This window comes from Agromyces protaetiae (genome assembly GCF_030866785.1).
GTDB lineage: Bacteria > Actinomycetota > Actinomycetes > Actinomycetales > Microbacteriaceae > Agromyces > Agromyces silvae.
Map to the genome: position 1 here is coordinate 3,311,690 of NZ_CP133018.1, position 230,686 is coordinate 3,542,375.

196 protein-coding genes and 1 pseudogene (1 of these 197 only partly in view) are annotated in these 230,686 nt (G+C 71.6%); 85 read left to right on the plus strand and 112 right to left on the minus strand.

Annotation, left to right across the window (positions count from 1 at the left end):
• Positions 1–27: 27 nt before the first annotated feature.
• Positions 28–255, minus strand: coding sequence for a hypothetical protein (locus tag QU602_RS15210; RefSeq protein WP_308797298.1), 228 nt, complete (start codon positions 253–255; stop codon positions 28–30).
• 175 nt (positions 256–430) lie between these two features.
• On the opposite strand from QU602_RS15210, the gene QU602_RS15215 reads away from it, so the two are divergent.
• Complete coding sequence (locus tag QU602_RS15215; protein WP_308797299.1) at positions 431–1,192, plus strand: GntR family transcriptional regulator; 762 nt, start codon at positions 431–433, stop codon at positions 1,190–1,192.
• Positions 1,193–1,253: 61 nt separating this feature from the next.
• On the opposite strand, the gene QU602_RS15220 is transcribed toward QU602_RS15215, so the two are convergent.
• From QU602_RS15220 to QU602_RS15300, 17 genes are all read right to left on the minus strand, one after another.
• Entirely contained in the window at positions 1,254–1,391 is a 138-nt protein-coding gene (locus QU602_RS15220; protein ID WP_308797300.1) for a hypothetical protein, read from the minus strand.
• 13 nt (positions 1,392–1,404) lie between these two features.
• Positions 1,405–4,134 (minus strand): glycoside hydrolase family 38 N-terminal domain-containing protein, encoded by a 2,730-nt coding sequence (locus QU602_RS15225; protein WP_308797301.1) that lies wholly within the window; start codon positions 4,132–4,134, stop codon positions 1,405–1,407.
• A gap of 121 nt (positions 4,135–4,255) precedes the next feature.
• On the minus strand, positions 4,256–5,512 hold the full coding sequence (locus tag QU602_RS15230) for a CehA/McbA family metallohydrolase (RefSeq protein WP_308797302.1): 1,257 nt from the start codon (positions 5,510–5,512) through the stop codon (positions 4,256–4,258).
• A 4-nt stretch (positions 5,513–5,516) separates the two neighbouring features.
• Positions 5,517–6,590 carry an ABC transporter ATP-binding protein gene (locus tag QU602_RS15235; RefSeq protein WP_308797303.1) on the minus strand — a complete coding sequence of 358 codons (1,074 nt, stop codon included), beginning with the start codon at positions 6,588–6,590 and terminating at the stop codon, positions 5,517–5,519.
• On the minus strand, positions 6,590–7,444 hold the full coding sequence (locus QU602_RS15240; protein WP_308797304.1) for a carbohydrate ABC transporter permease: 855 nt from the start codon (positions 7,442–7,444) through the stop codon (positions 6,590–6,592). The genes QU602_RS15235 and QU602_RS15240 overlap by 1 nt, the downstream gene beginning before the upstream one ends.
• Positions 7,441–8,361 carry a carbohydrate ABC transporter permease gene (locus QU602_RS15245; RefSeq protein WP_308797305.1) on the minus strand — a complete coding sequence of 307 codons (921 nt, stop codon included), beginning with the start codon at positions 8,359–8,361 and terminating at the stop codon, positions 7,441–7,443. The genes QU602_RS15240 and QU602_RS15245 overlap by 4 nt, the downstream gene beginning before the upstream one ends.
• Before the next feature lie 17 nt (positions 8,362–8,378).
• Positions 8,379–9,785, minus strand: coding sequence for an extracellular solute-binding protein (locus tag QU602_RS15250; RefSeq protein WP_308797306.1), 1,407 nt, complete (start codon positions 9,783–9,785; stop codon positions 8,379–8,381).
• Between the two features lie 63 nt (positions 9,786–9,848).
• Positions 9,849–11,030: a Gfo/Idh/MocA family protein gene (locus QU602_RS15255; RefSeq protein ID WP_308797307.1), complete on the minus strand. Its 1,182-nt coding sequence runs from the start codon at positions 11,028–11,030 to the stop codon at positions 9,849–9,851.
• Positions 11,027–11,935 carry a TIM barrel protein gene (locus QU602_RS15260; RefSeq protein ID WP_308797308.1) on the minus strand — a complete coding sequence of 303 codons (909 nt, stop codon included), beginning with the start codon at positions 11,933–11,935 and terminating at the stop codon, positions 11,027–11,029. The genes QU602_RS15255 and QU602_RS15260 overlap by 4 nt, the downstream gene beginning before the upstream one ends.
• A gap of 70 nt (positions 11,936–12,005) precedes the next feature.
• Positions 12,006–12,713 carry an MgtC/SapB family protein gene (locus QU602_RS15265; RefSeq protein ID WP_308797309.1) on the minus strand — a complete coding sequence of 236 codons (708 nt, stop codon included), beginning with the start codon at positions 12,711–12,713 and terminating at the stop codon, positions 12,006–12,008.
• Positions 12,710–14,611 (minus strand): 3D-(3,5/4)-trihydroxycyclohexane-1,2-dione acylhydrolase (decyclizing), encoded by a 1,902-nt coding sequence (gene iolD, locus QU602_RS15270; RefSeq protein WP_308797310.1) that lies wholly within the window; start codon positions 14,609–14,611, stop codon positions 12,710–12,712. The genes QU602_RS15265 and iolD overlap by 4 nt, the downstream gene beginning before the upstream one ends.
• On the minus strand, positions 14,608–15,531 hold the full coding sequence (iolB, locus tag QU602_RS15275; protein WP_308797311.1) for a 5-deoxy-glucuronate isomerase: 924 nt from the start codon (positions 15,529–15,531) through the stop codon (positions 14,608–14,610). The genes iolD and iolB overlap by 4 nt, the downstream gene beginning before the upstream one ends.
• Entirely contained in the window at positions 15,531–16,460 is a 930-nt protein-coding gene (locus tag QU602_RS15280) for a Cgl0159 family (beta/alpha)8-fold protein (RefSeq protein ID WP_308797312.1), read from the minus strand. Before QU602_RS15280 ends, iolB begins: the two co-directional genes overlap by 1 nt.
• Positions 16,457–17,446 (minus strand): 5-dehydro-2-deoxygluconokinase, encoded by a 990-nt coding sequence (gene iolC, locus QU602_RS15285; RefSeq protein ID WP_308797313.1) that lies wholly within the window; start codon positions 17,444–17,446, stop codon positions 16,457–16,459. The genes QU602_RS15280 and iolC overlap by 4 nt, the downstream gene beginning before the upstream one ends.
• Positions 17,447–17,738: 292 nt before the next feature.
• Positions 17,739–18,740, minus strand: a complete 1,002-nt coding sequence (gene gap, locus QU602_RS15290; protein ID WP_308797314.1) for a type I glyceraldehyde-3-phosphate dehydrogenase — start codon at positions 18,738–18,740, stop codon at positions 17,739–17,741.
• Positions 18,741–18,869: 129 nt separating this feature from the next.
• Positions 18,870–19,382 (minus strand): metallophosphoesterase family protein, encoded by a 513-nt coding sequence (locus QU602_RS15295; RefSeq protein ID WP_308797315.1) that lies wholly within the window; start codon positions 19,380–19,382, stop codon positions 18,870–18,872.
• 177 nt (positions 19,383–19,559) lie between these two features.
• Positions 19,560–20,831 carry an MFS transporter gene (locus QU602_RS15300; RefSeq protein WP_308797316.1) on the minus strand — a complete coding sequence of 424 codons (1,272 nt, stop codon included), beginning with the start codon at positions 20,829–20,831 and terminating at the stop codon, positions 19,560–19,562.
• Positions 20,832–20,902: 71 nt separating this feature from the next.
• Between QU602_RS15300 and QU602_RS15305 the strand changes: the two genes are divergently transcribed.
• Complete coding sequence (locus QU602_RS15305) at positions 20,903–21,292, plus strand: MerR family transcriptional regulator (RefSeq protein WP_308797317.1); 390 nt, start codon at positions 20,903–20,905, stop codon at positions 21,290–21,292.
• A 61-nt stretch (positions 21,293–21,353) separates the two neighbouring features.
• Here QU602_RS15305 and QU602_RS15310 read toward each other — a convergent pair whose 3' ends face one another.
• A complete protein-coding gene (locus QU602_RS15310; protein WP_308797318.1) occupies positions 21,354–22,304 on the minus strand; it encodes a GlxA family transcriptional regulator in 951 nt (316 codons plus the stop codon).
• Between the two features lie 153 nt (positions 22,305–22,457).
• Between QU602_RS15310 and QU602_RS15315 the strand changes: the two genes are divergently transcribed.
• Positions 22,458–23,660, plus strand: a complete 1,203-nt coding sequence (locus QU602_RS15315; protein WP_373692838.1) for an AI-2E family transporter — start codon at positions 22,458–22,460, stop codon at positions 23,658–23,660.
• 90 nt (positions 23,661–23,750) lie between these two features.
• Here QU602_RS15315 and QU602_RS15320 read toward each other — a convergent pair whose 3' ends face one another.
• From QU602_RS15320 to QU602_RS15335, 4 genes are all read right to left on the minus strand, one after another.
• A complete protein-coding gene (locus QU602_RS15320) occupies positions 23,751–25,787 on the minus strand; it encodes a glycoside hydrolase family 127 protein (protein ID WP_308797319.1) in 2,037 nt (678 codons plus the stop codon).
• Between the two features lie 2 nt (positions 25,788–25,789).
• Entirely contained in the window at positions 25,790–26,749 is a 960-nt protein-coding gene (locus QU602_RS15325) for a carbohydrate ABC transporter permease (protein WP_308797320.1), read from the minus strand.
• The gene (locus tag QU602_RS15330) at positions 26,749–27,690 is read right to left on the minus strand and encodes a carbohydrate ABC transporter permease (RefSeq protein WP_308797321.1); all 942 of its coding nucleotides are present in this window, start codon (positions 27,688–27,690) and stop codon (positions 26,749–26,751) included. The genes QU602_RS15325 and QU602_RS15330 overlap by 1 nt, the downstream gene beginning before the upstream one ends.
• 77 nt (positions 27,691–27,767) lie before the next feature.
• Positions 27,768–29,060: an ABC transporter substrate-binding protein gene (locus tag QU602_RS15335; protein WP_308797322.1), complete on the minus strand. Its 1,293-nt coding sequence runs from the start codon at positions 29,058–29,060 to the stop codon at positions 27,768–27,770.
• Between the two features lie 181 nt (positions 29,061–29,241).
• Here QU602_RS15335 and QU602_RS15340 point away from each other — a divergent pair, with 181 nt between their 5' ends.
• The 3 genes from QU602_RS15340 to QU602_RS15350 all read left to right on the plus strand — a co-directional run bounded on the left by QU602_RS15340 (position 29,242) and on the right by QU602_RS15350 (position 32,869).
• Complete coding sequence (locus tag QU602_RS15340) at positions 29,242–30,270, plus strand: LacI family DNA-binding transcriptional regulator (RefSeq protein ID WP_308797323.1); 1,029 nt, start codon at positions 29,242–29,244, stop codon at positions 30,268–30,270.
• 142 nt (positions 30,271–30,412) lie between these two features.
• Positions 30,413–32,323, plus strand: a complete 1,911-nt coding sequence (locus QU602_RS15345; RefSeq protein ID WP_308797324.1) for a BCCT family transporter — start codon at positions 30,413–30,415, stop codon at positions 32,321–32,323.
• A 138-nt stretch (positions 32,324–32,461) separates the two neighbouring features.
• The gene (locus QU602_RS15350) at positions 32,462–32,869 is read left to right on the plus strand and encodes a hypothetical protein (RefSeq protein WP_308797325.1); all 408 of its coding nucleotides are present in this window, start codon (positions 32,462–32,464) and stop codon (positions 32,867–32,869) included.
• Positions 32,870–32,880: 11 nt separating this feature from the next.
• Here the strand turns inward: QU602_RS15350 and QU602_RS15355 are convergent, their stop codons facing one another.
• Both QU602_RS15355 and QU602_RS15360 read right to left on the minus strand, forming a co-directional pair.
• A complete protein-coding gene (locus QU602_RS15355; protein ID WP_308797326.1) occupies positions 32,881–34,542 on the minus strand; it encodes an ABC-F family ATP-binding cassette domain-containing protein in 1,662 nt (553 codons plus the stop codon).
• A gap of 286 nt (positions 34,543–34,828) precedes the next feature.
• The gene (locus QU602_RS15360) at positions 34,829–35,749 is read right to left on the minus strand and encodes a 5'-3' exonuclease (RefSeq protein ID WP_308797327.1); all 921 of its coding nucleotides are present in this window, start codon (positions 35,747–35,749) and stop codon (positions 34,829–34,831) included.
• A 61-nt stretch (positions 35,750–35,810) separates the two neighbouring features.
• On the opposite strand from QU602_RS15360, the gene QU602_RS15365 reads away from it, so the two are divergent.
• The gene (locus tag QU602_RS15365; protein ID WP_308797328.1) at positions 35,811–36,878 is read left to right on the plus strand and encodes an FUSC family protein; all 1,068 of its coding nucleotides are present in this window, start codon (positions 35,811–35,813) and stop codon (positions 36,876–36,878) included.
• Between the two features lie 75 nt (positions 36,879–36,953).
• Here QU602_RS15365 and QU602_RS15370 read toward each other — a convergent pair whose 3' ends face one another.
• The 7 genes from QU602_RS15370 to QU602_RS15400 all read right to left on the minus strand — a co-directional run bounded on the left by QU602_RS15370 (position 36,954) and on the right by QU602_RS15400 (position 46,560).
• The gene (locus tag QU602_RS15370; protein ID WP_308797329.1) at positions 36,954–39,848 is read right to left on the minus strand and encodes an OmpL47-type beta-barrel domain-containing protein; all 2,895 of its coding nucleotides are present in this window, start codon (positions 39,846–39,848) and stop codon (positions 36,954–36,956) included.
• On the minus strand, positions 39,845–40,384 hold the full coding sequence (locus QU602_RS15375) for a hypothetical protein (RefSeq protein WP_308797330.1): 540 nt from the start codon (positions 40,382–40,384) through the stop codon (positions 39,845–39,847). Before QU602_RS15375 ends, QU602_RS15370 begins: the two co-directional genes overlap by 4 nt.
• Positions 40,381–41,124 (minus strand): hypothetical protein, encoded by a 744-nt coding sequence (locus QU602_RS15380; RefSeq protein ID WP_308797331.1) that lies wholly within the window; start codon positions 41,122–41,124, stop codon positions 40,381–40,383. Before QU602_RS15380 ends, QU602_RS15375 begins: the two co-directional genes overlap by 4 nt.
• Before the next feature lie 325 nt (positions 41,125–41,449).
• Positions 41,450–42,124: a response regulator transcription factor gene (locus QU602_RS15385; protein WP_308797332.1), complete on the minus strand. Its 675-nt coding sequence runs from the start codon at positions 42,122–42,124 to the stop codon at positions 41,450–41,452.
• Between the two features lie 63 nt (positions 42,125–42,187).
• A complete protein-coding gene (locus QU602_RS15390) occupies positions 42,188–44,290 on the minus strand; it encodes a histidine kinase (protein WP_308797333.1) in 2,103 nt (700 codons plus the stop codon).
• Complete coding sequence (locus tag QU602_RS15395) at positions 44,287–46,224, minus strand: sensor histidine kinase (protein WP_308797334.1); 1,938 nt, start codon at positions 46,222–46,224, stop codon at positions 44,287–44,289. The genes QU602_RS15390 and QU602_RS15395 overlap by 4 nt, the downstream gene beginning before the upstream one ends.
• A 111-nt stretch (positions 46,225–46,335) precedes the next feature.
• Positions 46,336–46,560 carry a hypothetical protein gene (locus tag QU602_RS15400; protein WP_308797335.1) on the minus strand — a complete coding sequence of 75 codons (225 nt, stop codon included), beginning with the start codon at positions 46,558–46,560 and terminating at the stop codon, positions 46,336–46,338.
• 187 nt (positions 46,561–46,747) lie between these two features.
• Between QU602_RS15400 and QU602_RS15405 the strand changes: the two genes are divergently transcribed.
• From QU602_RS15405 to QU602_RS15415, 3 genes are all read left to right on the plus strand, one after another.
• Entirely contained in the window at positions 46,748–47,860 is a 1,113-nt protein-coding gene (locus tag QU602_RS15405) for a carboxylate-amine ligase (protein ID WP_308797336.1), read from the plus strand.
• Positions 47,857–48,696 carry a tryptophan-rich sensory protein gene (locus QU602_RS15410; RefSeq protein ID WP_308797337.1) on the plus strand — a complete coding sequence of 280 codons (840 nt, stop codon included), beginning with the start codon at positions 47,857–47,859 and terminating at the stop codon, positions 48,694–48,696. The genes QU602_RS15405 and QU602_RS15410 overlap by 4 nt, the downstream gene beginning before the upstream one ends.
• Before the next feature lie 118 nt (positions 48,697–48,814).
• The gene (locus tag QU602_RS15415; protein ID WP_308797338.1) at positions 48,815–49,525 is read left to right on the plus strand and encodes an alpha/beta hydrolase family protein; all 711 of its coding nucleotides are present in this window, start codon (positions 48,815–48,817) and stop codon (positions 49,523–49,525) included.
• Between the two features lie 55 nt (positions 49,526–49,580).
• Here the strand turns inward: QU602_RS15415 and QU602_RS15420 are convergent, their stop codons facing one another.
• Positions 49,581–50,525, minus strand: coding sequence for an NADP-dependent oxidoreductase (locus QU602_RS15420; RefSeq protein WP_308797339.1), 945 nt, complete (start codon positions 50,523–50,525; stop codon positions 49,581–49,583).
• Positions 50,526–50,660: 135 nt separating this feature from the next.
• Between QU602_RS15420 and QU602_RS15425 the strand changes: the two genes are divergently transcribed.
• Positions 50,661–52,418 (plus strand): molybdopterin-dependent oxidoreductase, encoded by a 1,758-nt coding sequence (locus QU602_RS15425; RefSeq protein WP_308797340.1) that lies wholly within the window; start codon positions 50,661–50,663, stop codon positions 52,416–52,418.
• A gap of 160 nt (positions 52,419–52,578) precedes the next feature.
• Here QU602_RS15425 and QU602_RS15430 read toward each other — a convergent pair whose 3' ends face one another.
• The 3 genes from QU602_RS15430 to QU602_RS15440 form a co-directional block, all read right to left on the minus strand.
• Complete coding sequence (locus QU602_RS15430) at positions 52,579–53,334, minus strand: SDR family NAD(P)-dependent oxidoreductase (protein ID WP_308797341.1); 756 nt, start codon at positions 53,332–53,334, stop codon at positions 52,579–52,581.
• 171 nt (positions 53,335–53,505) lie between these two features.
• A complete protein-coding gene (locus QU602_RS15435) occupies positions 53,506–55,308 on the minus strand; it encodes an amidase (RefSeq protein WP_373692840.1) in 1,803 nt (600 codons plus the stop codon).
• Positions 55,305–56,339, minus strand: coding sequence for an agmatine deiminase family protein (locus QU602_RS15440; RefSeq protein ID WP_308797343.1), 1,035 nt, complete (start codon positions 56,337–56,339; stop codon positions 55,305–55,307). Before QU602_RS15440 ends, QU602_RS15435 begins: the two co-directional genes overlap by 4 nt.
• Before the next feature lie 103 nt (positions 56,340–56,442).
• Here QU602_RS15440 and QU602_RS15445 point away from each other — a divergent pair, with 103 nt between their 5' ends.
• The gene (locus QU602_RS15445; protein ID WP_308797344.1) at positions 56,443–57,255 is read left to right on the plus strand and encodes a TetR family transcriptional regulator C-terminal domain-containing protein; all 813 of its coding nucleotides are present in this window, start codon (positions 56,443–56,445) and stop codon (positions 57,253–57,255) included.
• A gap of 122 nt (positions 57,256–57,377) precedes the next feature.
• Here the strand turns inward: QU602_RS15445 and QU602_RS15450 are convergent, their stop codons facing one another.
• Positions 57,378–57,815: an MmcQ/YjbR family DNA-binding protein gene (locus QU602_RS15450; protein WP_308797345.1), complete on the minus strand. Its 438-nt coding sequence runs from the start codon at positions 57,813–57,815 to the stop codon at positions 57,378–57,380.
• A 209-nt stretch (positions 57,816–58,024) separates the two neighbouring features.
• Between QU602_RS15450 and QU602_RS15455 the strand changes: the two genes are divergently transcribed.
• The 4 genes from QU602_RS15455 (at position 58,025) to QU602_RS15470 (ending at position 63,774) form a co-directional block, all read left to right on the plus strand.
• A complete protein-coding gene (locus tag QU602_RS15455) occupies positions 58,025–59,035 on the plus strand; it encodes a zinc-binding alcohol dehydrogenase family protein (RefSeq protein ID WP_308797346.1) in 1,011 nt (336 codons plus the stop codon).
• 122 nt (positions 59,036–59,157) lie between these two features.
• Positions 59,158–62,706 carry a TM0106 family RecB-like putative nuclease gene (locus QU602_RS15460; protein ID WP_308797347.1) on the plus strand — a complete coding sequence of 1,183 codons (3,549 nt, stop codon included), beginning with the start codon at positions 59,158–59,160 and terminating at the stop codon, positions 62,704–62,706.
• A gap of 36 nt (positions 62,707–62,742) precedes the next feature.
• Complete coding sequence (locus QU602_RS15465) at positions 62,743–63,276, plus strand: dihydrofolate reductase family protein (RefSeq protein ID WP_308797348.1); 534 nt, start codon at positions 62,743–62,745, stop codon at positions 63,274–63,276.
• Between the two features lie 264 nt (positions 63,277–63,540).
• Positions 63,541–63,774, plus strand: a complete 234-nt coding sequence (locus QU602_RS15470) for a glutaredoxin family protein (protein ID WP_308800197.1) — start codon at positions 63,541–63,543, stop codon at positions 63,772–63,774.
• 165 nt (positions 63,775–63,939) lie between these two features.
• Here QU602_RS15470 and QU602_RS15475 read toward each other — a convergent pair whose 3' ends face one another.
• The 8 genes from QU602_RS15475 to QU602_RS15510 form a co-directional block, all read right to left on the minus strand.
• Positions 63,940–65,967 carry an SDR family NAD(P)-dependent oxidoreductase gene (locus QU602_RS15475; RefSeq protein ID WP_308797349.1) on the minus strand — a complete coding sequence of 676 codons (2,028 nt, stop codon included), beginning with the start codon at positions 65,965–65,967 and terminating at the stop codon, positions 63,940–63,942.
• Positions 65,964–67,463 carry an FGGY-family carbohydrate kinase gene (locus QU602_RS15480; RefSeq protein ID WP_308797350.1) on the minus strand — a complete coding sequence of 500 codons (1,500 nt, stop codon included), beginning with the start codon at positions 67,461–67,463 and terminating at the stop codon, positions 65,964–65,966. Before QU602_RS15480 ends, QU602_RS15475 begins: the two co-directional genes overlap by 4 nt.
• A gap of 19 nt (positions 67,464–67,482) precedes the next feature.
• Complete coding sequence (locus QU602_RS15485) at positions 67,483–69,123, minus strand: glycerol-3-phosphate dehydrogenase/oxidase (RefSeq protein ID WP_308797351.1); 1,641 nt, start codon at positions 69,121–69,123, stop codon at positions 67,483–67,485.
• A 102-nt stretch (positions 69,124–69,225) separates the two neighbouring features.
• Positions 69,226–70,110, minus strand: coding sequence for a 3-hydroxy-5-phosphonooxypentane-2,4-dione thiolase (gene lsrF, locus QU602_RS15490; RefSeq protein ID WP_308797352.1), 885 nt, complete (start codon positions 70,108–70,110; stop codon positions 69,226–69,228).
• A complete protein-coding gene (locus QU602_RS15495; RefSeq protein ID WP_308797353.1) occupies positions 70,103–71,161 on the minus strand; it encodes an ABC transporter permease in 1,059 nt (352 codons plus the stop codon). The genes lsrF and QU602_RS15495 overlap by 8 nt, the downstream gene beginning before the upstream one ends.
• On the minus strand, positions 71,158–72,153 hold the full coding sequence (locus tag QU602_RS15500; protein WP_308797354.1) for an ABC transporter permease: 996 nt from the start codon (positions 72,151–72,153) through the stop codon (positions 71,158–71,160). The genes QU602_RS15495 and QU602_RS15500 overlap by 4 nt, the downstream gene beginning before the upstream one ends.
• Positions 72,150–73,682, minus strand: a complete 1,533-nt coding sequence (locus tag QU602_RS15505) for a sugar ABC transporter ATP-binding protein (RefSeq protein ID WP_308797355.1) — start codon at positions 73,680–73,682, stop codon at positions 72,150–72,152. Before QU602_RS15505 ends, QU602_RS15500 begins: the two co-directional genes overlap by 4 nt.
• A gap of 33 nt (positions 73,683–73,715) precedes the next feature.
• Entirely contained in the window at positions 73,716–74,792 is a 1,077-nt protein-coding gene (locus QU602_RS15510) for a substrate-binding domain-containing protein (protein WP_308797356.1), read from the minus strand.
• A 270-nt stretch (positions 74,793–75,062) separates the two neighbouring features.
• On the opposite strand from QU602_RS15510, the gene QU602_RS15515 reads away from it, so the two are divergent.
• Positions 75,063–75,818: a GntR family transcriptional regulator gene (locus QU602_RS15515; protein WP_308797357.1), complete on the plus strand. Its 756-nt coding sequence runs from the start codon at positions 75,063–75,065 to the stop codon at positions 75,816–75,818.
• A 126-nt stretch (positions 75,819–75,944) separates the two neighbouring features.
• Here QU602_RS15515 and QU602_RS15520 read toward each other — a convergent pair whose 3' ends face one another.
• Both QU602_RS15520 and QU602_RS15525 read right to left on the minus strand, forming a co-directional pair.
• Positions 75,945–77,147, minus strand: coding sequence for a hypothetical protein (locus QU602_RS15520; RefSeq protein ID WP_308797358.1), 1,203 nt, complete (start codon positions 77,145–77,147; stop codon positions 75,945–75,947).
• A gap of 123 nt (positions 77,148–77,270) precedes the next feature.
• Complete coding sequence (locus QU602_RS15525; protein ID WP_308797359.1) at positions 77,271–78,719, minus strand: FAD-binding oxidoreductase; 1,449 nt, start codon at positions 78,717–78,719, stop codon at positions 77,271–77,273.
• Positions 78,720–78,856: 137 nt separating this feature from the next.
• Here QU602_RS15525 and QU602_RS15530 point away from each other — a divergent pair, with 137 nt between their 5' ends.
• Positions 78,857–79,903 (plus strand): LLM class flavin-dependent oxidoreductase, encoded by a 1,047-nt coding sequence (locus tag QU602_RS15530; protein ID WP_308797360.1) that lies wholly within the window; start codon positions 78,857–78,859, stop codon positions 79,901–79,903.
• Here QU602_RS15530 and QU602_RS15535 read toward each other — a convergent pair.
• Both QU602_RS15535 and QU602_RS15540 read right to left on the minus strand, forming a co-directional pair.
• Positions 79,896–80,483 (minus strand): hypothetical protein, encoded by a 588-nt coding sequence (locus QU602_RS15535; protein WP_308797361.1) that lies wholly within the window; start codon positions 80,481–80,483, stop codon positions 79,896–79,898. The two genes, QU602_RS15530 and QU602_RS15535, sit on opposite strands and share 8 nt — an antisense overlap.
• A gap of 129 nt (positions 80,484–80,612) precedes the next feature.
• On the minus strand, positions 80,613–81,023 hold the full coding sequence (locus QU602_RS15540) for a transferase (RefSeq protein WP_308797362.1): 411 nt from the start codon (positions 81,021–81,023) through the stop codon (positions 80,613–80,615).
• 210 nt (positions 81,024–81,233) lie between these two features.
• Here QU602_RS15540 and QU602_RS15545 point away from each other — a divergent pair, with 210 nt between their 5' ends.
• Entirely contained in the window at positions 81,234–83,093 is a 1,860-nt protein-coding gene (locus QU602_RS15545) for an ABC transporter ATP-binding protein (RefSeq protein WP_308797363.1), read from the plus strand.
• Positions 83,090–84,031: an energy-coupling factor transporter transmembrane component T gene (locus tag QU602_RS15550; protein ID WP_308797364.1), complete on the plus strand. Its 942-nt coding sequence runs from the start codon at positions 83,090–83,092 to the stop codon at positions 84,029–84,031. The genes QU602_RS15545 and QU602_RS15550 overlap by 4 nt, the downstream gene beginning before the upstream one ends.
• Before the next feature lie 182 nt (positions 84,032–84,213).
• On the opposite strand, the gene QU602_RS15555 is transcribed toward QU602_RS15550, so the two are convergent.
• Positions 84,214–85,176 carry an FKBP-type peptidyl-prolyl cis-trans isomerase gene (locus QU602_RS15555; protein ID WP_308797365.1) on the minus strand — a complete coding sequence of 321 codons (963 nt, stop codon included), beginning with the start codon at positions 85,174–85,176 and terminating at the stop codon, positions 84,214–84,216.
• Between the two features lie 156 nt (positions 85,177–85,332).
• On the opposite strand from QU602_RS15555, the gene QU602_RS15560 reads away from it, so the two are divergent.
• Together QU602_RS15560 and QU602_RS15565 are read left to right on the plus strand one after the other, a co-directional pair.
• On the plus strand, positions 85,333–86,508 hold the full coding sequence (locus tag QU602_RS15560; protein WP_308797366.1) for a class I SAM-dependent methyltransferase: 1,176 nt from the start codon (positions 85,333–85,335) through the stop codon (positions 86,506–86,508).
• Between the two features lie 123 nt (positions 86,509–86,631).
• The gene (locus tag QU602_RS15565; RefSeq protein WP_308797367.1) at positions 86,632–86,877 is read left to right on the plus strand and encodes a hypothetical protein; all 246 of its coding nucleotides are present in this window, start codon (positions 86,632–86,634) and stop codon (positions 86,875–86,877) included.
• 37 nt (positions 86,878–86,914) lie between these two features.
• Here QU602_RS15565 and QU602_RS15570 read toward each other — a convergent pair whose 3' ends face one another.
• Together QU602_RS15570 and QU602_RS15575 are read right to left on the minus strand one after the other, a co-directional pair.
• Entirely contained in the window at positions 86,915–87,760 is an 846-nt protein-coding gene (locus QU602_RS15570) for a sulfurtransferase (protein ID WP_308797368.1), read from the minus strand.
• Between the two features lie 94 nt (positions 87,761–87,854).
• On the minus strand, positions 87,855–89,081 hold the full coding sequence (locus QU602_RS15575) for an ATP-binding protein (RefSeq protein ID WP_308797369.1): 1,227 nt from the start codon (positions 89,079–89,081) through the stop codon (positions 87,855–87,857).
• Positions 89,082–89,203: 122 nt separating this feature from the next.
• On the opposite strand from QU602_RS15575, the gene QU602_RS15580 reads away from it, so the two are divergent.
• The 6 genes from QU602_RS15580 to mnhG are packed head-to-tail and all read left to right on the plus strand — an operon-like array spanning position 89,204 to position 95,528.
• On the plus strand, positions 89,204–92,221 hold the full coding sequence (locus QU602_RS15580; protein WP_308797370.1) for a Na+/H+ antiporter subunit A: 3,018 nt from the start codon (positions 89,204–89,206) through the stop codon (positions 92,219–92,221).
• The gene (locus tag QU602_RS15585) at positions 92,218–92,670 is read left to right on the plus strand and encodes an NADH-quinone oxidoreductase subunit K (RefSeq protein WP_308797371.1); all 453 of its coding nucleotides are present in this window, start codon (positions 92,218–92,220) and stop codon (positions 92,668–92,670) included. The genes QU602_RS15580 and QU602_RS15585 overlap by 4 nt, the downstream gene beginning before the upstream one ends.
• Complete coding sequence (locus QU602_RS15590; RefSeq protein WP_308797372.1) at positions 92,667–94,262, plus strand: Na+/H+ antiporter subunit D; 1,596 nt, start codon at positions 92,667–92,669, stop codon at positions 94,260–94,262. The genes QU602_RS15585 and QU602_RS15590 overlap by 4 nt, the downstream gene beginning before the upstream one ends.
• Positions 94,262–94,849 carry a Na+/H+ antiporter subunit E gene (locus tag QU602_RS15595; RefSeq protein ID WP_308800198.1) on the plus strand — a complete coding sequence of 196 codons (588 nt, stop codon included), beginning with the start codon at positions 94,262–94,264 and terminating at the stop codon, positions 94,847–94,849. Before QU602_RS15590 ends, QU602_RS15595 begins: the two co-directional genes overlap by 1 nt.
• The gene (locus tag QU602_RS15600) at positions 94,846–95,118 is read left to right on the plus strand and encodes a monovalent cation/H+ antiporter complex subunit F (protein WP_308797373.1); all 273 of its coding nucleotides are present in this window, start codon (positions 94,846–94,848) and stop codon (positions 95,116–95,118) included. Before QU602_RS15595 ends, QU602_RS15600 begins: the two co-directional genes overlap by 4 nt.
• Complete coding sequence (gene mnhG, locus QU602_RS15605; RefSeq protein ID WP_308797374.1) at positions 95,115–95,528, plus strand: monovalent cation/H(+) antiporter subunit G; 414 nt, start codon at positions 95,115–95,117, stop codon at positions 95,526–95,528. Before QU602_RS15600 ends, mnhG begins: the two co-directional genes overlap by 4 nt.
• Before the next feature lie 115 nt (positions 95,529–95,643).
• Here the strand turns inward: mnhG and QU602_RS15610 are convergent, their stop codons facing one another.
• The 6 genes from QU602_RS15610 to paaA all read right to left on the minus strand — a co-directional run bounded on the left by QU602_RS15610 (position 95,644) and on the right by paaA (position 100,639).
• Entirely contained in the window at positions 95,644–96,426 is a 783-nt protein-coding gene (locus QU602_RS15610) for an enoyl-CoA hydratase/isomerase family protein (RefSeq protein ID WP_308797375.1), read from the minus strand.
• A 71-nt stretch (positions 96,427–96,497) separates the two neighbouring features.
• Positions 96,498–97,877, minus strand: coding sequence for a 1,2-phenylacetyl-CoA epoxidase subunit PaaE (paaE, locus tag QU602_RS15615; RefSeq protein ID WP_308797376.1), 1,380 nt, complete (start codon positions 97,875–97,877; stop codon positions 96,498–96,500).
• Positions 97,877–98,431: a 1,2-phenylacetyl-CoA epoxidase subunit PaaD gene (gene paaD, locus QU602_RS15620; protein ID WP_308797377.1), complete on the minus strand. Its 555-nt coding sequence runs from the start codon at positions 98,429–98,431 to the stop codon at positions 97,877–97,879. Before paaD ends, paaE begins: the two co-directional genes overlap by 1 nt.
• Entirely contained in the window at positions 98,425–99,258 is an 834-nt protein-coding gene (gene paaC, locus QU602_RS15625) for a 1,2-phenylacetyl-CoA epoxidase subunit PaaC (protein ID WP_308797378.1), read from the minus strand. The genes paaD and paaC overlap by 7 nt, the downstream gene beginning before the upstream one ends.
• The gene (gene paaB, locus QU602_RS15630) at positions 99,255–99,569 is read right to left on the minus strand and encodes a 1,2-phenylacetyl-CoA epoxidase subunit PaaB (protein WP_308797379.1); all 315 of its coding nucleotides are present in this window, start codon (positions 99,567–99,569) and stop codon (positions 99,255–99,257) included. Before paaB ends, paaC begins: the two co-directional genes overlap by 4 nt.
• Positions 99,569–100,639 carry a 1,2-phenylacetyl-CoA epoxidase subunit PaaA gene (paaA, locus tag QU602_RS15635; RefSeq protein ID WP_308797380.1) on the minus strand — a complete coding sequence of 357 codons (1,071 nt, stop codon included), beginning with the start codon at positions 100,637–100,639 and terminating at the stop codon, positions 99,569–99,571. The genes paaB and paaA overlap by 1 nt, the downstream gene beginning before the upstream one ends.
• Before the next feature lie 116 nt (positions 100,640–100,755).
• Here paaA and QU602_RS15640 point away from each other — a divergent pair, with 116 nt between their 5' ends.
• Both QU602_RS15640 and QU602_RS15645 read left to right on the plus strand, forming a co-directional pair.
• A complete protein-coding gene (locus QU602_RS15640; protein WP_308797381.1) occupies positions 100,756–101,382 on the plus strand; it encodes a TetR/AcrR family transcriptional regulator in 627 nt (208 codons plus the stop codon).
• Positions 101,383–101,503: 121 nt separating this feature from the next.
• Positions 101,504–101,647 (plus strand): hypothetical protein, encoded by a 144-nt coding sequence (locus QU602_RS15645; protein WP_308797382.1) that lies wholly within the window; start codon positions 101,504–101,506, stop codon positions 101,645–101,647.
• On the opposite strand, the gene QU602_RS15650 is transcribed toward QU602_RS15645, so the two are convergent.
• Positions 101,613–101,792, minus strand: a complete 180-nt coding sequence (locus QU602_RS15650; RefSeq protein WP_308797383.1) for a hypothetical protein — start codon at positions 101,790–101,792, stop codon at positions 101,613–101,615. The genes QU602_RS15645 and QU602_RS15650 overlap by 35 nt on opposite strands.
• 161 nt (positions 101,793–101,953) lie before the next feature.
• Here QU602_RS15650 and QU602_RS15655 point away from each other — a divergent pair, with 161 nt between their 5' ends.
• The gene (locus QU602_RS15655; protein ID WP_373692945.1) at positions 101,954–102,949 is read left to right on the plus strand and encodes an LLM class flavin-dependent oxidoreductase; all 996 of its coding nucleotides are present in this window, start codon (positions 101,954–101,956) and stop codon (positions 102,947–102,949) included.
• Between the two features lie 64 nt (positions 102,950–103,013).
• Here the strand turns inward: QU602_RS15655 and QU602_RS15660 are convergent, their stop codons facing one another.
• Positions 103,014–103,361 carry a hypothetical protein gene (locus QU602_RS15660; protein ID WP_308797385.1) on the minus strand — a complete coding sequence of 116 codons (348 nt, stop codon included), beginning with the start codon at positions 103,359–103,361 and terminating at the stop codon, positions 103,014–103,016.
• 199 nt (positions 103,362–103,560) lie between these two features.
• On the opposite strand from QU602_RS15660, the gene QU602_RS15665 reads away from it, so the two are divergent.
• From QU602_RS15665 to QU602_RS15675, 3 genes are all read left to right on the plus strand, one after another.
• The gene (locus QU602_RS15665) at positions 103,561–105,666 is read left to right on the plus strand and encodes a RecQ family ATP-dependent DNA helicase (protein ID WP_308797386.1); all 2,106 of its coding nucleotides are present in this window, start codon (positions 103,561–103,563) and stop codon (positions 105,664–105,666) included.
• A gap of 66 nt (positions 105,667–105,732) precedes the next feature.
• The gene (locus QU602_RS15670; protein WP_308797387.1) at positions 105,733–105,969 is read left to right on the plus strand and encodes a type II toxin-antitoxin system Phd/YefM family antitoxin; all 237 of its coding nucleotides are present in this window, start codon (positions 105,733–105,735) and stop codon (positions 105,967–105,969) included.
• Positions 105,966–106,382 carry a type II toxin-antitoxin system VapC family toxin gene (locus tag QU602_RS15675; RefSeq protein WP_308797388.1) on the plus strand — a complete coding sequence of 139 codons (417 nt, stop codon included), beginning with the start codon at positions 105,966–105,968 and terminating at the stop codon, positions 106,380–106,382. Before QU602_RS15670 ends, QU602_RS15675 begins: the two co-directional genes overlap by 4 nt.
• A gap of 99 nt (positions 106,383–106,481) precedes the next feature.
• On the opposite strand, the gene paaZ is transcribed toward QU602_RS15675, so the two are convergent.
• From paaZ to QU602_RS15700, 5 genes are all read right to left on the minus strand, one after another.
• Positions 106,482–108,596 carry a phenylacetic acid degradation bifunctional protein PaaZ gene (gene paaZ / locus QU602_RS15680; protein WP_308797389.1) on the minus strand — a complete coding sequence of 705 codons (2,115 nt, stop codon included), beginning with the start codon at positions 108,594–108,596 and terminating at the stop codon, positions 106,482–106,484.
• Between the two features lie 102 nt (positions 108,597–108,698).
• Complete coding sequence (locus QU602_RS15685) at positions 108,699–109,511, minus strand: 3-hydroxyacyl-CoA dehydrogenase family protein (RefSeq protein WP_373692946.1); 813 nt, start codon at positions 109,509–109,511, stop codon at positions 108,699–108,701.
• A gap of 218 nt (positions 109,512–109,729) precedes the next feature.
• Positions 109,730–110,494 (minus strand): enoyl-CoA hydratase/isomerase family protein, encoded by a 765-nt coding sequence (locus QU602_RS15690; protein ID WP_308797391.1) that lies wholly within the window; start codon positions 110,492–110,494, stop codon positions 109,730–109,732.
• Complete coding sequence (locus QU602_RS15695) at positions 110,491–111,693, minus strand: acetyl-CoA C-acyltransferase (protein ID WP_308797392.1); 1,203 nt, start codon at positions 111,691–111,693, stop codon at positions 110,491–110,493. Before QU602_RS15695 ends, QU602_RS15690 begins: the two co-directional genes overlap by 4 nt.
• Before the next feature lie 572 nt (positions 111,694–112,265).
• Positions 112,266–114,539 carry a DEAD/DEAH box helicase gene (locus QU602_RS15700; RefSeq protein WP_308797393.1) on the minus strand — a complete coding sequence of 758 codons (2,274 nt, stop codon included), beginning with the start codon at positions 114,537–114,539 and terminating at the stop codon, positions 112,266–112,268.
• A gap of 268 nt (positions 114,540–114,807) precedes the next feature.
• On the opposite strand from QU602_RS15700, the gene QU602_RS15705 reads away from it, so the two are divergent.
• The 3 genes from QU602_RS15705 (at position 114,808) to QU602_RS15715 (ending at position 117,444) form a co-directional block, all read left to right on the plus strand.
• Positions 114,808–115,302, plus strand: a complete 495-nt coding sequence (locus tag QU602_RS15705; RefSeq protein WP_308797394.1) for a GNAT family N-acetyltransferase — start codon at positions 114,808–114,810, stop codon at positions 115,300–115,302.
• Between the two features lie 61 nt (positions 115,303–115,363).
• Positions 115,364–116,386 carry an alpha/beta hydrolase gene (locus QU602_RS15710; RefSeq protein WP_308797395.1) on the plus strand — a complete coding sequence of 341 codons (1,023 nt, stop codon included), beginning with the start codon at positions 115,364–115,366 and terminating at the stop codon, positions 116,384–116,386.
• Between the two features lie 53 nt (positions 116,387–116,439).
• Positions 116,440–117,444, plus strand: coding sequence for a YihY/virulence factor BrkB family protein (locus QU602_RS15715; protein ID WP_308797396.1), 1,005 nt, complete (start codon positions 116,440–116,442; stop codon positions 117,442–117,444).
• 15 nt (positions 117,445–117,459) lie between these two features.
• Here QU602_RS15715 and QU602_RS15720 read toward each other — a convergent pair whose 3' ends face one another.
• The 3 genes from QU602_RS15720 to QU602_RS15730 all read right to left on the minus strand — a co-directional run bounded on the left by QU602_RS15720 (position 117,460) and on the right by QU602_RS15730 (position 119,166).
• The gene (locus QU602_RS15720) at positions 117,460–117,993 is read right to left on the minus strand and encodes a hypothetical protein (RefSeq protein ID WP_308797397.1); all 534 of its coding nucleotides are present in this window, start codon (positions 117,991–117,993) and stop codon (positions 117,460–117,462) included.
• A gap of 10 nt (positions 117,994–118,003) precedes the next feature.
• A complete protein-coding gene (locus QU602_RS15725; protein WP_308797398.1) occupies positions 118,004–118,417 on the minus strand; it encodes a DUF4383 domain-containing protein in 414 nt (137 codons plus the stop codon).
• A gap of 80 nt (positions 118,418–118,497) precedes the next feature.
• A complete protein-coding gene (locus tag QU602_RS15730; protein ID WP_308797399.1) occupies positions 118,498–119,166 on the minus strand; it encodes a fasciclin domain-containing protein in 669 nt (222 codons plus the stop codon).
• Between the two features lie 244 nt (positions 119,167–119,410).
• Between QU602_RS15730 and sigK the strand changes: the two genes are divergently transcribed.
• Genes sigK through QU602_RS15755 form a run of 5 tightly spaced genes read left to right on the plus strand, consistent with a single transcriptional unit; the run spans position 119,411 to position 123,348 of the window.
• A complete protein-coding gene (gene sigK, locus QU602_RS15735) occupies positions 119,411–119,992 on the plus strand; it encodes an ECF RNA polymerase sigma factor SigK (protein ID WP_308797400.1) in 582 nt (193 codons plus the stop codon).
• Complete coding sequence (locus QU602_RS15740; protein ID WP_308797401.1) at positions 119,989–120,843, plus strand: anti-sigma factor; 855 nt, start codon at positions 119,989–119,991, stop codon at positions 120,841–120,843. The genes sigK and QU602_RS15740 overlap by 4 nt, the downstream gene beginning before the upstream one ends.
• A gap of 53 nt (positions 120,844–120,896) precedes the next feature.
• On the plus strand, positions 120,897–121,487 hold the full coding sequence (locus QU602_RS15745; RefSeq protein ID WP_308797402.1) for an antibiotic biosynthesis monooxygenase: 591 nt from the start codon (positions 120,897–120,899) through the stop codon (positions 121,485–121,487).
• Positions 121,466–123,202, plus strand: a complete 1,737-nt coding sequence (locus QU602_RS15750; protein WP_308797403.1) for a glycosyltransferase family 4 protein — start codon at positions 121,466–121,468, stop codon at positions 123,200–123,202. Before QU602_RS15745 ends, QU602_RS15750 begins: the two co-directional genes overlap by 22 nt.
• Positions 123,202–123,348: a hypothetical protein gene (locus QU602_RS15755; protein WP_308797404.1), complete on the plus strand. Its 147-nt coding sequence runs from the start codon at positions 123,202–123,204 to the stop codon at positions 123,346–123,348. Before QU602_RS15750 ends, QU602_RS15755 begins: the two co-directional genes overlap by 1 nt.
• A 52-nt stretch (positions 123,349–123,400) precedes the next feature.
• Here the strand turns inward: QU602_RS15755 and QU602_RS15760 are convergent, their stop codons facing one another.
• The gene (locus QU602_RS15760) at positions 123,401–124,018 is read right to left on the minus strand and encodes a hypothetical protein (RefSeq protein WP_308797405.1); all 618 of its coding nucleotides are present in this window, start codon (positions 124,016–124,018) and stop codon (positions 123,401–123,403) included.
• Positions 124,019–124,250: 232 nt separating this feature from the next.
• On the opposite strand from QU602_RS15760, the gene QU602_RS15765 reads away from it, so the two are divergent.
• Both QU602_RS15765 and QU602_RS15770 read left to right on the plus strand, forming a co-directional pair.
• Positions 124,251–125,459: a sensor histidine kinase gene (locus QU602_RS15765; RefSeq protein ID WP_308797406.1), complete on the plus strand. Its 1,209-nt coding sequence runs from the start codon at positions 124,251–124,253 to the stop codon at positions 125,457–125,459.
• Positions 125,456–126,127 (plus strand): response regulator transcription factor, encoded by a 672-nt coding sequence (locus QU602_RS15770; RefSeq protein ID WP_308797407.1) that lies wholly within the window; start codon positions 125,456–125,458, stop codon positions 126,125–126,127. Before QU602_RS15765 ends, QU602_RS15770 begins: the two co-directional genes overlap by 4 nt.
• Positions 126,128–126,131: 4 nt before the next feature.
• Here the strand turns inward: QU602_RS15770 and QU602_RS15775 are convergent, their stop codons facing one another.
• Together QU602_RS15775 and QU602_RS15780 are read right to left on the minus strand one after the other, a co-directional pair.
• Entirely contained in the window at positions 126,132–126,809 is a 678-nt protein-coding gene (locus QU602_RS15775) for a DedA family protein (protein WP_308797408.1), read from the minus strand.
• A 228-nt stretch (positions 126,810–127,037) separates the two neighbouring features.
• Positions 127,038–127,820: an IclR family transcriptional regulator gene (locus QU602_RS15780; RefSeq protein ID WP_308797409.1), complete on the minus strand. Its 783-nt coding sequence runs from the start codon at positions 127,818–127,820 to the stop codon at positions 127,038–127,040.
• Between the two features lie 89 nt (positions 127,821–127,909).
• Here QU602_RS15780 and hutH point away from each other — a divergent pair, with 89 nt between their 5' ends.
• From hutH to QU602_RS15810, 6 genes are all read left to right on the plus strand, one after another.
• Entirely contained in the window at positions 127,910–129,460 is a 1,551-nt protein-coding gene (hutH, locus tag QU602_RS15785) for a histidine ammonia-lyase (RefSeq protein WP_308797410.1), read from the plus strand.
• 223 nt (positions 129,461–129,683) lie between these two features.
• Positions 129,684–131,081: a M23 family metallopeptidase gene (locus QU602_RS15790; RefSeq protein ID WP_308797411.1), complete on the plus strand. Its 1,398-nt coding sequence runs from the start codon at positions 129,684–129,686 to the stop codon at positions 131,079–131,081.
• Positions 131,082–131,168: 87 nt separating this feature from the next.
• The gene (hutU, locus tag QU602_RS15795; RefSeq protein ID WP_308797412.1) at positions 131,169–132,869 is read left to right on the plus strand and encodes a urocanate hydratase; all 1,701 of its coding nucleotides are present in this window, start codon (positions 131,169–131,171) and stop codon (positions 132,867–132,869) included.
• A 212-nt stretch (positions 132,870–133,081) separates the two neighbouring features.
• On the plus strand, positions 133,082–134,413 hold the full coding sequence (hutI, locus tag QU602_RS15800) for an imidazolonepropionase (protein WP_308800199.1): 1,332 nt from the start codon (positions 133,082–133,084) through the stop codon (positions 134,411–134,413).
• A 275-nt stretch (positions 134,414–134,688) separates the two neighbouring features.
• The gene (locus QU602_RS15805; RefSeq protein WP_308797413.1) at positions 134,689–135,252 is read left to right on the plus strand and encodes an RNA polymerase sigma factor; all 564 of its coding nucleotides are present in this window, start codon (positions 134,689–134,691) and stop codon (positions 135,250–135,252) included.
• Positions 135,242–136,501, plus strand: a complete 1,260-nt coding sequence (locus QU602_RS15810) for a hypothetical protein (protein ID WP_308797414.1) — start codon at positions 135,242–135,244, stop codon at positions 136,499–136,501. Before QU602_RS15805 ends, QU602_RS15810 begins: the two co-directional genes overlap by 11 nt.
• A 25-nt stretch (positions 136,502–136,526) precedes the next feature.
• Here the strand turns inward: QU602_RS15810 and QU602_RS15815 are convergent, their stop codons facing one another.
• The 6 genes from QU602_RS15815 to QU602_RS15840 all read right to left on the minus strand — a co-directional run bounded on the left by QU602_RS15815 (position 136,527) and on the right by QU602_RS15840 (position 141,333).
• On the minus strand, positions 136,527–136,823 hold the full coding sequence (locus QU602_RS15815; RefSeq protein ID WP_308797415.1) for a DUF503 domain-containing protein: 297 nt from the start codon (positions 136,821–136,823) through the stop codon (positions 136,527–136,529).
• 106 nt (positions 136,824–136,929) lie between these two features.
• On the minus strand, positions 136,930–137,415 hold the full coding sequence (locus QU602_RS15820; protein ID WP_308797416.1) for a SixA phosphatase family protein: 486 nt from the start codon (positions 137,413–137,415) through the stop codon (positions 136,930–136,932).
• Between the two features lie 38 nt (positions 137,416–137,453).
• Positions 137,454–137,999 (minus strand): hypothetical protein, encoded by a 546-nt coding sequence (locus QU602_RS15825; RefSeq protein WP_308797417.1) that lies wholly within the window; start codon positions 137,997–137,999, stop codon positions 137,454–137,456.
• A gap of 75 nt (positions 138,000–138,074) precedes the next feature.
• Entirely contained in the window at positions 138,075–139,004 is a 930-nt protein-coding gene (locus QU602_RS15830; RefSeq protein WP_308797418.1) for an arginase family protein, read from the minus strand.
• Between the two features lie 119 nt (positions 139,005–139,123).
• Positions 139,124–140,203 (minus strand): SGNH/GDSL hydrolase family protein, encoded by a 1,080-nt coding sequence (locus QU602_RS15835; RefSeq protein WP_308797419.1) that lies wholly within the window; start codon positions 140,201–140,203, stop codon positions 139,124–139,126.
• Positions 140,204–140,340: 137 nt separating this feature from the next.
• Positions 140,341–141,333: an NAD-dependent epimerase/dehydratase family protein gene (locus QU602_RS15840; protein WP_308797420.1), complete on the minus strand. Its 993-nt coding sequence runs from the start codon at positions 141,331–141,333 to the stop codon at positions 140,341–140,343.
• A gap of 362 nt (positions 141,334–141,695) precedes the next feature.
• Here QU602_RS15840 and QU602_RS15845 point away from each other — a divergent pair, with 362 nt between their 5' ends.
• Positions 141,696–144,242, plus strand: a complete 2,547-nt coding sequence (locus tag QU602_RS15845) for an HAD-IC family P-type ATPase (protein ID WP_308797421.1) — start codon at positions 141,696–141,698, stop codon at positions 144,240–144,242.
• Positions 144,243–144,277: 35 nt separating this feature from the next.
• On the opposite strand, the gene QU602_RS15850 is transcribed toward QU602_RS15845, so the two are convergent.
• From QU602_RS15850 to QU602_RS15860, 3 genes are all read right to left on the minus strand, one after another.
• Positions 144,278–144,880 carry a DUF6226 family protein gene (locus tag QU602_RS15850; protein WP_308797422.1) on the minus strand — a complete coding sequence of 201 codons (603 nt, stop codon included), beginning with the start codon at positions 144,878–144,880 and terminating at the stop codon, positions 144,278–144,280.
• Positions 144,881–145,213: 333 nt separating this feature from the next.
• A complete protein-coding gene (locus tag QU602_RS15855) occupies positions 145,214–145,969 on the minus strand; it encodes a GntR family transcriptional regulator (RefSeq protein WP_308797423.1) in 756 nt (251 codons plus the stop codon).
• A 155-nt stretch (positions 145,970–146,124) separates the two neighbouring features.
• On the minus strand, positions 146,125–149,274 hold the full coding sequence (locus QU602_RS15860; RefSeq protein ID WP_308797424.1) for an efflux RND transporter permease subunit: 3,150 nt from the start codon (positions 149,272–149,274) through the stop codon (positions 146,125–146,127).
• Between the two features lie 135 nt (positions 149,275–149,409).
• On the opposite strand from QU602_RS15860, the gene QU602_RS15865 reads away from it, so the two are divergent.
• Both QU602_RS15865 and QU602_RS15870 read left to right on the plus strand, forming a co-directional pair.
• Positions 149,410–150,633, plus strand: coding sequence for a hypothetical protein (locus QU602_RS15865; protein ID WP_308797425.1), 1,224 nt, complete (start codon positions 149,410–149,412; stop codon positions 150,631–150,633).
• Positions 150,634–150,731: 98 nt separating this feature from the next.
• Entirely contained in the window at positions 150,732–152,339 is a 1,608-nt protein-coding gene (locus QU602_RS15870) for a chaplin family protein (protein ID WP_308797426.1), read from the plus strand.
• A 401-nt stretch (positions 152,340–152,740) separates the two neighbouring features.
• On the opposite strand, the gene QU602_RS15875 is transcribed toward QU602_RS15870, so the two are convergent.
• Entirely contained in the window at positions 152,741–156,445 is a 3,705-nt protein-coding gene (locus tag QU602_RS15875; protein WP_308797427.1) for a choice-of-anchor I family protein, read from the minus strand.
• Positions 156,446–156,591: 146 nt separating this feature from the next.
• Entirely contained in the window at positions 156,592–158,043 is a 1,452-nt protein-coding gene (yczR, locus tag QU602_RS15880; protein ID WP_308797428.1) for a MocR-like transcription factor YczR, read from the minus strand.
• A 63-nt stretch (positions 158,044–158,106) separates the two neighbouring features.
• On the opposite strand from yczR, the gene yczE reads away from it, so the two are divergent.
• Complete coding sequence (yczE, locus tag QU602_RS15885; RefSeq protein ID WP_308797429.1) at positions 158,107–158,823, plus strand: membrane protein YczE; 717 nt, start codon at positions 158,107–158,109, stop codon at positions 158,821–158,823.
• A gap of 88 nt (positions 158,824–158,911) precedes the next feature.
• Here the strand turns inward: yczE and QU602_RS15890 are convergent, their stop codons facing one another.
• Positions 158,912–159,664, minus strand: coding sequence for a MerR family transcriptional regulator (locus QU602_RS15890; protein WP_308797430.1), 753 nt, complete (start codon positions 159,662–159,664; stop codon positions 158,912–158,914).
• Between the two features lie 207 nt (positions 159,665–159,871).
• On the opposite strand from QU602_RS15890, the gene QU602_RS15895 reads away from it, so the two are divergent.
• Together QU602_RS15895 and QU602_RS15900 are read left to right on the plus strand one after the other, a co-directional pair.
• Positions 159,872–160,744, plus strand: a complete 873-nt coding sequence (locus QU602_RS15895; protein WP_308797431.1) for a DUF4097 family beta strand repeat-containing protein — start codon at positions 159,872–159,874, stop codon at positions 160,742–160,744.
• A complete protein-coding gene (locus QU602_RS15900; protein ID WP_308797432.1) occupies positions 160,741–161,382 on the plus strand; it encodes a PadR family transcriptional regulator in 642 nt (213 codons plus the stop codon). The genes QU602_RS15895 and QU602_RS15900 overlap by 4 nt, the downstream gene beginning before the upstream one ends.
• A gap of 111 nt (positions 161,383–161,493) precedes the next feature.
• On the opposite strand, the gene QU602_RS15905 is transcribed toward QU602_RS15900, so the two are convergent.
• A complete protein-coding gene (locus QU602_RS15905; RefSeq protein ID WP_308797433.1) occupies positions 161,494–167,901 on the minus strand; it encodes a family 78 glycoside hydrolase catalytic domain in 6,408 nt (2,135 codons plus the stop codon).
• A 238-nt stretch (positions 167,902–168,139) separates the two neighbouring features.
• On the opposite strand from QU602_RS15905, the gene QU602_RS15910 reads away from it, so the two are divergent.
• On the plus strand, positions 168,140–168,646 hold the full coding sequence (locus QU602_RS15910) for a GNAT family N-acetyltransferase (protein ID WP_308797434.1): 507 nt from the start codon (positions 168,140–168,142) through the stop codon (positions 168,644–168,646).
• A gap of 108 nt (positions 168,647–168,754) precedes the next feature.
• Here QU602_RS15910 and QU602_RS15915 read toward each other — a convergent pair whose 3' ends face one another.
• The 5 genes from QU602_RS15915 to QU602_RS15935 all read right to left on the minus strand — a co-directional run bounded on the left by QU602_RS15915 (position 168,755) and on the right by QU602_RS15935 (position 172,326).
• Positions 168,755–169,189 (minus strand): hypothetical protein, encoded by a 435-nt coding sequence (locus tag QU602_RS15915; RefSeq protein WP_308797435.1) that lies wholly within the window; start codon positions 169,187–169,189, stop codon positions 168,755–168,757.
• A gap of 70 nt (positions 169,190–169,259) precedes the next feature.
• Complete coding sequence (locus tag QU602_RS15920) at positions 169,260–170,147, minus strand: hypothetical protein (RefSeq protein WP_308797436.1); 888 nt, start codon at positions 170,145–170,147, stop codon at positions 169,260–169,262.
• A 98-nt stretch (positions 170,148–170,245) separates the two neighbouring features.
• Complete coding sequence (locus QU602_RS15925; protein ID WP_308797437.1) at positions 170,246–171,136, minus strand: hypothetical protein; 891 nt, start codon at positions 171,134–171,136, stop codon at positions 170,246–170,248.
• A gap of 204 nt (positions 171,137–171,340) precedes the next feature.
• The gene (locus QU602_RS15930; RefSeq protein ID WP_308797438.1) at positions 171,341–171,718 is read right to left on the minus strand and encodes a hypothetical protein; all 378 of its coding nucleotides are present in this window, start codon (positions 171,716–171,718) and stop codon (positions 171,341–171,343) included.
• On the minus strand, positions 171,715–172,326 hold the full coding sequence (locus QU602_RS15935) for a copper resistance CopC family protein (RefSeq protein ID WP_308797439.1): 612 nt from the start codon (positions 172,324–172,326) through the stop codon (positions 171,715–171,717). Before QU602_RS15935 ends, QU602_RS15930 begins: the two co-directional genes overlap by 4 nt.
• Before the next feature lie 197 nt (positions 172,327–172,523).
• On the opposite strand from QU602_RS15935, the gene QU602_RS15940 reads away from it, so the two are divergent.
• Together QU602_RS15940 and QU602_RS15945 are read left to right on the plus strand one after the other, a co-directional pair.
• Positions 172,524–174,599 carry an APC family permease gene (locus tag QU602_RS15940; protein WP_308800200.1) on the plus strand — a complete coding sequence of 692 codons (2,076 nt, stop codon included), beginning with the start codon at positions 172,524–172,526 and terminating at the stop codon, positions 174,597–174,599.
• 98 nt (positions 174,600–174,697) lie between these two features.
• Positions 174,698–175,588 (plus strand): EamA family transporter, encoded by an 891-nt coding sequence (locus QU602_RS15945; RefSeq protein ID WP_308797440.1) that lies wholly within the window; start codon positions 174,698–174,700, stop codon positions 175,586–175,588.
• A gap of 36 nt (positions 175,589–175,624) precedes the next feature.
• On the opposite strand, the gene QU602_RS15950 is transcribed toward QU602_RS15945, so the two are convergent.
• Positions 175,625–176,800 carry an NAD(P)-binding domain-containing protein gene (locus QU602_RS15950; protein WP_373692842.1) on the minus strand — a complete coding sequence of 392 codons (1,176 nt, stop codon included), beginning with the start codon at positions 176,798–176,800 and terminating at the stop codon, positions 175,625–175,627.
• A 153-nt stretch (positions 176,801–176,953) separates the two neighbouring features.
• Here QU602_RS15950 and QU602_RS15955 point away from each other — a divergent pair, with 153 nt between their 5' ends.
• The gene (locus QU602_RS15955; RefSeq protein WP_308797442.1) at positions 176,954–177,157 is read left to right on the plus strand and encodes a DUF3073 domain-containing protein; all 204 of its coding nucleotides are present in this window, start codon (positions 176,954–176,956) and stop codon (positions 177,155–177,157) included.
• 166 nt (positions 177,158–177,323) lie between these two features.
• Here the strand turns inward: QU602_RS15955 and QU602_RS15960 are convergent, their stop codons facing one another.
• Positions 177,324–178,706, minus strand: coding sequence for a DUF6414 family protein (locus QU602_RS15960; RefSeq protein WP_308797443.1), 1,383 nt, complete (start codon positions 178,704–178,706; stop codon positions 177,324–177,326).
• Between the two features lie 7 nt (positions 178,707–178,713).
• The gene (locus QU602_RS15965; protein ID WP_308800201.1) at positions 178,714–179,946 is read right to left on the minus strand and encodes an ATP-binding protein; all 1,233 of its coding nucleotides are present in this window, start codon (positions 179,944–179,946) and stop codon (positions 178,714–178,716) included.
• A gap of 318 nt (positions 179,947–180,264) precedes the next feature.
• Here QU602_RS15965 and QU602_RS15970 point away from each other — a divergent pair, with 318 nt between their 5' ends.
• Positions 180,265–180,468, plus strand: a complete 204-nt coding sequence (locus QU602_RS15970; RefSeq protein ID WP_308797444.1) for an antitoxin MazE family protein — start codon at positions 180,265–180,267, stop codon at positions 180,466–180,468.
• Positions 180,465–180,788, plus strand: coding sequence for a type II toxin-antitoxin system PemK/MazF family toxin (locus tag QU602_RS15975; protein ID WP_308797445.1), 324 nt, complete (start codon positions 180,465–180,467; stop codon positions 180,786–180,788). The genes QU602_RS15970 and QU602_RS15975 overlap by 4 nt, the downstream gene beginning before the upstream one ends.
• Before the next feature lie 72 nt (positions 180,789–180,860).
• On the opposite strand, the gene QU602_RS15980 is transcribed toward QU602_RS15975, so the two are convergent.
• The 9 genes from QU602_RS15980 to QU602_RS16020 form a co-directional block, all read right to left on the minus strand.
• A complete protein-coding gene (locus tag QU602_RS15980) occupies positions 180,861–181,979 on the minus strand; it encodes a class II histone deacetylase (protein ID WP_308797446.1) in 1,119 nt (372 codons plus the stop codon).
• Positions 181,976–183,040 carry an ABC transporter permease gene (locus tag QU602_RS15985; protein WP_308797447.1) on the minus strand — a complete coding sequence of 355 codons (1,065 nt, stop codon included), beginning with the start codon at positions 183,038–183,040 and terminating at the stop codon, positions 181,976–181,978. The genes QU602_RS15980 and QU602_RS15985 overlap by 4 nt, the downstream gene beginning before the upstream one ends.
• Positions 183,037–184,530, minus strand: coding sequence for a sugar ABC transporter ATP-binding protein (locus tag QU602_RS15990; RefSeq protein WP_308797448.1), 1,494 nt, complete (start codon positions 184,528–184,530; stop codon positions 183,037–183,039). Before QU602_RS15990 ends, QU602_RS15985 begins: the two co-directional genes overlap by 4 nt.
• A 4-nt stretch (positions 184,531–184,534) precedes the next feature.
• Positions 184,535–185,521, minus strand: a complete 987-nt coding sequence (locus tag QU602_RS15995; protein ID WP_308797449.1) for a substrate-binding domain-containing protein — start codon at positions 185,519–185,521, stop codon at positions 184,535–184,537.
• A gap of 190 nt (positions 185,522–185,711) precedes the next feature.
• The gene (locus QU602_RS16000; protein WP_308797450.1) at positions 185,712–186,743 is read right to left on the minus strand and encodes a helix-turn-helix transcriptional regulator; all 1,032 of its coding nucleotides are present in this window, start codon (positions 186,741–186,743) and stop codon (positions 185,712–185,714) included.
• A 2-nt stretch (positions 186,744–186,745) separates the two neighbouring features.
• Positions 186,746–187,147 carry an META domain-containing protein gene (locus QU602_RS16005; RefSeq protein WP_308797451.1) on the minus strand — a complete coding sequence of 134 codons (402 nt, stop codon included), beginning with the start codon at positions 187,145–187,147 and terminating at the stop codon, positions 186,746–186,748.
• 40 nt (positions 187,148–187,187) lie between these two features.
• The gene (locus tag QU602_RS16010) at positions 187,188–187,958 is read right to left on the minus strand and encodes an LLM class flavin-dependent oxidoreductase (protein WP_308797452.1); all 771 of its coding nucleotides are present in this window, start codon (positions 187,956–187,958) and stop codon (positions 187,188–187,190) included.
• Between the two features lie 9 nt (positions 187,959–187,967).
• Positions 187,968–189,080 carry a phosphoribosylformylglycinamidine cyclo-ligase gene (purM, locus tag QU602_RS16015; protein ID WP_308797453.1) on the minus strand — a complete coding sequence of 371 codons (1,113 nt, stop codon included), beginning with the start codon at positions 189,078–189,080 and terminating at the stop codon, positions 187,968–187,970.
• 59 nt (positions 189,081–189,139) lie between these two features.
• Complete coding sequence (locus QU602_RS16020) at positions 189,140–189,586, minus strand: hypothetical protein (protein ID WP_308797454.1); 447 nt, start codon at positions 189,584–189,586, stop codon at positions 189,140–189,142.
• A 95-nt stretch (positions 189,587–189,681) separates the two neighbouring features.
• Between QU602_RS16020 and QU602_RS16025 the strand changes: the two genes are divergently transcribed.
• Positions 189,682–190,293 carry a zinc-binding alcohol dehydrogenase gene (locus QU602_RS16025; RefSeq protein WP_308797455.1) on the plus strand — a complete coding sequence of 204 codons (612 nt, stop codon included), beginning with the start codon at positions 189,682–189,684 and terminating at the stop codon, positions 190,291–190,293.
• Positions 190,294–190,311: 18 nt separating this feature from the next.
• Here the strand turns inward: QU602_RS16025 and helR are convergent, their stop codons facing one another.
• Positions 190,312–192,480 carry an RNA polymerase recycling motor ATPase HelR gene (gene helR / locus QU602_RS16030; protein ID WP_308797456.1) on the minus strand — a complete coding sequence of 723 codons (2,169 nt, stop codon included), beginning with the start codon at positions 192,478–192,480 and terminating at the stop codon, positions 190,312–190,314.
• A 152-nt stretch (positions 192,481–192,632) separates the two neighbouring features.
• Between helR and QU602_RS16035 the strand changes: the two genes are divergently transcribed.
• Entirely contained in the window at positions 192,633–193,067 is a 435-nt protein-coding gene (locus tag QU602_RS16035; RefSeq protein WP_308797457.1) for a hotdog fold thioesterase, read from the plus strand.
• Positions 193,068–193,106: 39 nt separating this feature from the next.
• On the opposite strand, the gene QU602_RS16040 is transcribed toward QU602_RS16035, so the two are convergent.
• Positions 193,107–193,904 carry a hypothetical protein gene (locus QU602_RS16040; protein ID WP_308797458.1) on the minus strand — a complete coding sequence of 266 codons (798 nt, stop codon included), beginning with the start codon at positions 193,902–193,904 and terminating at the stop codon, positions 193,107–193,109.
• Positions 193,905–194,064: 160 nt separating this feature from the next.
• Here QU602_RS16040 and purF point away from each other — a divergent pair, with 160 nt between their 5' ends.
• The 3 genes from purF (at position 194,065) to QU602_RS16055 (ending at position 198,926) form a co-directional block, all read left to right on the plus strand.
• Complete coding sequence (gene purF, locus QU602_RS16045; protein ID WP_308797459.1) at positions 194,065–195,522, plus strand: amidophosphoribosyltransferase; 1,458 nt, start codon at positions 194,065–194,067, stop codon at positions 195,520–195,522.
• A gap of 147 nt (positions 195,523–195,669) precedes the next feature.
• Positions 195,670–198,555, plus strand: a complete 2,886-nt coding sequence (locus QU602_RS16050; RefSeq protein ID WP_308797460.1) for an RHS repeat-associated core domain-containing protein — start codon at positions 195,670–195,672, stop codon at positions 198,553–198,555.
• 26 nt (positions 198,556–198,581) lie between these two features.
• On the plus strand, positions 198,582–198,926 hold the full coding sequence (locus QU602_RS16055) for an MFS transporter (protein ID WP_308797461.1): 345 nt from the start codon (positions 198,582–198,584) through the stop codon (positions 198,924–198,926).
• A gap of 288 nt (positions 198,927–199,214) precedes the next feature.
• Here QU602_RS16055 and QU602_RS16060 read toward each other — a convergent pair whose 3' ends face one another.
• Complete coding sequence (locus QU602_RS16060; protein ID WP_308797462.1) at positions 199,215–202,925, minus strand: HtaA domain-containing protein; 3,711 nt, start codon at positions 202,923–202,925, stop codon at positions 199,215–199,217.
• A 186-nt stretch (positions 202,926–203,111) separates the two neighbouring features.
• Between QU602_RS16060 and QU602_RS16065 the strand changes: the two genes are divergently transcribed.
• From QU602_RS16065 to QU602_RS16080, 4 genes are read left to right on the plus strand one after another with little or no spacing between them, the layout of a single operon-like run.
• Entirely contained in the window at positions 203,112–204,308 is a 1,197-nt protein-coding gene (locus tag QU602_RS16065) for a heme/hemin ABC transporter substrate-binding protein (protein WP_308797463.1), read from the plus strand.
• Positions 204,305–205,390, plus strand: coding sequence for a FecCD family ABC transporter permease (locus QU602_RS16070; RefSeq protein ID WP_308797464.1), 1,086 nt, complete (start codon positions 204,305–204,307; stop codon positions 205,388–205,390). The genes QU602_RS16065 and QU602_RS16070 overlap by 4 nt, the downstream gene beginning before the upstream one ends.
• Positions 205,387–206,199: a heme ABC transporter ATP-binding protein gene (locus QU602_RS16075; RefSeq protein WP_308797465.1), complete on the plus strand. Its 813-nt coding sequence runs from the start codon at positions 205,387–205,389 to the stop codon at positions 206,197–206,199. The genes QU602_RS16070 and QU602_RS16075 overlap by 4 nt, the downstream gene beginning before the upstream one ends.
• The gene (locus QU602_RS16080) at positions 206,196–207,254 is read left to right on the plus strand and encodes a hypothetical protein (protein ID WP_308797466.1); all 1,059 of its coding nucleotides are present in this window, start codon (positions 206,196–206,198) and stop codon (positions 207,252–207,254) included. Before QU602_RS16075 ends, QU602_RS16080 begins: the two co-directional genes overlap by 4 nt.
• 233 nt (positions 207,255–207,487) lie before the next feature.
• Here QU602_RS16080 and QU602_RS16085 read toward each other — a convergent pair whose 3' ends face one another.
• The gene (locus QU602_RS16085; RefSeq protein ID WP_308797467.1) at positions 207,488–207,883 is read right to left on the minus strand and encodes a sterol carrier family protein; all 396 of its coding nucleotides are present in this window, start codon (positions 207,881–207,883) and stop codon (positions 207,488–207,490) included.
• A gap of 66 nt (positions 207,884–207,949) precedes the next feature.
• Here QU602_RS16085 and QU602_RS16090 point away from each other — a divergent pair, with 66 nt between their 5' ends.
• The 4 genes from QU602_RS16090 to QU602_RS16105 all read left to right on the plus strand — a co-directional run bounded on the left by QU602_RS16090 (position 207,950) and on the right by QU602_RS16105 (position 212,562).
• Entirely contained in the window at positions 207,950–208,306 is a 357-nt protein-coding gene (locus QU602_RS16090; RefSeq protein WP_308797468.1) for an iron chaperone, read from the plus strand.
• A 910-nt stretch (positions 208,307–209,216) separates the two neighbouring features.
• Positions 209,217–210,542, plus strand: coding sequence for a phosphoribosylamine--glycine ligase (gene purD, locus QU602_RS16095; protein ID WP_308797469.1), 1,326 nt, complete (start codon positions 209,217–209,219; stop codon positions 210,540–210,542).
• Positions 210,543–210,590: 48 nt separating this feature from the next.
• Positions 210,591–211,532, plus strand: a complete 942-nt coding sequence (locus tag QU602_RS16100) for a phosphoribosylaminoimidazolesuccinocarboxamide synthase (protein ID WP_308797470.1) — start codon at positions 210,591–210,593, stop codon at positions 211,530–211,532.
• 172 nt (positions 211,533–211,704) lie between these two features.
• Positions 211,705–212,562 carry a VOC family protein gene (locus tag QU602_RS16105; protein ID WP_308800202.1) on the plus strand — a complete coding sequence of 286 codons (858 nt, stop codon included), beginning with the start codon at positions 211,705–211,707 and terminating at the stop codon, positions 212,560–212,562.
• 6 nt (positions 212,563–212,568) lie between these two features.
• Here QU602_RS16105 and QU602_RS16110 read toward each other — a convergent pair whose 3' ends face one another.
• Positions 212,569–213,198, minus strand: a complete 630-nt coding sequence (locus tag QU602_RS16110) for a TetR/AcrR family transcriptional regulator (protein ID WP_308797471.1) — start codon at positions 213,196–213,198, stop codon at positions 212,569–212,571.
• Positions 213,199–213,418: 220 nt separating this feature from the next.
• On the opposite strand from QU602_RS16110, the gene QU602_RS16115 reads away from it, so the two are divergent.
• From QU602_RS16115 to QU602_RS16135, 5 genes are all read left to right on the plus strand, one after another.
• Positions 213,419–214,018, plus strand: coding sequence for a TetR/AcrR family transcriptional regulator (locus tag QU602_RS16115; protein WP_308797472.1), 600 nt, complete (start codon positions 213,419–213,421; stop codon positions 214,016–214,018).
• An 80-nt stretch (positions 214,019–214,098) separates the two neighbouring features.
• On the plus strand, positions 214,099–214,890 hold the full coding sequence (locus QU602_RS16120; RefSeq protein WP_373692949.1) for a tryptophan 2,3-dioxygenase: 792 nt from the start codon (positions 214,099–214,101) through the stop codon (positions 214,888–214,890).
• A 3-nt stretch (positions 214,891–214,893) separates the two neighbouring features.
• The gene (locus QU602_RS16125; RefSeq protein WP_308797474.1) at positions 214,894–215,934 is read left to right on the plus strand and encodes an amidohydrolase family protein; all 1,041 of its coding nucleotides are present in this window, start codon (positions 214,894–214,896) and stop codon (positions 215,932–215,934) included.
• A complete protein-coding gene (locus QU602_RS16130; protein ID WP_308797475.1) occupies positions 215,931–217,190 on the plus strand; it encodes a kynureninase in 1,260 nt (419 codons plus the stop codon). The genes QU602_RS16125 and QU602_RS16130 overlap by 4 nt, the downstream gene beginning before the upstream one ends.
• A 118-nt stretch (positions 217,191–217,308) precedes the next feature.
• Positions 217,309–217,893, plus strand: a complete 585-nt coding sequence (locus QU602_RS16135) for a hypothetical protein (protein ID WP_308797476.1) — start codon at positions 217,309–217,311, stop codon at positions 217,891–217,893.
• Between the two features lie 121 nt (positions 217,894–218,014).
• Here QU602_RS16135 and QU602_RS19155 read toward each other — a convergent pair.
• Positions 218,015–218,966: pseudogene (locus tag QU602_RS19155) on the minus strand (MFS transporter); the annotation flags it as partial.
• A gap of 182 nt (positions 218,967–219,148) precedes the next feature.
• Between QU602_RS19155 and purS the strand changes: the two are divergent.
• Both purS and purQ read left to right on the plus strand, forming a co-directional pair.
• On the plus strand, positions 219,149–219,481 hold the full coding sequence (gene purS, locus QU602_RS16150; protein WP_308797478.1) for a phosphoribosylformylglycinamidine synthase subunit PurS: 333 nt from the start codon (positions 219,149–219,151) through the stop codon (positions 219,479–219,481).
• Between the two features lie 8 nt (positions 219,482–219,489).
• Positions 219,490–220,188 (plus strand): phosphoribosylformylglycinamidine synthase subunit PurQ, encoded by a 699-nt coding sequence (gene purQ, locus QU602_RS16155; RefSeq protein WP_308797479.1) that lies wholly within the window; start codon positions 219,490–219,492, stop codon positions 220,186–220,188.
• 46 nt (positions 220,189–220,234) lie between these two features.
• Here purQ and QU602_RS16160 read toward each other — a convergent pair whose 3' ends face one another.
• The 3 genes from QU602_RS16160 to QU602_RS16170 form a co-directional block, all read right to left on the minus strand.
• Positions 220,235–221,608: a mechanosensitive ion channel family protein gene (locus tag QU602_RS16160; protein ID WP_308797480.1), complete on the minus strand. Its 1,374-nt coding sequence runs from the start codon at positions 221,606–221,608 to the stop codon at positions 220,235–220,237.
• A gap of 398 nt (positions 221,609–222,006) precedes the next feature.
• On the minus strand, positions 222,007–223,530 hold the full coding sequence (locus QU602_RS16165; RefSeq protein ID WP_308797481.1) for a catalase: 1,524 nt from the start codon (positions 223,528–223,530) through the stop codon (positions 222,007–222,009).
• A gap of 93 nt (positions 223,531–223,623) precedes the next feature.
• A complete protein-coding gene (locus QU602_RS16170; RefSeq protein WP_308797482.1) occupies positions 223,624–224,091 on the minus strand; it encodes a Fur family transcriptional regulator in 468 nt (155 codons plus the stop codon).
• 194 nt (positions 224,092–224,285) lie between these two features.
• Here QU602_RS16170 and QU602_RS16175 point away from each other — a divergent pair, with 194 nt between their 5' ends.
• A complete protein-coding gene (locus QU602_RS16175; protein WP_308797483.1) occupies positions 224,286–226,001 on the plus strand; it encodes a COG1361 family protein in 1,716 nt (571 codons plus the stop codon).
• Positions 226,002–226,061: 60 nt separating this feature from the next.
• Here QU602_RS16175 and QU602_RS16180 read toward each other — a convergent pair whose 3' ends face one another.
• Positions 226,062–228,983 carry a hypothetical protein gene (locus QU602_RS16180; RefSeq protein WP_308797484.1) on the minus strand — a complete coding sequence of 974 codons (2,922 nt, stop codon included), beginning with the start codon at positions 228,981–228,983 and terminating at the stop codon, positions 226,062–226,064.
• A gap of 217 nt (positions 228,984–229,200) precedes the next feature.
• On the minus strand, positions 229,201–229,734 hold the full coding sequence (locus QU602_RS16185) for an adenine phosphoribosyltransferase (protein ID WP_308797485.1): 534 nt from the start codon (positions 229,732–229,734) through the stop codon (positions 229,201–229,203).
• Positions 229,735–229,836: 102 nt separating this feature from the next.
• Between QU602_RS16185 and QU602_RS16190 the strand changes: the two genes are divergently transcribed.
• Positions 229,837–230,298 (plus strand): DUF3817 domain-containing protein, encoded by a 462-nt coding sequence (locus QU602_RS16190; protein WP_308797486.1) that lies wholly within the window; start codon positions 229,837–229,839, stop codon positions 230,296–230,298.
• A 32-nt stretch (positions 230,299–230,330) separates the two neighbouring features.
• Positions 230,331–230,686 carry the 5' portion of a shikimate 5-dehydrogenase gene (locus tag QU602_RS16195; RefSeq protein ID WP_308797487.1) on the plus strand. It continues 463 nt past the right edge of the window, so 356 of the gene's 819 nt are visible here — the first part of the coding sequence; the start codon lies at positions 230,331–230,333; its stop codon lies beyond the right edge, outside the window.

Here is a 230,686-nt window from a genome sequence, read left to right on the forward strand (position 1 = left end):
CCACGACCAAACCCGTCACCCCCGGCGTCAGATCACGCCGATGAACGAGTCGCGCCGGAGCTGCGCGTGCGTCGCGTGGAACTTGCCGTCGGCCGTCCACCACGCCTCGCGGCCTTCGGCGTTCGGCTCGTTCTCGACCACCACCGGCCAGTGCTCCTTGATGTTCTTCACGTAGTACCGCAGCTCGCCGCCGACGGTGCGCTTCTCCAGCTTGTCCGAGCGCTCGAGGCGCTCCTGCGTCAGGTCCTCATCCACGAGCTCATGCTATGAGGCGCGAAGGCGGAATACCGGTCATCGGATCCCGGGTGTCGATCACGCGTCATGCGGACTCCGCAGCGATACGATGGTCGTCGAAGTTCTTAATGTCTGAACATGCATGGATCACCGCCCGCACCCGCTGCCGAACGAGCAGCGCTTCGAGGAGTCGCCGATGACCGAGCCCGAACACCAGCTGCCGGCTGAGATCTTCATGGACCTCGATCGGTCCGGGCCGGTCCCCCTGTACTTCCAGGTGTCGAGCCGGCTGGAGCAGGCCATCCGCGACGGCGCGGTCCCTCCCGGTGCCAGGATCGAGAACGAGGTGAGCCTCGGCAACCGGCTCGGGCTCTCCCGTCCGACGATCCGCCGCGCGATCCAGGAGCTCGTCGACAAGGGCTTGCTCGTCCGCCGTCGCGGCATCGGCACCCAGGTCGTCAACGGCCGGGTCTCGCGGAATGTCGCGCTGACCAGCCTGCACGAAGACCTCGAGCGGACCGGCCAGCACCCGAGCACCCAGTTGCTCACCGCCGAGGTCAGAGCGGCCGATGCCGAGGTCGCCGGCGAGCTCGGCATCGAGCTCGGTGCGCCGACCCTCCACCTGCTCCGCGTGCGTTCCGCCGACGGCGTCCCGCTCGCGGTCATGGACAACGTGCTGACGACCGACTTCGTCGATCTCGACACGGAGGCCCTCGACCGCCACGGCTTGTACCAGCTGCTGCGAGCGCGCGGCACCACCATGCGGGTCGCCAAGCAGCGCATCGGCGCGCGCGCCGCGACACCGGCCGAATGCCGGCTGCTCGACCTGTCCACGGCCGCCGCGGTGCTCACCATGGATCGAACCGCCTACGACAGCGCCGGCCGCGTCATCGAGTATGCGCGGCACTGCTACCGCCCCGATCTCTACTCCTTCGAGATCACCCTGATCGACCGCTGACCCGGTCGCGCCGCGGGCCGGCGCAGCGCGGGCCGGCGCAGCGCGCGCCGGCGCGAGCCGGTCACGACGCCGTGAGCCGCGAGCGCAGCGTGAGGATCTCGCCACCGCGCACCACCAAGCCCGAGGCATCCGTCACCTCGTCGCCACCATCGCCCAACAGGCCGGTCCGCGACCAGCCGGCCGACGAGCGCAGCGTCAACGGCGCGAGCCGGTCACGGCGCCGCGAGCCGCGAGCGCAGCGTGAGGATCTCGCCACCGCGCACCACCAAGCCCGAGGCATCCGCCACCTCGTCGGCGCCATCGCCCGCCAGGTCGGTCCGCGACCAGCCGGCCGACGAGCGCAGCGTGAGCGGCGCGTCCTCGGCGAGGTAGTTGACGAACCTGAGCTCGGCGTCGCCGTCGACGCGGCGCGCCGATTCGAGCACGACCGCGCCGCTCGCCTGCACGTCGACGACGGGCGCGGGCAGCGGACCGTCGGCCGCGCCGGTGCCGCGCACGACGAGCGGCTCGTGCCGGAAGGCCTCGGCCGCCGACACGAGCGCCTCGTCGGCGACCACACCGGCGTCACCGACGACGAGGCCGAACTCGGTCCGCACACGCTCGCCGAGGTACTGCGCGCCGGGAACCGGGAACTCGGAGCCGGCCGGCTCGTCGCGGAGCGGATGCACGTTGACGCTCATCATGCCGACCGCGCGCAGCAGGGTCAGCGCGAGCGCGTCCTCGGATGCGCCATCGCCCGCGCCGTCGCTCACCAGCTCGTACTCGGTGAGCTTGTCCACGAGCACGCCGGCCGCGCCCGCGGCGGCGAACCGGTAGGCGGGATAGGTCGCCAGCGGGAACTCGCCCCAGCCACCCTCGCCCTCGCGCCCGCGCTCGGTGATGCCGTACTGGCCCGCGCTCCGCGAACCGGGGAGATCACGTGCCCCGACGGGCACGAGGATCCGCAGCCGGTGGTCGGAGACGGGGTTGACGAGGTCGACGCCCACCCGCAGGAAGGACTCCCCCTCGCGCAGCTCCACGATCGTGTCGACGACCAGCTCGGCCGTCGCGCCCGATCGGCGGCGGTCGGCGTCGAGTCCGACCGGCACCGCGTAGGCGCGACGGATCAGGATGCGCCCGCGCAGCGGGCCGCGCTCGAGGAGCGTGATCTCCACGTGCGACGGCGTGTCGACGGCCGACGGCGTGTCGACGGCCGACGTCGGATCGACGGGCCCGTAGTTGTACGAATCGCCGCGATCGCCCTCGTCGACGAGTCGCAGGGCGCCGTCGAGCACGCCCCCGGTCGCCGATTCGAGGCGCACGGTGCCGTCGGGGTTCACGGTGACGGTCAGGGCGCCGTTCGTGAGCGAGCGTTCGGTCGCGCGCACCGGGGCCGACGGGGCGGGCGCCGTCGACTCGCTCACCGCGGCGAGCCCGAGCCCGGGCAGGTCGACCGCGAGCAGTGCCCGGTGGCGCGGCTCGGCGATCGTCTCGACGTGCCACTGCCCGGCGCCGGCCGGGTCGGCCGCGACGCGCGCTTCGAGCTCGGCGGTGAATCGCGCGAGGTCCCAGACGCCGACCGGGCTCTCCGCCACATCGAAACGCAGCGACCCTTCGCCCCAGGCGTAGCCGTTGATCAGCTGCCCGAACAGCTCACGGCCGTGGATGCGGCGGAGCAGCTTCGGCAGTTCGTCGGTGCGCATGCGCTCATCGCCGAGCACGGTCGGCAGTGGCGTGAGCAGCTGCGCGCCCGCCGAGAGCTCGGGGGCGCCGTGCACCGTCACCTCGACCTGCGCGCGCCGCGCGTGCGCCGACGGGTTGAAGACCAGGTGCGTCGCGGGCGACGCCGACGCCGAGAGGTCGCTCAGCACGCTGCCGATGACGCCGCGCGCGATGTGCCCGGCGGTCGAGATGCGGGTGCCGACCTGCTCGGCGGTCTCGTCGACCCCGCAGCCCGTGACCGAGTCGTGCGCCGTGCTCTCGACGAGGCGGTACCAGGCGGTGTCGAAGAACGCACGGTGATCCCGCGTGCCGTAGACGAGGTCGAGGCGCTCGGCCGCCGTGAGCATGCGCTCGGTGCGCGCCATGCCGGCCTTGAGATTGGTGCGGATCGAGAACACACCCGGCAGCAGGTTGCCGCGCGCGTGCGAGCGCAGTTCGCCGGTCACGTTCGGCAGCGCGCCGAGGGCCTCTGCATCCGTCGCGAAGCCCGCGAGATAGCCGTCGACGGTCTCGATCGAGATCGCCGGGTCGCCGCCCGCCGCGTCGTAGGCGCGCACGACGTCGACGAGGTCGGCGGGCGGGGCGCTGTGATCGGTGCCGAGCATGGCCAGCACGGGGTCGTCGCCGAACCACGACGCGGTGCGCTCGGCGTACTCGGGCGCGAGGGTGCCGAGCTGCCCGCGCAGCGCGAACAGGTCGAGCCCGTTGCCGTACCCGTCGAAGAGGTACTCGCAGCGCACCGCATCGCCGTTCGGCGCCTGCCAGGCGAACGCGTGGTTCCGCACCCGGTCGGGCACCCCGCGCCAGAGCACGCTGTGCCCGATGCCGAAGCCGCGGAGGATCTGCGGCGTCTGCGCCGCGTGCCCGAACATGTCGGGCAGGTACCCGACGGGCATGGCCCGCCCGAGCCGCCGGCTCGACGCCAGGCCCAGCTCGAGGTTGCGCACGATCGTCTCGCCGTCGCAGGCGAACTCGTCGAGCAGGATCAGGAACGGCCCGACGCTGAGCCGCCCCGCCTCGACGAGCGCCACCACCCGGGCGCGCCGGTCGGGCCGCATCTCCAGGTAGTCCTCGATCGCGGCGGCCTGCCCGTCGAGCGTGAACCGGTACGAGGGCTCGGACTCGAGCAGGTCGAGCAGTCCGTCGAGCATGTGCACGAGCCGGAGCCGGAACACATCGTGGGGTTCGTACCATTCGCGGTCCCAATGGGTGTGCGGGACGACGACGAGTTCGCGACTCACAGGATGGCTCCGTTCTGCGGGTGGTGCATGGTGCGATGGTGGGCGGATGTCTCGGTGGGCGGATGTCTCAGTGAGCGGATGTCTCAGTGGGCGGATGTCTCGTCGGCGGCCGGGTCGCCGCTCACGCGGCGAGGGCGACGACCGAACGATCGGCGAGGACGAGCGTGTACGGACCGTCGGCCGGGTCGGCGTTGAACGCCGCACGGTCGCCGTGCACGGTCCGTCGGCCGCCGAGCCCGTCCACGAGGATGAGCCCGTCGGCGTCGATCGCGACGAGCTCGCCGTCGATCCTGAGCAGCACCGGGGCGGTGAAGAGCTCGGGCACGCTGAGTCCGTCGCGCACGCTCACGCCGCCCATGATCGCGGTGCGGCCCGCGGCGACGCCGGCGAGGATCGCCTCGGGCGAGGCATCCTCGGCCGCGACCCACGTCGTCGGCGTGCCCGGCCCGACGCCCTGTGCCGCGTTGTGGAAGTCCGCACCGCCGAGCAGCACGACGTCCGGCGCCCAGCGCCGGTGCCAGGCGAGCGGCGCGGTCGAGATGAGCTCGAGATACCAGGTCGAGTGCCAGAGCTCGATCGCGTGCGGCAGCCGCTCGAGCGGGTGCAGCCACGAGCAGTCGCCCGAGATGGGGTGGTTCACGCTCAGCACGCCGCCGCGCCGGTCGGTCTCGTCGACCCACTCCTGTGCCGGCCTGCGGAAGTCGATCCAGCCGATGTCGCCGAAGGCGTTGGCGTGCCCGCGGTGGGTCGTGACCTCCTGGCCCGGCAGCAGCGTGATCCCCTGCCGGGCGCCCTCGGCGGGCAGGTGGGCGTGATGGCTCACGGTGTTGTGGTCGGTCACGGCCATGAAGTCGAGCCCCGCGGCGACCCCGCGCGCGGCCAGGCCCGAGATGCTCTCGGCGCCGTCGGAGTGCCGGGTGTGCCCGTGGAAGTCGCCCGCGTACCAGGTGAGCCCCGGGGCGGCCGGGAGTGCGCGCCGACTGCCGCGCGGCACCCCGTGCCGCGGTGCCGCGACCGGCCCGTGGTCGATCGCGGACTCCGCGGGCAGCCGCACCTCGACGTCGAGCCTGACCCCTTCGGCGGGCACGCGGTGCACGCCGAGCACGACCGACCATTCGCCGGGCTCCGGCTCGCCGGGCAGGTAGCCCGGCGTGGCGTCATCCGTCGCGATCACGAAGTCGGTGCGCGCCCCGCCCGACCAGCCGCGCCAGCCCGCCGCGCCCTCGCATCCGAGGTCGATGACGGCCACGTCGCGGTCGTATGAGATGCGCACCTCGAGCGACGAGGTGCCGGCCGGCACCTCGAACGGCACGGTGACGTAGCGCCCCTCGTTCTGGACGTCCGTGGTCAGCTGCAGGGTCCGGCGGATCACACTCATCCGCTCAGCCGATGCGCTGGGTGGTCTCGCGGTCGAAGAGCAGCGCCTTCGCCTGCTGCGGCAGCACCCAGCCGTGGTCGCCGACGGCCGGCTCGTGCTCCTCGGGCACCGCGACCTGGAACTTGTGCTCGCCCGCGTGGACGAGGATGAGCACGCTCGCGCCCAGGTTCTCGACGACGGTGACCTCGGCGGGGATCGCGCCCTCGACCGGCTCCGCACTCCAGCGCAGGTACTCGGGGCGGATGCCCCAGGTGACCTCGCGCCCCTCGGGCACGAGGCCCTCGGTGCCGGGCGGCAACGGCAGCGTGGTGTCGCCGATGGTGATGCCGCCCGCCGTCGTGACCGTGTCGAGCAGGTTCATCGGCACCGAGCCGATGAACCCCGCGACGAACGTGTTGTTCGGGCGCTGGAAGATCTCGCGCGGCGTGCCGATCTGCTGCAGCTTGCCCTGCTTCATGACCGCGATGCGGTCGGCGAGCGCGAGCGCCTCGGCCTGGTCGTGCGTGACGAACACCGTCGTCACCCCGAGGTCGCGCTGCAGCTCCTTGAGGAACGTGCGCGCCTCGAGTCGCAGCCTCGCGTCGAGGTTCGACAGCGGCTCGTCGAGCAGCAGCACCTCGGGGCGGGTCGCGACGGCGCGCGCGAGCGCGACGCGCTGCTGCTGGCCGCCCGAGAGCTGGGCCGGCCGCCGCTCGATGAGGCCCTGCAGCGAGAGCCCGTCGGCGACGGTCGACGCGGTCGCGCGCCGCTCGGTGCGGCCGACCTTCTTGATGCGCAACGGGTAGGCGATGTTGTCGCCGACGTCCATGTGCGGGAACAGCGCGTAGTCCTGGAAGACCATGGCGACGCCGCGCTCGCCGGGCTCGGCGTTCGTGACGTCGCGGCCGCCGATGTCGAGCGTGCCCTCGGTGATGGACTCGAGGCCGGCGATCGAGCGCAGGAGCGTCGTCTTGCCGCAGCCCGACGGGCCGAGCAGCGCGAAGAACTCGCCGTCGGCGATCTCGACGTCGACCTCGTCGACGCCGCGCACCCCGCCGGGGTACTCCTTGACGAGCGCGGTGGCAGTGATACCGGACATCAGGACTTGATCCCTCCGTGGAATCGGAAACCGTAGCGACGGTTCACGAAGAAGTAGATGAGGAGCACGGGAACGGAGAACAGCAGGGCGAACGTGGAGATGAGGCGCAGGTCCGCCTGCCCGCTCTCGGTGTAGAAGGTGTACATGAGCACGGCGGCCGGCTGCATGTCGGGGCTGCGGAGCAGGAGGAAGGGCACGAGGAAGTTGCCCCAGACCTGCACGATCGTCCAGATGGCGATGAACGCCAGTCCCGGGCGCGCGATCGGCACGACGATGTCGCGCAGGATCCGGAACGGTCCCGCGCCGTACAGCCGAGCGGACTCCTCGTAGGACTTCGGGATCGAATCCATGAAGTCCTTCAGGATGAAGATCACCGTGGGCAGGATGCCGCCCGCGAGCACGAGCACGACGCCCACGTGGGTGTTGATGAGCTTGAGCTGCGAGATGAGCTGGAAGGTCGGCACCATCGCGGCGGTTCCGGTCACGATCGAGGAGAGCAGCAGCAGCCCGTAGAGGATGCCGTCGCGCCCCGGGATCTTGATGCGGGACATGGCGTACGAGGCCAGGGCCCCCAGCACGAGCACCAGCACCATCGTGCCGACGCCGAGGATCAGGGAGTTGCCGATCGACCGGATCGCGTACGGGTTCTCGAAGAGCCGCGCGAAGTTGTCCAGCGTCCAGTCGGGCCAGCCGAGCGAGAGCGTCGGCGTCGCGTCGAAGGGCGCGAGCACGAGCCAGAGCATCGGGACCGCGAAGAACACCGAGACCAGCGTGATCATCACGACGAACAGCACGCGAGACACGTACTGGCGCACGGTGCGATTGCGCACGATGTCGTTCACCTGCGTACTCATGTGCGGACCCTCCTTCCACGGGAGACGCGCACGTACCCGAGCGCGATGACGAGGTTGATGAGCAGCATGATGAGCGAGATCGCGGCGCCGAGACCCAGCTGACCGCCGGGGATCGCCGTCTGGTAGATGTACACCGACAGGATCTCGGTCTGCCCGTTCGGGCCGCCGGCCGTGAGCAGGTACGGCGTGAACGTGTTGAACGTCCAGAGGGTGATGAGCAGCGTGTTCGTCAGCACATGACCCTTGATGTTCGGCAGGATCACGTCGCGCAGCTGCTGCCACGTGCTCGCGCCCACCATACGGGCGCTCTCGAGCTGCGACGGCGGCACCGCGCTCAGCGCCGAGGAGAACAGCTGCATCGAGAACGCCGTGCCGACCCAGAGGTTGAACACGATGATGGCTTCCATCGGGTGCTCGATGAGCCACGCCGCGCCCTCGGTGCCGAACACCGCGTTGAGCGTGCCCGAACGCCGGTCGAGCAGGGCCAGCCAGAGGAAGGAGGCGACCGAGGCCGGGATCACCCAGGCGGCGAGCACGAGCGTCTCGACGGTCGTCTTGATCCAGCCGGTGAGGTTCCGGATCGACCAGGCGAGCCCGAAGCCCAGCACGGTCTGCCCGATGATGCCCGAGAAGAAGACGAAGATCAGCGTGAGCCAGAGCGAGTTCCAGAAGCTGGGGTCGCTGAGCGCCTGGGCGTAGTTGTCGAGCCCGACGAACTCGGGGGACGCGGCCGCGAGCCCGGTCAGCCGGTAGTTCGTCATCCCGAGATAGACGGTCCAGATCGCCGGGAAGAGCAGGAACAGGCCGATGAGCAAGAGGCCGGGCGTGACGAACAGTCCCGCCCGCAGCCGGCCGAGGCCGGCCACGTCTTCGGCGCGGCGCCGGCGGGGCGCGCGGGTCGCGCTCCCCGCCGGCATCCTCGTATCGATCATCGTCAGTCAGCCACCGCGTCGGCGCCCACGACGCCCTCGAGCCCCGACACGTACGCGGCGAGCGCGTCGTCGACCGAGCCGCCGGTCGCGACCTCGAGCGTGGCCTCCTGCAGCAGCAGCGACACCTGCGGGTACGCGGCGAGCGGCGGGCGGTACGACGTGATCGGCAGCACCTCTGCGCTCACGAACGAGAGCATGGGGTCACTCGAGAGGATCTCCGCGTTGACGTCCTCACGCGGCGTGATCGAGATGGTGCCTGCGTTGCGAGCCTCGAACGCCTCCGCCGAGTTCATGAACGCGAGCAGTTCCCACGCGAGCTCGGGGTGATCCGAGTTCGGGTTCAGCACGCGGCCCGTGCCACCTGACATGGACACGAAGTCGCGGCCCTCGACGCCCTCGCCGGGCTCGATCGCGGGGATCTTCGCGTAGCCCACGACCTCGTCGCGGTTCGCCATGGGCGCGGTGCCGACGCCCTCGGCCGGGTTCACGACCGCGCGCCAGAAGTAGTCGCCCTCGAGCAGGATGCCGATCTTGCCCTCGGCGAACAGCTGGAACGAGGTGTCGCGGCCGGATGCCTCCTGCTGCAGCACCGGGTCTCCGAGCGCCTCGTCGACGTAGATCGTGCGGTAGAGGTCGAGCGCCTCGGTGAGCCCGTCGCCCGCGCCGATCCACTTGCCGTCCTCCCAGACCTGCTCGCCGGTGCCGACGAGTAGGGGCAGCAGGCCCTGCATGGTGGTGGCCTCACCCATCGCCGTGCCGGCGTTCAGCTGGATCGGCGTCACGCCCTCGACGTCCTTCAGCGCCCGGGCGGCGTCGAGGATCTCGTCCCAGCTGGTGGGCTGCCAGTCCTCGGGGAGCCCGGCCTGCGCGAAGAGGTCGCGGTTGAAGTACAGGACGCGCCCGTCGGCGCCCTGCGGCACGCCGTAGCGCTCGTCCTCGAACGAGAGCGCACCCTGCACGGCGTCGGGGATCTGCTCCCAGCCCTCCCAGTCGTCCACGGCGTCGCCGGCGATGTCGGCGAGCGGGGCGATGTACCCGGCCTCGGCGAACTCGCCGACCCAGATGCCGTCCATGCCGAAGATGTCGGCGCCCTCGCCGGACTGCAGGTCGAGCGCGATCTTGGTCTTGTAGTCCTCGTCATCGACGCCCTGCGGCTCGAACTCGACCGTGACCTCGCGGCCCTCGTCGGCCATGGCCTCCTCGAAGCCGGGGATCACGTAGTCCGCGATCCATTCGGCCTCGGCGGCGTTCTTGCCGCCGGCGATCGCGTTCGACGTGATCGTGAGCGTGACCGGGCCGTCTTCGCCCGACTCGTCGGACGAGCCGGTGCAGCCCGTGAAGACGAGCGCACCGGTCGCGGCGATCGCCACGGCCGTCAGCGTTCGTCGTGATGCAGTGGTGATCATCATCGACCTTCCTCAAGGTGTGTGGCCGGCGTCGCCGGCCACGTGGTGGGGGTTCAGGTGTGGAGTTCAGTTCTGGATGTACATCGCCGCACCCGCCTCGCTCCGCGAATCGAGTGGGACGTCTTCGGAACGGGCGAGCGCCCGGAGCATCCGCTGCCCGGTGCGCACGTCGGCCTCGGCCTCGTCGACCGAGGCACCGGCGGGCCGCTCGCCGCGCACCAGCGCGGCGAGCGCCTGAAGCTCGTTCTCGAACGCCTCCTCCTGCATCCACCGCGACTCGGAGACCGTCGCGCCGAGCCCGGGCTCGGCCGAGGTCACGCGCAGCACGGTCGGCAGGTTGAGCACGTACGGCACGCCGAACTCGAGCTCGATCGTGCCGTGCTCGTGGTGGAACGTGATCGTCTCGCGATACTGCGGGTAGCCGTCGATGTAGTGCCAGTCGATGCTCCACGGCGTCTCATCGCGCGCGAGCCGGCCCCGGAGATGCAGCGAACCGGGCATGCGGGCGCCCCAGTGCTCGGCGATGCGCACCTCGCCGAGGCCTCCGGTGAGCTGCCTGAGCACGCCGATGTCGTGCACGATCGAGCCGAGGATGACGTTGGTGTAGAGCGTGCGGAGCCGGGCCGGCAGCTCGGCGCCGACGGCGCCGTCGACGACGGCCGCGGTCGTCGCGGTCGCGGCGGCGAGCGCGTCGCCCGAGACATCCGCAGGTGGGGCCGGCAGGTGGGCGAACGCGAGCTGCGCGCCGTCGAGCGGATGCATCACCTCGACGCGGACGGCCCGCAGCTCGACGCCGTCGAGCAGTTCGCGGGCGCGCGCGACCGCGGGGTCGTACTCCTTCATGTAGCCGACGCGCACCCAGTCCGCGAGATCGATGCCGCGCGAGCCGGCCGCGTCGCGCAGAGCGTCGAGCTCGGCCAGCGAGTACGACAGCGGCTTCTCGGCGAGCACGCGGATGCCGGCCTGGACGAGTCGGAGCGTGTCGGCGCCGTGCGAGCCGGCCGTGGCGAGGATCGCGGCGTCCACGGCGAGCCGCCCGGCTTCGACGGCCTCTGCGAGCTCCGCCGCTGAGCGGAAGCATGCTGACCCGGGCACGCCGTGGCGAGCGGCGACGCCCGCGGCACGTTCGGCCGAGAGGTCGACGAGCGCGGCGAGCTCGAACTGCTCGGCGTTGCGCGCGATGAGCGGCAGGTGCGCCGTGCGGCTGATCGCGCCGAGGCCGATCACGGCCACGCGGATGCGACTCATGCGAACCACCGGCGCAGACGTTCGCGGTTTGCAGCCTGCTCGGCGCGGGCGCGCTCGACGTCGGCGGCCGACGCGAGCACGACGTCCTGTTCGACGACGAGCCATCCGGCGTAGTCGCTGGCGACGATCGCGTCGACGAGCTCGTCGACCGCGAGGTCGCCGTCGCCGAGCGGCACGAAGACCCGGCGCTCCCACACGGAACGCATGGGGTCGTCGGTGCCGAGCGCCGATCGGAGGATGGAGGTGTCGGCGTCTTTCAGGTGGAGGTGGTTCACGCGATCGCGCCAGCGCGCGTAGTCGGGCAGCGGGTCGCCACCGCCGATGAGCAGATGGCCGGAGTCGAACGTCAGCCCGATGTCGCTGCCGGCGAGCAGCGCGTCGATCTCGTCGGGCGTCTCGACATAGGTGCAGGCGTGGTGATGGAACGTGGGCTCGAGTCCACGCCGCCTGACCTGGTCCGCGACGGCGTTCACGCGGTCGAGGTAGCGCTGCCAGCGATCGCCGCGCAGCATGAGCTCGGGGGCCCCGCCCGGCCGGGCCTTGCGTTCGGCCGACCCGGAGCAAGCGATGGTGGGCAGCGGGGCACGCTCGGGATCGGCCTCGGCCGCGGTGACGAAGACGTCGAGGATGCCGTCGAGCCCGGCGCGGGCGCCGTCGAACGCCTCGTCCTCCGCCGCGAACGGCAGGTCGACCCAGCCGCCGGCGAGCCCGAGCCGGTGCCTGGTCAGGCGGTCGACGAGGTCGTCGCCCGTGCCGAGCAACCCGACCGGGCCGAGGTCGATGCCCTCGTATCCGGCTTCGGCGATCCAGGCGGCGAGCTCTTCGCCCGAGGGCAGCGGCACGACGTCGGGACGCGAAAGCTCGAACACGCCATAGCTGACGGGGGCGTTCGCAATGCGGATCAACCGTCTTCCTTTCCACGCTGAAGCTGACGGGACTGACCGGGGACTATGTTAGCACGTAATGACATTTGGTTCACTCGTCATCCGAACTTGGTTGGAGGGTGACGCCCTGCACATCGGGGAGGGCGCCGATCGCGTCGACCAGCACCGCCCGCTCGAGCTCGTTGGCACTGCCCTGGAACTCCAGCACGGCGCGCATCTCGGGCTCCCCCGCCACGCGCGAGGCACCGAGGAGCGACGCGGGCATGCCGAGCGCGGTCGCCGCCGACTGGACCGACTTGAGCGCGCCGTGCTCCGGCAGGTACCTGACCTGGATCCTGATGCGCTCCGGCCCCGGTCGAACCCGATCGCGGAGCCTCGAGAGCGGTCCGACGGTGATCAGGTGCAGCAGCGTGCCCGCGATCGCGAGGAACGGCATCCCCGCACCACAGGCCATGCCGATGGCCGCGACCATCCAGATCGTCGCCGCCGAGGTCAGCCCGTTCACCACGTTGTGGCGCACGAAGATCACCCCGGCGCCGAGGAAGCCGATCCCCGACACGATCTGAGCCGCGATCCGCGACGGGTCGACGACGACGTCGGGACCGAGCACGCTCTCGAACCCGTAGGCCGACACGAGCGTGAACATGGCCGAGCCGAGGCAGACCAGCACGTGCGTCCGCAGACCCGCGCTCTTCTGGCGACGCGATCGCTCCACGCCGATCGCGAGCGACAGCGCGAACGCCAGCGCGAGCAGGCCCAGCTCGGCGCCGAGGTCGGCGTCGAGCTGCCAGATGCTCACAGGTACGGGCGCTGCCTGGCCCGCCCTCGCGCATGCCGCTCGGCCGCCTCGGCCGCCGCGCCGTCGCCCGCCTCCGGTTCGGGCACGGGCACGTCCCACCAGCCCTCGCCGTCCGGCGCATCGGGCAGCGGATCGGTCTCGACGTGCACCAGCGTGGTCCGCGCGGCCGCGCGCGCGGCCGCGACCGCCGCGCGGAGCCGCTCGATCACGCCGGCACCGGGCTCGACCCTGATCACGTCGACACCGAGGCTCTCGGCATTGGCCGCCAGGTCGAGCGGGATGACGGACCCCTCGGCGCCCTCGACATCGAGCATGCGGGCGCGCGTGCCGAAGCGCTCACCCGCGACCGACTCGGAGAGCCGGCCGATGGACGCGTACCCCTGGTTCTGCACGAGCACCACGACGAGCTTGAGGCCCTCGGACACCGCGGTCACCAGCTCGGAATTCATCATCAGATACGAGCCGTCGCCGACCAGGACCACCACCTCACGGTCGTCGCCCTGCGCGACCAGCCCACGCTTCACCCCGAGGCCGCCCGCGATCTCGTAGCCCATGCACGAGTACGCGTACTCCACGTGGTACCCGAGCGGGTCGCGCACTCGCCAGAGCTTGTGCAGGTCGCCCGGCAGCGACCCGGCGGCCTGCACGATCACATCACGGTCGGCGAGCTCGGCCTGCACCGCACCGATCACCTCGGCCTGGGCGGGCAGCTCGCGCCCGGTCGGCGCGGTCGCGAGCCGGACGATGTCGCGCCAGCCGTCGCGCTCGGCCGCGACGCGCTCGGCGTACCCGGCCGGCACGCGCCAGCCGGCGAGCGCCTCGGCGAGCGCGGCGAGCGCCTCGCGGGCGTCGGCGACGAGGGCGACGGATGCCCCGAGCTTGTGCGCGTCGAAGGGAGCCACGTTCACGTTGACGAAGGCGACCGACGGGTCCTGGAACGCGGTGCGGCTCGCGGTGGTGAAGTCGCTGTACCTTGTGCCGATGCCGATGACGACGTCCGCGTCGGCGGCGAGCCGGTTGCCCGCGGCCGAGCCGGTGGCGCCGACGCCGCCGACCGACTGAGGGTGGTCATCGAGGATGGCGCCGCCGCCGGCCTGCGTGGTCGCGACCGGGACGCCGGTCGCCGCCGCGAACGCCGCGAGTGCCGCCTCGGCCCCCGCGTACACGACGCCGCCTCCGGCGACGACGACCGGCCGCCGCGCCGACCGGATGAGCTGCACGGCGCGCGCCAGCGCGCCCGGCTCGGGCACGGGGCGACGCAGGTGCCACTCGCGCTCCGCGAGGAAGGCGGCGGGGACGGCGAGCGTCTCGGTCTGCACGTCCTGGGGCAGCGCGATCGTGACGGCGCCGGTCTCGACGGGGTCGGTGAGCACTCGCATGGCCGCGAGCGCGATGGAGAAGAGCTGTTCGGGCCGGTCGACCCGGTCGAAGTACCGCGACAACGGGCGGAACGCGTCGTTGACGGTGAGGCCGGTGTCGTGCGGCAGCTCGAGCTGCTGCAGCACGGGGTCGGCCACCCGGGTGGCGAACGTGTCGCTCGGCAGCAGCAGCGCCGGCAGCCGGTTGGTGGTCGCGAGGGCGGCACCGGTGAGCATGTTCGTCGACCCCGGACCGACCGAGGCGGTGCTCGCGAGTGTCGCGCGGCGGCGGTTGACGCGCGCGAACCCGACGGCCTGGTGGACCATGGCCTGCTCGTTCCGCGCCGGGCGGTACGGCAGGCGAGACGGGTCGTCGCGCTGCATCTCGCCGAGCGCGCGACCCATGCCGGCGACATTGCCGTGCCCGAAGATGCCGAGCACGCCGGGCACCGTGCGGACACGCGTGTCCCCGTCGACCGTCCACTGCGCCGCGAGGAACTCCGTCAGAGCCCTGGCCACCGTCATCCGCCGGTCTGTCATCGTCGCTCCTTCTCTCCTGCTGCGGTCGAAGACGTTCCTGCGACTCCGCCGGGGCGCTCGGGCGTTCCGAACGGCAGGCGGGGGTCGACGGCCTGCTGCGACCATGACTCCCGAATCGCCGCCTCCGCCGGGTCGTCGCTCACCAGCCAGACCCGCTCACCCGGGCCGGCCATCACATTGAGGTAGTACAGATCCGTGCCGGGCGGCGCAGCCGCCGGGCCGTGGTAGCCGTACGGCACCAGCGCCACGTCGCCGTCGTGGACGCGCGCGGCCGTCTCGATCTCGCCCGCCTCCGACGAATGGGAGGTGAAGACCCCGTACCCCTGCGGGTCCGTACTGAACCAGTAGATCTCCTCGAGCTGCGACTCGACGCCGGGAAGGTCCTCGTCGTGCTTGTGCGCGGGGAACGACGACCAGTTGCCGGCCGGCGTCAGCACCTCGCAGACGATGAGGCGGGCCGCGTCGACGACACCCGGGGTCCCCACGTTCTGCACCTGCCGGCTCGCCCGGCCCGCACCCCGCAGCTCGACCGGCACGTCGGCGGCCGGCACGTACTGCACGGGGCGGCGGTCGCTCGTCAGGGCCTCGGCCACGGCGACGCGGCCGGCGCCGCGCACCGTCATCGCGCTGCCCGCGCCGAGGAAGAGCACGTCGGTCGGGCCGTCGAGCACGCCGCGCCGACCCTCGAGCACGGTCTCGCCTGCGACGTCCGCGTCGTTCCAGGTCACGACGAACGACCCGGCGAGCGGCACGACGAGCCGCTCGACCGATCCGGCCTCGAGCCGGAGCATCCGCTCGCCCTCGAGCCTGCCCACCCGCAGACCCGTGTGCTGCCAGCCGGGCGTGGACGCGTCGACGACGCAGTCCCAGCCGTCGCGAGCGAGCGCGCCGTCGCGGAACAGCCACTCGTTGACCCGCATCAGGCGCCCGCCCCGATCTTCGCGCCCGGGCCGATCGTCCTACCGTGCACGAGCGCGGCCGCCGCGTCGACCGCGGCGGCGACATCGCCGCCGTGCGGGTAGATCAGCGAGCGGCCGACCATGAGGCCGCGGACGCCGGGCAGCGCGAGCGCCCGTTCCCAGCGTTCGAGCTGCCCGTCGAGGCCCGTCTGCGACTCGCCGCCGAGGAGCAGGGTCGGCAGGGTCGTGGCGGCCATCACGCGCTCCATCTCGTCGACGACGGGCAGCTTGAGCCAGGTGTACGCCGAGGTCGAGCCGAGCCCCGCCGCGATCGCGATCGAGGTCATCACGGCCGCCGGGGTGAGGTCGTTCACGATGCGGCCGTCGCGCCACTCGCTCATGAACGGCTCGACCATGATCGGCAGACGCGATGCCGCGGCCGCGGTCACCGCGCGCGCATTGGCCTCGATCGTCGCCGCCGATCCCGCATCGGCGAGATTCACGCGGAGGAGCGTCTTCACCGCGTCGAGCCCATCGCGCAGGACGCCCTCGACGTCGTAGCTGGTGAACCGGTCGTCCATCTCGAACACGGCGCCGCGAAGCCCGCCGCGGTTCATCGAGCCGACGACCACCTTGTCGTCGAGCAGTCCCAACAGGGCCAGGTCCTCGATGATGTCCGGCGTGCCGAGCACGCCGTCGACGCCCGGCCTGGAGAGCGCGCATGCGAGCCGTTCGAGCAGGTCGTAGCGGTCGGCCATGGCGAGGGCCTCCGAGCCGATGCGCAACGCGCCGCGCGCCGGGTGGTCTGCCGCCACGATGAACAGCCGACGACCGTCCGTCATCGACCGACGCCGGCGCGCGGCGAGCGCATCGGCGATCGCGCCGGGCTCGTTGGCTCGGCGCTCGCGAAGCCGCTCGAAGTCGGCGAGCCCGATGTGCGCGCCGCTCACCGTGCGACCCGCTCGCCCGCGAGCACGGCGTCGACCTCGGCCGGGGTCGGCATCGCCTCGGCGCACTCCCGGCGGCCCGCGACGATCGCGCCCGCGGCGTTGGCGTACCGCAGGATCCGCTCGAGATCCCAGCCCGCGAGCAGCCCGTGACAGAGCGCCCCGCCGAACGCGTCGCCGGCGCCGAGTCCGTTGACGACCTCGACACGGTGCGAGGGCACGCGCACCTCGTCGGTCGCGGTGCGCGCGTAGACGCCGTCGGGGCCTGACTTCACGATCGCGAGGTCGACGCCGAGCCCGAGCAGCGCCGCGGCCGCGCCCTCGTCGTCGCGTTCACCGACGGCGACCTCGCACTCCTCACGGTTTCCCACGGCGATGGTCGAGCGGGCGATCGCGGAGCGCGCCGCCTCACCCGCGGTCTCGCGGTCGGGCCAGAAGGTGGCGCGATAGTCGAGGTCGATCACGGTGTGGGCGCGTCGCCCGCGTGCGTCGAGGGCCGTGAGCTGCGCCGAACGCGCGGGCTCCTTCGCGAGTCCGCCGAGGGTGGTCCAGAACAGGTCGGCCGCGCGGATGGCCCGCAGATCGAGCTCCTCCGGCTCGATCTGTTGATCGGGCGCGATCGGGTCGCGGTAGAACGTGATCGGGAAGTGGTCGGGCGGGAAGATCTCGCAGAAGGTGATCGGCGTGGGCGCCGTCGTGCTCGTGCCGACCTGGCCGGACGCGACGCCGAATCGTGCGAGCTCGGCGCGGAGGAACCGGCCGAATCCGTCGTCGCCGACGCCGGAGACGAGGCCGGCGCACCGGCCGAGCCGCGCCGCGGCGACCGCGACGTTGGCTGCGCTGCCGCCGAGATACTTCCCGAACGTCGTGACCTGTTCGAGCGGCACGCCGTCTTGCAGGGGGTACAGGTCGACGCCGAGGCGCCCCATGGTGATCACCTCGAGGTCCGCGGTGCTGCGCGGTCCCGCCTCGATGCGTGTGCTCGTCATACGTCGCTGTACCACTTCCTGTGCCAGGTGCGCCTTCGCCGGACCTGTCAATAGTACCTATTGTCATGACAAAGCCAAACCAGCCGTACTGGGGAAAGGTTCAGCGGCCCGGTTCGGCGGCCCGGTTCAGCGGCCCGGTTCGGCGGCCCGGTTCAGCGGGCCGGTCCAACGGGCCGGTTCGGTCCGATCCCGTGCGGCGGACCCCGGCCGCCCTCCGCGCGACCGCGGAAACGACGACTGCCGGCCCCCCTCGAATCGAGGAGGACCGGCAGTCCGGAGCGGCGTTCGCGCGTCAGTCGCGCGCGAGCAGCTGCAGCGTGTCGATCACGCGGTTCGAGAATCCCCACTCGTTGTCGTACCAGGCGACCACCTTCACGTGGCGGCCGTCGACGCGCGTGAGCTCGGCGTCGAAGATCGACGAGGCGGGGTTGCCCGTGATGTCGGTCGAGACCAGCGGGTCGTCCGAGTACTCGAGAATGCCCCGCAACCGGCCATCGGCCGCCTCGCGGTACGCCGCGAGCACCTCGTCGCGCGTGACGTCGCGCGAGACGGTCGTGTTGAGCTCGACGATCGAGCCGACGGGCACGGGCACGCGCAGCGAGTCGCCCGACAGCTTGCCCTCGAGCTTCGGCAGCACGAGGCCGATCGCCTTCGCGGCACCGGTCGACGTCGGCACGATGTTGACGCCGGCGGCGCGAGCGCGACGCGGGTCGCGGTGCGGTCCGTCCTGCAGGTTCTGCTCCTGCGTGTAGGCGTGCACGGTGGTCATGAAGCCGTGCTCGATGCCCGCGAGGTCGTCGAGGACCGAGGCGAGCGGGGCGAGCGCGTTCGTCGTGCAGGACGCGTTCGAGACGATCGTGTGCGTCGCGGCGTCGTAGGCGTCGGTGTTGACACCGTAGGCGAGGGTGACGTCGGCACCGTCGGCGGGCGCGCTCACGAGCACCTTGCGCGCACCGGCGTCGAGGTGGGCCTTCGCGGCCTCCTTGCTGGTGAACCGGCCGGTGGACTCGAGCACGAGGTCGACGTCGAGCTCCTTCCAGGGCAGGTTCGCGGGGTCGCGCTCGGCGAGCACCTTGATGCGCTTCCCGTCGACGACGAGCACGTCGCCGTCGACCTCGACGGGCCGGCCGAGGCGGCCGAGGGAGCTGTCGAACCGCAGCAGCTGGGCCAGCGCCTTCGGCTCGGTGAGATCGTTGATGGCGACGATCTCGAGGCCGTCGGGCTCGCGCTCGAGCAGCGCGCGGAGCACGTTGCGTCCGATGCGGCCGAATCCGTTGACGGCGATGCGGGTCATTGGGGCAGTCCTTTCAGCACGGATCCCGGCGGTCCGCCGGGACACGACCAGCCTCGTCACGGAGGACCCGGTCCGAAAGTGGCCGCCGAGACACCTTCCGCAAGGATTCAGCCAGGCTCGAGCTCTCGGCTACACGCGTGCGACCGGCACGATCGCCACATCGCGGAGCGCGCCGCCCTCGGCGACGGCGGTCATCATCGTGCAGGCCGGCTGGCGGCGCCGGTCGGTGGGCGAGCCCGGATTCAGCAGCCGGATGCCTCCCGGCGTCACCGTGTCCCACGGGATGTGACTGTGCCCGAACACCAGCACGTCGAGCCCCTCGGTCCCGTACGTGGCATCCATGCGCCGCTCGCGACCGCCCGCCGCGCCGGTCTCGTGCACGACGCCGAACCGCAATCCCTCGATCTCGGCCTTCGCGAACTCCGGCAGCCGCGAGCGCAGTCCCGGCCCGTCGTTGTTGCCGTACACCCCGATGAGCCGCGCCGCGCGGGCCTCGAGGGCGTCGAGCGTCGCGACATCCACCCAGTCGCCCGCGTGCACGACGAGATCCGCGACGTCGACCGCCCGCCACACGTCGTCGGGCAGTCGCTTCGCCCGCGCGGGCACGTGGGTGTCGGAGATGAGCAGCAGCCGCGTCGTCATGCCCCTATCCTTTCGCGGCGCCCTCCGTTCGCGGCGCTCTCCGTTCGCGGCGCTCTCCGTTCGCGGCGCGCGCCGAGGCCCTCCACGTCCTTGCTCAGGAAGATCAGGGCGACACGCCGACGGCAGGGTACCGACACGCCGGCACCGCGGTGCGGCTTCCTGAGCAAGCGGGCCAGCTCAGTCGAACGAGACGCCCGAGGATGCTCCGTGCCCGCGATGCTTCGCACCGCGGAGGATGACGAGTGCGAGTCCGACCGCGGCGACCGCGACCACGGCCGCGCCGAGTGGCGGCAGCACCTCGACGCCCGCCGCCGAGACGGCGAGCGCCGCGAGCGCGGCCCCGATCGCGATGCCCAGATTGAACACGACCGGGATCAGTGCGCCCGCGAGCGCTCGCCGCTCCGGCCCCGCGAGCCGGAGGATCATGGTCTGCGCGAGCGCGGGCAGCGCGCCGGACGCGACACCCCAGACGGTCACCACCGCGATCCCAACCAGCGGATGCGTCGCCACGATGCCGAGCGCGGCGACAGCGATCGCCGTGACCACGGCGCTCAGCACGAGCGCCCGGCCCGTGCGCTCGCCGAAACGCCCGGCGAGCACGATGCCGATCCACGACGCGACACCGAACACGAGCAGCATGCCGCCGACCCCGCCGGGAACGGCGCCGGCCGGCGCCTCCACGAGCCGGGTGATGAACGTGTAGGCGCCGTAATGCCCGACGAGCACCAATGCGACGAGCGCCACGATCCCGAACATCGCGGAGCGACCGCCGGCGCCGGAGGCGCCACGCGCTCCCGCCGCAGCGGCGCCCGGCGCCTCGGCCGCGGCATCCGCTCGGGTGGGCGGCCGACGCACGACCGCCCGGACCAGCCCGGCCGCGATGACCGCCGCGACCGCGAGCCCGCCGAAGGCGGCGCGCCAGCCCACTCCCTGCGCGACGAGGCTGCCGAGCGGCGTGCCGATCACGGTGCCGAGGGTGGCCCCGCCGAGCACGACCGCGACGGCGCGTGCGAGATCGCGGTCCGGCACGAGGTCGGCCGTGTAGGCGTTGGCCGTCGCCCAGAGCAGGCCGACCGCGAGCGCGCCCGCGAGTCTCCCGCCGACCGCGACGGCATATGTGGGCGCGAGCGCGGTCACGGCGACCGAGGCTGCGAGACCGACGAGACTCCAGACGATCACCGCACGCCGGTCGACGCCGCGGGTCAGCCGGACCAGCGGCAGGCTCGCCACCACGACGACGCCCGCCCACAGGGAGACCAGCAGCCCGGTCTGCGCCTCGGTCACGCCGAGGCCGGCGCTCATCTCGGGCAGCACGGCCGTCGGCAGCATCTCGGCGGTGACCATGACGAAGGATGCGGCGCCGAGGACGAGGAGCGAGGCCCAGGGCAGAGGATGACGTGCGGGCGAACCGTCCGCGAGATGTGGGTCGGAGTGGCTGGTGTCGGTCATGACTCGACGGTAAACTCTGACATCAGTGTCAATGTCAAGGTCGGAGTTCACCCCTCGCACAGGGAGCGCGCATGAAGATCGGTGAGGTCGCGAGCCGTGCCCACGTCTCACCCCGGCTCGTCAGGTACTACGAACAGCAAGGCCTCCTCACGCCCACGAGAGAGGCGAACGGCTACCGCGAGTACGACGAGGACGACGTGGCCAGGGTGGGCCGCATCGCCGGACTCGTCCAAGCCGGGCTCACCACCAAGCTCGTGAAGGCGCTGCTCGAGCTCGAGGACCTCGCGCTCGACGACCAGCCGAGTTGCCCGCGCACGGTCGCCGACCTCCTGGCGCGTGAGCTCACCGGCATCGAGGACCGCATCGCCTGCCTCACCCGGAGCCGCAACACCATCCACGACTACCTGCTCCGCACGGAGCACGCCGCGGTCCTCTCCGAGCGGCGCGCGGCCGTCGTCTGAACTCGGGCGCCGCGCCGGGCGCGTCGGTGCGCCGCGCAGTCAGTGCCCCGCGCAGGGCCCCTCAGTGCTCCGCGAACGTCTGGCGGTACTCGCTCGGCGACGTGCCGAGGATGCGGTGGAAGTGCAGACGCAGGTTGGCGCCGGTGCCGAGGCCGACGCGGTCGGCGACCTGCTCGATGCCGAGATCGGATCGTTCGAGCAGCTCCCGCGCCAGATCGACCCGCGCGCGCAGCACCCACTGCATGGGTGTGTACCCGGTGTCCTCGACGAAGCGGCGCGAGAACGTGCGCGTCGACACGTTCGCGTGGCGGGCGAGCGCGCCGACGGTGAGCGGCCGGTCGAGTCGCGTGAGCGCCCACTCGCGCGTGGCCGCGAACACCGGCCCGAGCGACTCCGGGAGCGATCGCGGCACGTACTGGGCTTGGCCGCCGCTGCGATAGGGCGCGGCGACCAGCCGGCGGGCGACGTGGTTCGACAGCGCGACGCCGTGATCGCGGCGCACGAGGTGCAGGCACAGGTCGATCCCCGACGCCGCGCCCGCCGACGTGAGCACCCGCCCCTCGTCGACGAACAGCACGTTCTCGTCGACGTCGATGTCCGGATGCCTCGCCTGGAGCTGCCGCGTGTAGTGCCAGTGCGTGGTGGCTCTGAGTCCGTGCAGCAGACCCGTCGCGGCGAGCGCGAACGCACCCGTCGAGATCGCCGCGAGCCGAGCGCCGCGCGCGTGCGCGGCGCGCAACGCGTCGACCACCTCGTGCGGCGGGTCCTCCCGGTCGGGGTGCCGGTACCCCGGCACGAAGATGGTCTCGGCCCACTCGAGCGCCTCGAGCCCGTCGCTCACGTGATAGGCGAGTCCGTCGCCGCCGGCCACCGGCCCGGGCTCGCGGCCGCACATCCGTACGACGTACGGCATGCTCTGCCGGGTGGTGAAGATCTGCGCCGGGATCCCGACGTCGAGCGGCTTCGCGCCCTCGAGCACGAGGACGGCGACGCGATGGTTGCGGCGGGGCACCTGGCCAGCATGGCATCGACCGCAAGGCTCCGGCCACCACCTGTGCGACGACCGTGAACGCCGGGGACACGCCCGTCAAGCCGTTGCCCGCACGGGCACGGCCGCCTTGACTGGAAACCTGAGGCAGCGCTCCGGCGCGAAAGGGTGGTGCGCGTGAGCGAACAGGAACGGATCGCAGCCGAGGCACGGTCGCGCTGGTCGGGACCCGGTGGCCCGATCTGGACCGACCGGCTCGGCCGGTGGAGCATCCGCGCCGTGCAGCTGATCGTGCTCACCGTCGCCGCGGCCGCGGCGATCTGGGCGCTGGTCCAGGTCAAGCTCCTCGTCATCCCGGTGCTCATCGCGATCATCCTCGCCGCGGCCGCCAGCCCGCTCATCCTGTGGCTCCGCCGGCGCGGCCTGAAGCCGATTCTCGCGGCGTGGATCACGCTGCTCGGCGGCATCATCGTGTTCGGCGGCATCGTGACGGCCATCGTGTTCGCGGTGCGCAGCCAGTGGGGCGCGCTCGCCGACTCGGCGATGGACGGCCTCGACGACCTGCAGAGCTGGCTCGCCGGCCTCGACCTCCCGATCGACACCGAGCAGCTCGACTCGATCCGGGAGACCCTCGTCGGCTTCGTCACGAGCGCCGAGTTCGGCGCCGGTGCGATCGCCGGAGTGTCGGCTGCAACGCAGTTCGTGACCGGCACGGTCCTCGTGCTCGTCGTGCTCTTCTTCTTCTTGAAAGACGGCGACCGCATCTGGGCGTTCTTCCTCCGCCCGTTCACGGGCGCGCGCCTCGAACGCGGACGGCGCATCGGCACCACGAGCGTCACGGTGCTGGGCGGCTACGTGCGCGGCACCGCGATCATCGCGCTCGTCGACTCGGTCGGGATCGGCGTCGCGCTCGCGATCCTGCAGGTGCCGCTCGCGCTCCCCCTGGCCGTCGTGGTCTTCATCGGCGCCTTCATCCCGATCGTGGGTGCGACCGTCGCCGGCATCCTCGCCGCGCTCGTCGCGCTCGTCGCGAACGGCCCGTTCGTCGCACTGATCGTGGTGGCCGTCGTGATCGGGGTGAACCAGCTCGAGGGCAACCTGCTGCAACCGGTCGTCATGGCGCAGTCGCTCAAGCTGCATCCGCTCGTGATCCTCATCGCCCTGACCGTCGGCACCATCCTGGGCGGCATCACCGGAGCGGTGCTCGCGGTGCCGATCGCCGCGGTGGGCTGGGCGATCATCAAGATCTGGGACGCCCCGGATCCGAGCCTCGACGAACGAAAGCCCTGGCGCTCGCGGCGCCGCAAGACATCGCCACCGGAGCCGAACCCGGATGACGCGGAGGGCACCCCTGCGGAGACGCCCGTGGGCGGTGCCTGACCTGCGAGCCCCTGTGCGCGGCAACAACCGCAACGCTTGCCGTGATGAACATCGGTGATGTGCGGCGCATTCGCACGCCTTCGACTATGGTCACGCTTCGGCCGTGAGGAGCGGGATCCAGACGCGCATGCGGGAGGGGCCGCGCTCGGCCCACTCGTGGTAGCGGACGAGGGGAATGTCGGCGCGGGCGCCCGTGCGGGCGTCGACGAGGGTGACGACGACAGCGCCATCGGCGTCGCGGGGCGGCACCGCCGGGCCGGCGCTGCCGGCGGCATCGCGGGGTGCGGTGGCCGGGTCGACGCGGAGGTCGGCGAAGTCGGATGTCTCGAGCGTGGTCCCGGCGAGGTCCACCGATTCGAGCGCGAACACCTCGGGGCCGCGTTCGACCGCGAGCGAGCCGCGGACCGCGTCGACGCGCGGGTCGGGCGCGGTGAAGCGCGGGGCGACCGGCAGTGCCAGCTCGACCTCGTCGCCCGCGGCGAACGCACGCTCGACACGGGCGTACCCGGGCTCGACGGCACGCTCGTCGGCGTCGCCGCCGTCGGCCGGCCGCACGGCGAGTGTCGCGCCCGCCGCCCACGCCGGCACGCGCAGCGCGAGCGTCCACGGCGACGACGCATCCGTGAGCACGCGCACGCGCACCGAGCCGCCTGCCGGGTAGTCCGTCGCGATCTCCAGCGCCACCTCCTGCCCGTCGTCGAGCCGGGTGCGCACGGTCGACGGCGCGTACTGGTGCAGCTGCACGCCCGAGGCATCCGCCGTCGCGAGATACGCGGCCAGGCTCGCGAAGGTGCGCGCCGTGTTCGGCGGGCAGCACGACACCTCGAACCAGGGCGCCCGCAGCGACGACTTCGCGCGCGGCGATACCGACTCGGGGTCGGCCTCGGTGCCGGGCACGCGCTGGTGCAGGGTGTTCGCGTAGTAGAACGCCGTGCCCGAGGCATCCGGCGACGTCTCGACCACGTTGAAGAGCGCGCGCTCGATCGCGTCCGCGTATCGCGGGTCGGCCTGGGCCGCGTCGGCCTGCGCGAGCAGCAGGCGCCACCCGAACATGACGGATGCCACGGCCGCACAGGTCTCGGAATAGGCCCGGTCGGCCGGCAGCTCCCAGTCCTCGCCGAAGGCCTCGTCCTGGTGGTGCGAGCCCTGCCCGCCCGTGACGTACGTGCGGCGCTGTTGCGTAGCCTCCCATTGGCCGTCGAGCGCCCGCAGCAGCTCGTCGTCGCCGGTCTCGACCGCGACATCCGTCGCACCCGACGAGAGGTAGTTCGCCCTGACCGCGTGCCCGCGCAGGCGGTCCGCTTCGCGGACCGGGACGTCGTCCTGGAAGTACGACCGGCCCCACTCGATGTCGGCCAGCGAGCCGCGTCCGTGCCGGTCGACGAAGATGCGCGCCTGCTCGAGGTACCGCGGCTCCCCCAGCGCCCGGCCGAGCTCGGCGAGCCCGACCTCGACCTCGGCGTGCCCGCAGACGCGTTCGTCGCCGCCCTCACCGAAGACCGCGCAGACGAGGTCCGCGGCGCGGCGAGCAATGCCGACGAGTCCGTCATCCGCGTCGGGCCGCGTGCGGTGGCGCGCGACCGCCGCCTGGAACAGGTGCCCGAGGCAGTACAGCTCGTGCCCCCACTCGAGGTCGGACCAGCGCGCGCCCTGACCGGGCCGGCCGAAGCGCGTGTTCAGGTAGCCGTCGGGCTCCTGGGCCGCCGCGACGCGGTCGACGATGCGGCGGAAGCGGGCCTCGAGCTCGGTGGCGCGAGCGCCCGAGGCATCCGTTCCACCACCGTCCTGGGCGCCCGATGCATCCAGCCGCCCGATCTCCCACGCCACCGCCTCGAGGTACTTGTAGACCTCGGAGTCCGAGAACTCCCGGCCGCGCCGCCCGTCGGGCAGCGTGCCCGCCGCGGCGAGATCGAAGTTGCCGAGCCAGCCTTCCCGTTCGAGCCAGCGTTCGATGTGATCGAGCGTGGCCGTGCCGTTGACCGCCTGCCGGCGGCCCCAGATGCCGCCTGTGATGGCGACCTCGTCGAGCCCGAGCGGGCGCAGGGCGCCCGTGGTCGGTGCGACGGGCGCGACCGGTGCGGCGCCCTCGCGGGCGGCGGCGGGCGTGGTGGAGACGGTGAGGGTCATGGTCATCCCTTGAAGGCGCCCGACATGAAGCCGCGCACGTAGTGACGTTGCAGAATGAGGAAGAGCAGGATGCACGGCAGCGCGAGCACGACCACGCCCGCCTCGGTCGCGCCGTAGTCGACGACGCCCTGCACCTGACCGCGCAGGTTCGAGATCGCGAGCGGCAGGGTCATCCGGTTGGTGTCGTTGATGAGGATCAGCGGCGCCATGAAGTCGTTCCACGCGGCGAGGAAGGCGAACAGCCCGACCGTGATGAGGCCCGGCTTCACCGCGGGCACGAGGACGCGCCAGAGCACCGTCCAGGCTGAGCAGCCGTCGACCATGGCCGCCTCGTCCATCTCGCGCGGGATCGATTCGAACGAGATCCGCATCATGAACATCGAGAACGGCAGCTGGAACATGGTGAGCACGAGCGCGACGCCGACGAGCGAGTTCGACAGGCCGACCGTGTTCAGCAGCACGTAGAGCGGGATCAGCAGCGTCGCGTACGGCACCATCAGGATCGCGAGCGTCGACAGGAACAGCAGATCCTTGCCGGGGAACCGGAACCGCGCGAACGCGTACCCGCCGAGCAGCGAGATGGTGAGCGTGAGCGCGACCGTGAGCAGCGACACGAACAGCGAGTTGAACAGGTAGACCCAGACGCCCGCCTGGTAGTTCGCGAGCGTGGCGTAGTTGCCGAAGCCCCACCCGTCGGTCTGGTTGGTGCCCGCGAGCGGGGACACCGACGAGATCGCGGTCCAGATCAGCGGATAGAGGAAGATCAGCGCGAGGCCCGCGGTCAGCACCCAGTACGGCGTGCGCAGCGCGATGCCGGCGAAGGTCGTCGGGCGGCCCCCGCCGCCGGCGCCGCGCCCGCGCGCGCCCCGGTAGTGCGGCGCGACGACCGCGACGGTCGAATCGGTGGGCGGGGCGCCGCGGCGGCTCGCGGTGCCGGCGATGGAGCTGGTGTCGGTGCTCATCAGTCTTCCGCCTTCTTGCCGAACGCGCGGATCTGCGCGATGTTGATGACGACCAGCGCGAGCAGCACGATGACCGACAGCGCACCCGCGACGCCGAGGTCGTTCTGGCCCTGGAACGCCACGTTGTAGATGAGCTGCACGATCGTGATGGTCGAGTTGTCGGGCCCGCCCTTGGTGAGGATGTAGAACTGCTCGAACGCGAGCAGCGACCCGGTCACGCACAGCACCGTCGTGAGCGCGAGCGTCGGTCGCAGCAGCGGGATCGTCACACTGCGGAACGTCTGCCAGCGGGATGCCCCGTCGATGCGCGCGGCCTCGTAGACGTCGTCGGGAATGCCCTGCAGGCCGACCAGCATGAGCAGCATGTAGAAGCCCGCGTACCGCCAGACGATGAGGAAGATCGTCGACCACAGTGCGCCGTCGGGCGTGCCGAGGAACGTGAAGCCCCACGACGACATGAGGTCGGCGAACGGTCCCGCGATCGGCGAGTAGAGCACGTAGAAGAGCAGCGATGCGCTCGCGAGCCCGAGCGCGCTCGGCACGAGGAAGGCCGTCCGCAGGAAGCCCTTCCAGCGCGTCGACTCCTGCACGAGCATCGCGAGCCCGAGGCTGAGCGCGAGCAGGATGAGCGTGGTCAGCACGGTGTACTTCAGCGTGAAGACGACCGAGTCCCAGAAGAAGCGGTTGTCCACCGCCGCCGCGTAGTTCTCGGGGAAGTTGAGGCCCTGGTTGCCCGAGAGCAGCGGCCAGTCGCTGGCCGACATCTGCAGCACGAGCAGCAGCGGGAGCACGAAGAGCAGCAGGACGAAGAGCGCGGTCGGCGTGGCGAAGAGCCAGCCGGTGAGTGCGTGCCGGCGGCCGCGGCGGCGCCGCGAACGTGGCGTGCGGGCGGCGCCCGCCGATGAGGCGGCGGATGCCTCGGGCTCGAGAGTGGCGGTCATGAGTGAAGCCTTTCGGTGACGAGCCCGGCCGGCGCGGTCTCGCGGTTCGCGATCGCGCGCCGACCGGGGAGTGCCCGTTACTGCGAGAGCACCGCCGTGATCTCGTCGTTGTCGGCGTCGACGGTGTCGCCGTCGCCCAGCACGGCATTGCGCACGAGCGTCAGCCAGGGGCTGTTCGTCGCGTTGAACGCCTGCTGGAAGTTGAGCGCGACCGGGGTGTCGCCCTCGCCCGCCACCTCGTTGATCGTGATCAGGCGCTCGTCCTGCTCCGAGTACTCGTTGACCGCGAGGTCGGCGCGCGACACGACGTCGTTGTTCTTGGCGAGCACCTGCACCTGCGCCTCCTCCGACATCATCCAGTTCAGGAAGTTCCACGCCTGCGCGGCCTTCTTCGAGTCCTTCGAGATGCCGATCCCGTCACCGCCGACGAACGTCGATGCGCCGCCGGTCGGCCCGGGGATGCCCGAGACGCCCACGTCGAACGGCGTCGAGGAGAGCAGCGTGGCCGGGTAGAACATGAGGCCGACCTTGCCCTCGGTGAAGCCGGCCGTCCAGGTCGGGCCCGCCTCGTCCTTCGACGACGGCAGCACGGCGCCCGAGTCCCACAGGTCCTTCCAGGTCGAGTAGACCTCTTTGGCGGTGTCGCTCGCGAGCAGCGACTCGGTGCCGTCCTCGGACAGCACCTCGTCACCCTCGGCCCAGACCGTCGGGAACCAGGTGAACACGAGGCATCCGCCGCAGTTCAGGCCCGTGGCCGTGCCGTAGGTGTCGGGCTTGTTCAGGGCTTGGATGGCTTTGGCCCACTCGGCGTACTCCTCGAGGTTCGCGGGACCGGTCTCGGCGTCGAGGCCGGCTTCGGTCGCAAGGTCCTTGTTCCAGAACAGCATCGAGAGGTCGAGCACGAAGGGCAGCACGTGCTCCTTGCCGTCGACCGTGCCCGCCGAGAGGTGGCCCTGGTTGATCTCGTCCTTGAAGTCGAGCCCGTCGATGCTCTCCGTGATGTCCTGGAAGAGGCCCTGCTCGACCCAGTTCGGCACGTAGACGATGTCGGCGGCGAACAGGTCGGGGAGCCCGCCCGAGCCCGCGGCGGCGCCGACCTTCGCCACGTAGTCGTCGTTCGGGACGACCGTGAGCTCGACCTGGTTCTCGTGCGAGGCGTTGTACGCATCGACGAGCAGGTTCGCCTGCTTCTCGAGCGGGGCGCGGGTCCAGAGCGTGAGCGTCGAGCCGTCGTCGACGCCCTCGGCGCCGGCGTCGGACAGGGTGCTGGCGGGTTCGGCTTCGCTCGAGCACGCGGCGAGTCCGACGGTGAGGGCGCCGGCGGCGAGCAGGGCCGCGGCCCGCGTCATCCGGCGATTCATGCGTGTCATCTGTGATCTCCTAGCTCGTCCTTGAGCGGGCTCTGGGGGAGCCCTGAATGCGAGTGCGGGTGCACGGCGATTCGGGTCATCACGAAATTACCGAAAGGCCTTTCGGCACGCTACAGTGCACGTCATGCCGACGTCAAGAGTGGCTTCCGGTAACGTTTCAGTTCGGAAGGACGGATCCCGGATGGCACGCAGCGAACTGCACGGCGGGCGGGCGACGACGCTCGGCGACGTCGCGCGCCTCGCGGGCGTCTCGATCGCGACGGCGTCGAAGGCGATCAACGGCCGCGATCAGGTCGCCCCAGCCACACGCCAGCGGGTGATGGCCGCCGCCGAGGAGCTCTCGTTCACGCCGAACCAGCTCGCCCGGAGCCTCATCGCCGGCCGCACCGGCACCGTCGGCCTCCTCACGAGCGACCTCGAGGGCCGCTTCGTGATCCCGATCCTCATGGGCGCCGAGGATGCCTTCGGCGCGGGTCAGGTGAACGTGTTCCTGTGCGACGCACGAGGCGACGCGATCCGTGAGCAGCACCACCTGAAGGCACTTCTGCACCGTCGGGTCGACGGCATCATCGTCGTGGGCCGGCAGACGGATCCACGCCCGAGCCTCGGTCAGGACCTTCCCGTGCCCGTCGTCTATGCCTACGCACCCTCCGATGACCCCGCAGATGTCTCGGTCACGCCCGACAACGTCAACGGCGGCCGCATCGCGGTCGAGCACCTGCTCGCGACGGGGCGCCGCCGCATCGCCCACATCAGCGGCGACCCGGCGTACGCGGCCGCGCAAGACCGTGCCGTCGGGGTGCACGAGGCCCTCGCCGAGGCCGGGCTCGAGCTCGTCGGCGACGTCATGTACTCGACCTGGAGCGAGCACTGGGGGCGCGCAGCGGCCGCGATGGTGCTCGCCCAGCATCCCGACGTCGACGGCATCGTGTGCGGGTCGGACCAGATCGCGCGTGGCGTGCTCGACACCCTCCGTGACCTCGGCAAGCGGGTGCCCGAGGAGGTGTCGGTCATCGGGTACGACAACTGGGAGGTGCTCGCACTCAACTCGCGCCCCGAGCTCACCAGCATCGACGCGAACCTGCAGCAGCTCGGCCGAACCGCGGCGCGGCACATCTTCGACGCGATCGACGGCGACGAGGCCGCGCCCGGCGTCCGGCACCTGCCCGTGCGGCTCGTGATCCGCGGGTCGACGATCGAGCGACGCTGACTCGCGGTCGCGGTCGCCGTCGGGGCATCGCTGCAGACCGGTGCGCGGTCTGCCGGCGCAGCCCCGCAGCATCGGCACACCGAATGACGAACCGCGCCGCAAGCCCCATTCGCGAATCGCGCCCCGGTCATAACTTGGGAGGATGAGCGAACCGCAGTCTCCGCCGACGCCCGGTCAGCAGATCCCGCGGCGGCTGCCGCCGGTGCAGCGCTGGGTGTTCTGGCCCGCCGCCGCGATCGTCATCGTGTTCGTGGCGTTCACCCTCGTCGCGCCGAGCGCGGCCGAGGCGTTCTTCGACGCGATCCAGGCCGGCATCGTCAACGCGTTCAACTGGTACTACGTGGCGATCGCGGCGTTCTTCGTCGCGTTCGCCCTCTTCGTCGGGTTCAGCCGGTTCGGCGACATCAAGCTCGGCAAGGACGACGACGAGCCCGAGTTCAGCCGCATGTCCTGGTTCTCGTTGCTGTTCGCGGCCGGCATGGGCATCGGGCTCGTGTTCTACGGCGTCAGTGAGCCGCTCAGTCACTTCGCCGATCCGCGGCCCGGCGTGAGTGGAACCCCCGAACAGCTCGCGCAGCTCGCCCTCAGTCAGACCTACCTGCACTGGGGCGTGCATGCCTGGTCGATGTACGTGGTGATCGGACTCGCGCTCGCCTATGCGATCCACCGGCGCCGGCGCCCCATCTCGATCCGGTGGGCGCTCGAGCCGCTGCTCGGCAAGCGGGTCGAGGGCGGGTGGGGTCACGCGATCGACATCGCCGCCCTCGTCGGCACCCTGTTCGGCGTCGCGACCTCGCTCGGCCTCGGCGTGCTGCAGATCAGTGCCGGGTTCGAGGCCGCCGGATTCGTCGAGCCGAACGAGCTCGTGCAGATCGCGATCATCCTGGTGATCTCGGTCGCGGTGCTCGGCTCCGTGCTCTCGGGGGTCACGAGGGGCATGAAATGGCTCTCGGTCGCGAACCTGATCCTCGCGGGCCTGCTCGTGGTCTACATCCTGGTCGTCGGGCAGACCGAGTTCCTGCTGCGCGACTTCGTGCAGTCCATCGGCAACTACATCCAAGGCTTCGTCGGCCTGTCGTTCAACGTCAGCGCCTTCCAGGGCGCGGCCGGCGAGGCCTGGCAGGCGAGCTGGACCTCGTTCTACTGGGGCTGGTGGATCTCGTGGGCGCCGTTCGTCGGCATCTTCATCGCCCGGGTCTCCAAAGGGCGCACCGTGCGCGAGTTCGTCGCCGGCGTCATCCTCGTGCCGACCCTCATCGGCATCCTCTGGTTCAGCGTGCTCGGCGGATCGGCGCTCGCGCTCGAGCTCGCCGAGCCCGGAACCCTCACCGGGCCGGACGGCAGCGTGAACGTCGAGGGTGCGCTGTTCGAGCTGCTGCGGCACTTCCCCGGGACGCCGGTCCTCACCATCGGCGTCATCATCCTGATCGCCGTGTTCTTCGTCACGTCGGCCGACTCGGGCGCCCTCGTCATGGGCATGATCGCAACGGGCGGGCGCCTCAACCCCGCCCGATGGGTGCGGGCGTTCTTCGTCGGCATCACCGCGCTGCTCGCGATCGCGCTGCTGCTCGTCGGCGGCCTGAACGCGCTGCAGACGGCGGCCATCATCATCGCGCTCCCCTTCAGTGTCGTCATGGTGCTCATCTGCTGGTCGACCTGGGTCGCGTTCGCGCGCGAGCGGCGCGCGTACGCCAGAGCAGAGCGTGCCAGGTTCCTCGATCACATCGGCGAGTACTACGGGCTCGAGGTCGAGGAGCCGTCCGAGCGCGGCGTCTTCGGTCGCGGGCCGCGATGGATGCGCGGACTGCAACGCCGCTTCGGCCCGCGCGGCGCCGCCGGAGGAGGCGGCGCGGGCGGCGCCGGCGGCGCATTGCCGACGATCGACCTACCGCGAGCGGCGAGCCCCGGAGCGCTCACGGCCGAGTCGACCGGCGACCCCGAGGTGTCGGGCGCCGACGTCGACGAACTGGTCGACCACGACGAGCTCTCCGACATCGACGATCCCGACATCCCCGAGCACGGCGAGGACGCACCGCGAACCGCCCCGCGCTGACCGCGCCGCTCCGCACGCGTCGCGCACGTCAGGCGCGCCGCCAGCACCGCGCTGCGGGTTCCCGCACGCCCGCCGTCGAGACCGTGACGGCTCGGCACCATTGCCCGTAGGCTCGAACAGACCGGTGAGGGGGTGACGATGAGCGGCGAACCTCCCAGCGGCGAGCCGCCCGTCTGGGGCGGCGGGGCGGTCGACGGCCCAGGCTGGTCGGCGCTCATGGCCTGGACCGGCCTCGTGCTCGGCACGGCGGCTCTGCTGTTCGCGTTCGCGGCCCCGCTCGGTTCCCAGCCGAGCGGCATCGTGTGGGTCGCGCTGTTCGGGGCGATCGCGGTCTGGTTCGGCTTCGCGGGGAACCGGCAGCTCCGGGACGCCGACGGCGGCCGCCGGGTCAGCTCCATCGCGGGGCTCATCGGTGCCGCACTCGGCGTGCTCACCATCGCCGTCATGGCCTACGCCTGGCTCGCCCTGATGCTCGGCGGCTGGCCCGTGCCACCCGCCTGGGAGCTCCCGGTCGAGACGCCGGTCATCCCCGGCAGCGAGGTCTGACCCGAGCGGGGTCAGCCGAGCGCCAGCGCCTCGTCGACGGCGGTCGCGGCCAGGTGGAGGTGGGGCCAGTCGGCGACGTCTCGGAGGAGCTGACGGTCGTGGGTCGAGAGGACCACCGCCGCGGGGGTCGCTCCGAGTGCGGCGGTGAGTTCATCGACGAGCGCGATCGAGAGGTGGTTGGTCGGCTCGTCCAGAAGCAGCACGTGCGGGCGGCTCGCGAGCACGAGCGCCAGATCGAGGCGGCGCTGTTGACCCATGGACAGCTCACCGACCCGCTTGCTCGCCTCGCGTGGTCGCAAGAGGCCGAGCTGCGAGAGCCCGATCGCATCCGACTGCGGCACGACACCCGCGGAGACGAGCTCGCCGACGTGGGTGGCGTAGAGCTCGCTCACCCGCCGATCGAGCGGGAGCGCGGTCTCCTGGCGGAGGAAGCCGAGGCGAGTGCCCTGCGACATCCGAATCGACCCGGTGTCCGGTTGCAGCTCGCCGCCGGCCACCCGCAACAGCGTCGATTTGCCTGCGCCGTTCGGCCCGGTCACGACGAGCCGGCCACGGTGCGACAGCGCGAACGAGATCGGCTGAGCCAACCGACCGCCGACGGTGATGTCATCGACGCTGAGGAGGATGGAGCCGGTCCGGGTGGGAAGGCTCGGGAACCGGAAGTGCTGCGGCGGCTCCGGCACGCTGACCGCGTGCGATTCGAGGGCTTCCTGCCGCCGATGCACGTTCTGCACGAGCGCTCCCGCCCGGGTGGCTCGCCCGTGCTTGTTGGTCCCCTTCTCCGGCCGCCATCCCGAGACGAGCCGGTTCTGCGCGGCGCTGAGGCTGTCTTGCAGGCGGGCGTGCTCGGCCTGCTGGCGGTCGTACTCCTGCTCCCAGCGCTCGCGTTCGGCGAGCCGACCCTCGCGGTAGCCGGCATAGCCGTTGCCGTAGACGCGCGGGCGATCATCCGGCGTCGGGTCGAGGTCGACGATGGTCTCGGCGACGTCGGCGAGCAGGGCTCGATCATGACTCACGACGACGACGCCGCCGTTGCGTGCTCGGAGCTGCATGCTCAAGAACTCGAGCCCGCTGCGGTCCAGGTGGTTGGTGGGCTCATCGAGCAGCAGGAAATCGTCATCGGCGCCCAGGAGGCAGGCGAGCCGCACACGGTACCGCTGACCCACGGAGAGATCAGCGAGCAGACGGGTCTGGTCGGTCACCGCATCGAGTGCTTCGAGCGCGATCTGCACGCGCCGCTCGGCGTCCCACGCATGCAGCGCTTCAGCATCCTCCAATGCGGCCGCGTAGCGCTCCTCGGCGTCGACCTCGCCGTCGGCGAGCGCGCGCGCGGCGGCGTCGAGCGCCGCAAGCGCCGCGAGCGGCTCGGCGATCGCCTCGGCGACCGCCTGCCCCACGGTCCGACCATCGGCGGCGGCCATCTCTTGTTCGGCGACCCCGATCGTGCCGATGCGTTGCACCGTGCCGCGGTCGGGCGTCAGCGTTCCCGCGAGCACCTGCAGGAGCGTCGACTTCCCGCGCCCGTTCTCGCCCACGATCGCGAGGCGTGACGAGGGGGTGATGACGAGGTCGACGTCGGTGAGCACGCGGACGGCTCCGCGGGTCAGGGAGACATTCGAGGCGACGAGCTGCGCGCGGTGGCGCGCCGGATGACGGGTGATCTGGGTGGGCATTCGATTCCTTCGAGAACGCGCACGACCGGCTGTGAAGCAGGCGATGCGCAGGTGACGGCGACCCCAGGGGGTCAGAGACGAGCGGCCGCCGCGGGCTCGGAGGAACTCGACGAGCGCGGTGGGCCTACTCAGCCGTCACAGGAAGTACAAATGCACCGTTGGAGGGTACCGGCAACTCGACGAGCTCGCAACCTCGGGGCGATCACCTCGTCAGCCGTGCTCGAGCACCCTCGTCCACGATCCCCCGCGGCCGGGGCCGCGGCCGCGGGCCTGAGCCGCCGAGCGTTCAGTCGAGCGCAGCGAGCACGCGGGACACCGAGCCGCCGAGGTTCCACTCGCTGGCGAGCGCCTCGAGAAGTTCGCGACGCTCGCCGTCGACGGCGTGCAGCGTCGCGTCGACCGCCGGCAGGTCGAGGTCGCGGACGACCTCGACGACGCGCGGCGCGACGTCGAGGTATCCGCTCGCCGCCGTGAGCTTGGCCCGCACGCCGGCCGACATGCCGGCCGCCCCGCTCGCCGCCGCCTCGCGGATGCCGTCGAGGTCGACGAACGCCTGCAGCAGACCGGCCGCGGTCTTCTCGCCGATGCCGGCGACCCCAGGCAGACCGTCGGAGGTGTCGCCGCGCATGGCCGCGAAGTCCGCGTACTGCGCCGGCAACACGCCGTACTTGCCGACGACCGTCGCATCGGTCACCAGCTCGAGCTTGCTCATGCCGCGCGCGGTGTAGATCACGCGGACACCGGTGGCGTCGTCGACGAGCTGGAACAGGTCGCGGTCGCCGGTCACCACGTCGACGGGCACGGATGCCTCGGTCGCGAGCGTGCCGATGACGTCGTCGGCCTCGTGCTCGGCGGCCCCGACGATCGGGATCTCGAGCACCCCGAGCACCTCGCGGATGAGCGGGATCTGGCGCACGAGCCCGGGTGGCGTCTCCTCGACGTCCGGACCGGCGTCGACCTCGCGCTGGACGCGATGCCCCTTGTAGCTCGGGATGAGCTCGACCCGCCAGGCCGGCCGCCAGTCGTCGTCCCAGCAGGCGACGACCTCGGTCGGCTCGAACTCGGTCACGAGCTTCGCGATCATGTCGAGGAGCCCGCGCACAGCGTTCACGGGCGTGCCGTCGGCCCGCGTGATCGAATCGGGCACGCCGTAGAACGCGCGGAAATACAGCGAGGCGGTGTCGAGGAGCATGAGTCGGTCGGCCACGTGCCGATCCTTCCATGCACGACCCCCGCGCGCACGCGCCCCGCGGGTCTACCGTTGGTCCATGGCGATCGCGACGACCTTCCGTGCCGCGAGGCGGATGCCGCTGCTGCAGGTCGTGAAGGCGGTGGTCGCCACGATCGGCGCGTGGCTCGTCGCGGGTTGGCTGATCCCGACCCCGCTGCCGGTGTTCGGTGCGATCGCCGCGCTCCTCGTCGTCCAGCCGAGCGTGAACCAGTCCTTCGGCAAGGCGATCGAGCGCAGCGTCGGTGTGGTCCTCGGCGTGCTCGTGGCGACGGGGCTCGTCCTGCTGCTCGGCTCGAAGAGCTGGGTGGTGCTCATCGCGATCGCCGCAGCGCTCCTCATCGCCTGGGCGCTGCGCATGACGCCGGGTACGGCGAACCAGGTCGCGATCAGCGCGATGCTCGTGCTCGCCCTCGGCGGCACGACGCCCGACTACGCCCTCGACCGGGTCATCGAGACGCTGATCGGTGCGGCCATCGGCATCGTCGTGAACGCGCTGGTCGTGCCGCCCGTCGCGGTGGCGCCCGCCCGACGCGATCTCGCCCTGCTCGGCGGCGAGCTCGCGGCCTCCCTCGATCGGCTCGCGACGGCGCTCACGACCTCGCAGTCGGCGGCGTCGCTGCAGCAGCTGCTGCTCGAGGCGCGGCTCATGCGGCCCATGCGCGACGCGGCGGATGCCTCGATCGCGACCGGGGAGGAATCGCTCACGCTCAACCCGCGGCGGTCGAGGCATCGCGACGAGCTCCGCGAGATGCGTGTCCTGCTCGATCGGCTCACGCCCATCGTCACGCAGGTGATCGGGATGACCCGCGCGGTCTTCGACCACTACGATCCGTCGCTCATGGATGAGCCGACGGTGCCCGCGATCGCGGAGCAGCTGCGCCGCGCCGGCCACGACGTGCGGCTCGCGGTCCACCTCGCCGACGTCGACCCGCACCCGCCGACCTCGGCCGTGCCCGCGCTGACGTCGCCGCTCGTCATCGCGCCGCCGAAGTCGGAACACTGGATCGTCATCGGCTCGCTCATGGAGGACCTGCGCCGCATCCGTCACGAGCTGGTCGACGACGCTGAGCCGCCGGGCCGGCCACGACCCACCGGCGCGGGCTGACCGCGCGTCGTCGAGACGCGGATGGCCGGGAGACGGTCCCTACTCCGTCTCCCGGCCACCGCGCCCACCCCTGGGTCAGCTCGACGTTCGGCGCTGCCGTGCGAACAGCAGGAGAGATGCCGCCGCCAGCAGGGAGACGATGAGCGCCCCGAGGATGGGCAGCACGGGCACGCCCGTCAGGGCGAGGGCCGCGCCGTCCCGCTCGGCCTGCTCACCCGAGGCCGGCCGCGGGTCGGGTGCGGAACCGCCGCCGGCGGGTCCGCCCGTGCCGGGCCGCGGGCCCGGGTCGCCGGGACCGGGGTCTGGCTCGGCGTTCGGGTCGACGACCTCGTAGGTCAGCACCTCGGTCGCCGTGTTGCCCGCGTGGTCCGTCGCCGTCGTCGTCACCTCGAACGTGCCGGCCACGTCGGTCGGCAGCAGTTCGCGCGAGCCGTAGTCGGAGCGGCACTCGAGCGCACCCGACAGCTCGTCGTCGCACGAGTACGCCCACATGATGCGCTCACCGAGCTCGTAGGTCGCCGCGGGCCCGGCCAGGGCCGCGTCGCGGGTCTCCCCGCCGGGCACGAGGTCCTCCGGCGTCTGCCCGCCGTGCGTGATGACGGGCGCCGTGCGGTCGATCCGCAGATCGATGCGGACGGGCTCGCTCGCGCCTCCCTCGGCATCCTCCGCCCAGTAGTACACGATGGTGTCGCCCTCGGCGCTCACCGTCACCTCGCCGGAGCCGGCCGCCGACCCCGTGCCGGACTGGGCGCCCTCGAGCTCCCAGTGCACGGTGTCGGCACCGCTGCCCTCGATGCCACGGATCGCGATCGTGACCGGGTCCTTGAACCACTCGTGCTCGTTGGGCTCGGCGGAGAGCTCGGCGATCGCCCCGAGCTGCGGGCCCGGATCGTCGCCGAGCACGGTGTACTCGGCGCGCGCGACGGTCTCGTTGCCGGCACGGTCGACGGCGTTCACCGACAGCTCGTAGGTGCCGGGCGTGTCGGTCGGCAATCCGGCGCCGTACGGCGTCGAGCCCAGGCAGGTGAGGATCCCCGAGTGGTCGTCGCCGCAGGTGTACAGGGCCCGGAGTTGCGCCCCGACCGGCACCTCGACGCCGTCCACGGACGGATCGATGCGCACCGACGGCAGCACCCGGTCGAGCTGGATCAGCCGGGTCCGGACCGCCGTGATGTTGCCGGCGTTGTCGGCGGCACGGTACTGGATCTCGGTCGCACCGTCGGTGGTGACCGGAACGTCGACCTCGTTGCCCGCGACCCGGGTCCACTCGGTGCCGCCGGTCCGGTACTCGACCCAGGCGACGCCCGAGCCGGGGTCGCTCGCCGTGATGGTCGCGGTCACGTCGCGGCGGAACCAGCCACGCGCGTTCGACGCCGCGGGCTCGGTGGTCACCACGATGGTGGGCGGGGTCTCGTCGCCACCGGCGACGACCTCGAGCGTGCCCGGCGTCCGCGTCTCGAGGCCCGCGTTGTTCACGGCCCAGAGCTCGTAGTGGATCGTCCCTTCGGCATCGGTCGGCAGGGTCCCGCCCTGCGGAATCACAGGACCGTCGGTGACGTCGATCACGCAGACGTCGATGCCCGAGTGCGGATCCTCGCAGTCGAACTCCGCCGTCGCGGCCTCGCCCAGCCCGACGGTGCCGGCCTCGAGCACGCCCGACGTCGAGACCTGCGGCGCGCTCCGGTCGAGCCGCACGGTCGTCGTGATCGGCTCCGACACATTGTGCAGCCGATCCCACGCCCAGGCCTTGACCTCGTTCACACCGTCCTGGGTCACCGGGATCCTCACGAAGTCCGCACCGTCCGCCGAGCGCGGCCCGTCGCCGATCTGGTGCCAGAGCGCGAGGATCCCCGAGGGGTCTTCCGCCGTGACCTCGACCGAGACCGGCCGGGTGAACCAACCACCGGGGCCCGGGTTCGCCGGATCCGTCACGGCAGTCACGACCGGCGGCTCGCCGTCGGTGCCGACCACGCGCGCCCAGTTGACGTCCGAGTGCTCGACGCCGTCGACCGTAGCGCGAACGACGACCGTGTAGTACCCCGGCCGCAGCATCCCGGACGCCCAGCGATGGCGGCCGTCGGTGCCGACGGTCGCGGTGAACGGCTGATACAGGCCGTTGTCGCCGGTGAGCACCCCGGTCACCTCGGTGTCGCGGATCGGCCCCGCCTCATTCCGCAGATTCGCCTCGACCGCGACCTGCTGACCCCCGGTCGAGGTCGAGACCGACATGGTGACGTCGCCGATGCGGTGGAATGCGAGCTCATAGCTCGCGTTCACGGCGCGGTCGGTGCCATTGCGGATGTCGAGCACCCAGCGGCCGGTTCGATCAGCCACGTTCGGCGTCAGCGCGTACAACTGCTTGTGCTCGACGGTGGCACCCGTCCAATCGCCATAGGTCGTGCCGCTCGGACGCACGAACCGGATGTCCACACCGACGGGCGCCACGACGATGGCACGCACGCCCGCCGCGTCGACCACGTCGAGCGTGATCGAGCGCGTCTGCCCGGGCGCGATGCCCTCGGCGACGAGGTCGGCGGCATCGCGGTCGCGCGTCGCGGCGGCGGGTACGGCATCGGCAGGAGCGGATGCCTCGGCGGGAGCGGATGCCTCGGCGGGATCCTCGGCCTCAGCGGTCGGGACGACCGGCGCCTCGGACGCCGGGTCGGCGGGAACCGGGCCGTGGGCGCTCGCCTCGGGGGTGGGCTCGGCGACGGCTGGCGCCTCGGTGTGAGCCGGCGTCCCGATCGAGGCATCCGTCTCGACCGGCGCCTCCGTCTCGACCGGCGCATCCGTCTCCACCGGAGCCTCGGTCGCGACCGGTGCCTCGATCGCGACCGAGGGGTCTGCCGGCGCCTCCGGCTCGCCGCTGAAGGCAGCGGCCGAGACGCCGAGGCCGAGCGGCGCGGCGACGAGCGCGCTCACCGCGACGGCGAGGGCACGCGGGCCCCAACTGCTGATCCGGCGGCTCATTCGAGTCCCTCCTGCAGCGCGAACGCGATGACGAATCCGCCGTCGCTCTCCCTGATCTGGAACGCGACGTCGGCGCCCTGGCCGTCGAGCGACTCGTAGCCCGTGCCGTTCTCCTCGCCGCTCACGCGGAACCGCTCGTACGATGCCGGCAACGCCGACTCGTAGTGGGCGATGACCTCGTCGATGCCGGCGGTGGCCGCGTAGGACGCGGTCTCGACCGAGCCGCCACCGCCCGTGACGCACAGCGTGGAGCCGGCGGGCGGCTCCGGCCAGTCCGCGGGGATCGCCTCGACATCGGCGATGTCGGCCGGGACGACCGCGCCCAGGTAGGCGGCAGCACACTCTTCGGGGACACCGAGCGCCTCGCGGTCTTCGATCGCCTCGTCCAGCGCGCCGTCCTCGACGTACGACTCGGCCTCCTCGATGCCGGCCGGATCGACGTCGCCGGCGCCGCCGGTGCAGCCGGCGAGGGCGAACGCCGCGGCGAGAGCCGCGATCAGGCCGAGCCGGGTGCGGGACGCGCGTGCGCGCGTCATCGGAGCACCTCCGGGTCCGTGATGCGGCTGCGGCCGATCGCCAGCCACACGCCGAGCACGACGAGCCACATCTGCATGAGCGTGCCCGGGATGCCCGGGACGCCCATCGCGAACATCACGCCGGTCACGAAGAGGCCGGCGAGCGCACTGACCGTGCCGAGGATGCGCGACACGATGCGCTCGACGAACGCCATCCATGCGACCGCGAACGACGAGACCAGCACGCCGAACCACGGCAGGTACGCGCCGAAGTCGGTGAGCATGTAGTACACGAACAGCCCGTCCTCGCCGTACAGACCGGACTCCGGGCCGAGGTAGTTCGCGAGCGCGCCCTTCCAGCCGTAGCCGAGCACGGCCGCGCCGGCCGTCACGAGCAGACCGCCCGAGAAGACACGCGCGCCGGCCGAGCTGAAGTGGCGCTCGACGCGGCTGCGCCAGAGGCCCTGGAAGATCAGCAGTGCGAACACGCAGCCGAGGCCCGCCATCCAGCCGAGCCGGCCCGCGACGACGTCGAGGGTGAACACGTCGGCCGCGGTGACGGCGTAGTCCTCACCCGCGAGCCACGCCTCGGTCTCAGCGGGCGGGCGGACGTCGAAGACGAGGGTGCCGGCCGCACCGAGCGCGCCGGCGACGACGGCCCAGAGGGGCCACGCCGTGAAGCGGAACCGACGGCCCGGTCGGGGTGCGACCGCCGCCGCGCCGGGCGCCGGCGCGCTCAGCGATTCGGGTGTGCTGGACATGGGATTCGCTTTCGTTCGAAGGGCGCAGCGCGAAGCTGCGGGAGCCGCACATCGCGGCACCCTTCGAGACTCGACGGCCCGACGGCCCGGGGCACAGGTGCGAATGTCCTGGAACGGCCCGGTGCGAGCCCGGGACGTGCCGCCCCGCGCAGGTGTGTTGGAAGGCCCGAACGTGGGTGGGCGACCCGAACGTGTGGCGGAGCCCGAACGTGGGCGAGCGACCCGAACGTGTGGCGGAGCCCCGTCCGGCGGGAGCTCCATCACACTTTCGGTACTCCAACACCTTCGCGGCGCACGGCGCGGCGAAGGCCGCCCGGGCCTGCGGTCAGCCGACGGCGCTGCGCGGTGCGCCGAAGCCCGCCTCGCGGGCGATCACGATGAGCGCGCTGCGATCGGGTGCGCCGAGCTTCGTGATGATGCCGTACACGTAGTTGCGCACGGTCTTGTTCGTGAGCACGAGCGTGCGCGCGATCGAGCCGTTGTCGAGCCCGCGCGCGACGAGGTCGAGCACCTCGGTCTCGCGGTCGGTGAGCTCGGGGAACGGCTTCGGCGCCTGGTCGGGCGACGCCCCGCCGAGGAACGCCATCGCACGCCGCGCGACGTCGGCGCCGAAGAGCACCTCGCCGTCGGCGACCGCGTGGATGGCCCGCTCGACCTCACGCGGCGAGGCGATCTTCAGGAGATACCCGCGCGCGCCCGCGCGCATCGCCGCGAAGAGCGAGTGGTCGTCGCCCAGCATCGTGAGCACGAGCACCGCGACCGACGGATGCTTCTTCACGACCGCTTTCGTCGCGTCGATGCCGGAACCGTCGCCGAGATCGAGGTCCATGAGGACCACGTCGGGTTCGGTCGCGTCGACGAGGTCGATCGCCTCGTCGACGGTGGCCGCATCGCCGACGACCCGCACGTGCTCGAGGGTGTCGAGCAGCGAGATGATGCCGCGCCGGAAGAGCGGGTGGTCGTCGACGACCACGACCGTGATGGTGCGCTCCTGCGTCATCCGGACCTCCCGACTCGGCTCACTGTATCCAGTTCGATCCTGTCTGTCCCAGTGTCCCGGCGCTCAGTGCGCCATGTCCTCGACTGGGGCGGCCCGTCGCGCCGGGATCAGCGCGCGCACGAGCGTGCCGCGCGTGCGCCGTTCGATCGACAACGTGCCGCCCTGTTCCTCGGCGCGCTCGCGCATCGAGGCGAGACCGACCCCGGGTCGCACCGCGGCGGGCAGACCCTGGCCGTCGTCGACGACGAGCACCTCGGCCAGATCGCCGGGGCGGCCGTCTCCGGGGCGGCCATCGCCGGAACGGCCCTCGCCGCGCACGGCGATCGAGACCTCGATCCGCGTGGCGCGCGCGTGCCGCACGGCGTTCGCGAGCGCCTCGGCGGCGATGAAGTACAGCGCGTCCTGCACGGGTGCCGGCAGGATCGGGACCGCCTCGACCGCGGCCACGACGCGCAGTCCGTCCGAGTCGAAACGGCGCGCGAGCTCATCGACCGCCTGGGCCAGCGTCGCCCCGTCGAGGGGCGAGGGCGTCACCTCACCGGCGAGTTCGCGCACGTCGCGCGCGCGGCGCGCGAGGTCGCCGGCGAGCTCGTCGAGGAGCTCACCGGCACGGTCGGGGTTCGCGGGCAGCAGGTTCTCGACCGCGGCGAGCCCGAACCCGATCCCCGCCAGCGCCGGACCGAGCCCGTCATGCAGCTCGCGCCGGAGCGCGCGCCGCTCCCCCGCACGCTTGGCGACCAGGTCGCCGCGGGCGCGTTCCAGCACGAGGTTCGACTCGACGAGCTGCACGGCCGCGGCGACCAGCCCTGCGACGTCGTCCAACACGGCGAGCGTGCGCCGGTCGAAGCGCTGCCCCTCGATCGGACGGACGACGAGCTCGCCCACCAGGTGTCCGCGACTCACGAGCGGGACGACCACCGGGTCGCCGCCCGCGGCGCCGGCGACCTCGACGATCGCCGACGACTCCGACCGCACCTCGACCGAGCCGAGCCGAAGTACCCGGCGCAGCGCGTCGCTCAGCTCTCGGAGGCCCGCGGGCCCCGGCTCCAGCTCGCCGATGCGATCGCCCAAGCGGGTGAGCAGCACGGCGGGTTCGGCGCCGTCGCCGTAGATCAGCCGATCGATCCGGCGCTGCAGCCAGCGCCGGATCGGCTGCACCGCGACCGCGATGAGGATCGGTGCGAGCAGCCACGCCCCGTCGGCGCCCGGCAGCAGCCGAGGGACGGCGAGCACCACCACGAGATAGAGGATGACCCCGCTGATCGAGAGCAGCGACCAGAGAATGACCCGGCTGACGACGAACTCGACGCCCCAGAGCCGCTGCCCGAGCACGACCACGAGGATCGCGGCGGGATAGAGCACCTGACCGAGCACGGGTGCCACGAGCCCGAAGTCGACGATCCACGTCGGGAGGGCCAAGCCTTCGGGGAGCACGAGGGCGAGGTAGGACGCGGTGAGGAAGACATGCCCGAGCGTCAGCCAGGCAAGGCCGACCCGGTCGCGGCCGGAGGCCGTCGCCCACCGCTGGACGAGCACCCCGCACGAGACCAGCGAGATGCCGACCGCCGCGAACGACAGGATGGTGTACAGCCCGGGAAGCACGGCCTGGTAGGCGGGGTCGTCGATCGCGAACGGGTTCTGCGGTTCGGGGACGCTCTGCTGGGTGAGGCTCGCCACGAACGCGACCGCCGCGATCGCCGCGCACACGATGACGAGCGCGAGCTGCCAGCGCGGGACGCGCTGCCTGGTGACGAGCAGCGGCAGCGCGGCCGTCATAAAGGTGCCCGGTACGAAGCCCCAGCCCGCCGCGAACGCCGCGAGCCCCCAGAGCGGGAGCCCCTCGACCTCGGCCCCGAGCAGGCCGTACTGCACGCCGAACGCGGCGATCCCCGAGCCCACGGCATGGATCGCGAGGATGACGCCGACCGGGTGCGGCCGCCTGGCGAGGATGAGCGCCGCGACCGGGCCGTAGATGAGCGCGACGGTGACGCCGATGTCGTCGAAGCTCGCGCGCATCGCGAGCGGCGCCTGCGACAGGAACACACCGGGCAGCGGAGCGGTGGGCAGCGCGGCGGCCCACGCGATCACGAGCGAGGCGAGCGCCAACACCCAGGAGACCGCCCAGACGCCGATCGCGACCGCACGCCGCGCGCTCGTCGCCGTCATCGTCGCACCTCGATCTCGATCGCGTGCCCGCGGGCGTCGGCCATCGGCGTGACGACCCCGCCGACATCGAGGGCGCGCTTCGTCGTCGCCTCGATCAGGGCGCGCCAGGCGGCGACGCTCGGGCGGATCCCGACGGCGCTGAGCCGTGCGACGACCCGGGCGTCCTCGATGCCGACGCGCATGTCGATGCGCTGAAGGCCCGGCTCGCGCCGCAGGCGCGACACCGCCTCGGCCAGGGCCAGGTAGAGCGCGACCTGCACCCCCGCGTCCAGCACATCGGTGCCGCCGGAGTGCACCACGAGCTCGAGACCGTCGCCGCTGAACCGCTGTGCGAGCTCGTGCAGCGCACCGTCGAGGTCTCCCGCGTCTAGCGCGGCCGGCAGCATCGTGCGCGCGAGGCGGCGCACGTCCTCGGTGCGGACCGCGACGTGTGCCCGCAGTTCGGCGACCGCGTCGGCGGCGGCCGGATCGCCGGTCTCGATGAGCCGGCTCGCCGCCGCCATGCCGAACCCGATGCCCGCGAGTGCGGGGGCGAGCTCGTCGTGCAGCTCCCGGTGGAGCATCCGCCGCTCTTCCCGGCGCACGCCGAGCGTGCGCCGCCTCGTCGCCGCGACCTCCTGATTGACGGTCGCGAGCAGCACGGCGACCGCGATGAGGCCCGCGAGGTCCTCGAGCACCGGGCGCACCCGATGCTCGAGGACCGACGCGTCGTCGCTGGTCAGCTCGATCGTCCCGATGGGTCGCCCGCCCGCCCGTAACTCCGTCGCGATCAGCGCGGGACCCGGCGTGCCCACTCGCACCGGCCCGGCCTCGGCGCCCGGCTCGATCGTGACGGACGACAGCTGCCAGGTCGCGAGCAGGGATTCCGCGATCCCACGGATGCCGGTGTCCTCACCCGCGACCGCGAGCCGTTCGCCGAGCCGGCTGAGCACCTGCCGGGCATCCGCGCCCGGACCGAAGTAGAGCAGCGCCGTGCGCCGGCGAACGAACCGGCTCACCGCGCCGAACGCCAGCGCCAGCGCCCCCGCGGCGAACGCTCCGGCGATGGCCTGCGGCATCCCGATCAGGATCCCCGCCTCGTTCACGACCAGGTACAGACTGACCGCCAGCGCGAGCGACTGCACCCACACGATGCCGCCGGCGAGGCGGCGGTCGGACGCGATCTCGCGCCCGCCGAGGAGCACCGCGAGGATCGCGGTGGGCAGAAGGCCCTGCGCGAGCACGAACGTCGCATCGGCCACGACCGCGAGCGGCGACGGCAGCTCGACGACGACGCGCACATAGCTGAGCAGCAACAGCGTCACCCCGAGTGCCAGCCAGGTGAGCGCCTGGCGCTCGCGATCGGTGCCGCTGCGCCACTCACCGGCGAGCGCGATCGCCGCAGCGACGAAGCTCGCGAGCGCGGCGAGGAGCGGCAGGAGGTCGACCCAGGCGGTCGTCGGCACGCCAACGAACCACAGCACCCACGTCACGCACTCGCCGACGACGGCCACGAACCCGAAGGCGACGCCCCACGCCCACAGCCGGTCACGCCGGCGAAGCAGCAGCCATGGCAGGATCGCGAGCGCGGCGAGCTCGGGCTGCCGGGCGAGGAACGCGAACCAGCGCACCAGCCCGTCGATCTCGGGCCGCGTACCGGGAAGCTCACCGACGATCACGGCCAGCGCGAACCACGCACTCGTGACCGCGAGCGCGCCCGTGATGACCGCGACCGCCGCGCGACGTCGCGTGAGTGCGATCGCCGCGACCGGTGCGTAGACCACGGCGGTGATCAGCAGCCGGAGGGTGCCCGCCCACTCGATCGACGCGATCGCCGAGACGGCGACCATCGCGGCCAGCGGAATCCACGCGAGCGCCACGATCGAGAGCCCCGCGAACAGCAGGGGGCGCCGCGCAGCCTGCGCGGCGCCCGCACGATCGCTGAGCGCACCCACATGCTCAGTATTGCGAGCGGGCACCGCTCAGCGACAGAGGCGGATGTCCCGGCCGGGTGAGCGGCTCACCGGCCGGGTCACGCGTGCTCCCGAGCCCGTGCGAGCTCGTACTCAGATCAGCAGGTCGCGCACCGCCAGGCCCCATTCGAAGCCGCAGTCGCGGCAGTCGAAGATGGGCGCGTCGTCGAAGGCGTCGGCGACGTCGACAGCTTCGACCTCGAAGTCGAGCGGGCCGTACACGATCGCTCGGATCGTCGCAGACCCGCAGCGAGGGCACGGGTCTTCGAGCACGGAGTGGTTCGCCATGTCTCGGTTCAACTGCATCTGCTGGGCCATGGCGATCACGGTACGCGGGCCCTCCGACATCGCCCGGATTGCAGCCGCGTGCCGCCCGCGATCGGGACGCACGGTCACGCATGCCACAGCGGTCGAACCGCCCGCCAGGGCTTGACACCCCTGCCCGGTCCGAACAGGCTCGAATGAAGGGCGGCAGCACGCCGGACCGGGCGACGAGGGGGATCCGATGCACGCGACGTTCGGTGTGGAGGAGGAGTTCATCTTCCTCGACCGCGCGACACTCAGACCCGCCGACGTCGCTGAAGGGTTCTTCACGCGCCTGTCGGAAGACCCCGAGTGGGGCCCGCTCACACACCGCGAGTTCCTCGCATCCCAGATCGAGCACGCGTCCCCCGTCTTCACGACCCTCGAAGAGGCACTGCCCGCGCTCAACGCCTTCCGCCGGCTCGTCGCCGGCGAAGCGGCCCAGCTCGGCGTGCTGGGCGCGAGCATCGGCACGCCGCCCGACTCGCTGCCGTTCCCGTCGATCACCCACCACGACCGCTACCAGCGCATCGTGCGCGACATGGCCGGTCTCATCGCCGACCATCAGATGAGCGGGCTGCACGTCCACGTCGGCATCCCCGACCGAGAGTCCGGCGTGGTCGCCCTCAACACCGTGCGCCCCTGGCTGCCGCTGCTGACGGCCATGACCGGCAACTCGCCGTTCTGGCGCGGCTACGACACCGGCTACGAGAGCTGGCGCACCGTGCAGCTCCGCCGGTGGCCGACCGCCGGCTCCCCGCCCCGGTTCCTCGACGCGCGCGACTACGACCGGCGCATCAGGGGTCTGCTCGGCATCGGGGGCATGACCGACCTCGCGCTCATCGCGTGGAACCTCCGGCTCTCCGAGCACCTCCCGACCATCGAGTTCCGCATGGCCGACGCGCAGCTCTCGGCCGACGACACCGTGCTCGTCGCGGCACTGTGCCGCGCGCTCGTGAGCCACGCCATCGAGACCGAGGGGCGCGAGATCGAGGAGACCGACATCGCGCCCGAGCTGCTGTCCGCCGCGATCCTGCACTCCGCGCACGTCGGCCTGCGGGCGCAGGTGTACGACCCGGTCGAGCGGGGCCTCGTCGATGCGCGAAACGTCATCGACCGCCTGTTCGACCTCGTCGGCCCGCAGCTCGAGGCCACGGGCGACCTGCGCGCCGTCGCCGACCTCGTGGCCCGGCTCACGCAGCTCGGCACGGGTGCCGCGCGGCAGCGCGACGCGTTCCTGCGCGGCGGTGGCGAAGGCCTCGGCCGGCTCTTCGAGACGACGATGGTGACCGGCACCAACGAGTGGGCGGCGTGAACTCGGCGGCCGAGTCCCCGGCCCTGGCGACCTCGACGGCCGCCGACACGGTGCGCCACGTCGTCGTCGCCGTCAGCGCGGTGCTGGCGGTCGTCGGCGCCTTCATCGGCTCGGGCGCCGCCGGCGGCACGCCGATCGCCGAAGCCGCGGGCGGCGCACTGGCCGCCGACGCGACGCTGATCGCGCCGGCCGGGCCCGCGTTCGCCATCTGGACCCTCATCTACCTCGGGCTGCTCGCCTACGCGGTGTGGCAGTTCTTCCCGTCGGTCCGCGCCGCCGAGCGGCACCGCGTCCTCGGCTACCCGATCGCGGCCTCGATGCTCCTGAACGCGGCCTGGATCCTCTCGATCCAGGCCGGCCTGCTCTGGCTGAGCGTGGTCGTCATCATCGTCCTGCTCGCGGTGCTCTGCTGGCTGTACGCGACATGCATCCGCCGCCCGCCGCACGCCCTGGCCGACGCACTCGTCACCGACGGCACCATCGGCCTCTACCTCGGCTGGGTCTCGGTCGCCACGGCCGCGAACGTCACGGCCGCGCTCGTCGCGAGCGGCTTCGACGGCTGGGGCCTTCCCCCCGAGATGTGGTCCATCATCGTGATCGAGGTCGCCGCCATCGCCATCGCCGTGCTCGGCGTGATCAGCCGCGGCGGACTCGCGCCCATGCTCGCCGCGTCCTGGGGCCTCGCGTGGGTCGCCGTCGGCCGCCTCACCGGCGAACCATACTCCGTCGCGACCGGCGTCGCCGCCATCATCGGCATCGTGCTGATCGTCGGCGCGACCCTCACCGCCCGGTTCCTCACCGGCCGCGATCGACGGCTCGGACCCGTCACCCGATGACCCGCGACCAGTCGTCGGCACGCCGGCGCGACACGCCGGCGTGTCCGCGCTCGAACCCGGCGTGTCGACGAATCCTCCCGACGACTCGCACCGCCCGCGCGTGCGCGACGATGGGATCATGACCGACACGCCCGGCGCACCATCGCCGCACCCCTTCGAGACCGAACTCACGATCGACGTCGACGGCACCCCGGTCTCCGCGGTCGCAGCCCGCCCCGAGGGCGCCGACGCCACGGTGCTGGTCGCGCACGGTGCCGGCGCGGGCATGGAGCATCCGTTCATGTCGGGCTTCACCCGCGCCCTCCACACCGAGGGGATCGCCACGCTCCGGTTCAACTTCCCGTACCGCGAGGCGGGGCGCAAGTTCCCCGACCGGCCACCCGTCGCGATCGCGACGTGGCGCGCCGCGGTCGCGGCCGCGCACGAGTCCGCCGCCGCCGCCGGCAGCGCCGGCGAGCCGATCTGGGCGTCGGGCAAGTCGTTCGGCGGCCGCATGGCCTCGATGGCGGTCGCCGAAGGGCTCGAGGTCGCAGGCCTCGTCTTCCTCGGCTATCCGCTGCACCCGCCGGGGAATCCGTCGAAGCTCCGCGACGAGCACCTCTACGGCCTCACGGTGCCCATGCTGTTCCTCCAGGGCACGAACGATCCGTTCGCGTCGCCGAACCTGCAACTCGCCGAGGTCGCCCAACGCATCGGCCCGAACGCCGAGCTCGAGTGGGTCGAGAACGCGGGCCACTCGTTCGAGGTGAAGGGCGCGAAGCGCCCGCAGGCCGAGGTCGGCGCCGGTCTGGCCCCGCGCGTCGCCGCCTTCGTGCGCACCCACGCCTGAGACGGCCGGATGCCCCGCCCGCGCACTCGGCACGGGCGCCGCAGGCCCGCCCGGATCAGGGAATGAGGACGATCTTGCCGCGCACGTGACCGGTCTGGCTCTGCCGGTGCGCTTCGGCGGCCTCCGACAGGGGGTAGCGATGCGCGACCTCGAGCAGGAACTCTCCGCGTGCCGCGAGCTCCGCGGCGAGCGGCACGGCCTCGGCACGCCATTCCAGCTCCTGTGCGGTGAGCGGCACGGGATTGCCGCCCGACCACGCACGGATGCCGTGCTCGGCGGCCTTCGCGCCCTGCACGATCGTGCCGACGCGGTCGTGGTCGGCGACGAGCGCCTTCGAGACGGCGATGGCCTCGTCGGTGCCGGCCGCGTCGAGCGCCACCGTGACGCCCTGCGGCGCCGCCTCGCGCACCCGGTCGGCGAGGCCGTCGCCGTACGCGACCGGGATCGCCCCGAGCTCGCGGAGGTGGTCGTGGTTGCGCTCGCTCGCGGTCGCGACCACCGTCGCACCGGCACGGCGGGCGAGCTGGATCGCCGCCTGGCCGACCGCGCCCGAACCGCCGTGCAGCAAGAACGTGTCGCCCTCGCCGACGCCCATCGAGCGCAGCGCCTGGTAGGCGGTGCCGACCGGCACAGGGATCGCCGCGGCCTCTTCGAAGCTGAGGCTCTCGGGCTTTCTCGCGAGCTTCGACGCCGGCACCGCGATCTCCGTCGCGTACCCGCCCTTCGCGCTCGAGACGATGACCTCGTCGCCGACCGACCACCCGTCGACGCCGTCGCCGACGGCCGAGATCACGCCCGTCGCGTCCGACCCGACGCGTCGCGGCGAGGTGATCGGATCGCTCGCGCGGGCACCCGAGCGCAGCTTCCAGTCGATCGGGTTCACGCCTGCGGCCTTCACCTCGACGACGACCTCGCCGTCGGCGGGGGTCGCATACGGGATCTCGCGGAACTCCAGCACCTCGGGACCGCCGAACCGGTCGTACTCGATCGCGTGAGGCATCGCACTCCTGACGTCTGGGCGGGTGGGGTCTTCCGTTCCAGCCTAGATCGGATGCGCGGCGCCGTTCTCGCCGCGGCGCCCCTGTGGAGAACGCACGCGGGGCGCGAGCGGATGCCACGGGGTTAGCCTGAGCGCATGACGGGGTCCGGCCGGGGTGAGGTGCGAGACGACCGGCGCTCGCGCGGCCGACCTGGGCCCGGGCTGCTCGCGGCGCTCGCCGGGCTCGCCGCCGCGGTGTTCGCGGCCGGGATCGGTGAGCTCGCGGCAGCACTCGTCGCCCCCGAGTCGGGCCCGTTCGTGGTCGTCGGCGGCGCACTCGTCGACCTCGCACCTGCATGGGCGAAGGACGCGGCGATCGCCCTGTTCGGCACCGCCGACAAGCTCGCCCTGCTCATCGGCATCGGCCTCGTGCTCGCACTCCTCTCGGCCGGGGCCGGCCTGCTCGAGGTGCGATGGCCGCCGTGGGGTCGCGTGGTGTTCGCCGCGCTCGGAGTCGCGGGCGCGCTCGCGGCGGGCACGCGCGCCGGCTCGGGTCCGCTCGCCGTCGTGCCGTCGGCCGCGGCCGGCCTCGCCGGTGCGGTCGCGGTGATGCTGCTCGCACGCCGGGTGGCCGCGCTCGCGGGCCGCACCGCATCGCTCGCCGCCGCACCCGAGTCCGCACCGGTTCAGGCCGACCCCGCCGCCCGTCGTGACGCAGCGCCGGGCGAACCGACCGAGCGGGCGTCCGGCCCGGTCGCCCCTTCGCCGATCGACGCACCTGCGTCCGGCAGGCCTCGCGTCGACCCTGCGACGGTCGGAGGGCCGACGGATGCCTCGGGCGGCACGCCGCTCGAACGACGCCGGTTCCTCGTGTGGGCGGGCGGCGCAGCCGCCGTCGGGGTGCTGGCGGCGCTCGTCGGATCGGTCGCGCAGACGGGGCGCCGGGCCGTGCAGGCGGTGCGCGAGGCCGTGCGGCTGCCCGCCGCGACCGCGTCGGCGACCGTTCCGCCCGGCGCGGAGCTCGACGTCGACGGGCTCACGCCGCTGATCACCCCGAACGCCGACTTCTACCGCATCGACACCGCCCTGCGCGTGCCCGAGATCGACCCGGCCGAGTGGTCCCTGCGTATCCACGGCCTCGTCGAGCGCGAGCTCACGATCACGTGGGACGAGCTGCTCGCGCTGCCCATGGCCGAGAGCATCACCACGCTCACCTGTGTCTCCAACGAGGTCGGCGGCGACCTCATCGGCACGGCGGTGTGGCTGGGGCATCCGATCCGCGAGCTGCTCGCACAGGCCGGCCCGAACGCCGACGCGGACATGGTGCTGAGCCGCAGCCTCGACGGGTTCACCGCGAGCACCCCGATCGAGGCCCTCGAAGACGACCGGAACGCGATCCTCGCGGTCGGCATGAACGGCGAGCCGCTCCCCCTCGAGCACGGCTTCCCCGTGCGCATGGTCGTACCGGGCCTCTACGGCTACGTATCGGCCACCAAGTGGGTCACGGAGCTCGAGGTCACGCGCTTCGACGAGGCATCCGCCTACTGGACCGACCGCGGCTGGAGCGAACGCGGCCCGATCAAGCTGTCCAGTCGCATCGACGTGCCCCGCCAGGGGCAACCGCTGACCGCCGGGCCCGTCGTCGTCGCGGGCGTCGCCTGGCAGCCGCACACCGGCGTCGCGGCCGTCGAGGTCCAGGTCGACGACGGCCCGTGGCTCGAGGCCGAGCTCAGCCGGCCGATCTCGGCCGACACCTGGGTGCAGTGGCGATACGACTGGGACGCCACGAGCGGCAGCCACCGGCTTCGCGTGCGCGCGACCGGCGGCGACGGCGAGCTGCAGAGTGCCGAGGAACGCCCGGTCGTCCCCGACGGCGCGACCGGCCTGCACGAGCGCACGGTCTCGGTCGGCTGACCCGCGCCAGGTTCACCCCTCCTGTGCCCCTGCGAACTCCGTGCTCAGGAAGAACCGGCCGCGCAGCGGCGTGTCGGCGGCCGACACGCCGTCCGCGTCCCAGGACTTCCTGAGCAAGGAGGGAGTTTCGAGGATGCGGCCGCTCCGCGCGGAGCCCGGCTCAGAGCGCCGTGTAGCCGCCGTCGACGAGGTGGTAGCTGCCCGTGATGAAGCTCGCGGCGTCGCTCGCGAGGAACACCGTCAGCGCGGCGACCTCATCGGGCTCGCCGAGCCGCCCGATCGGGTGCTTGCCGACCAGGAACTGCTGAGCGTCGGCGTCGAGGCTCGCGTCGATGAGCGGCGTCTTGATGAAGCCCGGGCCGACCGAGTTCACGCGGACGCCCTGTGCCGCGTACTCGAGCGCCGCGTTCTTCGTGAGCCCGACGACGCCGTGCTTCGCGGCGACGTACGCGGACGAGTTGGCGAAGCCGACACTGCCGAGGATCGACGCCATGTTCACGACTGCGCCGCCGCCGTTCGCCGCGATCGCGGGCAGCTGCGCCTTCATGTTCAAGAACACCGCCGTCAGGTTGATGTCGATGACCTTGCGCCACCCATCGTCCGGGTAGCCGCCGATCAGCGCAGAGGGCCCGCCGATGCCCGCGTTGTTCACCGCGATCTTGAGCGGCGCGAGCGCGTTCGCCTCGGCGACGGATGCCTCGATCCAGCCGGTGTCCGTGGCGTCTCCGGGTGAGGCCGCGGCGGTGCCGCCGGCCTCCGTGATCTCGGCGACGACCTGGTCGGCGTGCTCCCGGTTCAGATCATTGACGAGGACGGCCGTACCGTTCGCCGCGAGCAACAGCGCGATCGAGCGGCCGATGCCGCTCCCCGCGCCCGTGACGATCGCTGACCGGCCGTGGACGTCGTAGGTGGCCATGATGTGCACCCTCCCCGGGCGGGCACGGAGCCGCCGAACCCTTCGCCGGTCGACCCGTCCGCCGACAGCATAGGCTCACGCGTGGACGGCGGCACAGGGCTTGCACCGGCTCCACCCCCGGGCTCCACCCCCCGGCGCCATGCGTTCAGGCTCGCGTCGCGCGCCTGCGCCTCACGGCAACCGCGGCGTGCGCGGCGGCTCGGTGCGGCGGGCGCCGGTCGCCTCGAACGCCGCCGCGAGCGCGAGCAGCGCCGAGTCGTCGTAGGCGCGGCCCGCGAACGTCAGCCCGACGGGCATGCCGGTGTCGTCCATGGTGCCCATGGGCACGGTCACGGTCGGGATGCCGAGGTGGCGCGGCACGAGGTTGCCGTTCGCCACCCAGACCCCGTTGCGCCAGCCGAGATCGGCGGATGCCTCGTCGACGTCCATGTCCGCGGGTGCGACGTCGGCGACGGCGGGGAAGAGCACGGCATCGAGGCCGAGCTCGTCCATCCACTGCTCGAGGTCGACGCGGCGGGTCTGCTCGAGCCCGCGGAGGCCGGCCTCCAGCTCGGGGATCTCGGCGACGGATGCCACGGGGTGCCGCCGCACGTGAGCAGGGTAGTCCGCGATGTCGTCGTCGAAGCCCGTGTAGCGGTCGGGCAGGGCGCCCTCGGGGTGGGGGAAGATCCTGGCACCGTCGACATCGGCGAGCGAGTCGAGGGCCGGGTCGCCGTTCGCGCGGAGGAAGTCGTCCCACGCCCACGCCGACAGGTCGACGATCTCGCGATGCAGGTACTCGGGGCTCACGAGGCCGCGCGTCGCGATCGTGGGGGCGCCGGGCCGGTCGCCCTCGTAGTTCGACACCGCCGGGAAGTCGACGAGCACGACCTCGGCGCCGGCCGCCTCGAGGTCGCGGCGTGCGGCCTCCCACAGGTCGATGATCGAGTCGCGGGTCTCGATGCGCTGGCCGGTGGCGCCGCCGATGCCGACGGTTCCGCCCGGCTCGGCCGTGCCGGCCGCCGGGTCGGCGTTCACGTACATGCGCGGCACCCCGAACCGCTTCCCGGCGAGCGCGGCGCGCGCCGACGAGGCATCCGTCACCGCCAGCGCCGGGTAGGACGCGGGCCGCACCGCCGACGCGGCCGGCAGCTCGATCCAGGGCTGGGCACGCCAGAAGTCGCCGCGAGTCTCGGGGTCGTCGGCGACGATCACGTCGAGCACCTCGAACAGGTCGGCCATGGTGCGGGTGTGCGGCACCACGACGTCCATGGTCGGCACGAGCGGCCAGTTCCCCCGCACGGAGATCACGCCGCGGGACGGCGTGTAGGCGCACAACGCGTTGTTCGAGGCCGGCGCGCGACCCGACGACCAGGTCTCCTCGCCGAGTCCGAAGGCGGCGAAGCTGGCCGCGGTCGCGGTGCCCGAGCCGTTCGACGAACCCGACCCGAACGCGGCGGTCAGGTACTCGGCGGCGTACGGGCTCTCGGCCCGGCCGTACACCCCGCGCTGCATGCCGCCGTTCGCCATGGGCGGCATGTTCGTGAGGCCGAGGCAGATGGCGCCTGCGGCGCGCAGCCGTTCGATGGTGAAGGCGTCTCGCTGCGCCACGAGGTGCTCGAACGCCGGGCTGCCCGCTGCCGCCGTGAGGCCGCGCACGAGGTAACTGTCCTTGGCGGTGTACGGGATGCCGTCGAGCGGTCCGAGCCTCGCACCGCGCGCCCGGCGCTCGTCTGAGGCGCGCGCTTCGGCGAGCGCGTCGGGGTTGCGCACCACGACGGCGTTCAGTGCGGTCGCGGTGCCAGGGGCGTCGTACGCGTCGATGCGCGCGACGTACGCCTCGACGAGCTCGACCGCGGTCGTCTCCCCCGCGTCGAGTGCGTCGCGCAGCTCGGCGATGGACGCCTCGACGACGTCGAACCCGTGGCCGCCGCGCTGCACGGGTCGAGGGACCGACGAAGGAACGCCTGTGTCGGGAGCCCGCCCCTCGTTCATCGTCCGGCGACCGCCGGCTGCTGCTGCGTGATGCAGTGGATGCCGCCGCCGCGGGCGAACATCGGCCGCGCGTCCACGGTCACGACCCGTCGCCCGTACGCCTCGCCGAGGATCGACGCGGCCCGGGCATCGGCCTGGGCCTCGCCGAACCCGCACACGATGACGCCGCCGTTCACCACGAGATGGTTCACGTAGCTCCAATCGACGAAGCCCTCGTCGTCGCGCAGGGTCGCCGGAGCCGGCAGCTCGATGAGCTCGAAGTCGCGCCCCGAGGCATCCGTCTGCGACTCGAGCACCGCGCGCACCTCGCGCGAGACCTCGAAATCGGGGTGCGCCGCGTCGAGCTGGGCGTGCACCAGCACCCGGCCGGGCGCCGCGAAGGCGGCGACGATGTCGACGTGCCCGCGCGTGCCGTAGTCCTCGTAGTCGCGGGTGAGTCCGCGCGGCAGCCAGACCGTCCGGGTCGTGCCGAGGGTGCGCGCGAACTCGGCCTCGACGCGCGCCTCGTCGGCGTACGGGTTGCGGCCCGGATCGAGCTGCACGGTGCGCGTCGCGAGGACGGTGCCCTCGCCATCGACGTGGATGCCGCCGCCCTCGTTCACGAGCATCGAGCTCACGACCTCTGCGCCGACCTGCGCGGCCGTGAAGCGTGCGATCTCGCGGTCGTGCTTCCAGCTGGCCCAGCGGGGCGCGCCCCAGCCGTTGAAGATCCAGTCGACCGCGCCGAGCAGGCCAGGGCGCTCGTCGTCGACGACGAAGGTCGGGCCGAAGTCGCGCATCCAGAAGTCGTCGAGCGGCGCCTCGACCTGTTCGATGTGGCTGCCGAGCATGCGAGCGGCGCGGTCGCGCTCGGTGGGGTCCACGACCATGGTCACGGGCTCGAACTCGGCGATGGCGTGCGCGACCTCGGCCCACGCCTCGTACGCCTGCTCGGCGGAGGCCGCATCGTCGCCGAGGGTCTCGTTCTGCCGCGGGAACGCCATCCAGGTGCGCTCGTGCTCGGCGGTCTCGGCGGGCATGCGCCAGGCCATGGGCGGCTCCTCGAGGTCGGGGCGCGGATGCCTCGGCGCCACGTGTGCTCGTATTGATCAGCTGATCAACAACTGGCCTGAAACTACATAGACTGAACCGACGATGTCAAGCGAACAGGAGCACCCGAGACCCCCCGAGCGGGGTCGCACATGGTCGTCGAACGCGCCGACACGCGACGATTCGCGACCCCGCGCGCCACGTGCCGAGGGGCGTGCGGCGCGCAAGGCGCCCGAGGAGCGTCGCGCCGAGATCACGGAGGCCGCCCGCGCGCTCGCGCTCGCCGACGGACTCACGGCCGTGACCCTGCGCGGGGTCGCGGCACGGGCCGGCGTCACGCCCGCGCTCGTCGCGCACTACCGCCCGAGCATGGATGAGCTCGTCGCCGAGACCTTCCGCACGATCGTGGCGGCCGAACTGCGCGAGATCGCCGAGGCGCCCACGAGGACGGCTCTCGGCGACCCGACCGCGCCCGGTGCCGCCGATCGTGCCGTGGCGAGTGCAGACACGGCGGCGTCGCCGGCACAGTCCCGCGTCCTCACCGGAGATCGGGACGAGCGCGCGAGCGCGACCGATCGGCTCGGACACCTCGTGCATACGCTCCTCGACGGCAGCCGCGACGACGTCACGCTCGTCTGGGTCGAAGCGTGGGCGATCGGCCGGCGGAACGAGACCCTCGCCGCCGCCGTGCGCGAGCAGATGGACGCCTGGCACGCGGTGCTCCACGACCTGATCGCGGCGGGTGCGGCCGACGGCGAGTTCGAGGTCGACGATCCCGCGTCGGTCGCCTGGCAGCTGCTCGGCATGATCGACGGGCTCAACGCGCAAGCGCTCGTGCGCTGGGGCGAGGGACGCAGCGTGCTGCTCACGCACGCCCTCGAGGGCATGCTCGGACTCGAGCGCGGCGCTCTGCGCTGAGGCATCCGCTCGCCCTGACCTTCACCGCGCGTTGGAGGTCGATGTTCGCACTGGAGGTCGGATCAGACCGACCTCCATCACGGAAATCGACCTCCATCGCGAACCCGCGGGCGCACGCGCTGCTAGTCGGAGTTGTCGCGCAGCCACTCGTCGGCGAGCTTGCGCGGCGCGACCGACAGGAACGCGTCGGCGACGACCTCGCCGAGCCGACGGCGCGAGATGCGGTCGAGGCGCACGAGGATCGCGGACCAGCCGTCGAAGTGCGAGGTCGTGAAGAACACGTCGGGGTCGGACTCGACGAGCGCGAACTTGACGGCCTCGTCATCGACCCGGGCGCCGAGCACCGGGAAGTCCTGCTCGGCGAGACCGAGCTCCTCGAGGTCCTTACGCCGCAGCGGCCGCTCCCACACGAATCCCTTGCCGTGGACGCGCCAGTGGGCGGCACCCCAGCTGACGTGCTCGGTCGTGTCGGGGAACGACAGCGCCAGGCGGCGCACCTCGTCCCAGTCGACGCCGGTCGTCCGCGCGCCGTCCTCATCGCTGCCGGTGTCGACGTCCATGCCGGTCACGCTACGCCCGGACCGCGATCGCGACAATGCCGTCGCGGGCCGCACATGCCGACGCGTGCCGGCACATGCCGTCGCGGGCCGCACATGCCGACGCGCTGACGCGTCACGACGCGTTCGCACGTCCCGTCGCGTTCTCGCGGGACGTCCGCGTTCGCTCGCGCCGCGCTCGCGCGGGCCGTCGCGTTCGCGATGATAGAGACATGCTGCCCGCCACCATGACCGCCGTCGCGGCGACCGGATCCGTCCCCCTCGACGACGAGCGCGCGCTCGTCGACGTCGAGCTGCCGCTGCCCGAGCTCCGGCCGCACGATGTGCTCGTGGAGGTCGCCGCGGTCTCAGTGAACCCCGTCGACCTCAAGATGCGGGCCCGCCGCGGCGCCGACGACCCGCGCATCGTGCTCGGGTACGACGCGGCGGGCACGGTCGTCGCGGTCGGCTCCGAGGTGACGCTCTTCGCGCCCGGCGATGAGGTGTACTACGCGGGCGTCAACACCCGGCAGGGCACGAACGCCGAATACCACGCGGTCGACGAGCGGCTCGTCGGCCGGAAGCCCGCGAACCTCTCGATGGCCGAGGCCGCGGCGATGCCGCTCACGACGATCACGGCGTGGGAGTCGCTGTTCGACCGGTTCGCGCTGGACGAGGCGAGCGACGGCACGCTGCTCGCGCTCGCGGCGGCCGGCGGGGTCGGCTCGATCCTCACCCAGCTCGCCAGGGCACGCACCGGCGTGACGGTCATCGGCACCGCGTCGCGGCCCGAGTCCCAGGAGTGGGTGCGCCGCATGGGCGCGCAGCACGTCGTCGACCACCACGGCGACCTCGCCGCGGCCGTGCGCTCGGTCGCGCCGGGCGGCGTGGACCGGGTGTTCACGCCGAGCACGGCCGGGCGGGTGCCGCTGTTCGCCGAGCTGCTGCGGCCGTTCGGTGAGATCGTCGCGATCGACGAGGACCCCGACATGGATCTGCGGGTGCTGAAGGCGAAGAGCATCGCCTGGCACTGGGAGTCGATGTTCACGCGCGGCGTCTTCGAGACGCCCGACATGATCGCCCAGCACGAGCTGCTCGACGAGGCGGCGGGGATGTTCGAGGCGGGGAGGCTGACGAGCACGCTCACGCGCGAGATCGTCGGCATCGACGCGGCGTCGGTGCGCGAGGCGCACCGGATCGTCGGGTCGGGGAGCAGCATCGGCAAGGTGGTGCTGACGCGGTAGCGGATGCCCCGGGCGGATGCCCCGGGCGGGTGCCTGTGGAGGCCGTGGCCGTGAGTGTCGGCGGCTGCGGTTAGCGTGGTCTCGTCGACCAGGTCGGTCGGCGGCGAGGCGAAAGGGGCCGGATGTTCCTCCTCGACGGTTCCGTCGTCACGAGCGCGAGCGACCTGAAGAAGGCGTCCGACTGCGAGTTCGCGTTCCTGCGCGAGCTCGACGTGAAACTCGGCCGCGACACGCTCTTCGAGCCGCTGAACGACGCAATGCTCGAACGCGCCGGCACCCTCGGCACCGAGCACGAGCTGCGCGTGCTGGCGCGATACCGCGAGCAGTTCGGCGACGGCGTCGTCGAGATCGAACAGCCGAACGTGCGCGATGCCGCGGCCGTGGCATCCGCCGTCGCGCTGACGCGCGATGCCCTGCTCGCGGGCGTCCCGGTCGTCTACCAGGCCACGTTCGCGACCGATGGGTTCATCGGGTTCGCCGACTTCATCGTGCGCCGCCCCGACGGCCGGTATCGCGTGCAAGACTCCAAGCTCGCGCGTCATGCGCGCGTCACCGCGTTGCTGCAGCTCGCGGCGTACGCCGAGCAGCTCGACCGACTCGGCATCCCGCTCGACGACACCGTCGAGCTGCTGCTCGGCGACGGCACGTCCAGCGAGCACCGGCTCGACGACATCACGCCCGTGTACCGGCAGCGTGTCGCCCGGCTCCGGCAGCTCGTCGACGAGCGGGTCGCCGACGACGGCCCGGTCGCGTGGGGCGACCCGCGATACATGCACGACGGTCGCTGCCCGACCTGCGAGCTCGAGGTGCAGGCGAACCGCGACGTGCTGCTCGTCGGCAGCCTGAGGGTCACACAGCGCGAGGCGCTGGCCGAGGCGGGCATCACGACGATCGACGCACTCGCCGCTTCGAGCGGGCCCGTACCGCATCTCATCGAGTCCACGCTCGAGAACCTGCGCGCCCAGGCCCGGCTGCAGCTCGTCGCCGAGGCGCGCGAGCGCGAGGCGTCGGGCCGCCGGCCCGAAGGCTCGCCGCCGCTCCCCCCGCCGGTCGAGGTGCGCGATGCCGAGTCGCTCGCGGCGATTCCGGCGCCGAACCCCGGTGACCTCTTCTTCGACTTCGAGGGCGATCCGCTCTACACCGAGGGCGATGCGACGAGCTGGAACCTCGACTACCTCTGGGGCATGGTCGACGACCGCGAGCAGTACACCGCGCTGTGGGCGCACTCGTTCGCCGAAGAGCGCGAGGCGCTGCTGCGCTTCCTCGAGCTCGTGAAGCTGCGTCGGCAGACCCACCCCGACCTGCACATCTACCACTACGCGAGCTACGAGCGCACGCATCTGACGTCCATCGCCGCTCGGCACGGGGTGGGCGAGGCCGACGTCGATCAACTGCTCGCCGACGGCGTGCTCGTCGACCTCTACCCGATCGTGAAGCGCGGGGTTCGGGTCGGCAGCCGCTCGTACTCGATCAAGAAGCTCGAGCCGCTCTATATGGGCGACGAGTTGCGCGAGGCCGACGTGAAGTCGGGCGCGGACTCGATCACCGAGTACGTGCGGGCCAGGCAGCTCGCCGAGTCCGGCCGGGAGTCCGAGCGGGGCGAGGCGCAACGCATCTTCGACGACCTCGCCGACTACAACCGGTACGACTGCGTGTCGACGCGGCGCCTGCGCGACTGGCTGCTCGGCATCGCGCGCCGGGCGGGCGTCGAGCCCGTGCCGCCGGCGTTCCTCCGCGAGCGCGCGGCGACGAAGGTGTACGAGCCGACCCCGCTCGCGCTGCACCTGCGGCAGCTCGCGGGCCCCGCGACGCCCGGCGACGGCCGCGAGCCCGACCAGACGGCGCTCGCTCTCGCGTCGGCGGCGATCGACTATCACGACCGCGAGGCCAAGAGCTTCTGGTGGAGCCATTTCCTGCGCACCGACCAGCCCGCGGACTCGTGGGAAGACCATCGCGACGTGCTCGTCGTCGACCCTGCTCGCTCGGGCATCGTCACGCCGTGGCACGAAGAGCCGCAGTGGAACAACGCCCGACGCGAGCTGCTGCTCACCGGGCGCATCGCGCCGGGCTCGCGGTTCAGCGTCGGCTCCGGCGTGTTCCTGTTCTACGAGCCCGACACCCCGGTTCCGGCCTTCACGATGCGCCCGGGGCAGCGCCGAGCCATCGACGCGACCATCGTCGAGGTGACCGATGCGGGCCTCGTGGTCGAAGAACGCGGCGCCGCCGGCGAGACCTGGTCGGCCCTGCCGATGGCCGTCGGTCCCGGCCGGCCGCCGTCGACCGACGCCCTCACGTTGGCGATCGCCGAGTGGGCGGCGCCCATTCCCACCACGTTCCCAGCGCTTCCCGCGAATCCCGCGATGGATGTGCTGCGCCGGCTTCCGCCGCGCCTCGAGGTGCGCTCCTCGCTCGAGCGGGCGACCGACCCGCACGACTATGTCGAACGGGTCCTCGGGGCCGTGCAGCGGCTCGAACACTCGTACCTCGCGGTGCAGGGCCCGCCCGGCACCGGCAAGACGTACGTCGCGTCGCACGTGATCGCCCGCCTCGTCGCCGACCACGGGTGGCGCATCGGGGTCGTCGCGCAGTCGCACGCGGTCGTCGAGCACGTGCTCGAAGCCGTCGTCGGCGCCGGGCTCGACCCCGACCTGGTCGGCAAGGCGGTGAAAGACCCGGGCGTGGTCGGCACGCGACCCTTCACGGCGTTCGCGAAGAAAGACGACCTCGCCAGGTTCACCGCCGAACGCGGCGACGGCTACGTCATCGGCGGTACCGCGTGGGACTTCTGCAACGTCAAGCGCGTGCCGCGCGGCTCGCTCGACCTGCTCGTGATCGACGAGGCCGGGCAGTTCTCACTGGCCTCGACCATCGCGGTCTCGGTGGCGGGGCGCAACCTCCTGCTGCTCGGCGACCCCCAGCAGCTGCCCCAGGTCAGTCAGGCACTGCACCCCGAGCCGGTCGACACGTCGGCGCTCGGCTGGGTCGCCGACGGCCACGAGGTGCTGCCGCCCGAGTACGGCGTCTTCCTCGCTGAGACCCGTCGCATGCACGAGGCGGTGGCCGCGCCGGTGTCCCGTCTCGCGTACGAGGGCGAGTTGCGCTCGCACCCCATCGCCGCTGGGCGCCGGCTCGACGGGGTCGAGCCCGGTCTGCACGCGATCCCGGTCGCGCACGAGGGCAATGCGACCGCATCGCCCGAAGAGGCGACGGTCGTCGTGGAGCTCGTCGGCTGGCTGCTCGGGCGGGACTGGTCCGAGGCCGAAGCGACGCCCGCGGGCATCGTCCGCCGCCCACCACGCCCGCTCGAGCAGCGCGACCTCATCGTCGTCACGCCGTACAACGCGCAGCTCACGACCGTTCGCGAGGCCCTCGACCGGGCCGGCTACTCCGAGGTGCCGGTCGGCACCGTCGACAAGTTCCAGGGCCAAGAGGCTGCGGTCGCCATCGTCTCGCTCGCCGCGTCGTCGGCGGCGACCGCGCCGCGCGGCATCGAGTTCCTGCTGCTGAAGAACCGGCTCAACGTCGCCGTCTCGCGCGCGAAGTGGGCGGCCTACCTGCTCTACAGTCCCGGCCTGCTCGACGCCCTGCCGTACCGCCCCGACGGCGTCGCGCAGCTCAGCGCGTTCATCCGGCTCGTCGGCGCCGACACTCCGTCCCCCGTGCCGGCCTGACGGGGCGATGCCGGAGGGGAAGCGTACGTTCTCATGATGGTCACCTTCCACGCATTCCTCGGCTGCAGTCTCGACGGATACATCGCCGGGCCGAACAACGAGCTCGACTGGCTCACCGCGTTCGACGCCACCGGGTACGACGAGTTCTTCGCCTCCGTCGATGCCATGGCGATGGGCCGGCACACCTATGACGTGATGCGTGAGATGGCGCCGGAGTACTACCGGGGCATGCCGATCCATGTGCTCTCGGGCTCGCTTCCGACGGGGCCGCAGCCCGACATGGGCGAGTCGCCGATCACCGTGCACGCCGACGTCCCGTCCCTGCGGGCGGCGATCGACGGTACCGATGTGCGGCGCGTGTACGCCGACGGCGGGCGCACGGTGCAGGGCCTCATCGCCACCGGGCTCCTCGCCGATCTGACGGTGACGCGGGTGCCGGTGCTCATCGGCACCGGCATCCCACTGTTCGGGCCCGAACCCGGCCCGCTGCGTCCGCAGCTGGTCGACTCGTTCGCCACCGAGCAGGGCGCGGTCCAGTCGACCTACCGGTTCGTGACCCCGGAGGAGTGAAACCCGGGGCGCGCCTCGTCGGTCGCTCGTCGACGAGGCCCGCGACATCCGGCGGGCTCGCCGTGCGTCTGCTCGACGACCGTGCCGTGCACGGCGAGACCGCGTGCCGGCGCCGCGCGGCCCACCACCTCGGGGCGGCACGTCGATTCCGATGGCAGCGACGGCCCGGCTGGCGCCATCCTGGGAATAGCGCTCAGGGTCGCGACGTAGTTTAGTGATGTGAATTCCTCAGCAGCCACCGACCTGAACCCGGCCCGCATCACCATGTACGGCGCCGACTGGTGCCGCGACTGCCGCCGTTCGAAGGCGCTGCTCGACGGCCGCGGCGTCGACTACGAGTACGTCGACCTCGAGGTCGTCGCCGACGGCGCCGACCGCGCGAAGGCGATCTCGGGCCGCACCCAGATCCCCGTCGTCGTCTTCCCCGACGGCACGCACTTCACCGAGCCGACCGACGCCGAGCTCGCCGCGAAGCTCGACGACGAAGCCGCCGCCTGACCCCACCCCCGCCTCACCCGCCGAACCGTCACAATCCGTGGGTGTTCACGCGAACACACCCGCAGATCGTGACGGTGTGAGGTCCTCGCACGCGCGGGAGCGGGACAGCCGAGCGCGGCGCGGCCGCGAGGCATCCGGGTGGCGGGCACGCGGGCGCGCGCCGGGTCAGACGACGCGGTCGTTGCCGCCGTCCACCGAGAGGTGGGCGCCCGTCGTCGCCGGCAGGCCCGTGCAGAACGCGAGCACCGCGTCCGCCACGAGCGCGCTCGTCACCTCGACGCCGAGCAGGTTGCGCGTGCGATACTCCTCCACGGTCAACCCGTACCGGGCGGCGCGCTCGGCGAGGAGCTCGGGCGTCCAGATCGCCGTGTCGAACACGGCGTCGGGGTCGACCTGGTTCACCCGGATGCCGTCGCCGGCCCACTCGAGCGCGGCCACGCGCGCCACCTGCGCCGCCGCCGTCTTGCTCGCCGAGTACGCCGCCGCGCCGGGGCCCGGCGCCGCGACATTCTTGGTCGAGACGAGCACGACGCGTCCACCGCGCGGCGCGAGCGACAGGTACGGATGCGCCGCGCGCAGCGCGCGGACGACCGCCGTGGCGTTCACGCGCATGGCACGCTCCCACACGGTGTCGTCGAGCTCGGCGATCGAGCTGCTCTCGGGGAAGATGCCGGCCGCCACGACGAGCAGGTCCACGCCGCCGAAGTCGCGCGCCGCGACGGCGAACACGGCATCGAGCACGTCGGGGTCGCTCACATCCCCGACGACGCCCCGCCAGGCGCCGCCGGTGAACGCCGCCTCGACGCCCGGGTTCAGATCGATGCCCACGACCGCCGCACCCTGTGCGAGCAGTGCCGCCGCCATGGCCCGCCCGATGCCCGACGCGGCCCCGGTCACCACGGCCACCTCGCCATCCAGCGCCTGCCGCTTCGCCTTCGCGAGCTTCGCCTGCTCGAGCGACCAGTACTCGATGTCGAAGCTGTCGCCCTCGTCGAACGACCGGTACCCGCCGAGCCGGTCGGCGGCGTCGATGACGTCAATGGTGTGCAGCGCGATGTCGCGCGCGGCGCCCGCGGCGCCGAGCGTCGCCCCTGCCGTCATGAGCCCCAGCTCGGGGTCGAGCACGACGCGTGGTGCGGGGTCGAGCTCGGTGAACGCGCTACGAGCCCGGCCGCGCTGTCGCTGCACGTACGCCCGGTACTCGGCGGCGTAGGCCGCGACGTCGCGCCCCACGAGCGGCGTGCGCTTGGTGTGGATGACGTGCTCGGGCGTGGCCGTGCCGCGCGAGGTGAGCTCGGCGACCCCGTCGCGTGCGGCGAACGCGAGTGCGCGGGCCGAGTCGGACTGGACGACGAACATCGGATACCCCGCGGCCTCGCTGACCGCCCGGCGCAGCCGCGCGACCTCGAGCGCCTCCCCCGGCCGTGCGATCGCGTCGCCCGCGTCGCCCCACGTGGTGACGCTGAGCACCTCGGACGCGCGTGCCACGAGCTCGAGGTGCCGCGCGAGCGCGGCATCGGCGTCGTCGGCGAACGTGAACAGCCCGTGGCCGCTCAGCACGATCGCGTCGATGCCCGTGAGGTCGGCGCTCGCGATGAGCTTCGCGAGCTCGAAGCCCGGCATCACGTACGGCAGCACGAGCACGCCGTCGCCGAGCGCCTCGGCGGTGCGCTCCGCGGCATCCTCGATGTGCGTGAGTGCGACGATCGCATCGGCGTGCGAGTGCAGGGCCACGCGCGCCGGCAGATGCGCGTGCAGCAGCGCCTCGATCGATGCGGTGGGCGCATTCGCGTCGAGCGACGCCTGGCGCAGCTCGTTCACCATGCGCTCGTCGTCGAGCTCGTCGAGCCGCAGCAGGTCGAGCAGCCTCGCACGCCGAAGCGGCGCGAACCCCGCGGGCTCGATCGTGCCGAGGTTCCAGCCGCTGCCCTTCACGAGCACGAGCTCGACGGCTTCGCCGGTGACATCCCTGCCCGTCGCCTTGATCGACGTGTTGCCGCCGCCGTGGAGTACGAGTGCGGGGTCCCCGCCGAGCGCACGCGACGCGCGCGTGATCTCCTCGAGCGCGGCCGCGACCTCGGGTCCGAGCGGATGCCTCGCCGGCACGCCGGCCTCGCGGGCCGCCTCGCGCGCCCCGCGGGCGTCGCGCGCGTCGCGCTCCGCGCCAGCCGCCGCTTCCCTCCCGCCGCTCATCGGGCCACCTCCGTCCAGACCGCGCCCATGGCCGCGAGCACGCGGTCGAACCGCTCCCCCTGCTCCCGGTACGTCTCACGCTCGACGCCGGGTGACACCACGAGCCCGGGATCGGGGTCCACCCGCCAGCACTCGGTGTCCACCCCCGCGCCGCGAGCCGCGAGCGAGGCGACGCCGCGCGCGCCGAGCTCGGTACCGAGCTGCCGGCGCACGGGGCGGCCGACGACGTCGGCGAACATCTGCGCCCAGAGCGGGTTCTTCGCACCGCCGCCCGCGAGCGTCCACGGCTCGTCGGAGACGGTCGCACCGCTTGCGCGCACCTTCTCGAGCTGCACACGGTGGTACTGCGTGATGCCCTCGGCCACAGCCCTCGCGACCTCACGGTAGCCGTGGCTGCCGCGCGCACCGAGCAGGCTCCCGGAGGCGCCGAGGTGCTCGGGCGCGCCGTGCACGAACGGCAGGAACAGCAGGCCGTCGGCGCCGGCCGGCACGTCGGCCGCGGCGGCGAGCAGCTGCTGCGGAGAGATCTGGTCGACGGCGAACGTGGACATGAGCGACGAGTACCACTCGATGCTCGCGGCCGACGTCGGCGCGACCTCCGCGGCGAGCATGAGCCCCGGCTCGGGGAGCAGGGCGTTCAGCGTCACACGCGGCGGCGCCTGGTCGGCGGGCACGACGACCGCGTTGATCGCCCAGGTGCCGACGATGATCGTCACGTCCCCGCGACCGACGGCGCCCGCGCCGATCGGGCTCGCAACGCAGTCCATGCAGCCGGCCACGACCGGCGTGCCGACGGGCAGCCCGGTCTGCACGGCGGCCTCCGCGGTGATCCGGCCCGCCACCGCATCGGACTCCGCGAGCGGGGGCAGCAGCCGCATGAGCTCGCGCGGCAGCCCCAGCAGGTCGAACGTCGCACCCTCGTACTCGCGCGACGCGAGCGCGACGAGGCCGCAGGCCGAGGCATCCGAATAGTCCGCGCTCGCGACGCCCGTGAGGCACGCCGTGATCCAGTCCTTGCAGGTCAGCGCCCAGCGGGCGCGTCCCAGCACATCGGGCTCGTGCTCGTGCATCCAGCGCAGCAGCAGGCCCGGCTGCCCCGCCCACGGCATGGAGCCCGTGACCGCGCGCACCCGCTCGACCTCGTCGAGGTCGAGCCCGGCGACGATCGGCTCGGCGCGCGTGTCGGTCGAGGCGAACGCCGGCCGCACCGGGCGCAGCTCGTCGTCGACGAGGTAGAGGCCGTTGCCGTGGCCGGTCGCGCCGATGGCGCGCACCTCCCAGCCCTCGGCGTCGAGCCACGCGGTCAGGTTCGACAGGACCTCGGCGACGACACCCCAGAGGCCGTCCATGTCGATCTCCTGGCGATCGCTCGCCACGGCGACCCGCGGGTTCGGCGCCGAGTAGGTGCGCAGCTCGTTGCCGGCCTCGTCGAACGCCGCGGCTTTCGCGGCGGTCAGGCCGACGTCGATGCCGACGACGCAGTGCTTCTTCGTCACGTGGATCTCCTCGCGGTGGTCAGGCAGTCCGTTCGGCCCGGAGTCCACGCGGCATGAAGCGTCGCACCGCGACCCGGTACCGGTCAAGTTGGGTGTCGGCGTGCTCGCGGCTCCACCCGGCGTGCGCGACGAGCACGGCTGCGATCGCGGGCGCCGCCGTCAGGCCGACATCCCGGTTCACGCCGACGGCCATGCGCCGGAGGATGACGTCCTCGAGCGTGTGCGCGCCCTCGTTGCGGACGGCGTGCACGGCCTCGGCCGCGATGGCGCCGGTGTCGCGGTCGACCACCTCGGCCAGCTCGGGCTCGGCGACGACGAGCGCCTCGATCTCGGTCGCGCGTCGCCCGTAGGTGTCGACGAGCCGCTCCGCGGCCGCGGGAGTGAGCGCGCTGTCTCGCACGTAGGCGTCCCGGAAGGCGGTCCAGTCGCCGCCCGGCGCACCCGGGAAGTCGGCGTCGCGCGTGGGCGACTTCGCGGGCCGCCCGCCGAGCGCCTTCTCGAGCCGCTTCGCGACGAGCTCGCCGAGCGCGCGGTGCGTCGTGAACTTGCCGCCGACGATCGTCACGAGGCCGGCGCGGTCGCCAGCGTGCACGATGATCTCGTGGTCGCGGCTGACCTTCGACGGGTCGTCGAGGTCGGCCACGTAGGGCAGCGGCCGGACCCCCGAGTACGACCAGAGCACGTCGTCGGCCGTGAGCTTCGCCGCGGGGATCAGGTCGTTCACCGCGCGCAGCAGGTAGTCGACCTCGTCGTCGTCGATCACGACCTCGTCGATCGAGCCGTCATAGGGCAGATCGGTCGTGCCGATCATGTACTTGCCGGCCCAGGGCAGCACGAACATCGGCCGGGTGTCGTCGGGCGACTCGAAGAAGATGCAGGTCGACGGCGCACCGGGGAAGGCGTCGACGACGAGGTGGCTGCCCTTCGTCGGGCCGATCTTCCGCTCGTGTGTTCCCGCGAGGTCGAGCACGGCGTCGACCCACGGTCCCGCCACGTTCACGACGACGCGTGCGTCGACCTGTTTCAGCTCGCCGTCGACGCGGTCCCGGTAGCGCAGTCCCGTGACCCTTCCGCCCGAGCGCACGATGGACTCGACGCGCGAGTGCGTGAGCACCGTCGCGCCGTGCGCTTGGGCGTCGATCGCGAGCTCGACACAGAGCCGCTCGGTGAGCGGCACGTTCGCGTCGTGGAACAGCCCGCCCCACTTGAGCCCGCCCTCGACGAGCGACGGGTAGTCGCGCCGCAGGCGCCCGCCGAAGACGACGCGTGAGAACGGCAGCGGCTTCCGGAACGAGAGCACGTCGTGCAGGAGCAGCCCGCAGGAGAGCAGCCATCCGGGCCGGCTCGCGCCCTTCGAGAACGGGATGAGCATGGGGTAGTGGTGCACGAGGTGCGGCGCGCGTTCGAGCAGGATGTTCCGCTCACGGATCGACTCGTGCACGAGGTGCACCTCCATCCGCTCGAGGTACTTCAACCCGCCATGGATGAGCCGGGTCGCGATCGCCGAGGTGCGGGCGCCGACGTCGTCCTGGTCGATGAGCAGCACGGAGCGGCCGCGGCGTGCGGCCTCGCGGGCGATCGCGAGGCCGTTGATGCCGGCGCCGATCACGGCGACGTCGACGGAGGCGGGCGCGGGTGCGTACGTCGAGAGAGCGGGCATGCTGGTGAGTCCTCCGGTGAGAGAGCGCGGGCGCGCGGCTGGCGGCACCCTGCAGCGTTCGTGACGGGCCGGCGACGGATGCCTCGTCGCCGGCCCCCTGGCTCAGTGCGAGAGCTCTTCGAAGAGCGCGAAGGCCTCGTCGGGCGTGAGCCCGTCGTGGACGACGCCGCGCACCGCCTGGAGCATGGCCTCCGGGTGCTCGGACTGGAAGACGTTCCGGCCCATGTCGACGCCGGCCGCACCCTCCTGGATGGCCCGGTAGGCGACGCGCAGCGCCTCGCGCTCCTCGACCTTCTTGCCGCCCGCGATGATGATCGGCACGGGGCAGGCGCTGGTGACGGTCTCGAAACCCTCCTCGACGTAGTACGTCTTCACGAAGGCGGCGCCGAGCTCGGCCGAGATCCGGGTCGCCAGCCGGAAGTAGCGCGCGTCGCGCACCATGTCGCGGCCGACCGCCGTGACGGCGAGCACCGGGATCCCCGTGGCCTGCCCCTGGTCGACGAGCGTCGTGAGGTTCTTCACCGACTTGGTCTCGTTGTCGCCGCCGACGAAGACCTGCACCGCGAGCGCCGCGGCGTCGAGGCGGACGGCGTCGTCGATCGAGACCGCGAGCTCCTCGTCGGAGAGCTCCTTGAGCACGCTCGGTCCACCCGACGCGCGCAGCACGATGCCCTTGCCGCTGTCGGCTGGGATCGTGGTGCGCAGCGCGCCGCGCGTGCACATGAGCGCGTCGGCCTGCGGGATGAGCGGCACGATCGAGCGGTCGAGCCGCTCGAGGCCCGAGGTCGGGCCCTGGAAGTACCCGTGGTCGAAGGCGAGCATGACGGTCTTGCCGTCCGCCGGGTCGAAGATGCGAGACAGCCGGGCGCGCATGCCCCAGTCCTGGCCGCCGAGACCCTTGAGGTGGAATCCGCCGCCGACGGCGGTCGGGCCGGCGGCCGCGCCGCCGAAGTCGGTGCCGTCGCGCAGGTCGTCGAGGTCAGCCATGGATGGTCTCCTTCTTTCCGAGGTGCAGGGATGCGCGGAGCCGCGCGAGGGTGGACCGGCCGGTGCCCGTGGCCGCGGTCGAGATGACCACGACCGCGACGACGAGCACGCCCTTGAGGATGTTCTGCGCACCGACCGGCCAGCCCACGAGGTTCAGCAGGCCGGACAGCAGCACGAAGAACATCGCGCCGGTCCAGGCTCCGGCGGGCACTGCGCGCCCGCCCGAGATGAGGGTTCCCCCGATGACGACCACGGCGATGGAGTCGAGCATGTACGAGGTGCCGAGCACAGTGCTCGGCGAGATGAAGGCCGCGAGCAGCGCGCCCGCGAGTCCGGCGAACCCGGCCGAGACGAGGTACGCGCTCGCGGTCACACCGCGCACCCGGATGCCCGCGCGTTCGGCGGCCGGTGCGCTCTGGCCGACCGCGACGATCGAGAGCCCGAACCGGGTGCGCGTCAACATGAACCAGATCGCGACGGTCACGAGCACGACGAGCAGCGCGATGACCGGGATGCCGAGGACCTTCGCGTTCACGAGGCCGCGCAGCGCCGGGTCTGCGCCGGCCCGGTTGGCGTCGGCGAGCAGCAGCGTCGCCGACGTGACGATGAGGCTCGTCGCGAGCGTCGCGATGATGGGCGGCACCCGGAGCAGCAGGATCGCGATGACGCTGATCAGTCCCGCGACGACCCCGGCGGCGACCGCGGCGAGCACACCCACGAGCGGGCCCGCGGACTGGCCGACGGCGACCGAGACGTACGAGGCCATCGAGATGACCGTGCCGACGGAAACGTCGATGTTGCCGGGGCCCAGCGTGATGACGAGCATCTGGCCGAGCGCGACGAGCACCAGGAACGGGGCGAGCGAGAGCGCCTGCGCGAGCGGGTCGAACGGCGCGCCCGGCCGCACGGCGATGATGCAGGCCCAGACCACGGCGACGCCGATCAGGGACCAACCCCACGCGGGCCAGGTGAACCGGCGGCGTTCGGATGCCGCGGCGATCGCGGTCGTCTCGGGCCCCGGGGCGGCGGGGCGCGGCTTCACGGTGCTCATCGGGTGAACCTTTCGGTGACGACGCGGCCCGCGAGCACGGCGAGCACGATGATGCCCTGCGCCGCGGACTGGAGGCTCGACGAGAGGTTCACCAGGCTGAGCAGCACGGTGATCAGGCCGAGCGTGACGGCGCCGAGCGTGGCGCCGATGGGGAGGGCGCGGCCGCCCGAGAACGTGCCGCCGCCGAGGATCACCGCGGCGATGGTCATGAGGGTGAAGTTGCTGGCCGAGTTCACGTCCCCCGACCGGGTCTGCGCGGCGAGCAGGAGCCCAGCGAGGATGACGAGCACGGCCGCGAGCACGTACGCGGTGACCCGGGTCGCGGTCCGCGAGCGGCCGGCCTTGTCGAGCGTCGCGGCGCTCGAGCCGAGCGCGCGCATGCGCATGCCGGCCTTGCTGCGGCGGGCGAGGTACCAGCCGATGAGCGTTGCGAGCACGATGAACAGGATCGGCGCCGGGAAGGCCGTCGGGCGCCAGCTGCCGATCGCAGCGAGCCAGTCGGGGGTCGCGCCGCCAGGCGTCGGCAGCAGCTGCAGCCCGAGCCCGAGCCACACGAACGACATGCCGAGCGTGACGATGATCGACGGCACCCCGCGGCGCTGCACGATGAAGCCGAGCAGTGCGTACACGCCGACGATGCCGACGAGCATCGCGAGCCCGAGCAGCGGACTCTGCGCGAGCGTCGTCGCGGCGATCACCGTGACGAGGCCGACGAGGTAGCCGATCCCGAGGTCGATGTCGCCGACCGACATGATGAGCATCTGCGCCTGCGCCGCGAACACGAGCGGGATGGACGACATGAGCATGAGCGTGAGGCCCGGGATGCTGAGGATGCCGGGCTGGATCGCGACCGCGATCGCGAAGATCGCGATCAGCGCCACGAGCGAGAGCAGCGCGGGCGAGCCGTGCACGGCACTCGTCCTGGCGCGGGCGCCGAACGTCGGCCGGGCCGGGCGCGTGCGTGCGGCGCCCGCCGGGGCGGTGGTGGTCATCGGGTGCCTCCCGTGGCGTCGTCGAAGGAGTCGGCGATGATGCGCTCCTCGGTGTTCGTCTCGCCCGCGAGCTCGGAGACCACGCGGCCGGCGCGATACACGTAGACCCGGTCGCAGTGCGCCATCTCGCCGTTCTCGGTCGAGTACCAGACGATGGCGCGCCCGGCGCGGGCCTCCGCCCTCATGAGCGCGTACAGCTCGTTCTTGGTGGCCACGTCCACGCCGCGGAACGGATCGTCGAGGAGCACCAGCCGGGCGTCGGTCGCGAAGGCGCGGGCGACGAGCACCTTCTGCTGGTTGCCGCCGGAGAGGGCGGTGATCGGGGTCGATGCGGAGCCGCGCACGCGGAGCGCGTCGATCCAGCGACCCGCGAGGTCGCGCTTCGCGCGGCCGTCGACCACGCCGAGCTTGGAGATCTGCCGGAGCGCGGAGACGGTGAGATTCTCGGCGACGCTCCAGAGCGGCAGGATGCCGGAGGTCTGCCGGTCGCCGGGCACGTAGGCCCGGCGCTTCGGCACGGTCGCGCCGCGGCCGCCGCGCCAGAGCCGGCCGAGCACGCGCTCCTGCCCCTGCCCGGCGAGGCCGGCGAGACCGACGACCTCGCCCGCGTGAACGCGGACGGTGTGGCCGTCACCCGAGCGCAGCTCGGCGACCAGCGCACCCTCGGCAGCTTCGTCCGGTGCGGATGTCTCTCCCGCGGCATCCTCGACGAGCTCCTCGGCACGCTCGAGGGCCGAGGCATCCGCTCGCACCTCGCCGCCCATGGCGGCGAGGAGGCCGTCCTCGGTGGCCTCCTGCGCGGCGTAGACGCCGACGACCGTGCCGTCCTTCATGACCGCGATGCGGTCGCTGTGCGCGCGCACCTCGTGCATGCGGTGCGAGATGAGCAGCACGCTCACGCCGTCCGCGACGAGGGTGCGCAGGTGCGCGTAGAGCTGACCCGCGGCGTCGACGCCGAGCGACTCGGTCGGCTCGTCGAGGATGAGCAGGCCGAGCCGGTCGGTGCAGAGCGCCCGGGCGATCTCGACCATCTGCCGCTCGGCCATCGGCAGTTCGCCGGCCCGTCTCAGCACGCTGATCCCGTGGCCGGGGAACACTTCGTCGAGCACGTCGCCGACCCGGCGCTCTGCCCGGCCGCGCCAGCCGAAGCGGGCGCGGCGCGGGTCGGAGAGCGCCGCGTTCTCGGCGACGGTCAGGTCGGCGCAGAGCGCGAGCTCCTGGTAGACCATGCGCACACCCGCCTCGGCGGCGGCCGACGCGGTCCACGGCCGGGACTCGCCCCGCCAGACGATCGCGCCCTCGTCGGGCTGCTCGCGGCCGGCGAGCAGCCGCATGAGGGTGCTCTTGCCGGCGCCGTTGTGACCGACGAGCCCGAGGATCTCACCGCGCGCGACGGCGAGGTCGACGCCGTGCAGCGCCCTCGTGCTGCCGTAGCGCTTCGCGACGCCGATCGCGGCGATCGTGTCGGCGGTGGCCGCTCGCGCGCCTGGGCGGTGCGCCGCTGCGGTTCCGGTCGCGATGGAGGACATCGGTGGCTCCTTCGGGCTCGTCGGCGGGCGGGATTACTTGATGGCGGGCGCCTCGACGGGGTCTCCCGCGAGGTTCGCCTCGATGGCGGCCTTCACCGACGCCTCGTCCCACGGGTACGCGGCGTACTCGTCGGCATCGAGCTGGCTCACCCAGGTGTCGAGGTCCTCCTGGCCGATCTGCAGCAGCGGCAGCACGACCTCGTTGGGCACCTCGTCGCCCGCGAGCTTGGCGAGCGCGACGTAGATGGCGGCGACGGCCTGGCCCGGGTCGGTCAGCGCGGCGAACGAGCCGTTGTCGATGCCCCGCTCCTTCCAGAACGCCAGAGACTTGCCGTCGGTGTCGAAGACGACCACGGGCAGCGGGCGACCGGCCGACTCGAAGGCCTGGATGACACCCATGCCGCCGATGCAGCCGGGCACCGCCGCGATCTCGGGCAGCGACCCGAGCACCGAGACGATCTCCTTCTGCGCGGTCGAGGAGTCGCAGTAGCCGTTGACCTCGGCCGCGACGGTGACGTCGGGGTACTCCTCGAGGATCTCGAGCTGGCGAGCGTGGAACTCCTCCTCGGGCTGCGAGCCGATGACGCCGCGGTTGATGACGATGTTGCCGGCGCCGCCGATGGCGTCGAGCGCGGGCTGGATGGAGACCTCGCCCCACTGGTCGTACGCGTTGCGCACGATGGTCGCGCATTCGGCGTCCATGTCGGCGTCGAGCACGATGACCTCGATGCCTGCGGCGCAGGCCTCTTCGACGGCCGGCACGAGCGCGGTCGAGGATGCCGGGATGACCATGAGTACGTCGGGCGACTGCAGCATGAGGCTGCGGATCTGCGAGGCCTGCTCGGTGGCGCTGTTCTCACCGGGCGCGTTGACCGTCGAGAACTCGGACACGATGCCTTCGCCCTTGAGCTTCTCGGCCTCGGCCTCGAACTTGTCGATGAGGGTCAGACGCCAGCCGTTGACGAAGCCGTTCGACAGGGCGATCGAGATGCCCTCGCCATCGGACGAGCCTTCGCCGGCTTCGGCGTCGCCGCCGGCACAGCCGGTGAGCATGAGCGCGGCTGCGGCCGCGAGTGCGACGGCGCTGCGCCGCAGGGTTCCAAACGACATTGTTCTGCCTCCAGTGTTCGCTTCGCTGCGAGACGCCGGCCCGGCGGGCCGACGCGAGTACTGCGTGCGTTCCGGCGATTCGGCCGGATCCTCGATCCCGGTGACCCGGTCTCGAACTTGTCGTGTCTAACTTGTCATACTCAACTCATCATGACAAGTTGGCAATTACCGCGCTCGTCGATCGCTCGGCTCGGCTCGGCCCGAACGAAAACGGAAGCGGTAGTCTCTCGTCAGCGTCGACGGGCGGCGAGGCGGCGGAGAGAGGAATCGATGGCTCAGCACAGCTCGCTCCGCGGGGACCGGCTCGATCGCGGCGCAGAGACGCCGCTCTGGCAGCAGCTCGTCGCCGTGCTGCGCGACGCCATCCGGCACAATGAGCTCGCCCCCGATCAGGCCCTGCCGTCGGAGGCCGAGCTCATCGACCGCTTCGGCGTCTCACGGACCGTCGTACGCGAGGCGCTCGCGGAGCTCGTGCGCGAGGGACTCATCTACAAGATCCGCGCGAAGGGCTCCTTCGTCTCACCGACGAAGCCCGCACTGCGCTTCATCGGCAGCACCCTCGGGTCCGCCGCCGACCTGCGCGCCACCGGCCGCACCGTGACCACCCACGTGTTGTCGATCGAGGAGGGCGCCGCCACCGACGACGAGGCCGAGGCGCTGCACCTCGATGCCGGCACCGAGGTCACCCGGCTACGCCGGCTCAGATCGGTCGACGGCCTGCCATGGCTGCTCGTGGACACCGCCCTGCCCAAAACGCTCTTTCCCGGGGTCGCGAAGGCGAACCTCGAGAACCGCTCGCTGTACGAGCACCTGCGGCGCCACTACGGGGTCACCCCGAAGGGCGCCGACCGCTGGCTCGAGGCGGTCATCCCGTCCGCCCAGGACGCGGAGCTGCTGCAGCTGAACGCCGGCGAGCCGGCGCTCGCGATCGAGTCGATCACGTGGCGCGACGACGGCACGCCGTTCGAGTACTACCGCGGGCTGCACCGCAGCGGCGAGCCGCGGTTCCACGTCGGCATCCGCTGACCGCGGCGCCCGCGCCGATTGCGCCACGTACGACGAATTGCGCCACGACCGCCGTACGTGGCGCAATCGGTCGGAAGTGGCGCAATCGGTCGGAAGTGGCGCTGCTGAGCGGCCGGCCGGCCGGCGCTACGTCAGCGCGAAGCGCAGCTCAGCCATCGCTGGCCCCGACCACGCGGCCGTGCCCTCGAGATCGTCGCCGCGCACGGTCACGACGCGACCGCCCCGCGCGATCACCAGCAGCGCGAGCTGCGGCAGCAGATCGCCGGCACGACGTCCGTCGGTGAGCGCGTCCCCGGCACCGTGGCCGCTCGCGAACTCGATCGCGCCCGACTCCCGGTCGAGCGTGCCGTTGACCGACGTCGTGAAGTCGAACCAGAACGTCTCGACCGCGCCCTCGACCGCCTCGTGGGCGATCGCGGAGAGGTCTCGTTCGACGCGTCCTGCGCTGCCGTCGGCGAGCGTCTGCAGCTGCGACACTGCCTCGTGCACGTTGAGCTTCGCGAGCTGGTGCCGGACCGCCTCGTCGATCTCTGCCGCATTCAGCCGGTCGGAACCACCCGGCACCGGCACGATGCGCCGCCCGTTGCGGCTGCGATCGATGAACAGGCTCAGCAGCGGCTCGGTCGCGAACACGAACAGCGGGATCCGCTCCTCGGGGTCGCGCTCGTACAGGTCATGCTTGACCACATCGGACACCCGCTTGGCGTACAGGTCGAGGAGCGTCTTGCGCCCCTCGTCGCCCTCCAGCCGGCTGGCTCCGTTCTGCGCTCCGACACCACTGCCGGCGCCGCGCGGCGCACGTTCACCCGGCTCCCGGTTCGTCGCCGCATCGAGGTTCTCGAGGCCCTCGGCCTCGATCTCGAGACGCGTCGCACGATCGGTCGGCGTCGCATGCCAGACACACCACTCGTGCGCCGAGATCGTGATCGCGTACGCCTCCTGATCCTGGCTCGGCGCGCGCAACAACTGACCGAGCGTGAAGTGCGCGCCGACGTGGACGGCGTCGTCGAGCCGATTCGGGAGGACGAACACCTCCTCGAATCCGGGCGCGACGAAGATCGCGATCGAACGTGACAGATTGCCCCACAGTGGCTGGTCTCGAAGGATCGAGTCGCGGCTGCGGCGCAGCGCATCGACCTCAGCCGTGGGTGCCCCATCAGCGCGAACGCGTTCGATCGCCTCGTCGAACGCGCTCTTCACCGCGACCTCCGCACGCTCACGCTCGGCGACGACCGGCGACGTCGAGGTGTAGATGCTGATCGCGGGGTAGTGTTCGCCGGCCAATGCAGCGAAGTCCGCGGTGGTGGGCAACTCGTAGTGAACGGCCATTCGTTCCTCCTCCGGGTTGGTCTCGCGACCCGCGACCGCGGTGCCGCTCGTGCCTCAGCCTAGGAAGACCAGGCCACGAGCGACACCCTTTTGCGGGACACTTGACGCATCGGGGCACAGAGGTTAACGGACCGGATGGTTCGATCGGAGGCGTCCCGCAGGGTCGACCTCCTGCTTCACAGCCCGCAGTCGTCGCAGCCGATCGCCGAACAGCCGTTCCGCGTCGACGACGCGCTCGGCGAAGTTGAGATACCCGAGTTCGGCCCGCCACGGTTCGATGAGCGAGAACAGCCGGCCGAGCGAGGTCGTCAGCCGCTCACCGAGCCCGGGCGCCGCGATGCCGACCGCGTACACCGCGTACGCGGCATCGAATCCCACGGTCGCGCCGGGGAACGGCAACCCGCGCGACGCGGCCTGCCGCTTCGCGGCCGCAGGCCGCACCATCCCGCCGAGATGCCGGATCTCGACGGACACGAGGGCGCACTCCGACTCCGGTCCGGTCGCGCGGGCGAATGCGCGCACGGTCTCGGGGCTGAGCTCCGAGAGTGCCATTCCGTCGCCGAAGCCGGGCACGGGGCCGGGCGGGTCCATGTGCAGCTGCAGCAGCTCGGCGGTGGGCTGCGGATGCATCGAGTCCAGTTCGGGGCCGAGCGCGCGAAGCGGTGCGAGCAGTTCATCGGCGCGTTCCGGCGTGTCCTGGATGGCCGCCTCGATCGCGACGAACGACTTGCCGGAGAGGAACGGCGGAAGCTCGGGCAGCGGCGGCACCCGCAGCACACGGCCGAGGCTCGTCACCGAATCGGGCACGGTCTGCGTCCACTCGCGCCAGGCCTGCAGCACCTCCTCGGTGCGCTCCAGCGGGAAGAAGAGCGTGCCGGCGACCACATCGCCGACCGGGTAGAGCCGGAACTCGAGCGCCGTGACGACGGCGAAGTCGCCGCCCCCGCCGCGGATCGCCCAGAACAGCTCCTCGTCGTGCTCGGCGTCAATGCGCCGCGCCCGCCCATCGGCCGTCACGACCTCGGCGGCGATCACGTGGTTCGCCGCGATGCCGTGCGACCGGGCGAGCCACGACAGTCCGCCGCCGAGGGTGTAGCCGACCACGCCGACGTCGTGCGAGGACCCGGCGAGCGCGGTGAGGCCGTGGGGTGCGGCCGCGGCGACCACGTCGCCCCATTGCGCGCCGGCCTCGACGCGCGCCACCCGGGCGTCGGCATCGATCTCGACGCCGCGCAGCTCATGCGTGCGCAGCAGGATCACGTCCTCGAGCCCGCCGTCGGCGAGCGGGCCGGCGTTGTGACCGGTCGCCTGGGGTGCGACCGCGAGTCCCGCCACGCGTGCGGCGTCGATCGTGCGGGCGACGTCGGCGGCCGAGGCCGCGATGACGACCGCGGCGGGCCGTTGGTCGACGACGAGGTTCCACGCGGCGCGAGCGAGATCCCACCCGTCGTCGGCGGGCGTGACGAGGCGTCCGTCGAGCTCGGTGGCGAGTCGTGCGAGGGCGGCGGTCTGACTGAGCGGGGCGCGCTCGGTGGCCGGTGCTGCCGAGGGCGTGCTGGCATGGGTGTTCACGGTGGGTCCTTTCGGGTTTGGACCCATTCGAGTCAGGCTCCGCCGCGACCGCGTCAGGGCGTTCCCGCCGCCATGCTCAGGGCTACCCCTCGCGGCGTCGCGGAATACCTCGCACGAGGCATCCGTTGGCACCGGTGATGACCACCACACCGCGCCTGTCCGTGCTCGATCTCGTCCCCGTGCGCACGGGCCAGTCCTCGGGCGGCGCGGTCGCCGCCTCGATCGCGCTGGCCCGCGCCGCCGACCGGCTGGGGTACGAGCGGTTCTGGTTCGCCGAGCACCACAACATGCCCGCGGTCGCCTCGACCACGCCGCCCGTGCTCATCGCGGCGACGGTCGCGAACACCGAGCGCATCCGGGTCGGGTCGGGCGGCGTCATGCTGCCCAACCACGCGCCGCTCGTCGTGGCCGAACAGTTCGCGGCGCTCGAGGCGATCGCGCCCGGGCGCATCGACCTCGGCATCGGCCGTGCACCGGGCAGCGACCCGGTGATCACGCAGCTGCTCCGCATCAGCGGCCCCACGGCCGACGTCGATCGCTTCCCCGACCACATCGCCGACATCATGAGCCTGCTGTCGCCCGAGGGCGCGAACCTGCGGCTCACCAGCGGCCGGGAGTACGCGATCGCGGCGACGCCCGCTGCGACGGGCACGCCGACGGTCTGGCTGCTCGGGTCGAGCGACTACTCGGCCAACCTCGCCGCCGAGCTCGGGCTGCCGTACGTGTTCGCCAACCATTTCTCGGGCGAGGGCCTCGAGCGCGCGCTCGAGCTCTACCGCACCCAGTACCGGCCGAGCGAGGCGCACCCGACGCCCGTGACGTTCCTCACGGTCAACGCCTCGGTCGCGCCCACCGCCGACGAGGCATCCGATCGCGCGCTGCCGCAGTTGCGCTCCATGGCGCGGCTGCGCGCCAATCTGCCCATGCGGCCGCTCGAGACCGTCGAGGAGGCGCTCGCCGCCCCGCAGGACTCGATCGGTGCGGAGCTCATCGCCGCCATGCGGCGGCGTTGGATCATCGGCGATGCGGATGCCTCGGCCACCGAGGTGCGCCGCCTCGCCGAGCGGCACGGGGTCGACGAGGTCATGATCGTCCCCATCGCGGGCAGCTACGAGAGCGAGGCGACGGATGCCACGCCGGGGCGCGTGCAGACCCTCGAGCTGCTCGCGGGCGCGCTCAGCTGACGACGGCTGAGGTCTCCGCCGGCGCGTCGGCACGGCGGAAGTGGGTGACGCCGAACGCGTAGAGCACCTTCAGGGTGAAGAGCGCCGCCGCCACGGCGATGAACACCGGCACGGTCCCGTTCGCCACGGTGACCACGATGCCGGTCAGCGTCGCCGCGAGCAGCAGGCCGCCGACCGGCGGCTGCAGCCGGCTGCCGTGCAGCAGGTTGACGACGCTCGCACCGGCGATCGTCGCCGCCCACACGGCCAGCGCGAACGGGATCGCCGCACCGAGCGCGAGCGCGATGATCGGCAGGTGCAGGTGCACTGCGATGAAGATCCAGCGCAGCTTCGAGCGGTCGGCGTAGTAGCGGTCGGTTCCGTGCGTGAAGTTCGCGATGCAGCCGCAGCAGATGTCCGCGAGCAGCACGACGGCGATCACGGCACGCCACCAGTCGACGGCGATGAGCTGGGCGCTGCCGAGGACGCAGATGACGGCGGCGAGGGCGAGCCCACCACCGAGGATCAGGGCGAGGTCGGCGCGGCTCTGCCGCTCACCGAACGCCTCGCGAAGTGCTCCCGGTACGCGTACCTCGTGCATGCCGCGAGCCTATCCAGCACGCTGCGGCCCGGGCCGCAGAAGAGCGGACGCTCATGCACGATCTTCCGCCACAGACGCGGCGGCACCGGAAATGCCCCGGCAGAAGCCGGGGCATCCGTGGGCGGCGGGTCAGGCCGCGAGGCGGCGGAGGTCGTCGGTCGACGCGTGGAACTCGTCGCCCTCGGCGATCACGACATCCCGCGGGACGCGCGCGCCGTTCTGCACGCGTGCGCCGTCGCCGATCGTGGCATACGGGCCGACGACCGCGTGACGGCCGACGACCGCGTGGCGGCCGATGTGCGCGTTGACGCCCACGATCGCCCGCTCGGCGACGATCGCGTCACGGTCCACCCAGCCCCCCGGCCCGATGCTCGCATGGCGCTGCACCTCGGCTCCCGGGTCGACGTAGGCTGTCGGGTCGACGAACGCGGTCGGGTCGACCTTCGCGGTGGTGGCGACGAGGCCGCGACCGTTCGGGTGCTTGCGGTAGCGGCGCAGCACCCCGCTCTCGTCCTCGAACTCGACGTAGTGGATGCCCACGTGTCCTCCTTTCACGGACAGGTGTCTGCACGGACCTGGAAACTCTCACGTCCGAACATGGATACAACACCGAACCTGATCTGGGAATTCCCTTGCGCTCGGGCGCGCGCTGATTTACGGCCCGTAGGCTGACGGGAGCCGGTTCCCTTCTGAACCGGCGCGTTCCAGCGCGCCCGCGACGACGCCGGCCTCGAAACCCGGGATTCTTCCATGACGTCAGCCGAGCACGGCGAGCCACCGCTCATCGAGCTCGACGACGTGCGCATCCGGCATGCCGGCGCCGCGGCCGCGACACCCGACGGGGTCACGCTCGACCTCCGGCCCGGCGAGGTCGTCCTCGTGCTCGGGCCGTCGGGCTGCGGCAAATCGACCCTCACGCTCGCGCTCAACGGGCTGATCCCGCACGCCGTGCCCGCGGAGGTCGACGGGCAGGTCCGGGTCGCCGGGCTCGATACCGCGACGCATACGGTCGGCGAGCTGAGCGCGCACGTGGCGATGGTGTTTCAGGACCCCGATGCGCAGGTGGTCACGGGCAGTGTGCTCGACGAGGTCGCGTTCGGCCCTGAGAACCAGCTCGTCCCCGCCGATGAGGTGCTCGCGCGCGCGGAGCGCGCCCTGAAGCTGGTCGGGCTGTGGGAGCGGCGCGGCGACGACCCCGACCGGCTCTCGGGCGGTGGCCGTCAGCGCCTCGCGATCGCGTGCGCGCTGGCCATGAACTCGCGCGTGCTCGTCCTCGACGAACCGACCGCGAACCTCGACCCGGCGGGCATCGACGAGGTGTACGCGGTGCTGCGCGAGCTCGCGAGCGAGCGCGACCACGCGATCGTGCTGGTCGAGCACAACCTCGACGCCGCGGTCGACCTCGTCGACCGGGTCGTCGTGCTCGACCGGGCCGGCCGGCTGGTCGCCGACGGCCCGGCGCGCGAGCTGCTGCGCACACGTGCGCTCGAGCTCGCCGAGCTCGGCGTGTGGCTGCCCGTGTCGACGATCGCCGCACTGCGATTGCGCGACGCCGGCATCGTGCTGGACCCGCTGCCGCTCACACCGTCCGAGCTCGGCGCCGCGCTCGACGCCGCGCCCGAGCTGCCGGCGCCGGCCGTGCCGTCGCGAGTCGTCGGCGGAATCGCCCGACACGCCGACGCAGACGGCCGCAGCCGGCGTGTCGACGCGGACGTGCCGACGACTCGCAACGGCGAGCGCGGGACGGATGCCACGGGCGCGACAGACACCCCGGGCGCGACGGATGCCACGGGCGCGACCGCCGTGCGGGTCCGGGGCCTGTCGGTGCAGCGGGGTGGCCGCCGTGGGCCGACCGTCGTCCACGAGGTCGATCTCGACATCGCCGCGGGCGAGTTCCTCGCCATCGTGGGCACGAACGGGGCGGGCAAGACGAGCCTCCTGCAGGCGATCGCCGGGGTGATCCCGGCGCCGCCCGGCGCCGTCGAGGTGCTGGGCCTCGACCCGACGCGCGCCGACGCGCGCGAACGCACCCGCCGCATCGGCTTCGTGTTCCAGAACCCCGAGCACCAGTTCGTCGCGCCGACGGTCGGCGAGGAGCTCGAGCTCAGCCTGCGCCAGCAGGACGTGCCGGACGCCGAACGCGACGAGATCGTCGAGCGGATGCTCCGGCGGTTCGGGCTCGACGCGCTGCGCGCGCAGCATCCGTTCCTGCTCTCCGGCGGGCAGAAGCGGCGTCTCTCGGTGGGGACCGCGCTGATCGCGGGCGCCCCGGTGCTCGCGCTCGACGAGCCCACGTTCGGCCAGGATCGCGAGCGCGCGGCCGAACTGCTCGGGATGCTCCGCCGGCTGAACGACGAGGGCACGACCGTGCTCGTGGTCACGCACGACCTGCAACTCGTCGCCGATCACACCACGCGCATGGCCGTGATGGCCGAAGGACGACTGCTCGGCGTCGGGCCGACCGCCGACGTGCTCGCCGGGCCGCTCATCGAACAGGCCGGGCTGCGGCATCCCCCGCTCGCCCGCGCGACCCGCGGGCTGATCCGCCACCCCGCCTGGCACGGCGTCACCCGGCTCGCGCAGCTGCCGTCGACGGGAGGCGCCGCATGAGCATCCCTCCCGATCCGCGGCCGGCGGTCGCTCGTCCGCGACGCGACCCGGCCGCCGCGACCGCAGTCGAGGCCGGCCGTGGAGCACCGGGCGCCGCGCCCCGCTCGGTCGGGACCGCGCCGACCACGACCGGGGCGACCGAGCCCGCCGCGGCCTCTGGCGGCGGCCGATTCCTGCTGCGACTCAACCCGCTCGCCAAGATCGCCGCACCGCTGCCGGTCATGGTCGCCGTCATCTTCACGCGCGACCTGCTCGTGCCGGGGGTCCTGGTGGTCGCGTCGCTCGTGCTCATCCTGGTCGGCGCGAAGCTGCGCGCGCGAACCGTCCTGTTCCTCCTCGTCGGCACGCCGCTCGTCATCGGGCTGCTCGCCCTCAGCTTCGGCGCGTGGGTCGACCCGTCGCGCGTGGCCGAGACCGCGCCCGGGGCATCCGTCGTGCTCGTGGAGATCGGGGACTGGCGCTACACCGCCGCCGCCCTCCTCGTGGGACTCGCGACGGCGCTCCGCATCGTGGCCGTCGTGATGCTCTCGCTCATCACGGGTGTCTCGACCACGGGGCCGGAACTCGTGCGCGCACTCGTGCAGAACCTGCGCGTGCCGTATCGCATCGGGTACACGACGCTCGCGGCACTGCGGTTCGTGCCGCGGTTCGGGCACGAGCTCGAGGTGATCCGGGCCGCGCACCGCGTGCGGGGCGTCGATCACGGCCGCGGACCGCTGGCCTGGTTCCGGCGCACGATCGGGCTCGCGATCCCCCTGCTCGCGAGCGCGATCCGGCACGCGGAGCGCGTGGCGCTCGCCATGGACGCCCGCGCCTTCGGCGCGCACCCCACCCGCACCGAGCGGACGATCAGCCGCTGGCGCGCGCGTGACACCGTCTTCGTGATCGCGTTCTGGGTCGCCGCCGCCGCGCTCTTCTGGTGGGCTGCCGCCCGCTGACGCACGCCGAGACACGGCGAGTCGCGGCGAGTCGTCGGAGAACTTTCAGGGCGCGCCGGTGCATGGCGTTCGCACACGGCGTGTTGCGAGGATCTGCCGACGACTCGCCACGCGGCCGCCCGGCAGACAGGCGGATGCCCCGGGCACGAGCCCGGGGCATCCCCCACGTGCGACGCGAGGCGTTACGCGGCCGTGGTGCCCTCGATCTCGACCACGAACACGAGCGTCTGGCCGCCGAGCTGGTGGGCGGCCGGGTCGGTGCCGTAGCCGAACTCCGGCGGGATCGTCACGATCAGCTTGGTGCCGACCTTCTGGCCGACGAGCGCCGCACCGAAGCCGGCGATGACCTGGTCGGTGCCGAACGTGGCCGGGTCGCCGGGGTAGGACTGGTCGAAGATCTCCTTGGTGTCCCAGTTCAGGCCCTGGTACCGCACCGAGACCTGGTCGCCGGCTCCGACGGTCTCGCCGTCGCCCTCTTCGAGCACCTTGAGCAGCAGCTCGGGCGACGCCTCGGTGTCGGGGATCACGACCGTCGGCGGCTCGGTGCCGTTGAAGGTCACCTCGGGCACGTTCTCGGTCCACTCGCTCGTCTCGGCGGGCGCCGGCTCCTCGGTGATGCCCGTCACGTCGGCGACGATCACGACCGCCTCGCCCGGTCCGACGCCGATCGAGTCGTTGCCCTGGTCGCCGTAGACGTCGGCCGCGGGCGCGACGGTCGCCGTGCGAGTGCCGATCGGCACGCAGTCGACCGCGGCGCGGAAGGCCGTCAGCAGCGAGGACTCGCCGACCCCGAGGCTCGCGGGCTGCGAGATCAGCTGCTCGCCGCTCGTGGCGCTGTACATGGTGAGCACGACGTCGACGGCGTCGCCGGGCTCGGTCGGGTCTCCCTCACCCTCGATCAGGATGCTGCGCTGGAGCTCATCGGTCTCGACGGGCGTCTCGAAGGTCGCGTTCGGCGCCTCGCCGAACGCACCGTCGGCCGTGACGCCGTCGGAGGCCGAACCCGGTGAGAGGTCCATGCACTCCCCGGCGGCAGCGGGCGCCGTCGACTCGGCGGGCGATCCGCCGCCAGCACACCCGGCGAGGACGAGGGCGGATGCGGCGGCGAGCGCTACGGGCGCGGCAAGGCGCAGGGCGCGGTTCATGAAGGTCTCTCTTCGTCGATGACAGTACCGACCCAGTCTGCCCGGTCCGGCTACGGATTGCCTGAGTCATCGCGGCCTCGTCGCCGCGCGCGTCGGCACCGCCTGCTCCGGATCCACGTCATACTGTGCCTGTGCCCGAACGGCATGATGGGCAGTATGGGGGAAGAGACGATGGGGCCGGATTCCGCCGATGGATCAGCCGTACCCTCGACCGCGGCCGCGTTCACCGCGCTCGACGGCCCGCTGTGGGAGCCGCTCGGGTCGGCCGCCGTCCTGCGCGCACAGCCCCAGTTCGACGAGACCGTGCTCGACGCCTGGTGCGGCGACGGGGCCGCGTCCCTGCCGACCGCGGCACTCGTCGGGCCGACCGGCCACGTCGACGCGATCGACCCCGACGGCACGCTCGTCTCGATCGCGCGCGAGCGCAGCGAGCACCTGCCCCAGCTGCAGCTGCACGTCGCCGACCCGGCCGAATGGCCGACCGGCGAGTACGACCTCGTGCAATGCGTGCTCGGCCTCGCGTCCTGCAGCACGCCCGACGAGACCGCGCGTCACCTCGTCGCGCTCGTGAAGCCCGGCGGGCGGTTCGTCCTCTCGCTCTGGGCACAGGGCGCGCTCGCGCCCCTCACCGAGCTCGCACGCGAGGCGCTCGCTGACCTCGACGTGGCGCCGGAGTCCGAGGGTGCGCCCGAGCCGGAGGACGACGACGAGGCGGCGCCTTCGGACCAGGAGACCGATGGGCCCGACGAGGTCGAAGCGACGGATGCGTCAGACCGCTCGGATGAATCGGACGATGAGGACGACAACGACAACGACAACGACAACGAAGACGACCACGACGAAGACGAAGACGACGACGACGACGGCGACGGCGACGACGACGACGACCAGGACGACGAAGACGACGACGCCTCGGACGACCAGGATGCTACGGACGCTTCGGACGTCGAAGCTGCTGCGGACGACGAGGAGGCTCCGGGCGCGGCACCGGCCGGCGCCCATGCGGGCGGCGCGGCCGAGCGTGCGGCTGCCGACGAGACATCCGTCGACGCCGCGCTTCCCGGCACGGCCGGGACGCTCGCGACGCTACTGCACGATCTCGGTCTCGTCGACGTGCGCGCGGAGCGCGTCGACCGGCACCTCGACCTCGAGGGCGAGCTCGCCTGGCAGCTCGTGCTCGGTGCCCGGCTGCTGCCGGCCGACGCGCTGGACGCGCTCGACGAGGCGGCGCGCGATCGGCTGCGGCACCGCGTGCTCGACGGTGTGGCCGAACGCGGGCTCACGCGCATCGACGCGTCCACGTTGATCGCGGTCGGGCACCGCGCCGGCTGAGGTCGTCGACCCTTCACTCGAGGAGCGTGGGACCTCGCCAAGACCGCGCCGAATTGCAACTCGGCCAACATACTAGTACGGTGGCTTGACGCACGACACCTCAATCCGCTTGAAGGACATCCCATGCAACGAAGCGTTTCCCGTACGGCCGCCACACTCGTCGCCACCGTCCTGGCGTGCTCCATCGCGCTTGGCACCGCATCCGCCGCTCACGCGACGGGCAAGTGGCTGTGGAGGGGGTTCAGCAGCGAGCAGGAATGCAACGATGAGCGCGCGCGACTGCTGCTCGCCGACGACGTGACCGCCGTCACGGACTGCTCGTTCCGCACCGAGATGGGGCTCTGGGAACTCCATTTCCTGCGCGCCTAGACGTTCGACCGAATGCTCGCGCGGGGGCCTGCCGGTCTCAGTGATCGGCGTCGCCGCCGATCGCGACCGGGCGGTCGGTGTTCGACCATTGGCTCCACGAGCCGGGGAACAGCGCCGCGTCGATGCCGGCGATGGCGAGCGCGGCGACCTCGTGTGCGGCCGTGACTCCGGAGCCGCAGTAGGCCCCGACGGCCGTACCGGGATGCACGCCCAGCTCGGCGAATCGTGCGCGCCGTTCTTCGGGCGACCGAAAGCGCCCCGCCTCGTCGAGGTTCGACCCGGTCGGCGCCGATACCGCTCCGGGAATATGACCGGCCTTCGGATCGACGGGCTCGACCTCGCCGCGGTATCGTTCCGCGGCCCGGGCGTCGAGCAGCACGCCCGTCGCGGGCAGCCCGGCGACCTCGTCGATGTCGAGCACGGGGAGATGCCCGAAGTGCGCGACCGCGTCACCCCGCTCGGGCACGACCTCACCGGCCTCGAGTGGGTGCCCCGCACGGGTCCACGCCGATAGGCCGCCATCGAGCATCGAGACCTGCTCGACGCCGGCGAACCGCAGCAGCCACCAGGCGCGGGCCGCCGACTGGTTGCCGAGGTCGTCCATCACCACGACCTCATCCCCCGCGTGCACACCCCAGCGCCGCAGCGCCGCCGTCAGCTGCGCCTCGGTCGGCAGGGGGTGGCGGCCGCGCCCTTCGGCGCGGTGATCGGCGAGCTCACCGTCGAGGTCGACGTAGACCGCGCCCGGCACATGCCCGGCGCGGTATGCGGCCGAGCCATCGGGCTCGGCGAGTGACCAGCGCACGTCGAGCACGACCGGGCGGCCGGCCCGGCCAGTGCGCAAGCGGGCCGCGAGCTCGTCGGCGGAGATGAGGATGGGCATGCGCTCCATCTTCGCCCACGGCGGCGTCCATGCGCACGCCTCCCGCCCGAGACATCCGCCTGTCCGTTGCCTCCGCACGCTCGAGGGCGCGGGGTCAGTTCGCCGTGACGCGGGGTCCGCGACGCTGGATCTCGGGTACGCGCAACTCGGGCACGACCCGCATGATGAACCGGTCGAAGTCGGGCGCGGTGAACGCGGCGTACCCGTGTTCCGGCGCGTACAGCAGGCCGAGGTCGATCAGCTCGGCTCGGATCGGGCCGACCTGGGTGGATTCGCGGCCCATGAGCCGGGCGACGTCGGCCGCCTTCTGGGGTTCCGGGCCGAGCTCGGCCATCGCGCGGAGGTACGCGGTCTGCAAGGGCGTCGCCCGCTCGAGCCGCACCCGGAAGAACCAGCTGTCGAGCCGGGCGTCGTACGCGTCGTGCGCGAGCTCGACGTCGGCGCAGCGCACGAGGTCGCCTTCGGCGACCGACCAGGTCTGCGCTCCGAGCTCCTGGATGAAGCACGGGTATCCGCCGGTGATGTCGAGTGCGCGTTGCACCGCGGCGTCTTCGAACGCCACGCCCTCGGCGAGCGCGGGCTCGGTCAGCGCCGCACGCGCGTCGTCGGGCGCCAGCGCGCCGATCGAGGGGAACGAGAAGAGCCGGTCGGCGTACGATCTCGCCTCACCGGCGAGCTCGGGGAGGTGCGGGAGCCCCGCACCGACCCACGTGATCGGGAGGTGACGCTGCGTCGTCGCGTGCACCGCGTGCACGAGGGCCTCGAGCTGCGTTCGCGACAGGAACTGCGCCTCGTCGATCAACAGCACGACGCCCCGCTGGTGCATCCTCGCCGCCTCGCCGATCGCGACGAACACGTCGGCGAGATCCATCTCGAGGTCGCCGGAGTCGCCCGCGCCCTCGGCGGCGCGTACGTCCCAGGCGACCCCGAACGCGCAGGCGAGCTCGATCTGTTCGGCGAACGCCGTCAGCACCTCGGCCGCGATGCGATCACGCTCGGTCCATCGGGGGCGCGGTGCGAGACGCAGCAGCGCGGCCTTGAAGTGCGTGAACACGGCCTGCCGGAACCGGCCGTCGTCGCACTTCGCCGCCTCGAGCTCGACGGGTTCCCACTTCTCGGCGCGCGCGATCTCGGCGAACCTGGCGAGGAGCACGGTCTTGCCGACGCCGCGCAGGCCGGTGAGCAGCATCGAAGGCTCTGCGCGGCCGCGCTGCAGGCGGCGGAGGAGGACCCGGAAGCCGTCGAGCAGCTCAGCTCGACCGGCGAGCACCTCGGGGTCTGCCCCGGCGTGCGGCGTATACGGATTGCTCGCGCGGTCCACCCGGCGAGTGTACTCCGTCCCGGAGATTTTATGAAGTCTCGATAAATCGCCCTAAAGCGCTCAGCCGATCAGCTAGACTGTGGGCTCGACGGTTCGAACGCGCGATGTGATGAGGAGGATGGATGATCCTCAGCCTCGTCCTGTTCGGCGCCCTGTCGCTCGTCGCGCCGCTGCTCACGAGGCTGTTGGGCCGCCGGGTCTTCCTCGTCCTCGCGCTCCTGCCCGCCGCGGTCTTCGTGGTGCTGCTCACGCTGCTGCCCGACGTGATCGACGGCACCGCGATCGTCGAATCCGTCGACTGGATCCCCGCGCTCGACATCGCGCTGAGCTTCCGCATCGACGCGCTCGCGCTGCTGCTCGCCCTGATCGTCACCGGCATCGGCGCGCTGGTCCTGATCTACTGCACCTGGTACTTCTCCGACGACGAGCCCTCCCTCGGTCGGTTCGCCGCGCTCCTGCTGGCCTTCGCGGGCGTCATGCTCGGCCTCGTCACCGCTGACGACGTGTACATCCTGTTCACGTTCTGGGAGGCGACGAGCGTGCTCTCGTACCTCCTCATCGGCCACTACACCGGCCGCAAAGAGAGTCGCGGTGCCGCACTGCAGGCGCTCACGGTCACCACCTTCGGCGGACTCGCGATGCTCGTCGGGCTCGTTCTGCTCTCGGTCGAGGGCGGCACCACCTCGCTCAGCGCGCTCATCGAGAACCCCGTGCTCGGCACGGCCGGCGAGTGGGGCATCGCGCTCGTGCTCATCGGCGCGATCTCGAAGAGCGCGCTCGTGCCCTTCCACTTCTGGCTTCCGGCCGCCATGGCCGCGCCCACCCCGGTCTCCGCGTACCTGCACGCGGCGGCGATGGTCAAGGCGGGCGTGTACCTCATCGCACGGCTCGCCCCGGGGTACGCCGATCTCGAGGTGTGGCATCCGATCATCGTCATCCTCGGCGCGACGACCATGCTCGTCGGCGGCTGGCGAGCGCTCCGCCAGTACGACATCAAGCTGCTGCTCGCGTACGGCACCGTGAGCCAGCTCGGCTTCCTCGTGCTCGTCACGGGCTTCGGCACGCGCGATGCCGCGCTGGCGGGCGTCGCCCTGCTGCTCGCCCACGCCCTGTTCAAGGCCGCGCTGTTCCTGGTCGTCGGCATCGTCGACCATGCCGCGGGCACGCGCGACTGGCGCAAGCTCTCCGGCGTCGGCCGGCGCATGCCCGTCGTCGCGACCGTGGCGATCCTCGCCGCCGCGTCCATGGCCGGCCTGCCACCGCTCATCGGCTTCGTCGCGAAAGAGACCGTGTTCACCGCGTACCTCGAGGCGACGAGCGCGGGCGCCATGACCGGCCTCGCGGGCTGGGCCTGGCTGGCCCTGATCGGCGCCTTCCTCGGCTCGGTGCTGACCGTCGCCTACAGCGTGCGCTTCATCTGGGGTGCGTTCTGGTCGAAGCCCGGCGTCGAGCCCACGCCCCTGCACCGCGAGAGCCCGCTCATCACGGTCGCCCCCGCGGTGCTCTCGATCGCGAGCCTCGTCGCCGCGTTCGGCGTCGCGGCGATCGAGCCGCTCCTCGCCGCCTACGCGGACGAGCTGCCCGGCCCGCTCGACTACCACCTCGCCCTCTGGCACGGGTTCGAGACGGCGCTCGCGATCTCGGTCGCGGTGTACATCCTCGGCGCGCTGCTCGTGTGGGGCCGCGCCCGCGTCGCCCGCATGCAGGCCTCGGTCCCGCAGCTCGTCGACTCCGGTCGCGGCTACCTGCGGGTCGTCTCCGCGGTCGACCGGTTCGCCGCGGCGCTCACGACCGCGATCCAGAAGCGGGGCCTCCCCGGCTACGTCGCGGTCATCGTCCTGGTCTTCATCGGCGGCCTCGGCGCGTCGGCGATCGCGAACACCGTGTGGCCAGGGAGCATCCGGCTCTGGGATTACCCGGCCCAGCCGTTCCTCGCCCTGGTCATGGCCGTCGCCGCGATCGCGGCGACGGTGGTGCAGCAGCGCATGTCGGCCGTGCTGCTCGTGAGCATCACGGGCTACGGGCTCGTCCTGCTGTTCGGCATGTCGGGCGCACCCGACCTCGCCCTCACCCAGGCCCTCATCGAGACCGTCACCGTGGTCGTGTTCGTGCTCGTGCTGCGCCGGCTCCCGAAGCGCATCGGGCAGCGGAACCCACCCGTGCACCCGGTCGCACGCGGCATCGTGGGCGCGGTCGCCGGGCTGGTCATGGCCGTCATCGGCTTCATCGCGCTCGGCGCGCGGATCCAGCCGACCATCTCCGAGGGCCTCCCGGCGCTCGCCATCGAGGCGCACGGCCAGAACGTGGTCAACGTGATCCTCGTGGACATCCGCGCGTGGGACACGCTCGGCGAGATCTCGGTGCTGGTCGCGGTCGCGACCGGCGTGGCGAGCCTCATCTTCGTGTCGGGCCGCACCGGCGGGGCGCCGCGGCTGGACAGCGTGCCGGGCCGCCGCGACCGTCTCCGGCCGGTGCCCGAGCCCGCGTCGAGCATCCGCGGCGTGCGCCCGAGCGTCGCCGACACCGCGGGCGAGGTGCACGCCTCCGGCGAGGCATCCGACAACCGTCAGACGTGGCTGCTCGCGGGCCGCACGCTCTCGCCGCGTCGTCGCTCGATCCTCATCGAGGTGCTCGTACGGCTGCTCTTCCACCCGGCGATCATCGTGTCGGTCTACCTGCTCTTCGTCGGCCACAACCAGCCGGGTGGCGGCTTCGCCGGCGGCCTGCTCGCGGGCATCGCGCTGATCGCGCGCTACCTCGCCGGCGGGCGGTACGAGCTCGGGGAGGCCGCGCCGATCGATGCCGGCCGCCTGCTCGGCACGGGCCTCCTGCTCGCTGCCGGCACCGCGGCGTCGTCGCTGGTGTTCGGGCTGACCGTGTTCGAATCCACCTGGTTCGAGCTCGACGTCCCCGTGCTCGGCACGCTGTCGGCCGGCACCTCGACGATCTTCGACATCGGCGTGTACCTCGTGGTCGTCGGGCTCGTGCTCGACATCCTGCGCGCGCTCGGCGCCGAGGTCGACCGCCAGCAGGAGGAGGCCGACGAGGCCTCCTCCGACTCCGACTCCGGCTCCGACTCGTCCGGCTCGTCCGACTCGTCCGGCTCGTCCGACTCGACGCCCGCGGGGGTGCGCTCGTGACCGCCTCCCTCACGCTCCTGGTCCTCATGGCCGTGCTCTTCGGTGCGGGCATCACGATCATGCTCGAGCGCAGCCTGACGCGCGTGCTCATCGGGTTCCTGCTCGTCGGCAACTCCGTCAACATCCTGATCTACCTGATGAGCGGCAGTCCGGGCCTCGCGCCGCTGCTCGGTGAAGGCGTCGATCCCGGCGAGATCTCCGACCCGCTCCCCCAGGCGTTCATCCTGACCGCGATCGTGATCAACCTCGGCATCACGAGCTTCATGCTCGCGCTCATCTACCGCTCGTGGTGGCTCGCGCAGCTCGGCGACGAGGGCGACTCGGTCGACGACACCGAAGACCTCATGGAAGACGTCGAAGAGGCCGAAGAGCTCATCCGTTCGTCGGCAGAGGACGACCGCGCCATTCAAGAAGTGCTCGAAGCGAGTGACGAGGAGGCACCCCGATGAACCCCTCCACCCTCGTGCCGCTCGTCGTCCTGCTGCCGCTCATCGGCGCCGCGATCAACCTCATCCTCGGCCGCCACCGTCGCGCCCAGATGGCCGTCTCGGCCACCGTGCTCAGCGCGGTCGCGGTCATCGCCGCGACGCTGCTCCTGATGGTCGACGAGGCCGACCAGGGCGTGTCGGTCGCGGTGGGTGCGTGGGAGGCGCCGTGGGGCATCGTGCTCGTGGTCGACCGCCTCGCGGCGATCATGCTCGTGATCTCCGCGGTCGTGCTCCTCGGCGTGCTCGTGTACGCGGTCGGCCAGGGCATCGCGGACCAGCACCGCGAGACCCCGGTCTCGATCTTCCACCCGACGTACCTGATCCTCTCGGCCGGGGTGTTCAACGCCTTCATCGCGGGCGACCTGTTCAACCTCTACGTCGGGTTCGAGATCCTGCTGGCGGCGAGCTACGTGCTGCTCACCCTCGGCGGCACGGGCGAACGCATCCGCGCGGGCGTCACGTACATCATCGTGAGCCTGGTGTCGTCGCTGTTCTTCCTGTCGGCGATCGCGCTCATCTACGGCGCGACGGGCACGGCCAACATCGCCCAGCTCTCGGTGCGGCTCGCCGAGCTCCCCGACTCGGTGCAACTCATGCTGCACCTGCTGCTGCTGCTCGCGTTTGGCATCAAGGCCGCGGTGTTCCCGCTGTCGTTCTGGCTGCCCGACTCGTACCCGACCGCGCCGGCCCCGGTCACGGCCGTGTTCGCGGGCTTGCTCACCAAGGTCGGCGTGTACGCGATCATCCGCACCGAGACGGTGATCTTCGCCGAGCACGATGTATCGACGCTGCTGCTCATCGTCGGCGGGCTCACGATGGTCGTCGGCATCCTCGGTGCACTCACCCAGGCCGACATCAAACGTCTGCTGTCGTTCACGCTGGTCAGTCACATCGGGTACATGATCTTCGGCATCGGCCTCGCCAGCGAACTCGGCATCGCCGCGACGATCTACTACGTCGTCCACCACATCACGGTGCAGACCGCGCTGTTCCTCACGACGGGCCTCATCGAGCGCTTCGGCAGCTCGACGTCGATCACGCGACTCGCCGGCCTGCTGAAGGCGTCGCCGCTGCTCGCCATCCTGTTCTTCATCCCGGCGCTGAACCTCGGCGGCATCCCGCCGTTCTCGGGCTTCCTCGGCAAGGTCGGGCTGTTCGTCGCAGGCGCCGAAGCCGCGCCCGGCGACGAGGGTGGGCCGGCCTGGCTCATCTGGGTCGTGATCGCGGCCGGCGCCGCCACGTCGCTCATCACGCTGTACGCACTCACCCGGTTCTGGAACATGGCGTTCTGGCGTGGACGCAACGAGCTCGAGGGCTACGACTCGGTGCTGCTCCAGTCGGTGCAGGAGTTCCCGGATGCCTCGGGCACCACGACGCGCACCGCGACGCGCTCGACCCCGGTGCTGATGGTCGTCGCGACGACCGCGCTCGTGGCGGTGACGATCCTGCTCACGGTGTTCGCGGGCCCGCTGTTCGACCTGGCGTCGCGCGCCGCGATGAACCTCGAGTCGGGCGTCTACGTGTCGCTCGTCTTCCCGCGGGGGGTGTCGTGATGCACGCCGAGGTGTCGTTCTGGAAGTCGCTCTGGCGCCAGGCGCCCCTGCTGATCGCGCTCGTCGCGCTGTGGCTGCTGCTCTGGGACCACATCGACGTGCTGACCGTGGTCACCGGGGTCCTGCTCGCCGTCGGGGTCACCCGAGCGCTGTACCTGCCGCCCGTGCTGCTCTCGGGGCGGTTCAACCCGTGGCGCGGGCTGCTGCTCGGCCTCCGGATGATGTTCGACGTCGTCGTCGCGTCGTTCCAGGTCGCGGGCCTGTCGGTCAACCCGTGGTGGAAGCCGATGAACTCGATCATCGCGGTGCAGCTGCTCACCCGGTCCGACTTCGTGACGACGCTCACCGCCGAGGCGATCTCGGTGGTGCCCGGCACGGTCGTGGTCGACATCGACCGCGAACGCGGCCTGCTCTACCTGCACGCGCTCGGCACGCGCACCGCCGACGACATCGAGAAGGTCCGGCGCACCGTGCTCGGCGTCGAGGAGCGGATCGTGCTGGCCATCGGCACCCACGAGCAGGCGGTGTCCATCCGCGCGGCCCGGCGCGAACGCCGGGCGAACCGTGAGAAGGGAGTGGCGGCATGACCTTCCTCGGCGTCGTCAGCGTCATCGCCGGGCTCATGTTCGGCATCGGCGCCATCGCGGCGGTCTGGCGGATCATCAAAGGCCCGTCGATCCTCGACCGCGCGCTCGCGACCGACGTGCTGCTCGCCATCGGCATCTGCGGCCTCGGCGCCGAGATGGCGATCAACAAGCACACCGACACCCTCGTCGTGATGCTCGTGCTGGCGCTCTTCGCGGTCATCGGCTCGATCTCGATCGCACGCTTCATGGCGAAGCAGGATGCCTCGTGAGCGCCGCCGAACTCGCCGTCGGCGTGCTCGTGGTGCTGAGCGCGTTCTTCTCCATGGCTGCCGGCATCGGCATCCTGCGCTTCCCCGACGTCCTCACGCGTCTGCACGCGGCGACGAAGCCGCAGGTCGCGGGCCTCGCAACCGTGCTGCTCGCGATCGTGCTCCAGGTGCCGACGTGGGGCGTGGCCACGACCGCGGTCCTGGTGATGCTGTTCCAGCTGCTCACCCAGCCGATGACCGCGCACATGCTGGGCCGGTCGGCGTACCGCACCGAGCACGTGCGCCGCGACCTGCTCATCGAGGACGACCTCGGCCGCGACATCGCGGACCACGCGGAGCCCGACGAGCTCGACGAGACCGAGCCCGGCGCCGAGCCCGAGGAGACCGTCGGCCCCGAGGGGCGCCACTAGGGTGTGCCTCCCGAGCCGCCGCTCCGCGCCAGTTGAGGCGGCTGCGCGCCCGCCGTACTGGCGCTGAGCCAACAGAACTGGCGCGGAGCCCGCCGCGTTGGGTGGCGCGAGTGGGTCAGCGGCCGGTGAAGGTCGGCGTGCGTTTCTGCTGGAAGGCGGCGAAGCCGTCGCGGTAGTCGTCGGTGTCGCAGAGTGCGGCCTGCGCGCGGGTCTCCTCGGACATGGAGGCCCAGAGGCCGAGCCGGTCGTCGCGGAGCGACGCGATCAGCCGCTTCGAGGCGACGAACGCGAGGGTCGGGCCGGCGGCGGCGGCGTGCGCGGCCGCGCGCGTGGCATCCGTCACCTCGTCGGCCGGGAACGCGCGCGAGAACAAACCTGCCGCGACCGCCTCGTCGCCCGTCATGAGCCGGCCGGTCACGATGAGGTCCATGGTGCGGTGCGCGCCCAGCCGCTCGAAGAACAGCGCGTGGCCGCCGGAGTCGAGCGTGGCGCCGAGGTTTCTGAACGGCGAGCCGATCTTCGCGGAGTCGGCGACGTACACGATGTCGCACGCGATCAGCAGGCCGAGCCCGACGCCGAGACACGCCCCGTGCGCGACCGCGAACGTCGGCACCTGCAGGCGGGCGAGGCGGTGCAGCACAGGTTCGACGGTTCCACCGAGGTAGCCCTGCACGTCGTCATCGCGCGGGTCGACCTCCGAGATGTCGCGGCCCGCGCAGAACGCCCGACCCTCACCGCGAAGCACGAGGGCCCGCACGTCGCCCGTGTCGGCGAGCCGCTCCGCCTCGGCGAGCGCCGCATCGAGCTCGCCGATCGCGCGTTCGTCCACCGCGTTCAGGCGTTCGGGTGCGTTCAGCACCACCTCTGCGACCCCGTCGGCCACCGTCATCTCGATCACGTCACGCTCCTCATGCTGCTCGCCCGCTCACGGCCTGTCCGATGGGCCTGGTCTCCGATCGCGCACACGGGTCAGGCGTCATAGGTCACCTCGACACGGTCGGATGTGGGGTGCGATTGGCAGGTGAGCACGTAGCCCGCCTCGAGCTCGTCGGATTCGAGCGCGAAGTTCTCGGTCATGTGCACGCTCCCGGCGACGAGTCGGGCCCGGCACGTGCCGCAGACCCCGCCGGCGCACGCGAACGGCACGTCAGGCCGCACGCGGAGCGCCGCGTTCAGGATGGACTCGTTCGCGACGACGGGGCTTTCGACCTTCGACGTCTGCCCGTCGAGCGTGAACTCGATCTCGACGGTCTGCTCGCCCTCGGACACGACGACCGGGCGCGCGGAGCGCGGCTCGACGCGGTCGGCATCGGTCGTGAACAGCTCGTACCTGACGCGCGCGGCGGGCACCCCGCGCTCCGCGAGCGTGTCGCGTGCGAGCTGCACGAGGTCGAGCGGCCCGCACAGGAACCACTCGTCGACGGTCTCAGGGCGGATGAGCACGTCGAGGATCCGCTCGAGCCGCTCGTGGTCGATGCGCCCCGAGAGCAGCGGCGCCGTGCGCTGCTCGCGCGTGAGCACGTGGTGCAGCGCGAGCCTCGCCGGGTAGCGGTCCTTCAGATCTGCGAGCTCCTCGAGGAACATCACGTCCTGGGTCGACCGATTCGTGTACACGAGCTCGAACTCGGCCGTCGACGAACGCTCCAGCACGGCGCGCGCGAGCGCCATGAGCGGCGTGATGCCGCTGCCTGCCGCGATGCCGGCGATGCGCTTGCCGCCGAGCCCGTCGAGCGCGTTCGTGGCGCGCATCCCACCGAGCGTTTCGAGCGAGGACGTGAACGTGCCCTGGGGACTCATGACGTCGAGCCGGTCGCCCGCCCGCAGCTCGGTGTTGACCCAGCTCGAGAACAGCCCGCCGAGGTCGCGCTTGACCGCGATCGAGATCTGCCCCGGCACTCCCTCAGCCGGTCGCTGCGGAGGGCGGCACAGCGAGTAGCTCCGCCGGCGCTCGTGCCCTTCGAGCTCGGCACGAAGCGCGACGTACTGCCCGGGGAGGTAGTCGTACTCGTCGGCGAGCTCGGGCGGCACCTCGAACGTCACCTCGACCGCGTCGGGGGTGAGCCGCCGCACCTCGGCGACCGCGAGCGTGTGGAACCGGGCACGGCGGCGCGTCGGCGCAGTGCCCGACCCGGGGCGTGCACCGCCACCGGCGCCGCCGACCGCGCTGTGCAGGAACGCCTCGGCGACCGCGGCGTCGGAGCCGAGCGAACGGCGTGCACCGTCGACTCCGCCCGCCGCGCCCGGCACGTCGAGGTCGCCGCGGTCGCCGCGGTCGCCGCGGTCGCCGACGCTCTCGGTGTCTCCGGGCGGGGACGCTGGTGCCGCCCCTCCGTGTCGCGGGCCGCCCATCAGAGCACCTTGAAGGAGTCGAACGGCTCGAGGCAGTCGAGGCACTCGAAGAGCGCCTTGCACGACGTCGACCCGAACCGGGCGATCTCGCGCGTGCGCAGCGAATCGCAGCGCGGGCATTTCACCGCGAGCTGCACGCGCACCGGCCCAGCCTCACGGGCCGGCGCGAGCCCCGAGGGCGGCGCGATGCCGAAACGGCGCAGCTTGTCGCGCCCCACGTCGCTCATCCAGTCGGTCGTCCAGGCCGGCGCGAGCACCAGGTCCACGCGCACGTCGGCGTAGCCGGCGGCCGTGAGCGCGAGCACGAGATCGTCGCGGATGGCGTCCATGGCGGGGCATCCGCTGTAGGTCGGTGTGATCGTGACCCGCACCGCCTCAGACCGCGCGTCGACGGCGACGGCGCGCAGCACGCCGAGGTCTTCGATCGTGAGCACGGGGATCTCGGGATCCGTCACCGCGGCCGCGACGCGCCACGCACGCTGCGACGCCTCGTCGCGAGTGCCGCTCCGCGCACTCGAGCGAACGGATGCCTCGGCCGCCCCCGCGCTCACCATGACGCCCCCGGGTGTGACCGCGCGAGCACCTGCATCTCAGCCAGCAGCGGGCCGAGATGCTCGGTGTGCCGGCCGTGCCGGCCGCCCCCGGCGGCGACGAACCCCCGCGGCGCCTCGAGCGCGGCCTCGGCGAGCACCTCGGCGATCACGACGTCGAAGCCCGGCCTGAGCGAGGACGGCAGCACCGCGACGCGCTCGGACGCGAGTCGCTCGGCGAGCTCGTCGTCGTGGAACAGCTCGTCGACGTAGGGCCACACGTCGGCGAGACCCGCGATCATGCGCCGGCGGGACTCGTCGGTGCCGCCCGCGAGCCGCAGCGTCCACTGCACGGCGTGGTCGCGGTGGTAGTCGACCTCCTTCGCCGCCTTCGCGGCGACGGCCGCGAGCGTCGCATCGGCCGACGCCGCGAGCCGGGCGTACAGCTCGAACAGGTAGGCGGATGCCACGAGCTGACGTGCGATCGTCAGCGCGAAGTCGCCGTTCGGCTGTTCGAAGATCCACGCATTGCGCCACTCGGGCTCGTCGCGCCAGTACGCGAGGTCGTCTTCGGAGCGGCCGGTCGCGGTGCCCGCGTAGTGCAGCAGCGAGCGCGCGTGCCCGAGCAGATCGAGCGCGATGTTGCCGAGCGCGACATCCTCTTCGAGTTCGGGCGCCCGGGTGATCCACATGCCGAGCCGCTGCGCGAGCACGAGCGCATCGTCGGCGAGCCGCAGCGCGTACTCGGCGGTGTCGGCCGACGCCACCGCGCCGACGGTCGCGCCCGTGAACTCCTCGGCGAGGGCCAGCTCGTCGACCACGACCGAGGGCCGCTGAGCCCGCCCGGTCACAGGTGCTTCACCCCCTCGGACGCCGTGTAGTACACGGCGTGCCGGAAGTTCTTGCCGGCGGGGCTCTCGAAGAACGCGCCCTTCGCATCGGGGTCGCTCGCGGTGATCGTCTCGGCCGGCACGACCCAGATCGAGACCCCTTCGCCGCGGCGGGTGTAGACGTCGCGCGCGTTGCGCAGCGCCATGGCCGCATCGGGGGCGTGCAGCGACCCGACGTGCACGTGCGAGAGTCCGCGGCTGGCCCGCACGAACACCTCCCACAGCGGCCACACCTCGGCGCCCGAGGCATCCGTCGCGGTCGTCTCCGCCATCACGCCGCCTCCTCCGCGCGGGTCGCCTGCTTGCGCGCGTACACGGCGGCGGCCTCGCGCACCCAGGCGCCCTCATCGTGCGCCTCGCGCCGGCGGCGCAGCCGCTCGGCGTTCGCCTGGCCGCGACCCGAGAGCACCTCGTGGAACTCGTCCCAGTCGATCTCGCTCATGTCCCACCGGCCGGTCTCGTCGTTCCAGCGCAGGGCGGGATCGGGCAGCGTCACGCCCAGCACCTCGGCCTGCGGCACGAGCATGCCGACGAACCGCTGGCGCAGCTCGTCGTTCGAGAAGCGCTTGATCTTCCACGCCATCGAGCGGGCCGAGTTCGGCGACTCGTCGTCGGGCGGCCCGAACATCATGAGGCTCGGCCAGTACCAGCGGTCGACCGCGTCCTGCGCCATCTCGCGCTGCGCGGGCGTGCCGCGCATGAGCTCGAGCAGGATCTCGAACCCCTGCCGCTGATGGAAGGACTCCTCCTTGCAGATGCGCACCATCGCGCGGCCATACGGTCCGTATGAGGCGCGGCAGAGCGGCACCTGATTGCAGATCGCGGCGCCGTCGACGAGCCAGCCGATCGCGCCCATGTCAGCCCACGTCGGGGTCGTATAATTGAAGATCGACGAGTAGCGCGCCTCGCCCGCGATGAGCTGACGCATCATCTCGTCGCGCGTGATGCCGAGCGTCTGCGCCGCGGAGTAGAGGTACAGGCCGTGGCCCGCCTCGTCTTGCACCTTGGCCATCAGGATGGCTTTGCGCTTGAGGCTCGGGGCACGCGTGATCCAGTTCGACTCGGGCTGCATGCCGATGATCTCGGAGTGCGCATGCTGACTGATCTGCCGGATGAGGGTCTTGCGGTAGGCGTCGGGCATCCAGTCGCGCGGTTCGATGCGCTGTTCGTTGGCGATCAGCTCGTCGAAGCGCTGCTGTTCGGCCGGCGCGGATTCGGGCGGCGCGGCTTCGCCCGGCGCGGCTTCGGCCGGCGCGGATTCGGCCGGCGCGGCTTCGGCCGGCGCGGATTCGGGCGGGCGCGGTGCTGATACGCGCGGTTCGGTCGAGCGCGGTTCGGTCATCGTCGACTCCTGGCGGGCTTCGGTGCGGCGCGGCCGGTGATCCTGGGACTGTGAATTACCGACCGATCGTTCAGTAAGTATATCCACGGGGGCGTCGCAATGCCAGACTGGCCCGGATGACCGAACCGACGACCCTCCGCCGCGGGCGGCCCGGCTACGATCAGCGCGGCATCCTCGAGGTCGCCGTGGCCGCCTTCAACGAGTACGGATACGACGCGACCTCGATGGGCGTGCTGGCCGACCGGCTCGGGCTGTCGAAATCCGCGATCTACCACCACTTCGCCTCGAAGGAGGAGCTGCTCGACCGCGCGCTCGACGAGGCGCTCAGCGGGCTCGAGGGTGTGCTGCGCGAGTCGGATGCCTCGCCGGAACGGCCTGCGGCCGACCGTCTCGAGGCGGTGCTCCGCGGCGCGGTGCGCGTGCTCGTCGATGAGCTGCCGTACGTGACCCTGCTGTTGCGGGTCCGCGGCAACACCGAGGTCGAACGGCGCGCGCTCACGCGCCGGCGGGCGTTCGACCGGGCCGTCACCTCGCTCGTCGTCGAGGCGCAGGCCGAGGGGTCGGTCCGCGCGGACATCGACGCCGCGGTCGTCGCGCGGCTGCTGTTCGGCATGATCAACTCGATCGTCGAGTGGTACCGGCCCGGCGGGCGCGAGGGCGCGAGCCGGCTGGCCGACGACGTGGTCGCGGTCGCGCTCGACGGCCTGCGCGTCGCGCCGCCTTCGGAGCCGGACGCACCATGAGCGAGACCGCGAACAAGTCGTCGGGAGCACTCGTCGACACGCCGGCGATGCCGGCCGGCGACCGGCGTGTCGCGGGATTCTCCCGTCGACTCGCACGCTGCCACTGCGGCATCCGGCGGAGATGCTCGAGTACGGAGGTCAGGTGCCGCGTTCGGCGCTCTTCATGCCCGAGCTCGCGCTGCCACCGGTGATCGTCGTGGCCGCGATCGGCCTCGTCGCGAAGCGGCTCCTCATCCTGCGCACGCGCGGCGCCGACGCCGCGTGAGCGGAGCGCGGGCGCTGGTGCGGGCCTCGTCGGTGCGGGCCTCGGCGATGCGTTCCGCGACCATTCGGCGCTGCTCGAGCTCGCGCTCGATCCGCGCGTCGTGCTCGGCGAGCAGGTGCGGGAAGAGGTGCTCTGAGATCTGCATGTCTCCACGCTCGTCGCTGAGGCCCGGTCATCGGATCGGGTGGATGCCGTATCTTCCGATCGCGGCGGGTGAGGCGGAATAGGGCATCGCCTCAGTACGCTGAGTCCGACGTGACGAAACGCATCGGATTCCTGTCGTTCGGCCATTGGCACCCCTCGCCCATGTCGGGCACGAGGTCGGGGCGTGACGCGCTCGTGCAGTCGATCGAGCTCGCGGTCGCGGCCGAAGAGGCCGGCATCGACGGTGCGTACTTCCGGGTGCACCACTTCGCGCGCCAGCTCGCCTCCCCGTTCCCGCTGCTCGCGGCGATCGGGGCGCGCACGAGCCGCATCGAGATCGGCACGGGCGTCATCGACATGCGATATGAGAACCCGCTCTACATGGCCGAGGAGGCCGCGGCAGCCGACCTGATCAGTGCGCACGCCGGCGGTGAGGGCCGGCTGCAGCTCGGCGTGAGCCGCGGGTCGCCCGAGACCGCGCTCGACGGCGCGCACGCGTTCGGGTTCATTCCGGGCGACGGTCAGAGCGATGCCGACCTCGCCCGCGCGAAGACCGAGGTCTTCCGGGCGGCGATCGCCGGCGCGGGGGTCGCCCCCGCCAACCCGCAGATGACCGGTACGAGCGGGATGCTGCCGATCCAACCGCAGTCGCCCGGCCTCGCCGACCGCATCTGGTGGGGGTCCGGCACCCGGGCGACCGCCGAATGGACGGCGCAGCAGGGCATGAACCTCATGAGCTCGACGCTGCTCACGGAGGACACTGGGGTGCCGTTCGACGAACTGCAGGCCGAGCAGATCGGGCTCTACCGGCAGGCGTGGGCCGCGGCAGGCTGGGAGCGCGAGCCTCGCGTCTCGGTCTCGCGGAGCATCCTGCCGATCCTCACCGACGAAGACCGCGGCCTGTTCGGCGAGCGTGCCGCGGCCGACTCCGAGGATCAGGTCGGCTTCCTCGACGGTGGCCTCGCCCGATTCGGCAAGAGCTACATCGGCGAGCCGGATCGCATCGCGGCCGAGCTCGCGAAGGACGCCGCCGTGCGCGAGGCCGACACCCTGCTCGTCACCGTGCCGAACCAGCTCGGCGTCGACTACAACGCGAAGCTGCTCGCGACGATCGCTGCGCACATCGCGCCCGCGATCGGCTGGACGCCGACGCGCTGAGCTGCGCGGCGGCGTGCGCCGCTGCCTCCGCGGTGGCCGCTGCCGTGCTGAACCCGGCCGATGGTCAGAGGAACGGGTCGACGGGTTCGTCGTTGTCGGCATCGGGATCCGGCCGCAACACCGGACCCGTCGACAGCAGCTCGGCCATCCGGCGAAGCCGTCGCTCGACATCGGGTTCCGCGAGCTCGCCGTCGAACGAGTACATGTCCTCGGGCACCGATTCGACCCCGATCGGGATACCGGCGCCGATCAGCAGCCAGGCGGAGCCGACATTCCCGTCGGGCCGGCCGATATGCACCCGCACGATGTCGACGTCGCGGCGTTCCGCGAGCACCCGGGCGTACCGGAGCACCGCTTCAGCCATTCCGTCGTCCGCGAGGTAGGAACCTCCGGCGTACGTGATTCGTTGCATGATCCGATTCCCGGTCCGATGCCACGATGGGCGTGCGGACGCACTCAGAGGGCAATCGTAATGATCGACTCCGGATCGTGTACGGGGGTTGACGCCGCGGCCGCCGGTGGGGAGCATCGGTGCGGCACCGGTCACGGGCGGACACGTGTCGCTCCGCGGTGCAGAGGGGGCTGTCAGCGGCATCCGCTTGACTGAGCAGATGAGCGCGACCGCCACCGACACCCGAGCCGCAGCCCTCGCGGCGCTCCGCGAACTCGTCGGGCGCGACGACGCCGACTTCCACGAGGGGCAGTACGAGGCGATCGAAGCACTCGTCGAAGGGCGACGGCGCGCGCTCGTGGTGCAGCGCACCGGGTGGGGCAAGTCGGCCGTGTACTTCGTCGCGACGCTGTTGCTGCGGCGCGCGGGCGCCGGGCCGACCGTGCTCGTCTCGCCGCTGCTCGCGCTCATGCGCGACCAGGTCGCGGCGGCCGAACGCGCGGGCGTGCGTGCGGTGTCGATCAACTCGACGAACGCCCACGAGTGGTCCGACGTGCTCGCGAAGCTCGACGCCGACGAGGTCGACGTGCTGCTGGTCTCGCCTGAACGGCTGAACAACCCGTCGTTCCGCGAGCAGCAGTTGCCGGCGCTCGTGGGGCGCCTGGGCATGCTCGTCGTCGACGAGGCGCACTGCATCAGCGACTGGGGGCACGACTTCCGGCCCGACTACCGTCGGCTGCGCGACCTCATCGCGCAGATGCCCGCTGGCGTGCCCGTGCTCGCGACGACCGCCACGGCCAACAGCCGCGTGGTCGCCGACGTCGCCGAGCAGCTGGAGACGACCGAGGCGACCGACGTGCTGACGATCCGCGGCCCGCTCGCGCGCTCGTCGCTGCGGCTCGGCGTGCTGCAGCTGCCCAACTCGGCGAGCCGGCTCGGCTGGCTCATCAGCCATCTCGACGACCTGCCCGGCTCGGGCATCATCTACGCGCTGACCGTCTCGGCGGCGAACGACACGGCGCGGCTGCTGCGCGAGCGCGGGCATGACGTGCGGGCCTACACCGGGCAGACCGACGCCGACGAGCGCGCCGAGTCCGAGGGCATGCTGAAACGCAACGAGGTCAAGGCGCTCGTCGCGACGAGCGCGCTCGGCATGGGCTTCGACAAGCCCGATCTCGGGTTCGTGGTGCATCTCGGGGCGCCGAGCTCACCCGTCGCGTACTACCAGCAGGTGGGGCGTGCCGGCCGCGCGACCGAGAACGCCGACGTGCTGCTGTTGCCCGGCGTCGAAGACCGCGACATCTGGCACTACTTCGCGACCGCGTCGATGCCCGACGAAGATCGCGCACAGCGAGTCATCGGGGCACTCGCACCGGACCGGCCGACCTCGACGCCGGCGCTCGAAGCCATGGTCGACATCCGCCGCACGCCACTCGAGCTGCTGCTCAAGGTGCTCGACGTCGACGGTGCGGTGCGCCGCGTGCAGGGCGGCTGGGTCGCGACCGGCGAGCCATGGGTCTACGACGCCGAGCGCTACCGGCGCATCGCCGACGAGCGGGTCGCCGAGCAGCAGCACATGCTCGAGTACGAGACGACCGACGAGTGCTGCATGGCGTTCCTGCAGCGCTCGCTCGACGACGACACCGCGGCGCCCTGCGGGCGTTGCGACCGGTGCGCCGGCGTCTGGTACCCGCAGTCGCTCGCCGGGGACGCCGCAGACGCGGCCCGCAGCGCGCTCGACCGGGTCGGCGTGCCTATCGAGCCGCGAGGCATGTGGCCGACCGGCGCCGACCGGCTCGGCGTGCCCGTCAAGGGCAAGATCCCGCCCGCGGAGCGCCCGGCCGAGGGCCGTGCGCTCGCGCGGCTCACCGACCTCGGCTGGGGCGGCACGCTGCGCGAGCTCTTCGCGGCCGGGGCGGCCGACGCCCCGGTGCCGCCGCAGGTGCTCGCGGCGTGCGTGCGCGTGCTCGCCGACTGGGGCTGGGGCGAGCGGCCGGTCGCCGTCGTCGGCATGCCGTCGCGTTCGCGGCCGCAGCTCGTCGACTCGCTCGCGCGCGGCCTCGCCGAGGTCGGCCGCCTGCCGTACCTGGGCGCACTCGAACCACGCAACGACGGCCCCGAAGGCGGGCCCGGCGGCAACAGCGCCTTCCGGCTCGCCGGGCTCTGGGATCGCTTCTCGGCCGACCACCTCGGCCTGCCGGCCGGCCCGGTGCTGCTCGTCGACGACCTCGCCGACAGCCGCTGGACCCTCACGGTCGCGGCCCGCGAACTCCGCCGCGCCGGCGCCGCCGACGTCCTCCCGTTCGCGCTCGCGCTCCGCGGCTGAGCTGCGGCCGGTGCTGCGGCCGATCCCGTCTGAACCGCGCTGTATCACGCGTGATACACTGCGAGCATGTCAGCGGTGAGCATTCGGGAACTCCGAAACCACGGTGGGGCCGTCTTGGCTCGCGTCTCTCGAGGCGAGGTACTGACGGTGACCAATGACGGTGCGGAGGTCGCTGAGCTGCGGCCGCTTCCGCGTCGCGCGCTGTCGACGATGCAGCTCATCCAGCACCGCCACACGCTCCCCCACGTCGATGTCGCGTCGCTGCGTGCCGATATCGACGAGGTGCTGGACCCGTCGCTGTGACGCCACCACCACCACGCGGGCTGCTCGACACCTCCGCGCTGATCACGCTCGGCCGCATCCAGGATCCCGGCTCGCTCCCCGACGAACTCCTGATCAGCGCGGTGACGCTCGCGGAACTCAGCGTCGGGCCGCTGGTCGCGACGGACGACGAGACTCGAGCCGCGCGCCAGGCACACCTCCAGCAAGCGGAAGCGGATTTCGAACCTCTGCCGCTCGACGCGGCCTCCGCGCGCGCATTCGGCCAGGTGGCCGCAGCTCTCCGCGCGGCCGGCCGCAAACCCGCCGCGCGGACATACGACGCGCTGATCGCCGCGACCGCACTTGCGAACGACCTCCCGGTCGTCACGGCGAACCCGAAGCACTTCGAGGGCATCCCCGGGCTGGCGGTCATCGCCGTGAACCTCCCCTCCTGAACTCATCTCAGCCGAACCCAGACCAGCGCTTCGCGTCGCCGCGAGCTCGATCGGATGGCGTGAGCGCGGCGGGATCGGAAGCGGGCGACCGACATCGGGTCAGGCAGGCACAGCCTGCTTCGCGACCAGCGTGAGCACGTCGTAGGTGGCGACGAGCTCGTCGCGCTGGTTCTTCAGGACCGCATCCCAGCGCACCTCGCCGTATTCATCGGTCTCGCGCGGCGTGATCTGCTTCGCGGTGAGCTCGACGCGGATCGCGTCGCCGGGTGCGACCGGGGTGAGGAACCGCAGATGCTCGAGCCCCGAGTTGGCGAGCACCGGGCCCGGCGCAGCGTCCACGAACAGACCGGCCGCCCACGACACCAGCAGGTACCCGTGCGCCACGCGCCCCGGGAAGAACGGGTTCGCGGCGGCGGCCGCCTCGTCCATGTGCGCGTAGAACGTGTCCCCGGTGAACGTCGCGAACGTCTCGATGTCCTCGAGCGTGACCGTGCGCGGCGGCGATGCCACCTGGTCGCCGATGCGCAGCTCCGCGAGCGACTTCCGGAACGGGTGCGGCTCCCCCGAGGCCTCGTACGGCCGAGCCGCAGCACCCGCGTGCCATACCCCGGTCAGCGCCGTCAGCATCTCGGGCGATCCTTGCACCGCGGTCCGCTGCATGTGGTGCTGCACCGCGCGGATACCGCCCAGCTCCTCGCCGCCGCCTGCACGCCCGGGACCGCCGTGCACGAGGTGCGGCACGGGCGAACCGTGCCCGGTCGAGCTGCGCGCGTCGTCGCGGTCGAGGAACAGCAGCCGCCCGTTCATGGGCGCGATCGCCGACGCGATCGCGACGGCGACGTCGGGATCGTGCGTCGCGACGCTGGTCACGAGCGACCCGCCGCCGCGGGCCACGAGGGCGGATGCCTCGTCGAGCGAGCCGTAGCCCGTGATCGAGGCGACCGGGCCGAACGCTTCGACCTCGTGCAACGCCTCGGCCGAGGCATCCGTGAACCGCACCAGCATGGGTGCGACGAACGCCCCCTCGGGCGCCGGACCCTCGGTGCCGTCGGCGAGGCGCACGGCCGGAGCATCCGTCGACCCGATGACGAGCTCGCCGCCGGCCCGCTCGAGGCGGCCGACCTGCCGCAGCACCTCGTCGCGCTGCGCGAGCGACGCGAGCGGTCCCATGGTCACGCCCTCGGCGCGCGGGTCGCCGAGGACCACCCGTTCGGCGACCCGCGCTCGAACGGCGTCGATCACCGCGTCGACCGACGCAGCCGGCACGATCGCGCGACGGATCGCCGTGCACTTCTGCCCGGCCTTCGCGGTCATCTCGGTGACGAGTTGCTGCACGTACGCGTCGAACTCGGGCGTTCCGGCGACCGCGTCGGTGCCGAGCACCGAGGCGTTGATCGAGTCGGTCTCGCTCGTGAAGCGCACACCGCCGGTCTGCACCGACTCGTGTGCGCGCAGGCGCTCGGCCGTCGCCGACGAACCCGTGAACCCGACGAGATCGCCGAGCCGCAGATGCTCGAACAGGTCGGGCACGGCGCCCGACACGAGCTGCAGCGAGCCGTCGGGCAGCAGCCCCGACTCGACGAGGATGCGCACGAACGCCTCGGCGAGGTACCCCGTCGGCGTGGCCGGCTTCACGAGTGTCGGCATGCCCGCGAGGAACGCCGGCGCGAACTTCTCGAGCGACCCCCAGACGGGGAAGTTGAAGGCGTTGATCTGCACCGCGACGCCGGGCAGCCGGGTGTAGATGTGGCGGCCGAGGAACGACCCGTCCTTCGAGAGCGGCTCGACCGGTCCGTCGACGAGGACTCGGGCGTTCGGCAGCTCGCGCCGGCCCTTCGACGAGTACGTGAACAGCACGCCGATGCCGCCGTCGATGTCGATCCACGAGTCCTTCCGGGTCGCGCCCGTGCGCGCCGAGAGCCCGTACAGCTCGTCTTTTCGCTCGGAGAGCGCGAGCGCGAACCGCTTGAGCAGCACCGCGCGCTGATGGAAGGTCAGCTCGCCGAGCGACGCCTGACCGACCGTTCGCGCGTACTCGAGCGCCGCCCCGAGGTCGAGCCCTTCGGTCGACACGCGCGTGACCGGCTCGCCGGTCGTCGCGTCACGGACGACGGCAGCGGATGCCTCGCCGGCCGCCGTCGCGTCGGGCGCCGTCGGCGCCCACCATTCGCCGCGCACGAAGCTCGGCAGGATCGGCAGCTCATGGTCATTCATTCGTATACTCCCTCGGTTGGCGCTGCGCCACTTCTGCGGCGCCGCGCCAGCACTGTTGGCGCGGCGCTGCAGAAGTGACGCGGAGGAGGAGGGGCTGCCGGCTCATTCCGCCTCCCAGAGGTAGAAGCCCTCGCCGGTCTTCCGGCCGAGGCGCCCCTCGGCGACCATGCGGCGCAGCAGGGGCGGCGGTTCGAAGCGCGGGCCGAGCTCGCGGGCGAGGTACTCGGCGATGCCGAGCCGCACGTCAAGACCCACGAGATCAGTCAGCCGCAGCGGGCCCACCGGATGCCGGTACCCCAGCGTCATCGCGGCATCGATGTCCTCCGCGCTCGCGACGCCGTCTTCGAGCATGCGGATCGCCTCGAGCCCGAGCGCGACGCCCAGACGGGACGACGCGAACCCCGGGGCATCCGCCACGACCACCGGCGTCTTACCGAGCGCGCGGACCCAGCCGCGGGCCTGCTCGACGAGCGCGCCGTCGGTCGCCGCGCCGCGCACGAGCTCGACGAGCGCCGACGCCGGGACCGGGTTAAAGAAATGCATGCCGAAGAACCGGCCGGGCCGCGTCAGCGCGGCGCCGAGCTCGTCGACCGAGATCGACGACGTGTTCGTGGCGAGCGCGGCGCCCGGCCGGAGCACGGCCTCGGCGCGGGTGAGCGCGTCGATCTTCAGCGCGGCGTCTTCGGGCACGGCCTCGATCACGAGCCCCGCATCGGCGAGGTCGCCGAGCTCGACGCCCGCGGCGATGCGCGCCGCGAGCGCGTCGGCGTGCTCGGTCGTCGCGCCACGGTCGACGGATGCCACGAGCGAACGCCGAACGCGAGCGAGCGCCGCGTCCGCGGACTCGTCATCACGTTCGACGACGGTGACATGCGCTCCGGCGAGCACGAACGCGTGCGCGATGCCCGCACCCATGCGTCCGCCGCCGATGACGCCGATCTCGTGCGGAAGACCCGCCGCGACGGGATCGGGATCGCCGATCACGCCGCCGTCGGGCGCGAGGCCCGACCCGCTCTCAACGTCGGATCCGGCGACGCCCGTACGGCCGGCGCTGCTCAGCCCGGCGCCGCCCGGGCGGCCGCTGCCGCGACCCTCCACGCCGTCGACCCGGGGGTCGAACCGGTCTGCGTCGGTCATGTCCGCCTCCGCCGCCGCCGCTCGAGGAACGCGGTCATCCGCCGGTGCTTCTCGGGCGACTCGAACAGCTGCGCCTGCAACTCCAGGTCGATCTCGGGGTGGGCCGCGCGCGGTGCGAGGAACGCGCGCTTCGTCGCGATCGTCGCCGCGCGGTCGTTCGCGGCGATGCGGTCGGCGATCACGTGCGCGGCCGGCAGGAGCTCGTCGGCCGGATGAAGCTCGCTGACGAGGCCGGCGGCATAGGCCTCCTCACCGTCGATCACGCGGCCGGTGAGCAACAGCTCGAGGGCGAGCGACTCGCCGACCAGCTCGCGGAGCCGCCAGCTTGCGCCGGCCGCGGCGATGATGCCCAGGCCGGTCTCGGGGTTGCCGAACCGGGCGCCCGGCGTGGCGATGCGGAGATCGGCGGCGTACGCGAGTTCCGCCCCGCCACCGAGCGCGTAGCCGTCGACCGCGGCGATGACCGGCATGGGCAGCGCTCGGATCCGCATGAACGCGCGCGTGTTGATGCCCTCGAGCGCGTCGGCCGCGCGGCGTTCGCGGAGCTCGGCGATGTCGGCGCCGGCGGCGAACGTGCCGCCCGCGCCGGTCAGGATCAGCGTGCGCGGATCGCGCTCCAGATCGGCGCAGAGGTCGTGCAGGGCCTCGATCGTCGCGCGATCGATCGCGTTGCGCCGCTCGGGGCGGTCGATGACGGCGATCACCCGGTCATCACGGTGCTCGACGAGGAGGGGCGTGCCCGAGGCATCCGTCGTGCTCATCGCATCGCCTCGACGATCAGCGCCGTGCCCTGCCCCACCCCGACGCACATCGTGGCGAGGCCGTACCGCGAGCCCTCACGCTCCATGCGGCCGAGCAGAGTGACCACGAGCCGGCAGCCCGACGAGCCGAGCGGATGCCCGAGCGCGATCGCCCCGCCGTCGGCGTTGACCAGGGTGGGATCGAGGCCGAGCCGCCGGATGCTCGCGAGCGCCTGCGTGGCGAACGCCTCATTGAGCTCGATCGAGCCGATCTCGCCGAGCTCGAGTCCGCTCCGCACGAGCGCCTTCCGCGTCGCCGGCACCGGGCCGAGCCCCATCACCTCGGGCGCGACCCCGGCCGCGGCGCCGACGACCACGCGGGCCCGCGGGGTGAGGCCGTACCGCTCGACCGCGGCCTCGCTCGCGACGACGACCGCCGATGCGCCGTCGTTCAACGCACTCGAGTTGCCCGCCGTGACGACCGAGCCACCGGCCACGACCGGCTTCAGCGCCGCGAGCCGCTCGAGCGTCGTCTCGGGCCGCGGACCTTCGTCGGCACGCACGTCGCCCGCGGCGGTCGGCACCGGGATCAGTTCGGCGTCGAACCGGCCCGCGGCGATCGCGGCGGCCGCGCGCCGCTGACTGCCCAGCGCGAACTCATCGGCCTCCGCACGTGTGATGCCGTCTACCCGGGCGACCTCCTCGGCCGTCTCGGGCATGCTGAACGTCGCCTTGTCGCGCGCGAGGAGCCGCGGATTCGGGAATCGCCAGCCGATCGACGTGTCGAACGCGGCCCCGGGCCTGCCCCAGGCCTGCTCCGGCTTGGCCTGCACCCAGGGCGCACGGGTCATCGACTCGACGCCGCCCGCGACGATGAGGTCGGCGTCCCCTGCGCGCACCGCCTGCGCGGCCATCGTGATCGCCGACATGCCCGAGGCGCACAGCCGGTTCACGGTGATGCCTGGCACCTCGTCGGGCAGGCCGGCGAGCAGCACCGACATCCGGGCGACGTTGCGATTGTCTTCGCCGGCCTGGTTGGCCGCGCCGAGGATGACCTCGTCGACGGCCCCCGCCGCGAGCTCGACCGGCCCGATTCCGGCCCGGGCGAGCGCTTCGCCGACCACGAGCGCGGCGAGATCGTCGGGGCGTACGCCGGCGAGCGCGCCGCCGTACCGGCCGACCGGCGTGCGCACGCCGCCGATGAGGTACGCCTCTGCCATGCCACTCCTGACCACGCCGTCTCGACCCCGCCGGAATTCCCGACCGATCGTTCAGGAATTCAGTATGTCAAACCTGGAGGCCGGGGTGAAGGGGCGCGGGGGGCGAGACGCGGACGGGCGGGGCAGGCGGGCTGGCGGGCTGGCTGGGTCGCCCCGCCCCCAGCTCAGGAAGAACGGATGCCCCGCCGGCGTGTCATCCGCCGCACGGCCGCGTGTCGCGCGGAAATTCCTGAGCAACGAATATGGCGCGCGGCGCGATCGCCGGGACGCCGGAAGAGGCGGGCGCCGGTACACGGCGGGGTTGGCAGGATGCGCGGGCGGCGCGGGCCGGGCGGGCGGGCGGGCTGGCTGGCTGGCGGGCTGGCTGGGTCGCCCCCACCCCAGCTCAGGAAGAACGGATGCCCCGCCGGCGTGTCATCCGCCGCGCGGCGGCGTGTCGCGCGGAAATTCCTGAGCAACGAACATGGCGAGAGGACGCACAGGGCGAGACGCGGGGCGCGCGGGGCGAGACGCGGGACGGCGAAGGGGCACCCGATCGAGATCGGGTGCCCCTTCGTGCGCGAGTCGGGAGATCAGGCGGTGGCGGGCGCCGGCTCAGCCTCGGCCGCTTCGACCTCGGCCGCCGGCTCGATGTCCCGGTCGGCCTCGACCTCGACCTCAGCCGCAACGGCCTCAGCCTCGACGACCGCGAGCTCGACCGGCCCGAGGTTGCTGAGCAGCTCGTCGCCGAGTCGCACATCCTCGAAGTCCACGTCGATCTCGGCACGGTCGAGCAGGTCGTTCATGCGACGCTGCCGGTTGCGCGGGATCAGCGTGACGACACGGCCGGCATTGCCGGCGCGGCCCGTACGACCCGAGCGATGCAGGTAGGTCTTGTACTCGTCGGGCGCGTCGGCCTGGATCACCAGGTCGATGTCGTCGACGTGGATGCCTCGGGCGGCGACGTCGGTCGCGACGAGCACGTCGACCCGGCCGCTCGTGAGCTGCTGCAGGTTGCGCGTGCGGCGCGACTGGTTGAGGTCACCGTGCAGGGCCACGGCACGGATGCCGTAGTCCTCGAGGTGGTCCGTCAGGTCCTCGGCGAACGCCCGGGTCCGCGAGAAGACCAGCGTCTTGCCGTCACGGCTCGCGAGCTGCGCGACCACGTCACGCTTGTCGCGGTTGTCGATCACGAACACGCGGTGCTCGATCGTGCCAGAGGACTGGTCTTCGCCGGCGACCTCGTGCACGGCCGGGTCGACGAGGAACTCGTCGACGAGCGCCGCGACGCCCGTGTCCAGCGTGGCCGAGAACAGCAGCTTCTGGCCGCCCTCGCTGGTCTCGCGGAGGATGCGCTGCACGGGCTCGAGGAACCCGAGGTCGCACATGTGGTCGGCCTCGTCGAGCACGGTGATCTGGATGTCCGAGAGGTCGAGGTGCCCCTGGCGGAGCAGGTCCTCGATGCGGCCGGGGGTACCGATCACGATGTCGACGCCGCGGCGCAGGGCACCCACCTGGCGGGCCTGCGGCACGCCGCCGTACACCTGGGTGGTGAACAGGCCCACCGACTGCGCGATGGGCTGCACGGTGCGGTCGATCTGCAGTGCGAGCTCACGCGTCGGCGCGAGGATGAGGGCGCGGGGCTTCCGGCCCATCTGGCGCTTGCCGCCCGACTTGCCCTGCTCGGCCCACAGCTTCATGAGCCGCTCGACGGTCGGCGCACCGAACGCGATGGTCTTGCCCGAGCCGGTGCGGCCACGGCCGAGCACGTCACGACCCTCGAGCACGACGGGGATCGTCGCGGCCTGGATCGGGAACGGCGACTCGGCGCCGAGGTCCTTCAGCGCACGGACGATGTTCCCGCCGAGACCGAGGTCGGCGAAGCCGACGCCCTCGACCTCGTCGGCCTGGATGGCCTGGGCCTCGAGCCGCTCGAGCACGACGTCGTCCTCGGGCGTGAACCGGGGGCGCTCGTCCTTCGAGGGGTAGAACTGCGAGGGGCTGCGCTCCTCGTCGCGGAAGCGGGGGCGCTCGTCGCGGTCGAAGCGACGCGGGGCACGCTCGCCGCGGTCCTCGAACCGCCGGGGGGCGCGGTCGTCGCGGTCGAAGCGACGCGGCGCACGGTCATCACGATCGAACCGACGCGGAGCACGGTCATCACGGTTCTCGAACCGACGAGCCGGGCGCTCGTCGCCATCGCGACGCGGCGCACGGTCGTCACGGTCGAAGCGACGCGGGGCACGGTCATCGCGGTCGAAGCGACGCGGCGCACGGTCATCACGATCGAACCGACGCGGAGCACGGTCGTCACGGTTCTCGAACCGACGAGCCGGGCGCTCGTCGCCATCGCGACGCGGCGCACGGTCGTCACGGTCGAACCGACGCGGCGCACGGTCGTCGCGGTCGAACCGGCGGGGACCGCGGTCGTCACGGTCGGCGGGACGCGCCGGACGCTCGCCACGGTCCTCGAACCGACGCGGTGCACGGTCGTCGCGGTCGAACCGTCGCGGCGCACGGTCGTCACGATCGAACCGACGCGGCGCGCGGTCGTCGCGATCGAACCGACGCGGCGCACGGTCATCACGATCGAACCGACGCGGCGCACGGTCATCGCGACCCTCGGCGCCGCGAGGAGCGCGGTCGTCACGATCGCCGGAGCCGGCACGGTGCGGCGTGCGACCGCCGGCGACGCGCTCGTCGCGCGTCCAGCGCGCCTTGCGCTCGCCGCCGGCCTCCTCGGGGCGGAAACCGCGGTGGCCCGCGCTCCGGGAGCCGGGCTTCTGCGTGGTCCCGGTGCGCGAGTTCTTGGCGTACGGGTCGAAATTGCGGGCGGGTCGGCCGCCCGCGGGCTTCTTGTTCTTGGGCATGGTGGAACTTCCTGGGTTGTACTCGTGTACATGGCAGACCTGCACGCTTGCGCGCAGCACGCCTGAGAACCCGGGCAATCCTCGACCGGGGCCGTTCACATACGGTGACTATCCGCAGCCATATCGCTACGAAACCGGCCCTCAGGACTCACAAACCCATCCGCGGCACTCCGCGGTGTCCAAGACCGACTTGACCACGTTACCCGACGTCGCCTGAGAATTCACCTCAGGAAATGACGACGTAACACCGGCCACGTACGCTCGGTGCGTGAACCACCCCGTGTCCGTCGCGGTCGAACCGCCCCGGCAACCCGACGTCGAGCTGCTCCTCCAGGGCAGCACGACCTACGCCCAGTCGCTCGGCTACCCGCCCGAGGCCAACTTCCTGCTCGACGTCGCGCAGCTCGAACGAGCCGAGGTGCGGGTCTACGTGGCGCGCACCGGCGACGGCACGGCGGTCGGCATCGCCGCGATCGTCGACGGCCGCGGCGACGGCACGGGCGACCTCGGTGAGCTCAAGCGCATGTTCGTCGCCGACTCCGCGCGCGGTCTGGGCGTCGCGGGTCGGCTGCTGCACGCCATCGAGACGGATGCCTCGTCGCGCGGCCTGCGGCAGATCGTGCTCGAGACCGGCACGCTGCACCTGCCCGCGCAGGCGCTCTATGCGAAACACGGCTACCGGCGCATCCCGGCCTTCGGCCAGTACGTCGGCGAGCCCTACAGCGTGTGCATGGCCAAAGACCTCGGTGCGCCGCGGCTCTGACCGCGTCCACGAACGGCCCGAACCTGAGGTAGCATCAAGCACCCTCGAATCCGGAGCCCCCGTGTCCCGTTCCCTTCCCTCCGGCGGCCGCGGGGCCTGGCGACGCCGTCGTGGGCTCCTCACCGCCGCGGCCGTCGCCGCCGCGCTGGCGATCACCGGCGCGCTCTCGGCGTTCCATCCTGCGCTCCGCGAGATCGACCCGGGCGGCGAGAAGGCGGCGAGCGAGGTGGTGCCGGGCGAGATCATCGGTATCCGCACGTTCACGCCGCCCGCGGGCCTCGTGGTCGACGCCGACCTCGAGTACGGCACCCGCGAAGACGGCACGCTGCTGACGCTCGACGTCTGCCGGCCGGCGAGCTCGCCGGCGGTCGGCGGGCACGTCGGCGAGACCTTCCCGACGGTGGTCTCCGTGCACGGCGGCAGCTGGGCGCGCGGCGACAAGGCCAACGCCGACTGGCGGAACGTCTGTCTGTGGCTCGCGAGCGAGGGGTTCGTCGCGGCATCCGTGAACTACCGGCTCGTCCCGAACGCGACGTTCCCGGCCCAGCTCGACGACGTGTCGCTCGCGGTCGAATGGTTGCGTGAGCCGGATCAGACCGAGCGGTTCGGGATCGACCCCGCCCGCATCGGCGTCTTCGGCGGCTCCGCCGGGGGCAACCTCGCGGCGCTCCTCGGCGCGGCCGGCGACGGCGCGACCGACGTCGGCGCGCGGGTCGCCGCGGTCGCACAGCTCTCGGGCCCGGTCGCGCTCGACGCGCTCGAGGGGTCGTCGACGTGGCTGCAGGCGATCAGTGCGGCCTACGTCGGTTGCGAGGCATCCGCCCTCATGTCGGGTGGCTGCGAGCTCGCGACGGATGCCTCGGCGGCGACGCATCTCGATGCGAGCGACCCGCCCGTCTTCATCGGCCATGCCGAAGACGAGGTGATCCCACTCGCGCAGTCGCTCGGGTACGCGGCGGCGCTGCGCGCTGCCGGTGTGCCGGTGGACCTGGCCGTGGTGCCGGGCGGCGCCCACTCGATCGGGATCCTCGACGAGGCCATGCGCGCTCGCGTCGCGGGCTTCCTGCACACCTACCTCGGCTGATCGCGCGTCCGCAAGCGCTCGACCCGGGCGGCGCGAACTGCGATCATCCTCGTGTGCCCGACGACGACACCCCCACTGCCATCACCCGCGCGGAGTGGCGACTGATCCTCGTGCGCACCTGGCACGAGTTCCGCATCAACCAGGCGGTCGACATCGCCTCGGCGCTCACGTACTACGCGGTGCTCGCGGTGTTCCCGTCGACGCTGGCCGCGCTCGCGCTGCTCGGAGCGTTCGGCACCGCCGAGGAGGTCACGCGCGAGGTGCTGCGGGTCGTCGCCGACCTCGGCGGCGAGTCGGCCGTGCGGGCGCTCGACGACCCGGTCGAACAGTTGCTGACCGCCTCGCACCACTGGTTCGCCCTGATCGTCGGGCTGGGTGCGGCGCTCTGGGCGATCTCGGGATACCTCGGGGTGTTCGGTCGTGGCATGAACCGTGTGCTCGGCGTCGAAGAGGGCCGGCCGTTCTGGACGTCGCGGCCCGCGATGCTCCTGGTCGCCGCGATCGTCCTCGTGCTGGCGGCCGGCGTCGCGCTGCTGCTCATCCTCTCCGGCCCGATCGCCGATGCGGTCGCGCGAGGGCTCGGCCTCGATGAGGGCGTCGTGTTCTGGTGGGACCTCGCGAAGCTGCCCGTCGCGGCCATCCTGATGTCCGCGCTCATCGCGCTGCTCTACTGGGCGACGCCCAACGTCAAGCGGCGCCACTTCCGCTGGCTGAGTGTGGGGGCGACCGCGGCGCTCGCGACCTGGTTGATCACCACGGCCCTGTTCGGGTGGTACGTCGTCGGCTTCCGGACCTACGAGCGCAACTACGGGGTGCTCGGCTTCGCCGTCGCATTCCTGCTGTGGGTCTGGCTGTCGAACGTCGCGATCATGCTCGGCGCCGTCTTGGACTCCGAGGTCGAGCGGGTGCGGCAGCTCCGCGCCGGAGTCGCCGCCGAGGAGCGATTGCAGCTCCCGCTCCGCGAGGACCGCATGCTCCTGAAGAACCGCGAGCAGCGCAACGCCGACATCCGGGCGTCGGCCGAGCTCAAGCCGCACACCGCCGTCGACGGCCTCTGACCGTCACCGGGGGCGTCAGTGGCCGGTGTGGCCGCCGAGGTCGCCGTGCAGCTGGCCGTGCGGGACCGCCGAGTCGCCGGCTTCGGTCGCCGCGAGGGCGGGGGTCGCGAGCGCCGCGGTGAGCGCGGCACCCGCGAGCATGCCGACGACCGGCAGCCGCCGCTGCGGCGCGCGGGCCTCGCGACGGGCGACATCCGTGCCCCGGCGCCGCGCCCGCACTCCCGCGGCCGCGCCGAACGCGACCACGAGCACGAACAGGTCGGCCGCGAGCAGGGGCATCACCGCGATGCCCGACGTCGCGGCACTGCCGGTCACGACGAGGGCCGCCGAACCGGCGAGCACCCCGAGGCATCCGCCCAGGGTCGTCGCCGGCGCGACGATGCGACCGGCCCGTAGCGCGAGAACGCCCTGGCCGAGTGCGGCGACGCCGCACCCGACCAGGGCCGCACCGGCGTAGCCCCCTGCGCCGGCGGCCACCGCGGTGAGGACGAGCCCGGCGCCGAGGGCGGCGAGCATCGGCCAGCTCCGAAGGTGATCCGTGAGGGCCATGACGGGTTTCCTAGGCGGTCGCCGCGCGAACGCCGCGGCCGCGCTCGGCACCCAGGCCCACGCCGAGCAGCACGAGGGCGCTCGCGAGGTGGAGGAAGTGGTCCGCGGTGTTCAGGGCGAGGATGTTCGCACCCGTGTCCGCGATGAAGAACCCGACGATGCCGAGCAGCAGGTACGCCGCACCGATGACCGTGTTCGTCACCTTCGCCGCATGTGCGTTCGCGAGACCGGCGATCAGCAGCGCGCCACCGATCAGCAGGTGGGCGATGTTGTGCAGCGGGTTCACCTCGAAGATGCCGAGGAGCAGTCCGCCCTCGGTGGCGATGAAGCCTACGCCGCCGGTGACGGCGAAGCCGAGCAGGCCGACGAGGACGTAGACGGCGCCGAAGACGGTGGCGACGATCCGGTTGGGTGAGTTGCGCATGATCTCCTCCTTGGTGGCACGACTGATGTCGTGTCCGGTCAGCGGTTCGGAGCGGATGCCCCGAACGGATTGGACTCGGGTCACATCGCGGGCATCAGCACCGTGTCGATGAGGTAGACGGTCGCGTTGGCGGTCTTGACCCCGCCGCAGACGACCGTCGCGTCATTGACCATGAGGGTGTCGCCGGATCCGGTCACCTCGACCGTGCCGCCCTGGACCGTGGTCTGCGTCCCCACGACCTCATCGGGCGAGAGCTGACCGGGCACGACGTGGTAGGTGAGGACCGAGCTCAGCGTCGCGGTGTCGGTCTTCAACGACTCAATCACGGCCGGGTCGATCTTCGCGAACGCGTCGTCGACCGGGGCGAACACCGTGAACTCGTCGCCGTTGAGCGTGTCGACCAGGTCGACCTCGGGGTTCAGCTGGCCCGAGACCGCCGCGACGAGCGTCGTCAGCATCGGGTTGTTCGACGCGGCGACCGCGACGGGGTCCTGGGACATGCCGGCCACCGAGCCGGGCCCGTCCGGGACCTCCTCGGCGTACGCCGCACAGCCGGCGCCGACGAGGTCGGCTGCGGGGTCCATCTCCATGGCCTCTTCGCTGGGCGTGGCCTCCTCGCTCATCGCGGGCTCGTCGCTCTCGGTGGACGAGTCGCCCATGCTGCAGCCGGCGAGGCCGAGTGCGGCGATCGCGGTGATCGAGAATGCGGCGAGGGCGGTACGTGTGCTGCGGGTGCGGAACGATCGCATGATCTTCTCCTTCGTTGGCCGACCCGGGAGCGGGCCGTTTCGAGGGGTTCGGAGACACACGGCCGACGGATTGGAACCCGACGACGAATGCGTCGATCTCAAGACGTGCAATCGGATCCGGGCTCCGCTCCGAATCACCGATGACTCACGAAAGGGGGATTCCCGTGCCGACCTCCCGTTACCACACCCCTTCGCCGCTCGCCAGGGGCTCCCGCGTCCCGTGGTCTCTGCCACGCTTGGCGACGTGGTGGACCGCGGGAACCAAGACCCAGACTCCCGCCCTCGGACCCTCGAACAGCTGCTCGTGGCGACCGCGAGCGGCGACCGAGGCGCGTTCTCCCTGCTCTACGACCAGACCGCACCGCGCGTGTTCGGGCTCGTACGCCGGCTCCTCGTCGACGCCGCGCAGGCTGAGGAGGTGACGCAAGACGTGTTCCTCGAGATCTGGCAGACCGCCACACGATTCGACCCCGAGCGCGGCAACGCCGTCGCCTGGCTGCTCACGCTCGCGCACCGTCGCGCCGTCGACCGGGTGCGCTCGGCGCAGGCGTCCCGCGAACGTGATCTCAAGGCCGGCGCCCGCGACCTCGCCGTCCCCGTCGACGACGTCGCCGAGGCGGCCGAGGTGCGCATCGAGCACGAGCGCGTGAACGCCGCCTTCGGCGATCTCAGCGAAGCGCAGCGCGAGTGCATCGCCCTGGCGTACTACGGCGGCTGCACGCAGTCCGAGATCGCAGCGAAACTGCAGGTTCCGCTCGGTACGGTGAAGACGCGGCTGCGAGATGGCATGATTCGGCTGCGCGAGGTGCTGGGGGTGACGACATGAGCCGGGCGGATGACTCGGAGCGGTCGTCACGCGTCGACCCCGACCTCCTCGCGCTCGCGCCGGGCTACGCCCTCGACGCCCTCGACGAGTTCGAGCGGGCGCGTTTCGAGCGGGCGCTCGCGACGTCGCCCGAGCTGCAGGCCGAGGTCGCGGCGTTCGGTGCCGCGGCGGCCGGCCTCGCCGAAGCGGTGCCCGCGGAGGAGCCTCCGCCGAGCGTGAAGGCCGGCCTGTTCGCCCGGCTCGACGACGTCGAGCAGGAACGACGGGCGACCGCGGCCGGCGCGGCGGCGGCCGGCGCGGCGGCGCACGCGGCGGCTGACGGGGCGGCGCACGGTGGCGGCACGCTCGACGACGGCGCGGCCGACGGCGGCGTGGTCGACGAGCTCGCGGCGCGCCGTGCACGCCGACGGCTCGCGATCGCGATCTCGTCCGCAGCGGCCGTCGCCCTGGTGCTCGCGGGCGTCGTGTTCGGGGTGAACTGGCCCGGGCCCAACGGCTGGGGCGCGCAGCGCGAGCTCGCGCAGCTGGCCGAGGCATCCGACACCCAGACCGCGACGATCGAGACGGCCGACGGCGGCGAGGTGACCCTCGTCTGGTCGGAGGAGCAGGGGCGGAGCGCGATCCGCGCGGCGGGCCTGCCCGACGTGGGCGGCGACCGCACCTACGAGCTCTGGTACATCGACGACGCCGGCGCCGTGCCGGCCGGCACGTTCGACGTGCGCGGCGACGCGGACGCGTGGCGCATCCTCGAGGGCGACTTCGACCCCGGGGTCGTCGTGGGTATCACGGTCGAGCCGGCCGGCGGGTCCGAGCAGCCGACCAGCGAGCCGATCGCGGTCCTGCAGACCTGATCGCACGGGCCGACATCCGGGTGAAATGCGAGGACGGTTACACTCGCCAGGCGATGTCCACCGAACCCATCACCGTATCCATCCGCCGCGAGGTCGACCCGTCGCGCATCTCCGAGGCGACCGTCTGGGTGCAGACGGGCGTGAACCTCGCGAACAAGTACCCGGGGTTCCTCGGTTCCGGCTGGGTCCGCGCCGGGGAGGACTCCACGGTCTGGCACATGCTCTACCGGTTCGCGACCGAGGACACCCTCGAGGCCTGGGAGCGTTCGTCGGAACGCACCTGGTGGCTCTCGATGGGTGAGGGCTTCGTGCGCTCCGAGCGCAGCAGACGGCGCACGGGCATCGAGGGCTGGTTCGATGAGCCGCCCACGGGTTCGACTCCCACGACGGATGCCTCGGCTGCGAGTGCGACGGCCGTTCCCGCGGCCCCGCCGCGGTGGAAGCAGGCGGTGACGATCTGGCTCGGGTTCTTCCCGGTGAACCTCGCGTTCACGTACCTGATGACGCCCGTGCCGGGCTGGGGCGAGCTGCCGCTGTGGCTGCGCGTGCTCCTGACGACCGCCGTGCTCACGCCGGTCATGGCGTACTGGGTGCTGCCCCTCGTGACCAGGGCGCTGCGCAGATGGCTGACGCCGGGGCGCTGAGCACGCCGGCGGGCAGCCGGCCGCCCGCCGGCGTGCCGCCGCTCGGGCCGCGGCGTCTGGCAATCACCTGGTCGATTCCGGACGGGTTCGGCGGGATGACCTCCGCGATGCTGCACCGCTCACGCGCGCTCGTGGCGGCCACCGGGGGCACGGTCGACCTGCTGACGTTCGATCCGCGCAGCGGGTACGACGAGATCCGGCAGCGCCTCACGGACCGGGGTGAGCTGACCGACGGTGTGCGGCTCAGAAATCTGTACGAGGAGCTGGCGGAACTCGGCGGGGGCGGGCCGTCGGTCGAGGTCCGCGAGATCCGCGACCGGTCCGGCGACCTCGCCCGCGTCGAGCATCGGCGCGCCGACGGCTCGCTCGCGGTGCTCGACGAGCGCACGGCGGTCGCGGGCGGGCGCAGGCGGCTGACCGCGTTCGACACGAGCGGGACCCGAGTCGGGCAGTGGCCCGGGGCGTGGGCCTGCTACACCGCGTGGATCGACCGGCTCGTCGGCGACACACCCGCCGTCGCCGTCGTCGACAGCAAGACCATGGCGCCGTTCGTCGCGGGCCTTCGCCGCCCGAACCTCGCGACGGTGCACGTCGTGCACGCCTCGCACCTCGAGGGCCGAGCGCGGCCGTACGCGCCGCTGCGCCGGTCGCGCGCGACCGCCCTCGCTCGCATGGAGCGGTTCGACGCCGTGGTGTTCCTCACGGAACGTCAGCGCGGGGACACGGTGCAGCTGCTCGGCGACCCGGGCAATCTCGCGGTGATCCCGAACGGCCGCGCGCTGCCCGCGTACGCCGACGGCCACGGCGCGCGCGGCGGCGGGGTCGTGGTCGCGGGGCTGACCGCACGCAAGCGGGTGGGCGATGCGATCGAGATCGCCGCGATGGCCGGCGCGGGCGGCGCCGGTGGCTCGCCGGTCTCGCTGACGATCGTCGGCGACGGGCCCGACCGTGAACGACTCGAACGACTCGCCGCGGACCAGCCGTGCGAGGTCGCGTTCACCGGGCATCGGCCCGACGGGGCCGAGGCGTTCGCCGAGGCATCCTGGATGCTCCTCACGAGCCGCAGCGAGGGATCGCCGCTCGTCCTCGCCGAGGCGATGGCGCGCGGCTGCGTGCCCATCGCCTACGACGTGCCCTACGGGCCCGCCGACCTGATCGAAGACGGCGTGAACGGATTCCTCGTGGCCGACGGCGACCGCGACGCGGCTGCCGCGGCGATCACCCGGCTGGTTCGCGCGACGCCCGCCGAGTGCGCCGCCATGCGCGAGGCCGCGCGGCGCACCGCGGAGCGGTTCGACGACGCGGTGGTGACCGGGGCCTGGCTCGCGATCGAGCGCGAGGCGCTCGACCGGGCCGGGGTGCCGGCGCGGGAGGTCGACGCCCACGTCGGACGTGTCAGGCTGCGGCTGCGGCGCGGCACGTTGCGGCTGAGCGCGCAGGTCTCGGGTGTCGCACGCGGCAGCGGCGTGACCGTGTCGTTCCGCGCGACTCGAACGACACGCGTGGTCCGGCGCCGGCTTCGGGTCGGGCGGGACGGCCGGCTGAGCGTGCGACTGGACCCGGCGGCGACGGCGCTCCTCGCAGCCCCTCGGCGCGCGCTCGACGTGAGCGTCCTCCTCGGCGAGGGTCGCGCGACCGTCGACCTTCCGCCGACGCGCCTGCACCCGGACCGCCGCAGCCTCCCGCGTCGCCTGCGCGACCGCCTCGCCCGCTGATGCACGTCCCGTCTCCGACGGCGGGCGGGCCGACCATCGCCCAGATCGAGTCGGCGGTCATGTCGGCGCTCGAACGGTTCGAGGCGGCGAAGACCGAGGCGGCGAAGACCGAGGCCACCACGGCCGCGGCCGGCCATCGCGACTGACCGCGAGCCGGCCCCGACCGCTGGGCGGTCGGGGCCGGCTCGCGGTGTGGCGTCAGCGGGCGGTGCGGTGCGCGCGTGACGCGATCCGGCCGGTGAGGAGGATCACGCCGAGCGCGAGCAGGTAGAGGCCAGCGACCGTGCCGCCGCCCAACTGCGAGAAGAACAGCAGCGGAAGCTGCAGCAGCGGCAGCGGCAGCGCGACCCACACGCTGACCCGGCGCGCGCGGATCAGCGAGACGCACAGTGCGATGCCGCCGATGAGCCACAACCCGTTCGCGGCCATCGCGACCGCCGGGAAGAACTCGAGGTCGGCACCGTTGACCGCGCTGCTGATGGTGCCGACCGTGAGCAGCGTCGTGCCGATCGCGGCGACCACGGCGCCCCAACTCGAGCGGGCGTGCCGGGCGAGCCCGAGATACATGACCGCGAGCGCCCACAGGCTGATGGTGAACCCGGCGAGGATCACGCGGACGTGCGGGTCGATGGTGTCGCTCACGGTCTGCGGGACGAGCGCCTGCACGATGCCGGTCGCGAGCGACAGGACACCTGCGACGACGGCGGCCGAGCCGGCGAGCCGGTCGGTGACGAGGCTGATGACACGGCCCTCACGCGGGAAGGCCGCTCCCGGGACGACGGACGCGGTGCGCTGGGGTGCGGAGCTGGTGGACACGAGCATGCCTTTCGGATCGCTGACGGTCTGGTGCGATCGGCCACGGCGGCCGAACGAGGACGACGCTATGGTTCGTCGACCACCGCAGACATCGACTGCGAGTCGCCGATTCCGGCGCCGTTCGGAGGCTTCCGGGCGGCCGGAGGGCGGCACGCCCCGCCGACGAACGTCGGCCGGGATCTTCGACCTTCGTCGCATTCCCCGGCGGCGTACCGCGCCCTAGCATCGAGACGTGACGTCACGGTCCGCTTCAGCTGTCGGAGGCCGATCCCCGGCCGGAGACCGGCCCGCCGGTCGGCGCGCGTGGACCAATCCGCTCGACCTCGCCATCGCGGGCGTGGTCGCCGCGTGGGCCACGATCGAGGCCCTCCTCATCCCGTCGACCGCGCCGGCCACGCAGCTCGCGTTCGCCCTGACGATCTCGCTGCCCCTCGCGGTGCGGCGGCGGTTGCCGATCACGGTGATGCTGATCGTCGCAGCCGCGCTCATCGTGCACGCGAGCTTCGCCGGCCCGGATGCGACATTCAATCCGTTCCCGAGCCTGCTGATCGCGACCTTCACCGTCGGTGAGCGCGTCGCCCCGTGGTGGCTCGCGGCGCTGGTCGGCGTGGTGCCGATCGCGGCCATGCTCACCGCGAACGCACTCGGCTACTTCGGTGCGGGTGTCGACGCCGCCGGAACCGTGCTGCTCGTCTTCTTCGTCGGCGCGACATGGGCCGGAGGGCGCATCGTCAGACACCGCGCCCAGGCGGTGGACGAGGCCCGGCGAAGCTCGGCGCAGCTCGCACAGGACGCCGTCGCGACCGAACGCGAACGCATCGCACGGGAGCTGCACGACATCGTGGCGCACGCGCTCTCGATCATCGCACTGCAGGCCGCCGCGGCACAGCGGTTCCTGCCGAAGGATCTCGAACGGGCCGGCGAGCACCTCGAGCTCACCCGGCGTACCGCACAACAGGCCCTGGGCGAGATGCGGAACCTGCTCGGCGTGCTCCGCGAGGAACCCGCGCTCTACCACCCCCAGCCCGGGATCGCGCAGCTGCCCGAGCTCGTCGCCGAGACCGAGGCGTTCGGCCACCCATGCTCCCTGGAGGTCGACGCCTCGCTCGAGGGCGACCCCTCGCGCGACGGGCTCAGCGACGGCCACGCACTCGCGGTCTACCGGGTCGTGCAGGAGTCGCTCACGAACGTGCGCAGACACGCGCCCGGCGCCGATGTCGCGGTCACGGTCCGTCGCCGCGGCAGCACCGTCGAAGCCGTCGTCGAGAACGGTCGGCCTCGCCCCGAGGCATCCGCTCATGAACCACTCGCCGGAAGCGGCCAGGGCCTGCCCGGCATGGCCGAGCGCGCGCGCGTCTACGGCGGCACGCTCGACGCGGGGCCGCGACCCGAAGGAGGCTGGCTCGTGCGACTCTCGATGCCGCTGGAGGCCGGCGCATGACCGCCGGCGCCGACCCATCCGTGCTCGTCGTCGACGATCACGCCCTGGTGCGGTCGGGCATCGTCGGACTCCTCCAGGCGGCCGACTGCCGGGTGGTCGGCGAGGCCGGCGACGGCCACGCGGCGATCGATGCCGCGGTCGCGCTCCGGCCCGACGTGGTGCTCATGGACATCCGCATGCCCGGACTCGACGGCATCGCGGCGACCGAGGCCCTCGTCAGCCGTCCCGATCCGCCGAAGGTGCTCATCCTCACGACGTTCGATCTCGACGAGTACGTGTACCGCGCCCTCCGGGCGGGTGCGTCCGGGTTCCTGCTCAAGGATGCGCCGCCGGAGCGACTGATCGACGCGGTCCGCATCGTCGCGCAGGGCGAGACCCTGCTCGCACCCGCGCTCACACGGCGGCTCATCGAGCGCTACATCCAGGCCCCGCCGCCGAACGCGGCGGACCCCGGCCCCGCCGACCTCACCCCGCGCGAACGCGAGGTGTGGCTGTGCCTCGCGAAGGGCCGATCGAACCTCGAGATCGCACAGCAGCTGTTCCTGAGCGAGGCGACCGTCAAGGCGCACGTCACGCGACTGCTCGCCAAGCTCGGCCTCAGGGACCGGGTGCAGGCGGTGGTCGCCGCGTACGAATCAGGGTTGATCCGCCCGGGTGAGCCGACCTGACGAGTCAGTCGGCGTCGTCGGACGCCGCGGTGCGCCGCGTGAGGGCACGGTGTTCGCGGTAGCGCCGGATGATGAGCACGGCGAGCGCGATCAGGATGGCGCTGTAGACGACGTAGTCGAGGTACTTCAGGTACTCGTCGAGCAGTTCGTGCTGCGTTCCCAGGGCGGCGCCCACGCCGATCAGCAGCCCGTTCCACAGGCCCGAGCCGATCGCGGTGAAGAGGCAGAAGATGAGGAGGGGCATGCGGTCGGCGCCCGCCGGAAGCGAGATCAGGCTCCGCACCCCCGGCACCACGCGCCCAACCAGAACCGACCACTGGCCGTGCTTGTGGAACCAGCGCGCCCCGGCCTCGAGGTCGGAGAGGCTCACCAGCCTGGTCCAGGCGATCCAGCGGATGGCTCGCTCGAGGCCGATCCACGCCCCGAGCGCGTAGAAGACGAGCGCGCCGAGCAGCGAGGCCAGCGTGCTCCAGACGATGAGCCACACGAGGTTCAGCTCCCCGGCCTGGCTGAGGTAGCCCGCGAACGGCAGGATCACCTCGCTCGGGATCGGTGGGATCAGCACTTCGACGAACACGAGCACGCCGACGCCGATGTCACCGAGTGCGGTGAGCACGTCGGCGGCGAAGCCGGTGAGACCGGTGAATCCGTGATCGGTGGTGGCGGTGACGAGGGCGGTCATGTCGGCTCCGGGGGTCGGGGTCGGCGGTCCAGGCGGTCGGCGCGCGCGGCGGTGACACCGGCGGGCATCGTCGGGTGCTCTCCGTCGATGCTACGGATTGGTTCGCCCCCGAGGCATCCGACACCCGAGCGACCCGCGGTCATCCGCGAGGATGACGCGCGGCACGCCGGGATCTCGCGCCGCTCAGCACGCTAGCGCGGTCGGGTGTGCAGAACCTGGCAGCCGCCGTCAGGCGTGCGCACCGATCCGCCGACTGAGCGTCGCAGCGGCCTCGCGCACCTCATCGGCGATGGTGTCGACTGCGCCGCGCGCGGTGTCCTCGGGAAAGGTGACGGCGATCGCCGCGGCCGGCCAGCCGACATGGTCGAGCACGGCCGCGCCGATCGACGCGAGCCCGGGGGTGACCTCGCCGTGCTCGCTCGCGCGCCCATCGGCCCGCACCTGCTGGAGCAGGCGCTTCAGCCGACCGTACGACCACGGTTCACCCCCATCATCGCCGCCGGTCCGCTCGGGAAACGCGGGCGTGTCCGGGTACAGCGCGCGCAGCTGCGCCGGTGGCAGCGCGGCGAGCATGGCCCGGCCGGTCGCGGTCAGATGCGCCGGCAGACGCACGCCGACGTCGGTGACCAGCGAGGGCCTGCGCGGGGCGCGCTCCTCCACGAGGTACAGCACGTCCCGGCCGTGCAGCACCGCGAGATGCCCGCTCTCACCGACACGGTCGACCAGCGCGGCCACCAGCGGCCGGCCGAGCCGGGTCAGCGGTTGCTGACGGCTGAAGCCGCTCGAGAGCTCGAACGCCGCGACGCCGAGTCCGTACCGGCGTTCCTCGGGGAGGTGCACGACGAAACCGCGTTCCTGCAGCACGGCGAGGAGGTGGTAGACCGACGACCTCGGCAGGCCGAGCGCCGTGGCGATGGTGGCCGCCGGCACGGGACCGCGCTGCGCCGCGAGGTGCGCGAGGATCTGCAGCGTCTGGTCGGCCGCAGGCACCTTCGATCGTTCGCCGGGCATGACGCCCCTCTCCATCGCCGTCCGGGATACCGGACGGAAGCCTACCCGCACGCGTTCCCGCCGAGACCCTCGCGCGATGAGATCGATGCATGCGAACGCTTCAGTCTCAGGTTCCGGCGCCCGTCGCCGTCGGCGTGGGCCCGCTCACGATCGACGAAGTCGTCGCAGTCGCCCGCCACGGAGCATCCGTCGTCCTCGACACGACCGCACTCGACGCGGTCGCCGCGGCTCGCGCGACCATCGAGGCGCTCGCCGAAGATCCCGAGCCGCACTACGGCATCTCGACCGGGTTCGGCGCGCTCGCCACGACCTTCATCGGCGCAGACCGCCGCGGCCAGCTGCAGGCGAGCCTCATCCGCTCGCACGCCGCCGGCGCCGGAGCCGAGGTCGAACGTGAGGTCGTGCGCGCCCTCATGCTCCTGCGGCTCTCGACCCTCATGACCGGCCGCACCGGGGTGCGGCGCGAGACCGCCGAGACCTACGCGGCGATCCTCAACGCCGGCATCGTGCCCGTCGTCCGCGAGTACGGCTCGCTCGGCTGCTCAGGCGACCTCGCCCCGCTCGCGCACTGCGCGCTCGCCGCCATGGGCGAGGGCGAGGTGCGGGACGCCTCCGGCGCGCTGACCGACGCGGCGACCGCCCTCGACCACGCGGGCATCGCGCCGTTGCGCCTCGCCGAGAAGGAGGGGCTCGCGCTCATCAACGGCACCGACGGCATGCTCGGCATGCTCGCCCTCGCGATCCACGACCTCCGGGCGTTGCTGAACACGGCGGACCTGGCCGCCGCGATGAGCGTCGAAGGCCTCATGGGCACCGACGCGGTGTTCGCGGCCGACCTGCACGAGCTCCGGCCGCAGCGCGGCCAGGCGGTCTCGGCGGCGAACATGCGGCGTCTGCTCGCCGGCTCGCCGATCGTCGCGAGCCACAAGGGCCCCGAATGCACGCGCGTGCAGGACGCCTACTCGCTGCGCTGCGCGCCGCAGGTGCACGGTGCGGCGCGCGACACGGTCGAGCACGCCGCATCCGTCGCCGGCGCCGAGCTCGCGAGCGCGATCGACAACCCGGTGCTCACGCGCGACGGCCGCGTCGAGTCCAACGGGAACTTCCACGGCGCGCCGGTCGCGTATGTGCTCGACTTCCTGGCGATCGCGGTCGCGGATGTCGCCTCGATGAGCGAGCGACGCACGGACCGGTTCCTCGACCCGGCGCGCAACCAGGGGTTGCCGCCTTTCCTCGCGCACGAGGTCGGCGTCGACTCGGGCCTCATGATCGCGCAGTACACGGCGGCTGGGCTCGTCTCCGAGCTGAAGCGCCTGGCCGTGCCGGCTTCGGTCGACTCGATCCCGTCGTCGGCGATGCAGGAGGACCATGTGTCGATGGGGTGGGCCGCTGCCCGGAAGCTCAGGCGCGCGATCGACGGGCTCACGCGGGTGCTCGCGATCGAGCTGATGACGGCCGCGCGCGGGCTCGCGCTCCGTACGCCGCTCAGCGCGGGCCCGGCGACCGGGGTGGTCGCGTCGATGGTGACGGATGCCTCGGGCGGCGGCCCCGGTCCCGACCGCTTCCTCGCGCCCGAGATCGAGGCCGTGGTCGAGCTGGTGCGTTCGGATGCCGTGCTCGCGGCATCCGCGACCGTCTGATATACTCACATACCATTATCGATCGCCGTATCGACCACATGCTTCGCGCAGAGCTGTTGTGCACGCCTGGGGTCGATGCCAAACTAGGGCCTGCCGGAGCAAAGTGCGCTGACAGCGATGTCGGCTGACTCCCTCTCCGGCAACGGACGGATACCCGATGTCGTCGAACGAACGAACGCACAGGACTCCGCGCCGGGCGAACTCCGTCCGGCGGAAGTGCACGGTGCTCTCGGCCGGGTTCGCCGCACTCGTGCTCGCTTTCGGCGCAGCGGCACCCGCGCAGGCCGCCGAGGTGCCGCCCACGACGCCGCCCGCGACGGCCGCCCCCACCTCGGAGCCGACGCCCACCACGCCGGCGCCGTCGTCCGAGCCGACCGATCCGCCCACGCCGAGCGACCCGCCGCCAACTCCGACGGACCCACCGCCGACCGATCCGCCACCCACGGACCCGCCCCCGACCGACCCTCCGCCGACCGATCCGCCGCCGACGGATCCACCACCGACGACCCCGCCACCGACCACGCCGCCGCCGACGACCCCGCCGACCGGCACCCCGTCGCCCGCGCCGGCGCCAGCGGCGCCCGCGCCGGCTCCCGTCCGAGCGCCGGTGCTCATCGGCAACGGCCCCGTCCTGCGCATCGCGTCGAGCCCCGACCCGGGACTGGCCGGTCTCTTGACCGCTCGGACCGCCCTCGACCAGTCCTCGCTCGCGCTCCGGAGCGCCGAGGCCGCCCTCGCCTCGGCGAAGGCCGATCGCGCCGCGGCCCGCACCACGGCGCTCCAGCTCGATGGCGTGGCCGCCGACGCTCGCGAGAAGGCCGACGAGGCCGGGCGGGCGTACCTGACGGCGGACCGCAGCGGTGATGCCGCGAATGCGTCGATGGCCGCGGCCTACGGCGCCGGGCAAGACCTGCTCGCCGGGCTCAGCGGCATGGCGCGCATGGCCGAGCTCGAGGGTGAGGCCGACGAGCTGCTCGACCTCGCCGAGCGACTCGACGCGAAGGCCGAGGCCGCCGAGGAGCGCGCGCTCTCCGCCTGGGCCGACGTCGACGCCGTCCCGGTCGAAGAGCGTCAACAGGACGTCCGGGCCACCGAGGCGACCGTCACGCAGGCGCGCGCCGAGTTGTCGGGACTGCAGACCCGCGTCGCCGCGTCGAGCGTGGAGCTCATCGACTCGCTGCCATCCGATTCGGGGCAGCTGAGCGAGCAGGGCTGGTCGCTGCCGGTCAGCGGGCGCACGAGCGATGAGTTCGGCCCGCGGCCCGAGAAGCCGGTTCCCGGTGTGAACGAGTTCCACCGCGGCACCGACATCGCCGCGAGCTGCGGTGCGCCGGTGTTCGCCGCGACCGGCGGCATCGTGCTGGAGGCGCGCGTCAACGGCAGCTACGGCAACTGGATTCTGCTCGACCACGGCCTCGGCGTGTCGACCGGGTACGCCCATCTGAAAGACGGTGGCGTGCTCGTCTCACCGGGCCAGCGCGTCGAGGCCGGGCAGCTGATCGGCGCCGTCGGCTCGACGGGTGCGTCGACCGGGTGCCACCTGCACTTCGAGGTGCGGCTCGGCGGCGTCGCGGTCGATGCCAAACCGTTCCTCGCCGCTCGTGGTATCGCCCTCGGCTGACCACCGAGCAGGCAGGCGTCCGGGATCCCAGACGCCGCGACCGAGGCATCCATTGCCGGCCCACGCCGCCTGCGCGAGCATCGTCGCATGACCACCGGAGCACCCCGAACCGTCCGCGCTGCGCGCGGCAGCACGCTCACCGCGAAGAGCTGGCAGACCGAGGCGCCACTGCGGATGCTCATGAACAACCTGGACCCCGAGGTCGCCGAGCGGCCCGAAGACCTCGTCGTGTACGGCGGCACCGGCAAGGCCGCGCGCAGCTGGCCGGCGTTCGACGCCATGGTCCGTGAGCTCGAGACGCTCGAGGCCGACGAGACGCTGCTCGTGCAGTCGGGCAAGCCCGTCGGCGTGTTCCGTACGCACGAGTGGGCGCCGCGCGTGCTCATCGCGAACTCGAACCTCGTGGGCGACTGGGCGACGTGGCCCGAGTTCCGACGACTCGAGGCGTTGGGCCTCACGATGTACGGGCAGATGACGGCCGGCTCGTGGATCTACATCGGCACGCAGGGCATCCTGCAGGGCACCTACGAGACGTTCGGCGCCGTCGCGCGCTCGCTCGCGACGAAGCGCGGGGCGACGGATGTCTCGGGCGCGACCCTCGCCGGAACACTGACGCTGACCGCGGGCTGCGGCGGCATGGGCGGCGCCCAGCCGCTCGCGGTGACGATGCAGGGCGGCGCGGCGCTCATCGTCGACGTCGACGAGTCGCGCCTCCGCCGGCGGGTGGAGCACGGCTATCTCAACGAGGTCGCGCCCGACCTCGACGACGCGATCGCCCGGGTCGTCGCCGCCAAGCGCGATGGTGCGGCACGGTCGGTCGGGGTCGTCGGCAACGCCGCGCTCGTCTTCGGCGAGCTGCTGATCCGACACCGGGCCGGCGACCTGCAGGTCGACATCGTGACCGACCAGACGAGCGCGCACGACCCCCTCTCGTACCTGCCGGTCGGGGTCGCCCTCGCCGACTGGCAGGCCGAGGCGTCGCGGGACCCCGACGGGTTCACCGCACGGGCTCGGGGCAGCATGGCCAAGCAGGTCGCGGCGATGGTCGGGTTCCAAGACGCCGGAGCCGAGGTGTTCGATTACGGCAACTCGATCCGCACCGAGGCCGCGCTGGGCGGGTTCGACCGGGCCTTCGAGTTCCCGGGCTTCGTGCCCGCCTACATCCGGCCGCTGTTCGCCGAGGGCAAGGGGCCGTTCCGGTGGGTCGCGCTCTCGGGCGACCCCGCAGACATCGCCGCGACCGACCGCGCGATCGTCGAGCTCTTCCCAGAGGACGCGCACCTCCGGCGCTGGATCTCGCAGGCGAGCGAGCAGGTGCACTTCGAGGGACTGCCCGCGCGGATCTGCTGGCTCGGCTATCAGGAACGGCACCTCGCCGGACTGAGGTTCAATGAGATGGTCGCGTCGGGCGAGCTGAGCGCGCCGATCGTGATCGGGCGCGATCACCTCGACGCCGGGTCGGTCGCGAGTCCCTATCGAGAGACCGAGGCCATGGCCGACGGCTCCGACGCGATCGCCGACTGGCCGTTGCTCAACGCGCTGCTGAACACCGCGTCGGGTGCGACGTGGGTGTCGATCCATCACGGCGGGGGCGTCGGCATCGGCCGGTCGATCCACGCCGGGCAGGTCGTCGTCGCCGACGGCACCGACCTCGCGGCCCAGAAGATCGCGAGGGTGCTCGTGAACGACCCGGGAACGGGCGTCATGCGGCATGTCGACGCCGGCTACGACCGGGCGGTCGAGGTCGCGCGCGAGCGCGGCCTCCGCGTACCGATGCGCGATGCGTGAGCCGGCCCGTCGCATGCACGCGTCCGCCGTCCCCCCACGTCCTCGATTCCTTGCGCAGCACGAGCCCCGATTCCTTGCTCAGGAAGAACGGGCCGACACGCCGACGGGGATGCCGCTCGGCCGGCGTGCCGCGTCGTTCCTCCTGAGCAAGGAACCGCGGGGACGCGGGTGGGCACGGTCGGGAGGAGCGGCGCGTGAGCGATGACGGCGGCGTGAAGCGGATGCTCCTGACGGGCATCGGTGAGCTCGTCACGAACGACCCGACGCCGGGGCGCGAAGGCGGTGCCCTCGGGATCGTCCGCGACGCGGCGGTCCTCGTCGAGGACGGACTCGTCTCGTGGGTCGGCCCGGTCGGTCGCGCGGCGGAGGCCGCCGAACACGCAGGTCGACACCGGCGCGGACCCGGCGACGCTGGAGCCGGCGGCCACCGAGCGCGCGGCCCGCACGCCGACTTCGGGCCCGGCCGAGCGCGCGACGATGCCCGCGACGGCGACGAGCACCGGGCACTCTGGGATGCGGCCGTCGACGTGGTCGACCTCGGCGGCGATGCGGTGATCCCGGGCTTCGTCGACAGTCACACGCACCTCGTGTTCGGCGGCGACCGCGCCGACGAGTTCGCAGCCCGCATGGCGGGGCAGGCGTATGAGGCGGGAGGCATCCGGTCGACCGTCGCGGCGACGCGCGCCGCGACCGACGACGAGTTGCGCGACCGGCTCGCGACCTTCGTGGCCGAGATGCACGCGCAGGGCACGACCACGTTCGAGATCAAGTCGGGGTACGGGTTGCGTGTGCACGACGAGGAGCGCCTCGTCCGACTGGCCCGCGAGGTGACCGATGAGGTGACGTTCCTCGGCGCGCACGTGGTGCCGGCGGAGTTCGCCGAGGCGGGCGGCGCCGACGCCTACGTCGACCTCGTCGTCGGCGACATGCTCGCCGCGTGCGCGCCCCACGCGCGCTGGATCGACGCCTTCTGCGAACGCGGCGCGTTCACCGAGGCACAGTCGCGCCGCGTCCTCGAAGCCGGACGCGCGGCCGGCCTCGGCGTGCGCGTGCACGGCAATCAGCTGGGTCCTGGCGCGGGCGTCGCGCTCGCGGTCGAGCTCGGCGCGGCGTCGGTCGACCACTGCACCTATCTGAGCGACACGGATGTCTCGCTGCTGGCCTCGTCCGACACGGTCGCGACCCTGCTTCCCGGGGTCGAGTTCTCGACGAAGCATCCGTACCCCGACGCGCGCCGCCTGCTCGACGCGGGGGCGACCGTCGCGCTCGCGAGCGACTGCAATCCGGGCTCGAGCTTCACGAGCTCGATGCCGTTCTGCATCGCGGTCGCCGTGCGGGACATGGGGATGACCCCGTCCGAGGCGCTCTGGGCGGCGACCGCGGGCGGCGCCCGGGCACTTCGCCGCGACGACGTCGGCGTGCTTCGCGCCGGAGCCCGAGCCGACTTCGTGCAGCTCGCCGCGCCACGCCACATCCACCTCGCGTACCGGCCCGGTGTTCCCCTCGTCCGCAGCGTCTGGCAGGCCGGCACCCGGCTCCCGTGACGTCGCCCGCGCTCCACGTGCCACCCGCGTGCCACCCGCCTGGCCCACCCACCTGCCCGGGTGCCCCCCGTCAGGCCACGGTGTCGCGCAGGTGGTCGTCACCGCTCCCGCGGACGAACCGTTCGCGCGAGCTCTGGCGGCGGTGTCGCGCATGCGGTCGTGGTCGTGTCGCCGATACGGCATTTTGCGCGACATCGCTCGACCGTGTGGCAGCGAATCGGACGGGTGTGTGACCTTTCTCCGTCTCGCGACACTTCTAGGGTGAGGAGGTGCACGTGGACGAGGGTGATGGCACCGATGCCGACCTGCTGGACCGGGTCGCGCGCGGGGATCAGCGGGCACTGTCGGTCGTGTTCGACCGGCATGCCGCCGCGGTGACCCGGTACGCATGGGCGATGGCCGCCAGCCGGCCCGACGTCGAGGAGATCGTGCAGGACACTTTCGTCACCATGTGGCGCAAGGCCGACGAGATCGCACTCGCCGAGGCATCCCTGCTGCCCTGGCTGCTCGTGACCTGCAGGTACCTCGCGCTCAACGCCGCCCGCAAGGCAGCGAAACACGACGCCGACGAACTCGACGAACTGCGCGCCGCAGGCGCCGCCGGCGCCGTCCGCGACCACCACGACGCCGAAACGGCGCGCGACGACCTGCGCTGGGTGCTCGCCGAGATCGAAACCCTCGACCCGATCGATCGCCGCGTGTGCGAGCTGTGCCTGATCGACGGCCTCCCCTACGCCGACGCCGCCCGCGAGCTCGGGCTCAGCGTCGGCGCCGTGAAACAACGTGTATCCCGAAGCCGGAACCGGCTGAGGAAGGCGGTGACCCTCGATGAGGTCTGAACCCCCCACCGGAGACGAGCTGAACCGCATGCTCGTCTCGATGAAGCAGCAGGTGCTCGAACAGGCCGCGAAGGAACCTGCACCGGCCGCGCGCGGCCGCTCGATCCACCGCGGTCTCGCGCTCGGACTCGGCGTCACGCTCTTCCTCGGCGTCGGCGCCACCGCGGCGTACGCCATCACCGTCGCCGCATCCCAGGACCCGGTCGCGGCACCACCCTCCCAGACGTTCACGCCACCCGCGTCACCCACACCCGAACCGACCCCGAGCGCCACGCCGGCGCCGCCCGAGTTCGAAGTCGAGCCGGGGCAACCCGCGTCACGCTACGGGCTCGACTGCGACACCCTCGTCGACCCCGCGCTCATCAACGCGCTGTTCCCGGTGTCGGTCGCACCCGCCGACCCGATCGTCACCGCGTCCGGGGTCGGCATCTCGATTCCGCGCCGCACGTCGATCATGTCGATCGGGGGAACGGTGTGCGAGTGGTCGAACGGCGTTGCGAGCAACGACCAGTACGGCGTCTCACCTGAGCATGTGGGGGTCACCATCTCGGTGACGCCGCGCCCGGCCGTCGGCTGGTCCCCGCGCACGGATGGCATGCTCGATCTCGACCGATGGTCGCCCGACTGCGGCGTCGATACGGGCTCCTGCTTCGCAAGTGCCGGCGTGAATGATGCCTGGGTGACCATCGAGACGGTGGGAGCGACCACGGCGGCGATGGACCTTGCTCGATGGCACCTCTTGCGCGACTCGGTGATCGATACCGTCGCGGCCGCCGGCCCGGCCGCTCCCCCATCCTTCGTCGAGCGTTCAGAGGCCTCGCACGTCGGCGTGTGCGAATCACTCCTCCCGCTCGAGTCGGTTCGATCCACGACGGCACGTCCCGACGTCCTCCCCGGAAGCCCGAGCGGCGGCGGCTGGAGCGACTGGGCCGAAGCCGCGTCGATCGCCGGCAACCTCTGGTGTGCATGGTCCGGCGAGGAAGACATGAACTCGGCCGCGACGCTCTCGTGGATCCGAGACGGGCGGTGGGCGTTCACTCGAATGCTCGAAGCACAGGTCGGCATGCCGGTCGAGATCGCAGGCCTCCCTTCCGCCGAGCCAGCCATCGCCCGATGCTATGAGTTCGGAGACGGCTCGATCTGCGCGGTGGACCTCATGATCGGTGACGACTGGTTCAACGTGTCTGCGCGCACCGAGGCGACCGCGGTCGCGCTCGCCGAGGACATACTTCAGCGCTCCGCGGAGTAGCCACCAGCAGGTCGGGCCACCGTGCTCACTCGTCGTCCCCGCGCAGCATGCGGCGCCTGGCCGACAGCAACGTGACCTCGGGCCGCTCGGCGACGAGCCGCTCGGCACGATCGAGCACGTCGGTGACCCAGCCGGCGGAGCCGGCCACCACGGCCACGCCGATCGCGGCACGGCGGTGCAGATCCTGATCGCCGACCTCCGCGACGCTCGCGTCGGTCTCACGGCGGAGCTCGGCGACGATCGGCCGCACGACGGCACGCTTCTGCTTCAACGAGTGCACGTCGCCGAGCAACAGGTCGAACTCCGTCCAGCCGATCCACACGCCTCGAGTGTTCCATCGGTACGGACGTGCGTCGAGCCGATCCCGTCAACATGCGCGGGTGTCAGCGCCGACACACCCGCAGATCGTGACGGAGATCCCGCCGCCGTCAGTCCTTGGGCGAGTCGACACGGACGAGTTCGCCGGCGGCGTCCGCGGCATCCGTCCAGCGCTCGACCGGCAGCCGCACCTCCGCGATCGTGCAGGTCGGCAACTCGACGTCCGCACCGGTCAGTCGGCCAACGAGCGCACTGAACTCGGGGTTGTGACCGACGAGTATGGCCGTCGCCGCCGTGTCGTCGAGCTCCACGACGACCTCGAGCAGGTGCGCGACGCTCGTCGCGTACATCGACTCGTCGAGCTGCACGGATGCCTCGTCGAGACCAAGCTCGTCGGCGAGCGCCGCGGCCGTCGTGCGGGCGCGGAGCGCCGTGCTCGACCGGATGAGGCCCGGACGCACCCCGCGCTCGGCGAGGCGACGCCCCATGCGCGGTGCGTCACCGCGCCCGCGATCGTTGAGCGGCCGGTCATGGTCGGCGAGGCCGGGGTGTCCCCAGTCGGACTTCGCGTGGCGCACGATGAACAGCGTCTTCACCCGCCCAGCCTTCCACCGTCGCGCGCGAGGCGCGACCCCTACGGCCGGTCGTCGAGTCGCCAGGCGATGGTCACCCGGCCCGGCCCGGCATGAATGCCCTCCTCGATCACCGCACCGACCGGCCCCCAGCTCGGAGCCCGGCGATGCCCTCCGGCGGCGAACACCCACCGGTCGGCCCAATTCGACGTGAACGTCACCTCGGACCCGCCGTCGGCCGAGACGATGCCGCTGGTCCGTACGCTGAGACGCTCGCCGGCCCGGGCGGGCACCCTCGCGCGAACCCGGGTGCCGAACGCCGGGCGCTCGACCGGGCCCAGCACCTCGCCGCCGCCGACCGCATCGATCTCGATGGCGGCGACGCCGTCGGGCACGGTCAGCTCGAACCACAGCGTCGGCACGAACGAATCGGCCGGGGCCTCGCAGACGCAGGACCCACCCGTGTCATCGAGGATCCAGGCGAGCGGTCGATCGCTCGAAGCGGCCAGGGCGACGGCCGAGCCGCCCCAGCCGGGAAGGCTCCGGCCGTGCAGGTTGGCGCCGTGCAGGTCGGCGCGCGTGCGCATTCGTCGGGTTTCGCGCTGCATATTAATACTGTAGGCCGACGACATCATCATTCGCAACGGCCCCGGCAGAGCGCCCGCGGCACACCGACCGCCCCGTCAGCGCAGCGAGATCCCCGCGAGCATCTCGAGCACGCAGAGCGCGGCGAGGCGGACCGTGCGCCCGTCCGGAGCATCCGTCGTCGCGTCGATCTCCACGAGATCGGCCGAGCGCACGCGCGGATCGCGCGCCGCCTCGCGCACGAGCGCGCGCAGCTCCCACGCGGCCAGGCCACCCGGCACCGACGCGGGGCACGCCGGCGCGACCGACCGATCGCAGACGTCGACATCGATGTCGAGGTGCACCGGGCCGCCGGCCGCCCCGGCGATCGCGACCGCCTCCCGCATGACCTCCTCGGGCGTGCGCCGATGCAGCTCGTCGCGGTGCACGACGGTGATGCCGAGCCCGGCGGCCCGCCGCGCATAAGCCCCCGAGTTGGCGAAGTCGGCGATGCCGATCTGCACGATGCGCGTCGGGTCGAGACCGGCCTCGACGAGCCGGCGCACGGGCGAGCCGTTCGAGACCCCGTCGCGCAGGTCGAGGTGCGCGTCGAGCGTGACCAGCCCGGCGGTGGCGAGCTCGGCGCCCCACGCGCCGAGTGCGACCGGCACGGTCACCGAGTTGTCGCCCCCGAGCGCGAGCAGCACCGATCCACGCTCGAGCGCCGAGGCCACGGCCGCCGCCGTGCGCCGCTCCCCCGCGGGCCCGTCGGGCTCGTCGACGTCGCCCGCGTCCGCCGCCTGAAGACCCGCAAGGTCGCGCCCTTCGTCGGGCCCGCCGCGGCCGGGCGCGAGCGCGGGCGAGTACCGCCGCAGCGCGGCACGGATCGCCGCCGGGGTCGTGTGGGCGTTCGTCGGCGACAGCGAGGTGCGCCAGGCGGGCACCCCCAGGAGCACCAGGTCGGCGCGTGCGCCGGGTTCCAGGTCGCTCGGCTCCGGCCACGCGCCCGCGCGCGGCCAGAGCGGATCGTGCGGGAGGGCGTCGGCCATGCGGCCAGGCTAACGACGGCCGGATGCCTCGGACGAGACATCCGGCCGTCGTAGCGTCTGTCATGCCAGACGCGGAGCGACCGGACGAGCCGGCCACCCACGCGTTACCCCACGCGCGATCACCTGCCCGCGACGGCGGTCGCGACCTCCTCGGTGAGGAACGCCACGCCGGCCTCGTTGGGGTGCAACCCGCCATCGCGGACCGCGACCGGGCTCGTGAACGTGAGTCCATTCACCCACGCGTCGGTCCCACACGGCTCGTGACCCGCACTCCTGGCCATAGCCGGCACGAACGTCGCACCGTGCTCGGCGGCGACCTGGCCGAGGCCCGCCTCGAGCGCCGCCTGGGTCCGGTGGAAATAGGCGGTGTCGACGTCGGTGAACGGGAAGGAGTTCTCGGGGAACGGCGGCGTGCCGTCGCCGAAGGCCGGCACGAAGCAGCCACCCTCGGGCGTGTCCGCGGGCGACGGGAAGATCGACGGGTACCCCACGACGACGACGATCGCGAAGGGGGCCTTCTCGGCGATCACCTCGAGCGCACCCGAGACCGCCGGCAGCACCTCGTCGCGCAGCCGCAGCGCGAGCGTGTCGAGCCCACCCGGCGCGAGCACGCTCTCGCAGTTCGGCACGCTCGGGTCGCCGAGCAGCGGCCCCGCCGCGCTCGCGGCGAGGCACTGCGGCAGCACGGTCGAGAAGCCGAGGTCGTTGCCGCCGATGGTGAGCGTGACCACCTCGGTGCGGGTGCTCAGCGCATCGGACTGGGGTGGCGCGAGCAGCCCGGATGCGGTCCGCTGCGGTGTGTCGATCACGTTCGCCGTCGAGGCGCCGGCGCACGTGACATCCGTCACCCGCAGTTCGAGTGCGTCGGCGACGCGGTGCGGATAGTCGACCTCGGACTGGAGGCAGCCCGCCACCGGCAGCGACGAGTACGGCTCGAGGCCGAAGCCGGAGGCGTAGGAGTCGCCGAGGGCGACATAGCGCCCGCGGTGCTCGGCCGAGGGATCGTCGGCGACGGGCGCGCCTGCGACGGGCGCGTCGGTGACGGGGACGTCGCTGACGGGCACGTCGGTGACGGGCACGTCGGTGACGGGCGCAGACACCGACGCATGCGCGGGCGCGACGGCCAGGCCGCCGAGCACGGCGACGGGGATCGCCGCGAGCGCGAGGCGTACGAACGGACGGAGACGAGATGACGGCATCGGCGTGGTCCTCACGGTCGAGAGGTGCGCCGTGGGATCTCCACCTGATCGTGGATCCGGCGCGCATCTGCAATGCTAATATTCTCGTCGCACGCTGTACAGTGCACGAGGAGCATGCGTGATGCACGTTCGGCGGCTCAGTGCATGTTCGGATACACCGCCACGAGCTCTCGCTCGCGAGCCGCGGTCAGCCCCGCTCCGCGCGGGCGGTCGAGGCCTTCGGCGCGCTCCCACGCAAGGAGGTCGGTCAGCGTCTCGTCGAGGGGCCGCATACGCAATCCCGCCCTGACCGCGGCGGCGTTGGAGCGATCCTGGAAGGCCGCCCAGGTCGGGTCCGCGATCCACAGCGGCAGCGACTCCGGCCCCGACCACTCGGCGACGCCCTGCTCGGCGAGCCACGCACCCGGCACCTCCACGAGTTCACCGCGGTGCCCGCCGGCCTCGCGCGAGGCCGCGAGGTACGCGCCGACCGTCGACCGGTCACCGACCGCGTTGAACGCCCCGGTCAGGCCGCGTTCGATCGAGTCCAGCATCCAGTTCACGAGGTCGCGCACGTCGATGAGCTGCGTGGCCGCCTCCGCGATCGCGGGAACGAGCATGGGGTCGTCGTCGCGCGCGGCGCGCGCGAGGTAGTACCCCGATCGCCCCGAGGCATCCCCGGGCCCGCCGATCAGACCCGGCCGGATCACCAGCAGTCGCCCGCCGAGCGCCTCGCGGTACGCCTGCTCGATCGCCGACTTGGCTTCGCCGTACGTGTCGGGGGTCGACTCGTCGTCCGAGAGCGGCGGCAGCAGCTCGGCCGATTCATCCGCGCCGGGCTCGTCCTGCCGGGCGTAGACGTTGCCCGACGAGACGAACGTCCAATGCGCGACCCGGTCCGCGAGCGCCGCGGCCGCGCGGCGCGCGAAGCCCGGCTGGCGGGTGACGTCGATCACGGCATCCCAGTCGCGATCGGCGACGGCGTCGTAGGCACCGGCCTGCGAGCGGTCGGCGGTCACGAGCTCGGCACCGTCGGCGCTGTCGCCGGCCTCGCCGCGCGCGAGGCAGGTCACACGATGGCCGCGGCGCACGGCGTCCGCGGCGAGCGCCCGGCCGAGCCAGGCGGTTCCTCCAAGGATGAGCAGCTTCATGCGGCCATCACAGCAGACCGGATGCCTCGGGCGCGCGCGCGTTCGCTCTCCGCACACATCCGTGGCACTCGTTCCGTCGCGTTGGAGGTCGTTCTTCGCATGGGAGGGCGCACTTCGCATGGGAGGGCGCTCTTCGCATGGGAGGGCGCTCTTCGCATGGGAGGGCGCTCTTCGCATGGGAGGGCGCACTTCGCATGGGAGGGCGCTCTTCGCACGGGAGGTCGAACCATTCGGCACTCCGACGCGAGAAACGACCTCCATCGCGAGCCGCTCTCTGCGCCAGCCGGGAATACCACTGACGGTCGATCGTTAATACCCCCGGGGGGTATATCCTCGCCCCTCAACCGAGAGAGGATGCGGACATGACACACGACCATGCGGACCACGCCGCGGGTCCCGGAGGCCACGCTGCCGCGGACGACGTCGCACGAACGGCTGCGGCCAGCGCCGCAAGAAGTGGGTCCGGGGACCGTGAGTGGGGTGGAGGCGCTGCAGGTGCGACCTCGGACCCACCCGCGGGTCACGAACCCACTTCCCGCGGCGCTGAGCACGGCGAGCGCGCCGACCACTCCGACCACACCGGCCACGAGCACACCGACCACGAGCACGCGGGGCACGGGCACGCCGACCACGCGGAGCACACCGGCCACGCGCCTGGCGGGCACGGGCATGCCGGCCACGCCGGCCACGCCGGCCACGCCAACCACGCCGGGCACGGCCACGCCGAGCACTCCGGCCACGACCACGCCGGCCACGTCGCCCAGTTCCGCCGCCTGTTCTGGATCAACCTCGCGCTGGCGATCCCGACGGTCGCCTTCTCCCAGATGTTCGCGTCGATCCTCGGCTACTCGCTGCCCGATCTCGCCGTCACACCGTGGATCTCGCCGGTCCTCGGCACGATCATGTTCGTCTGGGGCGGCCGCCCGTTCCTCACCGGCGCCTGGTCGGAACTCCGCGCGCGCACGCCCGGCATGATGCTGCTCATCGGCCTCGCGATCACGGTCGCCTACGGGGCCTCGCTCGGCGCGAGCCTCGGCCTGCTCGATCACCATCTCGACTTCTGGTGGGAGCTCGCGCTGCTGATCGTCATCATGCTGCTCGGCCACTGGATCGAGATGCGGTCCGTCGCGCAGGCCGGCAGCGCGCTCGACGCGCTCGCGGCGCTGCTGCCCGACGAGGCCGAGCGGGTGACGGATGCCTCGGACGGCACCTCGACGACCGAGACCGTCGCCCCGTCGGAGCTTCGCGTCGGCGACGTGGTCGTCGTCCGCCCGGGCGGCCGCGTCCCGGCCGACGGCGAGGTCGTGGACGGCACGGCCGCCGTCGACGAGTCGATGATCACCGGCGAGTCGACGACCGTGACCCGCGGCCCCGGCGCACCGGTCGTCGCGGGCACCGTCGCCACCGATACCGCGATCCGGGTCCGCGTGACCGCGGTCGGTGCCGACACCGCACTCGCGGGGATCCAGCGGCTCGTCGCCCAGGCGCAGGCCTCCACCTCGCGTGCGCAGCGGCTCGCCGACCGGGCCGCGGCGTGGCTGTTCTGGTTCGCGCTCGGCGCGGCCGTGCTCACCGCGATCGCCTGGACGCTGCTCGGCGATCCCGACGACGCCGTCATGCGCACGATCACGGTGCTCGTGATCGCCTGCCCGCACGCGCTCGGCCTCGCGATCCCGCTGGTCGTGCAGATCGCGACCGAGCGCGCCGCCCGCGGCGGCGTGCTCGTCACCGACCGCCTCGCACTCGAGACCATGCGCACGGTCGACGCGGTGCTGTTCGACAAGACGGGGACGCTCACCAAGGGCGAGCCGGCGATGACGGATGCCTCGGCGGCACCCGGCCGCGATCTCGACGAGGTGCTCGCCCTCGCCGCGGCCGCAGAGGCCGACTCCGAGCACCCGCTCGCGAGAGCGATCGTGCAGGCCGCCGCCGCGCGCGGCCTTCCGCGACTCACCGCGACCGACTTCACCGCATCGGCCGCGGTCGGCGTCCGCGCCCTCGTGGACACGACCTCCGTCGGTCGAGTCGCGAGCGCCGGCGAGCGCATCGAGACGCCGCACGCCGAAGGACAACGGCAACGATCGGAACTCGATACGCGTCCTCCTTCGTCGTTCACTACTCGACCAACGGATGACTCGGGCACTCCTCGACCGACGGAGACGTCGGGCGTCGTTCGACCGACGGCGGTCGTGGAGGTGGGCGGCCCGGCCCTGCTGCAACGGCACGGACTCGTCCCGCTCGAGGCATCCGTCGCCTGGGGCGGTGCGACCGTGCTGCACGTCCTCGTCGACGGCGAGGTCGCGGGCGCCCTGGCGCTCGCCGACGAGATCCGGCCCGAGTCGCGCGAGGCGGTCGACGCGCTGCACGCGCTCGGCGTGCAGGTCGTCATGATCACGGGCGACGCCGAGCCCGTCGCGCGCACCGTCGCCGCCGAGCTCGGCATCGACCGCGTGTTCGCCGGAGTGCGCCCGGAGGACAAGGCCGCGAAGGTCCGCGAGCTGCAGCGTGAGCGCCGTTCGGTGGCGATGGTCGGCGACGGCGTGAACGATGCGCCCGCGCTCGCGCAGGCCGACGTCGGCATCGCGATCGGCGCCGGCACCGACGTGGCGATCGCCTCCGCCGGTGTCATCCTCGCATCGAGCGACCCGCGGTCGGTGCTCTCCGTCATCGAGCTGTCGCGCGCGAGTTACCGCAAGATGCGGCAGAACCTCTGGTGGGCCGCCGGCTACAACCTGCTGTCGGTGCCGCTCGCGGCGGGCGTGCTCGCGCCGATCGGGTTCGTGCTGCCGATGTCGGTCGGCGCCGTGCTCATGAGCCTCTCGACCGTGATCGTCGCCCTGAACGCGCAGCTGCTGCGCCGCCTCGATCTCAGCCCCGAGGCATCCGCTCGCGCCGCGCTGAGCGACTGATCTCCGCGGGAAAGGTCGCCGAGCGAGGCAGGAGCTCAGCGCGAGGCGGTGACGCGGAGCGGCCAGGGGGCCCAGTCGTGCCGGAAGGGTGAGATCGTCGGCGGGTCGTCGCTGGGGGTGAATGAGGAGTTCGTGCCCCACGCGCCGACTGCGAACCGGTGGCCGGCACCCTTGGCGTCGTGCCACTCCGCGAAGCCGCCGGTCACGAGCGCCTCGACGTGGAACCGCAGATCCTCGACGAGGTGCTGCACGAGGTCGTCGCAGGCGTCGCAGCCGCAGAACGGCAGCACGACGTCGGTGGCCTCGCCGAATCGGACGAGCACGCCCGGGAAGGACGTGAACGCCACGGTGAGCGGCGCCGCCTTCGCATCGGCCGGGACGAGCCGCACCGGATCGGACCACCGCACGTGCTCGGCCGCACCGCCCGAGAAAGTGCCGGCCGGCTCGCGCCGCACGTTGAACTCCGCCTCGAGGTCGGCGAGCACCGCGAGGACGAACGGCTGCAGCACGCGGAACCGCTCGGGGTCGGTGACCCGGCTGTAGGCGTCGGCATCCGGCGAGTCCGTCCACCGCGGTGCCCACTCGAGCGCGTCGATCCCGGATGCCTCGCCGCGCCGGCGCGCGAGCTCGATCGTCATGCGCCCCAGGCTAGGCCCGCACCGCCCGATCGAGAAGGCCTCCCTGCTCAGGAAGCACTGAGCGACACGCCGACGGCGAGCGCCCGACACACCGCACTCGGGACGGTTCTTCCTGAATTGGGAAATGGGCGCTGGAGCGCACGGACCGGCGGCTGGGCGCGTGCCACCCACGCGAGCACACTGACCAGATGGGATGAGCGGATGCCTCTCCACCTCCCTGCTCAGGAAGCACCGAGCGACACGCCGACGGCGCACGCCCGACACACCGGAGGCGATCCGGTTCTTCCTGAGCAGCGGGCGGGCGAGCGGGGCGCAGGCGCGGACGGGCGAACGTCAGACGCCCGAGCGCACCTCGATCGGGCCCGCGTCGTCCTTCGCACGGTTGTCGATGCGGAACGTCGCGAACTCCGAACGGTACCGCGCTTCCGCGTGCTCGACGGGGCGGCCGGAGGCATCCTTCGACAGCCGGCGCTCGCGCAGCAGCGGCGCACCCGCCGCGATGCCGAGCGCCTCGGCGTCCAGGCGGTTCGCGGCGACCGCGTCGATCGTGTGACTCGCGCTCATGAGCGGCGCGCCGTGCCGCGCGAGCTCGGCCGACACCGAGCCGTGGTCGACGTCGAACCCGAACAGATGCCGGCCGACCTCCGGGACGAACGACGCCCGCTCGATCATGATCGGCACGTCGTCGAGCAGTCGCACGCGGACGAGGTCGACCACGACCGCGCCCTCGTCGAGCTCGAGCAGGCCCGCGATCGTCGTCGTCGACGCGCGGCGTTCGAGCGTGAGGGTGCGCGTTCCGGGCGACTTGCCCTCGTCGGTCGCCCACTCGGTGAAGGAGCGGAACGTCGCCAGCGACTGTGCCGGGACGACCTTGCCCACGATCGGCGCGCGCCCGCGCCCGCCGACCACGAAGCCCTCGGCGCGCAGGGCCGAGAGCGCCCGCCTGACGGGTCCGCGGGAGGTGCCGAACTCGCGGCACAGGGCCGCCTCGCTCGGCAGCGGCATGCCCGCCGCCCACTCGCCACGTTCGATGCGTTCGCGGAGCGCGGCGCGCACGCGCTGCGACACGGGTGCGAGGGTCACTGACATGCCCCCGACCCTATGAAGCCCGGGCATGCGGTCCGGTTGAAGCCGAGGAACCTCCGGGTGAACTCTCCGTGAACGGGACGGGCACCATCAGTGAGGACGACATTCGTCCAGTTTCAGCGTCGAAACAGAACGAATGCCGTCCTCTCAGGGGTGAGTCAGGCGTCGACGAGCGTCGGGGGCTCCGCACTCGCCGCGCGCCGCTCGCGGCGACGCTCGCGCGCCCCCTCGACCAGGTCGTACAGCACGGGCAGCACGACGAGAGTGAGGGCGGTCGACGATACGAGCCCGCCGATCACGACGAGCGCGAGCGGCTGCGAGATGAAGCCGCCGTGCCCCGTGATGCCGAGCGCCATCGGCAGCAGCGCGAAGATCGTCGCGAGCGCGGTCATCAGGATGGGCCGCAGACGACGGGATGCCCCGTGCAGCAGCGCCTCGCGCACGTTCATACCCCGATCGCGGTACTGGTTCACGAGGTCGACGAGCACGATGGCGTTCGTCACCACGATGCCGACGAGCATGAGCACGCCGACGAGCGACGCGACGCCGAGCGGGATGCCCGTGATGATCTGCAGCGCGATCGCCCCGGTCGCGGCGAACGGCACCGAGACGAGGAGCAGCAGCGGCTGCAGCAGCGAGCGGAACGTCGCGACCATCACGATGTAGACGATGAGGATCGCGGCGAGCAGGGCCAACCCGAGCTGGGCGAAGGACTCGGTCTGGTCGGCTGTGACGCCGCCGAGCGAGGCCGACGTGCCCGCCGGCAGGTCGACCGACTCGACCGCGGCCGAGACCGCGGCGCTCGCCGTGCCGAGGTCATCGCCCGACGGCGTCGCCGACACGGTCGCGCTGCGGAGCCCCTGCACGGTGGTCACGGTCGCGGGTCCGTCGACCTGTGCGACGGTCGCGAGGCTGTCGAGCCGGACGAGCCCGGTCGTGGTCGGCACCTCGAGCGCGCTCAGCGCCTCGACCGTCGTCGGCGGGTTCTCCGTCGCGAGGTAGATCGTGAGCGTCTTCTCGTCGATCACGACGGAGCCGGCGGACTGCGGCTGCATGGCGGCCGAGACGAAACCGCCGAGCGCGACCTCGGAGTAGCCCGCGTCGGCCGCGGCCGTGCGGTCCACCTCGACGGCGATGTAGGGCCGCCCCTCCTCGAGGTTCGAGGTCACCTGCGCCAGCGAGTCGAGGCCGTCGAGCTCGGCGACCACCGCGTCGGTCGCGGCACGCAGGTCTTCGTCGTTCGATGCGGTGATGTCGACCTCGATGTCGTTCGAGGCGCCGAACCCGCTCGAGGCGGCGAGCGTGATCTCGCCCGCGCCGTCGATGCCGTCGAGTTCACCGCGCACCTCGGCCTGGAGGTCGTCCTGGTTCGCGCTCTCGTCGGTCGTGACCGAGTAGGTCACGGTCGCGCCGCCGCCGCCGAAGGCCGCCGTGAGGCCGCTGCCGGACCCGATCGAGGTCTGCATGGTCTCGATGCCCTCGGTGCCGAGCAGCACCTCCTCGACAGGCTGTGACGCTGCCTCGAGCGCGTCGAGGCTTGTGCCGACCGGCAGCTCCTGCGTGACCTGGAAGGTGTTCTGGCCCGACGAGCCGAGGAAGTTCGTCTTCATGAGCGGCGTCAGTGCGATCGTGCCGCCGAGCACGAGCACCGCGGCGACGAGCGTGGCGACGCCGTGCTTGAGCGTCCAGCCGATGATCGGCAGGTACCCGCGCTGGAGGCGCGAGGGGTGCTCGAGCTCGTCGGGCCCGGAGGCCGACACGCCCGCCGGCCCGCTCTCCTCGACGAACGCCGCGGCCGAGGCATCCGATTCGCTGTGCTTGTGCCGCTTCGCCGGCTCCAGGAACCAGTATGCGAGCACCGGCACGATCGTGAGCGAGACCAGCAGCGACGCGAGCAGCGCGATCGTGACCGTGAGCGAGAACGGACGGAACAGCTCGCCCGTGACCCCCTCGACGAGGGCGATCGGCAGGAACACCGCGACCGATGTGATCGTCGATGCCGTGATCGCCCCGGCGACCTCCCGCACGGCGCGCACGATGGTCGCGGCCTTGTCGGTGCCCGCGACGAGGTGCCGCTTGATGTTCTCGATCACGACGATCGAGTCGTCGACGACGCGCCCGATCGAGATCGTCAGCGCGCCGAGCGTGAGGATGTTGAGGGTGTAGTCCGACACCTGCAGGCCGATGAACGTGACCAGCACCGACGTCGGGATCGAGATCGCGGTGACGAGCGTCGCGCGCACCGACAGCAGGAACACGAGGATCACGAGGACCGCGAACACGAGCCCGAGCACGCCCTCGACGGCGAGCGCCTCGATGGACTGCTCGATGTAGGGCGCCTGGTCGAACACGACCGTGAACGTCGCGCCCGGGTTCGTCGTGTCGAGCGCGGCCGTGAGATCCGGCAGCAGCGCGGTCACCGCGTTCGACACCTCGACGGTGTTCGCCGCCGGCAGCTTCGTCACCGAGATGGTGAGTGCTGGCTCACCGTCGACGCGCGAGATGCTGGTCACCGGGTTGTCGGTCAGCTCGACGGATGCCACGTCGGCGATGGTGGCCGCACCGGCGCCGCCGATCAGGGGCAGCGCGGAGATCTCGTCGACGCTGCCGATGCGCGTGCCGGTCTGCACGGAGAAGGTCGAGTCGCCCTCGGTGATCGTGCCGGCCGGCACGAGCAGGCCGTTCTGCTGCAGGGCATCGCGGATCGCGGCCTGGGTGAGGCCGCGGAGGGCGAGCTCGGTCTGGTCCGGGGTGATCGTCACGCGCTGGCCGACGTCGCCGACGAGCGTCGCCTCGCGCACGCCGTCGAGGTCGTTGATCTCACTGAGGGTCGTGCGCGTGATCTCGTCGGAGAGGGCGCTGATGTCGTCGGTGCCGGTGACGGCCACCGAGATGACCGGGAAGTCGTCGATGCTGAACGCGACGACCTGCGGGTCGACGTCGTCGGGCAGCTGGCTCGAGATCCGGTTGACCGACGACAGCAGCTTCTGCTCGGCGAACGCGAGATCGGTGCCGTAGGTGAAGCTCGCGGTCACCCGCGAGAGGCCGGTCGAGCTCGTCGTCGAGGTCGACTCGAGCCCGGTGATGCCCTGGATGGAGGTCTCGATCGGCGTCGAGACGTCGGCGTTCACGACGTCGGGTGACGCACCGGGGTAGCTCGTGACGATCGCGAGCTGGGGGAACTCGATCGAGGGGGCGAGCTCCTGCTTGAGGCTGGTGAGCGAGATCCCGCCGAAGATGGCGACGACGACCGTGATGAGGGCGATCAGCGCGCGGTTCTTCATGCTGAGTTTCGCAAGCAGGTGCATGACACGATTCATACCAGCCGGATGTCACGCGGAGCTGAATACCCGCTTTGCCCTAGCACTTTTGCCACGAAAACCGCAAGGGGGGTTTCGGGAAGCTAACTCTCCGGTTTATCATTCTGCGCAACCATGGGGGTGGTGGAGATGTCCTCAACGACGCAGACACGTCGTCGACCCTTCCTCCGCTATGCCCTCCTCGGAGCCGCCGTCTCGGCAGGCTGGCTCACCATCAGCCTCATCTCCGGCGCGCAAGGCGCCTCGGCCGACGACCGTGACGGATCCGGTCTGCTCGGCGCCGTCGGATCGGTGCTCGGCGGGGTCTCGGAGACCACCGGCGCCGTCGGCGACGCGGTCGGCGACCTCGTCGACACCGCAGTCGCGCCGGTGAACGCCGTGGTCGAGCCCGTGCTCCAGGCGGTGTCACCGCCGCCCGCCGCGGTGCCTCCGGCCCCTGCCCCTGCGCCCGCGCCGGCTCCTGCACCCGCGCCGGCCGAACCGGCTCCGGCGACGCCCGCTCCCCCGGCCACGCCGGCCGCGCCGTCGGTCGGCACGATCGTGGCCGGCGTTCCCGGCGTCGTCGACGGCACGACCGGGCTCGTCAACGGGGTGCTCGACGGCGTCGACCGCGCAGCGATCGGCCTCGTCGGCGACGTCTCAGAAGCGGTGACGGATGCCACATCGGGCGGTCTCGTCGGTGGTGTCGCAGGGCCCGTGGTGGGCGCGCTCGACGGCGTCGTCGGCGGGCTTCCGCTGGTGGGCGATCTGGTCGGTGACCGCCTGCTCGGCAGCATCGTGACGCCCGTGACCGACCTCGTCGACGGCACGCTCGACACGGTCGTCGGCGGCGTCGGCGAACTGCCCGGGAGCGGCGTCCTGCCGACGATCCCGGACGTGCCGCTGCTGCCGGGGATCATCGGCGAGCCGGGCGTGCCCGGCCTGCCCGCGTTGCCGACGCCCGCCATTCCCGCACCCGGGAGCGCTCCGGTGGGCAGCGCAGGTGACGCTGCGCGCGCCACGGAGGCATCCGGCTCGTCAGCGGCTGCCGCCGCCTCGTGGACGCGCGGCCTGTCCGGCGGCGCGCCGAACGCGACGCCCGAGGCATCCGCGCCGTCCACCGCGATCCTGGGCGGTTCCGGCGACGACCAGCGCACGCCTACGCCGGCTCCCGTCGCGCCGATCAATGCGCCCGGGGCGACCGGCTCGGCCGGCGCGAACGGTGCCGCGGCCGGCGGCGCCGCCGGGGCATCCGACGCCGTCTTCGATGCGGACACGCTGGGCGCGACCGCATCGCTGATCCTCAACTCGGTCGACGACGCGCTGCCGTCGTCGCCGGTCTTCGGCACCGACACCACCCCTGACTGACGGGGGCCGTTCCGCCGCGCAGGCGGACACGGTCATGGCTCGGGCGCACTCGCGTCTCCGGGCTCCATTCACCCATTCAGTCAGGAGGACTGATCATCATGGACCTCAAGCGGTTCGCAACGAGGGCGCTGTACGCGACCCTCATGACCGGGGGCATCACGCTCCTCGGGGCCGGCGTGGCACACGCCGCAGAGACCGGCGGCGAGGACGGAGTGCTCTCGGGCACCCAGGCCGGCGTCGCCATCGACCTGCCCATCAACCTGTCCGGCAACGCCATCTCGGTGCTCGGCGACGCATCGTCGTCGGGGGCTGAGACGGTCACGTCGACGCCGGCCGCGGCGCCGGCCGAGGCGCCGGTCACCTCGGGTGACGACGGCATCGGGTCGGGCAGCCAGGCGATCGTGGACGTCTCCATCCCGGTGACGATCGGCGGGAACGCGATCAGCGTGCTCGGCGACGCGTCGTCGACGGAGGCGTCGACCGAGCAGGCGCCGGCTCCCGCGGCACCTGCCGAGGAAGCCGCACCGGCACCGGCACCGGCGCCTGCGCCTTCGACGAGCGGCGACGACTCGCTCCTCGGCGGCACGCAGGGCCTCATCGACATCGCGGTGCCGATCACGATCGGCGGCAACGCGATCTCGGTCGTGGGCGACAGCAGCTCGGAGGGCGCCTCGACCGAGACGACCACCGGCAGCGGCACGGCGGGCTCGACGGGCGAGGGCAGCGCCTCGACCTCGGGTGAGGACGGCATCCTCGGCGGCAGCCAGATCATCGGCGGCGTCGAGGCGCCAGTGACCGTCGGCGGCAACGCCATCTCGGTCGTCGGCGACAGCTGGACCGAGGGCGCCACGACCGGCGTCTCGACGGACACCGGTGCGGCCGGCGGCGAGGCCGAAGGCCCCAGCACCTCGGGTGAGGATGGCGTGCTCGGCGGCACCCAGGCCATCATCGACGCGGTCGCCCCGGTGACCGTCGGCGGCAACGCCATCTCGGTGGTCGGCGACAGCTCGAGCGAAGGCGCCACGACCGGCGTGATCGGCGGCACCGGATCGGGCTCGACCGCCACGACCGGTGGCGACGACTCGATCCTCGGCGGCACGCAGGTGCTGCCCGAGCTCGGTCTGCCCGTAACGGTCGGCGGCAACGCGATCTCGGTGGTCGGCGACACCTCGTCGACCGACGCCGAGACCGTGGTGGTGCCCGGCACCGGCGGTTCCGGTGGGGCGACGACGGACGGGTCCGACAGCCTGCTCGGCGGCTCGCAGATCATCCCCGGCATCTCGCTGCCGATCACGATCGGCGGCAACGCCATCAGCGTGATCGGCGACAGCGAGACGGAAGGCCCGACGACCATCGTGGTCCCCGGTGAGCCGACCGACCCTGGCACGCCGGTGGACCCGACGGATCCCACGGACCCGACGGACCCCACCGACCCGACGGACCCGACGGACCCCGGCACGCCGGTGGACCCGACGGACCCCACCGACCCGACCACTCCGGGTACTCCCGGTGATGACGGATCGATGACGCCGGGCTCCTCGGTCGCCGGCATCGGTGGCGCCACGGTGATCACGGCCGGCGCGTCCTCGACGGGCGTGCTCGCCTCGACCGGTGCGGATGTCGCGGGGCTGGCGATCGCCGGCGGCCTCGTGCTGCTCGCGGGGCTGCTGCTCTTCGGGTTCCGCCGCTTCGCCGCCCGCAACTGAGCGGACGGGTCATCCACTCGCGGGCGGCGACCCGGGCCTTACGCCCGGGCCGCCGCCTCGCCATGCCTTCGTCAGCGATCTGGGATCCGCCGTCGTGACGCAGCGATGGCAGTCGGATCAGATCCACCCAACACCGCGAGATGATTCCCGGACGCGAGTCGCCGCTCGACGCACCAGCTGTTCGAACCCACCAGAGAGGAGCACGCCAGAATGATATACGTGAATACCACGAAGGCCCGCATGAAAGCGGGCCTTCGGAGTCGGCGCCTGGTCCGCTACGGAACTGCTACCACTCATGAGGATAGATCAGGTCGTTCTCGAATTCCAGCCTGATGCCTCTGGCTGGCTTGGACACGTGTGGGGTTGAGGCGGTCCGCCCGTTCGGGCGGGCCGCCTCGAGCCTACGGCTGCGTGCGACCCGCCGCCCGGCGACGGCGGATCACCATGAAGGCGCCGGCCGCGGCGAGGAGCGCCGCGAGCACGAGGCCCGGGAGCACGTCGGCACCGGTCGAGGCGAGGCCGGAGCCCGCCCCGCCACCAGCACCGCCGGCGCCGCCAGCGGCGGTGACCGTGACGGCATTCGCGATCGGCTCGAAGCCGGCCGACTCGACGATCAGCGTGTGCGCGCCGACCGCGAAGTCGGCGGGCACGCGCACCGTGAACGACACCGCGCCGTCGGCGTTCGCCGCCGGGATGCCATCGATCACGAGCGGTGCGCTGAACAGCGTCGCCGAGATCTGCTGCCCGGGCGCGAGGCCCGTGACCGCGACGTCGAACGAGCCGCCCTGCTGCACGGTCGGGCTGCTGAGCGAGACATCCGCCCAATCAGTACCGGCCACGACCGAGCGACCCAGCGGCGCGGGGTCGACCGTGACGAACTCCTCGAAGTACGACACCGCGGCGACGAGGTCGATCTGACCGCTGTCGGCCCGGTTCGTACCGTCGGCGAAGGCACCGAAGTTGTCGCCGCCCGGCGCGAGGAACGAGTTCACCGTGACGCGGAAGACGTCGTCCTCCGCGATCTGCTCACCCTGGAACGACATGGACACGATGTGCTCGCCGCGCGCGGCCTCGGGCTCGTACACGTAGCTGAAGCCCTCCGAGACGCCCAGGTGCAGCTTCGGACGGCTCGAGCCGTCGTGCTGCCACTGCTGCTCGAGGGCCTCCTTGATCTGCGCGCCCGTCAGGTCCATCTGGAACAGCGTGTTGCCGAACGGCTGCGTGCTCGCGACGTCCTTGTAGGTGACCGTGCCGTGCTCGCCGTGCAGCAGGTCGGCGCGGAGTCCGCCCGGGTTCATGAACGCGATCTCCGACGGCGTGCCCGCGAACGCCGCGTTCGCGGCCGACGTCGCCCAGAGCTGCTGGTCGGCGACCAGGTTGCCGAGCGAGGACTCGACCCCGCGGTCGGCGCCGGCTGGGGCCCCGCCGCGGAGGATGTCACCGGAGATCGAGCCGATCTCGACCGCACCGACGATGTCGGCCTCGGCCTCCGCGGCATCGACGATCGCCTGCACGTCGGCGTCGGCCGGGTACTGGGCGGCGCCGTCCACGAGCAGCGGCAGCGTGTCCACGGTCGCCCCGGTCGCGCGCTTCGTCACGGGGTCGATCGTCAGCTGGATGCGGCCGAGGTGCTTGGCGTACTCGCCGGCCGAGACGACCGGGCGGTCGAACGCAGCACCCTCGACGGGGAACTCGCACGCGACGTTCTTGTGGGTGTGTCCCGAGAAGATGGCGTCGATGTCGGCGGATGCCTCGCGCACGAGCTCCCCGTAGACGGAGTCCTCGTTCGCGACGACGTCGCACGACGTCTCCTCCGAGCCGTCGTGCGCGAGCAGGACGATGACGTCCGCCTCACCGTTCGAGGCGTCGCCGTCGCGCAGCTGCGCGGCCACGCGGTTCGCGGCCTCGAGCTGGGATCCGAACTCGATCTCGTCGATGCGGTCGGGCGCGACGAGCGAGTCCGTCTGCTCGGTCACGGTGCCGATGTAGCCGACCTTCACGCCGCCGGTCTCGACGATCTTGTACTCGTCGAGCGCCGGGGTCTGCGTGCCCTTCAGGTACACGTTCGCGCCGAGCGCGAGGCCCGCGTCGCCGTAGGCCGGGATCACCCGGTCGACGAGGTCGCGGTAGCCCGCGTCGAACTCGTGGTTGCCGACCGAGCTGACCTCGAGATCCATCGCGACGAGCGCGTCGATCGTCGGCTGGTCCTGCTGCGAGAACGACGTGAACGTGGAGGCGCCGATGTTGTCGCCGGCCGACGCGAACACCGTGTTCGGGTGCTCGGAGCGGAGCTGCTCCACCGCGCCCGCGAGCACCGCGGCACCCGGCAGGCCCGAGCCGAGGTCCTGCTCGAGGCGGCCGTGGAAGTCGTTAATCGAGAGCAGCTGCAGCGACGAGGCATCCGTGTCGCCCGCACCCTCGATCGCGAACAGCGTCGTGGTGCCCGAGACCTCGTTGCCGACCGCGAGCATCGGCTCACCGGTCGGGCTGGTCTCGGCCGGGATGAACGCGAGGCCCTCGGGGCCGAGGTCGCCGGCCGCGGCGAGGTGCTCCACGCCGTCGTCCTCGACCGACACGCTGAAGTCGCGGTTGTTCAGGTAGGTGACGAACGTCGAGTCGGCGGGCGTCGTGATGTCGAACACCGCGATACCACCGACGCGCTCGAAGCCGATGAACGCGTAGCTGCGGCCGTCGACCTCGCCGATGGCGACGTTCTCGGGCTCGGGCCCCTTGTCGTCGCTGCGGCCCTCGAAGTTCGACTCGGAGTGGTTCGAGTTGAAGAACTCGGGCGCGGCCGCGTGGGTGATGCGCTCGAAGGCCTCACCCGAGTCGAATACCTGGTTGCCCGCGGTGTCCCAGATCGAGAACGAGCGCGAGCCGAAGGCGTACAGCTCCTCGTAGCACGTGCCGTCCTGGGAGAGGCCCATGGCGGTCGAGACGTTGAGGCGGCCGAGGTTCGCGTCGCCGAGTAGGCCTGCGGCCGGGCTCGTCGTGCACACCGGCGCGCGGCCGCCCTTGCCGAGGTCCTTCACCCGGGACGGTTCGACGTAGTCGCCCCACTCGCGCGCGTCACCCTCGTTGGCGGTCACGAGGTACGTCTCACCTGCTGCCTGGTACGACTGCATGCCGTCCGGCAGGTACATGCCCTTGAGCCCGGCGAACGTGCGGACATCGAACCCGCCGTCCCGGTCGGAGGCGTCGATGCCGTGGCCGGCGACCGAGTGGTCGACGAAGCCGAGCGGGAGGATGTCGGTGACGCTCGCGTGCACGAGGTCGACGACCGCGATCGCGTTCGCCTCCTGCAGCGCCGCGTACGCCACGTCGCCGTCGATCGCGACGTACTCGGGCTCGAGGTTGCGCGAGACCGGGAGGTCGGCCTCGGGCGTCGGGCCGAACACGCGGACGTCCGGGTGCAGGGTCTTCGAGCCGCCGGCCTCGAACTCGTGGAAGTTCGCGATGCGCACGTCGTTCTGCGTCGGCGCGGCGACCGTCGCCGGAAGAGCCACGATGCCGATCGAGCCCTCGGGGTCGCTCGAGAAGTCGTCGGCGGGCTCGCCCTCGTTGGCGACGACGGCGCGCGTGCCGTCGGCCGAGATCGCGACCATGTCGGGCAGCGAGCCGACGACGACGGTGCCGAGCGGCGCGGGCTGGGCGGCCGTGGCGTCGAAGAACATGAGCCGGCCGGGCGCCGTCTTGTCGTCGCGGTCCTCGAGGGCGACGACGCCGAGCCCGTCGGCGCGCACGGCGAGGGAGTTCGCGACGCCGTCGCCCGCGAGCTCGCCGACCTTCACCGGGAGCTCGGGGTCGCTGACGTCGAGCACGTCGATGAGCCCGGCCTGCGCGTTGACGACGTAGAGCCGCTCGCCGTGGTACGCGACGATCTCGGCGGCGGACTCGTCGAAGATGCCGCTCTCGTAAGTGCCGAGCGTGCGGAGTGACAGCGCAGCACCGTCGGCCGAGACCTCAGGGGCGTCGACGATCGGGGTGGGCGCGGCGCGGAGGGGCGAGGCGGCGGCGGGCGTAGTGGCGAGACATCCGGTCACGAGGGCCGCGCTCACGATGAGCGGGACCGCAGCGCGCCGGATCAGGGGCCGGGAGGGCAGCATGGATCACCTTCGGTCGAAACGGGGCAAGAACGCCCTCAGCGTGCCCGTACGGGGCAGACGCCACGTGACCGTCAGGTGAACGACCGGCAGCGCCTCCGGGACGCCTCGACACCCCACCGAACGCCGCGTGCCCGCGCCGTCGACCGTCAGACGACGGCGGCGAGCGAGAGTGCCGGGTCGGGGGCCGGCGCAGCGGGCAGGCCGCGCCACGCGCGGGCGAGCGCCGAGACCGCGGCATCCGTCGTTGCGGCGTCGTAGCAGAACGGCAGCCGCAGGAATCGCTCGAACGCCCCATCGATGCCGAACCTGGGTCCGGCGGCGACGATCAGGCCCTGTCCGCGGGCGGCGAGCGCGAGCTGGGAGCTGACCGGTGTGCCGAGGTTGACCCAGGTCACGATGCCGCCGTCGACGTGCGGCACGTCCCATTCGGGGAACGCCTCGGCGAGCAGCGACTCGAGATGGGCCCGCCCCTCGCGCAGCTGCTCACGACGCAGCTCGACGATCTCATCCATGCGGCCAAGCAGGCGGGTGACCAGGAGCTGCTCGAGGATCGGCGTCCCGAGGTCCCCGGGTGTGCGCACTGCGAGCAGGCGCCGGATGAGCGGCCGGTCGGCCCGGATCCAGCCGACGCGGATGCCACCCCAGACGGTTTTTCCGACCGAGCCGATCATGACGGCCGGCCCGTAGGCGGCGAGCGGCAGGTATCGCACCCGACGGTCGATGTCGAGCTCGCCGATCGTCTCGTCGGCGATGACGACCGTGCCCTGCCGCGCCGCCGCGTCGAGCGCGCGCTCACGCGCCGGCTCGTCGAGCGACCGGCCCGTCGGGTTGTGGAAATCGGGCATGAGATAGGCCGCGACGGGGTTGGCGTGCCGGAACGCCGTGGCCAGCGCCTCGCCGTCGTCGGCCGAACCCGGCTCACCCTGGGGAACGGTGGGCACGGTCACCAGACGAGCGCCCGCGACCCGCAACGCGTCGTACGCGTGCGGGTAGGTCGGCGCCTCGATCACCGCACGGTCACCGCGCCCCACGACCGCGCGCGTGAGCAGGGCGATAGCGTGCTGCGCGCCGATCGTGACCATGATCTGGTCGGGTTCGGTCGGCAGCCCGCGAGCGGTGTACCGGTCGGCGATCGCGGCCCGCAGCGCGGGCGTGCCGACCGGGTCGAATCCCGAGTCGCCGAGGTGCCGCGGGAGCTCCTCGGCCGCTTCGCGCGCGACCTCGCCGAGCCACGGCAACGCGGGCGGCGCCGCCTTGGAGAGGTCGACGTAGTCGGGTGCGGGCGGAGCGGGCAGCCGGGTCGGCACGCCAGGCAGCCGCGCGACCGATCCCGACCCGCGCACACTGTGCAGCAGATGCTGCTCGCGCAGCGAACGGTAGGCAGCGGTCACCGTCGTTCGGCTGAGCCCCAGCCGGTCGGCGAGGTCGCGCTCGGCCGGCAGGCGGGTGCCGACGGGGACGCGCCCGTCGAGCACGAGCAGACGGACCCGCTCGGCGAGCGCGCGGTACGCCGCGTCCCGGGCGCCGCCGAGGCCGCCGGTGCGCCAATCGCCGAGCAGGCCTTCGAGCGCACGGGCGCTGAGCGAGGCATCCGTCATACAAGCCACTTTAGGAAGATTGGCTACTTGATGAAAGGCCAATCGAGGAATTGGATAGATCTCATGCTTCGCCTTCCGCCCTCGTTCCGCGACTCCGGTCGCGTGCTCACCCGCCGTCTCGTCCAGCTCTACGTCGGACTGTTCCTCTACGGCATGGGCATCGCGATGATCGTGCGCGGCGAGCTCGGCGTCGCGCCGTGGGACGTGCTCACCCAGGGCATCGCGAAGCAGACCGGCATGAACTTCGGCCTCATCACGATCCTCACGAGCGGCGTCGTGCTGCTGTTCTGGATCCCGATCCGGCAGAAGCCCGGCTTCGGCACGCTCATGAACGCCCTGCTCGTCGGCCCGGCGGCCGATGTCGGCCTCTGGCTCATCCCCGAGGGCCTCGACCTGTGGGCGCGGATCCTGCTGCTGCCAGGCGGCATCGTGGTCCTCGCCATCGCGACCGGCCTCTACATCGGCGCGCACTTCGGCCCCGGCCCGCGCGACGGGCTCATGACGGGACTGCACCGCGCGACCGGCTGGCGCATCTGGATCGTGCGCACCGGCATCGAGGCGATCGTGCTCGCGATCGGCTGGCTGCTCGGCGGCAACGTCGGCCTCGGCACAGTGCTGTTCGCGCTCACGATCGGCCCGCTCTGCGGGTGGGCGATCCCGCTCTTCGCGATCAGGCGAGCGGATGCCTCGGCCGCGGCCGGGCCTCACCTCGACCCTGCCGTGCCGGAACCCAGCCGCCCCGAGCCCCCGCTGATCCCCGACGACTCCCCAGCCAACTAGCCCGCTCACCGAGCGGGGACGCGAATGGTCGCCCGAGCTCGTCGGAGCGACCATTCGCGTCCCCGCGTCGGGGCTCGGGGTGGGGTCGCTAGAGGTGTGCGTTCGCGTACACGCGGAGCGCGTCGCGCACGAACTCGGCGCCCTGCTGGCCGCCGTAATTCGCGCCGAAGCGCGGATCCGCGACGTACATCTCGCCGAGGCCGATGACGTACCCCTTCGCATCGCCGCCGTGCGCGGGTGTGCCGGGCACGCCGGTGAGCCACTCGACGTGCCGCTTCGCGAGCGCCTGCGCCTCGTCGCCGTCGGGCGCGACGCCCGAGGTCGCCGCCGCGGTCCAGTCGCGTCCGAGCTCCTCGGTACGTGCCTTCCAGGCCGCGCGCTCCTCGTCGCTCATGCCGCGCCACCAGCGGTCGCCGCGCTCGTACGCGTCAGCGCCCCAGCGTTCGGTGACCTCCTCGCGATACTGCGTGTGATCGAATCCGTCGAACATGTCGTGTGCCATGATCTGTTCACCTCCTTCCACGGCATGCATGGTCTTCTCGACCGACGCGATCTGACGCGCCAGCCGATCCTGTTCCTGCCTGAGCCACGCGAGATGTCCGGCGAGGGCGTGCGCCTGCGACGCCTCGCCCTCGAGCACCTCGCCGATGACCGGCAGCCCGAGACCGAGCTCGCGCAGCAGCAGGATGCGCTGCAGGCGCACGAGCGCGGCCTGGTCGTAGTACCGGTAGCCGTTCGAGCCGACACGGGAGGGCGTGAGGAGCCCGAGGTCGTCGTAGTGCCGGAGCGTGCGGCTCGTCGTTCCCGCGAGCTTCGCGATCTCCTGGATCGACCAGTCCATGGTGCCCTCCGATGTGTCGGCGTCGGTGCTCGGTACGAGATGCCACGTTAGAGGTTGACGTTACGTCAAGGTCAACCCCGAGGCGGCCCTGGGATCGGCGCGGACCCGCGGTCCGGCCTTGCCGTCCTGTAGATCGCGTTATATCGTGAGTTTAATAGACGCGATATAGCGTGACTCGCATCGCGCGAATCGAAGGAGCGCACGACCATGACCATCGAGCAGTGGAGCATCGCACCGGGCGAGAGCCGGGTCATCGACCTCGAACTCGTCCGCACCCTCAAGGTGAGCCTCGTCGGAGGCAAGGTCGACCTCATCGCCCACGACGAGCCCGGCGCGCGTGTCGAGATCTCGAACGTGAGCGGCAAGGACCTCGCCGTGTCCATCGACGGCGACCGCCTCGAGATCGACCACCCGCAGCTGCGTTGGGACAACTTCCTCGAGGTGTTCGCGAACTTCCGCGGGCACGCGAAGGCGGATGTCTCGATCCTCGCGCCGCGCACGGTCGCGCTGAAGCTCGGCGTGGTCACCGGCGAGGCGCTCGTCTCAGGGTTCGACGGTGACGCCCGGTTCAGCACCGTGTCCGGCGACGTGGTCGTCGACAACCACCGCGGCGACGTCGAGCTGTCCAGCGTCTCGGGTGAGCTCTCCGCGGGCAACCATGTCGGCCGGGTCAAGGCGAACTCCGTGTCGGGCGATGTGATCGCCTCGGGCGAGATCTCGGCGTTCACCGCCAAGACAGTGTCGGGAAGCATGATCCTCGACGCCAAGGGCACGCCGGCCAAGGTCGACACGAACACGGTGTCGGGCGATCTCACGGTGCGCTGCGACCTCGGCTCGGGCGCCCGCTATCGCGTGAATTCGGTGAGCGGCACGCTGCTGATCGACGACTCGCAGTTCCGCGGCGTGCTCGGCAAGGGGTTCGAGCGCACCGTCGGCGAACTCGCGGGCGACTGGCTCGACCTCAGCGCCAACAGCGTCACGGGCAACATCTCGGTCATGCACCGCGCGGGTGCCGGTCGCGCGGACGCATCGGGCAGCGCCGAAGCGTCGGACGGCGTCGGCGAAGGAGCATCCGAATGACCCCGCCCGTCTTCTCCCACGGCAGCCTGCGCCTCTACCTGCTCGCCCTCCTCGACGAGCGGCCTCGGCACGGCTACGAGTTGATCCAGGCGCTCTCCGAGCGGTTCGGCGGCACCTATTCACCGAGCGCGGGCACGATCTATCCGCGCCTCGCGAAGCTCGAAGAGGAAGGCCTCGTCACCAAGGAGGCCGACGGGCGCAAGACCGTCTACGCCATCACCGACGCCGGCCGAGCCGAGCTCGAGGCCCGGCGCCCCGAGCTCGACGCGATCGAAGACGAGGTGACCGACTCGATCCGGCGGCTCGCCGACGGCGTACGCGCGTCGGTGAACGACGCCATGCGGAGCCTTCGCGCCGACCTCGCGAGCGCGGCCAGCGAGGCCAAGCGTGCCGCGAAGTCGGGCAGCGGCTCGGGCGGCTCGGGCGGCTCGGGCGGCACGACCAACCTGCACGTCGACTCGAACCGCGCCGTGCATGAGGCCGAGCTCGTGATCAACGAGTTCCGGCAGCAGCTGCGCACCGACCTGCGGACCCAGGCGCATCGGGGGCGCGTGTCGGCCGGCGCCGTCGATCGGCTGCGCTCGCAGCTCGCGCAAGTGCGCGCGGATCTGCTCGCGGAACTCCAGCGAGGCGCCTGACCCTCCGTTTCCTACCCCCGCATCGACCCCCAGCACGACGAGACCCCTGGTCGGAACGGCACGAAGGCCGAACCGATCAGGGGTCTCGTCGTGTTCGGGGCGGTCGGCGCCCTACTCGGCGACGTCCGCGGAACGTCGGCGGCGGATGACGAGCATCGTGCCGAGCCCGAGCAGCAGCGCCACGAGGGCGAGTGCGGGCGCGAGCGTCACGCCGGTCACCGGGATCGTCGTGCCGGGATATACGAAGGCCGTGACCTCGAGGTCGAACGCGAGCACGGTGCCCGACTGGACCCCGGTGAGGACCAGCTGGTGCGCGCCGGCGGCGGTCGTCTTCGGAATCGTGACCGTCGCGTCGACGCGGCCTTCGGCGTCGGCGGTCACCGTCGCCAGCAGCACGGGGTCGGAGCGCAGCTCGATCCGCACCTGCTCGCCCGGCGCGAAGCCGGTCGCGCTCACGTGCACCTCGCCACCCGCACCGATCAGCGACGGCGTGATCCGACCGCCCGGCAGATCGAGCACCGTGACCGCGCTGGTGTTGCCCGCGGCGTCGACCGCGCGCACCGACACGGACACCGCGTCGGTCGCGATCTTGACCGCGCCGGTGTAGGCGGCCCAGTCGGCGTCGCCGACCGCGTACTCGAGTGCGGCGACACCCGAACCCTCGTCGGCACCCGCGGCCCGCAGCATCCGGTCGTTCCCGACCTCGGCGGTCACGGTCGGCGCGATGCCGTCCACCGCGACCTCGTCGAGCGCGATCTCCTCGACGTTGCCCGCGTGGTCGGTCGCGCGGGCCTCGACGACCCAGACACCCTCGGGCAGGCCGACCGGCCCGTCGTAGGCGACCCAGTCGCCGCCGACGCGGACCTCGATCGAGGCGACGCCGGATCCCGTGTCCTCAGCCTGGACCTCGGCCTCCGCGGAGATCCACCAGCCCGCGAGCCCGGCGACGCCGTCGATCTCCGCCTCGAGGGTGGGCGCCGTGCCGTCGACCCGCACGGCCAGCTGTGCGACCTCGGAGACATTGCCGGCCACGTCGCGGCTGCGATACTCCACCGTGTACTCGCCGTCCGGCAGGGCGACCGGCTCGAGCGCAGGCTGCCACGCACCCGAGCCGATGCGCAGCTCGGCCGAGGCGACCCCGCTCGCGGCGTCCTCCGCGACCACGGTCGCCGTCGTCCCGCCGGCATGCCAGCCCGAGGGCGTCGGCGCACCGCTCAGGCTGAGCTCGGTGTTCGGCGCGGTCCGGTCGATGCGTACGACCGTCTCACCGTCGCGGCTGTTGCCCGAGGCATCCGTCGCGCGATACCGCACGACCGTCTCGCCCTCGGCCGTGACCGCGAACGGACCGGTGTACGCCTCGTAGGGCGCATCGCCCACCGCGTACTCGACGCTGGGCGCCGGGTCGCGGCCGTCCACAGCCGTGATCGTGACGTCGACGTCGCCTCGAGCCCAGCCGGCCGATCCCACGCCGCGGTCGTCGAGCGAGGCGCTCACGACGGGCGCCACGGTGTCGGGCGCGAGCGCGACCGCCCACACGTCTGCGATCGAGGGGTCGTGCCGTTCGGGGCCCGAGTTCGCCTTCTGCATGCGAATCCGGAGCACGCCGTCCTCGGTCAGCGCGGTGTCGGCGACAAGCGCCTGGTACACGCGCGTGCCCGAGCCGCTCTCGGTGCGCGGCATCGAACGCACGTCGATCGGCTGCCCGTCCGCGAAGACCGTGTAGTCCTTCTGCTGCGGGCCGTCGTAGGTCTCGATCGCGCGGATCACGACGGGCTCGCCGGCCGGCACCGCGAGGTCGAACTCGAACCACGAGCCGGGGGTGTTCACCCCCGAGTAGCGGCGGGTCAGGCCGGCCTCGGTCGACGTCGCCGACGAGGGCGCCGCCGTCAGTCGGTGCTGCGTCTCCGAGTAGCCGAATCCGAGGTCGACGTGATCGCTCACGGCCGGGTCGTAGATCCAGAGGTCCGCGATCGACGCGTCGTTGTGCGACGACCCCGCGGTGCGCTGGAACCGGATGACGACCTCGCCGTCCGCCGCCTGCTCTGCGAGCCCGGTGACGTCGATCTCGTAGGTGTACGCGCCGCCCGCCGACTCGGTGTGCAGGCGCTGCGCGATCTCGACGCCGTCGGCCGTGATGAAGTAGTCCTTCGTCCCGGCCCTGCCGAACGTCTCGATCGCGCGGAGCCGGAACTCGCCGCTCGTGGGCACCGCGACCGTGGCCTCGAACCACGAGTTCGCCACGCCGCCGTGCGAGTAGCGGCGGGTCAGGCCCGCCTCGGTGCTCGTCCCCGACGAGCCGCTGTGCGCGATGCCGTGCGCCTGCTCGGACGCCGAGTTGCCGAAGTCGATCCAGTCGTACTGCACCCGGTCGAGCGTGACCGGCAGCGTCGTGTCGACCCGGTCGAACACCGCGTCGCCCCGCACCGCGGTGACCGGCAGCGAGTACTCCACGGCCGTCACGGTCACGGGCACGGCGAGCTCGACGAGCGCCTCGATCGTGCCGCCGGCGGGTACGATCAGGCTGCCCGAGCGCGGCTTCGCGCCCCACGCGGACGGCACGTCGACGACGACCTCCGCGGTCACCGGCACGGCACCCGAGTTCGTGACCGGCACGGTGACCGCGACGACCGACTCGGGGCCCGCCGAGGCGGGTGCGACCACGGGGTCGCCGAGCGAGATCGGCGAGTCCACGGCGAGCGTCGTGGCCGCGGCGACGACGAGACGGTTCCCGCCGAGGTCGAAGCGCGTGTAGGCGTCGACGGCGCCCATGTCACCCGGCTCGGCCGAGCCATCCACCTCGACCGACGCCGTCAGCACGGCCGTCGCGCCCACGGCGAGCGCGCCGTCGGCGCGCTGCCGCTCGGGATCGACGGTCCAGTCGTCGCGCGAGGTCACGGTCGCCTCGATGCCGTCGACCTCGGTGGATGCCCCGTTGCGAAGCGTCAGCTCGACCCCCGCCGAGGAGCCGGGAAGCGCGACCTCGCCGGTCGGCCGGAGCGCGCTCTCGACCCCGGTCAGGGCGGCCGTCGAGGCGCCCAGCGCGCGCAGCACCGGCTCGAGGGCTGCCGCGTCGCCGGGCTCGGCGGCGTCGAGCCGTTCGAGGAGCTCGGCGAGATGGCCGAGCACCTCGCGGAGCGGCGCACGGTCGACGAACGCCTCGAGCGCGGCGATCGCGATCGGACGCAGCTCGGCCGCAGGGTCTCCCGCGGCGTCGATGGCGTCGAGCAGGGCGCCGAGCAGGTCGGCCGCGTCGTCGACCCGGAACGCGTACTCACCACTGCCGATCCGCACCTCGACGCCGGAATCGGTCACCGTGACGTCCGTCACGCCGTCGACATCGTCGAGCCGCACTCCGCCCTCGGTGACCGCCCACTGCGTGCCGGCCGGCAACACGACGGTCGCCGTCGTGTTGGCGGGCACGGTGGCGTCCAGCTCGAAGCCGCCTTCGACGATGCGCCACGACGAGCTGATCGTGCCGTAGCGCGAGTCGAACGATCCGGTCGCGGAGGTGAGCCCGCCGCCCGGCACGGGCTCGATCCGGATGTCCCGGTAGCCGGGCTCAGCCGGCGCGATGCCGCCGATGCTGCGGTACATGAAGTCGCCGATGGCGCCGTAGGCGTAGTGGTTGAACGAGTTCATGCCCTCCTGCGGATACTCGGGGCTCGAGAAGCGGCCGTCGGGCAGGATCGAGCTCCACCGCTCCCACATGGTCGTCGCGCCCATCGCGACCTCGTAGCCCCACGACGGGAAGGTCTCGTTCATGAGCAGGCGGTAGGCGAGGTCGAGTTTGCCGGACTCGGCGAGCGAGGGCACGAGCCACGGCGTGCCGAGGAAGCCGGTCGACAGGTGGAAGTCGCGCCGGGCGATGGTCGCCTCGAAGCGGTCCGCTGCCGCGGGGATCAGCTCGTCGGGCACGAGACCCATGCCGATCGCGATCGCGTACGCGGCCTGCGAGTCGCCCGTGACCGTGCCGTCGTCGGCGACGAAGCGGTCGGCGAACGCCGCCGCGACGCGCTCGGAGAGCTCGGCATAGTGCTCGGCGTCGGCCGGTTCGCCGATGGCGTCGGCCATCTCCGACATGAGGCCGGCCACGTAGGCGAAGTACGCGGTGCCGAGCACGTTGCCGGGGGTCGGGTCGTCGAGGTTCAGCCAGTCCGCATAACTCGAGGGGCGGATGCCGCTCGGGTAGGTGCGCTCGAGGAAGTCCATGAACCGGGTCATCGACTCCCAGCCGTCGCGGATCGGCGCGGTCGATCCCCAGCTCTGCCAGATCGCCCACGGCACCGTGATGCCCGCGTCCGACCAGCCGGTGCCGCCGCCGCAGCAGCTGAGGTTCGGGTGGTAGGGCGCCACACCCATGTAGTCGCCGTTGGCGAGCTGCGCGTCCTGCAGGTCGACGAGCCACTTCGCGAGGAAGTTCACCGTGTCCATGTTGTACGACGCCGTCGGCGCGAACACGTTGATGTCACCCGACCAGCCCATGCGCTCGTCGCGCGCGGGCGTGTCGGTCGGGATGGACAGGAAGTTGCCGCGCTGACCCCAGACGATGTTCGACTGCAGCTGGTTGAGCATGGCACTCGAGGTCGTGAGCTCGCCAGTCATGCGCAGGTCGGAGTTCCAGACCCGGCCGGTGACCTCGTCGAGGGCCGGCGGCTGGTCGGTGCCGGTGATCTCGAGGTAGCGGAAGCCGTGGAAGGTCAGCGACGGCTCGTAGACCACCTCGCCCTCGTCGCCGAACGTGTAGTAGTCGGTGGCCTTCGCGCTGCGCAGGTTCGCGGTGTACATGGTGCCGTCGTCACGGTTGAGCTCCTCGGCGTAGCGCAGCTTGACCGTCTGGCCGGGCTCGCCGCGCAGCGTGACGCGCACGACGCCGACCATGTTCTGGCCGAGGTCGTAGACGTGCGCGCCCGGCTCGGGCTCGGTGCGCTCGATCGCCTGTTGCACACCGGTCTCGCGGACGGGCTCGTCGGGCTGCGGCTGGAGCTTGTCGGTCGCCGACGGGGCGACCCAGACCGACTCCCAGTCCGAGTCGTCGAACTCCGGGACATCCCAGCCGTCGATCTCGAGGCGGGCGTCGTAGCTCTCGCCGTCGATGAGGTCGGCCGCGGTCCACGGCCCGGGGGCCGTCGTCCAGTCGCCGTCGGTCGCAACGGTCTCGACGGTGCCGTCGGCGTACTCGATGCGCAGCTGCGCGATGAGCGAGTCGCGGGTGCCGTAGTTCTGGTCGCCGATGTGCGCGAGCCGGCCCGAGTACCAGCCGGGAGCGACGATGCCGCCGAGCGCGTTCGCGCCCGCCTGCAGCTGGTCGGTGACGTCGTACGTCTGGAAGTGGATGCGGGTGCCGTAGTCGGTCCATCCCGGCGCGAGCTGCAGGTCGCCGACCTTCTCGCCGTTGAGGCGCAGCTGGTAGATGCCGCGCGCGGTCGCCGACACGGTCGCGCGACGGATCTCCTTCTCGCCGTCGACGTCGAACTCGGTGCGCAGCAGCGGCACGCGGTCGTCGAACGTGACGATCGCCTCGTGGTTGCCGGTCAGCTGCACGCCGCCCTCGACGAGGGTGCCGCGCGAGAGCCGGTTCTCGCCGTCGAATGTGGTGTCGAGGAGGACCTCGCCGCCCGGGGTCTCGACGTGCAGGTTGTGCAGGACGACGGATTCGTTGGCGGTGGTGCTCTGGCTGGTGCGCACGCCGACGAACCCGCGGCTGTACCGGGTGTTCGTGACTCGGCTGACCTCGGTGCCGTTGATCGTGGTCACGATCTGGTCGCCGATGAGCGAGATCTCAAGCGAGGCGCGCTGCTTGAGCACGTCGGCCGCGAGGCCCCGCGACGTCAGCGACACCTCAGGCAGCGTCGACCAGCCGCCATTGGTGCGCACGTGGGGGCGCAGGCGCGGGTTGCCGGGGGCCTCGTCGTTGAGCTGCCACATGTACGAGTTGCCGAGCGTCTCGGCGCGCAGGAAGAGCCCGAACGCGGTGCCCGGTACGAGCGTGAAGTCGGTCGAGACGGTGTAGTCGGTCCACTGCGAGAGCCGATCGGCGGCGTCGGGACCGCCGATCCAGTCGCCCTGCCACTCGTCCTGGTGCAGGATCGCGGTGCGGAAGTGCGCGGGCTCGCTCCAGCTCGACTCGACGCCCTCGTCGTCCCAGACCCGGACCTGCCACCAGTAGTCCTGCTGCGACGCGAGCTCGGGACCGTCGTATGCGACGGCGATGCTTTCGCGCGACTCGACGCGGCCCGTGTCCCACACGGTCGACGACGAGAGCGCGTCGGCCGACTCGGCGAGGCGCACCTGGTAGGCGGCCTGCTGGATGCCTCGGCGATCACCCGCGAGCTGCCAGCCGAACTCGGGCTCGGTGCCGCCGACCCCGATCGGCTCAGCCTGCCCGGACACGCTGAGCGCCTCGACGCTCACGTTCGTCGCGGCGGCCGCGGGCGGGGCGATGAGGGTGACCGCGAGGACCGCGGCGATCGCAGCAGCCGGCCAGATGCGGAGTGCGGAGGGGAAGGCGGCAGGGCGCACAGTCGTCCAATCGTCGTCGTTGACGCAGCAGCGGGCGCGCAAATGAATCGTTTCACGCCTAGGTCTCGACTAACCCTAGGCGACCCGCCCAGGCCAAGTCAACGCTCCCGCCAAACGACCCCCGCGCCCGCGAGGGATGACGATCTGACTCGAGTGATGCCGAAATGCAGCCCGATTCGGGTCGTTTCGGTATCACTCGGCGCAGGCGGGTGTGGGTGGCGGGTGGTTCACTGTGGGCATGAGCGACGTCGCCCTTCGGCCGTGGGCCGCCGATGATCTCGAGACGCTGCGGCGCGCCAATGCGCCGGAGATGATGACGTACCTCGGCGGGCCCGAGACCGAGGAGCAGCTCGTCGCCCGGCACGAGCGGTATCTTCGGCTCGGCAGCGAGGGCGCGGCGTGGATGTTCCGCATCGTGACGCCCGATCACCCCGAGGGCGTCGGCACGATCGGCTACTGGCGACACGAGCATCACGGCGAGCCGGCGTTCGAGACCGGCTGGGCGGTCGAGAGCGCCTACCAGGGCCGCGGGTTCGCGACCGCTGCACTGCGGCTCGCCGTCGCCGACGCCGCGCACCGCGAACCCGGCACCCCGGTCTACGCCTACCCGAGGGTCGCGAACGCCGCGTCGAACGCCATCTGCCGAAAGGCGGGCTTCACCCTCGAGGGCGAAGAGGACTTCGAACACCCGAAGGGCACCTGGGCCGCCTCAAACGTCTGGGTCCTCCATCCACCCGCGGCGTGAGGTCGCGAGCCACCGCGACCGCGGGGACACGTTCCAGAACGCCGCAACGCCCCTCACATCACGAGGGGCGCTGCGAACCTCTTCAACGGCGATCAGCCGCGGTCGTCACTACTTCGGGAGGTCCAGGGCCTTCTGCATCTTGATGACGTACGCCTGCTCTCCGCCGGTAGCACTGTCGGAGATCTGCGCATACGCGGCTGAGCGACCGTACTGCCAGGGGTCCCCCGCGGACGCAACCTGCAGTTTCAACGCCTGCGCCGCACCAAGGCATTTCGCCTTCCCCGTCGCCACACCCTGGCGACTGGCATCCTGGAAGAGGCGCACCCGGACGGTCGCCTCCTGGCCTGCGGCGCACTGGAAGATGACGCCGACCTGCGCGACCCGCTCCCCGTCCTCGAGCTCCGCGTCGACAACCCGCCAAACCGCATTCTCACCCTCGGATGGAGCAGCGACGGCAGCCATTGGCGCGGCGAGCGTCGCCGCTGCGACGAGCCCGGAGACAACCGCAACAAACCCGCGCCGCGAACGAAACATACGAGTCATAGGTCACACCTTTCGTATTGTAATATATGGGATTGATTCGATGCTATCAGGTTCTGAACGGCGGGGCGAGTTATCCGCTCACGTCTTCTTCTTCTAATTCGCCCCCGCGCCAGACGATTCGCCAATCCAACACCGGATCGCGGTACCACACGTCTTGCGCAGTGCCGGTGCGCCCTGCCTCCCAAACGAACTGGTACTCGCGTGGATTCGTGGCACCCGCCGCATCCTCGGTCCTGGTGAGCCATCTCGGCGTCGTCATCACGAAGGTCGTACTCTGCGATGGAGTAAGGATTCGGAACACACGGCCTCCATCGAGCTGAGTGGAGATCAGCCGACCATCCGGCATCGTGAAATGGTGCTCGGCCGGGTCGACTCGTTCGGATCGAATCACACCCCCGGAATCGTCGACGACACGATTGAGAGTTCGGTTCAGGTTCCACACCCAATCATCCCGGGCCCCGGTACTTGAGTTGATCGAAGCGATCAGATCTCCGTCACGGTTGAAGTACTCAGTGACGTTCGTCTCGAGGTACCGGATCGTCCAGTCGTAGCTTCGCGCTGGAATGTCACCGCGCGCCGGCACCTCACCACCGATCGCGACATCCACCCGCAGGTCGTCCCACGGATACCCGATGAGGCCCGAGGGAGAAGACCCGTCCCACTCGAAGAATCTCCCCAAGGCGGGAATGTAAAAGTCCAGCCCGCGGACGAAGATCTGGTCGAATGTCCATCCAGCACCGAAGTCGTAATTGTTCAGGTCGAGGAGGCGCGGGTCCCACACCAGCGGTGTGGGCGTCGTAAATCTCACCTCACTGGTCACCGGCTGAATGTGCGCGGCGACACCGTTCCCAAGATCGAAGACGACCGCATCTGAGTCAGCTCCTCGATCGCCCGCCGACGCAGGAGCGAACCCACAGGTGCTGGCGAGCACCATCCCGAGAGCGACGACGACTGCCACCGTCCGACCCTTCGACCTGCGCAACGTGTATCTCATGTGGATACCTCTTCCCTGTCTCATCACGCTCTCCTCTTCATGACTGCCGCATCGGTCGTCGCTCAGCTGATGGGAAACACGACCTGGCCGTCCTTCAGGACGCGCGCGACACGCTCTGGGGCGAACAGATCCCACTCGATCTCGATGACTGTTTGGTCGCCGGTTGAAGGATTGATCGTCTGCACCGAGACGAGCGGGCCCTGGCCACTCGGTGACGCATAGACGAACTCGGTGTATTCGCGATCCCCGAAAAATCGGTACGGGCTTTCTGACCCGCCGAGCTCGAGTGTCTGCAGAAGGCGCACCACCCCGCCGGGTGCAGCGATGCGGTAGTACCGATCGGAAATGCAGTCGATCTGGGTCACCGAGTCGTCCGCGTGCCGGATGCGAAGCAGCCTGGGCACCTCGTCCACATCGAGGCGGTACTCCCAATCGGTGCGCCCGCCGCCCTCCGTGATCGAAACGATGAGCACGCCGCCCCCATCGAAGTAGTCCGTCGTCCGTGTGTCTCGGTGATACAGGGAGGCCTGATAATCCAGCGCGGGAACGACTTCTCCTCGTGGCGGCAGATGGCCGGGTTCGACGGAGGCCACGACATCGTCCTTCGGGTAGTCGCGCAGCCGCGTCGGCGAGGTCGGGTCGTACTCGTACGTGCCGAGTTGAGGGAAGGTGAAGCGCCCGCCGTCCCCGACGGACACGTTGCCATACCCCCACCCCGTCCCCCAGAAGTACGAATTCGAGAACTCACCCGCAAGCAGTGAATGGAAGCTGAGGGGTGTGGGCGTGGTGATCGACAACAGGCGCAGCTCGGGATCGACCACGACGGCCACACCGTTGCCGGCGTCGATGACCACCGGATCTGCCGCCATGTCCCCCGGGTCGGCGTGCGCCGGCCCGACGGCGGTCGTCATCAGCAAGGCGAAGGCGACCACGGTCGCCGCTGCGCGTGACATCACGCGCGGACTCAAGAGTTGAAGCATCCATCCACCAGTCCTTCGATGCGGTCAGTGTCGACTCGCCTCGATCGGCCGGTGAGCGTCCGCCAAGGCGCGCTCGTACGCTAGCGACGATTCCCCAGAATGAGAATGGTAAGACTTCAGAATTCTGAAATACTTGCCTTTCGAGCCCGCAACGCCTGCCGCACCGCGCGGACAGGGTCAGCGCGAAAGCCGCCCCGCGAGGTCGGGCCACGGCACGTGCACGTCGTCCGTGGGCACGAGGGCTTTGGCGAGCAGCGCGTCGCGCAGCACGATGCCGTGGGGTGAGAGCTCGGCGATCGCGAGCGCCTGGTCGCCGCCGTCGAGACGCCAATGCTCGGCGAGCTCGGCGATGCCGCGATCGATGAGCAGCTCCTCGGCGTCGACGTACTCCTGCGGCTCGCCGACCGCGTGCCCGAGCCGGTTCCGCGGGATCACCGACGCGAAGTCGGGAGAGGTCGGCTGCAGGTAGCCGACGACCTCTCGGTCCTCGCGCGTGATCGGCACCCAGGTCGACGGGTCGAGCCCGTACCCGGCCGCCTCAGACGCCTCGGTCACGGCGCGACGGCGCCCGGCGGGCGCCGCCGGGTCGTGCGCACGACGAGCACGATCACGAGCCCGAGGATGACGAGACCGCCGACCACGAACGCCGCGATCGCCCAGCCGCCGGGCCCGCCGTCGTCACCGGTCGTCGCCGCGTCGTCCGACCCGGAGTCGGACCCGGCGTCGTGCGGCGGCTCCGACTCCCAGACACCGGTCGCGCCGGCGCCCACGCCGAAGTCGATCGTGCCCTCGATGGGGTGCCCGTCGGACGACACCACGCGCCACCGCACCTGGTACTCCCCCGCCAGGTCGCCCGGCAGCGTCGCCGAGACATCCGGCCCGAGCACCTCGGTCGCCCCGACGTCGACCTGCTCGCCGTGGTGATCGACCACCTCGATCACCGTGCCGGTCGCGATCACGTCGTTGCTGAACGTGAGCTCGACCGCTTCGGGCGCCGCCTCGAGCACCTGACCGGGCTCGGGCGTCGAGCCCAGCAGCTCGTCGTGTGCGACCGCGGGCGACGCCGCGGCGACCGCGAGGAACGCGGCTCCGAGGAGCGCCGCGGCAGCGGCGAGCGCGCGGGGCGAACGACGGGAGCGGGTGGGTCGGAGCTGCGCGGTCATGGTCGAATCCTGTCGTCGCCGGTACGGATGCCACGTGGGGACGCGCCCCGGCGGGCCTCGCCATGCTAGCAATCCCGGACCACTTGACACTGGGAACGGCAGGAGTAGTGTCATCCGCCGTGATACATGAGGAGGACACACCTCCAGCCACGAGCCAAGACGCACCTCCGGCCGAGCTCAGATCCCCGAAGCACTGGATCATCGGCGACCCGCTCCCCACCGAGAAGCTCGAGGGCCAGCTCCTGCCGAAGCGCCTTGCGTTGCCGATCTTCGCGAGCGACCCGCTCTCGTCGGTCGCGTACGCCCCGCAAGAGCTGCTGATGATCCTGCTCGTCGGCGGGCTCGCCTTCCTCTCGTTCGCGCCATGGGTCGCGCTCGCGGTGGTCGTGCTCCTGGTCACGGTCGTCGCCAGCTACCGCCAGTTGATCCGCGCCTACCCGTCCGGCGGCGGCGACTACGAGGTCGCGCACCGCAACCTGGGCGAGAAGTCGGGGCTCGTGGTCGCGTCGGCGCTGCTCGTCGACTACGTCATGACGGTCGTCGTCTCGGTCGCGTCCGGCGTGGACAACATCATCTCGGCCATCCCCGAGCTGAACCCGTGGCGGGTCGAGCTCGCGGTGCTGTTCGTGATCGTCCTGGCCGCGATCAACCTGCGCGGCGTGAGCGAGTCGTCGCGCGCGTTCGCCGTGCCGACGTACCTCTTCATCGGCAGCGTGTTCGTCATGGTCGTCGTGGGCCTCGTCCGCACCGCCCTCGGCGACCCGCCGGTCGCCGAGTCGGCGCAGTACGAGGTGCAGGCCGAGTCGCTCACGCAGGCCGCGATCGTCCTCCTGCTGCTGCGCAGCTTCGCGAGCGGATGCTCCGCCCTGACGGGCGTGGAGGCGATCTCGAACGGCGTGCCGGCGTTCCGCCGGCCGAAGATCGGCAACGCCCAGCGCACCCTCGTCGCCATGGGCGGCATCGCGATCGTCCTGTTCGCCGGGCTCACGGCCGTCGCCCTGATCTCAGGCGTGCATTACGCCGAGGTGCCATGCCACCTCATCGGCTGGGCCGACTGCGCGACCGAGCCGCAGCGGAGTCTCATCGCCCAGGTCGCCGCGGCCACGTTCGGCGACGCGACCGTCTTCTTCTACGTGATCCAGGCGGCGACCGCGCTCGTGCTGCTGCTCGCGGCGAACACCGCGTTCAACGGGTTCCCGTTGCTCGGCTCGGTGCTCGCGCGTGACGGCTACGCTCCGAAGTCGCTCTCGACCCGGGGCGACCGGCTCATCTACTCGAACGGCGTGATCATTCTCGCCCTCGCGGCGAGCCTGATCCTCGTGGTGTTCCAGGCCAACCTCACGGTGCTGATCCAGCTCTACATCATCGGCGTGTTCGTTTCGTTCACCCTCGGGCAGACCGGCATGGTGCGGCACTGGCTGCGCGAGCTGCAGGGTGCGAAGCATCCGTCGCCCGTGAAGCACACGCCGAAGAAGGCGAAGCAGCATCGCTCGCCCGTCCCACCCGAAGCGCAGCCGCTGACGCGCGCCGCCATGCGGCGCGCGCTCGTGATCAACGCGCTTGGTGCCGTCATGACCGCCGTCGTGCTCATCGTCGTCACCGTCACGAAGTTCACCCACGGCGCCTGGATCGTGTTCGTGCTCATGCCGATCCTGTTCCTGCTCATGCTGGGGGTCCACCGGTACTACCGCGACGTCGAGCGCGAGATCGAACCCGACCCCACGACGACGTTCGGTGCGAACGGCGACCACGCGATCGTGCTCGTCGGCCGTATGCAGAAGCCGACGCTCAAGGCGCTCGATTACGCCATCGCCGCCCGGCACGAGTCGCTCGAGGCCGTCCACGTCTCGCTCGACGAGGCGCAGACGAAACAGTTGAAACGCGACTGGGTGAAGCAGAACATCCACGTGAAGCTGCGGATCCTGTCGTCGCCCTACCGCGACCTCAGCTACCCGCTGGTCCACTACATCAAGCAGCGCCGCGAGGAGTTCGGCCCGCAAGTGGTGACCGTCTACATGCCGCAGTACATCGTCGGCCACTGGTGGGAGAACCTGCTGCACAACCACAAGGCCCGGCGCATCCGCCAGAAGCTCATGCTCGTGCACGGCGTGACCGTCGCGCTCGTGCCGTGGCTGCTCGACTCCTCGGACCTGATCTACGGCCGGCGCTCGCGCCCGCTGCCCGGCCAAGACCGCCGCGGTGAACCGGTGCGCCCGCCGCGCCCGGTGCCGCGTCGCCCGCTCGAAGGCTCGACCACCAAGCGCCCACGCTGACCGCCCCCCGAGGCGGACGGGGACGCACGAAGTGGCTTCACGCCCGTCCGAGCGACGACTCGCGCCCCCGCTCAGCTGATGCGGGATAGGCTCGGCCAGTGCAACGCCGTTCCCAGCTCGTCGGTGGTCCGCTCGGCGCGACCGGGCTCGTCGTCCTCGGACTGACCGCGCAGGAGGCGGGCGCGTCGATCGCGGTGCTGCTGTTCCCGAGCGCCGGGCCGCTCGGCATGGTGACGTTCCGGCTCGTGTTCTCGGCGCTCATCCTGCTCGCGATCGCGCGGCCGAGCTGGCGAGGCAGATCGGTGCGCGCGTGGGCCACCGTCGTCGCGTTCGGCGCGGTGCTCGCCACCATGAACGGACTGTTCTATCTCTCGATCGAGCGCATCCCGCTCGGTGCCGCAGTGACCATCGAGGTACTGGGCCCGCTCGCGCTCTCCGTGATCGCGGCCCGCCGCGCGTCGGCCTGGCTCTGGGCCGCACTCGCCGCGATCGGGGTCGTGCTGCTCGGCCAAGGCAGCTTCGGGCATCTCGACCCCGTCGGCGTCATGCTCGCCGCGGCCGCGGGAGCGGCGTGGATCTTCTACATCCTGCTCTCCGCGCGCACCGGCGCGGCATTCCCACGCCTCGACGGGCTCGCGATCGCTATGACGTTCGGCGCCGTGATAATCCTGCCGTTCGGCATCGCGACGGCCGGGTCGGCACTCGTGCGCCCCGATCTGCTCCTCCTCGGCGCTGCGGTCGCACTGCTGAGCTCGGCCATCCCCTACGCGCTCGAGCTCGTGGCATTGCGGCGGCTGCCTGCCTCGACGTTCGCGGTACTCATGAGCCTCGCACCCGCGATCGCGACGATCGCGGGGCTCGTGCTGCTCGGGCAGTCCTTCACCTGGGTCGGTGCGATCGCGGTCGCGCTCGTCGTCACCGCGTCGATCGGTGCGGTGCGCTCGGCGCCGCGCGGCGGAGCATCCGCCACCCCGGCCCCCGCACCGTGAGCCCCGCAACTGCGACAGCTGCTGCCGACCCGGCTGCTAGAGCATCGCCATGATCTGGCGGGCGATCATGCGACCGGCGCGATTCGCGCCGATCGTCGAGGCCTGCGGTCCGTACCCCGCGAGGAACACCCGCGGATCGTTCCACACGGCGCCCTGCCCGACCGCGACGCCGCCCGCCTTCTCGCGGAGGCGCAGCGGCGAGAGATGACGCAGCTCGGGCCGGAATCCCGTGGCCCAGATGATCGCGTCGGCACCGGCCGACGCGCCGTCGGCCCACACGACGCGGTCCGCCTCGATGTGGTCGAACATCGGCCGTGCGACCAGGTGACCCCGCTCGATGGCCGCCGCGATGCGGCGGCTTTTCGGCACCCCGGTGCCGCTCACGATCGACGGCAGCGCGCGACCCGATCGTGCCGCCTCGTCTTGCACGGCGACCGCGGCGGATGCGCCCTCGAGGTCGAGCTCCTGCCGGTCGAGCCAGTCGATCGGTCGGCGCGCCACCCAGGTCAGCTCGGCGGCGATGTCCTCGAGCTCGAGCATGAAGCCGATGGCCGACGTGCCGCCGCCGACGACGACGACGCGCTGGTCGCGGAACTGCTCGGCATCGACGAAGTCGGAGGTGTGCAGGTGCCGACCGCGGAAATCGCTCATACCCGCATAGAACGGCACGAACGGCGAACCCCAGGTGCCCGTGGCATTGACCAGGAACTGCGCGTGCAGCGTGTGCCGAGGTGCGGCGGCCTGTTTGACCTCGTGGAACGTCTTCCGGCGACGGCCGAAGAAGCCGCGCGCCTTCGGCGCTTCGACCACGGGCTCTTCGGGGGCGGGCGCGCTGAGATCCTCGAAGTCGATCTTCAGATCGGCGCCGGCGTTCTCGACCCGGCGGACCTGGACGGGCCGGTGCACGCGGAGCTCGAAGTGCTCCTCGAACCGCCCGTAGTAGTCGGCCACGACCTCACGCGCCGGCAGCTGCCGGTCGGCGTCGTCGAAGCTCAACCCCAGCTCCGCCATTCCCGGCAAATCGTTGACGCGGTGCGCGGTGCCGAGTCGCAGCGAAGACCACCGGTGCTGCCACGCACCGCCCGGTCCTGGCGCCCGATCGAGGATGGTGAAGTCCTCGTCCGCCACGAGCTCGAACCGCCGCAGATAGTAGGCGACGGAGAGCCCGGCCTGACCGGCGCCGACCACCGCCACCTTCACTCGCTCGGGCACGGGATGCACACTCCATCTCAGCATGTCTGCGCCGCGAACCACAGGAGGGGAGATCAACCAGCGGTGCTAAACTGGCGGGCAAGCGTGTTCATCATCAGAGTGAGCCGGGTGAGACGCATCTCCACCCGGCCAGACGTCGTAAGGGGGTCACGCATGGGGCGCGGCCGTCAGAAAGCCAAGCACACCAAGGTCGCTCGGGAGCTGAAGTACTTCAGCCCCGACACCGACTACAGTGCGCTCGAGCGCGAGTTGACCAACGGGCAGCACGACCCGTACGAGGACGAAGCCTCGAAGTGGGCGGAGTATGCCGCCGACGACGAGAGCTACGTCCCCGGCGACGGTTCCACCCAGCGCTGACCTGACCCCTGTTTTGGGGCGACCGCGGCTTCGGTCGTGTATGCGGGTTCGCGCGCGTCGCAGACCGCGGCGTATACGAATCTCACCGGGCGCGACCTCGGACCCTGCCGCCGGGCGGCGCTCGCGGCACAGCCGAAGTCACCACGGCCTGTCGATCTGTCTGACGTCACCAATAAATTGCGATGATCTCCGTGTCGAGGATTCGCTCATCGGTGGTGGCCGCCGGCAACGAGTTCGCCTGCGCCGCAGCAGCAGCCGAAACCCGGACATTCGACATTGGCGTTGGGAACAGCCTGAGTCCTGCCTTAGCCCTAGCCTCTTGACGCGCATGCAAGTCGTGCTCCGGCGAGAGCGCCTGACAGCCCATCTGGCCCACCGCGAAATCCCGCACGCGGTCGAATGCCTCCTTCTGGGCAACCGCATCGGACGACCCCGCCGACACCTGAGTGACGAGTTCTACAAAGGCACTATTGCCTTCATCTGTCCACGACGGACTCGTCGCCACGATTGCATCCTTGTAGCGCACAAGCGCGTCCGCCATCACGAGATTCTGAGCCTGGAGGCCTGAACCAGGAACGTCGGCAGCGGTCGGCGACCGGATTGCATTGATTTGGTCGACGAAGCCGGGCGCGATTTCACTAAAGAGGTCCGCCAGCTTGACCGGGGTCCACTTGTCGTGAAGACCATCCCGAGCGACACGACAGAGCATCGTAAAACGGGCTTCCGAGAACAACACTCGGCGCACGTCCTTCCAGAATCCTAGGTGCTCCGTAACACCCGCGATCCGCAACGGCCTTGTTTCCAGGTGAAGATCTTTGATCGCGTGCTTATGTGCGACGTACTCCACCCCCTCGACCGTGACGACGACATAATTCACAGCCGTCGCCTTGACGGGAATGAGGCCTGCGAGAAAGCGGTCGAGCACTTTCATAATCGGTGCCGACTCGCGAAGGAATCCGAGCACCCCGCGGTCGAACATCCCGGGGAAGTCGTCCGCCATGGCGGACCACTCGTTCATCATCGCTCCGAGCTTGAAGACTGGGTCTACTGCGAGTACCACTTCGACTTCGATGAGAGCACCACGGGTGAACGAAGTGGCGTTCTCGGCGATGTTCGGCTTCGCGCTTTGCATTTCACTCACTTGCTCGAACGCCCTAGGCGTCAGCGCGGGAGCAACGAGACCAAAGCTAAGCGGGAGCTCTCGCAGCTCCTTGAAGAGGGTTTGAATTATCGCCTTCCGCGAGCTCTGTGTGCTATCGCTGTTGCTCGTCTGATACCGAGCGCTGACTTTTGACTCCGCCTTGCCCACGAGCTCAGTTCCCACCGAAGCGCCCATAGTCCCAATCAGCTCAGCTTCATCCGCGCGGGAAATTGCCTGCGTGATCGCTTCCGGAATGGTGTCAGTCTGCGAGACAAGAAGACTATGAAGGCTCACGGCATCGAGGTAGACGAACTCACGCAGCGGCAGTTGACGCCTAATCTCTTCGCTGTCAGCGCGGTGACGGCGGCCTTCCTGCCAAGCCTTTAACGTCCTGATCGGATGCCGCATCGACGTCCTAAGCGACATTGGACGATTCCGATCTAACGTGAACCGGCCGCGTGCGCACGCGCTCGAAGGCGATGGCGAGGTCTTCGTCTGCGATGCTCACGCGGCCATCACCGGCCGCTAGGAGTGCCGCCTCGGTCCACAGCGCCGTCAGCATGGCACCTGACCAGCCCTCGGTTGCCGTCGTGAGTTCCTCCAGCGGGAGATTCACATCCGTCTCGAGCTCGTTCGCCTTCAGTGTCAAAATCTCGAAACGATCCTGTGGGGCCGGCAGATTGAACTGAATCTCCCAGTCGAACCGGCCTGGACGCAGGAGTGCTTCATCAATATCCTCCACACGGTTCGTGGCAGCAATCACGATGACGTTACTGTCCGCCTCGAACCCGTCTAAAAGAGTAAGTAGCTGGGCGACGACGCGCTTGGACTCGCCGTTGGTATCAGACGAACGACGCCCCGCAATGCTGTCGATCTCATCGAAGAAGATGATCGCTCGAGGCTTCTTAGCCGCATCCTCAAAGAGTCGACGAAGAGCTTCTTCGCTATCGCCAACCCATTTGCTCACAATTGACGGCCCACTGACAAGGTAGAAGACCGCGTCCGCAACGTCTGCGATGACACGAGCGAGATGGGTTTTTCCTGTGCCAGGAGCGCCCGTGAAGATCACACCTTTGACAGGCTTCGCGCCGATTCTCCGAAGTTCTTCAGCTCGATCCAGTTGCGTCTCAATGAGTTCTCGCGCTCGGGCTTTGACGTCTTCGTACCCGCCGAATGAATCAAAAGTCAGCTTCGTATCGCCGGGCCTAACAATGTATTCGCCGAGGTCCTCGTCAATCCCTGAATCTCGATATCTGAGGGGCGTCTCCGATAACACGCGGATGATGCCGTCAATTTCTGTGTATTGGATCGTATTTCCAGAATCGATCTCGATACGTGGAACACCATCAAGGACCCGCATGCCACCACCGCTAGTCTCAATGACAACACCATCATCAAGGATTTTTCGGACCACACCGACCCCGCTGTCGTCCACCCAAGCGGAACTAGGCGCACGAGACCACTGCTGTTCATTGATGAAGATCACGTCGCCTCTCTGCAGGTCAACGGGCTCAGTGAAGGAGAAGCGCGAGTTACCACCGCTCACCGTGCGTCCGAGGAATATATACCCAACGTCAAGCACAGCGATCACCTTGATCAGGACACCGTCGGACATCGACTCGATTTCTCCGCTCGCCTCGTCGCGCATCGCCACGCAGTTCCTCCAACTCCTATCAAGGCACTTACTCGGACGCCGCCAGATCGGCGGTAGCACTGCGCGTCGTTCTTCGAACTTCGAGGCCATCTGTCGTCTTCGGCGCCGACGGGCCTGCTCGTACCCAGTTGCTCATACCGTACCGGTGGGGACCGGCGAGCAGGCGACCACTTGAGATGCCGCCGCTTCGTCAGCTATCCGACCAGGCGGACCACGAACAACGGACGCAACCTCCGAAGATAATCGCACCGAGCGATGCGAGCATCTATTGCTTCCCTTTTCACCATCTCGCGTTACATGTAACATGAAGGTATGGCTGTCAGAGAACGCGTGAGTGCGCACCGTGCCAGGCTCCGCGAGCAAGGGCTGCGCCCGGTGCAGATTTGGGTGCCCGACGTACGCTCGGCCGAGTTCGCGGCCGAGGCCCACCGGCAGGCGCGACTCGTCGCGGACGCGAGCCGACTGACCGATGACCAGGACTTCGTCGAAGCCGTCTCGACGGACTGGGACGAGTGAGACGCGGCGAGATCTGGCTGGTGGCCGGCGGCGTCTACGCCTCCAAACCACGGCCGGCGCTCATCGTGCAAGACGACCGTTTCGACACCGACTCGGTCACAGTATGCCCGTTCACGACCACAGACATCGACGCACCCCTGCTCCGCCTCGAGGTCCCCGCCGACCCGACCTCCGGCATCTCACAGCGGAGCTTCATCATGATCGACAAGCTGACGACCGTCCGCCGCACGAATGTCGGCGCAATGGTCGGCCGGCTCTCCTCGACTCAGCTCGTCGAGTTCGAGCGGCGGGCCATCGTGTTCCTGGGTCTCGCCGGCTGACCTCCAGGACCCGGCCGGCACGACGAGGCGCCCGGGCGATTCCGCCCGGGCGCCTCGATCAGTCGTGGTTCGCTACACCACGAGCCCGAGCTGTCGCGCGAGCGCCTCGCTCGCGCCGATGACCTCGTCTTGCCAGGGCTTCAGCGGATGCGCCGGCGAGTGCTCGAACGAGTGGGCGTAGGGGTCGGGCACGCCCGTCTCGACGCCGCTGATCGCCTCGAGGACGGCGAGACCGCAGTACGGCACGTAGACGGGCGAGTAGCCGCCCTCGTGTGAGAAGACCAGCCGGCCGTCGCACAGCTCGTCGGCGAGCGCGACGAGGGTGCTCGCCATCGACCGGTACGCGCTCGCGGTGACCGTCATCCCCCCGAGCGGGTCGACCGCTGACGCGTCGAAGCCGCTCGCGACCATGATGAGCTGCGGCTTGAACGCGCGGAGCGCGGGGCCGACGACGCGCTCGAACGCCGCGAGGTAGGCGCCGTTCCCGCTGCCCGCCGGCAACGGCACGTTGATGGTCGCGCCGGCCCCCGCCCCGAACCCCCTCTCGTCGACGAGGCCGGAGTCCTGAGGGAACAGCCGGTCCTGGTGCAGCGAGATCGCGAGCACGTCCGGATCGTCCTCGTAGATGTGCTGGGTGCCGTTGCCGTGGTGCACGTCGTAGTCGACGACCGCGACGCGTTCGACCCCGTGGTGCACACGCGCCCACTCGATCGCGATCGGGATGTTGGCGAACAGGCAGTAGCCCATCCCCAGGTCACGTTCGGCGTGGTGCCCGGGCGGACGCACGAGGGCGTAGGCGTTGTCGACGGCCCCGGTCAGCACCGCCTCGGTGGCGGTGATCGTTCCGCCGGCCGCGAGCAGCGCGATCTCGTAGGCGCCCCGGCCGAACGGGGACCAGCCGTCACCCGCGTCGCCGAGCTGTGCCTCGCTCTGCGACCTGATGTGCTCGAGGTGCCGGGGCGTGTGCACCCGCAGCACGTCCTCCTCGGTCGCGAGGGCGGGGCGCAGCTTCGTGAGGTGCTCGACGAGGCCACTGACCTCGACGAGGCTGTTGAACCTCGTCTTCGACTCGGGCGACTCGAAGTTGTGGAACGGCTGCACCATGGGCCCGGGCGGCACGATGCCCGCGAACGTGCCCGTGTCGTGCCATCCGTACCGTTCGTGCCAGACGTATCCGGTGTTCCTGGTCATGCGTCTCCTCCGCGCGCGGTCGATGCCGGCGCCGTCTCGGGTTCGTCGTCTGGATCGGGATGCTGATCGGGGCCCTGCGCCGTGCGTTTGCCGAGCTGGGCCCACGCGCGACGCAGCATCCGCTGGATCGACGTGTCGAGCGCGACGGCGACCACGAGGGTCGCACCGACGAGGATGGTCTGCACGAACGGCGAGACCTGCAGGAAGACCAGGCCGTTGCTCAGCACCTTGAAGAAGAGCAGACCGGCGACCACACCCGAGATACGCCCCATGCCACCCTCGAACGCGACGCCGCCGAGCAGCACGACCGTGAGCGCCTGGAGCTCCATGCCCGAGCCGATCACCGGGCTCGCCGACTGCACCTTCGCGGTGAGCATGACGCCGGCGATCGCGGCGGCGACACCCGACGCGATGAACAGCTGGAAGCGCCGCAGCGGCACGTTGATGCCCATGAGGTGCGCGGCCCGCTCGTTGCCGCCGATCGCGAGGACCTCCTTGCCGAGCTTGTTGCGGCGCAGGAAGTACCAGCCGAGCGCCACGACAAGCACCAGCAGCACGATCTGCAGCGGGACCGGCCCGATGCTGAACGTGCCGATCGCGCGGAAGTCTTCGGGCAGGCTCGACCGCTGCACGGTCTTGCCGCCCGTGATCAGCTGTGCGAAACCGCCCCAGATGCTGAGGAAGCCGAGCGTGACCACGATCGGGTTGAGCCGCAGGTAGGCGATGAGGAACCCGTTGATCGCACCCGCCACGGCGCCGAGCGCGAGCGCGACCGCGAGACCCAGCAGAGTGTTGCCGGTCGCGGCCATGGTCAGGGCCGACGTGACGGCGGCCGCGGAGGCGACCGAGCCGACCGACAGGTCGAGCGAGCCCGACATGACGAGGAAGGCGAGCGGGATGACGATGAGCCCGAGCTCGGCGGACTGCAGCAGAATGTTCTGCGCGTTGCCGAGCGTTGCGAAGTTCGGGTTCAGGATCGCGAACAGCGCCACGAGCAGGACGAGTGCGGCGAAGATGCCGTTCTTCGCGACGAACAGCGAGATCGCTGACGAGGTTTTCATGAGGCGATTCCTTCGGTGCTGGGGCGCTCGGCGCCGTCCGCGAGGTCGAGCAGGGAGGCGAGCAGGCGCTCGTCGAAGTCGGGGGTGCGAGGCAGCTCGCGCACGAGCGCACCGAGCAGCACGTACGCCCGGTCGCACATCGACGCGATCTCGTCGGACTCGGCGGAGGCGACCACGACGGTCGCCCCGCTCGCCGCGAGCTCGCGAACGGCACGCACGATGTCGGCCTTGGCGCCGACGTCGACGCCCTGTGTGGGCTGTGCGAGCAGGAGCACTCGCGGCTGTTCGGCGAACATCCACCTGGCCAGGAGGTGCTTCTGCCGGTTGCCGCCCGAGAAGCCGTCGATCGGCTCGGAGCGCGCGGGCCCCATGATGTTGAGCTTCGCGCGCGCCGAGTCGTATGTGGCCGTCCCGCTTCGCTCGTCGATCCACCATCCAGAGCCGCTCGCCGAATACCAGGGCAGGAAGACGTTCTCCGCAGCACTCAGCCCGGAGATCAGCCCGTCCTTCTCACGGTCGGCCGGGACCAGGTGGACGCCGCGTCGCATGGCCTGGCGCGGCGCCGCCACCTCGACCTCGGCCCCGTCGAGCTCGAAACGGCTCCGCCCGTGTACGCCGAAGAGCCGTTCGATGAGCCGGAACTGGTCGCCCGCCGCCATGCCGAAGAGGCCGACCACCTCCCCCGTGCGCACCTCGAGCCAGTGCGCGCCGTGCGAGACGGCGAGGCCGACCTCCCCGGTCTCCGCGGCCGTCTGCTCGACGGTCACGAGATCCGGGGCGAGCGCACGCGCGAGCCGCTGCGGCGTGAACGCCGAGGCCGGTTCGTCGGCGACCAGCCGGCCACCCGAGAGGATCATGATCCGCTCGCACACCGACAGGATGTCGGGCAACCGGTGCGACACGTAGATGACGGTGACGCCCTCGTCGGCGAAGCGCCGGATGAGCCGGTGCAGCGCCTCGGTCTCGTGCTTGCCGAGCGCCGCCGTCGGCTCGTCGAGGAGCAGCACGCGCATGTCCCGGCCGAGCACGCCGCGCGCGAGCCCGACGAGCTGGCGCTGCCCGAGGCTCAGGCTCGCGACCGGCAGATCGAGGTCGAGCTCGGCGCCGACCCTGGCCAGCGCGTCCGCGGCCGCGCGGCGTCGATCGACGCCGCGCTCCGCGGACTGCGCCAGCCAGAGGTTCTCGAACACCGTCAGGTTCGACGCGAGCGCCGGCTCCTGGTGCAGGATCGCGATGCCGAGCGAGGCGACGTCGCGCGGCGTGATGCCGCTCGGCACCTCATCGCCGTCGAGGAGGAACGACCCGCTCGTCGCCCGGATGACCCCCGCGAGCACGTTGAACAGCGTGGACTTGCCCGCGCCGTTGTGCCCGAGGAGTCCGACGATCTCGCCGGGCGCGATGTCGGCGGTGACCCGGGCGAGGGCCCGGGTCGCGCCGAAGTCGACCGTGATCTCGCGCAGCTCCAGCCGGAGCGTCGATGAAGCCGGCATGGCGCTACTGGTTGACGTAGAAGTCGGCGTAGTTGTCGGGCGTGACCTGGATCGACTCGATGACGATGTCCTCGAGCTCATCGCCCTCGGCCGCCGCGATGAGCAGCGACGCGTTCGCCTCGGCGAGGACCTTCGCGGGCAGGATGTAGCTCAGGCGCCAGATCGAGTCCTGCACCGCGACGATGTCGAGGATCTCGTCGGTCGCGTCGAGCGCGCCGAGCAGGAACGACGGGTCGTCCTCGGCGACACCCTGGTCGGTCAGGTACTGGTACGCGCCCTGCAGCGGCTCGGAGGCCATACCCAGCCAGATCTTCGTGTCGGGCTGCGCGGCGAGCTGGCTCTGCGCGGCCGCGTACCCGTCATCGAGGTTGATGACGGAGATCTCGTTGATGGAGACGTCCGCGCCGCTGTTCTCGAGCCCGGCCACGATGCCCTCGCTGCGTTCGCGGCCGAGGTCGGTCTCCCAGTAACCGAGGAGCGCGACCGGCTGCGTGCCCTCCGTGTTCTCCTCGATCCAGGCCCCGGCCTCTTCGCCGAGCCGAACCCCGTCTTCGTAGTTGTTGAGCAGCACCGCAGCCGACGTGCCCTCCCAGGCCGACGCGTAGCCGAGCACGGGGATGCCTGCCGCCTGCGCCTTCTCGGTCACGGCCACCATCGAATCGGACTGCACGGGGTAGCCCTGGATCGCCTTCACGTCGCCGCGCTGGATCCAGTTCTCCCAGTTGTTGACCTGGGTCTGGATGTCCCAGGCGGGGTCGTCGCTCAGGAACTCGTAGCCGGCCTCGTTGATGATCGGCTCCATGATCGCGAGCTGGTCGACCCAGATCGGGATGTCGAGGCCGGCGAAGCTCATGGCGACCGCTCCCTTGCTCCCGCCCCCGTCTCCGCCGGAGGTCTCGGAGCCGGTCGCGTCGCCGGCGGCGCAGGAGGACAGCAGCAGCGCAGCGGCGGCGCCGAGGACGACGGCCGCAGAGCGGGTGAATCGGTGCATGGTCGAGTCCAGTCAGTCGGGAAAGGGCCGGATGCCCCTTGGTGAAGACAGAACGTACGCGAGGTGTCAGCCGGGTTTCTCCGTACAAATGCGGAGATCGCGACGAGCGCGCGGAAACGTTACGTACGCGAAACACGGCGACGCGCGACGCACAGAGCACGTGGGCTCAGCGCAGACCGCGCAGGTGTGCTCAGTGGATGAGGTCCGCGAGCGACGCGTCCGGTGCGTCCTCAGGACGGAAGAGCCCGTTGCGGATGGCGCTCGCAACGGCCTGCGACCGCCGGCTGCAGCCCAGCTTGGCGAGGATCGCCGAGATGTGCGTGTGCACGGTGCGGACGCCGATCGACATCGCACGCGCGATCTCGTCGTTCGAGGACCCGAGCACGAGCCGCGTGAGCACCCGCAGCTCGGTCGGGGTCAGACCGTAGGGGCGCTCGATCTCCTCCTCGACGACCACGATCGACTCGTGCCCGGAGAACGCGTCCTCCGCCTGCCGGCGCAGCACGACCCTGAACCACGACGTGCCGAGGTTCCACAGGAACGCCACGTCGGTCTGCGGCGAGTCGAAGAGCATCGCGGCGGTCCGCCGGAAGTCGTCGTGCCCGGTCAGGGTGCTGGGCGCACGACCGTCGACCGCGTGCACGGCGCCGTCGCGACCGAGCGTCGACGCGGCCGCCGAGAGCGGCACCCCCTCGAGATCTTGCGCGGTGGCGTTGACCGCATGCCCGAGCAGCGAGGCGAACGCGAGACTCCGCCGCCGCAACTCGGTCGTGTAGAACTCCGGCGTGTACGACGAGAAGTTGGCCAGTCCGACGTACCGACCGCGATGGTGGAGCTCGAGCGTGAGCCCGTCACGGTACCCGGCCGGCCCGAGATGCTCGTCGTAGATCTTCGACCGGCGGAAGCTCGCGGGCACATCGCGTTCGGACCCGATCGTCGGCGGCAGATCGTCGCCTTCGATGACCGGCTCCCACACGGGCCGGGGCCAGTTCAGGGTGAACTCCTCGGCCATCACCCGCGCGATCTCGTCGGAGTAGCCGACCTGCGCCACCTGCCGGTGCCGGTCGCGGCTGCGGTCGAACACGAGGATCTGCCCGGCGTCGTAGGGCAGCGCGTACCGCAGTGCGACGAGATGCCGCTGCATGAGCTCGGCGGTGGCGAACGGGATGACGGAGTCGGTGAGCCCGCGCGCGGCCGACCGGATGACGAGTTGGCTCGCCATCCTTACTGTGGTTCGGTCGAGCTGCGTTCGAGCGTCGCGATCTGCGCGTCGGCCTCGCCGAACACCGTCATGGTGTCACCCGAGATGGTGGCGACGTCGAGCCCCTCGAGCGGGGTCTCGACGCCCTCGCATGCCATCCGGGTCGACGCGACCTGCTCGAACTGGATCTGGTCCGCCGGGTTGAGCTTCCAGCTCCCGGTGAGCCTGTTGCAGCCGTCGCTGCCGGTGAGACCGCCGTCGGCGTCGAGGGACAGGTAGGCCGCGTTCTCGGCCGACGGATCGCCCCAGGTGCCGACCGCGTCGATGCCGCTGTCGTCGCCGGCCTCGCCGGCACAACCGGACAGGCCGAGCCCGATGATCATCAGCACCCCGGTGAGCGCTGCAGCGTTCCGGGTCTTCGTCATCCTGCGCATGCTCGCAGGGTAGCCCGTCGCGCCGTCGCGGTCACGCATGAGGCCGATCAGCGAACCATGCCGCGGTCTCCTCGGCGAACCGCTCCAGGTCGGCGAGCCCGCCGGTCGGCGTGATCGCACGCAGCACGACCTCATCCACCACGTCGTAGTCGCCGAGCCGCTCGCCGCCGCCGCCGTCGAGCGTGGCCTCGATCGGCCGGATGCCGAGCCGGTCGAAGTTCGCCGCGTACGCGGGAATCGCGCCGTAGGAGTCGGCTTCGCGCTCGAGCGCGGGTCGTGCGGCCGCATCGGCGATGGTGCGGATGTAGAGGATGCTCCGCACGGCACGCTCGCCCGCCGCGCGGCGGAGCTCCCGGTCGGCCTCGGCCGCCGCCTCCGGAGTCAGCCAGTTGAGCAGCACGCCGTCGGCTTTCTCGGCCGCCAGCCGCCGCATCCGCGGACCGAGCGCGCCGACGACCAGTCGCGCTTCGGTCGCCGCCCGCAGTGCGGCGAGCCCGTCGGCGACGAGCCGCACCGGATGCGGCGCCTGGCCGGAGCCGATCCCGAGCGTGGTGCGCTCGGCGGGCAGATCCCGCACGTCGAGCTCTGCAGCCCGGCGGCGGTCGAGCGGGATGACGCCGGTCGCGAGCCCGAGCGTCGAGGTGGACTCCGCCGCGGCGCGCAGCCCTGAGATCGAGTCACCCCCGGGCACGTCGTTGATCCACAGGGCGGCGAAGCCGAGCCGTTCGAGACGCGGCGCGAGCACACGCACGGCGTCGACCGGCGTGTGGCTGTGGATGCCGAGGGAGACCGCCGCGCGCATGTCGTCGACCTATCGGGCGTAGCCGCCGACGAGGCGCACGGCGCCGCCGTCGACGCCCTTCGCGCCCTGTTCCCAGCCGTCGCCGGCGTCGGGATGCGCACCGAACCCGACCGTGCCGGTGCGCCAGGCCGGAAGCCCGAGCGCTCCGAGCTCGGCGATGACGGCGTCGGCCGCGTCGGGCGCGACGACCGCGAAGAACCCGACACCGAGGTTCCACGTGCCCTCGGTCGACTCGAGCGTCGTGCCGGCGAGGTCGTTGAGCACCCGGAACACGGGTGCCGGTGACCAGGTCGAGCGGTCGACCTCGGCCCACGATCCGCGGGGCAGTACGCGCGCGAGATTGGCGGCGAGTCCGCCTCCGGTCACGTGCGAGAGAGCATGGACGGATGCCCCGAGCCGCTCGTCTGCGAGCAGCTCGACGAGCGGGCCGGCATAGAGCCTCGTCGGCTCGAGCAGTGCCTGCCCCCAGGTCGTGCCGAGTTCGGCCGAGGCATCCGTGTACCCGATGCCGCGCTGCGAGAGGATGTGCCTGACGAGCGAGAAGCCATTGGAGTGCAGCCCGCTCGACTCGATGGCGATGATCGCGTCGCCGTCGGCGACGCGCTCGGCGCCGAGGACGCGGTCGGCCTCGACGATGCCGACCGCTGCGCCCGCGACGTCGTAGTCGTCGGCGCCCATGAGGCCGGGATGCTCGGCGGTCTCGCCGCCGACGAGGGCCGTGCCGGTCTCGGCGCACGCGCGCGCGATGCCCGTGACGATGGCGGCGATGCGCTCGGGCACGACCTTGCCGCACGCGATGTAGTCGGTCATGAACAACGGCGTCGCGCCGACCACGACGATGTCGTCGACGACCATGCCGACCAGGTCCTGGCCGATCGTGTCGTGCACGTCGAGCGCCTGCGCGATCGCGATCTTCGTGCCGACGCCGTCGGTCGAGGTCGCGAGCAGGGGCTTGGCGTAGTCCTTCGCGAACGAGAGGTCGTAGAGGCCGGCGAACCCGCCGACCCCGCCGAGGACGTTCGGGCCGTGGGTCGCAGCGACCGACGCCTTCATGAGTTCGACGGCGAGGTCGCCGGCGGCGGTGTCGACTCCGGCCGCGGCGTAGGACGAGTTGGCGCTCACTCCCCCAGGGTATCGGCCCACCGAGCCACCGGGCTGTGTGCACGCCCGGATCGCGCTGGTCAGCGCGGGTAGGCCCGGTTCGGGTCGTTGGTGCAGTGCAGCCGGAAGTGCACCTCGATGTCGGTGACGCCGTCGTTGAACAATTGGATGTTCCCGACACCGCCGACCTTGCCGTCGCCGGCACCCTCACCGATCGAGTTCACTCGGAGCTGCAAGTAGTACGCGTTCGTGATCGCTTCGGAACCGCGCGGCATATACCGACCGGGGGCGCGCTCCTTCTTCTCGTCGACGAGCCATGGATGACTCGGTGGGCAGAGCTGCGCCTCTGGGCGCACCGGGTTGATGTTCACTGCGCGGATCTTCCAGGTCGGCGTGACATGGATGATCTCCGATGGCTCCGCGGCCGGAGCTTCAGGGTCGTCCGCGGCCGAGGCCGGCTGCGCGAGTCCGAATGTGAGCGCCGCGGTCGCGGCCGCCGCTGCGATCGCGGTGAGGGTGCGGTGCATGCGGGTACCTCCCTGGCGAAAGAAGCTGGAGTGCATACTAGCATTCGGTTATGGCCTCCGCTATGCCATTCGCAGAGGCGCGTAGAATCCGGGCTATGCACGCGGGTGCGACGCCATCGTGGGTGATTCGCGAGAATGCGAGTCGCGCGGTGCTGCTCGCCCTGTATCTGCGCGAGGTGCTCGCGATCGCCTCGCCCGTCGAGCTGCCGCGGCTGCGCGGCCTCGGGGCCCTCGGCCCACCACTGCCCACAGACCGGCAGGACGCGCTCGAGCGGCAGTGGCGCGCGTGGTGGGCCATGACCGTCGAGCCCGAGGCACACCCCTCCGAGGTGCCGCTCGTGCTCGTGCCCGAGTACGGCACCGAGGTCGCGTTGGCGAGCACCGGCGCCGACGAGTTGCGCGCCGCGATCGCGCCGCCGGCCGAGGGCGCGAAGGCCTGGGCCGATCGCGTCCACGAGCAGTACCGCACCGCGGCGAGCGCGCGCCGGGGCGACTCCTACCGCGCGTATGCGGGCACGATCGCCGAGCACGAGCGCGAGGTCGGCCGCCGCGCGCACTCCTTCGAGCTGAACGTCGAGATCGTGCCGCTGCGCAGCCCCGGGGTGTGGTGGATCGGCAGCATGACCGTCGCCGTCACCGACACCCTGCGCGCCGACGCGGCGGCGTTCGACGACGCGATCCACCCGATCATCGCCGAGCTCGCCTGAGACCGGTCGTTCGCGAACTCAGTCGCTCGTGAGGACGACCAGCCGCTGCGTCGCGCGCGTCATGGCGACGTACCGGTCCACCGCGCCCTCGATACCCTCGCCGAGCCGGTCGGGGTCGACGAGCACGACGAGGTCGAACTCGAGCCCCTTGGCAAGCTCAGGCGTGAGCGAGCGCACGCGTGGCGTCGCCTGGAACGAGCGGTCGCCGATCACGCAGGCGATGCCCTCGTCGTGCTCGGCGAGCCAATCGTCGACGATCGTGGGCAGCTCGTCGACCGTGCCGTGCGCCACTGGAACACCGCTCCGCCGGATCGATGTGGGCACGTTCGCGTCGGGGATGGCCGCCCGGATCACGGGGGCGGCCTCGGCCATGATCTCCGCCGGCGTGCGGTAGTTGATGCCGAGCGGGGCGAGGCCGATGCGGTCGAGGCCGACCCGCTCGAGCCGCTCGGTCCACGGCTCGACGAGGCCGTGCCGCGCCTGCGCGCGGTCGCCCACGATCGTGAAGCTCCGCGACGGGCAGCGGGCGAGGAGCATCTGCCACTCGGCATCGGTGAGCTCCTGCGCCTCGTCGACGATCACGTGCGCGAACGGCCCGGCGAGCAGGTCGGGATCGGCGCTCGGCGCCTCGGACTCGTCGATGAGCGAATGCTGCGCGTCCTCGCGGCGCAACATGGTGACGAGCCCGACGCCGTCGTCGCTCGTCGCATCGGCTGCGATGAGGTCGTCGACGACGTCGGCCATCAGCTCGCGCTGTGCCCGGAGGATCGCGTCCCGCCGTCGTTCGCGGGCCGTCGCCTCGGGGTCGCCGATGCGCCGGCGTGCGGCGTCGAGGAATGGGAGGTCGGATGCGGTCCAGGCCCGCGGATCGTCGCGCTGCAGCATCGCCACCTCGTCGGGCGTGAGCCACGGCGCGCACCGCAGTAGGTAGGCGGGCACGCTCCAGAGGTCGGCCACCAGCCCGGCCGGGTCGAGCAGGGGCCACGCCCGGCTGAACGCACGACGGAGGCCCTCGTCCTGGGCGAGGGCGCCCCGAATCGCCCGCACCGGCAGACCGCCGTCGGCGAGGTCGGCGTCGAGCCGGTCGGCCAGAAGGTCGAGCAGCGCCTCCCAGACCTCCCCGCGCGCCTCGTTGTGCGGCGTGGTCGCGTCACGCGCCGCGAACGCCTCCGCCCAGTCGCCCGGCTCGACCTCGAGATCGAACCAATCGGTCGACACGGTGAGGCCGTCGACCGGAGGCGCCTCGTACGCCCGCACCGCGGTCTCGACAACGCCGACCAGCTCGGCCGACGATTTGAGGCCCGCGATCTCCGGATCGAGCTCGGCCCCGACCTCGGCCCCCTCGGCCACGAGATCACGCAGCGTGCAGGTCTGCACACCGTCCTCGCCGAGCCCGGGCAGCACGTCGGCGACGTACGCGAGGTACGGCTGGTGCGGCCCTACGAAGAGCACACCGCCACGACTGCCGCGCAGCCGAGGATCCGAGTACAGCAGGTACGCGGCGCGGTGCAGCGCGACGACCGTCTTGCCCGTGCCCGGACCGCCGTCGACGACGAGCGAGCCGTGCGAGCCTGCCCGGATGATCGCATCCTGATCGGCCTGGATCGTACTGAGCACGTCGCGCATCCGATCGGAACGACTGCCCGAGAGGCTCGCGATGAACGCGGACTGGTCGTCGAGCGCGGCACCCCGCTCGAGCCCCTCGGGCGTGAACACCTCGTCCCAGTAGTCGGTGATCCGCCCGCGCACCCACCGGTAGCGGCGGCGGCTCACGAGGCCCATCGGGTTCGCGTGCGTCGCGCCGAAGAAGGGCTCGGCCGCGGGCGACCGCCAGTCGAGCAGCAGCCGGCGGCCGTCCTGGTCGGTGAGACCGAGCCGGCCGAGGTACACCGGCTCCGAGGCATCCGCCCCGACCACGCGCCCCAGGCAGAGATCGAGGCCGAACCGGCCGAGCGTGCGAAGGCGGCCGCTCAGCCGGTGGATCTCGAGGTCGCGTTCGAGCGCCGCCTGCCCCTTCACGCCGGGTGCGAGGCGCGCGTGCTCGAGGCGTTGCGTGAGGTCGGCGATCGTCTGCTCGAGCGTCGCGGCAATCGCTGCGAAGTGCGCCTCGTCTTCGGCGATCACGGACGGATCCGCCTTGGCGGCGAGGTCGGGCAGCGCGAAGACCTGGGTCGTGAGCGGTGGCATGTATCGGCTCCGATCGGGGGTTTCGTGGCGTCGGCCGATCATTCTCCGCCACCACCCGGGCCTTGCGGCAAGGCCCCCCTTCCGATATATTCTGAGCATGGCGGGGTCGTTGAGACCTCGCTTTTTTCGTCTCCCCTTGCCAGACTGCGCGCATGAGCATCTGGTTCGGCGAGCCCTCGATCGAGTGGGCGAACACCCGCAGTGAAGGCACCGCGCTCCGCGCGCTCGGCATCGAGATGACCGAGCTCACGGACGACGCATTGATGGGGCGCATGCCCGTCGACGGCCGCACCCGGCAACCCGGCGGTGTGCTGCACGGCGGAGCATCCGTCGCGCTCGCGGAGACGCTCGCGAGCTGGGGCGCGAGCTTCACCGTCGATCCCGACAGGTTCTACTGCGTGGGCATGGAGATCAACGCCAATCACGTGCGACCCGTGCCCGAGGGCTGGGTCTACGGCGAGGCGCGCCCGCTGACCCGCGGGCGCACGACGCAGATCTGGGACATCCGAATCACCGACGAGGCCGGCAAGCTCGTGTGCGTCTCGCGCTGCACCATGGCCGTGCTGCCGACGCCGTCGCAGTACTGAGCGCAGGCCCCTTGCGGCCGACCCACCTTCGCTCGGCTGCTACGGATACGTCCAGGTGGCGTCGTTCGTGCAGTGCAGCACGAAGTAGCCGTCGAACGTCTTCGCGCCCATGTTGTGGAACTTCGCGTTCGTGATGCCGATCACGCGACCATCGGCTCCCACGAGCGGATCGGCCGAGGGGACCAGCTCCATCCACTTCCCGTTGGTGACCTCCCCGACGCCGAGCGGGAGCGGGTACCAGTCCGAGAGCTTCTCACTCACCAGCCAGGGGTGGGTCTCCTGTGGACATGCGTACGTCTCGAGCGGACTGATCTCGGCGCGTGCCACGACCTGTGTCGGCGTGAGGTGCTGGATCACGCGAGGCGTGGCCACCGCGGCCGAGGATTCGAGGGTGTACGAACGAGCGGGGTTGTTGGTGCAGTGCAGCACGAGATACCCCTCGCGGTCAGTGCGAGTCTGATTATGGAACGACACGTTCGCGACGCCGACGACGCGCGACAGCGCCCCGATGACGTGCCCGGCTTTCGGAACGAGCTCGAGCCACGGCGCGCCCGACACCTCGCCCACCCCGTTCGGAAGGTCGTAGAGCTCGGACTTCTTCTCGTTCACGAGCCACTTGTGCGTCGGCGGGCACATGAACGGGCCGCCCCGCTCGATGCCCCCGCCCGCGACCTTGAAGGTCGGCGTGAGCGACTGGATCACCTCAGGAACAGGCTCCTGCGCACCGCCCGGCTCCGACCCGAGAGCCGGTTGCGCGACCCCCAGCCCGAGGACGCCCGCAACGGCGATCATCGCCCCGATGGCCCAGCGCGTTCGCGCCTTCGCGGTCCGTCTCATGGTGCAGCCCTTCGATCAGCGTCCGCACAATATACTAGAAGTCGATTCGAATCGACAACCTCAGCGCTCGCGTGCCCACCGCCGGAGCCGCCTCGGCGGTATGGGAGGATTGAGCGTCCAGGTCGGACCTCCCCCACCCCCTCGAGGAGCCATCGCTCGCATGTGCGGCATCGTCGGCATCGTCTCCACCGAACCGGTCAACCAGCAGATCTACGACAGCCTGCTGCTGCTGCAGCATCGCGGCCAGGACTCGACCGGCATCGCGACCGCCGACGGACCCGTCTTCCACATGACGAAGCAGCGCGGCCAGGTGCGCGAGGCGTTCCGCACGCGCGACATGCGGTCGCTGCTCGGCAACATCGGCCTCGGGCACGTCCGCTACACGACGAAGGGCGCCGCCGAGCGCGAGGAGGAGGCGCAGCCGTTCTACGTGAACGCGCCGTACGGCATCATCCTCGTGCACAACGGCAACCTCACGAACACGCGCGAGCTCTCTGGCGACCTCTTCCGCATCGATCGGCGTCACGTGAACTCGACGAGCGACACCGAGATGCTGCTGAACGTGCTTGCGACCGAGCTGCAGGGGCAGATCACCGGCCTCGAGCTCGACCCCGACCAGGTCTTCACGGCCGTGTCGCAGGTGCACGAGCGCGTCGAGGGCTCGTACGCCGTGATCGCGCTCATCGCCGGCCACGGGCTGCTCGCGTTCCGAGACCCGTACGGCATCAGGCCGCTGATCCTCGGACGCCGCACGTCGGCGGCCGGCAAGGACGAGTGGATCGTCGCGAGCGAGTCGCTCGTACTCGAGAACGGCGACTACGAGATCGTGCGCGACGTCGAACCCGGCGAGGCGGTCTTCATCACGCTCGACGGCGAGCTCATCTCGCGGCAATGCGCCAGGTCGCCGCGGCTCGTGCCCTGCTCGTTCGAGTACGTGTACCTCGCCCGGCCCGACTCGATCATGAACGGCATCTCGGTCTACGAGGCTCGGTTGCGCATGGGCGACCGGCTCGCCGGCACCATCGAGACCCACCTGGCGAAGGGCGACATCGACGTCGTCATGCCGATCCCCGACTCGTCGCGGCCCGCCGCGATGCAGGTCGCGCAGAAGCTCGGCATCGAGTACCGCGAGGGCTTCTACAAGAACCGCTACGTCGGCCGCACGTTCATCATGCCCGGCCAGGCGCAGCGCAAGCGATCGGTGCGCCAGAAGCTCAATGCGATGGGCACCGAGTTCAAGGGCAAGAACGTGCTCATCGTCGACGACTCGATCGTGCGCGGCACGACCTCGCAGCAGATCGTGCAGATGGCCCGCGACGCGGGCGCCAACGAGGTGACCTTCACGTCGGCCGCACCGCCCGTGCGCTACCCGCACGTGTACGGCATCAACATGCCGAGCCGTCAGGAGCTCATCGCGCACGGCCGCAAGATCCCCGAGATCGGCGCCGAGCTCGGCGCGGACCACATGATCTACCAGGAGGTCGCCGACCTGCAGGCGGCGATCACCGAGGGCACCTCGATCACCGAGCTCGACCTGTCGTGCTTCACCGGCGAGTACGTGACCGGCACGGTCACCGAGGAATACCTCGAGTGGGTCGAGCGCACGCAGCTCAGCTGAGGCACCCGCCCGCCTGAGGCATCCGCCCGCCGGAGGCATCCGCCCGCCTGGCCCGCCCCACCCGCCTCGCGCGCGCGCCATGCGCGCCCAGCGCGCCCATCTCGTCGTGCAGTATACTGGGATCCTCACTGGTTCAGGAAGCTGCCGATGACGTCTCGCCTCACGCTCGCGCGCCGCCGTAGCGCTGCCGCCATCGCCGGCGCCGTCGGCGCGGCGCTCCTCGCGGCGACCGGCGCGTCGCCGGTGTGGGCGGCGGCCGCGCCCCCGCCGGCCGCATCGTGGTCGGCGGTCGGCGGGTTCGGGATCGGCGACGGGCTCGAGGCCATGATCGACGAACAGACCGGACACGCCACGTTCGCACTGCCGGTCGCGGGGCTCCAACTCGGCTGGTCGTCGTCTCGCATCGGGTACGACCGGTACGCCCTCGGACCGGGCTGGCACCTGGTCGGCCTCCCCGCCGTCGACGTCATGGGCGGCGTCCGCGTGGCGCCGGCGAGCGGCGGATCGTACGAGGCCGACGCGAGCGCGCCGAGCGGCCTGCGCGGCTACCCGCAGGACGACGTGGTGTTCCGGCAGCAGCCGGGAACCCTCCCGGCCCGCTCCGACGGGCGGGCGCCGGCCCAGGTGTACGCCTTCACGCTCGCCGAGACCGGCGGCACCACGACCTACTTCAGCGCCGAGGGCGCACCGGTCGCCCGCGTCGACCGGTTCGGCGAACAGGAGCGCGGGGAGTGGGACGGGCCGAGGCTGCGGCGCATCGTGAGCCAGGTCGGCGTCGTCACCGAGCTCGACTGGTCGGACCCCGGCGCGATCGTCGTCACCGTGCGGGCCGGTGACGCCGGGGGCGGGACGACGCTCTCGGGCACGATCGAGCTCGACGGCGGCCGGGTCGGCGCCGTGGTCGATGCCGAAGGCGGCCGAACCGGCGTCAAGACCAGATCCGACGGACTCGTCTCGACCCTGCAGACCGTCGCCGGCAGTATGACGAACCTGACCTGGCGAACCCTGGCGACGGGTGCGCCCGCGGTCGAGCGGGTCGCCGTCGTCGATCAGCTCACCGGCGAAACGGTCAGCTCGCGCACCTGGGAACCCGTCTCGGGGGTGCCTGGCGCGACCGTCGGTCGGGCAGACGCCGCGAGCACCGAGCTGTTCGCACCGACCAGCTCGGAGACCTTCTCGACCGCGGTGGGCGACGGCGCCAGCCGGGTGCTCTCGCACTACGACCGCCACGGCCTGCTCGTCGAGCGTGAGCTCGAGGTGAGCACGCCCGCGGGCGCGATGACCGTGCAACGGCAGGCGTTCGCCTACCCCGACGCCGATGACCCGTTGGGCCGGCCGAAGGCCTTCCGCCTCCCGACCTCGACCGAGTCGACCTTCGTCGACGAGCACGGCGCGAGCCGCACGGTCGCCGAGGAGTTCACCTACGACGACCTCGGGCGGGTCACCGAGGCGTTCGACGGCACGCGGTACGAGTACAACGCGAGGAATCAGCCGGTCGCCGAGGTGCGCGCCGACGGCGCGCAGGTCGAGACCGCCTACTGGCCCGACCGGTCGCGCCGCGCGGTGCGGGCGGGTGAGGCGACGACGACGTTCTACTGGGACGACACCACGCTCGTCAACGAGGCGTTCGCCGCCGCGGGCGGTACCGCGATGGCCGCGTACCTGCTGGGCGCGACGCGGCACGCACGCACCGTGAGCGACGGCACCACGACCCGGACCGAGCACGTCGTGCACGACCGGCACGGCAGCGTGCGCGAGCTCACCGACGCCGAAGGCGCGGTGCGCACGAGCTACGACTACTCCGATTACGGCGTACCACGGGTGAGTGGGGCGGATGCCTCGGGAGGGACGGATGCCTCGGGCGAGGCGGATGCGTCGGGCACAGCGCCGTTCGCCGGTCTCGGTGATGCCGCGCGCAACCCGTTCCAGTTCTCGGGCGAGCACACCGACGACCGCGGACGCCAATACCTGCAGGCCCGCGTCTATGACCCGCACACCCTGGTGTTCACGAGCCAAGACGAGGCCGACCTGCTCAACCGCTACTGGTACGGCGACGCCAACCCGATCATGAGGATCGACCCGAGCGGGCGCGACGCCGTTCAGGACTTCATGCACGACTGGGGCAGCTTCATCGCGGGTGTGGTGCTCTTGGCCCTCGGCATCGCAAGCATCGCGTATACCGTCGGCAACTCGCTCGCGCTCATCGGGATCGGCCTCGAGGCGATCGGCGCGGGCTTCGCAACCGCCCGCCTGATCGACGACCAGTTCGACGACTTCATGTCGGACGAGCTGAACGAAGGGTTCGGCTGGGGCGAGATCGCCATGGGCGTCGGCGCGATGTTCAGTTCGGCGGCCGCGGGGCTCCAACTGAGCCGGTACTCGGAGAACGTGCTCGGCTGGGCCGGGGATCAACCGGCGATCATCCGGCTCGACAATCTGAGAGGCGACAAACTCGCCGTGGCGATGACCAAGACGATCAAGAGCGCCAACACCACCCGTGTCGAGTTCGTCACGTTCGAGCAGAATGACCTGGTCCCCGGTGCGCTGCTGCCCGAACGTTCGGTCGTCATGGGTTCGTACAACGCCTCGAACCGAACGTTCTTCTCCGAGGTGCCGAAGCCGACCTTCCGGGAGGTGTCCATGAGCAACCATGAGATGCTCACCGAGTTCGCCGGCTTGAACCTGTCGCGCGTACCTGACCCTCTCACGGGGCATGTTCCTCTCCAGGAGATCGGGCACGTCTCCGGCGGTGTCATCTCCCTGCCGTATCGGCTGGTGGACGAGTCGACGGGGGAGTGGGGGAAATGGACCGTCCACCTCGCTCCCGACTCAGGCCACTTCGCCGCGGGCAACGAGGGCTTCTTCTGGTCGAAAGGACGGAAGGCGAGTATCGACAAGTTCTTCGCCGACCGCGGATTCACGGTCGTCTGGCACAAGTACGACGCCTATAAACCTGAGATGGCAGCGCTCGAGGACCTCAATACCAAGTCGATCGCGGGCGTGAGGGTTCAGACGCTCAAGGACGCCGACTGACCTTCGCACGGTGAGACAATGGCCTGGTGAGCAACAACCACCACGACCCGAACGAACCGCACGAGCCCCTCGAGACCGAGGTCACCGGCGAGACGGTCAACGTGCGGCGTGCGCCACGCTATGGGCGGTTCATCCTGCTCGGCGCCGGGCTCGGCATCGTGCTCGCCCTCATCCTGACGTTCGCGTTCCCCGAGAACGACGAGTTCGACCGCGGCCAGGTGTTCGGGTTTCTGCTCCTCGGCCTCGGCACGTTCGGCGTCGCCTTCGGCGCGGTCGCCGCCCTCATCTTCGATCGCGTGCTGTCGCACAAGTCGGGCCTCGCAATCGCCGAGCACGAGCAGACCCACCACCACCCCGACTCCCCCCACTAACCCCCCTCTCCCGTCTCCCTCTCTCTCCCCTCCCCGGTCCGTCCCCCTGGTCCGTCCCCCCGGCCCATATCCGCCGAGTGTTAACGAAACGGCTCGAGTGTGACCGAAATGGGCACGCCGTTCTGCCGTTTCGTTAACACTCGGCGGTAGGTGGGGGACGGGACGGACGGGGACGGACGGGGACGGACGGGTACGGACGGGGACGGGACGGGACGGACGGGGACGGACGGGGACGGGGAGAGGCCGCCCCGCCGGTGGCGGGACGGCCTCTCGGTGTGAGTTCCGCGCTTACACCGTCGCGCGACGGCGACGCGTGATGAACACGGCACCGGCACCCAGGACGAGCAGCATGAGCGCGATCCAGCCGCCGGCCAGGTCCGCACCCGTGGACGCGAGCTTGCCGTCGGTGGTCGAGTCGCACGGCACCTCGGCGCCGAGCGGGAAGGCGAACGACACGGGGTCGAGCGCCTGTCCGGCCTGGTAGAAGCCGCCGAAGGCCTCGGCGCCGGCCGCGGTCAGCGTGGCGGACGCACCGTTCCAGCTGATGCGGTCACCGGCGACGGATGCCGCGGGCAGCCCGAGCGACGCGATGACCACGCCGGCCGCGTCGACGCCGGCCGCGCCGTTCAGGCCCGTCGACTTCAGGTCGGCGATGAGCGACGCGGAGCCGCCGTTCACCTGCACCCGCGGGTTGGCGATCGTCAGGTCGAGCTGGCCGCCGTGCCCGGTGAAGTGCACCGAGCCCGAGTAGGCCACGCGTCCGCGGTCGGCGTCGGTGTTGTACGCACCCGAGCCGCCCGTCCAGCGGAAGCCGTCGCCGGTCGCGGTCACGCCCGACGTGCTGACGGAACCGCCGGCGATCGGGCCGGTGACGTACGAGCGGAAGCTCGCCTTCACGCCCCAGTCGAGCGTCGCACCGTTGACCGCGCGGGCCACGCAACGCTCTTCGACCTGCGCCGCCGGAGCGGGTGCGATCGCCGACGCGGCGACCGTGAACCCGGCCGACGCGGTGCCGCTGCGGGCGCCGCTCAGCTCGACACGGTGATCCCCCGGAGCGAAGCCCGCGGGCACCGTCCAGCTGAACGCGACCGAGCCGCTGGCGTCGGCGGTTGCCGTACCGACCACGATCGGCTCGGAGAACACGGTCGCGGTGACCGCTTCGCCGAGACGGTAGCCCGAGCCCGAGAAGGTCAGGGTCGCGCCGGGGACGATCGTGCCGGCCGGGCCGGCGACGGTCACCGACGGCGCCTTGGCTGTCCACGCGAACGACACGGGTGCCGGCGGCTTGGTGAGGTTGGCGGCGCTCGTGCCCGACTGGTAGTAGAACGCCTGGATGGCTGCCGGGGCCGCGAGGATGAACTCGTTCGCCCAGGCGCTGGTCCAGTTCACTCCACCGCCGGCCGACCAGGTGCCCGGCGCGACGGTGTCGGTGTAGTCGAGTGCGACGTCGGCCGACAGCGAGTCGCCCGAGAAGTCGAGCTCGGCGCCGGTGACAGTCGTCACCGTGAGGCGCGGAGCCGGGGTCGCCGCGTTGTAGGCGGCGATACCCGTGCGAACGCCCGCGGTCCACGCGCCGTTGCCGTCGGCGTCGATCACGAGCGCCGGGTCGACGAGTTCGATCCACTGCCCGTTGGGCGGGAAGGAGCCCTCGTACGCCTGGGTGCGCAGCGTCCCGGTGAAGGACACGACCGTGCATTCCTCGCTCACCCGTGCGGTACCGTTCGACAGCACGAACGTCTCGCCGGCGACCGTGGCGTTGCCGCCCGCGATCTTGGTCCAGGCGTCGGAGTAGGCCGACCAGCCCCACTCCGCACTGACGCCCGTGAGCGTCTCGGCACCCGACGGCACCTCGCAGAGCGACGGGGTCGCCGTGTCGACGACGCCGTAGTGGTCGGCGATCTGCACGATCGAGCTCTCGAAGTCGTTGCTCGGCAGGAACTGCGCGCGCAACGAGTGACCACCGGCGACGAGGTCGTCGACCACGATGCTGGCCGCGCCGTCGACCACGTCGACGTCGGCGATGATGCGCTCGTCGCCCTCGGCGGGAACGTCGAGGAAGCGCACCTTGCCGGGCACGGTCGACGGCGAGACGGATGCCTCGAAGGTCACGTCTTCACCGAGCAGCGAGCGCGGCTCGGGCGAGACCGACGCGCTGATCGTGGTCACGGCGGGCCAGGCGAAGTCCACGGCGATGGGCGCCGCGGGCTTGTTCAGGTTGCCCGGCGTCTCGCCGGTCTGGTAGTAGAACGACTGGACCGCCTCGGGCGCGGCGAGGATGAACTCGGCCGGCCACGCGTTGGCGTACGCCGCGTTCCAGGTACCGAGCGCCACAGTGCCGGCGTAGTCCAGGTTCAGCGTGCGCGGGCCGGGCTGGCCAGGGCCGCCGACCGTCTGGCCGCTGAACGTCGCGACGGTCGTGCGCGGTGCGTCGAGCGTGCCGTCGTAGGCGCCGAAGCCGCTGCGGACGCCCGCGGTCCAGGAGCCGCTGCCGTCGACCGACATGGTGAGCGTGGGGTCGACGAGCTCGATCCACTGGCCGTTCGGCGGGAAGAACCCGGCGTAGGCCTCGGTGCGGAGCGTGCCGGTGAAGGCGATCTGCGCGCACACGTCATCCGCGGTGGCGACGCCCTCCGTCAGCACGAACTCGCCGTCGACGACGCTGACGTCTCCACCGGCGACCTTGGTCCAGCCACTCGCGTATGCCGACCAGCCCCAGGTCGCGGTCGCCCCGGTGTCGCCGACGATCGCGTTGGCTCCGGGGGTGCAGGTCGCGTGCAGGGCGAGGTCGATCACGCCGAAGTTCGACGACGCCGTGCTCTCCGAGCCGAGGAAGGCGTTCGAGTTCGGCGTGTAGACGGCGACGAACGTGTGCCCGCCCGCGGCGAGCGCGGAGGTCTCGAGCGACGCAGCGCCGCGGTCGAGCGCGGCGGAGCCGACCGAGACGCGCGTGTCGGTGCCGGCCGCGATCGAGAAGAACTCGACGGCCCCGGTGGGCACGGTCTGCTCGTCGTCGGCGTTCGCGACGGTGGTCGAGAGCGTGACCGTCTCACCCGTGATGGCGCGACCCTCGGGCGAGACGCCGACGGTGGCCGTCGCCGTGGCGTCCGCGTCGGGCGCGGGCGCAGCGGTGATCGTGTACGCGAGCGCTTCGGAGGCCGAGCCGAGGTACGCGGCCGAGTCGGCCGGGGTGTACGTGGCGGTGACCTGCACGGGACCGACCGGCAGGTCGGAGGTCGTGAGCACGGCGGTACCGTTCTGCACCGTCACCGCGGCGCCGAGCGCACCGGCGGCCGTCGCGAACTGCACCGTGCCGGCCGCGGCGGGGGTGACCGTCGCGGTGAAGGTCACCTCGGTGCCCTCTTCGGCGGTGCCGATGGGCGCGGCGGCGAGTGCGGTGACCGTCGCGATCGGGTCGGGCGTCGGGATCGAGTACGGGAGCGAGAAGCTCAGCGGGTCGAGCGCGGTGCCGGCCGGGTAGAACTCCGCGAAGGCGGCGACGCCATCCGCCGTCAGCGTCGCGGCGACGCCGGTGTACAGCGCCTCGTCACCGTTCACGACGGGCGTGCCGACCTGCAGCGACGCGAACGCGACGCCGTCCTGGTCGAAGTCGGAGCCGGTCAGGCCTTTCGACTTCACGTCGGCGTAGAGCGTGCCGGTCGAGCCGTCGATGTCCACGCGGGGGTTCTCGATGAGGACGTCGAGCAGGCCGCCGTGGCCCGTGAAGTGCACGCTGCCGCCGAATGTCACGTCGGCCGAGGGAACCGCGCCGTCGAAGACGCCGTCACCCGCCGCCCAGCGGAAGGTGCCGTCCGAGTTGACGGAGGCACCCGCACCCGGCGTGATCGCGCCCTGGGCGGGGCCCGACGCGATGTAGCTGCGGAACGACTGCTTGACGCCCCAGTCGAGCGTCGCGCTCGAGACGTCGCCCTCGACCGCGGATGCGGGTGCGACGACGCCGCCGATGGCGGCCGCCGAGGCGATCAGGGCGCCGGTGAGCACGCTGGCAAGCGCTCTCCGTCGACTTCGGACTGTGGTTCTGGACATGCGGGTCCCTTCGGACTTCAGGCGGGGAGCAAGGTGAGGCTTACCTAAGTGAGTGTTGCCTAAGGTAGTCTTACCTTACTTCGCGAAATTCGCACAAGACGTCCGTTTCCTTCGACCTCGAAGCATCCCGAACACGAGCGCATGACCCGACTCAGCAGTTCCAACCCGCACACGGCGACGCGCCGGCTCATTCGCGCCGCAGCGCTCGCCATCGTGGGCGGGGTCCTCCTCGCCGGCTGCGCGACCGACGCACCCGGTGCCGGGTCGTCCGGCCCAGGCTCGTCCGGCGCGGTTCATGGCGACGAGGCATCCGCCGCGTGCGCTGCACCGGTCGTGCCCGAAGGCCGCATCGACGTCACCGCGCAGACCGGTCCGGCGACCGCCTGCACCGCGGACTCCGACCTGCACTCCCCCGCACCGGCGGCGCCCGCGATGCCCGTGACCGTCACCGACGCACAGGGCACCGAGGTCACCGTCACCAGCGCCGATCGCATCCTCGCGCTCGACGTCTCGGGCACGCTCGCGAGCACCGTCTTCGCGCTCGGACTCGGCGACCGCGTCGTCGGGCGCGACGTGTCGACCGGCTTCGCCGAGGCATCCGACCTGCCGCTCGTGACGCAGAACGGCCACCAGCTGAACGCCGAGGCGATCCTCGCGCTCGACCCCAGCGTGATCCTCACCGACAGCTCGATCGGCCCATGGGACGTCGTGCTGCAGATGCGCGAGACCGGCATCCCGGTCGTCGTGATGCCCGCGAAGCGTTCGATCGACACGATCGGCGAGCTCGTCACCGACGTCGCCGCCGCACTCGGCGTGCCCGCCGAGGGTCAGCGGCTCGCGGCCGCGGCCGAGCAGGCGGTCGAGGCCTCGACGGCGCGGCTCCACGAGGTCGCCGAGGCGACGGATGCCCCGGTGCGCATGATGTTCCTCTATGTGCGCGGCCAGGCGAACGTCTACTACGTGTTCGGCGAGGAATCCGGCGCCGACGAGCTGATCCACGCGGTCGGCGGCGTCGATGCGGCCGCCGAGGCCGGCATCACGGGTATGCGCCCGCTCACCGCCGAGGCGATCGTCACCGCCGCGCCCGACCTCGTGCTGCTCATGTCGAAGGGGCTCGAGTCGGTCGGCGGCGTCGACGGACTGCTCGAATCCGTGCCTGCGCTCGCGCAGACCCCCGCCGGCGAACATCGGCGGTTCGTCGACATGGCCGACCACCAGATCCTGAGCTTCGGACCCGACTACGCGACCGTCATCGACGCGCTGGGCGCCGCGATCTACGCGCCGGGCGCGGTGGCAGGCGCGGTGGCAGCTCCCGCGTCGCCGGACACCGCCCGATGACCGCGGCGACCGTCGGCGAGAACGTCGTCGACGAACCCCGGCACGCCGTCCGCGGCCGCGCGGCCTGGCTCATCTCGGGGCTGAGCGTGGCGCTCGTCGCCGCCGTCGTCGTCTCGGCAGGCGTGGGGCAGCTTCCGCTCTCGCCGATCGAGGTGCTCGACACCCTGCTGCGCCCGCTGGGCCTCGACCTCGGTGCCCCCGCCGCGCAGCCCAACGCCGAGGCCGCACTCTGGACCATCCGTCTGCCCCGCGTCGCCATGGCGATCCTTGTGGGCGCCGCGCTCGCGGTCGCGGGCCTGCTCATGCAGGCCGTGTTCGGCAACCCGCTCGCCGAGCCCGCGGTCGTCGGCGTCTCGTCGGGCGCCGCGCTCGGCGCCGCCGCCTCGATCGTGCTCGGCTGGGCCGCGCTCGGCGGCTGGGCGACCGCGGCCGCGGCGTTCGCGGCCGGCCTCGTCACCACGTTCCTCGTCTACGCGTCCTCGCGGTCTGGCGGTCGCACCGAGGTCGTCACGCTCGTGCTCACGGGCATCGCCGTGAACGCCGTCGCACAGGCGGGGCTCGCGTTCTTCGTCTTCCTCGGCGACACGCAGTCGCGCGAAGAGATCGTGTTCTGGCAGCTCGGCAGCCTGAACGGGTCGATGTGGCGCGAGGTCGGCGTGGTGCTGCCGATCGTGCTCGTGGCCGCGGTGACCGCGGCATTCCTCGCCCGGCGACTCGACCTGCTCTCGCTCGGTGAGCGGTCCGCCCGCCACCTCGGCGTGAACGTCGAGGCGCTGCGCGCCGGCACCATCGTGCTCGTCGCGCTGCTCGTCTCGGCCGCGGTCGCATTCACGGGCATCATCGGCTTCGTCGGCATCGTCATCCCGCACCTCATGCGCATGATCCTCGGTCCCGCGCACGGCCCGCTGCTCGCCGCGAGCCTGCTCGGCGGCGCCCTGCTGCTCACACTCGCCGATCTCGCCGCGCGCACCATCGTGCCCTACGCCGACCTGCCCATCGGCATGCTCACCGCCCTCGTCGGCGGCCCGTTCTTCTTCTGGCTGCTGCGGCGCACGCGAGCCAAGGCCGGGGGCTGGGGATGAGCAGCGCCGACGCCGAGGCATCCGTCGCCCAGGCCCGGGCGGCGATCGACGCGCGCGACGTGACCGTCGTGATCGACGGGCACACCGTGCTCGACGCCGTGGACTTCCGCGCGGAGCGCGGGCTCGTGCACGCCCTCATCGGCCCCAACGGCGCCGGCAAGTCCACGTTGCTCTCGGCGCTGGCGGGCGACCTGCGTCTCACCTCGGGGCGCGTGGAGGTCGACGGGCGCCGGCTCGACGAGTACCGGCTGCGCGACCTCGCGCGCATCCGCGCGGTGCTGCCGCAGGAGCACGGCGTGTTCTTCCCGTTCACGGTCGGCCAGGTCATCGAGATGGGGCGCAGCCCGTGGGCGCGCACCGAGGCGGAGCAGCGCGACGACGAGATCGTGCGCTGGGCGGCGGCGACGGCGGATGTCTCGCATCTCGTCGACCGCACCGTGCCCACGCTCTCGGGCGGCGAACGCGGGCGTGCGGCGTTCGCGCGCGTGCTCGCGCAGACCACGGGCGTGCTGCTGCTCGACGAGCCGACCGCGGCGCTCGACATCCGCCATCAAGAGGCGCTGCTCACGACCGCGCAGGAGCGCGCCGACGCGGGCGACGCGGTCGTCGTCGTGCTGCACGATCTCGGCGCCGCCGCCGCGTACGCCGACACCGTGACCCTGCTGTCGCACGGACGAGTCGTGGCCGCCGGCCCGGTGGCCGAGGTCATGACCGCCGAGCGGCTCACCGACGTCTACGGGCACCCGATCGACGTGCTGCCCGGCCCCATCGTCCTGCCGAGGAGAACCCCGAGAGGAATCACCCCATGATCCGATTCGCACGCCGCCGCGCGGCCACCGCGACCGCCGGAGCATCCGCTCGCCCAGCGCACCTTGCTCAGGAACTCCAGACCCACCCCCGGCGTGTCGCGGCGGGACACGCCGCGAAGCCGTCGATCCTTCCTGAGCACGCACCGATCCACGGCACGCGTGCCCTTGCCTACGGCGTCAGCCCCGAGGCATCCGCTCACCGGCGCTCGCGCCGCCGCGCACCCGCAGCACTCGCGCTCATCGCCGCCTTCGCCGTCACGCTCGGCGCGCTCGGGGGCGCCGTCGCGCCCGCGCACGCCGTCGGCGCCGGCACCGTGACCGTGACCGTCGCGGGCGACCCGTCGAAGGTCGGCGTGGCCGACACCGCGGCGCCGACCACGCTCGTGGTCTCGGGCAGCGGGTTCCAGTCGATCCAGGGCGGCTTCGGCGGCGTCTACGTGTTGTTCGGGTGGAACGCCGGACCCGGCTGGGAGCCGAGCGCGGGCGGTTCGACCGGCGTGACCTATCGGTACGTCGCCGACGACCCGAACGCGCCCGCCGGCTACCAGCTGTTCGTGCCGTTCCCCGGCTCGTCGACCGAGGCCGAGGGCAACGGCGGCTCGGTCAACCCCGACGGCACCTGGTCGGCCGAGCTCACCATCGCCGGCCCGGTGTTCACGCCCGTCGACGCGGTCGACACGGGCGAGACCATCGATTGCACGCAGGTGCAGTGCGGCATCATGACCATCGGCGCGCACGGCGTCGTGAACCCCTCGAACGAGTCGTTCACACCCATCGCGTTCGAGGACTTCTCGGCGCCGACTCCGACGCCCGAGCCCGAGCCGGCCGCCGATGCCGAGCCGACCGAGGAGCCGACCGCCACCGCAGACGCCGAGACCACGGCCGCCGAGGGCGGCGACGCCACCCCGTGGATCATCGCGGGCGCGGTGGCCGTGGTGCTGATCGGCGGCGGCGCGATCGCGATCGTGCTCATGCGCCGCCGCCGTGCGGCGGCCGCCGCCCAGGCCGCGGGGAGCTCGGGCACCGCACCCGCCCCGCCAACCGAGCGCGAGTAGACACGACGAGCGTGCGGGCTCGCACCCGCCCGCTCGTCACAGTGGCTCGCGCTCACCGACTGCGTGTGCGCGCGGCCGCCGTGCTCGGCCGGCCTCCCGTGCGAGTCGTCGGGAACATCTCGCGACACGCCGTGTGCGCGCGGAATCCGTCGGCGTGTCGCGGGTTCACGCCGACGACTCGTCGCGGGCCCGGCTCGGCGCCAGCGCGGGCCCGACCCAGCCGCGGGCCCGGCTCATCGCGGACGGATGACGGGCAGCAGGGTGCCCAGGTCGGCGCGCTGTCCCGATGCGTGCACGCGGCCCGTCGCGCGAGCGGCCTCCCACGGCTCGGCGCCGGTCGCGAGCGCGAGCCAGGTCGCGGCATCCGTCTCGATCACATTGGGCGGGGTTCCGCGCGTGTGCCGTGGGCCCTCGATGACCTGCACCGCGCCGAACGGCGGCACCCGCACCTCGACGGTGCCCCCCGGCGCGCGCTCGGCGAGCAGCTGCAGCGTCCAGCGCACCGCGAGCGCGAGCGTCGCGCGATCGACGGATGCCTCGCCCACACCGCCGTGCGCGGTGTTCTGCTGCTCGCGCCACGCCTCGACAGCCGTGCGCCCCTCGTCGTCCGCGATTCTCGCCTTCGCCATGCCCCCATCCTCTCTTAGCACCGCGCGGGCCTTCCCCGGGGCCGCGCCTCCCAGTAGCCTGCGGGCATGGCTGCGACCCCGAAATACGCCAGCGTCGACGAGTATCTCGAGAGCTTCCCGCCAGAGCGCCGCGAGGTACTCGAGTCCGTGCGGGCGGCCATCCATCGCGGCGTGCCGAACGGCGAGGAGCGCATCCGCTATGACATGCCCGCGGTGATGCTCGGCGGCCGGTACGCGATCCACTTCGCCGGGTGGAAGCAGCACCTCGGGCTCTACCCCGTGCCGAGGTTCGACGGCCCGTTCGAGGCCGAGGTCGAGCCGCACCGCACGAAGACCGACACGCTCTCGTTCCCGTGGTCGCGCCCGGTGCCGTACGACCTCATCGAACGCATCTCGGCCGCGATCGTCGCCCTCCGCGCCTGAGCGCGAGCAGCTCTCCACGCCGACCGTCCCTGCACCGCCCCTCTGCGACCGCCCCTCTGCGACCAGCCTCTGCCCGCGCCCCGCCCACTCCTGCACGCCCGACCTCCCACTCCCTGCTCAGGAATCTCCGCACGACACGCCGCGCAGCGGCGCGCGGCACGCCGACGAGACATCCGTCCTTCCTGAGCAAGGAAACCCGGCCGTGACCTGGGCCACGCACTCGGCACGCCGACACGCCGGCCCGCCGCACCGCCAGCCGGCCCGCCCCACCACCAGCCAGACCGCCCACCGACCGCCCCTCTGCGACCGCCCCTCTGCGGCCAGCCTCTGCCCGCGCCCCGCCCACTCCTGCCCGCCCGACCTCCCACTCCCTGCTCAGGAATCTCCGCACGACACGCCGCGCGGCGGCGCGCGGCATGCCGACGAGACATCCGTCCTTCCTGAGCAAGGAAACCCGGCCTCAACCGGAACCCTGCACCAGGCACCCCGGCCAGCCCCTCCGCCACCCGGCCAGCCCCGACCCGCGCCCCACCCACCCCGGCCCGCGCCCCACCCGCTCCCTGCTCAGGAATCTCCGCACGACACGCCGCGCAGCGGCGCGCGGCACGCCGACGAGACATCCGTCCTTCCTGAGCAAGGAAACCCGGCCCTAACCGGAACCCTGCACCAGGCACCCCGGCCAGCCCCTCCGCCACCCGGCCAGCCCCGACCCGCGCCCCACCCACCCCGGCCCGCGCCCCACCCACTCCTTGCTCAGGACTCTCCGCACGACACGCCGCGCGGCGGCGCGCGGCACGCCGACGAGACATCCGTCCTTCCTGAGCAAGGAAACTCCACTGGCGGCCCGCCCCGCTCACCCGTGCGGCGACCCCCGGCGAAGCCGCGGCCGGCGCTCCGGTAGCCTGAACCAGTGCGTATCCTCGTCCTCGGTTCCGGTGCACGTGAGCACGCGATCATCCTGGCGCTCCTTGCGGAGGAGGTGGGGCACGAGATCGTGACGGCTCCCGGCAACGCCGGCATCGCGGCCAGCCCGACCTCGTCGTCGCGCGGCAGTGTGACCCCGGTCGCGCTCGACCCGAACGACCCCGTCGTGGTCGCCGACTACGCGATCGAGCACGACATCGAGCTCGTGGTCGTCGGCCCCGAGGCGCCACTCGTCGCGGGCGTCGCCGACGCCCTGCGCACGCGCGGCATCGCCGTCTTCGGTCCCGGCAAGGAGGCGGCCCGCCTCGAGGGGTCGAAGACCTTCGCCAAGCGCATCATGGAGGCCGCCGGCGTGCCCACGGGCCGCGCGACCCTCGCCGACACGGTCGACGAGGTCGCGACCACGCTCGACGAGTTCGGCGCCCCGTACGTCGTCAAGGCCGACGGGCTCGCGGCCGGCAAGGGCGTGCTCGTCACCGAGGACCGCGCCGCGGCGCTCGCGCACGCCGAGCACTACCTGCGGCAGGGTCCCGTGCTGATCGAGGAGTTCCTCGACGGCCAGGAGGTCTCGCTCTTCCTGCTCTCGGACGGGACGAACGTGCTGCCGCTCTCGCCCGCCCAGGACTTCAAGCGGTTGCGCGACGGCGACGCCGGCCCGAACACCGGCGGCATGGGCGCGTACTCGCCGCTGCCGTGGCTCGGCGACGCCTCAGACGGCCGCGGCGGCAGCTTCGGCGACGAGGAGACCTTCGTCGACGAGGTGGTCGAGACGATCGCGCTGCCCACGGTCCGCCGGCTCGCCGAGGAGCAGACCCCGTTCATCGGCCTGCTGTACGCCGGGCTGATCCTCACCGGGCGTGGCATCCGGGTCATCGAGTTCAACGCGCGCTTCGGCGACCCCGAGACGCAGGTCGTGCTGCCCCGCCTCGTGACCCCGCTGTCCGAGCTGCTCTTCGCGGCCGCGACCGGCCGGCTCGCCGAGCAGCCGCGCCCCGAGTTCCGCTCCGATGCCGCGGTCACGGTGGTGCTCGCGAGCGAGGGCTATCCCGAGTCCCCGATCACCGGGCGCGCCATCGAGGGTGTCGAAGACGCGGCATCCGTCGACGGTGTGCATGTCGCGCACGCCGCGACCGCGCTCGCGGCGGGCGAGTCGGGCACCGAGCTCGTCGCGACGGGCGGCCGCGTGCTGAACGTCGTCGCCGTGGGCGACGACCTCGCCGACGCCCGGCGTCGCGCGTATGACGCGCTCGAGCGCATCCACCTCGACGGCGGCCAGTACCGCACCGACATCGCGGCGCGCGTCGCCGTCTGACGAGCGGATGCCCCGGCCGGGGCGTCCGACCTGGGGAAGGAGCCGACCATGGCGAACACGTCCGAGCTTCCCGGCTGGACCCACGTCTACTCGGGCAAGGTGCGCGACCTGTACGTGCCGACCGCCGTGCTCGACGACGACGACACCTGGACGGGCGACCCGCTGTCGCTCTCGCCCGTCGTGCTCGTCGTCGCGAGCGACCGTGTGAGCGCGTTCGATCGCGTGCTCGAGCCCGCGATCCCCGGCAAGGGCGCACTGCTCACCGAGCTCACACGCTGGTGGTTCGATCGCCTGACGGATGTGCCGAACCACCTGGCGTACGCAGAAGACGACCGGTTCGACGTGCCCGCGATCCCTGCCGGGATCGCCGACCGCGCGACCCTCGCGCGCACGCTCGACATGTTCCCGGTCGAGTGCGTGGTGCGCGGCTACCTGACCGGCAGCGGCTACAAGGAGTACCTGGCGACCGGGGCCATCTGCGGCGTGCCGCTGCCGGCCGGCCTCGAGAACGGCGACCGGCTGCCCGAACCGATCTACACGCCGGCGTGGAAGGCCCCGATGGGCGAGCACGACGAGAACATCAGCTACGAACGCACGGTCGAGCTCGTCGGCGAGATCGTCGCCGAGCAGCTCCGCGCCATCTCGCTCGAGGTGTTCGCGCATGCCTCCACCGTCGCCGAGGCGCGCGGGCTCATCCTCGCCGACACCAAGTTCGAGTTCGGCGCCGACCGCGAGACGGGCATCGTGACGCTCGCCGACGAGGTGCTCACGAGCGACTCGAGCCGGTACTGGGATGCCGAGGCGTACCACACGGCGCCCACCCCAGAGCTGCGCATGGCGAGCTTCGACAAGCAGATCGTGCGCGACTGGCTCGCCGCGAACTGGGACCAGGATGCCTCGGAGGAGCCGCCGACCCTGCCGCACGAGATCGTCGCGCAGACGGCCGAGCGCTACCGCGCCCTGGTCGACCGGCTGACGACCGGCGCCTGAACGGGTCCGAGCAGGCCGCCTCCGCGCCACTTCTGCGCCGTCGCGCCAGCAGTGCCGGCGCGCAGCCGCACACGCGGCGCGAACGCGGCATCGCTTCGGGAAGCATTCCGCCGAGGCATCCGTTGTATTGGGCGTGACGACCTCTTCGAACCTCCTCGCCGCGGACACCGGCATGGGCGCGGTGACGCTGCGCGTCGCCGACCTCGACGCCATGATCGCGTACTACCGCGACGGCGTCACGCTCGAGCTGCTGAGCCACGACGGTCCGGTCGCGGTGCTCGGGCGCGGCACGACGCCCGTCGTCATCCTGCAGCACGCCCCCGAGCTGCGGCATGCGTCGCCGCGCGACGCCGGGCTCTTCCACACCGCCGTGCTGTTCGACTCGCGCGAGGCGCTCGCGACGGCCATCTTCTCGGTCGCGTCGCGCTACCCCGGAACGTTCACGGGCAGCGCCGACCACCTCGTGAGCGAGGCCTTCTACTTCACCGACCCGGAGGGCAACGGCGTCGAGCTGTACTTCGACCGAGACCGTTCGACGTGGAGCTGGGTGCACGGGCAGGTCGAGATGGGCACCGTGTTCCTCGACCCGAACGGATATCTGAGGGATCACCTCACCGAGGCGGGGCAGGCGGCTTCGCGCGGCGGCACCGGACTCGGCGACGCGGTCGTCGGACATGTCCACCTGTCGGTCGGCGACATCCCGAGCGCGCGAGAGTTCTACGTGAACCGGCTGGGCTTCGAGACGACCGCGACCTTCGGGCCGTCGGCGCTCTTCGTCTCGGCCGGCGGCTACCACCACCACATGGCGATGAACACGTGGAACAGCGCGGGAGCGGGCAAGCGGCAGCTCGCGCTCGGGCTGGGCAAGGTCGAGATCGTCGTGCCCACGGCCGACGATCTCGGCGAACTGGGCGAGCGGATGTCCCACTACAACGTCACGGCGCGCGACGATGGACGCACGCTCGCCTTCGACGACCCGTGGGCGAACCTCGTCGAGGTCAGCGCGGCCGGCCCCTCGCCGGTCGAGTAGCGTGCGCTACCGGCGATGCGCCATGTCGTGGAAGTCGCCGAACGCCTGCGGCGCGACCGGCAGCGGCTCGAGGTCGGGCCGCGCGCGTAGTCCGTCGAGGACGATCGCGAGCTGGCGCCGCCAGTGCGGCAGGTAGTCGCCGCCGAACTGGCCGAGCGAGCCGAGCATGTTCACGAGGATGTTCAGGTCGACGCCGGTGACGTCTTCGCGCAGCGCCCCTTCGGCCTTCGCGCGCTCGACGACCCCGTCGAGCGCCGCTTCGAACTCGAGGCCCGGCCGGTACTCGGGGTCCTGCTCGGCGACGCGTCGCATGAGCTCGGGGAGGTAGGGCGTGGTCGCGACCCATTCGCTCAGGCGCTCGAGGAACAGTTCGATCGATCGCCAGCCGGTCTCGCCGCCCACGATCTCGGGCGCGAGATCGTGGAACATCGTGATCGACTGCTCGTAGAGTTCGCGGAAGAGCGCGTCACGAGTCGGGAAGTGTCGGTACACGGTGCCGGCGCCGACGCCGGCTCGGCTGGCCAGCTCGTCGAGCGGAGCGTCGATGCCGCGCTCGGCGAACAGCGCCTTCGCTTCCGAGAGCAGCCGTTCGTGGTTGCGACGGGCGTCGCGACGGGAGGATGTTGCAGAACTCACCCTTCGAGAGTACTCCCGTTGGTCTCCGGATATTCGGAGAGTGTTTTCCGATTCTCAGGATTGCGGTTACCGAATATCCACGGCGCTATTCATGCATCTGCACCAAAGTGCGGAATTCCTCCGCATTTCCGCGCGGTTGTCCGCCGAAATGACGACACGATGACGTTGTGCGACGTCACAGGCCTTCCTCAGCCGAATGAGTGAGTGTACAGTCACTCACATGGTGAGACCGCTCTCCACTTCCGATGCTCGACGTCCCATCGTCGTGGAGGCCGCGATCGAGGCGTTCGCCCGCACCGGCATCCGCGCCACGGTCGCCGACGTCGCGAGCATCGCCGGCATCTCGCCGGCGTACGTGCTCAAGCTCTTCCCCCGGAAGGAAACCCTCTTCGCCGCAGCCGTCGACGCGAGCTTCGGACGCATCCTCGACATCCTCGGCGCGGGCGCGCGGCGGGCCGCCGACCACTCCCCCGATGCGATCATCGCGGCGATGCGCCGCGCCTACGCCCACCTGCTCAGCTCGCCCGACCTGCTCTGCCTGCAGACGCACGCGCAGTCCGCCGCGGATGTACCGGAGATCGGCTCGGCACTGCGTCGCGGCTACGCGAGCGTGACCGAGTTCGTGTTCTCACGCAGCGGGGCGCCGGACGCGAGCGTCCAGCGCTTCCTGGCGTTCACCCAACTCTGCCAGCTCATCGCGACGCTCGGCATCACCGAGCCGACCGAGCACTGGACCCGCGTCATCACGCACGGCTTCCCGCTGCACCCGGCCGAGACCGCGCGACCCCAGGACGATCACGAGCCCCGGCGGCTAGGCTGACGAACGTGGCCGACCCCGACGGCGTGACCGCCAACACCCGCGACATCGAATCCACGGTCGTGACCGATTTCGCGGATCGCATGAGCTACGCCGGGTACCTCGACCTGCCGACGCTGCTGTCGGCGCAGCGCCCGCTCTCGCGGCCCGAGCACCACGACGAGCTGCTGTTCATCGTCCAGCACCAGACGACCGAGCTCTGGCTGAAGCTGGTCCTGCACGAGCTCGAGACCGCGTGCGAGCTGCTCCGCGCCGATGAGCTCGCGCCCGCACTCAAGTGCATCGCCCGGGTGAAGCACATCCAGAAGACGCTCACCGAGCAGTGGTCGGTGCTCGCGACGCTCACACCCACCGAGTACGCCGAGTTCCGCGGCATCCTCGGTCAGGCGAGCGGCTTCCAGTCGTATCAGTACCGCGCGGTCGAGTTCGTGCTCGGCAACAAGCATGCGGGCATGCTGCGCACGTTCGAGGCGGATGCCACGGCCACCGCCGTGCTCACGCGAGCCCTCGAGGCGCCGAGTCTGTACGACGAGGTCCTGCGACTGCTCGCGCGAGCGGGGCATCCGGTGCCGCCCGCCGTCCTCGAGCGCGATGTGACCCAGGCGTGGACCTTCCAACCCGACCTGGTGCCCGTCTTCCAGGCGATCTATGCCGACGCGCGCGGCAACTGGGCGGCGTACGAGACGTGCGAAGAGCTCGTGGATCTGGAAGACAACTTCCAGCTCTGGCGGTTCCGGCACCTCAAGACCGTCGAACGCATCATCGGCTCGAAGCCCGGCACGGGTGGTTCGAGCGGCTCGGCCTTCCTCGCCCGCGCGCTCGAGCTCACCTTCTTCCCCGAGCTCTACGCGGTCCGCACCGAGATCGGCGGGTGACGGATGCCTCCGGCTGACGCCGCCCCGGGCGCGCTCGAGGTGCTCGACCTCGGGCCGCACGCACAGCCCGCACGGCGTTCGCTGAGCGGCGGGCACCCGGGTGAGACGGGCACCATGCTGCCGCCGTTCATCGACCACCACGTGCACCTCGAGCTGTTCGAGCCCGACCACCTCGCAGCGGGCGGCATCGCCGCGGTCGTCGACCTCGGCGCGAACCCGTCGGTCGTGGCGCGGTTCGCCGCGCGGGATCCGCTTCCGCATGTGCAGTTCGCCGGGCAGTTCCTGACCGCGCCGGGCGGATATCCGGCGGGCCGGTCCTGGCTTCCCGCGGGCGCCCTGCGCGAGGTGCGCAGCGTCGTCGCTGCGCCCGCGAACGGACGCGGCAGTCTCTACGACGCCGCCGAGACGGCGGTCGACGAGCAGGTGCGATTCGGGGCATCCGTCATCAAAGTCGTCCTGAACAGCACCGCGGGACCCGTCTTCGACCCGGCCACCCTCGATGCCGTGCTGCGCGCCGCGCGCGCCCGCGGGCGCCCCGTCGCCGTGCACGCCGAGGGCCCCGGCATGGCCGAGCTCGCGATCGACGCCGGCGTCGACGTGCTCGTGCACACGCCGTGGACCGACGAGCTGCCGCCCGTGCTCGTGGCGCGCGCTGCGCGCGCGGGCCAGGCCTGGATCTCCACACTCGACATCCACGGGCACGGCGCGGCGACCACCGACGCCGCGCGGGCGCGCTCGAACCTCTCACGGTTCGCCCGAGCGGGCGGACGCGTGCTCTACGGCACCGACCTCGGCAACGGCGTGCTGCCCATCGGCGTGAACGCGCGCGAGGTCTCCGCGCTGGCGGGCGCCGGCCTCTCGGCCCCCGTGGTCGTCGCGGCGCTCACCGACCCTTGGCCCCACCACGAGGCATCCGCTTGGTCGATGGACGGTCTCGCGACGTTCGTGCCCGGCCCGCCGCCCGCCCGTCTCGACCACCTCGGCACCTGGCTGGCCGGCGCTCGGGTGCTTCCCGTCGAGGATCTTGAGATGATCGACCGATGAGCCTCGACCCGCTGCTCGCCTACGCCCGCCGCATGGACCGGGCCGACGGGCTGGCGCACTACCGCTCGCGATTCCATGGCGCGTCGAGCGACCTGGTCTACTTCGACGGCAACTCGCTCGGCCGGCCGCCGGTCGCCGCCATCGAGCGGATGCAGCACTTCATGGCGGACGAGTGGGGCGGGCGGCTGATCCGGGGTTGGGATGAGTCGTGGCTGTCGCTGCCCGTCGAGCTCGGCGACAAGATCGGCCGGGCGGTGCTCGCGGCCAAGGCCGGGCAGACGGTCATCGGCGACTCGACGACCGTGCTGCTCTACAAGCTCGCCCGCGCCGCCGTCGACGCACAGGTCGCCCGCGATCCCGCGCGGCGCGAGATCGTCGTCGACTCCGACAACTTCCCGACCGACCGGTACGTGCTCGAGGGCATTGCGCGGGAACGCGACCTGCGGCTCCGCTGGATCGATGTGGACACCGACTCGGGCGTGACGTCGGAACAGCTCGCCGAGGCGGTCGGCCCCGAGACCGCGCTCGTCGTGCTCTCGCACGTCGCCTACCGCTCCGCCTACCTCGCCGATGCACGCGAGCTCACCCGCATCGCCCACGATGCGGGAGCGCTCGTGCTCTGGGATCTCTGCCACTCGGCCGGCTCCGTGCCGGTGCGGGCCGACGAGTGGGAGTTCGACCTCGCGGTCGGCTGCACGTACAAGTACCTGAACGGCGGGCCCGGCTCGCCGGCCTTCGCCTATGTGCGGGAAGACCTGCACCGCGCCCTGTCGCAGCCGATCCAGGGCTGGTTCGGCGCCGTGGACCAGTTCCAGATGGGACCGCGCTACGCGCAGGCTCCCGGGATCCGCGGATTCCTCTCTGGCACCTCCCCGATCCTGGCGATGCTGCCCATGGACGAGACCCTGACGATGATCGAGGACGCGGGCATCGCCGCGATCCGCACGAAGTCGGTCGGGCTCACCTCGTACGCGATCGAGCTCGCCGAGGCCTGGCTCGCGCCGCTCGGCGTGACGCTCGCCTCGCCGGCCGATCCCGCGGAACGTGGCGGACACGTCACGCTCCACCACGATGCGATGCGCGAGGTCACGGCGCGGCTCTGGCAGCGCGATGTCATCCCCGACTACCGCGATCCGGGCGGCCTGCGCATCGGGCTCTCGCCGCTGTCGACGAGCTTCGAGGAGGTGCACCGCGGTCTGGATGCCACGCGCGCGGTGCTGCGCGAGGTGCTCGCCGAACGGGCCGGGCTGGGGTAGCCCGCCTAGCGTCGTTCCGATCGGCGCACAAGGCCGGATCCGCGCGCGGCATTCCGGCTTAGCATGGGCGGATCGAGGGGCGCGGCGACAGCCGCGACCCGACATCGAGGAGGGCATCATGACGGATCGCGAAGACCAGTCGAACGAGGCCACCGAGGCGGCACGCCGGGCGGCCGAAGCCGCCAAGAGCGCGGCGGACGACACGGCCGCCGACATGAGATCGACCGCTGCGGACGCCGCGGCGCGTGGGGCCGACGCCGTCAGGGCTGCCGCCGAGACCGTGAACGACGCAGCCGGCGACCTCGGCGAGCAGCTCGCCGAGACCAAGACCGCCGCGGCAGACGCCGCGGCCTCGGCCGCCGACGCCGTCAAGGACGCGAGCGGCGACGCCGCCGATCAGATCGCGGCCGCGAAGCAGGCCGCCGCGGAGGCGGTCGACACCGCCAAACAGGTCGCCGCCGACGCCGCGCAGAAGGTCGCCGCGAGCGTGAAGGCCGCGACCGACCAGGTGCAGGACTCGGACGCGTTCGAGTCGGTGCAGGAGCAGGCGCAGCACGCGGTCGACCGCGGTCGGGAGCTCGCGAACGACGGCGTCGGCTACGTGAAGCGCAAGTACCGCGAGAACCCGGGCGCCGTCGTCGCCGTGGGCGCGGTCGCCGGGATCGTGCTCATCGCGATCGTGCGGAGGATCTTCAAGCGCTGAGTTCGCGCCGCGGGGCGGCGAGCCGCCGCTCCGCGGCCGGTCGTACGAACCAGGCCGAGACCACAGCGCCGATCGCGTAGGCCGCGATCGGAAGCCAGAGCGCCTGCGCCATCGCGGCGTCGAATCCGCTCTGCGCGCCGGCAGGCAGCGTGCCGCCGGGCACGTGCTCCGCGGCAGAGGGATCGAAGCCGGGCAGTTCGGCCGCGAGCCGGGCGTTCATGAGCGCTGCGATCGCGGCGCTGCCGAGCACCGCGCCGATCTGCCGGGTCGTGTTGAAGAAGCCCGACGCCGCACCGGCGACCTCGGGGTCGAGCGTGCGCGTCGCGGTCGCCGCGAGCGGCGCCCAGACACCCGACATGCCGAGCCCGAGGAGCGCGGCGGGCGCGAGCAGCCACCAGGTCGGCGTGCCGGGCGTCAGGAGCGCGGACATCCAGCACAGCGAGGCCGCGGCGAGGGCGAAGCCCGCCGGAACCACCACGCGCGGATCGACCCGGTCGACCAGCCGCCCGACGAGCGGCGCCATGAGCGCGGTCGCCATCGCGGACGGTGCGAGGACCAGCGCCGACTGCGTCGGGCTGAGCCCGCGCGCGACCTGCAGGGTGAAGGCCAGGGGCAGCGGCGAGAATCGGGCCGATGAGCGTCGCCAAGCCCGCGGCACCCGCCCACATGCCGAGTGCCGGGCCGCGGCGCTCAGCCGGGAACGTGCGTGTGATCACGGCCAGGGTCTGCGGGGTCATGAGTGCGGCGCCGAGCCCCTGCACGGCACGCGCGCCGATGAGCACGCCGACGTCGTCGGAGAGCCCGCACCACGCCGACGCGGCCGTGAACACGACCAGACCGGCCAGGTAGACCCGCTTCGGCCCGTAACGGTCACCCAGCCGGCCGGTGATGAGCATCGGCACCGCGTACGCGAGCAGGTAGGCGCTGGTCACCCAGAGCACCGCCGTCAGATTGGTGTGCAGGGCCTGCATCATGGCGGGGTTGGCGATCGCCACGATCGTCGAATCGACGAGGATCATGAAGAACCCGACGACGAGCGCCCACAGCGCCGGCCAGGGTGAACGCGGAGCCATCGCCTGCCCCCTTCGCAGCAGCCCGGCTCAGTATACTGCCGTTCCGGGCCGGCGGACCAGTGCATCGTCCGGTCGGGTGCCCATGCGCATCCCGAGAAATACGCGGACCGCCCGGCGGATGTGCGCGCGGGCAGCGGATAGAATCGAGGCATCCCACTCTCGCCATCGGATGGAGAATCTCGGTGCCCACCATCGTCGTCGACGTGATGCCCAAGGCCGAACTGCTCGACCCGCAAGGCAAGGCGCTCGCCGGCGCACTCGCACGCACCGGCCACTCCGGCTTCGCCGGCGTCCGCATCGGCAAGCGGTTCGAGCTCACCGTCGACGGCCCCGTCGACGACGCCCTCAAGGCGAACGTCCGCGAGATCGCGGAAGAGATCCTCTCCAACTCGGTCATCGAAGACGTCGTGGGCATCCACTACGAGGTCTCGAACGCCGAGCTCGCCGCAGAGGCCTCCGACGCGGCATCCGTGACCGACGACGGCTTCGGCGCGCCCGCCGGCGAGACCCACTGAGGCCCGCTGTGCGCATCGGCGTCATCACCTTCCCCGGCTCGCTCGACGACCGCGACGCGCAGCGCGCGGTCCGGCTGGCGGGCGGCGAGCCCGTCGCGCTCTGGCACGGCTCGCACGACCTCGAGGGCGTCGACGCGCTCATTTTGCCCGGCGGGTTCAGCTACGGCGACTACCTGCGCTGCGGCGCGATCGCCTCGCTCAGCCCGATCATGGCCGAGGTCGTCGACGCGGCGAACCGCGGCATGCCGGTGCTCGGCATCTGCAACGGCTTCCAGATGCTGACCGAGGCGCACCTGCTCGAGGGCGGGCTCATCCGCAACGACCACGGCGGCTTCGTCTGCCGCGACCAGGTGCTGAGCGTCGAGAACGCGTCCACCGACTGGACCACCGAGTTCGAGGCCGGCCAGCAGATCACGATCCCGCTGAAGAACGGCGAGGGCGGGTTCATCGCGAGCGAAGAGACCCTCGACCGCATCGAGGGTGAGGGCCGCGTGGTCTTCCGCTACGTCGACGTGAACCCGAACGGGTCGCTGCGCGGCATCGCGGGCATCTCGAACGAGCGCGGCAACGTGGTCGGCCTGATGCCGCACCCCGAGCACGCGGTCGAGCCCGGCTTCGGCCCCGACACCGCGGCCGCGATGCGGTCGGGCGTCGACGGCCTGGGCTTCTTCACGAGCGTCATCACGCGCACCCTCGTCGAGGCGTAACCCGCGCCGGTCGAGGACCCGCGCTCCTTCATCGCGGGTCACGCGATCAACGAGGCGGGTCGGGGTCGGCCGCGGGGTCGGTTCCGAGCACGGATGCCTCGGTGGTGAGCGTCGGCTCGTCGACGAGGCCGGCGTCGGGGTCGGCGTCGGGGTCGGCATCGTCGGCGTCGGGCTGCCGCACGATCGGGATCGCCTGCGTGAACTGGCGCCCGCGTGCTTCGGCCTCGGGCGTGCCGGTGAACAGGCCCGAGCGCGCGCCGTCGCCGGTGTCCGCCGCCGTCTCGCGTTCGGCGCGTTCGGGCTCGGCGTCGTGCACCGTGTGGCGCTCCTCCGGCTCGAGTCCGGTGGTGCCGCTCGTGCCGCTCGAAGCATCCGTCGACGCGGCGCCCTCGTGCACCAGCACGCGCTGGGCGGGCGCCGACTCGGGATGCATGCGCTGCACCCAGTGCACGAGCTCTTCACGCACGTAGCAGCGCAGATCGAACAGCGTTCCTGCGTCGGCAGCGGTCACCAGCACGCGGATCCGCACCAGCCCACCGACCGCGTCGGTGACTTGCAGCACCTTGGCGCGGCCGTCCCACAGGTCGGTGCGCTCGAGCACACGGTCGAGCTCGTCGCGCATCGCCGCGGGCGAGACCCGCCAGTCGAGGTCGAGCTCGACCGAGCCGAGCAGCTGGCTCGTGGTGCGGGTCCAGTTCTCGAACGGCTGCGACGTGAAGTACGTGCAGGGCAGCACGAGCCGCCGGTCGTCCCAGATGCCCACCACGACGTAGTTGAGGGTGATCTCCTCGATGCGCCCCCATTCGCCCTCGACGACGACCACGTCGTCGACGCGGATCGCGTCGCTGAAGGCCAGCTGGATGCCCGCGAAGAGGTTGGCGAGCACCGACTGCGCTGCGAGCCCGGCGACGATCGACGCGATACCGGCCGAGGCGAGCACAGATGCGCCGAGCGCACGCACGCTTTCGAACGTGAACAGGATGACGCCGATCGCGATGACGATCACGATGACGACGACGAGCCGGCGCACGATCGCGAGCTGAGTCCGCGCCCGCCGTGCGAGGCGATTGTCGGCGACGTCGATGCGGTAGCGCCGCATGCCGAGGTCGGTGAGGAACAGGAACAGCTGGCAGACGAGCCATGCGCCGACCGCGATGACCGCGATGAGGAACGCGTGATCCAGACCGGGGCGCCACTCGGCAGCCGGGAACGAGATCGCGACGGCGATCCAGAGCCCGGCGACCGCGATGACCGTGCGGAACGGCCAGCGCAGACGTCTCACGAGGAGACCGCCCCATTCGCGCCCGCGTGCCGCCGCACGCACGACGAGCGACGCGAGGGCCGACACCGCCACGACCGCGACGACGACCGCGAGCAGGGAGAGACCGAGCGTGAGCCAGGACTGCCAGGTGGGAGTCATGTCCCCAGACTCACCGGGTCAGCGGACCGCGTGCAAGTCCTCGCCGTGAGGTTGACGCGTTCGAACTCACCGTCACGTCGGTGCCCGCCTGCGGCCAAGCGATGCGAGGGGCGGGTCGCCCGTGGCGACCCGCCCCTCACGTACGGCCGCTCAGAACGAGCAACCGGCAAACAGGAAGGCGAGGAGGCCGACCAGGCCACCGTATAGGGCGCCGGGAAGGAGGGCCTGGCAGTCTGGGGACACGATGTACTCCATTCGGTTTTCGATCGATGCGAGACCATCCCGCACTGTATATCACTATACAGCTTGCGAGTCCATCTGTCCCGGTTTGCGGGAGATGCACACAGGCGAGCAGGGCCGGCCGCCCGATGGCGACCGGCCCTGCTCCGTGTTGGTGACTACGCCGCGGCACCGCCCTCAGCGGGCACACCCGCCTCGGGCTGCTGCGGCGCGTCGGCGTTCACGCCCGCCGCGTAGGCCTGACGGAGTGCGTCGCCCAGCGAGGCATCCACGTTCGTCCAGTACTGGAAGAAGCGCTCGCGGATCGCACCGACGCTGATCGCCGATGCCTGACCGGCGAGTGTCTCCTGTAGGCGCGACCTCGACTCGTCGGAGAACACCTCGCGGTAGAGCGTGCCGGCCTGGCCGAAGTCGGAGTCCTCGGCGTGCAGGGTCGCGGCGCTTCGCACGAGCTCGCCGTCGGACTCCCAGCTGCCCTCACCCGCGGCGACCGCGTCGGCGACCGGCCCGCCGAACGAGTTCGGCGCGTAGACCGGCGTCGACGGCGGGTTGTACGCGTGTCGCTGCGCGCCGTCCTGCGAGTAGTTGTGCACGGGCGCCGCGTGCGGCGCGTTCACGGGCAGCTGGTTGTAGTTCGTGCCGACGCGGTAGCGCTGCGCGTCGGGGTAGCTGAACACGCGCGCCATGAGCATCTTGTCGGGGCTGATGCCGATGCCGGGCACGGTGTTCGCGGGCGAGAACGCGGCCTGCTCGATCTCCGCGAAGAAGTTCTGCGGGTTGCGGTCGAGCGTGAGCGTGCCGACCGGGATCAGCGGGTAGTCGCCGTGCGGCCACACCTTGGTGAGGTCGAACGGGTTGAACCGGTACGTCTTCGCGTCCTCGTAGGGCATGACCTGCACGAACAGGTCCCACTTGGGGAAGTCTCCGCGCTCGATCGCCTCGTACAGGTCGCGCCGGTAGAAATCGGCGTCGGCGCCCGCGATGGCCTCGGCCGTCTCGGCGTCGAGGTGCAGATCGCCCTGCCGGCTCTTGAAGTGGTACTTCACCCAGAACCGCTCGCCGGCGGCGTTGATCCACTGGTAGGTGTGCGAGCCGTAGCCCTGCATCTCACGCCACGACTTGGGCAGGCCGCGGTCGCCCATCAGGTAGGTCACCTGGTGCGCCGACTCGGGCGAGAGCGTCCAGAAGTCCCATTGCATGTCGGCGTCGCGCAGCCCCGAGCCCGGCAGACGCTTCTGCGAGTGGATGAAGTCGGGGAACTTGATGCCGTCGCGGATGAAGAACACCGGGGTGTTGTTGCCCACGATGTCGTAGTTGCCCTCGGTCGTGTAGAACTTCAGCGAGAAGCCGCGCACATCACGCCAGGTGTCGGGCGAGCCCTGTTCACCCGCGACCGACGAGAAGCGCAGCAGCGTCTCGGACTCGGCGCCCTGCTGGAACACCGCGGCGCGCGTGTACGCCGACACGTCGTGCGTCACCTCGAACCGGCCGAACGCGCCACCGCCCTTCGCATGCACGATGCGCTCCGGGATGCGCTCACGATTGAACTGCGCGAGCTTCTCGACGAGGTAGCGGTCGTGCAGCGCCGTGGCGCCGTCGACGCCCGACGTGAGCGAATGCGCGTCGCTCGCGACCGGGGTGCCGGTCTGGGTGGTGGTGGGCGGGGTCGTGGGGTTCGACATGTCGTCCTTTCCGTGTGTTTCGAGGGGTGGCGCGCCCGCTTCCGGGCGCGACGAACAGCGCCCTGGTCGGGCGCGGTGAGCGGATGCCTCGGGCTAGCCTTGCGGCTCGCTCGCGGTCGTCCGCTGACACGCATCGCAGAGGCCCCAGAAGGTGACCTCGGCGGTGTGGATCTGGAAGCCGTCGGCGTTCGACGGGGTGAGGCACGGCGCCTCGCCGACGACGCACTCGACGTCGACGACCCGGTGGCAGCCCGTGCACGCAAGGTGGTGGTGGTTGTCGCCGATGCGGCTCTCGTAGAGCGCGGGGGATCCGGCGGGCTCGATCTTGCGAAGCAGCCCCGCGGTCGAGAGCGCGCCGAGCACGCCGTAGACGGCCTGCAGCGAGGTGGTCGGCAGACAGGTGCGGACTCGCTCGAAGACCGCTTCGGCGTCGAGGTGCTCGCCGTGGCCCGAGAGCGCCTCGAACACGGCGACCCGCTGCGCGGTGACCTTGAGCCCGGCCGCGCGGAGGCGCTCGGCGGTGCCGTGCGCCTCGAGCTCGGCCGTGGCATCCGTGGTCATGTCATCGACCGTATCAGTTGTCTTGAATCACTCAAAACAACTGACGAATGCTCCGCGAGCGGCGCCGGTTGCGTTGCGCACGTGGTTGCATTCTACTATTCCACTCCCTATCGTGGTGCTGCCTCGACAGTCCGTCACAGACGGCGTCCGCGATGGCTCATCTTCCACGCCAGACGAACAGATCGGGATCGCGCATGCGTCGAACTTCTCAGACCGGTGACCGGCGCAACGATCGCCGCGGCCGCCTCCGCGCGCAGAGCTCGCTGGTCGGCGCGCTCCTCGGCGCGGTCGTGCTCGGCGCCGCGGCCTCGCCGGCACTCGGCGTGAGTGACGACACCCCCGCCGCAGCGGTCGCGACGGCGCAGCCCGCCTGGTCGACGAGCACGCAGGCATTCCCGCCGAGCGGAGCCCCGGTCGCGCCCGGTGACGAGATTCTGTACACGTTGAGCATCCGGCACGACGGCGGCCCCTCCGGCACCGACCTCGAGGTCGTCGACGACCTCTCCCGGCTCGCGCCGTTCGTCACGTTCGACGGCTTCGTGGGCGCGTGGCCGACACGCTTCAGCTGGGACGAGAACTCCGACGGCCGGCTCGTCGTCGGCATCGACGAGTTGGGCCCCGGCGAGGTGGTGAGCTACACCTACCGCGTCCTCGTCAGGGCCGACGTGCCACCCGGTACGGTGCTCACGAACACGGTCCGCACGAACTGCGCACCGACTCCAGGCGGAGACCCGTGCACCACCCGGCACCCGGTCCCCGCGTACGTGATCTGGGCCACCGCGGAGCCCGAGAGCGAGGCGACCGTGCAGCCCGGCGCGATGATCCGATATCGACTGCACGCCTGGAACCGGTTCTCGAACTCGCCGGTCGTCGGCGCGACCGCGATCGACGACCTCAGCGCGGTGCTCGAGCACGCCACGCTCGAGGAGCCGCTCCCCGAGGGGTTGGAACGCGACGGCGACCGGCTGATCTGGCACCTTCCCGAGTTGCCGCCGGCCTCGGGCTACTCCACGGCCTCGTTCAGCGTGATCGTGGACCGCGGCGAATGGAGCGCCGAACTCGCGAGCCGCGTCGAGCCCGGCCAGGGCGGGTACTGCTGGAGCCCGGGCGGGCCCGACCTCGACGGCACCGCGATCCCGTCGAGCGCGCTCAGTGCCGACGCCCCGGCCTGCAGCACCGTGCACCGGACTCCCGACGTCGACGTCCGCATCAGCAAGTCCGCCGAACCCGGCGCCGGGCGCGGCGAACCGGTCACCTCCGGTGCACGTCCGGCCGACACGATCAGCTACGAGGTGACCGTGGAGAACGCCGGCGCCGAGCCCGCCTACGAGATCGACGTCATCGATCTCCTGCCGCACGGCGTCACGGTCGCCCCCGAAACGATCAGGGTCACGACGCTGCCCGATCCGGCTGCGGCGGCGCAGTGGACGATAGACACCGGGGCGCCCGGTGAGCTGCGCGCGCAGCACGTCGGGCCGTTCGAGCCGGGTCAGCGCGCCACCGTGACGTTCGCCGTCGCGGTCGGCCTGCTCGAGCGCCCTGACCCGGCGGAGCCGTTCCCTGACCTCGTGAACCGTGCGTGCGTCGCGTACGCGGCCGAGGCAGTGGCCGCTCAGCCGGGCGGCGTCGGCGACGCATATGCCCCGGCGGCGGGCTGGGCGCATTCCGCCGACGTCGACGCCGAGGTGGCCGGAGGGCGATGCGCCACGGCGGCGACGCCGGTCACCTCGAAGACTGTGGCACCTCCGCCGATTGGGCTCCCGGCGAAGATCGCGCAGACCGGCGTCGACCCGATCTCGGGTGGTCTCGTTGGCGGCGCGTTGGCATTGCTCGGCGGCGCGTGCCTCGCGTCGGCCGCCCTCCTGGGCCGGCGCACCTCCGACGCGTCGGATGAGGCACGTCAGTCGTGAAACCCGTTCACAGAGACTGATGGGATCGTCGAGGACTGTCGATGCGCCGTCAGGGGTCGCTCACTTGACTTCGTGGTGCCACATGCCATTGACGTTCGACTCACCCACGGAGCCGAAGAAGTTGTCATCGCGGAAGCTGCCCCCCGCGTAGCTGCCGTCATCCCACCTGAGCGCGGCCTTGCGGTAGCCGAGCGGATAGACATGCATCCCCGTGTTCACGTCGACCACGGATTCCAGCTCTCGTCCGAGGTTGCTCCGCGCCACCACGAGTTCGCCCGTCAAGTCCATTTCCGGCCAGACGTTCCGGAACGCCCAGGCGTTCTTCATCGCAGTCAGCTTCCGTCCGATCGAGGGCGCGATCCAGTTGACCGGCGTCATCGAGTCGACGGCGAACCGGATGGTTCCCGCGTGGTACGTCCTGTCGAGCCCGAGTTCGAAGTCCTTCAATGTGAGGTAATGCGACTTGGCGTCCCATGCCCGATTGCCGGCCGTGGATTCTCCGACCGCCCACTTGTTCAGCGTGCTTCGGAGCCTCGACTCGTCGAGTTCGACCCCCAGCTTCCGGTAATGCCGAGCGATGCGATCCACCAGGCGACGCTCGACCCGGACGATGGACTCGGCAGATCTTTCGCTCGTCCCGAGCGCCATCACCTTGTTGATGTCGATCCGGCCGATCGCGCGGGTGGCGGCGCTGACGAACATGGTGACGCCACCGAGTGCGGCACTCGCGGCACCGAGGATGAACGCGGTGTCGTCGTCCATGAACTCCGGCTCGAAGACGTGAACGGTGTCCAATGTGGCGGCGACCGCGTCGAAGGTGAAGACGGCGGCGACCGCGCCGAGCGCGAGCATGCTGCCGATCGTCGGCGAGGCCGTGGCCGTGGTCGCGGCCGCCGTCATGTACGCACCGATCCCAGTGCCGAACAACCCGACGGCGGCCATGAGCAGGCCGACGCCGGCGATCACGGCGCTCGCCCAGAACGGCAGCTCCGGGAACCGGCCGGTGGGGTCGGCGAGCATGATCGGGTTGAGGTCGGCGTAGTGGTACTTGTTGTACCGGGGTTCAGGGTCGACGCCGGTCACGACGCGGCCGAGCACGTCGGTCGTCGTGGTGGTCACGACCTCGTCGGGACGCGTGACGATCGTGGCGTTCTGACCATGCTGCTGCCGCGTGCGATGCTCGATGCGCGTGACCCGGCCACCGGCGTCGATCTGCTCGACCGGCCGGCCGGCGTCGTCGTAGACGGCGGAGACGACCGAACCCGCGGGCCCGCTCTCCTGCAGGGAGACGCCGAGCAGCAGATCGACGACTCGGGAGCTCGTCGCCGCGACGGCGGTGCCGGCGGCGACGGTCGTCGACGTCGTCGCGGTACCGGCCACCAGGTCGGTGTCCGTCGTGTGGGTCGTGACGACCGGGACGCCCGCGCCACCCTGGGGGTACAGCCGCTCCTGGCTGACGAACCCGTCGGGCTCGACGTCGTACTCTTTTCGGGCGGTTCGCGTGAGCTCGGCGTCGCGTGTGGTTCCCGCGGCGGTCTCGGTCGCGACGTGCGCGGTCCGGTTCGGGTTCAGTTCGTGCGTGGTCTCGGTGACGAGCCCGTCGGGGGTCGTGGTGCGCTGCGAGATAGGCAGCCCCATGGGCAGCTCGGCACCCTCGGGCACCTCGCTGTCGTACCGGGTGTCGGTGCGCGTGCCGTCTTGGGACACCTGCCCGATCAGGCGGCCGAACGCGTCGAACTCGAACGCCTCGGACACCTCGCGCATACCGCCGGCCGCATCGAGGTGGGTGAGGGTCACGCCGGTCGGCTGCCCGTACTGCGGTGGCAGCTTCGCGTCGCCGTCGACCTCGGGATACGTGTAGGCCTGACGCTGCACGACCAGGGAACCGGTCCTGGTCGTGACCTCGACCTCACGCTCGAGCAGCAGATGGTTCGCATCGAACTCGGAGACGATCGTGCTCGCGCCGTCGGTGAGCGCGGTCGCGTACCCGCCTCGGTCCGCCGCGGAGGCCCCCACGGGAAGGCCCTGCGCCGGCCAACCCGACGCCAACCCGGTCTGCGCGGACCACCGCCGACTCGACAGCTCGTCTCCGGTCTCCGCGTCGACGACCCGCACGCCGTCCACGACGACCTGGCCGTCGGCAAGCCCCTGCCAGGTCACCTCGGTCGCAGCCCCCGAGACGCCCGCGATTCGGTTCACGAGTCCGGCATCGGAATAGCCGAGGTGCACGCGACCACCCGTGGCATCCGTCACCGCGGCGAGCCGGCCACCATCCAGCTCGATCGCCCCCGACACGCTCCGCGACGACCCGACCGCGCTCGTGACCCGCACCTTCGCCGGATCCGACCAGTCGAGCGTCGTCACCACACCGCTCGCGTCCATGGCCCGAACGAGCCGGTGCCCGGCCTGCCACTCCCACTCCGACCGGTTCCCGTTCGCATCCAGCCGCACCAGCGGATCACCGGCCGCGCTGAAGAACGTACGCACGCCACCCAGTTCGACAAGCTCGAACGCGGCCTCGACCGCGGGCCGCAGCCCATCGGCCCTCGCCGGCACCGTGGTCACGCCCTGCCGAAAGACGACATCGCCGAGCAGATACCCGTCGAGCCCGCTCGGCACCGACCCGTTCGCGGCGTACACCCCACCCGATGCCGGCGATACGCGGACCCCGCCCTCGGTGTCCACCTGCGCCACACCCGCGATCGACCACCCCTCGCCCAGCCCCGACCGGTCGACCGCCGCCGCACTCGAACTCCAGGCCACCGACACCCCCGCGACCGGCAGCGCGAACGAGAACGCCCCAGACCTCGGATCCACCATCGCCTCGATCTGGTCACCGAGCGAGAAGCCACCCAGCAGCGTCGGCTCAGATGCTCCCGGCCCCTCTGCCGCCTCGGCCCAAGAGGGTGCCACGACCCCACCCACGACCACCGCACTGCAGACCACCGCCCCCACCACGGCCAGCACCACGCGGTTGCCCAACGGAAGAAGACCGTTCGCACATATCATCGATGATCGTCGCATAGCATAGCAGTATACATTTCGTGATGCGTCCGTCGCGTGCGTCGCTCCACAGCTCATACGCGCTTCCGCGCCACTTTTGCACCTCTGCGCCAGCACAGGTGGCGCAGACCTGCAGAAGTGGCGCAGAGTCGGTCGGCAACGGCGGGAGCGAGCGACCGGCGCTCCACGCCCGGCGTCAGTACTGGAAGAGGCTGTACGTCTCCAACTCGCCGCCGAGGGCCGCGCGGCCCCCGAGCGCCTCGAGCTCGATCGCGACCGAGATGCCGGCAACCCGCCATCCGGCGCGCGTGATCACCCGGGCCGCGGCGCCGACCGTGCCGCCGGTCGCGAGCACGTCGTCCACGATCAGCACGCGAGTGCCGGCCGGGAGCTCGTCGCGATGCACCTCGAGGGCGGCGGTGCCGTACTCGAGCGCATACTCCTCGGTCAGCACCGCACGGGGCAGCTTTCCGGCCTTGCGCACGGGCAGCACGCCGGCGCCGCACAGCGCCGACGCGGCGCCCGCGAGCAGGAACCCGCGCGCCTCGACCCCCGCGAGCACATCGAACCGGCCGGCGAACGGCCCGGTCAGCGCTTCGGCGAGCGCATGGAACGCCGGCCCGTCGGCGAACACGGGCGTGAGGTCGCGGAACACGATGCCCGGCTCCGGGAAGTCGGGGATGGTCGCGATGCGCGGTTCGACGATCGCTCGGGTTTCGGACTCGTTCACCGACCAAGGCTAACGCCCCGTCCACCGGCACTCGGCTCCGTCGCAGGTCGCTCCGCCATGATGGAGTCACCCCCGTTTCCGTCTGCCCCGTCTGGAGCATCCGTGTCACCGAAGCGCCTGTTCCGCACCCTCGCGATCGCCGAGGCGATCACCTGGACCCTGCTCATCACCGGCATGATCCTGAAGTACGGCGCCGGCATCGACATCGCCGTCACGATCGGCGGCGGCATACACGGGTTCGTCTTCCTCGCGTACGCGTTCACGGTGCTGCTCGTGGGCGTGAACCAGCGGTGGAACGTCGGGCTCATCGCGCTCGGCGTGGTCACCGCGATCGTGCCGTACGCGACGATCCCGTTCGAGATCGCCCTGGCCCGGCGCGGCCGCCTGGAGGGCGGCTGGCGCCACGAGGCATCCGATCACGCGTCAGATGGCAACCTCGTGAACCGGATGCTCCGCTGGTTCCTCGCCCGGCCGGTGCTGCTCACCGTGGTCGCGGCCGTCGGGGTCGCGGCGGTGTTCACGGCTCTGCTCGTGATCGGGCCGCCCGGCGGCGCGAAGGCGTAGTCGGCGCCCGCGCGACCGGCGAGAATGGGCGCATGCCCATCCTGAACAAGGACATGTCGGTGTGCATCTCGCTCGCCGGCCGTCCGTCGAACCTCGGCACGCGCTTCCACAACTTCCTGTACGACGAGCTCGGGCTGAACTTCGTCTACAAGGCGTTCACGACGGGCGACATCGAGGGCGCGATCCGCGGGGTGCGCGCGCTGGGCATCCGCGGATGCTCCGTGTCGATGCCGTTCAAAGAGGCCGTGATTCCGCTCGTCGACGTGATCGAGGACTCGGCTCGTGCGATCGAGTCGGTGAACACGATCGTGAACGACGGCGGCGTGCTGACCGCATCGAACACCGACTACGAGGCCATCGCGCTGCTTATCGACGAGCATCGGCTCGA

What these genes read in the sequence shown, in the direction of transcription:
- yczR (WP_308797428.1), bottom strand. Translation starts at nt 158,043, where the DNA reads ATGACGGATGCCTCGCTCAGCGCCCGTGCGCTCGAAGGCCTGCTCGGC.
- QU602_RS15645 (WP_308797382.1), top strand. Translation starts at nt 101,504, where the DNA reads ATGCTCGAGTACGGAGGTCAGGTGCCGCGTTCGGCGCTCTTCATGCCC.
- QU602_RS15955 (WP_308797442.1), top strand. Translation starts at nt 176,954, where the DNA reads ATGGGGCGCGGCCGTCAGAAAGCCAAGCACACCAAGGTCGCTCGGGAG.
- paaE (WP_308797376.1), bottom strand. Translation starts at nt 97,877, where the DNA reads ATGGGCGGCCCGCGACACGGAGGGGCGGCACCAGCGTCCCCGCCCGGA.
- QU602_RS15600 (WP_308797373.1), top strand. Translation starts at nt 94,846, where the DNA reads ATGACCTTCCTCGGCGTCGTCAGCGTCATCGCCGGGCTCATGTTCGGC.
- QU602_RS15375 (WP_308797330.1), bottom strand. Translation starts at nt 40,384, where the DNA reads ATGACGCGCGCACGCGCGTCCCGCACCCGGCTCGGCCTGATCGCGGCT.
- QU602_RS15520 (WP_308797358.1), bottom strand. Translation starts at nt 77,147, where the DNA reads ATGGCCGTTCACTACGAGTTGCCCACCACCGCGGACTTCGCTGCATTG.
- QU602_RS15510 (WP_308797356.1), bottom strand. Translation starts at nt 74,792, where the DNA reads ATGTCGTTTGGAACCCTGCGGCGCAGCGCCGTCGCACTCGCGGCCGCA.
- QU602_RS15455 (WP_308797346.1), top strand. Translation starts at nt 58,025, where the DNA reads ATGCTGCCCGCCACCATGACCGCCGTCGCGGCGACCGGATCCGTCCCC.
- QU602_RS16125 (WP_308797474.1), top strand. Translation starts at nt 214,894, where the DNA reads ATGCCTCCGGCTGACGCCGCCCCGGGCGCGCTCGAGGTGCTCGACCTC.
- QU602_RS15465 (WP_308797348.1), top strand. Translation starts at nt 62,743, where the DNA reads ATGGTCACCTTCCACGCATTCCTCGGCTGCAGTCTCGACGGATACATC.
- QU602_RS16010 (WP_308797452.1), bottom strand. Translation starts at nt 187,958, where the DNA reads ATGCGCGCGGCGGTCTCCCTCGGCATCCACAGCCACACGCCGGTCGAC.
- QU602_RS15230 (WP_308797302.1), bottom strand. Translation starts at nt 5,512, where the DNA reads ATGAGTGTGATCCGCCGGACCCTGCAGCTGACCACGGACGTCCAGAAC.
- QU602_RS15295 (WP_308797315.1), bottom strand. Translation starts at nt 19,382, where the DNA reads ATGACGACGCGGCTGCTGCTCATCTCCGACACCCACGTGCCCGCGCGG.
- QU602_RS15855 (WP_308797423.1), bottom strand. Translation starts at nt 145,969, where the DNA reads ATGTCAGTGACCCTCGCACCCGTGTCGCAGCGCGTGCGCGCCGCGCTC.
- QU602_RS15640 (WP_308797381.1), top strand. Translation starts at nt 100,756, where the DNA reads ATGACCGAACCGACGACCCTCCGCCGCGGGCGGCCCGGCTACGATCAG.
- yczE (WP_308797429.1), top strand. Translation starts at nt 158,107, where the DNA reads ATGCTTCGCCTTCCGCCCTCGTTCCGCGACTCCGGTCGCGTGCTCACC.
- QU602_RS15695 (WP_308797392.1), bottom strand. Translation starts at nt 111,693, where the DNA reads ATGGCAGAGGCGTACCTCATCGGCGGCGTGCGCACGCCGGTCGGCCGG.
- QU602_RS16035 (WP_308797457.1), top strand. Translation starts at nt 192,633, where the DNA reads ATGAGCATCTGGTTCGGCGAGCCCTCGATCGAGTGGGCGAACACCCGC.
- QU602_RS15500 (WP_308797354.1), bottom strand. Translation starts at nt 72,153, where the DNA reads ATGACCACCACCGCCCCGGCGGGCGCCGCACGCACGCGCCCGGCCCGG.
- QU602_RS15430 (WP_308797341.1), bottom strand. Translation starts at nt 53,334, where the DNA reads ATGGCCACCTACGACGTCCACGGCCGGTCAGCGATCGTCACGGGCGCG.
- QU602_RS15730 (WP_308797399.1), bottom strand. Translation starts at nt 119,166, where the DNA reads ATGCGATCGTTCCGCACCCGCAGCACACGTACCGCCCTCGCCGCATTC.
- QU602_RS15445 (WP_308797344.1), top strand. Translation starts at nt 56,443, where the DNA reads ATGTCAAGCGAACAGGAGCACCCGAGACCCCCCGAGCGGGGTCGCACA.
- QU602_RS15340 (WP_308797323.1), top strand. Translation starts at nt 29,242, where the DNA reads ATGGCACGCAGCGAACTGCACGGCGGGCGGGCGACGACGCTCGGCGAC.
- paaD (WP_308797377.1), bottom strand. Translation starts at nt 98,431, where the DNA reads ATGGTGAGCGCGGGGGCGGCCGAGGCATCCGTTCGCTCGAGTGCGCGG.
- QU602_RS15475 (WP_308797349.1), bottom strand. Translation starts at nt 65,967, where the DNA reads ATGAGCGGCGGGAGGGAAGCGGCGGCTGGCGCGGAGCGCGACGCGCGC.
- QU602_RS16025 (WP_308797455.1), top strand. Translation starts at nt 189,682, where the DNA reads ATGCACGCGGGTGCGACGCCATCGTGGGTGATTCGCGAGAATGCGAGT.
- iolC (WP_308797313.1), bottom strand. Translation starts at nt 17,446, where the DNA reads ATGACGAGCACACGCATCGAGGCGGGACCGCGCAGCACCGCGGACCTC.
- QU602_RS15245 (WP_308797305.1), bottom strand. Translation starts at nt 8,361, where the DNA reads ATGCCGGCGGGGAGCGCGACCCGCGCGCCCCGCCGGCGCCGCGCCGAA.
- QU602_RS15875 (WP_308797427.1), bottom strand. Translation starts at nt 156,445, where the DNA reads ATGCTGCCCTCCCGGCCCCTGATCCGGCGCGCTGCGGTCCCGCTCATC.
- QU602_RS15420 (WP_308797339.1), bottom strand. Translation starts at nt 50,525, where the DNA reads ATGCCTCACGCGATCGAGTACGACCGGTTCGGCGGTCCCGAGGTGCTG.
- QU602_RS16100 (WP_308797470.1), top strand. Translation starts at nt 210,591, where the DNA reads ATGGCGAACACGTCCGAGCTTCCCGGCTGGACCCACGTCTACTCGGGC.
- QU602_RS15570 (WP_308797368.1), bottom strand. Translation starts at nt 87,760, where the DNA reads ATGCCCATCCTCATCTCCGCCGACGAGCTCGCGGCCCGCTTGCGCACT.
- QU602_RS15470 (WP_308800197.1), top strand. Translation starts at nt 63,541, where the DNA reads ATGTACGGCGCCGACTGGTGCCGCGACTGCCGCCGTTCGAAGGCGCTG.
- QU602_RS15970 (WP_308797444.1), top strand. Translation starts at nt 180,265, where the DNA reads ATGGCTGTCAGAGAACGCGTGAGTGCGCACCGTGCCAGGCTCCGCGAG.
- QU602_RS15720 (WP_308797397.1), bottom strand. Translation starts at nt 117,993, where the DNA reads ATGGCCCTCACGGATCACCTTCGGAGCTGGCCGATGCTCGCCGCCCTC.
- QU602_RS15755 (WP_308797404.1), top strand. Translation starts at nt 123,202, where the DNA reads ATGCACGTCCCGTCTCCGACGGCGGGCGGGCCGACCATCGCCCAGATC.
- QU602_RS15240 (WP_308797304.1), bottom strand. Translation starts at nt 7,444, where the DNA reads ATGAGTACGCAGGTGAACGACATCGTGCGCAATCGCACCGTGCGCCAG.
- iolD (WP_308797310.1), bottom strand. Translation starts at nt 14,611, where the DNA reads ATGACAGACCGGCGGATGACGGTGGCCAGGGCTCTGACGGAGTTCCTC.
- QU602_RS15980 (WP_308797446.1), bottom strand. Translation starts at nt 181,979, where the DNA reads ATGACCAGGAACACCGGATACGTCTGGCACGAACGGTACGGATGGCAC.
- QU602_RS15960 (WP_308797443.1), bottom strand. Translation starts at nt 178,706, where the DNA reads ATGCGGCATCCGATCAGGACGTTAAAGGCTTGGCAGGAAGGCCGCCGT.
- QU602_RS15495 (WP_308797353.1), bottom strand. Translation starts at nt 71,161, where the DNA reads ATGAGCACCGTGAAGCCGCGCCCCGCCGCCCCGGGGCCCGAGACGACC.
- QU602_RS15355 (WP_308797326.1), bottom strand. Translation starts at nt 34,542, where the DNA reads ATGCCCACCCAGATCACCCGTCATCCGGCGCGCCACCGCGCGCAGCTC.
- QU602_RS15845 (WP_308797421.1), top strand. Translation starts at nt 141,696, where the DNA reads ATGACACACGACCATGCGGACCACGCCGCGGGTCCCGGAGGCCACGCT.
- paaA (WP_308797380.1), bottom strand. Translation starts at nt 100,639, where the DNA reads ATGACCGAACCGCGCTCGACCGAACCGCGCGTATCAGCACCGCGCCCG.
- QU602_RS15385 (WP_308797332.1), bottom strand. Translation starts at nt 42,124, where the DNA reads ATGACGCAGGAGCGCACCATCACGGTCGTGGTCGTCGACGACCACCCG.
- QU602_RS15425 (WP_308797340.1), top strand. Translation starts at nt 50,661, where the DNA reads ATGACGGGGTCCGGCCGGGGTGAGGTGCGAGACGACCGGCGCTCGCGC.
- QU602_RS16170 (WP_308797482.1), bottom strand. Translation starts at nt 224,091, where the DNA reads ATGACCACGGATGCCACGGCCGAGCTCGAGGCGCACGGCACCGCCGAG.
- QU602_RS15580 (WP_308797370.1), top strand. Translation starts at nt 89,204, where the DNA reads ATGATCCTCAGCCTCGTCCTGTTCGGCGCCCTGTCGCTCGTCGCGCCG.
- QU602_RS15890 (WP_308797430.1), bottom strand. Translation starts at nt 159,664, where the DNA reads ATGGACTGGTCGATCCAGGAGATCGCGAAGCTCGCGGGAACGACGAGC.
- QU602_RS16130 (WP_308797475.1), top strand. Translation starts at nt 215,931, where the DNA reads ATGAGCCTCGACCCGCTGCTCGCCTACGCCCGCCGCATGGACCGGGCC.
- QU602_RS16000 (WP_308797450.1), bottom strand. Translation starts at nt 186,743, where the DNA reads ATGGCGAGCCAACTCGTCATCCGGTCGGCCGCGCGCGGGCTCACCGAC.
- QU602_RS15860 (WP_308797424.1), bottom strand. Translation starts at nt 149,274, where the DNA reads ATGCACCTGCTTGCGAAACTCAGCATGAAGAACCGCGCGCTGATCGCC.
- QU602_RS15335 (WP_308797322.1), bottom strand. Translation starts at nt 29,060, where the DNA reads ATGACACGCATGAATCGCCGGATGACGCGGGCCGCGGCCCTGCTCGCC.
- QU602_RS15745 (WP_308797402.1), top strand. Translation starts at nt 120,897, where the DNA reads ATGTCCACCGAACCCATCACCGTATCCATCCGCCGCGAGGTCGACCCG.
- QU602_RS15830 (WP_308797418.1), bottom strand. Translation starts at nt 139,004, where the DNA reads ATGGCCGACGCCCTCCCGCACGATCCGCTCTGGCCGCGCGCGGGCGCG.
- QU602_RS15910 (WP_308797434.1), top strand. Translation starts at nt 168,140, where the DNA reads ATGAGCGACGTCGCCCTTCGGCCGTGGGCCGCCGATGATCTCGAGACG.
- QU602_RS15655 (WP_373692945.1), top strand. Translation starts at nt 101,954, where the DNA reads ATGTCGGGCACGAGGTCGGGGCGTGACGCGCTCGTGCAGTCGATCGAG.
- gap (WP_308797314.1), bottom strand. Translation starts at nt 18,740, where the DNA reads ATGACCCGCATCGCCGTCAACGGATTCGGCCGCATCGGACGCAACGTG.
- QU602_RS15925 (WP_308797437.1), bottom strand. Translation starts at nt 171,136, where the DNA reads ATGTCACGCGCAGCGGCGACCGTGGTCGCCTTCGCCTTGCTGATGACG.
- QU602_RS15305 (WP_308797317.1), top strand. Translation starts at nt 20,903, where the DNA reads ATGAAGATCGGTGAGGTCGCGAGCCGTGCCCACGTCTCACCCCGGCTC.
- QU602_RS15665 (WP_308797386.1), top strand. Translation starts at nt 103,561, where the DNA reads ATGAGCGCGACCGCCACCGACACCCGAGCCGCAGCCCTCGCGGCGCTC.
- QU602_RS15750 (WP_308797403.1), top strand. Translation starts at nt 121,466, where the DNA reads ATGGCTGACGCCGGGGCGCTGAGCACGCCGGCGGGCAGCCGGCCGCCC.
- QU602_RS15530 (WP_308797360.1), top strand. Translation starts at nt 78,857, where the DNA reads ATGACCACCACACCGCGCCTGTCCGTGCTCGATCTCGTCCCCGTGCGC.
- QU602_RS15555 (WP_308797365.1), bottom strand. Translation starts at nt 85,176, where the DNA reads ATGAACCGCGCCCTGCGCCTTGCCGCGCCCGTAGCGCTCGCCGCCGCA.
- QU602_RS15685 (WP_373692946.1), bottom strand. Translation starts at nt 109,511, where the DNA reads ATGGGTGCGGGCATCGCGCACGCGTTCGTGCTCGCCGGAGCGCATGTC.
- QU602_RS15770 (WP_308797407.1), top strand. Translation starts at nt 125,456, where the DNA reads ATGACCGCCGGCGCCGACCCATCCGTGCTCGTCGTCGACGATCACGCC.
- QU602_RS16160 (WP_308797480.1), bottom strand. Translation starts at nt 221,608, where the DNA reads ATGACTCCCACCTGGCAGTCCTGGCTCACGCTCGGTCTCTCCCTGCTC.
- QU602_RS15405 (WP_308797336.1), top strand. Translation starts at nt 46,748, where the DNA reads ATGCACGCGACGTTCGGTGTGGAGGAGGAGTTCATCTTCCTCGACCGC.
- QU602_RS15700 (WP_308797393.1), bottom strand. Translation starts at nt 114,539, where the DNA reads ATGCCCAAGAACAAGAAGCCCGCGGGCGGCCGACCCGCCCGCAATTTC.
- QU602_RS16020 (WP_308797454.1), bottom strand. Translation starts at nt 189,586, where the DNA reads ATGCACCGCACCCTCACCGCGATCGCAGCGGCGGCCGCGACCGCGGCG.
- lsrF (WP_308797352.1), bottom strand. Translation starts at nt 70,110, where the DNA reads ATGGCTGACCTCGACGACCTGCGCGACGGCACCGACTTCGGCGGCGCG.
- QU602_RS15895 (WP_308797431.1), top strand. Translation starts at nt 159,872, where the DNA reads ATGACCATCGAGCAGTGGAGCATCGCACCGGGCGAGAGCCGGGTCATC.
- QU602_RS15370 (WP_308797329.1), bottom strand. Translation starts at nt 39,848, where the DNA reads ATGAGCCGCCGGATCAGCAGTTGGGGCCCGCGTGCCCTCGCCGTCGCG.
- QU602_RS16075 (WP_308797465.1), top strand. Translation starts at nt 205,387, where the DNA reads ATGAGCAGCGCCGACGCCGAGGCATCCGTCGCCCAGGCCCGGGCGGCG.
- QU602_RS15415 (WP_308797338.1), top strand. Translation starts at nt 48,815, where the DNA reads ATGACCGACACGCCCGGCGCACCATCGCCGCACCCCTTCGAGACCGAA.
- QU602_RS15400 (WP_308797335.1), bottom strand. Translation starts at nt 46,560, where the DNA reads ATGGCCCAGCAGATGCAGTTGAACCGAGACATGGCGAACCACTCCGTG.
- QU602_RS15330 (WP_308797321.1), bottom strand. Translation starts at nt 27,690, where the DNA reads ATGACCGCCACTCTCGAGCCCGAGGCATCCGCCGCCTCATCGGCGGGC.
- QU602_RS15440 (WP_308797343.1), bottom strand. Translation starts at nt 56,339, where the DNA reads ATGGCCTGGCGCATGCCCGCCGAGACCGCCGAGCACGAGCGCACCTGG.
- QU602_RS15320 (WP_308797319.1), bottom strand. Translation starts at nt 25,787, where the DNA reads ATGACCCTCACCGTCTCCACCACGCCCGCCGCCGCCCGCGAGGGCGCC.
- QU602_RS15250 (WP_308797306.1), bottom strand. Translation starts at nt 9,785, where the DNA reads ATGATGATCACCACTGCATCACGACGAACGCTGACGGCCGTGGCGATC.
- QU602_RS15810 (WP_308797414.1), top strand. Translation starts at nt 135,242, where the DNA reads ATGAGGTCTGAACCCCCCACCGGAGACGAGCTGAACCGCATGCTCGTC.
- QU602_RS15840 (WP_308797420.1), bottom strand. Translation starts at nt 141,333, where the DNA reads ATGAAGCTGCTCATCCTTGGAGGAACCGCCTGGCTCGGCCGGGCGCTC.
- QU602_RS15900 (WP_308797432.1), top strand. Translation starts at nt 160,741, where the DNA reads ATGACCCCGCCCGTCTTCTCCCACGGCAGCCTGCGCCTCTACCTGCTC.
- QU602_RS15515 (WP_308797357.1), top strand. Translation starts at nt 75,063, where the DNA reads ATGGCTCAGCACAGCTCGCTCCGCGGGGACCGGCTCGATCGCGGCGCA.
- QU602_RS16135 (WP_308797476.1), top strand. Translation starts at nt 217,309, where the DNA reads ATGACGGATCGCGAAGACCAGTCGAACGAGGCCACCGAGGCGGCACGC.
- QU602_RS16090 (WP_308797468.1), top strand. Translation starts at nt 207,950, where the DNA reads ATGGCTGCGACCCCGAAATACGCCAGCGTCGACGAGTATCTCGAGAGC.
- QU602_RS16085 (WP_308797467.1), bottom strand. Translation starts at nt 207,883, where the DNA reads ATGGCGAAGGCGAGAATCGCGGACGACGAGGGGCGCACGGCTGTCGAG.
- QU602_RS15915 (WP_308797435.1), bottom strand. Translation starts at nt 169,189, where the DNA reads ATGACTCGTATGTTTCGTTCGCGGCGCGGGTTTGTTGCGGTTGTCTCC.
- iolB (WP_308797311.1), bottom strand. Translation starts at nt 15,531, where the DNA reads ATGCGGGTCAACGAGTGGCTGTTCCGCGACGGCGCGCTCGCTCGCGAC.
- QU602_RS15670 (WP_308797387.1), top strand. Translation starts at nt 105,733, where the DNA reads ATGTCAGCGGTGAGCATTCGGGAACTCCGAAACCACGGTGGGGCCGTC.
- QU602_RS15550 (WP_308797364.1), top strand. Translation starts at nt 83,090, where the DNA reads ATGAGCATCCCTCCCGATCCGCGGCCGGCGGTCGCTCGTCCGCGACGC.
- QU602_RS15255 (WP_308797307.1), bottom strand. Translation starts at nt 11,030, where the DNA reads ATGAGTCGCATCCGCGTGGCCGTGATCGGCCTCGGCGCGATCAGCCGC.
- QU602_RS16065 (WP_308797463.1), top strand. Translation starts at nt 203,112, where the DNA reads ATGACCCGACTCAGCAGTTCCAACCCGCACACGGCGACGCGCCGGCTC.
- QU602_RS15545 (WP_308797363.1), top strand. Translation starts at nt 81,234, where the DNA reads ATGACGTCAGCCGAGCACGGCGAGCCACCGCTCATCGAGCTCGACGAC.
- paaB (WP_308797379.1), bottom strand. Translation starts at nt 99,569, where the DNA reads ATGGCGGAGACGACCGCGACGGATGCCTCGGGCGCCGAGGTGTGGCCG.
- QU602_RS15235 (WP_308797303.1), bottom strand. Translation starts at nt 6,590, where the DNA reads ATGTCCGGTATCACTGCCACCGCGCTCGTCAAGGAGTACCCCGGCGGG.
- QU602_RS15850 (WP_308797422.1), bottom strand. Translation starts at nt 144,880, where the DNA reads ATGACGATCGAGCTCGCGCGCCGGCGCGGCGAGGCATCCGGGATCGAC.
- QU602_RS16105 (WP_308800202.1), top strand. Translation starts at nt 211,705, where the DNA reads ATGGGCGCGGTGACGCTGCGCGTCGCCGACCTCGACGCCATGATCGCG.
- QU602_RS16070 (WP_308797464.1), top strand. Translation starts at nt 204,305, where the DNA reads ATGACCGCGGCGACCGTCGGCGAGAACGTCGTCGACGAACCCCGGCAC.
- QU602_RS15365 (WP_308797328.1), top strand. Translation starts at nt 35,811, where the DNA reads ATGGCGATCGCGACGACCTTCCGTGCCGCGAGGCGGATGCCGCTGCTG.
- hutH (WP_308797410.1), top strand. Translation starts at nt 127,910, where the DNA reads ATGCGAACGCTTCAGTCTCAGGTTCCGGCGCCCGTCGCCGTCGGCGTG.
- QU602_RS15390 (WP_308797333.1), bottom strand. Translation starts at nt 44,290, where the DNA reads ATGACGGCGACGAGCGCGCGGCGTGCGGTCGCGATCGGCGTCTGGGCG.
- QU602_RS15590 (WP_308797372.1), top strand. Translation starts at nt 92,667, where the DNA reads ATGAACCCCTCCACCCTCGTGCCGCTCGTCGTCCTGCTGCCGCTCATC.
- QU602_RS15325 (WP_308797320.1), bottom strand. Translation starts at nt 26,749, where the DNA reads ATGAGCACCGACACCAGCTCCATCGCCGGCACCGCGAGCCGCCGCGGC.
- QU602_RS15505 (WP_308797355.1), bottom strand. Translation starts at nt 73,682, where the DNA reads ATGTCCTCCATCGCGACCGGAACCGCAGCGGCGCACCGCCCAGGCGCG.
- QU602_RS15565 (WP_308797367.1), top strand. Translation starts at nt 86,632, where the DNA reads ATGCAACGAAGCGTTTCCCGTACGGCCGCCACACTCGTCGCCACCGTC.
- purF (WP_308797459.1), top strand. Translation starts at nt 194,065, where the DNA reads ATGTGCGGCATCGTCGGCATCGTCTCCACCGAACCGGTCAACCAGCAG.
- QU602_RS16175 (WP_308797483.1), top strand. Translation starts at nt 224,286, where the DNA reads ATGCGTCGAACTTCTCAGACCGGTGACCGGCGCAACGATCGCCGCGGC.
- QU602_RS15775 (WP_308797408.1), bottom strand. Translation starts at nt 126,809, where the DNA reads ATGACCGCCCTCGTCACCGCCACCACCGATCACGGATTCACCGGTCTC.
- QU602_RS15345 (WP_308797324.1), top strand. Translation starts at nt 30,413, where the DNA reads ATGAGCGAACCGCAGTCTCCGCCGACGCCCGGTCAGCAGATCCCGCGG.
- QU602_RS15650 (WP_308797383.1), bottom strand. Translation starts at nt 101,792, where the DNA reads ATGCAGATCTCAGAGCACCTCTTCCCGCACCTGCTCGCCGAGCACGAC.
- QU602_RS15725 (WP_308797398.1), bottom strand. Translation starts at nt 118,417, where the DNA reads ATGCGCAACTCACCCAACCGGATCGTCGCCACCGTCTTCGGCGCCGTC.
- QU602_RS16120 (WP_373692949.1), top strand. Translation starts at nt 214,099, where the DNA reads ATGAGCTACGCCGGGTACCTCGACCTGCCGACGCTGCTGTCGGCGCAG.
- helR (WP_308797456.1), bottom strand. Translation starts at nt 192,480, where the DNA reads ATGCCACCGCTCACGACCCAGGTCTTCGCGCTGCCCGACCTCGCCGCC.
- QU602_RS15870 (WP_308797426.1), top strand. Translation starts at nt 150,732, where the DNA reads ATGGACCTCAAGCGGTTCGCAACGAGGGCGCTGTACGCGACCCTCATG.
- QU602_RS15435 (WP_373692840.1), bottom strand. Translation starts at nt 55,308, where the DNA reads ATGAACGAGGGGCGGGCTCCCGACACAGGCGTTCCTTCGTCGGTCCCT.
- QU602_RS15350 (WP_308797325.1), top strand. Translation starts at nt 32,462, where the DNA reads ATGAGCGGCGAACCTCCCAGCGGCGAGCCGCCCGTCTGGGGCGGCGGG.
- QU602_RS15460 (WP_308797347.1), top strand. Translation starts at nt 59,158, where the DNA reads ATGTTCCTCCTCGACGGTTCCGTCGTCACGAGCGCGAGCGACCTGAAG.
- QU602_RS15935 (WP_308797439.1), bottom strand. Translation starts at nt 172,326, where the DNA reads ATGACCGCGCAGCTCCGACCCACCCGCTCCCGTCGTTCGCCCCGCGCG.
- QU602_RS15300 (WP_308797316.1), bottom strand. Translation starts at nt 20,831, where the DNA reads ATGACCGACACCAGCCACTCCGACCCACATCTCGCGGACGGTTCGCCC.
- QU602_RS15560 (WP_308797366.1), top strand. Translation starts at nt 85,333, where the DNA reads ATGGGGGAAGAGACGATGGGGCCGGATTCCGCCGATGGATCAGCCGTA.
- QU602_RS15485 (WP_308797351.1), bottom strand. Translation starts at nt 69,123, where the DNA reads ATGCCCGCTCTCTCGACGTACGCACCCGCGCCCGCCTCCGTCGACGTC.
- QU602_RS15995 (WP_308797449.1), bottom strand. Translation starts at nt 185,521, where the DNA reads ATGCACCGATTCACCCGCTCTGCGGCCGTCGTCCTCGGCGCCGCCGCT.
- QU602_RS15660 (WP_308797385.1), bottom strand. Translation starts at nt 103,361, where the DNA reads ATGCAACGAATCACGTACGCCGGAGGTTCCTACCTCGCGGACGACGGA.
- QU602_RS16050 (WP_308797460.1), top strand. Translation starts at nt 195,670, where the DNA reads ATGACGTCTCGCCTCACGCTCGCGCGCCGCCGTAGCGCTGCCGCCATC.
- QU602_RS15380 (WP_308797331.1), bottom strand. Translation starts at nt 41,124, where the DNA reads ATGTCCAGCACACCCGAATCGCTGAGCGCGCCGGCGCCCGGCGCGGCG.
- QU602_RS15740 (WP_308797401.1), top strand. Translation starts at nt 119,989, where the DNA reads ATGAGCCGGGCGGATGACTCGGAGCGGTCGTCACGCGTCGACCCCGAC.
- QU602_RS15780 (WP_308797409.1), bottom strand. Translation starts at nt 127,820, where the DNA reads ATGCCCGGCGAACGATCGAAGGTGCCTGCGGCCGACCAGACGCTGCAG.
- QU602_RS16080 (WP_308797466.1), top strand. Translation starts at nt 206,196, where the DNA reads ATGATCCGATTCGCACGCCGCCGCGCGGCCACCGCGACCGCCGGAGCA.
- QU602_RS15690 (WP_308797391.1), bottom strand. Translation starts at nt 110,494, where the DNA reads ATGAGCACGACGGATGCCTCGGGCACGCCCCTCCTCGTCGAGCACCGT.
- paaZ (WP_308797389.1), bottom strand. Translation starts at nt 108,596, where the DNA reads ATGAATGACCATGAGCTGCCGATCCTGCCGAGCTTCGTGCGCGGCGAA.
- QU602_RS15595 (WP_308800198.1), top strand. Translation starts at nt 94,262, where the DNA reads ATGCACGCCGAGGTGTCGTTCTGGAAGTCGCTCTGGCGCCAGGCGCCC.
- QU602_RS15985 (WP_308797447.1), bottom strand. Translation starts at nt 183,040, where the DNA reads ATGAAAACCTCGTCAGCGATCTCGCTGTTCGTCGCGAAGAACGGCATC.
- QU602_RS16115 (WP_308797472.1), top strand. Translation starts at nt 213,419, where the DNA reads ATGGTGAGACCGCTCTCCACTTCCGATGCTCGACGTCCCATCGTCGTG.
- QU602_RS16040 (WP_308797458.1), bottom strand. Translation starts at nt 193,904, where the DNA reads ATGAGACGGACCGCGAAGGCGCGAACGCGCTGGGCCATCGGGGCGATG.
- QU602_RS16165 (WP_308797481.1), bottom strand. Translation starts at nt 223,530, where the DNA reads ATGTCGAACCCCACGACCCCGCCCACCACCACCCAGACCGGCACCCCG.
- hutU (WP_308797412.1), top strand. Translation starts at nt 131,169, where the DNA reads ATGACCACCGGAGCACCCCGAACCGTCCGCGCTGCGCGCGGCAGCACG.
- QU602_RS15215 (WP_308797299.1), top strand. Translation starts at nt 431, where the DNA reads ATGACCGAGCCCGAACACCAGCTGCCGGCTGAGATCTTCATGGACCTC.
- QU602_RS15450 (WP_308797345.1), bottom strand. Translation starts at nt 57,815, where the DNA reads ATGGACGTCGACACCGGCAGCGATGAGGACGGCGCGCGGACGACCGGC.
- QU602_RS16005 (WP_308797451.1), bottom strand. Translation starts at nt 187,147, where the DNA reads ATGACGAAGACCCGGAACGCTGCAGCGCTCACCGGGGTGCTGATGATC.
- QU602_RS15990 (WP_308797448.1), bottom strand. Translation starts at nt 184,530, where the DNA reads ATGCCGGCTTCATCGACGCTCCGGCTGGAGCTGCGCGAGATCACGGTC.
- QU602_RS15535 (WP_308797361.1), bottom strand. Translation starts at nt 80,483, where the DNA reads ATGCACGAGGTACGCGTACCGGGAGCACTTCGCGAGGCGTTCGGTGAG.
- QU602_RS15965 (WP_308800201.1), bottom strand. Translation starts at nt 179,946, where the DNA reads ATGCGCGACGAGGCGAGCGGAGAAATCGAGTCGATGTCCGACGGTGTC.
- QU602_RS15835 (WP_308797419.1), bottom strand. Translation starts at nt 140,203, where the DNA reads ATGCCGTCATCTCGTCTCCGTCCGTTCGTACGCCTCGCGCTCGCGGCG.
- QU602_RS15825 (WP_308797417.1), bottom strand. Translation starts at nt 137,999, where the DNA reads ATGCAGCGCGAAACCCGACGAATGCGCACGCGCGCCGACCTGCACGGC.